224 protein-coding genes, 5 tRNA genes and 1 riboswitch (1 of these 230 cut by a window edge) are annotated in these 230,686 nt (G+C 37.0%); of the genes, 152 read left to right on the top strand and 77 right to left on the bottom strand.

Translation table 11 applies throughout. The features are described from left to right. On the top strand, positions 1 to 823 hold the end of the coding sequence (locus AQF98_RS07420) for a Tex family protein (RefSeq protein ID WP_055131293.1). It extends 1,481 nt beyond the left edge of the window; 823 of the gene's 2,304 nt are visible here — the last part of the coding sequence; the start codon falls outside the window, past its left edge; the stop codon is at positions 821 to 823. Positions 824 to 911: 88 nt separating this feature from the next. On the opposite strand, the gene AQF98_RS07415 is transcribed toward AQF98_RS07420, so the two are convergent. After that, a complete protein-coding gene (locus AQF98_RS07415) occupies positions 912 to 1,385 on the bottom strand; it encodes an Lrp/AsnC ligand binding domain-containing protein (protein ID WP_055131292.1) in 474 nt (157 codons plus the stop codon). A gap of 178 nt (positions 1,386 to 1,563) precedes the next feature. Between AQF98_RS07415 and AQF98_RS22025 the strand changes: the two genes are divergently transcribed. The 4 genes from AQF98_RS22025 (at position 1,564) to AQF98_RS22015 (ending at position 2,821) form a co-directional block, all read left to right on the top strand. Beyond that, positions 1,564 to 1,673: transfer RNA gene (locus tag AQF98_RS22025), tRNA-Asp, on the top strand. 74 nt (positions 1,674 to 1,747) lie between these two features. Further along, positions 1,748 to 1,891, top strand: a tRNA-Asp gene (locus AQF98_RS22020). Between the two features lie 296 nt (positions 1,892 to 2,187). After that, complete coding sequence (locus AQF98_RS07405) at positions 2,188 to 2,403, top strand: hypothetical protein (RefSeq protein ID WP_055131290.1); 216 nt, start codon at positions 2,188 to 2,190, stop codon at positions 2,401 to 2,403. A gap of 211 nt (positions 2,404 to 2,614) precedes the next feature. Beyond that, the gene (locus tag AQF98_RS22015) at positions 2,615 to 2,821 is read left to right on the top strand and encodes a hypothetical protein (protein WP_152969663.1); all 207 of its coding nucleotides are present in this window, start codon (positions 2,615 to 2,617) and stop codon (positions 2,819 to 2,821) included. A 114-nt stretch (positions 2,822 to 2,935) separates the two neighbouring features. Here the strand turns inward: AQF98_RS22015 and AQF98_RS07400 are convergent, their stop codons facing one another. The 3 genes from AQF98_RS07400 to AQF98_RS07390 all read right to left on the bottom strand — a co-directional run bounded on the left by AQF98_RS07400 (position 2,936) and on the right by AQF98_RS07390 (position 10,685). Next, positions 2,936 to 4,252: an amidohydrolase family protein gene (locus AQF98_RS07400; RefSeq protein ID WP_055131289.1), complete on the bottom strand. Its 1,317-nt coding sequence runs from the start codon at positions 4,250 to 4,252 to the stop codon at positions 2,936 to 2,938. Continuing rightward, positions 4,245 to 7,289 (bottom strand): amidohydrolase family protein, encoded by a 3,045-nt coding sequence (locus AQF98_RS07395; RefSeq protein WP_055131288.1) that lies wholly within the window; start codon positions 7,287 to 7,289, stop codon positions 4,245 to 4,247. Before AQF98_RS07395 ends, AQF98_RS07400 begins: the two co-directional genes overlap by 8 nt. Before the next feature lie 189 nt (positions 7,290 to 7,478). Continuing rightward, the gene (locus AQF98_RS07390; RefSeq protein WP_055131287.1) at positions 7,479 to 10,685 is read right to left on the bottom strand and encodes a TonB-dependent receptor; all 3,207 of its coding nucleotides are present in this window, start codon (positions 10,683 to 10,685) and stop codon (positions 7,479 to 7,481) included. A 201-nt stretch (positions 10,686 to 10,886) separates the two neighbouring features. On the opposite strand from AQF98_RS07390, the gene AQF98_RS07385 reads away from it, so the two are divergent. The 6 genes from AQF98_RS07385 (at position 10,887) to trpC (ending at position 15,054) form a co-directional block, all read left to right on the top strand. After that, positions 10,887 to 11,336 carry a hypothetical protein gene (locus AQF98_RS07385; RefSeq protein ID WP_055131286.1) on the top strand — a complete coding sequence of 150 codons (450 nt, stop codon included), beginning with the start codon at positions 10,887 to 10,889 and terminating at the stop codon, positions 11,334 to 11,336. Positions 11,337 to 11,544: 208 nt separating this feature from the next. Then, positions 11,545 to 11,730, top strand: coding sequence for a hypothetical protein (locus tag AQF98_RS07380; RefSeq protein ID WP_055131285.1), 186 nt, complete (start codon positions 11,545 to 11,547; stop codon positions 11,728 to 11,730). 253 nt (positions 11,731 to 11,983) lie between these two features. Next, on the top strand, positions 11,984 to 13,387 hold the full coding sequence (locus AQF98_RS07375) for an anthranilate synthase component I family protein (protein WP_055131284.1): 1,404 nt from the start codon (positions 11,984 to 11,986) through the stop codon (positions 13,385 to 13,387). Positions 13,388 to 13,397: 10 nt separating this feature from the next. Continuing rightward, positions 13,398 to 13,703: an isochorismate lyase gene (locus tag AQF98_RS07370; protein ID WP_055131283.1), complete on the top strand. Its 306-nt coding sequence runs from the start codon at positions 13,398 to 13,400 to the stop codon at positions 13,701 to 13,703. Next, on the top strand, positions 13,690 to 14,268 hold the full coding sequence (locus tag AQF98_RS07365) for an aminodeoxychorismate/anthranilate synthase component II (protein WP_055131378.1): 579 nt from the start codon (positions 13,690 to 13,692) through the stop codon (positions 14,266 to 14,268). The genes AQF98_RS07370 and AQF98_RS07365 overlap by 14 nt, the downstream gene beginning before the upstream one ends. A gap of 3 nt (positions 14,269 to 14,271) precedes the next feature. Next, the gene (gene trpC / locus AQF98_RS07360) at positions 14,272 to 15,054 is read left to right on the top strand and encodes an indole-3-glycerol phosphate synthase TrpC (RefSeq protein WP_055131282.1); all 783 of its coding nucleotides are present in this window, start codon (positions 14,272 to 14,274) and stop codon (positions 15,052 to 15,054) included. On the opposite strand, the gene AQF98_RS07355 is transcribed toward trpC, so the two are convergent. Further along, positions 15,051 to 15,608 carry a hypothetical protein gene (locus AQF98_RS07355; RefSeq protein WP_055131281.1) on the bottom strand — a complete coding sequence of 186 codons (558 nt, stop codon included), beginning with the start codon at positions 15,606 to 15,608 and terminating at the stop codon, positions 15,051 to 15,053. The genes trpC and AQF98_RS07355 overlap by 4 nt on opposite strands. A 90-nt stretch (positions 15,609 to 15,698) precedes the next feature. On the opposite strand from AQF98_RS07355, the gene hflX reads away from it, so the two are divergent. The 7 genes from hflX to AQF98_RS22010 are packed head-to-tail and all read left to right on the top strand — an operon-like array spanning position 15,699 to position 20,865. Further along, positions 15,699 to 16,895, top strand: a complete 1,197-nt coding sequence (gene hflX, locus AQF98_RS07350; protein WP_055131280.1) for a GTPase HflX — start codon at positions 15,699 to 15,701, stop codon at positions 16,893 to 16,895. 20 nt (positions 16,896 to 16,915) lie between these two features. Continuing rightward, positions 16,916 to 18,019 (top strand): alginate lyase family protein, encoded by a 1,104-nt coding sequence (locus AQF98_RS07345; protein ID WP_055131279.1) that lies wholly within the window; start codon positions 16,916 to 16,918, stop codon positions 18,017 to 18,019. 41 nt (positions 18,020 to 18,060) lie between these two features. Then, positions 18,061 to 18,447 carry a 30S ribosome-binding factor RbfA gene (gene rbfA, locus AQF98_RS07340; protein WP_055131278.1) on the top strand — a complete coding sequence of 129 codons (387 nt, stop codon included), beginning with the start codon at positions 18,061 to 18,063 and terminating at the stop codon, positions 18,445 to 18,447. Further along, positions 18,434 to 19,078: a hemolysin III family protein gene (locus tag AQF98_RS07335; protein ID WP_055131277.1), complete on the top strand. Its 645-nt coding sequence runs from the start codon at positions 18,434 to 18,436 to the stop codon at positions 19,076 to 19,078. The genes rbfA and AQF98_RS07335 overlap by 14 nt, the downstream gene beginning before the upstream one ends. Then, the gene (locus AQF98_RS07330) at positions 19,075 to 19,782 is read left to right on the top strand and encodes a peptidoglycan DD-metalloendopeptidase family protein (RefSeq protein WP_055131276.1); all 708 of its coding nucleotides are present in this window, start codon (positions 19,075 to 19,077) and stop codon (positions 19,780 to 19,782) included. The genes AQF98_RS07335 and AQF98_RS07330 overlap by 4 nt, the downstream gene beginning before the upstream one ends. A gap of 17 nt (positions 19,783 to 19,799) precedes the next feature. Next, positions 19,800 to 20,453, top strand: a complete 654-nt coding sequence (locus AQF98_RS07325; RefSeq protein ID WP_055131275.1) for an energy transducer TonB — start codon at positions 19,800 to 19,802, stop codon at positions 20,451 to 20,453. Between the two features lies 1 nt (position 20,454). Then, complete coding sequence (locus AQF98_RS22010) at positions 20,455 to 20,865, top strand: hypothetical protein (RefSeq protein ID WP_152969662.1); 411 nt, start codon at positions 20,455 to 20,457, stop codon at positions 20,863 to 20,865. Between the two features lie 8 nt (positions 20,866 to 20,873). Here AQF98_RS22010 and AQF98_RS07315 read toward each other — a convergent pair whose 3' ends face one another. Beyond that, positions 20,874 to 21,746 (bottom strand): diacylglycerol kinase family protein, encoded by an 873-nt coding sequence (locus AQF98_RS07315; protein WP_235524186.1) that lies wholly within the window; start codon positions 21,744 to 21,746, stop codon positions 20,874 to 20,876. 61 nt (positions 21,747 to 21,807) lie between these two features. On the opposite strand from AQF98_RS07315, the gene AQF98_RS07310 reads away from it, so the two are divergent. Both AQF98_RS07310 and AQF98_RS07305 read left to right on the top strand, forming a co-directional pair. Further along, a complete protein-coding gene (locus AQF98_RS07310) occupies positions 21,808 to 22,785 on the top strand; it encodes an App1 family protein (RefSeq protein WP_055131273.1) in 978 nt (325 codons plus the stop codon). A gap of 11 nt (positions 22,786 to 22,796) precedes the next feature. Beyond that, positions 22,797 to 23,195 carry an META domain-containing protein gene (locus AQF98_RS07305; RefSeq protein ID WP_055131272.1) on the top strand — a complete coding sequence of 133 codons (399 nt, stop codon included), beginning with the start codon at positions 22,797 to 22,799 and terminating at the stop codon, positions 23,193 to 23,195. Here the strand turns inward: AQF98_RS07305 and AQF98_RS07300 are convergent, their stop codons facing one another. Continuing rightward, positions 23,196 to 23,564, bottom strand: a complete 369-nt coding sequence (locus tag AQF98_RS07300; RefSeq protein ID WP_055131271.1) for a YccF domain-containing protein — start codon at positions 23,562 to 23,564, stop codon at positions 23,196 to 23,198. It lies immediately after the preceding gene. 109 nt (positions 23,565 to 23,673) lie between these two features. Between AQF98_RS07300 and AQF98_RS07295 the strand changes: the two genes are divergently transcribed. Together AQF98_RS07295 and aat are read left to right on the top strand one after the other, a co-directional pair. Further along, a complete protein-coding gene (locus AQF98_RS07295; protein ID WP_055131270.1) occupies positions 23,674 to 24,027 on the top strand; it encodes a hypothetical protein in 354 nt (117 codons plus the stop codon). Between the two features lie 61 nt (positions 24,028 to 24,088). Next, positions 24,089 to 24,727, top strand: a complete 639-nt coding sequence (gene aat / locus AQF98_RS07290) for a leucyl/phenylalanyl-tRNA--protein transferase (protein ID WP_055131269.1) — start codon at positions 24,089 to 24,091, stop codon at positions 24,725 to 24,727. A 4-nt stretch (positions 24,728 to 24,731) separates the two neighbouring features. On the opposite strand, the gene AQF98_RS07285 is transcribed toward aat, so the two are convergent. Further along, positions 24,732 to 27,629 carry a DEAD/DEAH box helicase gene (locus AQF98_RS07285; RefSeq protein WP_055131268.1) on the bottom strand — a complete coding sequence of 966 codons (2,898 nt, stop codon included), beginning with the start codon at positions 27,627 to 27,629 and terminating at the stop codon, positions 24,732 to 24,734. Between the two features lie 372 nt (positions 27,630 to 28,001). On the opposite strand from AQF98_RS07285, the gene AQF98_RS07280 reads away from it, so the two are divergent. Continuing rightward, entirely contained in the window at positions 28,002 to 28,643 is a 642-nt protein-coding gene (locus AQF98_RS07280; RefSeq protein WP_055131267.1) for a GIN domain-containing protein, read from the top strand. 153 nt (positions 28,644 to 28,796) lie between these two features. Here the strand turns inward: AQF98_RS07280 and AQF98_RS07275 are convergent, their stop codons facing one another. Both AQF98_RS07275 and AQF98_RS07270 read right to left on the bottom strand, forming a co-directional pair. Further along, positions 28,797 to 30,338, bottom strand: coding sequence for an aldehyde dehydrogenase family protein (locus AQF98_RS07275; protein WP_055131266.1), 1,542 nt, complete (start codon positions 30,336 to 30,338; stop codon positions 28,797 to 28,799). A gap of 122 nt (positions 30,339 to 30,460) precedes the next feature. Continuing rightward, on the bottom strand, positions 30,461 to 30,925 hold the full coding sequence (locus AQF98_RS07270) for a nuclear transport factor 2 family protein (protein WP_055131265.1): 465 nt from the start codon (positions 30,923 to 30,925) through the stop codon (positions 30,461 to 30,463). Positions 30,926 to 31,170: 245 nt separating this feature from the next. Here AQF98_RS07270 and AQF98_RS07265 point away from each other — a divergent pair, with 245 nt between their 5' ends. The 8 genes from AQF98_RS07265 (at position 31,171) to AQF98_RS07230 (ending at position 38,457) form a co-directional block, all read left to right on the top strand. Continuing rightward, on the top strand, positions 31,171 to 32,574 hold the full coding sequence (locus AQF98_RS07265) for a lipopolysaccharide assembly protein LapB (protein ID WP_055131264.1): 1,404 nt from the start codon (positions 31,171 to 31,173) through the stop codon (positions 32,572 to 32,574). Between the two features lie 58 nt (positions 32,575 to 32,632). Next, entirely contained in the window at positions 32,633 to 33,400 is a 768-nt protein-coding gene (locus AQF98_RS07260) for a phosphosulfolactate synthase (RefSeq protein WP_055131263.1), read from the top strand. Positions 33,401 to 33,479: 79 nt separating this feature from the next. Continuing rightward, positions 33,480 to 34,220, top strand: coding sequence for a shikimate dehydrogenase (locus tag AQF98_RS07255; protein WP_055131262.1), 741 nt, complete (start codon positions 33,480 to 33,482; stop codon positions 34,218 to 34,220). A 1-nt stretch (position 34,221) separates the two neighbouring features. Then, a complete protein-coding gene (gldD, locus tag AQF98_RS07250) occupies positions 34,222 to 34,806 on the top strand; it encodes a gliding motility lipoprotein GldD (RefSeq protein WP_055131261.1) in 585 nt (194 codons plus the stop codon). Position 34,807: 1 nt separating this feature from the next. Further along, complete coding sequence (locus tag AQF98_RS07245; protein WP_055131260.1) at positions 34,808 to 36,115, top strand: alpha/beta fold hydrolase; 1,308 nt, start codon at positions 34,808 to 34,810, stop codon at positions 36,113 to 36,115. Between the two features lies 1 nt (position 36,116). Continuing rightward, positions 36,117 to 36,755 carry an MBL fold metallo-hydrolase gene (locus tag AQF98_RS07240; RefSeq protein WP_055131259.1) on the top strand — a complete coding sequence of 213 codons (639 nt, stop codon included), beginning with the start codon at positions 36,117 to 36,119 and terminating at the stop codon, positions 36,753 to 36,755. Between the two features lie 78 nt (positions 36,756 to 36,833). Next, entirely contained in the window at positions 36,834 to 38,069 is a 1,236-nt protein-coding gene (locus AQF98_RS07235; RefSeq protein ID WP_055131258.1) for an ABC transporter permease, read from the top strand. Positions 38,070 to 38,073: 4 nt separating this feature from the next. Continuing rightward, on the top strand, positions 38,074 to 38,457 hold the full coding sequence (locus AQF98_RS07230; RefSeq protein WP_055131257.1) for a hypothetical protein: 384 nt from the start codon (positions 38,074 to 38,076) through the stop codon (positions 38,455 to 38,457). A 6-nt stretch (positions 38,458 to 38,463) separates the two neighbouring features. On the opposite strand, the gene AQF98_RS07225 is transcribed toward AQF98_RS07230, so the two are convergent. Both AQF98_RS07225 and mqnB read right to left on the bottom strand, forming a co-directional pair. Then, positions 38,464 to 39,318 carry a menaquinone biosynthesis family protein gene (locus tag AQF98_RS07225; protein ID WP_055131256.1) on the bottom strand — a complete coding sequence of 285 codons (855 nt, stop codon included), beginning with the start codon at positions 39,316 to 39,318 and terminating at the stop codon, positions 38,464 to 38,466. A gap of 45 nt (positions 39,319 to 39,363) precedes the next feature. Next, positions 39,364 to 39,987: a futalosine hydrolase gene (gene mqnB / locus AQF98_RS07220; RefSeq protein WP_055131255.1), complete on the bottom strand. Its 624-nt coding sequence runs from the start codon at positions 39,985 to 39,987 to the stop codon at positions 39,364 to 39,366. A gap of 170 nt (positions 39,988 to 40,157) precedes the next feature. Between mqnB and AQF98_RS07215 the strand changes: the two genes are divergently transcribed. The 5 genes from AQF98_RS07215 (at position 40,158) to AQF98_RS07195 (ending at position 47,112) form a co-directional block, all read left to right on the top strand. Next, a complete protein-coding gene (locus AQF98_RS07215) occupies positions 40,158 to 41,105 on the top strand; it encodes a hypothetical protein (RefSeq protein ID WP_055131254.1) in 948 nt (315 codons plus the stop codon). Between the two features lie 127 nt (positions 41,106 to 41,232). Further along, on the top strand, positions 41,233 to 41,643 hold the full coding sequence (locus AQF98_RS07210; protein WP_055131253.1) for a 6-carboxytetrahydropterin synthase: 411 nt from the start codon (positions 41,233 to 41,235) through the stop codon (positions 41,641 to 41,643). Between the two features lie 13 nt (positions 41,644 to 41,656). Continuing rightward, positions 41,657 to 42,292, top strand: coding sequence for a GTP cyclohydrolase I FolE (gene folE / locus AQF98_RS07205; protein WP_055131252.1), 636 nt, complete (start codon positions 41,657 to 41,659; stop codon positions 42,290 to 42,292). An 82-nt stretch (positions 42,293 to 42,374) separates the two neighbouring features. Then, complete coding sequence (gene fabD / locus AQF98_RS07200) at positions 42,375 to 43,256, top strand: ACP S-malonyltransferase (RefSeq protein WP_055131251.1); 882 nt, start codon at positions 42,375 to 42,377, stop codon at positions 43,254 to 43,256. A gap of 76 nt (positions 43,257 to 43,332) precedes the next feature. Beyond that, positions 43,333 to 47,112 (top strand): HAMP domain-containing sensor histidine kinase, encoded by a 3,780-nt coding sequence (locus AQF98_RS07195; protein WP_235524185.1) that lies wholly within the window; start codon positions 43,333 to 43,335, stop codon positions 47,110 to 47,112. A 92-nt stretch (positions 47,113 to 47,204) separates the two neighbouring features. On the opposite strand, the gene AQF98_RS07190 is transcribed toward AQF98_RS07195, so the two are convergent. Next, positions 47,205 to 48,110, bottom strand: coding sequence for a hypothetical protein (locus AQF98_RS07190; RefSeq protein ID WP_055131250.1), 906 nt, complete (start codon positions 48,108 to 48,110; stop codon positions 47,205 to 47,207). Positions 48,111 to 48,350: 240 nt separating this feature from the next. Between AQF98_RS07190 and AQF98_RS07185 the strand changes: the two genes are divergently transcribed. Continuing rightward, on the top strand, positions 48,351 to 49,892 hold the full coding sequence (locus AQF98_RS07185; RefSeq protein WP_055131249.1) for a glycoside hydrolase family 10 protein: 1,542 nt from the start codon (positions 48,351 to 48,353) through the stop codon (positions 49,890 to 49,892). A 1-nt stretch (position 49,893) separates the two neighbouring features. Here the strand turns inward: AQF98_RS07185 and AQF98_RS07180 are convergent, their stop codons facing one another. The 5 genes from AQF98_RS07180 to AQF98_RS07160 form a co-directional block, all read right to left on the bottom strand. Continuing rightward, positions 49,894 to 50,676: a DUF1835 domain-containing protein gene (locus tag AQF98_RS07180; protein WP_055131248.1), complete on the bottom strand. Its 783-nt coding sequence runs from the start codon at positions 50,674 to 50,676 to the stop codon at positions 49,894 to 49,896. Between the two features lie 66 nt (positions 50,677 to 50,742). Further along, positions 50,743 to 53,607 carry a pitrilysin family protein gene (locus AQF98_RS07175; RefSeq protein WP_055131247.1) on the bottom strand — a complete coding sequence of 955 codons (2,865 nt, stop codon included), beginning with the start codon at positions 53,605 to 53,607 and terminating at the stop codon, positions 50,743 to 50,745. Positions 53,608 to 53,628: 21 nt separating this feature from the next. Continuing rightward, positions 53,629 to 54,777, bottom strand: coding sequence for an acyltransferase family protein (locus AQF98_RS07170; protein WP_055131246.1), 1,149 nt, complete (start codon positions 54,775 to 54,777; stop codon positions 53,629 to 53,631). A 107-nt stretch (positions 54,778 to 54,884) separates the two neighbouring features. Next, on the bottom strand, positions 54,885 to 56,804 hold the full coding sequence (gene nagB / locus AQF98_RS07165; protein ID WP_055131245.1) for a glucosamine-6-phosphate deaminase: 1,920 nt from the start codon (positions 56,802 to 56,804) through the stop codon (positions 54,885 to 54,887). Positions 56,805 to 56,954: 150 nt separating this feature from the next. Continuing rightward, positions 56,955 to 57,701, bottom strand: a complete 747-nt coding sequence (locus AQF98_RS07160; RefSeq protein ID WP_055131244.1) for a DeoR/GlpR family DNA-binding transcription regulator — start codon at positions 57,699 to 57,701, stop codon at positions 56,955 to 56,957. Between the two features lie 235 nt (positions 57,702 to 57,936). Between AQF98_RS07160 and AQF98_RS07155 the strand changes: the two genes are divergently transcribed. The 4 genes from AQF98_RS07155 to AQF98_RS07140 all read left to right on the top strand — a co-directional run bounded on the left by AQF98_RS07155 (position 57,937) and on the right by AQF98_RS07140 (position 63,969). Next, positions 57,937 to 61,038: a SusC/RagA family TonB-linked outer membrane protein gene (locus tag AQF98_RS07155; protein ID WP_055131243.1), complete on the top strand. Its 3,102-nt coding sequence runs from the start codon at positions 57,937 to 57,939 to the stop codon at positions 61,036 to 61,038. Positions 61,039 to 61,064: 26 nt separating this feature from the next. Next, the gene (locus AQF98_RS07150; RefSeq protein WP_055131242.1) at positions 61,065 to 62,726 is read left to right on the top strand and encodes a SusD/RagB family nutrient-binding outer membrane lipoprotein; all 1,662 of its coding nucleotides are present in this window, start codon (positions 61,065 to 61,067) and stop codon (positions 62,724 to 62,726) included. Between the two features lie 5 nt (positions 62,727 to 62,731). Beyond that, a complete protein-coding gene (locus AQF98_RS07145; protein ID WP_055131241.1) occupies positions 62,732 to 63,535 on the top strand; it encodes a DUF4397 domain-containing protein in 804 nt (267 codons plus the stop codon). A gap of 218 nt (positions 63,536 to 63,753) precedes the next feature. After that, positions 63,754 to 63,969 carry a hypothetical protein gene (locus tag AQF98_RS07140; RefSeq protein ID WP_055131240.1) on the top strand — a complete coding sequence of 72 codons (216 nt, stop codon included), beginning with the start codon at positions 63,754 to 63,756 and terminating at the stop codon, positions 63,967 to 63,969. 39 nt (positions 63,970 to 64,008) lie between these two features. Here AQF98_RS07140 and AQF98_RS07135 read toward each other — a convergent pair whose 3' ends face one another. After that, positions 64,009 to 64,755, bottom strand: coding sequence for a DeoR/GlpR family DNA-binding transcription regulator (locus AQF98_RS07135; protein ID WP_055131239.1), 747 nt, complete (start codon positions 64,753 to 64,755; stop codon positions 64,009 to 64,011). Positions 64,756 to 65,376: 621 nt separating this feature from the next. Between AQF98_RS07135 and AQF98_RS07130 the strand changes: the two genes are divergently transcribed. The 6 genes from AQF98_RS07130 (at position 65,377) to AQF98_RS07105 (ending at position 75,363) form a co-directional block, all read left to right on the top strand. Continuing rightward, a complete protein-coding gene (locus AQF98_RS07130; RefSeq protein ID WP_055131238.1) occupies positions 65,377 to 67,254 on the top strand; it encodes a hypothetical protein in 1,878 nt (625 codons plus the stop codon). A gap of 217 nt (positions 67,255 to 67,471) precedes the next feature. Then, positions 67,472 to 69,160 carry a S41 family peptidase gene (locus tag AQF98_RS07125; RefSeq protein ID WP_055131237.1) on the top strand — a complete coding sequence of 563 codons (1,689 nt, stop codon included), beginning with the start codon at positions 67,472 to 67,474 and terminating at the stop codon, positions 69,158 to 69,160. Positions 69,161 to 69,663: 503 nt separating this feature from the next. Next, positions 69,664 to 72,684 (top strand): TonB-dependent receptor, encoded by a 3,021-nt coding sequence (locus tag AQF98_RS07120; RefSeq protein ID WP_082434936.1) that lies wholly within the window; start codon positions 69,664 to 69,666, stop codon positions 72,682 to 72,684. An 8-nt stretch (positions 72,685 to 72,692) separates the two neighbouring features. Then, positions 72,693 to 74,144, top strand: a complete 1,452-nt coding sequence (locus AQF98_RS07115; protein WP_082434935.1) for a RagB/SusD family nutrient uptake outer membrane protein — start codon at positions 72,693 to 72,695, stop codon at positions 74,142 to 74,144. A gap of 17 nt (positions 74,145 to 74,161) precedes the next feature. After that, positions 74,162 to 74,662: a hypothetical protein gene (locus AQF98_RS07110; RefSeq protein ID WP_152969661.1), complete on the top strand. Its 501-nt coding sequence runs from the start codon at positions 74,162 to 74,164 to the stop codon at positions 74,660 to 74,662. A 47-nt stretch (positions 74,663 to 74,709) separates the two neighbouring features. Continuing rightward, positions 74,710 to 75,363 carry a hypothetical protein gene (locus AQF98_RS07105; RefSeq protein WP_055131233.1) on the top strand — a complete coding sequence of 218 codons (654 nt, stop codon included), beginning with the start codon at positions 74,710 to 74,712 and terminating at the stop codon, positions 75,361 to 75,363. A gap of 493 nt (positions 75,364 to 75,856) precedes the next feature. Here AQF98_RS07105 and AQF98_RS07100 read toward each other — a convergent pair whose 3' ends face one another. The 4 genes from AQF98_RS07100 to AQF98_RS07085 form a co-directional block, all read right to left on the bottom strand. After that, positions 75,857 to 76,186 carry a 2Fe-2S iron-sulfur cluster-binding protein gene (locus AQF98_RS07100; protein ID WP_055131232.1) on the bottom strand — a complete coding sequence of 110 codons (330 nt, stop codon included), beginning with the start codon at positions 76,184 to 76,186 and terminating at the stop codon, positions 75,857 to 75,859. Positions 76,187 to 76,188: 2 nt separating this feature from the next. Then, the gene (locus AQF98_RS07095) at positions 76,189 to 77,199 is read right to left on the bottom strand and encodes an NAD(P)/FAD-dependent oxidoreductase (protein ID WP_055131231.1); all 1,011 of its coding nucleotides are present in this window, start codon (positions 77,197 to 77,199) and stop codon (positions 76,189 to 76,191) included. Between the two features lie 716 nt (positions 77,200 to 77,915). Then, positions 77,916 to 78,458 (bottom strand): SRPBCC family protein, encoded by a 543-nt coding sequence (locus AQF98_RS07090; RefSeq protein ID WP_055131230.1) that lies wholly within the window; start codon positions 78,456 to 78,458, stop codon positions 77,916 to 77,918. Positions 78,459 to 78,464: 6 nt separating this feature from the next. Further along, positions 78,465 to 78,788 carry a hypothetical protein gene (locus AQF98_RS07085; RefSeq protein WP_200911852.1) on the bottom strand — a complete coding sequence of 108 codons (324 nt, stop codon included), beginning with the start codon at positions 78,786 to 78,788 and terminating at the stop codon, positions 78,465 to 78,467. Between the two features lie 619 nt (positions 78,789 to 79,407). Here AQF98_RS07085 and AQF98_RS07080 point away from each other — a divergent pair. The 6 genes from AQF98_RS07080 (at position 79,408) to AQF98_RS07055 (ending at position 85,632) form a co-directional block, all read left to right on the top strand. Then, entirely contained in the window at positions 79,408 to 79,824 is a 417-nt protein-coding gene (locus AQF98_RS07080; RefSeq protein WP_055131229.1) for a hypothetical protein, read from the top strand. Positions 79,825 to 80,237: 413 nt separating this feature from the next. Continuing rightward, complete coding sequence (locus tag AQF98_RS22240; protein ID WP_055131228.1) at positions 80,238 to 80,654, top strand: hypothetical protein; 417 nt, start codon at positions 80,238 to 80,240, stop codon at positions 80,652 to 80,654. 200 nt (positions 80,655 to 80,854) lie between these two features. After that, the gene (locus AQF98_RS07070; protein WP_055131227.1) at positions 80,855 to 81,280 is read left to right on the top strand and encodes a hypothetical protein; all 426 of its coding nucleotides are present in this window, start codon (positions 80,855 to 80,857) and stop codon (positions 81,278 to 81,280) included. A 340-nt stretch (positions 81,281 to 81,620) separates the two neighbouring features. Next, positions 81,621 to 82,436, top strand: a complete 816-nt coding sequence (locus tag AQF98_RS07065; RefSeq protein WP_055131226.1) for an AraC family transcriptional regulator — start codon at positions 81,621 to 81,623, stop codon at positions 82,434 to 82,436. A 74-nt stretch (positions 82,437 to 82,510) separates the two neighbouring features. Beyond that, positions 82,511 to 83,980, top strand: coding sequence for an alpha/beta hydrolase-fold protein (locus tag AQF98_RS07060; RefSeq protein WP_055131225.1), 1,470 nt, complete (start codon positions 82,511 to 82,513; stop codon positions 83,978 to 83,980). Between the two features lie 260 nt (positions 83,981 to 84,240). Beyond that, positions 84,241 to 85,632, top strand: a complete 1,392-nt coding sequence (locus AQF98_RS07055; protein ID WP_055131224.1) for a TlpA disulfide reductase family protein — start codon at positions 84,241 to 84,243, stop codon at positions 85,630 to 85,632. Between the two features lie 45 nt (positions 85,633 to 85,677). Here AQF98_RS07055 and AQF98_RS07050 read toward each other — a convergent pair whose 3' ends face one another. The 4 genes from AQF98_RS07050 to AQF98_RS07035 form a co-directional block, all read right to left on the bottom strand. After that, the gene (locus AQF98_RS07050) at positions 85,678 to 86,247 is read right to left on the bottom strand and encodes a hypothetical protein (protein WP_055131223.1); all 570 of its coding nucleotides are present in this window, start codon (positions 86,245 to 86,247) and stop codon (positions 85,678 to 85,680) included. 186 nt (positions 86,248 to 86,433) lie between these two features. Further along, a complete protein-coding gene (locus tag AQF98_RS07045) occupies positions 86,434 to 87,027 on the bottom strand; it encodes a hypothetical protein (protein WP_055131222.1) in 594 nt (197 codons plus the stop codon). Between the two features lie 70 nt (positions 87,028 to 87,097). Beyond that, positions 87,098 to 87,493, bottom strand: a complete 396-nt coding sequence (locus tag AQF98_RS07040; RefSeq protein ID WP_055131221.1) for a hypothetical protein — start codon at positions 87,491 to 87,493, stop codon at positions 87,098 to 87,100. Between the two features lie 179 nt (positions 87,494 to 87,672). Beyond that, positions 87,673 to 88,296 (bottom strand): hypothetical protein, encoded by a 624-nt coding sequence (locus tag AQF98_RS07035; RefSeq protein ID WP_152969660.1) that lies wholly within the window; start codon positions 88,294 to 88,296, stop codon positions 87,673 to 87,675. A gap of 553 nt (positions 88,297 to 88,849) precedes the next feature. Between AQF98_RS07035 and AQF98_RS07030 the strand changes: the two genes are divergently transcribed. From AQF98_RS07030 to AQF98_RS07005, 6 genes are all read left to right on the top strand, one after another. After that, the gene (locus tag AQF98_RS07030; RefSeq protein WP_055131219.1) at positions 88,850 to 90,937 is read left to right on the top strand and encodes a HAMP domain-containing sensor histidine kinase; all 2,088 of its coding nucleotides are present in this window, start codon (positions 88,850 to 88,852) and stop codon (positions 90,935 to 90,937) included. A gap of 151 nt (positions 90,938 to 91,088) precedes the next feature. Further along, positions 91,089 to 91,619: a hypothetical protein gene (locus AQF98_RS07025; protein ID WP_152969659.1), complete on the top strand. Its 531-nt coding sequence runs from the start codon at positions 91,089 to 91,091 to the stop codon at positions 91,617 to 91,619. 60 nt (positions 91,620 to 91,679) lie between these two features. Beyond that, a complete protein-coding gene (locus AQF98_RS07020; RefSeq protein ID WP_055131217.1) occupies positions 91,680 to 92,429 on the top strand; it encodes a UDP-2,3-diacylglucosamine diphosphatase in 750 nt (249 codons plus the stop codon). A gap of 180 nt (positions 92,430 to 92,609) precedes the next feature. Beyond that, positions 92,610 to 93,683, top strand: coding sequence for a peptide chain release factor 1 (prfA, locus tag AQF98_RS07015; protein ID WP_055131216.1), 1,074 nt, complete (start codon positions 92,610 to 92,612; stop codon positions 93,681 to 93,683). Positions 93,684 to 93,777: 94 nt separating this feature from the next. Then, a tRNA-Asp gene (locus AQF98_RS07010) sits at positions 93,778 to 93,851 on the top strand. Between the two features lie 95 nt (positions 93,852 to 93,946). Beyond that, positions 93,947 to 95,089, top strand: a complete 1,143-nt coding sequence (locus AQF98_RS07005) for an NAD(P)/FAD-dependent oxidoreductase (protein WP_055131215.1) — start codon at positions 93,947 to 93,949, stop codon at positions 95,087 to 95,089. Between the two features lie 8 nt (positions 95,090 to 95,097). Here AQF98_RS07005 and AQF98_RS07000 read toward each other — a convergent pair whose 3' ends face one another. Continuing rightward, positions 95,098 to 95,526, bottom strand: a complete 429-nt coding sequence (locus AQF98_RS07000) for a hypothetical protein (RefSeq protein ID WP_055131214.1) — start codon at positions 95,524 to 95,526, stop codon at positions 95,098 to 95,100. Further along, positions 95,504 to 95,959, bottom strand: coding sequence for a DUF5655 domain-containing protein (locus tag AQF98_RS06995; RefSeq protein WP_200911851.1), 456 nt, complete (start codon positions 95,957 to 95,959; stop codon positions 95,504 to 95,506). The genes AQF98_RS07000 and AQF98_RS06995 overlap by 23 nt, the downstream gene beginning before the upstream one ends. 83 nt (positions 95,960 to 96,042) lie before the next feature. Here AQF98_RS06995 and AQF98_RS06990 point away from each other — a divergent pair, with 83 nt between their 5' ends. Next, complete coding sequence (locus AQF98_RS06990) at positions 96,043 to 97,389, top strand: Gfo/Idh/MocA family protein (protein ID WP_055131213.1); 1,347 nt, start codon at positions 96,043 to 96,045, stop codon at positions 97,387 to 97,389. A 38-nt stretch (positions 97,390 to 97,427) separates the two neighbouring features. Here the strand turns inward: AQF98_RS06990 and AQF98_RS06985 are convergent, their stop codons facing one another. Together AQF98_RS06985 and AQF98_RS06980 are read right to left on the bottom strand one after the other, a co-directional pair. Beyond that, entirely contained in the window at positions 97,428 to 98,450 is a 1,023-nt protein-coding gene (locus AQF98_RS06985; protein WP_055131212.1) for a LacI family DNA-binding transcriptional regulator, read from the bottom strand. Positions 98,451 to 98,583: 133 nt separating this feature from the next. Then, positions 98,584 to 98,931 (bottom strand): hypothetical protein, encoded by a 348-nt coding sequence (locus AQF98_RS06980; RefSeq protein WP_055131211.1) that lies wholly within the window; start codon positions 98,929 to 98,931, stop codon positions 98,584 to 98,586. A gap of 132 nt (positions 98,932 to 99,063) precedes the next feature. Between AQF98_RS06980 and AQF98_RS06975 the strand changes: the two genes are divergently transcribed. Then, entirely contained in the window at positions 99,064 to 99,591 is a 528-nt protein-coding gene (locus AQF98_RS06975; protein ID WP_152969658.1) for a superoxide dismutase family protein, read from the top strand. Positions 99,592 to 99,676: 85 nt separating this feature from the next. Then, positions 99,677 to 100,213 carry a biopolymer transporter ExbD gene (locus tag AQF98_RS06970; protein WP_055131209.1) on the top strand — a complete coding sequence of 179 codons (537 nt, stop codon included), beginning with the start codon at positions 99,677 to 99,679 and terminating at the stop codon, positions 100,211 to 100,213. Between the two features lie 59 nt (positions 100,214 to 100,272). Here AQF98_RS06970 and AQF98_RS06965 read toward each other — a convergent pair whose 3' ends face one another. Both AQF98_RS06965 and metK read right to left on the bottom strand, forming a co-directional pair. Then, complete coding sequence (locus tag AQF98_RS06965) at positions 100,273 to 100,464, bottom strand: hypothetical protein (RefSeq protein WP_055131208.1); 192 nt, start codon at positions 100,462 to 100,464, stop codon at positions 100,273 to 100,275. 265 nt (positions 100,465 to 100,729) lie between these two features. Continuing rightward, positions 100,730 to 101,980 (bottom strand): methionine adenosyltransferase, encoded by a 1,251-nt coding sequence (gene metK / locus AQF98_RS06960; RefSeq protein ID WP_055131207.1) that lies wholly within the window; start codon positions 101,978 to 101,980, stop codon positions 100,730 to 100,732. Between the two features lie 231 nt (positions 101,981 to 102,211). Between metK and AQF98_RS06955 the strand changes: the two genes are divergently transcribed. The 10 genes from AQF98_RS06955 (at position 102,212) to AQF98_RS06910 (ending at position 111,444) form a co-directional block, all read left to right on the top strand. Further along, positions 102,212 to 103,090, top strand: coding sequence for a diacylglycerol kinase family protein (locus tag AQF98_RS06955; protein ID WP_055131206.1), 879 nt, complete (start codon positions 102,212 to 102,214; stop codon positions 103,088 to 103,090). A 17-nt stretch (positions 103,091 to 103,107) separates the two neighbouring features. After that, complete coding sequence (locus AQF98_RS06950) at positions 103,108 to 103,464, top strand: translation initiation factor (RefSeq protein WP_055131205.1); 357 nt, start codon at positions 103,108 to 103,110, stop codon at positions 103,462 to 103,464. A 144-nt stretch (positions 103,465 to 103,608) separates the two neighbouring features. Further along, complete coding sequence (gene pckA, locus AQF98_RS06945) at positions 103,609 to 105,213, top strand: phosphoenolpyruvate carboxykinase (ATP) (protein WP_055131204.1); 1,605 nt, start codon at positions 103,609 to 103,611, stop codon at positions 105,211 to 105,213. A gap of 291 nt (positions 105,214 to 105,504) precedes the next feature. Further along, positions 105,505 to 106,389, top strand: coding sequence for a MotA/TolQ/ExbB proton channel family protein (locus tag AQF98_RS06940; protein WP_055131203.1), 885 nt, complete (start codon positions 105,505 to 105,507; stop codon positions 106,387 to 106,389). Positions 106,390 to 106,473: 84 nt separating this feature from the next. Beyond that, positions 106,474 to 107,082, top strand: a complete 609-nt coding sequence (locus tag AQF98_RS06935) for a biopolymer transporter ExbD (RefSeq protein ID WP_055131202.1) — start codon at positions 106,474 to 106,476, stop codon at positions 107,080 to 107,082. 9 nt (positions 107,083 to 107,091) lie between these two features. Further along, entirely contained in the window at positions 107,092 to 107,640 is a 549-nt protein-coding gene (locus AQF98_RS06930) for a biopolymer transporter ExbD (protein ID WP_055131201.1), read from the top strand. 28 nt (positions 107,641 to 107,668) lie between these two features. Beyond that, positions 107,669 to 108,490, top strand: a complete 822-nt coding sequence (locus AQF98_RS06925) for an energy transducer TonB (RefSeq protein WP_055131200.1) — start codon at positions 107,669 to 107,671, stop codon at positions 108,488 to 108,490. A 6-nt stretch (positions 108,491 to 108,496) separates the two neighbouring features. Further along, positions 108,497 to 108,736 carry a hypothetical protein gene (locus AQF98_RS06920; RefSeq protein ID WP_055131199.1) on the top strand — a complete coding sequence of 80 codons (240 nt, stop codon included), beginning with the start codon at positions 108,497 to 108,499 and terminating at the stop codon, positions 108,734 to 108,736. Then, positions 108,737 to 109,642 carry a substrate-binding domain-containing protein gene (locus tag AQF98_RS06915; protein WP_055131198.1) on the top strand — a complete coding sequence of 302 codons (906 nt, stop codon included), beginning with the start codon at positions 108,737 to 108,739 and terminating at the stop codon, positions 109,640 to 109,642. Between the two features lie 92 nt (positions 109,643 to 109,734). Continuing rightward, a complete protein-coding gene (locus AQF98_RS06910; protein WP_055131197.1) occupies positions 109,735 to 111,444 on the top strand; it encodes a hypothetical protein in 1,710 nt (569 codons plus the stop codon). 35 nt (positions 111,445 to 111,479) lie between these two features. Here AQF98_RS06910 and AQF98_RS06905 read toward each other — a convergent pair whose 3' ends face one another. After that, the gene (locus AQF98_RS06905) at positions 111,480 to 111,908 is read right to left on the bottom strand and encodes a helix-turn-helix domain-containing protein (RefSeq protein ID WP_055131196.1); all 429 of its coding nucleotides are present in this window, start codon (positions 111,906 to 111,908) and stop codon (positions 111,480 to 111,482) included. Positions 111,909 to 112,120: 212 nt separating this feature from the next. On the opposite strand from AQF98_RS06905, the gene AQF98_RS06900 reads away from it, so the two are divergent. The 22 genes from AQF98_RS06900 (at position 112,121) to AQF98_RS06800 (ending at position 130,517) form a co-directional block, all read left to right on the top strand. Further along, positions 112,121 to 112,330, top strand: a complete 210-nt coding sequence (locus tag AQF98_RS06900; protein ID WP_055131195.1) for a hypothetical protein — start codon at positions 112,121 to 112,123, stop codon at positions 112,328 to 112,330. A gap of 181 nt (positions 112,331 to 112,511) precedes the next feature. Then, on the top strand, positions 112,512 to 112,718 hold the full coding sequence (locus tag AQF98_RS22005) for a hypothetical protein (protein ID WP_152969657.1): 207 nt from the start codon (positions 112,512 to 112,514) through the stop codon (positions 112,716 to 112,718). Between the two features lie 85 nt (positions 112,719 to 112,803). Next, entirely contained in the window at positions 112,804 to 113,175 is a 372-nt protein-coding gene (locus AQF98_RS06895; protein ID WP_055131194.1) for an NADH-quinone oxidoreductase subunit A, read from the top strand. A 284-nt stretch (positions 113,176 to 113,459) separates the two neighbouring features. Beyond that, the gene (locus AQF98_RS06890; RefSeq protein ID WP_055131193.1) at positions 113,460 to 114,002 is read left to right on the top strand and encodes an NADH-quinone oxidoreductase subunit B; all 543 of its coding nucleotides are present in this window, start codon (positions 113,460 to 113,462) and stop codon (positions 114,000 to 114,002) included. Then, complete coding sequence (locus AQF98_RS06885; protein WP_055131192.1) at positions 114,002 to 114,502, top strand: NADH-quinone oxidoreductase subunit C; 501 nt, start codon at positions 114,002 to 114,004, stop codon at positions 114,500 to 114,502. Before AQF98_RS06890 ends, AQF98_RS06885 begins: the two co-directional genes overlap by 1 nt. A 6-nt stretch (positions 114,503 to 114,508) precedes the next feature. Continuing rightward, a complete protein-coding gene (locus AQF98_RS06880; RefSeq protein ID WP_055131191.1) occupies positions 114,509 to 115,723 on the top strand; it encodes an NADH-quinone oxidoreductase subunit D in 1,215 nt (404 codons plus the stop codon). After that, positions 115,716 to 116,228 (top strand): NAD(P)H-dependent oxidoreductase subunit E, encoded by a 513-nt coding sequence (gene nuoE / locus AQF98_RS06875; protein WP_055131190.1) that lies wholly within the window; start codon positions 115,716 to 115,718, stop codon positions 116,226 to 116,228. Before AQF98_RS06880 ends, nuoE begins: the two co-directional genes overlap by 8 nt. Next, complete coding sequence (gene nuoF / locus AQF98_RS06870; protein WP_055131189.1) at positions 116,228 to 117,604, top strand: NADH-quinone oxidoreductase subunit NuoF; 1,377 nt, start codon at positions 116,228 to 116,230, stop codon at positions 117,602 to 117,604. Before nuoE ends, nuoF begins: the two co-directional genes overlap by 1 nt. A 2-nt stretch (positions 117,605 to 117,606) precedes the next feature. Further along, the gene (locus tag AQF98_RS06865; RefSeq protein WP_055131188.1) at positions 117,607 to 118,617 is read left to right on the top strand and encodes a 2Fe-2S iron-sulfur cluster-binding protein; all 1,011 of its coding nucleotides are present in this window, start codon (positions 117,607 to 117,609) and stop codon (positions 118,615 to 118,617) included. Then, entirely contained in the window at positions 118,617 to 119,654 is a 1,038-nt protein-coding gene (nuoH, locus tag AQF98_RS06860; protein ID WP_055131187.1) for an NADH-quinone oxidoreductase subunit NuoH, read from the top strand. The genes AQF98_RS06865 and nuoH overlap by 1 nt, the downstream gene beginning before the upstream one ends. Before the next feature lie 9 nt (positions 119,655 to 119,663). Next, the gene (locus AQF98_RS06855) at positions 119,664 to 120,164 is read left to right on the top strand and encodes an NADH-quinone oxidoreductase subunit I (RefSeq protein WP_055131186.1); all 501 of its coding nucleotides are present in this window, start codon (positions 119,664 to 119,666) and stop codon (positions 120,162 to 120,164) included. Positions 120,165 to 120,268: 104 nt separating this feature from the next. Further along, on the top strand, positions 120,269 to 120,775 hold the full coding sequence (locus AQF98_RS06850; protein ID WP_055131185.1) for an NADH-quinone oxidoreductase subunit J: 507 nt from the start codon (positions 120,269 to 120,271) through the stop codon (positions 120,773 to 120,775). Beyond that, positions 120,768 to 121,097 (top strand): NADH-quinone oxidoreductase subunit NuoK, encoded by a 330-nt coding sequence (gene nuoK / locus AQF98_RS06845; protein ID WP_055131184.1) that lies wholly within the window; start codon positions 120,768 to 120,770, stop codon positions 121,095 to 121,097. The genes AQF98_RS06850 and nuoK overlap by 8 nt, the downstream gene beginning before the upstream one ends. 11 nt (positions 121,098 to 121,108) lie before the next feature. Beyond that, on the top strand, positions 121,109 to 123,010 hold the full coding sequence (gene nuoL, locus AQF98_RS06840) for an NADH-quinone oxidoreductase subunit L (protein ID WP_055131183.1): 1,902 nt from the start codon (positions 121,109 to 121,111) through the stop codon (positions 123,008 to 123,010). Positions 123,011 to 123,031: 21 nt separating this feature from the next. Continuing rightward, complete coding sequence (locus AQF98_RS06835; protein ID WP_055131182.1) at positions 123,032 to 124,498, top strand: NuoM family protein; 1,467 nt, start codon at positions 123,032 to 123,034, stop codon at positions 124,496 to 124,498. Between the two features lie 4 nt (positions 124,499 to 124,502). Beyond that, the gene (locus AQF98_RS06830) at positions 124,503 to 125,876 is read left to right on the top strand and encodes an NADH-quinone oxidoreductase subunit N (protein ID WP_055131181.1); all 1,374 of its coding nucleotides are present in this window, start codon (positions 124,503 to 124,505) and stop codon (positions 125,874 to 125,876) included. A gap of 46 nt (positions 125,877 to 125,922) precedes the next feature. Beyond that, the gene (locus AQF98_RS06825; protein ID WP_055131180.1) at positions 125,923 to 126,594 is read left to right on the top strand and encodes a DedA family protein; all 672 of its coding nucleotides are present in this window, start codon (positions 125,923 to 125,925) and stop codon (positions 126,592 to 126,594) included. After that, the gene (locus tag AQF98_RS06820) at positions 126,587 to 127,138 is read left to right on the top strand and encodes an inorganic diphosphatase (RefSeq protein ID WP_055131179.1); all 552 of its coding nucleotides are present in this window, start codon (positions 126,587 to 126,589) and stop codon (positions 127,136 to 127,138) included. The genes AQF98_RS06825 and AQF98_RS06820 overlap by 8 nt, the downstream gene beginning before the upstream one ends. 17 nt (positions 127,139 to 127,155) lie before the next feature. Next, positions 127,156 to 128,559, top strand: a complete 1,404-nt coding sequence (locus AQF98_RS06815; RefSeq protein ID WP_152969656.1) for a hemolysin family protein — start codon at positions 127,156 to 127,158, stop codon at positions 128,557 to 128,559. An 11-nt stretch (positions 128,560 to 128,570) separates the two neighbouring features. Continuing rightward, positions 128,571 to 129,272: a 16S rRNA (uracil(1498)-N(3))-methyltransferase gene (locus AQF98_RS06810; protein WP_055131178.1), complete on the top strand. Its 702-nt coding sequence runs from the start codon at positions 128,571 to 128,573 to the stop codon at positions 129,270 to 129,272. 158 nt (positions 129,273 to 129,430) lie between these two features. Next, positions 129,431 to 130,015 carry a DUF4159 domain-containing protein gene (locus tag AQF98_RS06805; RefSeq protein WP_235524184.1) on the top strand — a complete coding sequence of 195 codons (585 nt, stop codon included), beginning with the start codon at positions 129,431 to 129,433 and terminating at the stop codon, positions 130,013 to 130,015. A gap of 1 nt (position 130,016) precedes the next feature. Continuing rightward, on the top strand, positions 130,017 to 130,517 hold the full coding sequence (locus AQF98_RS06800) for a biotin/lipoyl-containing protein (protein ID WP_055131177.1): 501 nt from the start codon (positions 130,017 to 130,019) through the stop codon (positions 130,515 to 130,517). Positions 130,518 to 130,569: 52 nt separating this feature from the next. Here the strand turns inward: AQF98_RS06800 and AQF98_RS06795 are convergent, their stop codons facing one another. Next, positions 130,570 to 132,141, bottom strand: coding sequence for an SUMF1/EgtB/PvdO family nonheme iron enzyme (locus AQF98_RS06795; protein ID WP_055131176.1), 1,572 nt, complete (start codon positions 132,139 to 132,141; stop codon positions 130,570 to 130,572). Between the two features lie 378 nt (positions 132,142 to 132,519). Here AQF98_RS06795 and porV point away from each other — a divergent pair, with 378 nt between their 5' ends. Then, positions 132,520 to 133,698, top strand: coding sequence for a type IX secretion system outer membrane channel protein PorV (gene porV / locus AQF98_RS06790; RefSeq protein WP_055131371.1), 1,179 nt, complete (start codon positions 132,520 to 132,522; stop codon positions 133,696 to 133,698). Continuing rightward, entirely contained in the window at positions 133,698 to 134,177 is a 480-nt protein-coding gene (gene ispF, locus AQF98_RS06785) for a 2-C-methyl-D-erythritol 2,4-cyclodiphosphate synthase (RefSeq protein ID WP_055131175.1), read from the top strand. The genes porV and ispF overlap by 1 nt, the downstream gene beginning before the upstream one ends. Positions 134,178 to 134,249: 72 nt before the next feature. On the opposite strand, the gene AQF98_RS06780 is transcribed toward ispF, so the two are convergent. The 9 genes from AQF98_RS06780 to AQF98_RS06745 form a co-directional block, all read right to left on the bottom strand. After that, entirely contained in the window at positions 134,250 to 135,125 is an 876-nt protein-coding gene (locus AQF98_RS06780; protein ID WP_055131174.1) for a pirin family protein, read from the bottom strand. 73 nt (positions 135,126 to 135,198) lie between these two features. Further along, the gene (locus tag AQF98_RS06775; protein WP_055131173.1) at positions 135,199 to 135,729 is read right to left on the bottom strand and encodes a YceI family protein; all 531 of its coding nucleotides are present in this window, start codon (positions 135,727 to 135,729) and stop codon (positions 135,199 to 135,201) included. Positions 135,730 to 135,857: 128 nt separating this feature from the next. Beyond that, positions 135,858 to 136,445: a Crp/Fnr family transcriptional regulator gene (locus tag AQF98_RS06770; RefSeq protein WP_055131172.1), complete on the bottom strand. Its 588-nt coding sequence runs from the start codon at positions 136,443 to 136,445 to the stop codon at positions 135,858 to 135,860. 7 nt (positions 136,446 to 136,452) lie between these two features. Next, positions 136,453 to 136,614, bottom strand: coding sequence for a FeoB-associated Cys-rich membrane protein (locus AQF98_RS22000; protein WP_152969655.1), 162 nt, complete (start codon positions 136,612 to 136,614; stop codon positions 136,453 to 136,455). Positions 136,615 to 136,669: 55 nt separating this feature from the next. Beyond that, positions 136,670 to 137,857, bottom strand: a complete 1,188-nt coding sequence (locus tag AQF98_RS06765) for a hypothetical protein (RefSeq protein ID WP_055131171.1) — start codon at positions 137,855 to 137,857, stop codon at positions 136,670 to 136,672. Between the two features lie 69 nt (positions 137,858 to 137,926). Beyond that, positions 137,927 to 138,751: a type 1 glutamine amidotransferase gene (locus AQF98_RS06760; RefSeq protein ID WP_055131170.1), complete on the bottom strand. Its 825-nt coding sequence runs from the start codon at positions 138,749 to 138,751 to the stop codon at positions 137,927 to 137,929. Continuing rightward, entirely contained in the window at positions 138,752 to 139,855 is a 1,104-nt protein-coding gene (locus AQF98_RS06755) for a carboxylate-amine ligase (RefSeq protein ID WP_055131169.1), read from the bottom strand. A 27-nt stretch (positions 139,856 to 139,882) separates the two neighbouring features. After that, on the bottom strand, positions 139,883 to 140,956 hold the full coding sequence (locus tag AQF98_RS06750; protein ID WP_055131168.1) for a RimK family alpha-L-glutamate ligase: 1,074 nt from the start codon (positions 140,954 to 140,956) through the stop codon (positions 139,883 to 139,885). Between the two features lie 43 nt (positions 140,957 to 140,999). Then, positions 141,000 to 141,704 (bottom strand): esterase family protein, encoded by a 705-nt coding sequence (locus AQF98_RS06745; RefSeq protein ID WP_055131167.1) that lies wholly within the window; start codon positions 141,702 to 141,704, stop codon positions 141,000 to 141,002. Between the two features lie 160 nt (positions 141,705 to 141,864). On the opposite strand from AQF98_RS06745, the gene AQF98_RS06740 reads away from it, so the two are divergent. The 9 genes from AQF98_RS06740 (at position 141,865) to AQF98_RS06700 (ending at position 151,187) form a co-directional block, all read left to right on the top strand. Next, the gene (locus tag AQF98_RS06740) at positions 141,865 to 142,674 is read left to right on the top strand and encodes an esterase family protein (protein ID WP_055131166.1); all 810 of its coding nucleotides are present in this window, start codon (positions 141,865 to 141,867) and stop codon (positions 142,672 to 142,674) included. A 301-nt stretch (positions 142,675 to 142,975) separates the two neighbouring features. Continuing rightward, positions 142,976 to 144,208: an exo-beta-N-acetylmuramidase NamZ domain-containing protein gene (locus AQF98_RS06735; protein ID WP_055131165.1), complete on the top strand. Its 1,233-nt coding sequence runs from the start codon at positions 142,976 to 142,978 to the stop codon at positions 144,206 to 144,208. 107 nt (positions 144,209 to 144,315) lie between these two features. Then, positions 144,316 to 144,768 (top strand): VOC family protein, encoded by a 453-nt coding sequence (locus AQF98_RS06730; protein ID WP_055131164.1) that lies wholly within the window; start codon positions 144,316 to 144,318, stop codon positions 144,766 to 144,768. Positions 144,769 to 145,562: 794 nt separating this feature from the next. Continuing rightward, a complete protein-coding gene (gene typA, locus AQF98_RS06725) occupies positions 145,563 to 147,371 on the top strand; it encodes a translational GTPase TypA (RefSeq protein WP_055131163.1) in 1,809 nt (602 codons plus the stop codon). Between the two features lie 124 nt (positions 147,372 to 147,495). After that, positions 147,496 to 148,059 (top strand): Crp/Fnr family transcriptional regulator, encoded by a 564-nt coding sequence (locus tag AQF98_RS06720; protein WP_055131370.1) that lies wholly within the window; start codon positions 147,496 to 147,498, stop codon positions 148,057 to 148,059. 60 nt (positions 148,060 to 148,119) lie between these two features. Beyond that, positions 148,120 to 148,698, top strand: a complete 579-nt coding sequence (locus tag AQF98_RS06715; protein ID WP_055131162.1) for an NAD(P)H-dependent oxidoreductase — start codon at positions 148,120 to 148,122, stop codon at positions 148,696 to 148,698. Positions 148,699 to 148,844: 146 nt separating this feature from the next. Further along, positions 148,845 to 149,771 (top strand): lysophospholipid acyltransferase family protein, encoded by a 927-nt coding sequence (locus AQF98_RS06710; RefSeq protein ID WP_055131161.1) that lies wholly within the window; start codon positions 148,845 to 148,847, stop codon positions 149,769 to 149,771. 100 nt (positions 149,772 to 149,871) lie between these two features. Continuing rightward, positions 149,872 to 150,588, top strand: coding sequence for a 3-ketoacyl-ACP reductase (locus tag AQF98_RS06705; RefSeq protein ID WP_055131160.1), 717 nt, complete (start codon positions 149,872 to 149,874; stop codon positions 150,586 to 150,588). A 26-nt stretch (positions 150,589 to 150,614) separates the two neighbouring features. Then, a complete protein-coding gene (locus AQF98_RS06700; RefSeq protein ID WP_055131159.1) occupies positions 150,615 to 151,187 on the top strand; it encodes a thioredoxin family protein in 573 nt (190 codons plus the stop codon). Positions 151,188 to 151,263: 76 nt separating this feature from the next. On the opposite strand, the gene AQF98_RS06695 is transcribed toward AQF98_RS06700, so the two are convergent. From AQF98_RS06695 to rsgA, 7 genes are all read right to left on the bottom strand, one after another. After that, complete coding sequence (locus tag AQF98_RS06695; RefSeq protein ID WP_082434932.1) at positions 151,264 to 152,115, bottom strand: hypothetical protein; 852 nt, start codon at positions 152,113 to 152,115, stop codon at positions 151,264 to 151,266. Between the two features lie 82 nt (positions 152,116 to 152,197). Further along, complete coding sequence (locus AQF98_RS06690) at positions 152,198 to 153,328, bottom strand: glutathionylspermidine synthase family protein (RefSeq protein WP_055131157.1); 1,131 nt, start codon at positions 153,326 to 153,328, stop codon at positions 152,198 to 152,200. Further along, positions 153,328 to 153,657: a hypothetical protein gene (locus tag AQF98_RS06685; protein ID WP_055131156.1), complete on the bottom strand. Its 330-nt coding sequence runs from the start codon at positions 153,655 to 153,657 to the stop codon at positions 153,328 to 153,330. Before AQF98_RS06685 ends, AQF98_RS06690 begins: the two co-directional genes overlap by 1 nt. Before the next feature lies 1 nt (position 153,658). Beyond that, the gene (locus AQF98_RS06680) at positions 153,659 to 153,976 is read right to left on the bottom strand and encodes a hypothetical protein (protein ID WP_055131155.1); all 318 of its coding nucleotides are present in this window, start codon (positions 153,974 to 153,976) and stop codon (positions 153,659 to 153,661) included. A 19-nt stretch (positions 153,977 to 153,995) separates the two neighbouring features. Continuing rightward, positions 153,996 to 154,328: a nucleotide pyrophosphohydrolase gene (locus tag AQF98_RS06675; RefSeq protein WP_055131154.1), complete on the bottom strand. Its 333-nt coding sequence runs from the start codon at positions 154,326 to 154,328 to the stop codon at positions 153,996 to 153,998. Between the two features lie 272 nt (positions 154,329 to 154,600). After that, positions 154,601 to 155,059, bottom strand: a complete 459-nt coding sequence (dtd, locus tag AQF98_RS06670) for a D-aminoacyl-tRNA deacylase (protein WP_055131153.1) — start codon at positions 155,057 to 155,059, stop codon at positions 154,601 to 154,603. A 49-nt stretch (positions 155,060 to 155,108) separates the two neighbouring features. After that, positions 155,109 to 156,029, bottom strand: a complete 921-nt coding sequence (gene rsgA, locus AQF98_RS06665) for a ribosome small subunit-dependent GTPase A (protein WP_055131369.1) — start codon at positions 156,027 to 156,029, stop codon at positions 155,109 to 155,111. A gap of 504 nt (positions 156,030 to 156,533) precedes the next feature. Between rsgA and thrA the strand changes: the two genes are divergently transcribed. From thrA to AQF98_RS06640, 5 genes are all read left to right on the top strand, one after another. Next, positions 156,534 to 158,990: a bifunctional aspartate kinase/homoserine dehydrogenase I gene (thrA, locus tag AQF98_RS06660; RefSeq protein WP_055131152.1), complete on the top strand. Its 2,457-nt coding sequence runs from the start codon at positions 156,534 to 156,536 to the stop codon at positions 158,988 to 158,990. 2 nt (positions 158,991 to 158,992) lie between these two features. Beyond that, positions 158,993 to 159,466, top strand: a complete 474-nt coding sequence (locus AQF98_RS06655) for a DinB family protein (protein ID WP_055131151.1) — start codon at positions 158,993 to 158,995, stop codon at positions 159,464 to 159,466. Positions 159,467 to 159,468: 2 nt separating this feature from the next. Next, positions 159,469 to 160,398 carry a homoserine kinase gene (locus AQF98_RS06650; protein ID WP_055131150.1) on the top strand — a complete coding sequence of 310 codons (930 nt, stop codon included), beginning with the start codon at positions 159,469 to 159,471 and terminating at the stop codon, positions 160,396 to 160,398. A gap of 91 nt (positions 160,399 to 160,489) precedes the next feature. Continuing rightward, positions 160,490 to 161,797 carry a threonine synthase gene (gene thrC / locus AQF98_RS06645; RefSeq protein WP_055131149.1) on the top strand — a complete coding sequence of 436 codons (1,308 nt, stop codon included), beginning with the start codon at positions 160,490 to 160,492 and terminating at the stop codon, positions 161,795 to 161,797. A gap of 263 nt (positions 161,798 to 162,060) precedes the next feature. Next, positions 162,061 to 162,606, top strand: coding sequence for a transposase (locus AQF98_RS06640; protein ID WP_055131148.1), 546 nt, complete (start codon positions 162,061 to 162,063; stop codon positions 162,604 to 162,606). Positions 162,607 to 162,676: 70 nt separating this feature from the next. On the opposite strand, the gene AQF98_RS06635 is transcribed toward AQF98_RS06640, so the two are convergent. From AQF98_RS06635 to murQ, 7 genes are all read right to left on the bottom strand, one after another. Then, on the bottom strand, positions 162,677 to 164,086 hold the full coding sequence (locus AQF98_RS06635; RefSeq protein ID WP_055131147.1) for a pyridoxal-dependent decarboxylase: 1,410 nt from the start codon (positions 164,084 to 164,086) through the stop codon (positions 162,677 to 162,679). A 20-nt stretch (positions 164,087 to 164,106) separates the two neighbouring features. Beyond that, entirely contained in the window at positions 164,107 to 165,060 is a 954-nt protein-coding gene (metF, locus tag AQF98_RS06630) for a methylenetetrahydrofolate reductase [NAD(P)H] (protein ID WP_055131146.1), read from the bottom strand. Positions 165,061 to 165,104: 44 nt separating this feature from the next. Then, complete coding sequence (locus AQF98_RS06625; RefSeq protein WP_055131145.1) at positions 165,105 to 165,479, bottom strand: four helix bundle protein; 375 nt, start codon at positions 165,477 to 165,479, stop codon at positions 165,105 to 165,107. A 109-nt stretch (positions 165,480 to 165,588) separates the two neighbouring features. Continuing rightward, on the bottom strand, positions 165,589 to 169,302 hold the full coding sequence (gene metH, locus AQF98_RS06620; RefSeq protein WP_055131144.1) for a methionine synthase: 3,714 nt from the start codon (positions 169,300 to 169,302) through the stop codon (positions 165,589 to 165,591). 126 nt (positions 169,303 to 169,428) lie between these two features. Further along, positions 169,429 to 169,530: riboswitch (SAM riboswitch) on the bottom strand. A 121-nt stretch (positions 169,531 to 169,651) separates the two neighbouring features. Next, positions 169,652 to 170,407, bottom strand: coding sequence for a Bax inhibitor-1/YccA family protein (locus AQF98_RS06615; protein ID WP_055131143.1), 756 nt, complete (start codon positions 170,405 to 170,407; stop codon positions 169,652 to 169,654). 37 nt (positions 170,408 to 170,444) lie between these two features. Continuing rightward, positions 170,445 to 171,011 (bottom strand): hypothetical protein, encoded by a 567-nt coding sequence (locus AQF98_RS06610; RefSeq protein WP_055131142.1) that lies wholly within the window; start codon positions 171,009 to 171,011, stop codon positions 170,445 to 170,447. A gap of 113 nt (positions 171,012 to 171,124) precedes the next feature. Beyond that, positions 171,125 to 171,931: an N-acetylmuramic acid 6-phosphate etherase gene (gene murQ / locus AQF98_RS06605; RefSeq protein WP_055131141.1), complete on the bottom strand. Its 807-nt coding sequence runs from the start codon at positions 171,929 to 171,931 to the stop codon at positions 171,125 to 171,127. A 193-nt stretch (positions 171,932 to 172,124) separates the two neighbouring features. Here murQ and AQF98_RS06600 point away from each other — a divergent pair, with 193 nt between their 5' ends. Further along, a complete protein-coding gene (locus tag AQF98_RS06600) occupies positions 172,125 to 173,732 on the top strand; it encodes a S41 family peptidase (protein WP_055131140.1) in 1,608 nt (535 codons plus the stop codon). A gap of 208 nt (positions 173,733 to 173,940) precedes the next feature. Continuing rightward, positions 173,941 to 175,071 carry a histidine decarboxylase gene (locus AQF98_RS06595; RefSeq protein ID WP_055131139.1) on the top strand — a complete coding sequence of 377 codons (1,131 nt, stop codon included), beginning with the start codon at positions 173,941 to 173,943 and terminating at the stop codon, positions 175,069 to 175,071. Positions 175,072 to 175,345: 274 nt separating this feature from the next. On the opposite strand, the gene AQF98_RS06590 is transcribed toward AQF98_RS06595, so the two are convergent. The 3 genes from AQF98_RS06590 to era form a co-directional block, all read right to left on the bottom strand. Beyond that, positions 175,346 to 175,864: a GNAT family N-acetyltransferase gene (locus AQF98_RS06590; RefSeq protein ID WP_200911850.1), complete on the bottom strand. Its 519-nt coding sequence runs from the start codon at positions 175,862 to 175,864 to the stop codon at positions 175,346 to 175,348. Positions 175,865 to 175,992: 128 nt separating this feature from the next. Next, positions 175,993 to 177,294 carry a ribosome biogenesis GTPase Der gene (gene der, locus AQF98_RS06585; RefSeq protein WP_055131138.1) on the bottom strand — a complete coding sequence of 434 codons (1,302 nt, stop codon included), beginning with the start codon at positions 177,292 to 177,294 and terminating at the stop codon, positions 175,993 to 175,995. A 273-nt stretch (positions 177,295 to 177,567) separates the two neighbouring features. Continuing rightward, entirely contained in the window at positions 177,568 to 178,458 is an 891-nt protein-coding gene (era, locus tag AQF98_RS06580) for a GTPase Era (RefSeq protein WP_055131137.1), read from the bottom strand. A gap of 110 nt (positions 178,459 to 178,568) precedes the next feature. On the opposite strand from era, the gene AQF98_RS06575 reads away from it, so the two are divergent. Continuing rightward, a tRNA-Met gene (locus tag AQF98_RS06575) sits at positions 178,569 to 178,644 on the top strand. Between the two features lie 32 nt (positions 178,645 to 178,676). Further along, positions 178,677 to 178,748, top strand: a tRNA-Glu gene (locus AQF98_RS06570). Here the strand turns inward: AQF98_RS06570 and AQF98_RS21805 are convergent. Then, positions 178,711 to 180,273 carry a recombinase family protein gene (locus AQF98_RS21805; protein WP_082434941.1) on the bottom strand — a complete coding sequence of 521 codons (1,563 nt, stop codon included), beginning with the start codon at positions 180,271 to 180,273 and terminating at the stop codon, positions 178,711 to 178,713. The genes AQF98_RS06570 and AQF98_RS21805 overlap by 38 nt on opposite strands. Positions 180,274 to 180,332: 59 nt before the next feature. Beyond that, positions 180,333 to 180,494, bottom strand: coding sequence for a hypothetical protein (locus AQF98_RS22210; RefSeq protein WP_165353002.1), 162 nt, complete (start codon positions 180,492 to 180,494; stop codon positions 180,333 to 180,335). A 346-nt stretch (positions 180,495 to 180,840) separates the two neighbouring features. Here AQF98_RS22210 and AQF98_RS06565 point away from each other — a divergent pair, with 346 nt between their 5' ends. After that, positions 180,841 to 182,073: a TCR/Tet family MFS transporter gene (locus AQF98_RS06565; protein ID WP_055131136.1), complete on the top strand. Its 1,233-nt coding sequence runs from the start codon at positions 180,841 to 180,843 to the stop codon at positions 182,071 to 182,073. A 225-nt stretch (positions 182,074 to 182,298) separates the two neighbouring features. On the opposite strand, the gene AQF98_RS06560 is transcribed toward AQF98_RS06565, so the two are convergent. Continuing rightward, positions 182,299 to 182,745: a DUF3408 domain-containing protein gene (locus AQF98_RS06560; RefSeq protein WP_055131135.1), complete on the bottom strand. Its 447-nt coding sequence runs from the start codon at positions 182,743 to 182,745 to the stop codon at positions 182,299 to 182,301. A 527-nt stretch (positions 182,746 to 183,272) separates the two neighbouring features. Here AQF98_RS06560 and mobA point away from each other — a divergent pair. The 16 genes from mobA to AQF98_RS06475 all read left to right on the top strand — a co-directional run bounded on the left by mobA (position 183,273) and on the right by AQF98_RS06475 (position 197,134). Then, positions 183,273 to 183,707: a conjugal transfer protein MobA gene (gene mobA / locus AQF98_RS06555; RefSeq protein ID WP_055131134.1), complete on the top strand. Its 435-nt coding sequence runs from the start codon at positions 183,273 to 183,275 to the stop codon at positions 183,705 to 183,707. A gap of 4 nt (positions 183,708 to 183,711) precedes the next feature. After that, a complete protein-coding gene (mobB, locus tag AQF98_RS06550) occupies positions 183,712 to 184,974 on the top strand; it encodes a conjugal transfer protein MobB (RefSeq protein ID WP_055131133.1) in 1,263 nt (420 codons plus the stop codon). A 74-nt stretch (positions 184,975 to 185,048) separates the two neighbouring features. Further along, positions 185,049 to 185,603 (top strand): TetR/AcrR family transcriptional regulator, encoded by a 555-nt coding sequence (locus AQF98_RS06545; protein WP_055131132.1) that lies wholly within the window; start codon positions 185,049 to 185,051, stop codon positions 185,601 to 185,603. Next, positions 185,603 to 186,847 (top strand): beta-ketoacyl-ACP synthase II, encoded by a 1,245-nt coding sequence (gene fabF, locus AQF98_RS06540; protein ID WP_055131131.1) that lies wholly within the window; start codon positions 185,603 to 185,605, stop codon positions 186,845 to 186,847. Before AQF98_RS06545 ends, fabF begins: the two co-directional genes overlap by 1 nt. Positions 186,848 to 186,904: 57 nt before the next feature. Continuing rightward, complete coding sequence (locus AQF98_RS06535) at positions 186,905 to 187,282, top strand: nuclear transport factor 2 family protein (protein ID WP_055131130.1); 378 nt, start codon at positions 186,905 to 186,907, stop codon at positions 187,280 to 187,282. Positions 187,283 to 187,712: 430 nt separating this feature from the next. Next, positions 187,713 to 188,255 carry a Crp/Fnr family transcriptional regulator gene (locus tag AQF98_RS06525; protein WP_082434930.1) on the top strand — a complete coding sequence of 181 codons (543 nt, stop codon included), beginning with the start codon at positions 187,713 to 187,715 and terminating at the stop codon, positions 188,253 to 188,255. Positions 188,256 to 188,326: 71 nt separating this feature from the next. Beyond that, positions 188,327 to 188,938: an NAD(P)H-dependent oxidoreductase gene (locus AQF98_RS06520; protein ID WP_055131128.1), complete on the top strand. Its 612-nt coding sequence runs from the start codon at positions 188,327 to 188,329 to the stop codon at positions 188,936 to 188,938. Between the two features lie 79 nt (positions 188,939 to 189,017). Then, positions 189,018 to 189,209, top strand: a complete 192-nt coding sequence (locus AQF98_RS06515) for an SDR family oxidoreductase (RefSeq protein WP_055131127.1) — start codon at positions 189,018 to 189,020, stop codon at positions 189,207 to 189,209. Between the two features lie 60 nt (positions 189,210 to 189,269). Next, positions 189,270 to 190,406, top strand: a complete 1,137-nt coding sequence (gene tet(X) / locus AQF98_RS06510; protein ID WP_055131126.1) for a tetracycline-inactivating monooxygenase Tet(X) — start codon at positions 189,270 to 189,272, stop codon at positions 190,404 to 190,406. 64 nt (positions 190,407 to 190,470) lie between these two features. Then, positions 190,471 to 190,908 carry an SRPBCC domain-containing protein gene (locus AQF98_RS06505; protein ID WP_055131125.1) on the top strand — a complete coding sequence of 146 codons (438 nt, stop codon included), beginning with the start codon at positions 190,471 to 190,473 and terminating at the stop codon, positions 190,906 to 190,908. A gap of 177 nt (positions 190,909 to 191,085) precedes the next feature. Then, positions 191,086 to 191,628 (top strand): DUF1697 domain-containing protein, encoded by a 543-nt coding sequence (locus tag AQF98_RS06500; protein WP_082434929.1) that lies wholly within the window; start codon positions 191,086 to 191,088, stop codon positions 191,626 to 191,628. A gap of 478 nt (positions 191,629 to 192,106) precedes the next feature. Then, complete coding sequence (locus AQF98_RS06495; protein ID WP_055131123.1) at positions 192,107 to 192,517, top strand: hypothetical protein; 411 nt, start codon at positions 192,107 to 192,109, stop codon at positions 192,515 to 192,517. A gap of 74 nt (positions 192,518 to 192,591) precedes the next feature. Further along, positions 192,592 to 193,470, top strand: a complete 879-nt coding sequence (gene estT / locus AQF98_RS06490) for a macrolide hydrolase EstT (protein ID WP_055131122.1) — start codon at positions 192,592 to 192,594, stop codon at positions 193,468 to 193,470. A 142-nt stretch (positions 193,471 to 193,612) separates the two neighbouring features. After that, the gene (locus tag AQF98_RS06485; RefSeq protein WP_055131121.1) at positions 193,613 to 194,458 is read left to right on the top strand and encodes an RteC domain-containing protein; all 846 of its coding nucleotides are present in this window, start codon (positions 193,613 to 193,615) and stop codon (positions 194,456 to 194,458) included. 423 nt (positions 194,459 to 194,881) lie between these two features. Further along, positions 194,882 to 195,913 carry a helix-turn-helix transcriptional regulator gene (locus AQF98_RS06480; protein WP_055131120.1) on the top strand — a complete coding sequence of 344 codons (1,032 nt, stop codon included), beginning with the start codon at positions 194,882 to 194,884 and terminating at the stop codon, positions 195,911 to 195,913. Between the two features lie 105 nt (positions 195,914 to 196,018). Continuing rightward, complete coding sequence (locus AQF98_RS06475) at positions 196,019 to 197,134, top strand: nuclear transport factor 2 family protein (protein WP_055131119.1); 1,116 nt, start codon at positions 196,019 to 196,021, stop codon at positions 197,132 to 197,134. A gap of 123 nt (positions 197,135 to 197,257) precedes the next feature. Here the strand turns inward: AQF98_RS06475 and AQF98_RS06470 are convergent, their stop codons facing one another. Both AQF98_RS06470 and AQF98_RS06465 read right to left on the bottom strand, forming a co-directional pair. Then, complete coding sequence (locus tag AQF98_RS06470; RefSeq protein WP_055131118.1) at positions 197,258 to 198,085, bottom strand: hypothetical protein; 828 nt, start codon at positions 198,083 to 198,085, stop codon at positions 197,258 to 197,260. Between the two features lie 160 nt (positions 198,086 to 198,245). Then, positions 198,246 to 198,698, bottom strand: coding sequence for a VOC family protein (locus AQF98_RS06465; RefSeq protein ID WP_055131366.1), 453 nt, complete (start codon positions 198,696 to 198,698; stop codon positions 198,246 to 198,248). A 191-nt stretch (positions 198,699 to 198,889) separates the two neighbouring features. Here AQF98_RS06465 and AQF98_RS06460 point away from each other — a divergent pair, with 191 nt between their 5' ends. The 5 genes from AQF98_RS06460 to AQF98_RS06435 all read left to right on the top strand — a co-directional run bounded on the left by AQF98_RS06460 (position 198,890) and on the right by AQF98_RS06435 (position 204,175). Continuing rightward, a complete protein-coding gene (locus tag AQF98_RS06460) occupies positions 198,890 to 199,459 on the top strand; it encodes a dihydrofolate reductase family protein (protein WP_055131117.1) in 570 nt (189 codons plus the stop codon). Positions 199,460 to 199,572: 113 nt separating this feature from the next. Next, positions 199,573 to 200,211, top strand: a complete 639-nt coding sequence (locus tag AQF98_RS06455; protein ID WP_055131365.1) for an NAD(P)H-binding protein — start codon at positions 199,573 to 199,575, stop codon at positions 200,209 to 200,211. Between the two features lie 238 nt (positions 200,212 to 200,449). Further along, a complete protein-coding gene (locus AQF98_RS06450; protein WP_055131116.1) occupies positions 200,450 to 202,237 on the top strand; it encodes a hypothetical protein in 1,788 nt (595 codons plus the stop codon). Between the two features lie 14 nt (positions 202,238 to 202,251). Further along, complete coding sequence (locus AQF98_RS06445; RefSeq protein ID WP_055131115.1) at positions 202,252 to 202,611, top strand: hypothetical protein; 360 nt, start codon at positions 202,252 to 202,254, stop codon at positions 202,609 to 202,611. Between the two features lie 604 nt (positions 202,612 to 203,215). Next, positions 203,216 to 204,175 (top strand): hypothetical protein, encoded by a 960-nt coding sequence (locus tag AQF98_RS06435; protein ID WP_152969654.1) that lies wholly within the window; start codon positions 203,216 to 203,218, stop codon positions 204,173 to 204,175. A gap of 323 nt (positions 204,176 to 204,498) precedes the next feature. On the opposite strand, the gene AQF98_RS06430 is transcribed toward AQF98_RS06435, so the two are convergent. Continuing rightward, positions 204,499 to 205,089, bottom strand: coding sequence for an OmpH family outer membrane protein (locus AQF98_RS06430; RefSeq protein ID WP_235524181.1), 591 nt, complete (start codon positions 205,087 to 205,089; stop codon positions 204,499 to 204,501). Positions 205,090 to 205,340: 251 nt separating this feature from the next. On the opposite strand from AQF98_RS06430, the gene AQF98_RS06425 reads away from it, so the two are divergent. Further along, positions 205,341 to 206,123: a helix-turn-helix domain-containing protein gene (locus tag AQF98_RS06425; RefSeq protein WP_055131112.1), complete on the top strand. Its 783-nt coding sequence runs from the start codon at positions 205,341 to 205,343 to the stop codon at positions 206,121 to 206,123. Between the two features lie 66 nt (positions 206,124 to 206,189). Next, entirely contained in the window at positions 206,190 to 206,723 is a 534-nt protein-coding gene (locus AQF98_RS06420; RefSeq protein ID WP_055131111.1) for a dihydrofolate reductase family protein, read from the top strand. 276 nt (positions 206,724 to 206,999) lie between these two features. On the opposite strand, the gene AQF98_RS06415 is transcribed toward AQF98_RS06420, so the two are convergent. The 8 genes from AQF98_RS06415 to AQF98_RS06385 form a co-directional block, all read right to left on the bottom strand. Further along, the gene (locus tag AQF98_RS06415; RefSeq protein WP_055131110.1) at positions 207,000 to 207,893 is read right to left on the bottom strand and encodes an alpha/beta fold hydrolase; all 894 of its coding nucleotides are present in this window, start codon (positions 207,891 to 207,893) and stop codon (positions 207,000 to 207,002) included. A 21-nt stretch (positions 207,894 to 207,914) separates the two neighbouring features. After that, entirely contained in the window at positions 207,915 to 209,192 is a 1,278-nt protein-coding gene (locus AQF98_RS06410) for a metallophosphoesterase (protein ID WP_055131109.1), read from the bottom strand. 5 nt (positions 209,193 to 209,197) lie between these two features. Beyond that, positions 209,198 to 209,371 carry a TlpA family protein disulfide reductase gene (locus AQF98_RS22430; protein WP_369816916.1) on the bottom strand — a complete coding sequence of 58 codons (174 nt, stop codon included), beginning with the start codon at positions 209,369 to 209,371 and terminating at the stop codon, positions 209,198 to 209,200. A 44-nt stretch (positions 209,372 to 209,415) separates the two neighbouring features. Further along, positions 209,416 to 210,300: a TlpA disulfide reductase family protein gene (locus AQF98_RS06405; protein ID WP_055131108.1), complete on the bottom strand. Its 885-nt coding sequence runs from the start codon at positions 210,298 to 210,300 to the stop codon at positions 209,416 to 209,418. A gap of 12 nt (positions 210,301 to 210,312) precedes the next feature. Further along, positions 210,313 to 210,699: a hypothetical protein gene (locus tag AQF98_RS06400; protein WP_152969653.1), complete on the bottom strand. Its 387-nt coding sequence runs from the start codon at positions 210,697 to 210,699 to the stop codon at positions 210,313 to 210,315. 37 nt (positions 210,700 to 210,736) lie between these two features. Then, a complete protein-coding gene (locus AQF98_RS06395) occupies positions 210,737 to 211,246 on the bottom strand; it encodes a heme-degrading domain-containing protein (protein ID WP_200911849.1) in 510 nt (169 codons plus the stop codon). A gap of 10 nt (positions 211,247 to 211,256) precedes the next feature. Beyond that, the gene (locus tag AQF98_RS06390; RefSeq protein WP_055131106.1) at positions 211,257 to 214,259 is read right to left on the bottom strand and encodes an outer membrane beta-barrel family protein; all 3,003 of its coding nucleotides are present in this window, start codon (positions 214,257 to 214,259) and stop codon (positions 211,257 to 211,259) included. Between the two features lie 102 nt (positions 214,260 to 214,361). Beyond that, positions 214,362 to 214,952 carry a Crp/Fnr family transcriptional regulator gene (locus AQF98_RS06385; RefSeq protein ID WP_055131105.1) on the bottom strand — a complete coding sequence of 197 codons (591 nt, stop codon included), beginning with the start codon at positions 214,950 to 214,952 and terminating at the stop codon, positions 214,362 to 214,364. 315 nt (positions 214,953 to 215,267) lie between these two features. Here AQF98_RS06385 and AQF98_RS06380 point away from each other — a divergent pair, with 315 nt between their 5' ends. Continuing rightward, positions 215,268 to 216,062 carry an alpha/beta hydrolase gene (locus AQF98_RS06380; RefSeq protein ID WP_055131362.1) on the top strand — a complete coding sequence of 265 codons (795 nt, stop codon included), beginning with the start codon at positions 215,268 to 215,270 and terminating at the stop codon, positions 216,060 to 216,062. A gap of 151 nt (positions 216,063 to 216,213) precedes the next feature. Then, positions 216,214 to 216,588: a hypothetical protein gene (locus tag AQF98_RS06375; protein WP_055131104.1), complete on the top strand. Its 375-nt coding sequence runs from the start codon at positions 216,214 to 216,216 to the stop codon at positions 216,586 to 216,588. A gap of 71 nt (positions 216,589 to 216,659) precedes the next feature. Here AQF98_RS06375 and AQF98_RS06370 read toward each other — a convergent pair whose 3' ends face one another. Next, positions 216,660 to 218,192, bottom strand: coding sequence for a serine hydrolase (locus tag AQF98_RS06370; protein ID WP_055131103.1), 1,533 nt, complete (start codon positions 218,190 to 218,192; stop codon positions 216,660 to 216,662). Between the two features lie 273 nt (positions 218,193 to 218,465). On the opposite strand from AQF98_RS06370, the gene AQF98_RS06365 reads away from it, so the two are divergent. The 8 genes from AQF98_RS06365 (at position 218,466) to AQF98_RS06330 (ending at position 226,464) form a co-directional block, all read left to right on the top strand. Continuing rightward, positions 218,466 to 219,020 carry a DUF2975 domain-containing protein gene (locus tag AQF98_RS06365; RefSeq protein ID WP_055131102.1) on the top strand — a complete coding sequence of 185 codons (555 nt, stop codon included), beginning with the start codon at positions 218,466 to 218,468 and terminating at the stop codon, positions 219,018 to 219,020. Between the two features lie 2 nt (positions 219,021 to 219,022). Next, on the top strand, positions 219,023 to 219,229 hold the full coding sequence (locus AQF98_RS06360) for a helix-turn-helix transcriptional regulator (protein WP_055131101.1): 207 nt from the start codon (positions 219,023 to 219,025) through the stop codon (positions 219,227 to 219,229). Positions 219,230 to 219,392: 163 nt separating this feature from the next. After that, positions 219,393 to 219,962 (top strand): ankyrin repeat domain-containing protein, encoded by a 570-nt coding sequence (locus tag AQF98_RS06355; RefSeq protein ID WP_082434927.1) that lies wholly within the window; start codon positions 219,393 to 219,395, stop codon positions 219,960 to 219,962. 11 nt (positions 219,963 to 219,973) lie between these two features. Further along, complete coding sequence (locus tag AQF98_RS06350) at positions 219,974 to 221,029, top strand: acyltransferase family protein (protein WP_055131100.1); 1,056 nt, start codon at positions 219,974 to 219,976, stop codon at positions 221,027 to 221,029. Between the two features lie 147 nt (positions 221,030 to 221,176). Next, on the top strand, positions 221,177 to 221,800 hold the full coding sequence (locus tag AQF98_RS06345) for an RNA polymerase sigma-70 factor (RefSeq protein ID WP_055131099.1): 624 nt from the start codon (positions 221,177 to 221,179) through the stop codon (positions 221,798 to 221,800). A gap of 57 nt (positions 221,801 to 221,857) precedes the next feature. After that, a complete protein-coding gene (locus AQF98_RS06340) occupies positions 221,858 to 222,877 on the top strand; it encodes a FecR family protein (RefSeq protein WP_055131098.1) in 1,020 nt (339 codons plus the stop codon). Positions 222,878 to 222,879: 2 nt separating this feature from the next. Then, positions 222,880 to 225,573 (top strand): outer membrane beta-barrel family protein, encoded by a 2,694-nt coding sequence (locus AQF98_RS06335; protein WP_055131097.1) that lies wholly within the window; start codon positions 222,880 to 222,882, stop codon positions 225,571 to 225,573. Positions 225,574 to 225,684: 111 nt separating this feature from the next. Further along, a complete protein-coding gene (locus AQF98_RS06330; protein ID WP_055131096.1) occupies positions 225,685 to 226,464 on the top strand; it encodes a hypothetical protein in 780 nt (259 codons plus the stop codon). Between the two features lie 68 nt (positions 226,465 to 226,532). Here AQF98_RS06330 and AQF98_RS06325 read toward each other — a convergent pair whose 3' ends face one another. Then, positions 226,533 to 227,300, bottom strand: coding sequence for an oxygenase MpaB family protein (locus tag AQF98_RS06325; protein WP_235524180.1), 768 nt, complete (start codon positions 227,298 to 227,300; stop codon positions 226,533 to 226,535). Between the two features lie 121 nt (positions 227,301 to 227,421). On the opposite strand from AQF98_RS06325, the gene AQF98_RS06320 reads away from it, so the two are divergent. The 4 genes from AQF98_RS06320 (at position 227,422) to AQF98_RS06305 (ending at position 230,054) form a co-directional block, all read left to right on the top strand. Continuing rightward, on the top strand, positions 227,422 to 228,048 hold the full coding sequence (locus AQF98_RS06320; RefSeq protein WP_055131095.1) for a hypothetical protein: 627 nt from the start codon (positions 227,422 to 227,424) through the stop codon (positions 228,046 to 228,048). Continuing rightward, positions 228,045 to 228,347 carry a transcriptional regulator gene (locus AQF98_RS06315; protein WP_055131094.1) on the top strand — a complete coding sequence of 101 codons (303 nt, stop codon included), beginning with the start codon at positions 228,045 to 228,047 and terminating at the stop codon, positions 228,345 to 228,347. Before AQF98_RS06320 ends, AQF98_RS06315 begins: the two co-directional genes overlap by 4 nt. 85 nt (positions 228,348 to 228,432) lie before the next feature. Further along, complete coding sequence (locus tag AQF98_RS06310) at positions 228,433 to 228,771, top strand: hypothetical protein (RefSeq protein WP_055131093.1); 339 nt, start codon at positions 228,433 to 228,435, stop codon at positions 228,769 to 228,771. A gap of 38 nt (positions 228,772 to 228,809) precedes the next feature. Next, positions 228,810 to 230,054, top strand: a complete 1,245-nt coding sequence (locus AQF98_RS06305; protein ID WP_055131092.1) for a hypothetical protein — start codon at positions 228,810 to 228,812, stop codon at positions 230,052 to 230,054. Positions 230,055 to 230,686: the final 632 nt, after the last annotated feature.

The following is a 230,686-nucleotide window of genomic DNA, read 5'->3' as shown; positions in this document are numbered from 1 at the left end:
CGTATCTGGCTTGGGCGAACAGTTGGCGCAGAATATTGTCAATTACCGCAATACAAATGGTGCATTTAAAAATAGAGAAAGCTTAAAAAAAGTTCCCCGTTTGGGCGATAAGGCATTTGAGCAGGCCGCTGGTTTTTTACGTATCCGTGATGCCAAGCAGGTTTTAGATCGCAGTGGGGTTCACCCAGAACGGTATGCCTTGGTGCATCAAATGGCGGCTGATCTGGGCTGTACAGTAGATGATCTGATCAAAGACATCAACTTGCAGAAACAAATCAACCTACAGCGTTATGTGAGCGCTACTGTGGGTTTGCCTACTTTAAATGATATTGTAAAAGAATTGGCCAAACCTGGGCGTGATCCACGTGAGCAATTTGAAGCCTTTAGTTTTGCCGAAGGGGTAAATGCAATTGAAGATCTGAAAACAGGAATGAAATTGTCGGGTATCGTTACCAACATCACTAATTTTGGTGCCTTTGTAGATATTGGTGTACACCAAGATGGTTTGGTGCATACCAGCCAATTGGCTAATCGATTTGTGGCTAATCCTAATGATGTGGTTAAGGTAAGTCAGGTGGTAGAAGTTACTGTGGTGGAGATAGATGTGGCCCGTAAAAGGATTTCTTTATCTATGAAGACCGAAAATGGCCCTAAACCAAAAGAACAAGGAACAAGAAATAAAGAACAAGAGTCGAGGAGCAAAGCACAAGCAGGTGGGAATAAAGACAACAAACCACAGCCACAAAAAACTGTTCCAGCTAAAAAAGATGCCGATGGCGATTTGCAAGAGAAATTAGCCAAACTGAAAGGGTTGTTTAAATAAGGCTTTTTAGGGGTCGGGATTGCAAATCCCGACCAACCTATTATATCATCTTTTTCGATGGTTCGTGTTTCACGAACCATCGAAAAACCTAGAGCTCAATCTGTCTCTTGATGCTTTCTTCAAGCGAAATTAAGGTCTCTGTTCGTTGTATGCCCTTAACAGCTTGTATCTCTTCGTTGAGTACATGGCGCAAGTGGTTGGTGTCACGGCAGGTAATTTTAGCAAACATACTGTAAGAACCAGTGGTGTAATGCAACTCAACTACTTCTTTGATCTTACTCAATTGTTCTACCGCATCTTTATATAGCGAACCCTTTTCTAGATAAATACCCAAAAAGGCAGTAATGTCAAAGCCTGCTTTTTTAGGGTCTATAATTAAATGAGAGCCTTTAATAATGCCCATATCCATCAGTTTTTTCATCCTTACGTGAACAGTTCCACCAGAAATGATGAGTTCTTTGGCAATTTCTGTGTAAGGTTTGGTAGCATCCTGCATCAACTGCGTTAAAATCTGAATATCGAGGTTGTCAATTTCTAAATTTTGGGTTTCTTTTTTAAGCATAAATTTCTTAAATATTAATGATAATGCAATTTAATTACAAAATTTGTAAAAATAAAATAAAATGATTAAAATATTTGCAACATATTCGGTATTTGTCTTATGTTTGTATCAAGCAACTCGGTTAGCAGTTAACAGTTCGCAACTGAAAACTGATAATTGTAAACTGAGGGCTAAACAATGTAGGGTGGTGAAATTGGCAGACACACCTCCTTGTCTCGGTGGTAGAGAAAATGGGAAATCCAGCAATGGTACAACCACTCTATGAAGGTTCGACTCCTTCCCCTACAGCACTTCAGTAAACAATTTACAGCAAGTAGTTTTAGTAACTGCGAACTGAAAATTGAGAACTGAAAACTAAAGAATGTTGGGTGGTGAAATTGGCAGACACACCTCCTTGTCTCGGTGGTGGGGATCATGGGACAAACGCAATTTATGGGTTGACCACAAATTAATTTTGAATTGCAGCTAACTACCCCTTGAAGGTTCGACTCCTTCCCCAACAGCCAGTTTTAATAAATAATAAGTTAGTTAAGGGAGCGGTCCAAGTACAGACTGCTCTTTTTTTTTGCCCTAAAAAAGCGATTGTCACAAAAATCATACTTTGTCACTCCAAGATTCTCGAAAGTTCATCAATCTTTCTCTTTTACACTTCAAAGGCCTCAAGGTAACCAAAACTTTAGTTTCACTTAATTTTTAAATACACTTTTCTATTTTAGAAAGGAATGCTTTCTTGCGTAATGGTTTGTGATTTAGTATATTAGGATTAGTTAATTAATTATTCAACCTAAAACAAAAATTAATTATGATCGGAAAAGCATTATCTAGAAATGAAATGAAACAGACTACTGGAGGTGATCCAGGATGTCTGGCTTGTACTAGCAGCTGTCTTTATGAATTTGGCGGACCAGGTGCAGGTTGCCCTCCAGGTGGAAACTGTGTACTAACAGAATGTAGTGCTTGGCATTGGACTTGTCCAGAAGAATACAGGTACCGTGCGGTATGCGATTGGGAAGTGTAATTTCCTGATCAAGAAAACTGAAAAGGCTATCTTAATTGAGATAGCCTTTTCTATTGGTTTTGGTATTTAATTGCTGCCTTATTTATCATTAGTTTTTTATCAGATCTTTTTATTCAATTTTCTCTATACAAACTTTTTTATTGTATATCGTATTGTAAATTAGTATTTTAGGGTAACTAACCAATTAGTCAACCCTAAAACAAAATGAATTATGATTGGAAAAACCTTATCTAGAAACGAAATGAAGCAGACCACTGGAGGTTCTGCTTGTGCTGCTTGTATTAATTATTGCCCTTATGATCCTTATGATCCGAGTTTCGGTTGCCAGCCAGGATACAGCTGTGTGCTAAGGGAGTGTAATGCTTGGTCTTGGGGATGTGATGATGCAGATAGGTACCATACAGTATGCGTGCTTTAGTTTCTGAATGTAGCACAAATAGAAAAACGGTTTCAAAATAGAACAGTTTTTTGATGTGTAAGATAAGAGGCCATCCATTAATATGGATGGCCTCTCGTTTTAAGGGTTCAGCTTTTATTTGATCCCGTATTTATCACTGAATTTTTTATCCAATTGTTTGTGCAAGTTGTCTAAATTAATAGAGCGGCCTTGAATAAAGGCTTCTTCCACTTTATTGCTTTTCATATCCAATGCATCACCAGCAGAGATAAAGAAAGTAGCATCTTTACCTACAGCCAAACTTCCAGTAGTTTTATCAACTCCCATTACTTTAGCTGCATTTAGCGTAATTGTTTTCAATGCATCTTCTTTGCTCATGCCCCAAGTAGAAGCCGTACCTGCCATAAAAGGCAAGTTACGTTGTTGCCAAAATCCATCAATACTTACCACTACAGTAACACCAGCATTATTTAATGCAGCTGCATTTTTGTAGGGCATATTTACATCGTCGTCAACATTGTTTGGTAAAGCATGAGGTTGTTTTACAACCACTGCAACATTATTGGTTTTTAAGAAATCGGTTAGCATGTAAGCCTCATCTGCACCAACAATTACCGGAGTAATCCCGTATTTTTTGGCAAAAGTTACTGCGGCAACAATGTCTTTTTGCACATTGGCCGTAATAAATAATTTCTCTGAGCCATTAAATAAACCTTTCATTGCTGCTAAACGCGTGTTTGTTACCGCAGGTGTAGCTTCGCTATAAAGTTTTGCTTCGGTAAAAAATTTATTTAATTCTGCAATTGCATTTTGGGTACGTTCATTCGGGTCAACACCGCCAAGGGCTGCGCCACCTGGTCTGCCACCACCAAAACCACCTCTACCTCTAGGGGCAGCAGGCCATGTCATGTGCATTGCATCTTCTTTTTTAATTGCTGCATCTTCCCAATTCCAAGCATCTAATTGTACTACAGAAGAACTACCAGAAATGGTACCTCCTTGTGGTGTAATTTGTGCCATTAAAATACCATTGCTACGTAGGGTAGCAGGTACCTTAGAATCGGTATTGTAGGCAATGATAGAACGGATATGTGCGTTGTTATCGCCCAATTCATCTTGGTCATTCGTTGCTTTTACCGATTCGATCTCTATTAGACCCAAGTTGGTAATAGGGGCAATAAAACCAGGATAAATGTGTTTACCCGAAGCCGTAATTAATCGGCCATCATTAGCACTAAATTTCACGGTCGTGGCATCGCCAATACCTGTAATTTTGCCCTTTTCTAAGGTGATGTAACCGTTCTCTATTACTTTCCCATCGCCAGTATGGATGGTAGCGCCAAGCACAATAATTCTTTGGCTTTGCGGTTTTGCAGGAGAAATATTTGCTTGCCCATAGCTTAAGCTAACTGAAGCAAATAGGGCAATTGCTGTACTGATATACTTATTCATGATTGTGTTCTCCTTCCATTTGGTTTACTTCAGCCCAGTAATCTTCTTCCGATTCGCAAGCATAAAGTCTTGGTGGTCTTTCGCCAAAAGCACGTTGTGTACGTGCACCTGCATTTTTGCTATCAGCCAATTTTTGAATGATGCGAGCTTTTTCAGTTTTTTGTGCTTTTTGTACTTGAGCATCACGGTCAATATCCCAGTAAGCAATACCATCAACAAAAGTTTTTTCTGCTTTTGCATAGATTGATAATGGATTTGCAGACCAGATTACCACATCGGCATCTTTACCAACTTTGATACTGCCCACTCTGTTGTCAACATGTAACATTCTGGCAGGGTTTAAGGTTACAAATTTTAAAGCATCTTCTTCAGGTACACCACCATATAATACTGATTTACCAGCTTCTTGATTTAAACGACGAGCCATTTCTGCATCATCAGAGTTAAATGCGGTAGTGATACCTACGTTGTGCATAATTTTTCCGTTGTAAGGGATTGCTTCTTGAACCTCCATTTTGTAGGCCCACCAATCTGAGAAAGTTGATGCAGCAATACCATGCGCTTTCATTTTGTCTGCTACTTTATAGCCCTCTAAAATGTGCGTAAATGTATTGATTTTGAAACCTAGGCTATCTGCAACATGAATTAACATGTTGATTTCACTTTGTACATAAGAGTGACAAGTAATGAAACGTTTGTTGTTTAAGATCTCAACCAATGCGTCTAATTCTAAATCTCTACGTACATTGTTGCCTTTAACAGCCATTGCTTTTTCGTATTCTTTGGCACGCGTAAATGCATCTACATAAACTTGTTCAACCCCCATACGTGTTGATGGGAAACGGGTACTGCTTGTTGAAGAACTTTGTTTAACGTTCTCGCCCAATGCAAACTTGATAAAACCGTCGTTGCCACCAAATTTTAATTCTTCAGGTGCTTTGCCCCAACGTAATTTAATCAATTGACTTTGTCCGCCAATAGCATTAGCCGAACCGTGTAAGATATGTGAAGTGGTAACACCACCAGCCAACTGGCGATAGATGTTTACATCCTCAGAGTTGATTACATCAGCAATGCGAACTTCGGCAGAAACTGATTGTGCACCTTCGTTGATACCGCCACTAGCTGCAATGTGCGAGTGCTCATCAATTAAACCAGCAGTAATGTGTTTGCCAGTTGCGTCGATTACTTTGGCCGAACCTGCAGCTAGATTTTTACCTACCGCTTTGATTTTGCCATTTTCCATCAATACATCGGCATTTTGTAAGATACCTTCTTTTTCATTGGTCCAAACCGTTGCATTTTTTAACAATACAGTTTCTTGAACTGGCATTGTAGTATTACCAAATGCAATGAATGGGAAAATTAATGGCCCATTTGCGATAGCTGGTTTAGCTGGCTCATCGCGTTTTGGTGCTTCTTTAGCCGCTTCTTTAAAACTTCCGTTCCAAGAACCTGCAGCCATGGCATTCACAATCACATCGCCACTAAAGGCTAATGGACTAGCACCAGTTAAGTAACCACTTAAACGTACATCTCCTGTAGGGTTTTTCTTCAAGTTGAAGGTAATGGTTACCCAATCGCCATTGCGTGTAAATGTGGCATTCGTTTTAACACTATCAGCACCTAAACGCTCAATAGCTGCAACTGAACCACCTGCTGTACCAGTAATTCTTAAAATGGTTGATCCAACGCCATCAATATTTAAATTGTAAGTTCCACGTAGATCGGTTACATCCATTTTGTTAACCACAAAACGTTTGCCCTGTACCCAGTTTTCGAAAATGATGTTTCCAGATTTGAATAGGTTTTCAGAAGTAATCAAGAAGTTAGCCAATTTGCCTTTTTCTAGGGTTCCAACTTTGTCGTTGATACCCAATATACCAGCAGGAATTTCTGTTACCGCCATTAAAGCTTGTTTCTCAGATAATCCGTTACTGATGGCTTGTTGAATGTTAGCCCAGAAATCTCTAGGTGCATCTAAACCATAAGTAGTTAAGGCAAATTTGATACCTGCTTTTTCTAAAACACCTGGGTTTGTTGGTGCCAATTCCCAGCTTTTTAATTGTGCTAAACTTAAGTTTCTTGCATCGCTAGGATCTTCTACGTCAAATGCTTTAGGGAAACTGATCGGAATGATCAAAGTTGCTCCTGTAGCTTTTACCGCATCAACACGTTGATACTCATCGCCGGTAGATTTAATGATAAACTGTTTGCCAAATTCTTTGGCAACTTTGTCGGCACGTAAAATATTTGCCCAACCATCGGCCTCAAAAAGCTGAGGTAAGCCTTGTTGTTTGTTAAACTGCTCTAAAGAGATGTTGTATTCTTCTTTTTGTCCTTTGTACCAAGATGCATCCATATAAGTTTGGCGCAACAAAGCGATAGAACCCATTAAAGAAGATGGGTAATCGTTAGATGAAGTACCTCTGTTAAATGAATAGTTTGCTGCACTTTGATCGTTCAACATCACCTCGTTTTCTTTACCATCATTTAAGGTAACTGCTGCAGAAGTACCACGGGCAATACCGTCTCTGCTAATTGCATTTACACTACCAAAACCAGCTTTACGTAAATCGTCAGCTTTTTTGGTGTCAATAGTAAAAACAGTTCTTACTTCAGTTTCTGGGCGGATACTCTCGTTCCAGTTGTAAGCTCCTTTTTTAGTTGAAGTAAATACAGATTGTCTGCCACCGAAACCTCCAAAGCCTCCGGCTGCTCCAGCACGTTGTGCCTCAGGAATACCGTAAGAAGTAAAAGCATCAATTAAAGAAGGGTAAATGTATTTCCCTTTCAAGTCGATCACTACATATCCTTTCGGAATTGCAGTGCCTGTACCAACCGATTGGATGGTTTTGTCTTTAACTAGTAACACTCCGTTACTAATAGTTTGATTGGCATTAACCACAATGTTTGCATTGGTAAAAGCATACAATCCTGGTCTAACATCGTATGAACCATTAACGGGATAAGTTTGCTGTGCAAACAAAAATGCAGTAGAAAATACCAACGCTAGCGTGAGTAGAATTTTCTTCATAATTTTTATTTAATATAAGTGCTTAAATCTATTGATAAATAAAGATTTATAGCTTACCTAACTTTTATTTTACATTTTGTTCATCCTAATTTGATACAGGTTCTAACTGGTGTCGGGAAAAAAATATTTGAAAACAGAAAAACCCACTTGTTTTTACACAAATGGGTTTAAAAATGAAATAAATCTTAATTAAAATCCGTAACGCAAACCAATTTGGAACTGATAAGGATTACCTGATGGATTAACCACACCAGAGTTGTTTACCCTATAGTTGAATGCCTTAGTTGTTGCATCGTAATTTGGAACTGCCGGAATTTCTGGAGTTGTAGGTGTTGCAGATATTTTAGCTACGCCGTTTAATGCATATAAAGCCTGACTGCCCAAAGTTTCGTTTACACCCCATTTCTTTTTGATCAGGTTGGCAAGGTTAAAGATATCGCCAGAGATTTCAATGTTGTGGGTTTTATAGATCTTGAATTTTTTGCTGATCCTTAAATCAACAACGCCATAAAAGCCATTGATACCACCATTACGTTGCGCAATTTGACCTGAATATTTTAAGATATAATCTTTTAAGCTTTGGCTAGCCAATGGATTGTCTAATAAAGTTTGTAAGCCAGTACGTACGTTAGCTGGTACATTTGGATTGTTCCTGTCAAAAATGAAAGCCAGATCGTTAGTGGCCACAAAATCGCCATTGGTATTTGCTCCACTTAACAAACTGTAACGTGTGCCACCGATACCCGAATAACGAACCCCAACAGTAACCCCATAAAATGTAGGTAAAGTACCATAAATAACCACTTTATTACGGAATTGGTTATCTGAATAGGTCATGTTACTTAAGTTTCTAGGATCGTCTTTTACTGGTAAAGACAAGGTTGCAGAGTTGGCTACGTTACCATTATATGAGGTATTGTCTTTGGTGTCGTTCCAGGTATAACTTACAGAGATTTCACCATCTTTAAAATATTGCCAAGTAGCATCTAAAACAACCGCAAACTGATTAACTCTACCTTGGCTATTCAACTCTAACACGCGACCAAATTTATTGCTGATACGACCTGTTTTCCAATCGGCCGAACCATTACTTGGCATTGTTGGTACAAATACACCTCGGTTAGCTTCATTTGGTAAAGTAAAGTATGGATTAGCTGCCATGTTACGGTCTACATACATGTAGTTATGGCGACCTAAAGTTGCATAACCTGTAATGCCCACTTTTAACTTATCGGTAATTAACTTGCTATACGATAGGTTGGCTTTGTAAACAACTGGAATTTGTGCATCTTCAGCATTGGTATTAATGGTTGGTACCTGAAAGGCAGCCAATGTTGGCGCACTTACACTTCCATTTCTATAACCAGGGAAGTTTGGCGTAGGTACATCTGCACCAAAAACGTCAACGGTAGCCAAGTGTTTACCATCAAAAGTTAAGTTGTTAATGGTTACATAATTGTTAATGTCAGAACCAAATATACCGGCACCTAAACGGATAAAATCAGTACGGTTCTCATTAATGTCCCAGTTTAACTGAATTCTTGGTTGCAACAAGAATTGGGTTAATTTATGGTCTGTTCTTATTTTTAACTCATCATATAAAGTTTGGTTAAATGGCGATGTTGGATAAGCACTGTAGTCCATACGTAAACCTCCAATAAAATCTAAACCTTTAGCCAATTTAGTTTGCATCTGTCCGTATAATGCAGCATTCCAAATGCCCGATTTTACAGTTGGATCTGCCATTAGGGGCACTTCTCTGTAGTATCTATTTGGCACTAGATTCTCGAAATTTTCGAATGCAGTAGCGGTTGTTGAATTGGTATACTCAAAACGACCATTTACCTCACTACCATATAACGAAGTAGCTCTGGTGTACATTACATCAACCCCAAAAGTATATTTAACCTTATCTGTATTGTAGTAGAGATTGTCTACCAATTGGAAAACATTGTTGGTAAAACCTTCTTGGCCGAAACGGTGACCGCCAATCTGAACAGCAGTTTTAGGTTTCGAACCATTTGAAAGTGTTGATTCAAGGTTTCCAACAATTGCTCTAGGTATTGGGCCTGGCAATTGATTTCCTTGTGTACTTGCCTGGAAAGTATACAAGTGCTGTGCTTTTAACTCGTTGGTTACTTTACTGCTTACGGTAGTACGTAAGGTGGCCAATAAGCTGTTGTCTACGTTTTTATCGTTACCATAACTTTCAAAGAAGTTGATGGCCGTATTGTCGGCCAAACCCAATGGGTTTCTATCATTGGTATAGTTATCACGAATGGTTAATAGATTTTTGCCGTCGATTTGCCAATCGATACGGGCAAAAGCAGCATCAGAACCACGCTTTTTATTAAATGAACCAAATTGAGGCAAGTTTGAAACTCCATATTTAGCACGGGCAACATTAACAAAACTGTTTAAGGTGGCATTGCTAATGTTAAATCTAGCTTCGTCGGCAGGCGATTTAATATCAGCAATAATTAACGGACGAGCATCTCTTTGATGGTCCCAAGCTACAAAATAGTGCAACTTGTCTTTAATAATTGGCCCACCCAAAGTAAAGCCATACTGATAAGTAGAGAAATCATTGTCTCTTTTGTTACCTCTAATGTCGTACGGGCTAGCTAGCCAGTTGGCACGACCATAGGTAAATGCACTACCACTTACCGTATTTGTACCCGCTTTGGTTACTGCACTAATGGTACCACCACCAGCTCTACCAAGCGTTACATCATATTGATTGGTTACTACTTTAAATTCTCTTACGGCCTCGATAGAAATAGCATAAGGTGCACCACTTCTGCTGGTAGTAGAACCTGCTGAAGTTGGGTTTTTGGCATTCATGCCATCAATGGTATAATTGGTTGATGAGCCCAACTGACCAGAGATGTTTCCACCACGACTTAATGGAGATAAATCCATCAAAGTAGAGAAATTACGACCATTAACAGGAAGTTGGGTAATGGCCTTTGCCGATATTTCTGTAGAAGCACCAAAGTTCTGTACTTTGTTTTTTAATCCAGATGCCACTACTTGAACAGCAGCCAAGGTTTGCGCCTCAACCTGCATTTTAATGGCAACTTTTACAACGTCGCCCTGATTTAACATATAGCCAGATCTGATTTGCTCGCCAAGGCCTAAAAAAGTAGCCTTAACTGTGTAAGGGCCACCCAATGGAAGCTCTTTAAAGGTATATTCGCCATTGGCATTTGTACCTGTTTTGGTGGTGAAACCAGTTGATTCATTTCTTACTTGAACTGAAACGCCAGCAATGGGTTTCTTTTGTTCATCAGAAATTACACCAGAGATAGATGCTTGTGTAGTTTGTGCAAATACTTTTGTACTGCCCAAAAATAACAACACCATCAGTGATAAAGAAAGTAGAAGTTTATTCATGTGAGGGGAATTTAAGTGTAACACAAAAATGACTTTCAAAAATTAAGCGTGTTCTGCTTTATAATTATCAAATTGTAAACTAGTTTTTTAAACTACCCTGATACATTATCCTAATGTTAAGAAAGGTTATAAATAAACATTAGGTGTTTAACTGGTATTGCATATCCATCTGATAATTTGTTATTTTTGAAATAAAAAACCATGAATTTTTACGACATCTTAAAAAGTGCACACTCTGGTTGGAGATACATTGTTTTCATCCTTTTATTGATTGCCGTTATCCAGGCGCTAGCGGGTTGGTTTGGCAAAAAAGCCTATACAGAAGGCAATAGAAAACTCAATGTGTTTACATTGATTAGTGCACACATCCAACTGTTGTTAGGATTAGTATTGTACTTTTTAAGCCCTTTAACCAAATTGCCATCTTCAGAGGCTCTTGGTCGTTATTGGAAAATGGAGCATATCAGTATCATGGTTATCGCCATTATCTTGATTACCGTGGGTAATGCTAAATCTAAAAAAGTAGCCGATGCTGTAGCTAAACATAAAACTATTGCCATTTTCTTTGGTTTGGCTTTTATATTTATTGTTGCTGCTATTTTAATGATGACAAAAAGCGATCCTTCTAAAACATTTTTTGGGGTTTCTTAGGTACTCATAGTGTATAGCTAATCGTTTGAAATGATTGACTTTTGTCGGTTATAAGTTCTTTTGAGTTTCTAAGTGAGAAAATTCTTTTGCTGTATATTTAATAATATTCTTTGAAATTAACTTTTGAGGAATATTCATTTTTTTATAGAAGTATGTAATAATTTTTAGGTAGTTTTCTTTTACCTATAAAATTTAGACATCTATAATTATGAAAACAACAGTAGCATTAATCGCACTTATCTTAGGGCTAATTTGTATTTTTTGGATGCATGTTCAAACAAAAAAATACCAAACAAATGATAAATATATATGGCTAATCTTAGCCTTTTTTATACCCATACCAACAGTTTTTATTTTTTATTTTACACAAATGAGTAATAAAACAATGAAATAATCGAAAGGTTTAAGTTAATAAATGATCAAAATATTTTGATTATTTAACTTTTTGTATATTTTTGCTTTACAATGATTAACAATAACATACATACATGGCAATGGCGTGGTAATTCTGAAAAGAGTTTCGTCGTAGCTTTGTGCACCTTATAGTTTATCAACCTAAACCTAAACCACATTTAAAAACCCGACGCGAACCACGTCGGGTTTTTTGTTTTAAAAAATTCGCTTGGTTGAAATAATAGAAAAGAAAAATGAAAACATACCATATACAAACACATACTAAAAAACGATTAGCAGATACTACAACGCCAGTAAGTATTTATTTACGGTTGCGTGATGTTTTTCCGAATACGATATTGTTAGAAAGTTCGGATTACCATAGTAGAGAAAATGCAACCAGTTATGTTTGTGCAGAGCCAGTAGCCGGAATTATTTTGAAAGATGGTGTATTGAGCACGTATTTTCCAGATGGTACCAAAGAAACAAAAACAGACTTTGTTTTAACAGATGAGATTTCTGCTTTTAAAGCTCGGTTTAATCCGCAGGTACAAAGCAAAGAAAAACATATTTCCACAGGTCTATTTGGTTATTTTACATGGAATGCAGTGCAGCACTTTGAAGATATCCATTTTACAGCTACTACGCCTGATGACGATCAAATTCCATTGATGCAATACCATGTATACCGTTATATCATTGCTATAGACCACTTTAAAAATGAGGTAACATTGGTTAAAAATGTATTCAATGAAGATGAAAATGAAGACCTGACAAAAATCGAATACATTATCCAGAATAAGAATTTTCCTGAATATAGTTTCAAGACCAATGGAGAAGAAACATCTAATTTAACAGATGATGGTTTTATGGTGATGGTTGAGCAATTGAAGAAACACATCTACCGTGGTGATGTTTTTCAAATTGTACCATCAAGGGCATTTAGTCAAGGTTTTTTGGGCGATGAATTTAACGTTTACCGTTGTCTGCGATCCATTAACCCTTCGCCGTATCTATTCTATTTTGATTATGGAAGTTTTAAGCTCTTTGGTTCATCGCCCGAGGCTCAAATTACCATTAACAGCAATGTAGCCAATATTTTTCCAATTGCAGGTACATTTAAGCGCACAGGAAATGACGAAGAAGATGCTGCTTTAGCCAAACAATTAGAACAAGATCCGAAAGAAAGTGCAGAACATGTAATGTTGGTAGATTTGGCCAGAAACGATTTAAGTAGGCATTGTAATGGGGTAGAAGTAAAATCATTTAAAGAAGTTCAATACTACTCGCACCTGATCCATTTGGTATCTAAAGTGAGTGGAAATTTACAAGATGGGGTAAGTGCCTTTAAAGTGGTAGCCGATACTTATCCGGCCGGAACATTAAGTGGAGCACCAAAATACAAAGCCATGCAGTTGATAGATCAGTACGAACAATTGGGGCGTAATTTTTATGCAGGGGCAATAGGTTACATGGGTTTCAATGAAGACTTTAACCATGCCATTATGATCCGAACTTTTATGAGTAAAAATAACAAACTACACTATAGAGCTGGTGCAGGAATTGTAGCAGATTCGATAGCAGAGAATGAGCTGAACGAGGTGAATAATAAGATTGCGGCATTACGCAAAGCCATCATTATGGCGCAGGAAATATAGAGGTTAAAACATGAAAAAGCCAGAATTATGTGAGAATATTAACGAAATACGCTTTCATATTGATGCTATCGATAAGCATATTATTGAGTTAATAGGAGAGAGAGCTCAATATGTAAAAGTGGCGTCTAAGTTTAAAGTAAATGAAGCAACCGTTAAAGCGCCCGAAAGATTTAAAGCAATGCTTTTGCAAAGACGGAGTTGGGCTGTAGAGGAAGGGTTAAACCCCGATGTTATGGAGAAAATGTACACAGACTTGGTAAATTATTTTATCAACGAAGAATTAAATGATTGGAAAATTAAAAATGGAAACGAATAACAAGATATTGGTAATTGATAACTACGATAGTTTTACTTATAATTTGGTGCACTTGATTAATGAGTTAGGTTATGAAGCTGTAGTTTGGAGAAACGATAAGTTTGCATTGGCTGATGTAGCAGCATACGATAAAATCTTGCTTTCGCCAGGGCCAGGTGTGCCTGAAGAAGCAGGCTTGTTATTGGAGGTAATTAAAACCTATGCCCCAAGCAAAAGCATTATGGGCGTATGTTTAGGTCAACAGGCCATTGCCGAAAGCTTTGGTGGTAGTTTGCTCAACTTAGGTAGACCAATGCACGGCATTGCCACTCCAATTACAGTGTTAGACGAAAACGAACTCACCTTTAAAAATTGTGCTGGGCCAATTGAAGTTGGGCGTTACCACTCGTGGGTAGTTAATCCGGCAGACTTGCCAGCAAGTTTAAAGGTAACGGCAATTGATGGCGATGGGCAGATCATGGCCTTACGTCATCAACAATATGATGTGTGCGGGGTACAGTTCCACCCAGAGAGCGTGCTTACACCAAGTGGCAAACAAATGATGAAAAACTGGTTAGAAAATTAGCAGATGAACATTTTAGATCAAATCGTTTTACGTAAAAAAGAAGAGGTGGCCTTAGCCAAACAAATGGTTTCGGTAAAGGAACTTGAAGCTAATGTTAATTTCAATAGACAGCCGTTTGTTTTTAAAGATTTTTTGCTGGATGAAAAACGGACAGGGATCATCTCTGAATTTAAAAGACGATCACCCTCAAAAGGTTTGATCAATGGTACAGCCGATGTGGCCGAAGTAACCCAAGCTTATAATTTGGCTGGCGCCTCTGCATTATCTGTATTAACTGATACTGATTTTTTTGGTGGAAAAGCAGCAGATTTATATCAGGCCAGAACAGTAAACCAGATCCCCATTTTGAGAAAAGACTTTATGATTGATGAATACCAGCTTTTAGAAGCCAAAGCTTGGGGAGCAGATATCGTGTTGTTGATTGCGTCTATTTTAAGCCCGCAACAGGTTATTGGTTTTGGCAAACTGGCGCAAAGTTTAGGCTTAAGTGTATTGTTAGAAGTTCATAATTTAGAAGAGCTGGAGCAAACCATTTGCCCTTTTGTAAATGCCATCGGCGTAAACAATAGAAATTTGGGCAATTTTACGGTAAACATCCAAACCTCATTTGATTTGGTTGACCATATTCCCAACGATTTTTTAAAGATATCCGAAAGTGCCATCGACAATCCAGAAGTAATCAAACAATTGAAAGCCGTAGGTTATCAGGGATTTTTAATTGGAGAAAACTTTATGAAAACCGATGATCCAGGACAAGCGATTAGGGAATTTGTAGCGCAGCTTTAACGACGGGGAATGCGATAGGCCAAGCCAAAACTGATGTTGCGTTCTACTAAACCAATGGCCAAATCGTGTACATTGGTTTGCGGATAGATAAAGATTCCATACCCTTTTTTGTGGTAATATTGAACGCCCGCACCAATTCCGGCACCAAGGCTACTTCCACCTTTTACATTAAAATCGGCAGATAGCCCTCCACTAATGAAGAAGAATTTGGCAATATCGAACCGTATTTTAAAGGGAATAAAAAAGGCATTATAAGATTTGTTAACTATGGGTTTTGGCTCGGGAGAACCAAATTCTTTAAATGTGTAACGATGTGTAAGTAAAGAAATTCCAGTTTCGATGTAAGCATGTTTGCCTATGCCACCATAATAATTTAAGCCAAAAAGATTAACGGGCCCTTTACTATTGGTGCCATTACTTTTAGCTAATGCTGCAAATGGCCTAATCTCTCCATTGCCATGTCCATAACTAATGGAGTAGATATTGGCACCTTTTTTTTGTGCCAGACCAGAAAATGCAATAAGAAAGAGCGGTAAAACGAAAAGATATTTCATCTGTTGTTAAGCTTGAGCGTTTAGAATTTTGAACAAGCAAAGTACAAATAAAACCACAATTTTAAACTTCGTATATTTGTAAATAATTACATGGGAAAACAGAAATATTATGATACAGCCCTGAAGCAAGAACGAGCCGTACTTGTTGGGGTAATTACGCCTGGCGAAAAACCTGAACAGACTAAAGAATATTTAGATGAATTGGCTTTTTTGGTAGATACAGCTGGTGGTGCGGTAGAAAAAGTCTTTACACAAAAGATGCTGAAACCAGATCGTGCTACGTTTGTGGGCACAGGAAAGTTAGAAGAGATACAGGCTTATGTAAAGGCCGAAGAAATAGATATGGTGGTTTTTGACGATGAATTGTCACCATCGCAATTGCGTAACATTGAGCGAGAGCTACAAGTAAAAATCTTGGACAGGAGCAACTTGATCTTAGATATCTTTGCCGGAAGAGCACAAACTGCTCAAGCAAAAACTCAGGTAGAACTTGCGCAGTTACAATACCTGTTGCCACGTTTAACACGTTTATGGACTCACTTGGAGCGTCAAAAGGGGGGTATTGGGATGCGTGGACCTGGTGAGACACAAATTGAAAGCGATAGAAGGATGATCTTGGAGAAGATTTCTCTTTTAAAAGAACGCTTGAAACTGATCGACCGCCAGAATGAAACGCAACGTAAAAATCGTGGGCAATTGATTCGTGTAGCCTTGGTGGGTTATACCAACGTTGGTAAATCAACCATTATGAACATGCTTTCAAAGTCTGATGTGTTTGCAGAAAACAAGCTTTTTGCTACGCTAGATACTACTGTTCGTAAAGTGGTAATAGAAAATCTACCATTTTTATTGTCAGATACCGTAGGGTTCATCAGAAAACTGCCTCACCATTTGGTAGAATGTTTCAAATCTACTTTAGACGAAGTAAGGGAAGCTGATGTATTGATTCATGTGGTAGATGTTTCGCATCCCAATTTTGAAGATCAGATCCATACAGTGAATGAAACCTTGAACGATTTGGGTGCCAGAGACAAAGATACCATCATGATCTTTAACAAAATTGATGCGTATGTTACACCAGCAGCCGATGAGTTTAATGAAGAAGAAGAAACAGGCCCATTAACATTGGCCGATTTTAAGAAAAGTTGGATGGCGCATCACAATGCACCTGCTATTTTTATTTCGGCTACCAAAAAAGAAAATGTAGAAGAGTTTAAGCAATTACTTTACGATAAGGTAAAGAGTTTGCATACAGTGAGGTATCCCTACGATAAGTTGTTATATTAGCAAAAATAAACCCTTTTACAATGAAGCACCTATTCTGGTTTGGCATTTTCTGCTGTTGTTTTTTTGTGGGCAAAGCTCAGGTAGTGAGCTTAAATGCCACAGAGCTCAGCAGATTGAAAAAATTAGTTCAAGCAGATGTTGAGGTAAAAAAACATTGGGAAGGAATATTGAAAACTGCTGATGAAGCATTGTTGGCAACACCAAATCCGGCTGATACCATTTTAACAGAGGGTATTCTACAAGGCGATCCACGTAAAACGAAAACATGGAAATCGTTAGAAGACATGCAAAAAGTATATGCACTCAGTTTAACTTATAAAATTACAGGAGATAAAAAGTACCTCAACAAAACTACTGAGTTCTTGTTGGCTTGGGCAAAGCAGAATAAACCAATGGGTAATCCCATTAACGATACCAATTTAGATCGGATTATTTTTGCCTACGATTTATTGAAAAGCGATTTGAAGGCCGATGAAACCTTGGTCATCAAGTTGTGGTTAAACGAAGTAGCCAAACAAGAAATTAGAACATTACGTGAGGCCGTAGCCAATAAAGGCAGCAGCAAAAGCTTTAACAATTGGAACTCACACCGGATTAAGGTTTTAACTGAGATTGCGGTAGCATTAGACGATAAAAATCTAAGAAACCAAGCAGTTCAGGCTTACGTGATACAAATTTCGCAAAACCTTCGGAAAGATGGTAGCAGTTTCGATTTTGAGGAAAGAGATGCCTTGCATTACCATGTATACGATGTAGACCCTTTAATGGTTGCTGCCACAATTTTAAATAGAGATCCGCAAATAAAAGGCGATTTTTATAACTACCAAAGTAAAAATGGGGCGTCTTTGAAAACAAGCGTCCACTTTTTGATCCCTTATTTTACGGGAGAAAAAACACATGCAGAGTTTGTAAACTCAAAAGCAGCATTTGATAAAAAAAGAGCAGCTAATGGCGAAAAGGGTTATCTTGCAGGAACACCTTTTAACCCAGCAGAAGCAAGAAGCAGTATCGCATTAGCCACGTATTTTGAACCTCAGCTACTAAAGGTCTATCAAGATCAAAGCAAAAGCAGTTCAACATATCCAACCTGGCAATTTGTGTTAAATGAAGTGAAAAGATTTTAGGTATTGCTGCAAGCATTACTTAAGCAAAGAAATTAAAGAATATGGAAAGTAAAAGACAACAGAAGTTTGCAGGATTATTACAGGAAGAGCTTGCTGCTATTTTTCAACGAGAAGGGGCAGCTTATTTGCCAAATACCTTAGTTACCATTACAAAAGTTCGCGTTTCGCCAGATTTAGCTGTGGCGAAGGTTTATTTAAGTTTTTTAAATACCAACAATACCAGTCTATCAGTTGCTACAGTTAATTCACATGCCAGCGAAATCAGGTATAAACTAGGTTCGCGCATCCGTCACCAGGCCAGGGTAATTCCTACGCTCTCGTTTTTTGTGGATGATACCAATGAATATGTGGAGCACATGGATAAAATTTTCAATAAAATAGCTAAAGATAGAAAAGAAACCGACGAAGAAACTGATGAGCAACCATAGGTATATCAGGGAGCCAGGTAACTTTTTAACACATGTAGTACCAGCCCTTTTAGCTATTCCGGCCCTCTATCTTTTATTGCAAAAAGCGAATACCCATTTTGAATATGCTGCTGCTTATATTTACGGTATAGGGATCATTATTTTGTTTGGCGTAAGTGCAACGTACCACAGTGTGCCCAAAACAGAATATGGAATTAGGTTTTGGCAAAAATTTGACCATTGTTGCATCTACTTGATGATTGCCGGTTCCTTTACACCAACCGCACTATTGGTTTTTGATGGTTGGTTACGTTGGGTACTATTTGGTATGGTTTGGTTAATTGCCTTGGTAGGTTGTTTATTGAAAATCTTTAACCGATTAAAAAACCAAGCAATTTCTACAGGATTATACATTGCCATGGGCTGTTTGGTGATCCCCTTTTTGCAAAAGATGCTAGAAACTTTACCATTTGGCGCCATTACCTGGTTAATTATTGGCGGTTTGTTTTATGTGGGTGGTACCTACTTTTATGCCAAGGATAAACAATTGCACAAGCTTTTTCACAGCCACGAAATTTGGCATGTATTTGTAAATTTTGGCGCACTTTCGCACTTCATTTACAATTACGTTTATGTTTTTAATGCAAGATGAGTGCTTTACAACAACTTCAAGATTTTCTGTCCCATCCTAAAAATCAGATTCATAAAGTAGTAGCGTTTAATGCTGCTACAGATACTTTATTGCCTTTTGATTTTACGGCCAACAATACAGAACTTACCCCAACCATATTAGCAGATACAACTACATTTGCAGATTGGGTAGACCAAAAACTAGCCGAAAATAAAGCAAGGTATGGTATTGGTGGTTACAATGAGCATCGGACCATTTACAGCAGAAGTGCGCACTTTGATGCCACAGAAGAACCCAGAAGATTACATTTGGGTATTGATATTTGGGGACCTGCAGAAACACCCATTTTTAATTTTTACGATGCAAAAGTGCACAGCTTCGAATTTAATGATCACTTTGGCGATTATGGCGCAACCATTATCCTACAATACCAATTAGAAGATTTGACACTTTATGCCTTATATGGACACCTGAGCCTAGCTTCTTTGAAAGGATTAAAAGAAGGTCAGTTGATTCCTGCAGGGCAACAATTTGCCACTTTTGGTATTGCTGCAGAAAACGGACATTGGCCACCACATCTCCATTTCCAGTTGATGTTTAATATGGAAGGCAAAAAAGGAGACTATCCCGGTGTTTGTCAATTTACAAAAAGAGCAACTTATTTAAACAATTGTCCAGACCCTGCGTTAATTTTAAAGCATACTTTTACATCGGCTTTGCTTTAAAATGCGTAAATTTAAATATGTTCAAAATTGTAACGCTATTTCTGTTCTTTTTTGCTGTTGCGGCTAATGCACAAGAGCCGCAATTTAAAGGCGGTTTGGCCAGTTTTTTAAAGAGCAATACCGTATATCCCAATTATTCTTTACACAATTGTATTCAAGGTACCGTAAGCATTGGTTTTAAATTAAATACCAAGGGTCAAGTTTATTATTCGACAGTGACCAAAGGAATTGGAACAGATTTAGATGATGAAGCCTTAAGGTTAATTAGAATGAGCAGCGGCAAATGGATCGTATCTCAAAAGCATGATACCTTAGCTTTGATTATTGTGCCTGTAAATTTTGTACTGAATGGTTACGATTGCAGTAGACAATCACAAAATGAAACCGCACTAGCCATAAGAGCCTATAAAGATCAAGAAGAATTGACCAAAGTCATTTCAAATTATTATAAAAATAAAGAAAAGGGAACGTCTAAACCCGAAGACGAAGCCAAGGTTTTTCACATTAAAAACGAATTGGGAATTGACGATGAGTATTTACAAAGTAGGATAGCTGGTGGATTGAAAAAATATAAACAGGGAGATAAACAAGGAGCCTGTGAAGATTTTAACTTTGTAAAATATATGGGCTCAACACTGGCAGACAGTTGGCTCTCCAAATACTGTAAATAATATGCGTCTACTTTTCCGTTCTCTTGTATTGCTAGATTTGATCTCTTTGGTTTTGATGAGCATGCAACTCTGGTATATCTCTAACCATTACTCCGAACTACCCAACCAACTATCCGTTAAAATAGAATCAATTTTACTGTTCCCAATGTTTGTTTTGGTACTTATTGGTGCTATTGGGCAATTTCTATTAAAGAAATTTGGCTTTATTTTATACTATGTCCAATTTCCGTTTAGGCTTTATTTGTATGTGTTTTCTATCGGTTTCATCACCATGTTGCCCGAAGTAATGGAAATTTATAATTTTAAATGGTATGATGCGCTGTTAAAGATCTGTTTCATGGTGGAGTTTATCCGTTTATACTTAACCATCAAAGGGCAGTTGAAAATGAAACAGCAATTCATTGAAGCATAAATAGCCGTTTAAGGCACAATAACATGAATTGCCTTTGGAATCAGCTTTGCTTCAATGCTATTCACTTTTCCTAAATATTCTCCATCAACCTGAAAATGTACTTTGTGTTTCGCCGTTATTTTTAAACTTGTGGTCTGAAAATATTCTATTTTTTTAGGATCCCACAGCAACTTGCTGATCCATATTTTAATAATTTCCATTACCGCATAATCTTTAACCACAATAATTTCAAAAAGGTTGTCGTCTAGTTTCCCTTCTGGATTAATCTTTAATCCTGTTCCATATTGGGTTGCATTGGCAATGGCTACCATAGCTGCTTTTTGTTTAATTAATTTGTCGCCGATCTTAAACTCTACAGGCATTTTCCTGTGGTTCCAAAAGGCATGCCATGCTGCTTTTGCATAGGTTAACATGCCCCGTTCGGGAAGTTCATCAAACTTTTTAACCAGATAAGCATTGAAACCGATATCAGCCAAGTGGATACAAAGTTCGTTATTGACGGCAACCGCATGGATTTGTTTGGGTTGTCCGTTAATGGTTAAAGCCAAAGCTTCATTTAAATCTAATGGAATTCCTAGTTCTTTGGCCATCCCATTGGCAGAACCTGCCGGAATAATGCCAATAGGTGTTTTGCTGTGGAGCAAACATTCGGCTACCAATTTTAAAGTGCCATCGCCACCAACTGCAACTACACGGTCTGCTTTCGATTTGTTGATGGCCGCTTTTAGAACTTCGATCGTACAATTTTTAGGAAGTTCATAAAGCTCAAATGCTTCGTCTTTTGACTTAAAAAAAGCGCTGATTTCTTTCTTGTAATTGATCGTATGATTCCCTGAAATTGGGTTGATCACAAATAATATCTTTATAGCTTTGGGTTTCACAGATAGGTAATTTATAGCTGCCTAACAAACAACTAAAGCCAAAATCTGTTTTAAATATATCATGAAAAAAACAGCAAGCTTAAAAATATATCATGGTTATGGCCACACACATAATTTAGTTGTATATGGTCATGTTTTTAAGTTCAAGGCCACCACCACACAAAATTTTAGCACCAATTTTTTTGTCAATATGGTGCACCTATTTAAGCTTTTTGTGGTTAAGCCCTATCCCTTTGCCAAAGTGCGGTTAAATTTTCATGGGCAGCTCGTTCATCAGAAGACAGAGTATGATGGCTTTTTTAAATTTGAATGGCAAGCAGAGCATAAAGTTGCGGCAGGTTGGCATACCGTAAAAATAGAAGCACTAAGCGAGTTTGGTGATGAGGTGATGGCCGAGGCAGAAGGAGAGATTTTCGTGCCACACATCACACAATATGCCTTTATATCCGATATTGACGATACCATTATGGTTTCGCATTCGGCAAAACTGACCAGAAGGCTCAGAGAATTGTTTATCAAAAACCCACGTACGCGAAGAACTTTTCCGTCGGTACAAGAACATTATCAATTATTGGCCAACGCACATACTGAAGCAGGACAACCAAATCCTTTTTTTTATGTGTCGAGTAGCGAATGGAATTTGTATGATTATTTGCTAGAAATGTTTAAATTTAATGAACTGCCAGAAGGAGCCTTTTTACTGAACCAGCTTAAACGTTGGAAGAATTTATTTAAGATAGGTAAAACTGGTCACGAGGGAAAATTATTAAGAGTAATGCGAATCATTAACGCTTTTCCTCATCAGTTATTTGTTTTTTTTGGCGACAACTCTCAACAAGACCCAATGATTTACCAAACTATAGCAGAGAAATATCCATTGAGTATAGCTGCGGTTTACATTAGAAATGTGAGACCAGAACGACAAGCAGAAACAGAAAATTTTTTAAAGAAAATTGAGCAACAACAAATAAAAACTTGTTTATTTACAGATAGCGAAATCGCCATAGCGCACTCCAAACAAATTGGATTGATCATTTAAACCGAAAAACCATGAAAAGATTATTTTTAGGATTTGTTTTAATCATTGTCCTTCAGGCATGTTCAAAAAAGATAACTACAGGCACAGTAGCCAATACCAAATGGACATTAAGTGAATGGATGGGTCAAACCTTGCCCACAAAAGAAAAAGCAACCTTAAATTTTGGTGCCGACAATCAAATCGGAGGCAAGTCTTTCTGTAATAGTTTTGGCGGCAAAAGTACAATTAGTGGAAACACACTTAAAATTGAAGAGATATTTGGCACCATGATGTTCTGCGAAAGTGTAGCACAGGCAGAAAAAAACTATACAGACGGCTTAAAAGCAGTCAACTCTTTTAAAGTGGTAGATGGTAAATTACAGCTGTTAAAAGATGGTAAGGTAATGATGGTCTTTATCAAGGGTGAATAACTAACTAATTGATTTGCCAAAAGGCGAAAAGGCCAAATTCATCAGTTTAAAATGCTGTAAACCAAAAGGGATACCGACAATAGTGATGCAAAATAATAGGCCAAACAGCAAGTGGGTCAATACAATCCAAAAGCCACCAAATACCAACCAGATAATATTCATAACGGTAGAGAGGCAACCGATATTCGACGAAGTATCGGTAATCTTTACGCCAAATGGAGCCAGGCCTACAATGGCAAATTTAAAACATTGAATACCAAATGGAATACCTACAATGGTGAGGCATAAAACCAGTCCGCCAAATAGATATTGAAAGAAAATAAATATTCCCCCAAAAATTACCCAAATGATATTGCCGATGAAACTCATTGCTACTTCTTTATTTTAAGAGTAAGTAGACCGGATATTGTTACATGGAATTAAAAAAGGATTAACATGTTATTTGTATTTTGCTGTACACACAAAAGAATTCAACAACATGAAAAAGTCAATTGTTTTAGCGGTGCTTGTCGCTTGCTTTGCATGGTCAAATGCCAAAGCACAAAAAGTTAAAAATGTTAAGTTAAGTGATATCCATTCCGAATACATTGAGGTTACTGCAGTTAAGCGAGGATTTAGCGATAAGATCTTAATCAGTCTTCAATATGGACAGAAAATAGAGAGTTTTAATGAAGACAGCATTATCAGAGATGATAAGAACCAAGAATTAGAGTACAACTCGGCCTTAGATTGTGTCAATAAAATGAAAGACTATGGCTATGAACTTTTTCAGGTCTATGTAGAAAGCTATGAGAGCGGGAACCAGAAATATTATGTGCTAAAACGAAAGTAGTGGGTTACTTGAGTATGTATTTGATATGACGCCCAATATTAAAAGTTTCTTATCATTGTAGATGGTTTTCAGACTACTTGAAGATGCACTGGTTTTTCCAGATCCTGCTTTGGCCGATCCAGATGGTTTGTTGGCCATTGGTGGCGATCTCAGTATTGCACGTTTAACGTTAGCCTATCAAAGTGGGATTTTTCCTTGGTATAGCGAAGGAGAGCCTATTTTATGGTATTCGCCACATGAGCGCTGTGTAATTTTTCCTAAGCACATCAAAATCAGCAAGAGTATGCGTAAGGTGTTGCAATCGGGCTTGTTTAAGGTAACCACCAACCAAGCATTTAAAGAAGTAATTCAAGCTTGCGCAACTACACCTAGGCTTGGTCAGGATGGAACCTGGATTACAGATGAAATGCAAGCGGCCTACATCAGTCTACATGAAAAAGGGATTGCACATAGCATAGAAGTTTGGCAGCAAGAGCAATTGGTAGGGGGATTATATGGAGTGATCATCAACAAGGTGTTTTGTGGAGAGAGCATGTTCAGCCATGTAAGCAATGCCTCTAAAACAGCATTGATCTATCTAACCCAAGAAATGGGTTTTGAGCTGATCGATTGCCAATTGCCAAATGATCATTTAATGAGCCTTGGAGCAGAAATGATCAGTAGGGAAGCTTATCTAACTTTATTAAAGAGAAAAATATAACCTATTAATTCAATAACTCCCTAATGTCGTCCTTGCTCAATGATTTAAAGAAGCTTTCTTCGGTAGTGATTAACGAATTTGCCAAAGATTTTTTACGTCTCTGAAGGGCCAAAATCTTCTCTTCAACGGTATCTTTAGAGATGAATTTGTAGATGAAAACCTTTTTGTCTTGTCCAATTCGGTGTGTCCTGTCTATGGCTTGTTGCTCAACCGCAGGGTTCCACCATGGGTCTAAGATAAATACATAATCAGCTTGGGTAAGGTTTAAACCCACACCACCAGCTTTAATCGAAATCAAAAATACTTTAAGGTCCTTGTTCTCTTGAAATTCGGCAACAATTTCTCCTCTGTTTTTTGTTCCACCGTCTAAATAGGCAAAAGGAATACCTTCTTTCTCAAAACAATTTTTGAAAATGGTCAGGTGTTTCACAAACTGAGAAAAGATCAATACTTTATGGCCGCCTTTTAAAACGTTATCCAGTGTGTGCATGACGTTTTCGAACTTGCCCGAATCAGAATCATACTCGTCATCGATCATAATCGGGTGGTTGGCCAATTGTCTCAATGCCGTTAAACCCTGTAACAATTGAACCTGTTTTTTGGCATAAGTGCCATCATCCATGCTGTTTAAAAGGTCATTTCTATAGGCCGATTTTGTTTTTTCGTAATAAGCAGCCTGGTCCTCGCTCATATCGCAATAAAAGATATGTTCTGTTTTCGGCGGCAGCTCAGAAGCAACCTGCTCTTTGGTACGGCGTAAAACAAAAGGTTTGATAATGGCCTGTAGCTTTCTGGCTTTTTCTTCATCCTTCCGTTTTTCTATGGCCTGCACATATTCTTCGTTAAAGAAAGATTGCGTGCCCAACAAACCAGGGTTTAAGAAGGTTAGCTGTGTCCATAAATCGCCAACAGAGTTTTCTACAGGCGTACCACTCAGTACCAGTTTATGTCTTGACCTTAACATCCTTACGGCCTTAAATGCTTTTGAAGAAGGATTTTTAATGTTCTGGCTCTCATCTAAAATGATGTAGTTGAAATAAAAATCCCTTATCAATTCTACATCTACACGGGTAATGCCATAGGTGGTAATAATCAGATCGTATTTGTCAAAAAGGCTAATATCCTTGTTGCGGAAAGTTCCGGTATGGGCATGGATCTTTAACTTCGGGGTAAATTTTTTCGCCTCATTTAGCCAGTTGTAGATCAAAGAAGTTGGCATAATGATCAGCGAGGTGCTGTGCGTACCATTTAACTCGTCTTCTTCTTTCAGCTTTTGCAACATGGCCAAGGTTTGAATGGTTTTACCCAAACCCATATCATCAGCTAAACAGCCTCCAAAATTATATTCACGTAAAAAGCTGAACCAATTGTAGCCCGCTTTTTGGTAATGACGCAAATCTCCCTTAAAATTAATGGGCATTTGAGTGTCGGCAATGTCTTCAAAATCGTTTAAACGTTGTAGTTTTCTATCAAGTGTAACATTGGCCAAGCTATCTTCTGCCAGATCGTTGATCAACCCAATATGGTGTTTTTTGAGTTTGAGGTTTTTACTGCCATCGGCCAAACTGAATAGACTGCTGTACTGCGTAAACCACTTTTCTGGAATAATGGCAATATCTCCATCAGGTAAAATAAACTCCCTCTTTTTATGGAGGATATGCTGTTTCAAAGAAATAAATGGAATAGGATGGATACCAAAATAAACAATGGCATTGATGTCAAACCAGTCGTTATCCTCTTTAATTTCGAAATCTATTTTGTTGGCACCAAAAACAAAACGTTTGCCACTGCTGGCCTGCTCCACTTCAAAGCCTTGTTCTTGCAATGTTTCGATATGCTCATTTACCCAAGTAATAATGGCATACGATGGATTGTCATTTTCGCTAAGGTTAGGCAATTCTAGGTGATGAAAAAGTGCACTTACTTTTTTTAGGCCAAGACTTTGTAAAAAAGCAAATTGCTGTTTTTCCCAATCGCTATTTCGTTTAATGCGGGTAAAAGTATAATTATCGTCTTCTTTGGTTAAACGAACGGTAACCTTGTGTTCGTTACCCATGGTGAAGGCATATTGTCCGTATTTAAAATAAAGTTGGATCTGCGAAATGCCACCATCTACATAAATGACCTTAATTACAGCCGTCGCTTCATGCTTTTCAGTCTTAATTTCAAAACCCTCAGCATAAACATGATATTTTTCTATCAATGGGCCTACAAACTTCTCGAAATAGGTTTCTTCGGTAGCCTTTGGAATAGTGATGTAACGTTTATTTAAAAATGGAATGAATTTTTTTCCTTCAATATCTTGTTCAAAGAAATAAAGTACATCGTTTAACAACATCCAAGCAGGCTGGTTGCAAACAATCTGTGCATCTTTAAACATGAAATCAATCCTTAGACCCTGATACTTGATGGTTGGAAAATACCTCGTTTCTACCTCATTTCTCCTAAAATGGAAAAGTACGGTTGCGGGTTCAGTGGCCAAGTCTAATTTTCGCTCTGCAGGCCAGCCATCTTTGTCCATGAGGTACAAACCATCTTTAATTTTAAGAATCTCTAATACTTCTGCTAGTTTCTTTTCAATTTTGGGGCGAACACTTTCATAGAACTTCTCATCGTAAAACTTACTGAAAAACTCAAAGGGCCTAATGGCTTTTTTATGGTATTTCTTGATGATGTAATCCTGTTCAGTTTCATCTAGTATTTTGATGAGCTTGAAATCGGCATCTGTTAAATGTTTGGCAAATTCTTTGGCCGTATGGGTAAATAAACGCTGGTAAGTTAGAGAGAAATCACCTTGTGGATTAAGCTGAACAATGTGTGGCTCAATTAAATAGCCTAAAAACTCATGCTTACATAATGAATATACAATTTTGCAGGGTCCTGAACTATTTACGCGTAACATTGATTATAGGCTAAAAGAAAGAAAAGATAAGCATCTTAAAATTTTTAAACTTACATCAAATTGTTCTGTAATCAAACAATAGTGGATAAAATCTTAGTTTTTTTTAAAGTATTTAAGCCCTGAAATCCAAGATTGGATTCAAGGTTTCGTCCATCACCCCCAATTTTATCGAATTTTTTAGTGCCTGTTCGTCGAAAAATTACAGCCGTTCGTCTAGGGTTACATGCCTATGGTCTAAAAGCCCAGAAACCCGTGCAACCTTTTGACTTTGATGTAGTCTTATATACGAAACCTGCCAGCAAGGGCTGCTAGGAAAACAGAAAAATAAAAATTATAAATAAAAGATAAACAATCATTTAAAATATTAAAGTTATGAAAACTTCTATTAAAACCTTATTCGCAGCAGTATTAACACTAGTAGTATTAACCAGTTCTGCATTCGCATCAACAGATGTAAAATCAAACAACGTTACTGTATTAAATCAAGTAAAAAATATCAGCAAACTAGAAGTAAAAGGTAATGTTGATGTGATCTTGGTACAGGCACCAACAGAAAGTGTAAAAGTAAACGACAGCTACTATTCTAAAAATGCATTGGTACAAGAGAAAGAAGGTGTATTGCGCATCAGCTCTTTCGAAAAAGAAAGATTAACAGTTACTGTTTATGTACGTAACCTTTCATCAATTGAAGCAGGAGATAACGCAACAGTTAAAACTTTCGGTAAAATTAGCTTCTTAAGTTTAGATGTAATTTTAAAAGATAAAGCAACTGCTGATATCAATGCAACAACAATTAACTTATACACTTCTATTAAAGACAATGCAAAATTAGTATTGAGCGGATCAACTACAGAACATTACGCAATCTTAGGCTCACAAGCTAAAATGAGCATGGATCAGTTCATTGCAGATAACGCAACTGTAAACACCATTGCTCCAGTATATGCTAAAGTGGCTGTTGCCAAACAAGCTTTAAATAGCTTCCCAACTGCTGATGCTGAAGTTGTAAAATAAGATAAAGTGCCAAAGGAAGTTGGAAGAACTAAAAAATAATAACCCCTATCATATATTTAGTTTTTTAGAAGGAAAAGAGCCCCAAAATTGAGGCTCTTTTTTTTGATGTTAATGGCTCGTGGAGACACGGGCCATTAACATTATAAATCATGATTATAAATCAAATTTAATGCCTTGTGCTAAAGGTAAAGTATTGGCGTAGTTAATGGTATTGGTTTGTCTGCGCATATATGCTTTCCATGCATCAGAACCACTTTCTCTACCACCTCCTGTTTCTTTCTCTCCTCCAAAAGCTCCACCAATCTCAGCACCAGAAGTACCGATGTTCACATTCGCTATACCACAGTCAGAACCTTGAGCAGATAAGAATTGCTCGGCCTCTCTTAAGTTTAAGGTCATGATTGCTGAAGAGAGTCCTTGCGGAACACCATTTTGTAAAGCAATCGCTTCGTCAAGTTCTTTATATTTGATCAGGTATAAAATTGGCGCAAAGGTTTCGTGCTGTACAATTTTGTATTCGTTTTTAACTTCTGCAATACAAGGTTTAACATAACAGCCAGAAGTGTAGTTTTCGCCAGTTAAAACACCGCCTTCCACTACAAAGTTTCCACCCTCTGCTTTACATTTTGCTATTGAATCTAAATAATTAGCCACTGCATCGGTATCAATTAATGGGCCCACGTGATTGTTTTGGTCTAAAGGATCACCAATGCGCAATTGTCCATAAGCTTTAACCAATTTAGCGGTAAAAGCATCATAAACACTTTCGTGTATAATTAAACGACGGGTGGTGGTGCAACGTTGACCTGCAGTACCAACAGCGCCAAATACAGCGCCAATAATAGACATGTCTAAATCTGCATCTTTTGAGATGATGATGGCATTGTTTCCACCTAATTCCAGTAAACTTCTGCCTAAACGAGCACCTACGGCGGCACCAACAGCTTTACCCATTCGGGTAGAACCTGTAGCAGAAACCAAAGGAATGCGAGCATCGTTGCTCAACAATTCACCTACTTCTCTGTCGCCAATAATTAAGTTAGATACACCTTCAGGTACATCATTTGCCTCCAAAACTTTTTGGATAATATGTTGACAAGCAATTGCGGTTAATGGTGTTTTTTCAGATGGTTTCCAAATGCAAACATTACCACAAACCCATGCCAAGGCCGTATTCCAGCTCCAAACCGCAACAGGGAAATTAAAAGCAGAGATAATACCAACAATTCCAATTGGATGCCATTGCTCGTACATGCGGTGGTTTGGTCTTTCGCTATGCATGGTTAAACCATATAACTGACGAGAAAGACCCACGGCAAAATCGCAGATATCAATCATTTCCTGCACTTCGCCAAAGCCTTCTTGTAAGCTTTTGCCCATTTCGTACGAAACCAAAGTGCCTAAGGCTTCTTTGTTTGCTCTTAAGGCATCGCCAAATTGACGAACCATTTCTCCTCTTTTAGGTGCCGGAACTGTTCTCCATTGTAAAAAAGCAGTTTGTGCAGTAGCTACAACCGAATCATAATCTTTTGCAGAAGCTACGTAAACTGAAGCTATCTTTTTCCCGTCAACAGGAGAGTGGCTTTCGATAATTTTTTCGCTCGTGGTTTTGCTCCAATTGCTGCCAGTACTGTAAGCCGGATTGAGGTCTTCAATCCCTAACTGTTTTAAAATGGCATTGATATTTGTTTTCATATACTAATGATATTTAATCTGAAAATCGATTTCTACAAAACAACAAAAAATTAAGGAGGATTACCAAAATATAAATTGTTGTTGTTCAACCTTGGTTCGTGCCCATGCCAACCAGGATGTATTTATTTACAATCGTCTTTTCTTCGGGTATCAATAATATAAATGATTTTCCAGCCATCTTCTCCTTTAAAAAGCTGAAATGAATTGACACCACAATGGCTAAACTTATCGCCTACATAAAACTTATAGTCTGTCCAAACACTGGCCAAGTTGGCATCAATCAATACTTTGGTAAATACAATTCGTTCATCGTACATTTCAGGATGTGGTGTACCCATGCTTTTAATGAAATTGTTTACACTTTCTGTTCTGACCACAAATTTACCTTCTTTGTTCTTGGCAATGGTTTCCATAGTGTTTTTTGCAGCAAAGGCGCTGCGAATCATTGTCGTATCAGATTTTCTCATGCCCTCAAATAACCGATTAATGGTCACTTTTACAGCACTTTCTTCTGTATTGGTTTGGGCAAAACTTTGCTGAACTGTAAGGGTAAAGAAAAGTGAAAGAATAAGACAAAACTGTTTCATGACTTGAATTTTACTGATTTTGAATTAAATATATGTTATTTTGTAATTAATTAAAAAGAACAACATTCTGTAGCGGTATAAGCCTAAGAGCCATTCACACCCAACAAACGCTAAATCTTTTATTATTAGTTGATTATCTCGATGGGTGTGTGTATGTTGAAAATTATTTTCTTAACTCATCTTATAAAAAACGTAAACTTATAAGGAATTAGTTAACTGGGTTTGTTCTTTTAAATATTCAGGACATGGAAGAAGAATTTGAATTTGATTTTAATGATGATGCTCAACACTCGATAGAACGTTACGAAGAAATGATCCGCAATCAGGATCAATATTTTTTTGATGCACAAGCGTTTGAGTATATCATAGATAACTACATAGAAAAGAACGATCCCGTTAAAGCACTGCAAGTTATTGAGTATGCCCTAAGTCAGCATCCTTATGCTGCGGTTTTCTTAATTAAACAAGCACAATTGTTATTGTTTACCAATCAGGTAGACAAGGCTTTTGCAGCACTTGAAAAAGCAGAAATGTTAGAGGCATCAGAGCCTGATATTTATGTGTTGCGTGGTAACATTTACCAGAACTTGGATCGCCATGCAGAAGCATTGGAGAATTTTGAAAAAGCACTGGAATTGGCCGAAACAACTGATGAGATTTTATTGCAGATGGCTTACGTGTATCAAAATATGCACGATTATGAAACTGCAATAGTTTACATCAAGCGAAGCTTAGAACAGAATATGGAAAACAAAGACGGTTTGTACGAACTGGCCTTTTGTTATGATATTTTAGATAAACAAGAAGAAAGTATCCAGTTTTATCAAGAATACATTGATAGCGACCCTTATTCTTATGCGGCTTGGTACAACTTGGCCAACTCTTATCATAAGTTAGACCTCTTTGAAAAAGCGATTGATGCTTACGATTATGCCATCCTGATCAAGGAGAACTTTGCTTCAGCCTATTACAATAAAGGAAATGCATTGGTGCAATTGGATAAATATGCAGAAGCAATTGCGGTTTATAAACAGACTTTTGAATACGAACCGCCAAATGCAGATACCTATTGTGCCATAGGCGAATGTTACGAAAAATTGGAGCAGATGGACGAAGCCCGTTCTTACTATAAAAAATCTGTAAAGATGGATTCAAAGATGGCCGATGCTTGGTTTGGTATTGGAGTAACCTTGAATTTTGAAGAACGCTTTTTCGAATCGCTACATTTTTATAAAAAAGCAATTGAATTGGACGATGAAAATCCAGATTTCTGGTTTGCCATGGCCGATGCGCATTATAAACTTGGCCAGATTGAAGAATCGGTAACGGCCTATTATAAAGTTTTAGAATATAATCCTTTAGATGTAGAAGCTTGGCTAGATTTTTCGACAGTTTTATATGAGCAGGGTAAATTGTTAGAAGCCTCAGAAACAATGGCCGAAGCCATTAAGAATAATCCAGATGCAGCAGAACTTTATTACCGCATGGTAGCTTATCTATTTGCATTAGGCCAGAGTAACGATGCCATTGCCTATCTAGAGACCGCTTTGGTAACCGATCCCGAAAAACATTATATTTTATTTGAATATTTGCCCCAATTACAAGATAATGGACTAATAATTGAAGTCATCAATAAATATATAAAATAGAAATTAACAGGTTTTATTCTTCAAAAATAGCAGAGTTTTTTTAACCTTTGCACCATATATGAATTACAAATTAAATGACATTCCAGAACGTTCAGTAAAGCCCCGTCAAAAAGGTTTAACAATGGTGATGGATAAAGGATTAAGTCTTAGACAAGTTGAAGACTTTATAGAAGTTGCAGGTGTACATACAGATATTGTAAAATTGGGTTGGGCTACCTCTTATGTAACCCCAAATCTGAAAGAAAAATTAGCGCTTTACCGTAGCGCAGGCATTCCAACCTATTTTGGTGGAACTTTGTTCGAAGCTTTTGCCATCCGTAACCAGTTTGACGATTACCGTAGGGTTTTAGAAGAATTCGGGATGGAATATGCAGAGATTTCTGATGGCTCTATGGATATTGAGCATGATGTTAAATGCGAATTCATTAGAAAATTATCAACCCAGGTTACCGTAATTTCTGAAGTGGGTTCTAAAGATGCAGCTAAAATATTTGCACCCTATAAATGGATTGCCTTAATGAAGGCAGAAATAGAAGCAGGTTCTTGGAAAGTAATTGCCGAGGCTCGTGAAGGTGGAAATGTGGGTATTTACCGTGGTACTGGCGAGGTGAGAGAAGGTTTGGTAGACGAAATTTTAACTCAAATTCCTGAAGAAACCATTATCTGGGAAGCTCCTCAGAAAGAACAACAAGTTTGGTTTATTAAATTAATAGGTACAAATGTAAATCTGGGCAATATTGCACCAGCAGAAGTAATTCCTTTAGAAACCATTAGATTGGGCTTAAGAGGCGATACTTTTGACTATTTCTTGAATAAAGGAAAATAGAAAAAATATTTGCTGTATTCGTTATACAGTAGGCAGTATTTATTACCATCGGCTTTTGTCGATGGTTTTTTTATAAAATATGAGAACATTTGGTTTAATTGGTTTTCCTTTATCGCACTCTTTTTCGAAGAAATTTTTTACAGAAAAATTTACCAATGAGAAAATTGCAGGCTGTAAATACGAGTTGTTTCCCTTAGAACGGATCGACCAATTTGTAGAACTTTCAGATCGGTCAGGTCTTCATGGGGTAAATGTAACTATCCCTTATAAAGTGCAGGTTTTACCTTTTTTAGATGAAATTGACGAAGCTGCAAAAGAAATTGGTGCGGTAAACTGCATCCATATCGGAAGAAAAAATGCAGAACGTTGGATCAAAGGTTACAACACCGATGCTTATGGTTTTGCAGAATCGTTAAAGCCTTTACTTAAAGATCACCATAAAAAAGCATTGATATTTGGCGATGGAGGTGCTGCAAAAGCGGTAAAATATGTGTTGCAACAGTTAAATATCCCATATTTGGTGGTAGTCAGAAATCCAGCACCCAATACGATACTCTATTCTGCTGTTACTAAAGAAATTTTGGCAGAGTATACCTTGTTAATCAATACTACTCCATTGGGCATGTCGCCTAACTTGGATTCGTGCCCACCTATCCCTTATCAATTTGTTAGCGATCAACACCTTGCTTACGACTTGGTTTATAACCCTGAAGAAACAAAATTTTTAGGTTTGGTTAAAGCACAGGGCGGTGCCATCAAAAATGGATTGGAAATGTTATACCTACAAGCCGAACGTTCTTGGTATATTTGGAATACCTAACATGAAGAAAAGCCATTTACTTTTATTGTTGTTGTTTGCGCTAATGGTAGCTTGTACCAGCGAATCAACTTATACACCAAAACCAAGAGGGTATTTTAGGATTGATTTCCCAAAAAAGGAATACAAGGTTTTTGATTCAGGCTGTCCGTTTACCTTTGAATACCCCGTGTATGCTCAAATGGTAGCAGATGATGAAAGAAATGCCTTGCCTTGCTGGAACAACCTAAATTTTCCACAGTTTAATGGTAAACTGCACCTTACCTATTACGATTTCTCTTCTAAAAAAGATTATGATGACATGACAGAAGGGGCGAGAACCTTGGCCATGACGCATACCATTAAAGCGAACTCGATAGATAAAAAATTAATCAATTATCCTGATAAAAAGGTTTATGGTGTTTATTATGCCATCGAAGGGAATACCGCTTCCTCAGTCCAATTTTTCTTAACAGATAGCACTAAACATTACTTTAGAGGGGCTTTATATTTTAATGAAAAGCCACAATACGATTCTTTGCAACCCGTGGTTAAATTTATCAAAAAGGATATCGACAGAATGATCGAAACCTTTAAATGGAAAAACTAAGATGAAAAGATTATACTATCTATTGATTGCGTTAGTGTTTTATGCGCCTGTAGCAAAAGCCCAAAGCGACAGTACCTTGCTCAATGCAGATAAATTCTTCGAATTATTTATTGAGGGTAAACCAGCTGCTTACCATTATTTTGCAGATGAGTTTAAAAGCAAGGTTAGCGCAGGTCAGATATTGGGTTTGCAACAACAGTTTTTACAGAAGTACGGCAAGTTTAATGGGATTATTAAAACATCTAAATTAACTCAAAATGGAGTAAATTATGTGTTGATCAATGCCTCATTTGAGTATGCCACACCTTTGTTTACCTTAACTATTGGCGATAAAGGGCTCGTTATTGGTTTTTTTGTACCGAAGGAGAATTTAAAAGAAAGATATAAAGATCCGGTTTATGCCAACTCAAGTCTTTATGAAGAAAAGCAGATTGTTGTGCAAACCAACGATTTCAAATTACCTGGCATACTAACTGTGCCTAAAAATGGGGCTAATTTTCCTATCCTCATTTTGGTACATGGTTCTGGCCCTGGCGATAAGGATGAGGCAGTAGGTGGCACCAAAATGTTTAGAGACTTGGCATTAGGTTTAGCTGCAAAAGGAATAGCCACTTTAAGATACGATAAGAGAACAAAAGTATACGGAGCAAATTTTACCAAAGCCGGTGAGGTAGTTACAGTAAAACAAGAAACCGAAGCAGATGTAAAGAGCGCCATAGCATTGGCCAAAACATTGGCAAATGTTAACGTAAGCCAAATCTATGTATTAGGCCATAGCTTAGGTGGAATGCTTGCGCCACGTATAGCCGTAGAAAATAGCACCATTGCTGGAGTTGTTTTGGCTGCGGCACCTGCCAGAGCTTTTCAAGACATTTCTATCGAGCAAAATAAATTGAGTGCTACGCAAAATAGAATTGATCCCAAAACATTAGATTCAGCAATTACACTGCTCAACGAAACCAGGTTTAAGACCTTGGGCAACAGAAAGCCAGATTTACAGACAGTTTATGGCCCAGCATCTTATATTTTAGATCTGAACAACTACAGTCAAACTACCATATTGAAAAAATATAATGGGAAAATATTGGTTTTACAGGGAGAAAAAGACTTTCAAGTAAGTATGACCGATTTTAAACTGTGGCAAAATACCATCGAAAAGAATAAAAAAGCAATGGCTGTTTCTTTTCCAAATCTAGGGCATCTCTTTGTCGCTGCAGGCTCAACAAATACCATAGCAGACTATAACCTTCCACAAAATGTGCCAATTGAGGTAATTGATACCATTGCCAATTGGATCTTAAAAAAATAAAATGATTAGTTTAAAGAAATTTACTTTTAATCCTTATCAGGAAAATACCTATGTTTTGTACGATGAAACTAGTGCTTGTGTAATTATAGATCCAGGCATGTACGATGGTTCAGAACAAAATGAGCTGGTTGCCTTTATTAAAGAAAATCAACTTAAGCCAACGTTATTGTTAAACACCCATTGCCACATCGATCATGTATTGGGTAATAAATTTGTTTTTGACAATTGGGCATTAAAACCACAATTTCACGAAGGTGAGTTGTATATTTTGCAAGCTGTAGCCGGTTATGCACCACAGATGGGCATGCATTACGAACTTTCTCCAGAACCAGATACCTTTTTGCCAGAAAGTGGAACAATAACTTTTGGCAATAGTGAGTTGGCGTTAATTTTTGCCCCTGGGCATTCACCAGCACATTTGTGCTTTTACGCAGCCGATGAGAACTTTTTAATAGGCGGCGATGTCTTGTTTTACAGAAGCATAGGCAGAACCGATTTACCCGGAGGCAACCATCAACAACTTATTCGTAGCATCAAAGAAAATGTATTCCAATTGCCCGATGATTGTGAGGTCTTTCCAGGCCATGGACCATCTACTACAATTGGTTTTGAGAAATTGAATAATCCTTTTTTGAGCTAAAATGGAAAAATAGAAGGTGTAAGGAATATAATTCGATATTTTCCATTTTCCATCTTCCATCTTACTTATCTTTACAACGTGAACACCGCACTTTACATCGCCCGCAGGTATCTTTTTGCAAAGAAATCTACCAATGCCATCAATATCATTTCGGCAATTTCTGTGCTGGGTGTGTTTGTGGGTAGTGCGGCGTTAATTATCATTTTAACGGTTTTTAATGGCTTTGAGAGTGTAATCCTTAAAATGTTCAATACCATTACCCCACAGCTAATTATTTCTCCAGCTCAAGGCAAAACCTTTAATCCAAACACAGTTTATTTTAACGAGCTCAAAGCAAATAAATCCATCTACTCTTATACAGAGGTATTGGCCGAAAATGCGCTGGTTCGATATGACAACAAACAAGCACCCGCCTTGATAAAAGGTGTAAGTAGCGATTTTTTAAAAAATCAAAGCTTAGATAGCATTATTGTTGATGGTCACTTTGTGCTACAAAATAGCAGTGGGCCCAATGCTGTTATTGGATCTGCATTACAGGCATATTTAAGTGTAAACCCTAGTGATGCCTTTGAACCACTACAAATTTACTCACCTAAAAAGGGTGTAAAAGGAGGGTCAATAAACCCATTAGATGATTTTATGATACTCAATATTCCACCTTCTGGGGTATTTGAAGTTCAACAAGAGTTTGATAACCTGGTGATTGTGCCTTTGTCATTCGCCCGTGAGCTCTTGCAAGAAGAAAATAACATATCAGCTATAGAGATTAATGTAAACAAAGGCGTTGATCCAGATAAGCTTCAAAAACAGATAGCCGATAAACTTGGAGATGCTTTTGTAATTAAAAACAGGATTCAACAAAACCAGGCACTTTACAATGTTTTGGGTTCTGAAAAATGGATGGTGTATATAATTTTAACATTTATATTAATTATCGCTATATTTAATATCATTGGTTCATTGACCATGCTGGTGATAGAGAAATTGAAAGACATTTCTATTTTAAGTAGCTTAGGGGCTGGAAAAAAGTTGATCAAACGTATTTTTTTGTTAGAAGGCATGATGATTACCTTAACAGGTTGTATCTTTGGCCTGTTAATCGGATTAATCTTTTGCTTGGTTCAACAACATTTTGGCTTGGTTAAGATGGGCGAAACTGGGATGTTGGGAATGAGTAATGCCTATCCGATAGCACTTAAATGGAAAGACTTTGTTTTAGTCTTTGTTACTGTTGGTATTTTTTCACTAATAGCCTCTTCTTTGGCATCAAATTTAAGCGTAAAGAAGATAGACCGTTTAAATCAAGACCTATAAGAACATGCACACAAATAAGAGAATATTTTTAGTTTTAATGCTAGTGGTTACTGCTTTTGCAGCCTGTAACCGTAATCCAAAATCGGAAGATCAGAAAGATAAATTTGTAGTTTCTAAAGGACTGTACAGTTTTGGCCCAGAAGTGAAGTCTTTTACCGACTGCGAAGAAGGTAGAGAATACTGGGTGGTAGATAGTGCAAAAACTTTAGAGTTGGCCTACAGTAACCTAGGGTTCGAAAAACCATACGTACCTGTATACATTGAAGTGCAATGTCATTTTGTGAAATCGGATACCACAACTGTAACTGGAGATTATGATTCTACAATGGTAGTTACCAAACTACTTAAAATCAGTAAACAAATTCCTGAAGGTCCTTGCGCACAATAAAGATTTTTATGAAGGCACGTATAAATCTTGTTCAAAGCTAGGGATCAAGTTATGCTTTGTGGCCATTGCAAAAAGGGTATCAATCGCTTTCCTACCTTCTTGGCCCAAATCAATAGAGTATTTGTTTACATACAGCTCAATGTGTTTGTACATTACGGCTTCATCCATTTCTTGCGCATGTTGGCGGATAAAATCTATTCCAGATTTACGGTTGGCAAAAGCAAATTCAACAGATTTTCTGATCAATCGATTTACTTTTTGTTGTACTTCTGTACTTAAATTGCGGTTAATTACAATTCCCCCTAATGGGATTGCACAACCTGTTAATTGTTCCCAGTAGCTGCCAAGGTCAATAACCTTGTGTAAACCTTTATCTTGATAGGTAAAACGGTTTTCGTGAATGATCAGCCCTAAGTCTATTTGCTCATTGATCAGCGCATCTTCAATCTCAGAAAAAACCAATTCTTTTTTATGGGTTAAGTTAGGATAGGCAACACCCAATAAAAAATTGGCGGTGGTGTACTTTCCTGGAATGCCCGTGCTCAACTCATAGTTTTCCGCTTTTAATTGGGCCTCAATTGTTGCTGCTTTTTCTTTTTTACAGATCAACAGTGGCCCAACCCCAAAACCAAGTGCACTACCAGCATGTAAGAGCGCATATTTTTCAATTACATAAGCAAAGGCATGAAAACTCAATTTGGTAATATCCAATTCGCCTCGCATTGCTTTTTGGTTCAATGTTTCTACATCATCAAAAGAAACCTCAAAAGACAAACCTTCAGTGTCAATTTTATGATGAATTAAGGCATCAAAAATAAAAGTATCGTTAGGGCAGGGCGAAAAACCAAGTGTCAATTTCATACGGTAAAAATAAAGCTAAATGTATTTCAAATGGTCATGTTTAACTCATTTCGTTTGCTGAGTAATAAAATCAATTAACCACTCATTTAGGTTTGTAATGGCTAAACCAATTTTCCAGTTTTCCTTAGCCCTTGGTTCTACCTCATTAGACAAACTTCTTACCTGTGCACACGGAATATGGCTTAAGTTACAGGCGTAAAATACCGCTGCGCCTTCCATGCTTTCGGTCTGCGGGTTAAAACGTTTAATAATGGCATTAATGCTTTCGGTATTGCCATGAACTTTGTTTACGGTAATGCCTTTTACTTTTGGTAGATCAATCAAATCATAGCTCGAATTAAAGGTGATTTGGCCAAAACCCAATTCATCGAGGCTAATAAATTGATCATGATCCTCAGCACCCAATTCGGCAAATGTATCTTCATAGATATTTACCAAACTACCCAAATGAAGCTGTTTGTCGAAACTTCCGGCAATACCCACATTAAGTACAAGGTTGTAAGTGTTGTTTAGGTATTTGCCCAATGCAAACGCAGTAGCAGTCATGCCCACACCAGTAATCAGGATATCAAATTTTTCCTGCTGTATAAAATGTGCATTTGGCAAGCCGAAATGTTCATATACAGGAGCTAGCTCTGCTTGAGTTGCCGCAACAATTAATAGTTTCATGTAGTAAATGTAAAGATTTTTTGGCTATGGTTTTGGTTTAGAATAATGCTAGGCAGTTATCATAAAAGGCTTTTGGGATATATCTGTCACACTTTTATTATAAATGAAGATATGGTATGGTTTTAGTTTAAAACGGTATAACTCTATTTATAATTTAACATACACCCATTTTGCAAGGCCAAGTAACTCAACCTCCCTTAAAGGTTTATCATGCTGATTCTTTTGACGATAGACTATCTTTTATAACTAAGAATAAATCTTATCAATATGCTGAAATTGAAGAATGTGATGTGATTATTCATCACCAAATCGTCCACAAACCTAGACACACCTTAAAACTGATCAAAGTTTTAAATGAAAAGTACGAAAGTTCTCAAAAAAAGATTCTCATTTTCATTATTCATGATTTTGAATATCAATATCCCATGTTTAATAATATTATTTTATTGAGAACAAGCGTACGGGCAAGTGGAATTCAACCCAATGAGATCGTGATGCCCTATATCTGGGAAACCTTGAGAAAACCACTTCCGCAAATTGGCTCGTCTGCACTGCCTAAGGTTGGGTTTTGTGGATTATTCTCAAAACATCGTAAAAAATTGATTCGGGTTTTTAAAGAGAGCAGTAAAATGCACTGCGATTTTATACTCAGAAGTAAGTTTTGGGGTGGAGCACCAAATAACAAAGAGATAGTTTCCGATTTCTATAAAAACATGATGGATAATCAATACATCTTATCCAATCGAGGCGCTGGCAATTACTCTATGCGGTTTTATCAGGTATTAGCCTCTAAAAGAATTCCGGTTTTGGTAAATACGGATATGATTTTGCCATTTGCAGATAAAATTAACTGGACTGACTTTATCATTTTCGAAAAAGATGAAAAAAAGTGCATCGAAAAGGTTGATGAAGTTCATAAAAGTGGTAAATATCAAAGCATGCAAGAGAAATGTAATTACATTTTTAACCATTACTTTTTAGAAGAGGTATGCTTTGACCACATTGTGGTACAATTAAGAGAAAAATCAATGCTTGATGTTCAAGAAGCTACATCGTCAACAAATCGTTTTTTTTGGTGGAAGGTCAAAAAATTTTTATACAAATTCTCCAGTAATTGAGTGCTTCTAAAATAGGATCTGTTGAGGTAAAAATTACTAAAATATGAAGATTGATGAACGAGTGTTAAGCATTGTAGTACATAACGATTACCAATATATAGTATATTTGCTTTTTATTTGATAAATAATGATTTATATAACACGCAGAGAAAGCTTTAATGCGGCTCATAAATTATCTAGAACAGATTGGAGCGAAGATAAAAACAATGAAGTATATGGTAAATGTGCCAATCCAAATTGGCATGGTCATAACTACCAATTATATGTAACTGTTAAAGGTGAGGTTAACCCAGAAACTGGATTTTTGGTTGACCTGAAATGGCTAAAACAAATTATCAATACTTATGTAGTAGATAAAGTTGACCATAGGAATTTGAATTTAGATGTTGATTTTATGAAAGGTAAATTGGCATCAACTGAGAATTTAGCCATTGCGATATGGGATATCTTGAGCACTCCTATTAACGAAAATGGAGCAAAATTACATTGTATTAAAATTTACGAAACTGAAAACAACTTTGTAGAGTATTTCGGTTAATCAGCACATATACATGGAAAACGATAAATACAACCACGATGACGAAGTTTTGGGCTATCAGAAAATAGACCGCTATGACGATGAGAAGATTACCTCAGTTGCCACTCATTATAAAGATATTTTAACTCAGCTTGGAGAAGATCCAGCCCGTGAAGGACTTTTGAAGACGCCAGAACGTGTAGCTAAAGCCTTGCAATATTTAACTCATGGTTACGATCTCCAACCACAAGAGATCCTTCGTTCGGCCATGTTCAAAGAAGATTATAGCCAAATGGTGGTGGTAAAAGATATCGAGGTGTTCTCTATGTGCGAGCATCATATGTTACCATTTTTTGGTAAGGCGCATATTGCCTATATCCCCAATGGACATATTGTTGGCTTAAGTAAAATACCAAGAGTTGTAGATGCCTTTGCCCGTAGATTACAGGTACAGGAGCGTTTAACGAATGAAATTAGAGATTGTATCCAAGAAACTTTGCAGCCAGCAGGTGTAGCCGTTGTAATTGAGTGTAAGCACTTGTGCATGGCTATGCGTGGCATACAAAAACAGAACTCTGTAACTACAACTTCGGCATTTACTGGCGAATTTATTAGCAATGATAAAACAAGAGCAGAGTTTTTAAGGTTAATAACAGCAAACCTGCATTAATAGCAATTAAAATCATAAAATTTTGTGAGCTGCTGTTAAGTTTTATATCTTAAACAGTAAACTCAAATCTATAAACTAAAAAATGAAAGCATATATATTTCCAGGGCAAGGCGCTCAATTTTCAGGGATGGGTAAAGACCTTTACGAAAATCCAACTGCGAAAGAACTATTTGAAAAAGCAAACGAAATTATTGGCTTCCGTATCAGTGATGTGATGTTTAGCGGTACTGACGAGGAGTTGAAGCAGACCAATGTAACACAACCAGCTATTTTTTTACATTCAGTAATTTTAGCCAAAGTTTTGGGTGCCGATTTTAAACCAGATATGGTGGCTGGACACTCACTTGGAGAATTCTCTGCATTAGTTGCTGCAAATGCATTGTCATTTGAAGATGGATTAAGATTAGTAGTGGCACGTGCCAATGCCATGCAAAAAGCTTGCGAAATTCAACCTTCAACCATGGCCGCTATTTTAGGCTTGGCCGATGAAGTAGTTGAAGAAGTTTGTGCAAGCATTGATGCAGTAGTTGTTCCTGCAAATTACAACTGCCCAGGTCAATTGGTTATTTCTGGCAGCATTGAAGGCATTGATGAGGCTTGTTTAAAATTAACCGAAGCTGGAGCAAAAAGAGCATTGAAATTGAATGTAGGTGGTGCTTTCCACTCGCCTTTAATGGAGCCGGCAAAAGTAGAATTGCAAGCTGCAATTGAGGCAACAAATATTTCTTCGCCTATTTGTCCAATCTATCAAAATGTAAATGCAAAACCAACTACAGACCCAGCTGTTATTAAAGAGAACTTAATTGCGCAATTGACAGGTGCTGTACGGTGGACACAAACGGCTACCAATATGATTGCAGATGGGGGCAATGAGTTTGTAGAAGTTGGACCGGGTAATGTTTTGCAAGGCCTAGTTAAAAAAGTAAGCAGAGAAGTGCAAACAAGTAGCGCTACTATTGCTTAACATATTCGCTATCAAAACCTATCGTGGTTAACGATAGGTTTTGATATAATTACTACCTTATTTAAAACAGTTTAACGTGAGTATTGGAGGTAAAATTAGGTTTCTTTTATTGCTTTTAGGCATTTGCTGCATAGCCACAGCTTTGTCTTTAGACAATTCAATTACCAAAAAAGACCTGTTAATACATGAAGCGAGTGAACTACAACAAAATTTAGCAACCAAAGAAAGAGTTGTTCAGAACTTTCTATCAAACCCAGCTAAATTAAATGAACTTAAACAACTTTATAAAGACGAGAAACTAGCCCTCGATTTTATAAAGACTTATAGAGATAACGGCATTAATTTGCTGGTCTACAAAAATACGGAGCTTCAATTCTGGAGTTCGGTAAAAGCACTGCCATCTAATACTTTTCGTTTAAAGGAAGGTACCTCATTTTCTCAACAACCAAATGGTTGGTACGAGCTGATTAAAAAAACAGAAGGACCTTATACCTTTTTATTTTTAATTACGGTTAAAACACAATTTAGTATTGAAAACCAATACCTTAAAAATCAGATCGCACCAGAATTATTTCCTAGAAGTAGCCTTGATCTAGCATCGTTTACAGATAAAGACATTACAGAAATCTTTAATATTCAAAAAGAATACCTCTTTCCGGTAAAGCTAAGTCACGAATATTCAAAGAATATCTATGCAATGATACAGATCTGGTTGTGGATAGTAGGTTTGTTCAGCATCTGTTTGTTTGTAAACTCGTATTGCTCGTGGTTGGTCAATAAAGGATTAGCTGTTGCAGGTACGTTTATGCTGGTTATCTTCTTTTTTGCATTTAGGTTAACAGATCTACAGTTTTTCTGGTTCAATCATCAGTTTGAATTAGAAATCTTTAACCCATCAATTTATGGAGCGAGTGATTTTCTGCCTTCTCTGGGCGATCTTTTCTTAAACGTACTCTCCATGTCCTGGATAGGATTTTTTGCCTACCAACATCGACATAAATATCATTTGCCTAAATGGATCGTCGAAAATAGGACGGCTAGTTTTGCATTTCAGGTACTGGCTTTACTGATCCTCTCGAGTGTAGCTTTTATTGTAAATGATATTTTTTCGGGATTAATTTATAACTCTAAGATCGATTTCGATATTACCAATATCATCAATTTGGGATGGATAAGTTGGACCTGTATCATCATCTTATGCCTAGTTTGGTTTAATATCTTCGCTTTAGCAAAAATATTAATGGAGCTAAGCAAGCAATTGGTTTTAAGCAATAAAGAGAAACTTGTTGTTTTTATAAGTATGCTAGCTGCTTATACCGCTTATAAGTTAATAGATGATTTTTCTGAATTTGATGTTTTCTATTTGGTGTATGCTTTATTGCTTTTCATCATCGGGTGGAATAGTTATGTGCAAAAGAATAGGTTTTCAATTAGTGCGTTTGCCACTCTGTTTTTTTGTATGGCTTCTTTAACCTCAATTAAATACCTCAGATTTAATGATTTAAAAGAACAAAGTAACCGAAAGATCATTGCCGAGAAGTTGACGCAGGTTGATGATCCGAAAGTGATCAATGCAATAGATAGTTTTGAAAAAGGAGTTTCTAAAGATTCGATCGTTGTTGAGTATTTTAAAAAGCCTAGCCAATTGCAATCTTTTAGATTAGACAGTTACATTAATAAAAAATACCTTGATGGTTATTTAACACGTTTCGAAGCCAAAATTTTTGAATTTGACAACAGAGATTCCACTCTGCGTGTTGATGGAAAAGCAAAAATGGCAAGGTACAGAGAGCTGGTTAAATCAGGCTCTGTTAAAACTCAAGATTCTAACTTCTTTTACCGCATTAACAACACATTTGGCTTCCAAAATTATTTCGGAATTATCCCAATTGTAGATAATGGCAATATCCTAGGCACATTAGTGGTCGAACTAGTATCTCAGAACTATGATTATAACAGCCATTTTCCGGTCCTTTTAATTGATGGGAAATTAAAGACGGATGAAGACTTTAGTGATTATTCATTTGCATTTTATAAAAACAACGAACTGATTAAACAGGCTGGTAAGTATACCTACCCCATGTTTAATAAGCGGTTTAAAGGGGCCATGGATAAAGAAATCCATTTTGTAAGCGACCAAGAGAAAGATAGAGAAGAGGCCGTAGGGAGCACAATGGAGCGGCCAAGATATAGCCATGCCATTTACCAACCCGATAAATCTAAGTTGATCATTATCAGTAAAGAAAAGGTGCCTTATATAGAAAGACTGTCTACTTTGTCTTTTTTCTTTTTGGTGTTTATCGTATCTGGAACCCTCTTTTATTTCTTTATTTGGATACTGACCAATGTAGAAAACAACAAAGCAGGTTGGTTTAGCATTAACCGTTATTTAATGATTAATGCCAATAAAATTCTCTACAAAACCAGGATTCAGGTTTCCATAGTTTTATCTGTTGTGGCCACATTGTTAATTGTTGGCTGGACAACCTTCTTTTACATTAGAGAAGAGTATAAAACGCAACAAGAAGATGCAATTAGAGAGAAAGTAAAAAAAGTACAGATTGCTTTCGAAAAACAGGTTGAAAATGATGGAGAGATTAAAACAGGGGAGGAAGCACAGTTTCAGTTTGATCAATTTGCAAATATAAATGCAGCTTTTTTAAACTTATACGATACCAAGGGTAACTTGATTTTAACTTCTTTACGTAGGATGTATGAATACGGAATACTTGGTAGGAAAATGGGGCCAATCGCTTTTATGGAACTGAGCCTAAGGCAGCGATCTGAATTCTTAAACACGTCTGAAAAAATCGGCACCTTTAAATACGCAGCTGCTTATGCGCCCATTCGCGATGTGCAGAACAAAACCATTGCCTATATTGGTTTACCCTATTATTCAAATGAAGCAGATTATGAGGCCAAGATTGGCTTATTTATCAATACGCTGATCAATATCTATGCGCTTGTTTTTGTGCTCATAGGGATACTTGCGGTAGTTTTAGCCAACCAGATTACAAGTCCCCTTACTTTTATCCAAGAGAGCATTAGAAGAACTAAATTGGGGCAACAAAACCAACCCATTGTTTGGCATCGTCAGGATGAGATTGGTTCACTCATCAAAGAATATAACAAAATGATTGCGGCATTAGAAATTAGTGCTACTAAACTGGCTCGATCAGAACGAGAGAGTGCCTGGAGAGAAATGGCAAAACAGGTGGCACATGAGATCAAAAACCCCTTAACGCCATTGAAATTAGGGGTACAATTGCTCGAGAAATCATGGAAAGAAAATGATCCCAATTTTGAAAAGAAATTTGCCAGCTTTAATAAGTCATTTATAGAACAAATTGATAGTTTGGCCACTATTGCCTCAGAGTTTTCCAACTTTGCCAAAATGCCCGATACCAAGTTGGAGAATTTAGAATTATTGCCAGTTATTGAACAAGCTATTGCTGTGTTTAACAATACAGATAATGTAGAAATAGTAGTATTAAACAGAACTAACCGGGCAATAATTGTTTTGGGAGATAAAGATCAATTGTTACGTACTTTCAATAATTTATTAAAGAATGCGATAGAAGCAAGTGAGGGTAAGGCCAGCTGTGCCATTAAAATCCACATTATCAATGACGAGAGGTATGTTCAGATAGAAGTAGAAGACAATGGTAAAGGGATAGATTTAAGTTTACAGGATAAAATATTTGTACCAAACTTTACGACCAAATCATCAGGAACTGGTTTGGGCTTGGCTTTTGTAAAACAAGCTATAGAAAATGCTGGTGGAACGGTAGAATTTACCTCACTGTTAAATGAGGGTACTACCTTCCATTTGAGTTTCCCTTTGGTGAAGAGTTAAGCAGTTGTACTTAAGGCAAAGCCGAACAGAAAAGCTTATTGGGCTTTAACTTCAATAAAAACCATCCGATACCTATTTTACCTTGCTGTAACTTATCTAAGTGTAATCTGGCTTTTACCCATGATAAAGCCATCGGTGTACAGAATAATGGAATAAGTGCCTTTTATAAATTCTTTAGGGTTTTCCCACTGAATTTTATAACTAGAATTGTCATCGTTATAATTGAACTGCATTTTGCTGCTAAACTGCATTTGTTGCCCATCGGCCTCAAACATGTCTGTTTCTCTTGCAATGAGATTGCCTGCCGGATCAAATACTCTTAAATACACAGTATGGTAATTCTTTTCGGCCAAGGTATTGGGGACAATATTAAAACTGATGGTCAGCTTCTCTGTGGTACTGGCCCTAGTTACCAATACATCTTTACCACTATTTTTAATTTTAAAGGCATTAACAGTAATGTCGCTCGCTTTTAAGGCCGCCCCAACTTTTACTTTGGCATTTAGATTCTCATTTTCCTTTTCAAGGTTCTCTGCCTTTTGGCTATAATTATCTGAAGTAGTTTTTAAGCTGTCTCGCTCAGTTTTTAAGTAAGAATTTTCTTTCTCTAACCTAATAATTTGATCGTTGTAGTTTTTTACAAACTCTCTTAATTCTTTGATCTGATCTTGTGCTTTATCTAGGTCGCCTTGGGTAAGTTTCCCTTTTTGTAGCGCCAATTTTAATTCTGCAATTTTCTTTCTGGCAAGGTCTTGTTCTTGTTGTAGCTTTTCGCTTAGATTTACGTTTAAGGCATTTACTTTGTCAAGTTCAACCTCTATCTTTTCAACTTCTAGCTTAAGCCTATCTTTTTCGGTACTTACAGTTACAAATCGACTACTTTGCTGTTTATCTTTAAAGTAGAGATAAGCGTTTATTCCTAATAATGCGGCGATAACTACAATTAAAAAATAAACTTTGTTTCGGTCAACTTTATTTACGGGATCTTGCTCTTGCATACTAGCTAATTTTTTATTGACATCGAAAAAAATGTCGATAAATTTACTCTTAAAGTGATGTTAATTATTTTTTTGGGATAGCTAACATAATATAAAAAACTGATAAGTCTAAAAAATGTAGCACTTTTGTAACACATTTTTTAAAAAATAACGTTTAAATACCAACAGCCAAATTGGGTTGATGGTGTGTTAAACTTTAGCAAATATTGTAAATAAACTACTCATTACTAATAATATATAATGGTTAAAAGCTTTATCGGTATACTTTTACTCTTACTCACCACTTCTTTTTTCTCAGTTGCACAGAACAGCACAAATATTGGTCCAAAACGTGAGTTTAGAGGTGTTTGGGTAGCTACCGTAACAAATATAGATTGGCCATCTAAACAAGGCTTATCCGTAGATCAACAAAAACAAGAACTAATAGGGATATTAGAGCAGCATAAAAAGACGGGTATGAACGCCATTATGTTGCAAATTAGACCAACGGCCGATGCGTTTTATGCCAAATCAAGAGAGCTTTGGAGCCATTGGTTAATGGGCACTCAAGGGGTTTCTCCTGCCCCTGGTTACGATCCGTTGGCCTTTGCCATTAAAGAAGCTCATTTTAGAGGCATGGAATTGCATGCTTGGTTTAATCCTTATCGGGCAACGATGAGTGCAGGAGCAATTACAAGTCAAGAGCACATTACTAAAAAGCGACCAGATCTTTTTTATACCTATGGCGGCCAAAAATTATTTGATCCGGGCTTGCCTGAGGTAAGAGAATATATTGTGCAGGTTATTCTGGACGTAGTAAAGGAATATGATATTGATGGGGTACATTTTGATGATTATTTTTATCCATATCGCATTGCCGGGCAAAAAATAACTGATGAGGCAACTTTTGCCAAATATCCAAATGGATTTACCAATATAGATGATTGGAGAAGGAATAATGTAAATCTCTTGATCAAAATGGCTAATGACAGCGTTCATCATTACAAGAAATATGTAAAGTTTGGCGTAAGCCCTTTCGGGATTTGGAGAAATTATAGAGAAGATACACTCGGCTCTAAAACCAGTGGCTTGTCAAACTATGGAGAACTCTATGCCGATTCTAGGAAATGGATTAAAGAAGGGTGGGTAGATTACATTAACCCACAGATCTATTTTACCTTTAGTAGGGCAGTAGCTCCTTTTGGTGTTTTGGCCGATTGGTGGAGCAATAATACCTATGGTAGGCATTTATATATTGGCCAAGCAGCTTATCTTGTACATGGCATGCCATCAAAAAGAGAGGCCGCTTGGGGTAACCAGAGCGAAATTCCAAATCAGATCAGGTACATGAGAGCGAATGGCCGCATACAGGGCAGTGTATTCTTTAGCTCTAAATCTTTAGCAACCGTAGCAAAAGGGGTACAAGATACGTTAAGGAATGACCTCTATAAATTTCCTGCATTACCTCCACAAATGCCTTGGCTTGATGATGTAATGCCAAATGAGCCTCAAAACTTTACAGCTGATGCAGAAGCTGGTGGCGTACATTTAAAATGGGAGAAACCTTTAAAGGCAAAAGATGGCGAAACCGCATCAGGTTATGTCATCTATCGTTTTAAAGAAGGAGAAAAAATAAACATTTTAGACCCTAAAAATATATTAAGGATCAGTTTTGAAGACTTTACCTTTTATTTGGATACAAGTGTAGAGAAAGGGAAAAGATATAATTATTTGGTAACTGCGCTAGATCGTTTAAAAAACGAAAGCGAGCCAAGCGGCCCTGTAGGTGTAATAGCTAAATAAATTAATGGAGGATGCCCTCTTTAATGAAACCATTGGCTTGGAGCTTGTCTAGTAACTGATTAATTTGGAGATCTGTTGAGCCAAATAAACTTTCTTTTAACCAAAAAGCTTCATGGATAGCCATTCTATTGGTAATTCCACTTTTGATAATGGCCAATAAAGTATCTTCTATATAGTTGAGCTGTGTTGCTGGATTAGGAAATCTTAATAAATGTGCAGTTAAGGCTTTTTCTAAAAGTGGTAGCTTACCAAAATCACTTTGTAGAAATGTCTGAAGATCTTCAGGGTTGTTAGCTACATATAAATCCCAGGCTTTGCCAGCTAGGTTTAAATCGTTTGTAGTTAGTTTTTCTCTGTTAGGGTAAAGTTGGGTTAGTTGCACTGCATTTAATTCGCCAAGGCCCCTAAAATTAGGAATGCCGTCAAATCGATCAGGGCAGATCAATTGAATGGAAAGGTTTGGGGCATTAACCTCTCTTAAAACACTTAAAATATAGATCAGGTTGATCTGGCAAACCAGATCGTATTCGAACCAAAGGATCAGCTCATCATAAATCTCTATATTTTTTAATCTTTTAACTTCTTCCAATACATTTTTCTGATAATTGACTTCGTTTTCGTTAAAAGTGCTACAGATCCATTTCGCTCTTGTAGCCCATAAGTCTGTATGAGAAACAGGTCCTTCGGCCAGTATTTCACGCCAAACTAAAATATCGCCGTCAAATGAAGTTTGTTTGAAGACTGCTAAAGTAGCATCGCCATTTAAAATATGAAGTGTTTTCATAGGCCTAGCACAAAAAAAAGACCATCTGATTTTTCAGATGGTCTTTTAAAGGTATCATTTTTCAAATTATTTTTCTGGTGTCAATACCAAACGGATATAGTTATTGCCGTTTAAATATTTTTGTGCAGCAGCCTTACTTGTGGCTACTGTAACGCCATTTACTCTCTCTTTATTGGCTAATACCTGGTTTATATCATCGCCATTTTTTAAGCGGTTGCTCAAATAATTGATCCAGAATCCGTTATCTCTAAGGCTTAATTCCTCTTGTCTTAATTCCTCAGATTTGAATTTCTTTAAATCATCTTCAGTTGCGCCATTGAGCTTAAATGCATTTACTTCTTCTAACGAAGCATTGATTAATTTCTCGGTATTGGCTTTAGAACAGCTAAATGAAATGGTGAAATAATAATGGGCACTTGGATATTTCTGTAGGCTTAAGCTAACGTTTGGACTATAAACACCACTTTCTTTTTCGCGTAAGCGCTCTAAAATTTTAATCTCTAATGCAGCCTTTAAAGCGTCAAGTTGAGTGTTGTTCTCTACATTATACTCATAATCATCATGGAAGTATAGTTGTACAGTAACCTTATCTTCTAAACCTCTAGATACTGTTTTGCTTACTTTTCCTTTTGGCGGATTAACACCATGATCGATAAAGTTCTCATTTTTATTTAAAGCAGGTAAACTTGCCAAATAAGTGGCAATAAAAGGTTTCATCTTTTCTACATCGAAGTTACCTACAAAAACAAAAGTCTGTCCACTAGCATCTGCAAAACGGTCTTTGTAGAAAGCAAAAGCTTTATCTATCGAAATTCGATCAATGTCTTGCAAGGTGGTAGGCATTGCACGTTTGTTGTAGTTTGCCAAAACAGCTTGTACTGTATCTGCATATACACTTGCAGGGCTACTGTTTTTGTTTGCAGTAATCACCTTCATATCGCTGATGTTCTTGTTAAAGATGTCAGCGTCTTTACGAGGGTTGGTAGCGTAAGCATAAATCAATTGAAAGGCGGTCTCAAGGTCTTTAGGAGAAGTACTACCAGAAAAACCTTGGTACTCATCACTAATGTAAGCTCCTGCAGAGGCAGTTTTACCAGCTAAATACTTACTTAATTGGGTAGGGTTGAAATCTCCCACACCACTTTGGGCAATTACGTTGGCGTTTTCTGCTGAGATTAGATCAGCATCACTTGCCAATGAAGTTCCTCCCTTGCCAAATGAAGTGAAGATCACTTGGTCATTTTTAAAATCTGTAGGTTTTAACACTACTTTGATCCCATTGCTCAATGTTAAAGTCGTAATTCCAATTTTATCATTTTTGGTTTCGTTAACAATGGTGCCGGCTGTAGGTAATTTGGCAATTAAAGGTTTATTTACGGTATTGTCTACGTAGGGAGTAACGCCGTTGCCTGCAGATTTAAGCGTTGCTATCAATTGTGCCTCGGTAGGTAGATCTTTAGCATCCTTTTCTGGTGCTTGAACCACAATGATTTGATTGGTTTTGGTAATTAGATTTTTAGCAACAGCGTTGATATCTGCTGCGGTTAAATCTTTGATTATTTTTTTAGCTTCATTGTAACTGTATTCTGCAGATGGGATGCTCGATCCAGTTAAGAAATTTTCAAGATATTGCTGTACATATACCGCAGACTTAGTTTTGTCTTTTTCTTTATACTGTTTCTCTAAACCGGCATCAAGTTTTTTCTTAATGGTTTCAATTTCACCCTCGGTGAAACCAAATTTAGCCATACGCTCATTTTCAGCAAGTGCAGCTGTCATTGCTTTTTGCAAATCAGCGGTAGTTTTAGCAACGGCAGCAGTTTGAAATGCGCTAATGCCCCAAACTAAGCCACCTTGGTATGGACCATATGTACTTTGTGCAAATAAAAATGGAGCATTTCCTTTTTGCATCATTTCTTGTAAACGAGAACCTAACATATTATTGATCATGGCATGGATCAAGCTCATTCTGAAATCGGCTTCCGTTTTTACTACACCTTCACGATGTTTGTAAATTACCTGTACAACATTGTAAGGTTGTTCTTTATCTGTTGCAATTTTTACCAATGGCTGGGCATTGTCTGGTAAATCGTAACTTAACCTAGGTTTTGGATTAGCAGGGTTTTTTAAATCAGAGAAGTTCGCTTTGATTAAGCTTTCTACTTCATTTACATCAAAATCGCCAACCGCAATTACAGCTTGTAGGTTTGGTCTATACCAATCGGCATAAAATGAACGGATTTTATCGTGAGTAAAGTTATTCAAGATATCTACCTTACCAATTGGGATACGTTTCTCATACTGTGAGTTTGCCAAAAGGAATGGGAGCAATAAATTGCTCATCCTTTGTTGTGCATTTTTACCACGTTGACGGTCTTCTTCAACAATAACTCCTCTTTCATTATCGATATCAGCACCATTCATACTTACCTTACCTGCCCAGTTGGCCAATATTTTAAAGCCAGTTTTAAAAACGGCTACACTGTCTGTAGGGATAGGCAATTGATAAACCGTTTGGTTAAAGCCTGTGTAAGCATTTAAATCTGCACCGAAACGAACCCCTGCTCTTTGTAGGTAATTGATCATTTCGTTTTTTGGAAAATCTTTAGTGCCGTTAAATGCCATGTGCTCTGTAAAGTGAGCAAGACCTTGTTGGGCATCTGTTTCCATTAACGAGCCAATTCTATTTGCTAAATAAAGTTCAGCTCTATTTTTAGGTTCAGTGTTTTTGCGGATATAATAGGTTAGGCCATTCGCTAATTTACCAATTTTTACATTCGGGTCATTAGGAATAGCTTTATTAGCGCCAGCTTTTTGGGCAGTTTTTACTGCCGGTGCCTTGGTAGCTATGGGTTTCTTTTGCGCTAGTGCGGGTTGTGCAAATAGTATTGTTGCAAGTCCCCAGACTAAAATTTGATGTTGTTTTTTCATAAATAGATGAATTTGATTCAATTATACTTTTATAATGATATTCTTTTTATACATAAACCAAAGGATGACAAAGAAAAACATCACAAACACAATGGCATAAGCCAAAGATGCATTGATGGGAGAGAAATAAGGGGGAAAGAAAGACTGGTAGAACCAGCTTAGTGCACCAATTTCATCACCATTAGGCTGTTTGATTTTGATCATGTTTACTAAACGAGGCATTAAGCCTGAAACAAAAAATACGGTAATTGCATTTACCCCATATATTACAAAAGGTTTGGTAAAGCGATTATAGTGGTTTACATCAATGATCCAATAAGAGAGCGCTAAAACTACGGTAGCTAAACCTCCAGTATATAATACATAAGAGCTGGTCCATAAGGCTTTGTTAATAGGGAATTGTAAATCCCACAGTAAGCCAGCAATGATACAGATACAACCAACAGAAAAAAGCCACGCTATTTTTGTAGCGGCTTCAACATCTTTACGTTTCAAGTAAACGCCAACTAAAACCCCAAAAAGACCTGTAGCTACAGCCGGTAAAGTGCTCAAAATACCTTCTGGATCCCAGGTTACTGCCGATTTCCATAAATGCGCCTCCGTTAATAAGGTTCGGTCTAGCCATGCCCCCAAATTTGTTTCTTTCTCTAAGTTGGCATAACCGAGCCCAGGAACAGGAACAAATGTCATCAAGGCCCAATAAGAAACTAGGATAATAATAATGGCTCGGAAAATATTCTTTTCAGAAAGCTTTAAAAATAGAATAGACGAAATAAAGAATACTACCCCAATTCTTTGCAATACACCGGGGATACGGACATGTTTAATTGCTTCAACGAAATCGAAATCACGAAAATTTCTAGGAAATATAGAGAGGAAAAGACCTAGCCCAAAAAGTGTTAAGGTTCTCTTCAATGCTTTTAAAAGGGTTTTGTTATGACTAGAAGGATCAGCTTTTTTACTGCCCATTGCGTACGCAATAGAAACCCCTACAATAAATAAAAAGAAGGGGAAAACGAGGTCTGTTGGTGTACAGCCATTCCATTCTGCATGTTCTAAAGGGGCATAAATATGACCCCAGCTACCTGGATTGTTAACCAGTATCATTGCAGCTACGGTTAAGCCGCGAAAAAAATCAAGCGATAATAATCGCTGGGGTTTGAGTTCCATTTGTTTCAAAATTATCTTCTATAAAACGCTTTTCCTAATTAATTGGGAAATTTAACGAACTAATATAGAAGATAATTTTAAAACTATGGTAAATGGTGATCAAAGAGTTAGAACTTATACCTTACAAAGGCTTCCATTGCTTCATAATCAGCTAAGCCCAAATTGTCGTATGCTTTTGCGGTTTCTCTATTTCTATCCTCTGCTCTTTGCCAAAACTCCCTAGCATCATCACCCGGAAAAACAGCTCTGTCTTTTTGAGATTGATGTTTGAAAATAGCAAACTTCTTACGCTCAACTTCTTGAGGGCTCAATGGAACCGCCATTTCAATTTCGTGTGTTTCAAACTCTAGCCAAGCACCACGGTACATCCATAGCCAGCAATCACTTACCCAGCTTTCGGTTTTTTGTAGTCTTTTTAAGGCTTCTATTATAATGTTGAAACAAACAATGTGTGTGCCGTGTGGATCTTCAAAATCGCCAGCAGCAAATACTTGATGAGGCTTTATTTTCTGAAGAAGCTCCATGGTTAATAAAACGTCAGCTTCTGTAACTGGGTTTTTTTGGTTTTTACCACTTTCGTAAAAAGGTAAGGCCATAAAATGAATATGATCATCTTCTAACCCACAGTAACGTGCACCTGCAATTGCTTCTCCTTTTCTAATCAATCCTTTAACGGTTTGTATCTCTGGGGTGTCAACCTGGTTGGGTTGTTTTTTTTCAATGAACGTACGCATTTTGCTATACATCTCTTTCATTTCTGGTTGTCCCATACCCATTCGTTCAGAGAAATCGATATTGAATTCTACAAAACGTAAAGCATCATCATCCCATACCGCAGTATTTCCAGAAGTCTGGTAAGCTACGTGTACATCGTGATGTTGGTCAACCAAGCGAATAAATGTTCCGCCCATAGAAATTACATCATCATCAGGGTGTGGTGAAAAGATCACCGCACGCTTTTTAGCTGGCTCAGCTCTTTCAGGTCTTTGGCTATCGTCGGCATTAGGTTTTCCACCTGGCCAACCTGTAATGGTATGCTGTAATTTATTGAAGATATGAATGTTTATATTGTAAACAGGGCCTTTTTCTAGCGCCAATTGAGCCATTCCATTGTTGTTAAAATCATCTTCAGTTAATTTTAACACAGGTTTTTTCAATTTAGTAGCTAACCAGATTACTGCTTTTCTAGTCAGTTCTTCTGTCCAGATACAGTCTTTTACCAACCAAGGCGTATCAAATCTAGTTAATAGAGATGCTGCATCTTCATCTAAAATAAATTCTACATTATCAGAAAGCTGTAGATAGGTTGCTGGTACATCACTAGAAATTTCGCCTTCAACGGCTTTTTTAATAATTGGCGACTTTTTACGGTTCCAGGCCATCAATACAATCTCGCGAGCTTTGAAAATTGTACCAATTCCCATGGTAATGGCTTTGGTAGGTACAAAAGACTTGCCCCCAAAATCTCTAGCTGCATCTCTACGGGTAAGGTCATCTAAGGTAACTAAACGTGTACCAGAGTTTGGTGCAGATCCAGGCTCGTTAAAACCAATGTGACCTGTACGGCCAATACCTAGTATCTGCATATCTAAGCCACCAAAATCACCTATTTTGCGCTCGTAATCCAAACAGAAAGCTGGAATGTCTTCTAATTTAAGTGTGCCATCAGGAATGTGGACATTGCTCTTATCGATGTCGATATGATCAAACAAATGTTCATTCATGAAAGAAACATAGCTCTGGGCAGCATTGGGCTGCATTGGATAGTATTCATCCAAGTTAAAGGTAACTACATTTTTAAAGCTTAAGCCCTCTTCTCGGTGTAAACGAACCAATTCTGCATAAACTAAAATAGGGGTAGCACCTGTTGCTAAACCTAAAACAGCATTTTGATTGTGTTTTTGCTTTTCTTTAATAATGTTTGCAATGCGATGAGCAACGCTTATGGATGCTGCTTTCGGGTTGTTAAAAACGGTAACAGGAAGCTTTTCGAACCTCGTTTCTTCTAATAGATTTAATCTTGCCATTAAATGGTTATTATTTAGTGAACGGAGCAGTAAATATAGGAGTATTTTTAAATATTTTTAAAAAGATTATAAATTTAATTTGAAACACTTGTAGCTTCTAGTTTTTTGAATCTTACAGGTTATCAAACCATATCATCACTGAATTAAAAATCATAGAATTTCTAGGCCTTTAACTTTATATTCTTCCAACCGATCATCTTCGGTATCCAATTCTGTTATTAAGAAATTAATATTTTCTAATGCTGCTACCTTTAAACGTAAAGAAATATTGAGTTTTTCTGAAATGCACAGCACAGCCGATCTTTTGGAAGAATTGAGCATAGTTTTCTTTAGCTGGTTAATTTCCCAATCTGTATCAGTGATCCCGTCTTTAGGATGCAATGCACTTGTTCCCAATAAGCATAGGTCGGCGTTGATTTCAGAGAGTTGACTAATGACATGTCCTCCGTAAGTAATTTGTGAGTTTTTAGAAAATATCCCGCCAATTAAAATTACTTCAACTTTAGGGTATTTGGCTAGTTCAATAGCTACTAATGGGCTGATGGTAAAAAATGTTGCCTGTAGGTATTCTGGTAATTGTTTAACCATTTCTATAATGGTTGTGCCTCCGCCAGTTAAAATCACCATTCCATCTTTAATTAATGGGATAGTTTTCTTGGCAATACTCATTTTGGCTTCCTTGGCATAAACGATGCTGTTGTCAAACGATGAGTGGTACGATTTGGATAAGGCTCCACCATGTACTTTATATAAAAGGTTATCATCAGACATTTCTTGTAGGTCACGTCTAATGGTGTCTTCAGAAACATTTAATAATTGTACAAGGTCGGAAGTGAGTACCCTATTATGTAGGTTAACTTGACGCATTACATAGTCATGCCGTTCTTTTTTTAACATCTAGCTCATGGTTTGAACCACTAATATAAAAAAATTAAAAACATAGTGCGGGTTTTTGCAGGTTTTTGCAATATAAATTTGTAGTTACATACTAAAATAGTTAATAATTTTCTTTTTATAGTGAAAAACATTTATGATATTTACTTGACAATTGTTATTTTGCGTCTTAGTGCGTGTTTAGCATTGACCAAACAATCAACAAACAAAACTTAAATTATTAACCAAATTGGCGTTTATGAAAAAAAAATTACTTATGCTGTTTTTGGGTACGTTTTTGCTGGCAATACAAGTTATGGCCCAGCAAATAACGGTTATTGGTAAAGTTTCTTCCCTAGAAGACGGACAACCGATCCCTGGTGCTACTGTAAAAATTAAAGGTTCTACTACTGCTGTGCAAACAGCCCCAACAGGTGTGTATTCAATTAAGGCTAATGCTGGAGACGTGCTTCAGTTTAGTTATTTGGGTTATATCCTTGTAGAGAGAACGGTTGGTACGGCAACCACAATCAACGTAGCTTTAAAAGAGGATGCAAGTGCATTGAAAGAAGTAACGGTAACCACTGCTTATAGTATTGAGCGGAACAAGAAGAGTTTAGGCTACTCTACGGCAAAGGTAGATGGTGATGAAGTTTCTAACACCGGTAGAGAGAACTTTGTAAATGGTTTAGCAGGTAGGGTACCTGGTTTATCAATCAATCCAACATCTGGCGATCCGGGTGCATCTTCTCAAATTGTTTTGAGAGGTATCATTTCATTAAGTGGAGACAATCAACCCTTAATGGTAGTTGATGGTGTGCCGATAGACAACTCTGTGGTTAACCAAATGAATACTACAATTCAAGGAACCAACAGAAATCAGGATTATACCAATAGAGCTGCAGATATTAACCCTGCAGATATTGAAAGCTATACTATTCTAAAAGGTCCTGAGGCAACTGCATTATACGGTAACCTTGGATCTAATGGTGCTATTGTAATTACTACTAAAAAGGCGAAGGCTGGTAAAGCTTCTGTTTCTTACAATGGTTCAGTAAGGATAGAAACTGTAAATCGTGCGCCAGAAGTGCAACAAGTGTATAGTCAAGGTTCAGCGAATGGTATTCCAGAGGGAGGTTCAACCTTGTATTTTGGACCAAAATATACCCCTGGACTACAAATTTATGATAACGTAGGTAACTTTTTCCAAACAGGTATTGCTCAAAAAAACAATTTAGTTTTTGAAGGTGGTAAAGATTCGTTTACTTACCGTTGGTCTACAGAATATACCAACAACACCGGAACAATTCCTACTACAGAATATAAAAGATTTGTAACCTCTTTGGCCGGAACGGCAGCGTTATCTGATGCGATTAAATTAACTACCCGTTTCAGTTACACCAATGCTTATAATAAAAAAGCAAACAAAGGTATAGGGGGGTATTTAATGGGGCTATTGCTTTACCCATCTAGGTTTGATGTTAGAAATTGGATCGATCCAAATGGGAATAGGGTATTAACTACCGGTACCATATACACAGAGAATGATAGCCCGTTTTGGGATGTCAATAAAAATCTAAGTGATGATAGAACCAATAGTTTCTTGTTAAACACCAATTTAACAATTAGGCCAAATAAATGGTTAAATATTACCGCTATTTTAGGTGCTAACATTTCAAGTACTGATGGTAATTTGGTTTATCATACCCAATCATTTTCTGGCTCTGGCTCTGCAGCCACACCTAGGGGTGGTGTAATTAATACGTACAATCAGTTTAATAGAAATTTTGATGGTTCATTAACTGCATCTGCAAAACATAAATTTGGTAAATTTAACAATACCTATATTATCGGTTTAAATGCCTCTGATGTAAATTTGACCACAACATCAGCTCGTGGACAAAACATGTACGATCCAAACTTCTACAGTATCAACAATACATTGCCTACCACACAATCATCACGACTGGCAGTGTTACAACGTAGAAATGCAGGTGTTTTTGCTCAAGCTATTTTAGGCTATGAGCAATTAATTTACCTAACACTTTCTGGCAGGGTTGATGCAGCATCACGTATGTTGCCTAACAATCCTTATTTTGCTTATCCATCAGCCAGTTTGGCGTTTAACTTTACAGAGCTTGCTGCGGTTAAAAAGTTAGAATGGTTAAGTAGTGGTAAACTAAGAGGATCATTTGGTATGACTGGAAAGGAGCCAAGTAGATATTATTCATTGGCACCTAAATTAAATGCAACCACTACAAGTGGAGGAGGTTTTACCTATGATCTAGCTGCAGGACCAAATGCGAAACTAGTACCAGAAAAAACAATCGATTTTGAGATTGGAACCGAGTTGGCATTTTTGAAAAATAGAATCTCAGTAGATTTTACCTATTATACCAGAGAAAGTCGTAAAATGATCATTGCACCTCGTATCAGTTATGGAACAGGTTCAGTAATTAGAATTATGAACGGTGGTAGTGTGAAAAATAATGGAATTGAGGTTCAGTTAAAAGGATCGCCAATTAGACAAAAAGACTTCAATTGGGACATGACCTTTAACTTTACACGAAATAGAGGGATTGTAAATACAATCGCAGAAGAATTACCTGAATATTATGATTCTGATACATGGATTGCTAACGGAGCTCGTGCTTCGGCCATTCCTGGTAAAAGTACCTATGCCCTTGGTGGTTGGGTAAATCAAAGAAACCAAGCTGGTCAATTGTTAATTGATCCAGGTACAGGTTTGCCTATATTAAATAGCTCTTCAGAGTTTGTATATTTAGGAGATAGAGCGCCTAAATTTACTTTAGGTTATGTAAACAGTTTTAGCTATAAAAACTTTAGTCTTTCTTTCTTGCTTGATTTGAGAGTTGGGGGCGACGTATACAACCAAACCGAATATGAATTGTATAGAAGAGGTTTAAGTACAAAAACGTTAGATCGTGAAGTACCAAGAATTATTAAAGGTGTGTTGAAAGATGGTTTAGAAAATACAGCCAATCCAACAATTAACAACATTATGATTACACCTTATACTTATACAGGTTATTATACGACTACAACAGGTGGTATCGCTCCAGAACAATTCTTTGAGAGAGATATCAATACTTTGAGGTTGAGAGATGTTACCATTGGCTATAATTTGCCTCAATCAATAGCTGCCAAAACGAAATTTATATCAAGTGTTGGCCTATATGTAACTTTTACTGATTTATTCTTAATTACCAATTATACAGGTGTAGATCCTGATGTAAATGGAAATACACCTGCCACAGGTGGTGTTGGAGGTTATGGTATCGATTATGGTAGCATGGGTCGCCCACGTGGGGTAAATATAGGATTGAGAATTAAATTATAATTTTTAGACTTTAAAGTTTTTAGAACATGAAATATATTAAAATAACTTGCCTCATTGTATTATTGGCAATAGGAAGTGGGTGTAAAAAATGGCTTGATGTAAATCAAGACCCTGCTACACCACAAAATGTTGATCCGGAGTTTTATTTGGCACCAATTATTGCGCAAATGGCTATTGGAACAGGAACAGATTACGTTCAAGCTACTTTTAAGTATACGCAGAATTTTGGTGCACAGGTTGCTGCCGATCCAATGGAGAGACACAACTGGTCAAATAACGATTTACATGGAGGAACCTTATGGAGATTTACCTATGTGAATGCAGGTCTAAACTTGGAAGACCTTATTAATAAATCAGTAGCGAAACAAAATAATACGCTAGCTGCTGTGGGTTATGCAATTAAGGCGTGGGGATTTCAAATGAGTACAGACTCTTATGGCCCAATTATTTTGGATGAAGCTTTTAAGGATCAATTAACTTTTAAATATCAAGATCAACCTGTAGTCTATAATAAAGTAAGAGAATGGTGTTACCAGTCTTTAGCGCTTTTAAATAAAGAAGATGTGTTGGTAAATCCAGCTTTGTTAAGAGCTAATGATTATTTATTTGGATCAACTATTCCTGCAAACAATAGTTTAACGGTTTATAAAGATAGATGGAGAAAGTTTGTATATGCATTATTAGCTACTCAATACAGTCACTTAATCAACAAGTCTGATTTTAACTCTAAATATGCAGATAGCGTAGTTAAATTTGTTAATTTATCTTTTGGTGGTACCATATCTAGCTCATCTGAAGATGCTGCAATTAACTTTGAGGGCGTTTCTGCCGCAAATGCCAATCCATTTAGTGTAATTGGTAACTTGCCAAATTCTGTATCTACTGCTGCGGGTGTTGCATCTGTAGCATCTGGTAGGGTAGCACAACCAATTGTTAATTATTTAACAGGAGGTGTAAAAGGTACGCCAGCTGTGAATCCAACAACATCACTTGACCCAAGATTATCTAGAATGATCAATCCAATGGCTACAGGTGTATATAAAGGAGTAATCCCTGCTAAAGGTGATGCGCCTGCTACAAAAACCATTCCTCATATTTATGGTTCTGTAGCGGCAATATATCCTGGTAAATATATATTTGGACAAGGCGTAACGGATAAACCTAGGTATCCACTGTACACTTATTCGCAATTGCAATTTGCAAAAGCCGAAGCATTGTTTCTTAAAGGCGATGTGGGTGGTGCTTGGACGGCCTATGATAAAGGTATTAGAGGACATATGGAGTTCGTGAATCTTTATGGCAGGTTCGGAACTACTGTAGCTCCAGCAATTACTGCAACAGAAATTGCGGCATATATGGCATCTGATGAAGTTGCTCAAAATGCTTCAACCTTAACCATGGCCGACATTATGGGCCAAAAATATATTGCACAGTGGGGTTGGGCAGGTCAGGAACAATGGTGTGATCTGAGAAAATGGCACTATAGAAATGATATTTTTAGACAATTTAAACAATTGGATGCAGGTGATTTTTCTACTAACGTAGGTGGTGTTGGACAGTATGCCTATCGATTTAGACCGAGATTTAACTCGGAATATGTATGGAATAGGGCTGAATTAGATAAGTGGGGCGGTTTGTCACCATTATATTCTTATCAGGAAACATGGTTTAGTACACCTTTAAATTAACAATTATGAGATCTTTTTTAAACATATCAATTTTATCCCTTTTATTCACCTTGGTATTTCTGGGTTGTAAAAAGAATAAAGACAATGTATTTTCAGAATATGATGAAGTAGACTTGTCTACAAAAGCAATGATTAAAGTTAACTACAATGTTGCTTTTTATAATGATCCTTTTGTGCAGATCAAAATTAACGACGTAAGGGTAAGCGGAACAAATGTGAGAAGCAGGTTCCCGTTTCCTGGAGGAGGTTTTAATACTTTTGGAGGTTCTACCGGCGATTATTTACCGATAGCGGCTGGTCCAAATACAAAAATATCAGTTAGTATTCCCAAAAAAGGAACTAATATAGATTCAATAGATGTTTACACAACAAGCGTAGCAACAGTAGCTGGTAAAAGATATTCGCTTCACGTAGCCGATTCTTTAAATAGAAAAGGATTGTTTATCGATGAAGATTTTGAACTTCCAGATTCTGGGTTTGTAAAAATGAGGTTTGTAAATTTAATCGCAAATGCTCCCTTTATTGATTTATATAATGGTACTAATTTAGTGGCGGCCAATATTCCTTTTATGGGAATAAGTGATAAGTTTCTAATATCTACGGGTACCACAGCAGCTCCAGCATCCACAGTTTGGACAATTAGAGCAGGTGGATCGGGCCCTACGGGAACGGTAATTGCTACTTATACTAGTGGCAGTACTATTCTTAATAGAAGAATTTATACTGCCTTTGCAACTGGTTACACCGGTTATCCAACATCAGGTTCAGATTTGCGTAAGCCCTATGTTGCATTTTATTATGTAAGGTAAAACGTAACCGATATTACAAATACAAAAGGCTCGCTATTTTCAAAGTAGTGAGCCTTTTGTATTTATTTTTAAGAATTGCTATTCATTAATCTACTGAAGAAGAAATAACGGCATCACCTTTTTATTAATGAGTAACACCTGTATTGTTAAGCTTATCTAGCGCATAGGTGTCTAATCCTAATATTTTTACTATTTTTGTGGCAAAATATTTTTAAACCATGGCAAGCTTTACACTTACACCTGAAACCTGGGAAAGGGTTAAAATCAAATTTTTAAGAAAATACCGCGATTTAGCTCAAGCAGATCTTTCATTTACACTTGGTCAAGAAGACCAACTGGTGAAACAATTAATGCAACTGGTTAAAAGAGATGAAGCTTATATAGAATTCACCATCAAAAAGGCACTAGCAGATGCCGATGGGAATAGACTTTAAATATAACAAGGCTAGCTTTCTGTTTAAATAAAATTGTAATTAAAGGATCTGCAGATTTTTAACACGATAGTTGTCCAGTTTAGAATCATTTGGTTCCAACTCTGTTACTAAATAGGTAATATTCTCTAAAGCAGCTACTTTTAGCCTTAAAGCAATATTTAATTTCTCAGAGATACATAATACAGCCGTTTTTTTTGAAGAGTTTAGCATTTTTTTCTTCAATTGATTAATTTCCCAATCCGTGTCTGTTAATCCACTTTGAGGGTGTAAGGCACTTGTGCCCAGTAAACATAAGTCTGCATTGATCTCTGCAAGTTGACTAATCACATGCCCTCCATAAGTGATTTGCGAGTTTTTGCTAAATAACCCGCCAATTAAAATCACTTCAGCTCTTGGGTATTTCGAGAGCTCTACAGCAACTAAAGGGCTAATGGTAAAAAAAGTAGCTTGTAAATTTTCCGGTAATTGTTTTACCAACTCAATAATAGTAGTACCTCCACCTGTAAGGATCACCATTCCATCCTTAATTAAGGAGATCGTTTTTTTAGCGATGACAATCTTGGCCTCCTTCGCATATACGGTACTGTCATCAAAAGAAGAATGATAAGATTTAGATAATGCACCTCCATGTACCTTATATAAGAAGTTCTCATCGGATAGTTCCTGAAGGTCTCTCCTGATGGTATCTTCTGATACATTTAACAACTGCACCAGATCTGATGTAAGCACTCTATTATGAAGGTTAATCTGCCTCATAATTAAATCGTGTCGCTCCTTTTTTAACATTTTACGTCGTTTGATTAATTAATAAAAAATGATATTCAGGATGATGGTATTTTAAAACAGGTCTAAAGTAATAAAATACTTATTAGTTTTAATGATAAACACTTATTTGCTGTAATGAGAAATCTTGATATAAATTGTGTTAATACGCTAAATTCAGACAATCACCATGTAACATAATATAGCTGTTTAATCTTTGGGTATTTGTCTAAGTTTATACCTTATATATATGTATGAATAAACAGGCCCTGATAGTAGGATAGCAGAAGCATCATTAGTGATGATTTAAACACTATATAAAGCAATAGTTGTTTTTAAGTATAATTATGATTTGAGCACTAGCAACTTAAAGTTTAATGTGATCGATTTAATGAAAATAAAAAAAAAATAAAAAAATTGGTAATATTAAAACTAAAGTTGATATTTGTAGCCGGATACAAAGTTTTTTTAGGTAAAAGATGTACAAAGCTTAAACATTAAAGGAATTAAAAAAATATTTTTTTTTAATTATTGTTTTAAGTGTATATTCGTACCATGAATTAATTATGGTTCAACAGGGAATGCTGAAAACTGTACTAAGAGTAAGCAAGAAAAAAAGAAAATAAATTTATTAACTCTAAGATTATGAGAAAAGTTTTATTAACTGTAATGATGGTGAGCTCTCTTCTAGCGTTTAACGCTTGTAAGAAAGATGGAGCTCAGGGTCCTGCAGGTCCTGCTGGCCCAACGGGTGCTACTGGTGCTGCTGGTGCAGTAGGTCCTGCAGGTGCTCAAGGTGTACCGGGCGCTGCTGGTGCTGCTGGTTCAAAAATTTTGGGTCTAACTGTTGATCCAGTTGCTGCTGATGGTGCTGTAGGTGACTACGCTTTCAACAAAACAACAAAAACTCTTTGGGGTCCTAAAGTTGCTGCTGGTTGGGCAGGAACAAGTACTTCTTTACAAGGTGCTAATGGTACAAATGGTACAAACGGTACAAATGGTACTAACGGTACACAATTTTTAGCTGGTGCTGGTGCGCCAACTACTCAAGGTGTAACTGGTGATTTCTATTTTGACACAACTAGTGGTGTTTTTTATGGACCAAAACAAGCTGATGGTACTTGGCTTAACACAATGCCTTTAGGTCAAGCTTATGCAGCTAAAACTTATACCATAACTAGAGGTTTTGAAAATGTAGCGGAACTTACTAAAGTTGCGGGACAAGATATGATTCCTAGTTATGAAAACTACAACATTTTCTCTTCTTATACTGTAACTGCTAATGATATGATTCGTATCAACCAGTATCCAGTAAGAACAGTTGCTGATGCTGGCGGTGCTGCTGGTACAGGTGGTTGGGGTGAGAACAGAGAGATGGTTTTTGAATCAGCTACAGGTAGTAACATCTTTAATCAAGTTCCAGCTAATGCTGCAGCTCTTGGTGCAGGTGTTTTCGTTGTAGGTGCTAAATTCCGTTATACTAAAAACACTGTTAATCCATTAGCTGAGTTTACTTTAACTCAAGATGATATCGACAGATTGACAGTTAATGCTGGTGCTTCTTATGGTTATTTAACCTATGCTAAAGCATTGCAAAACACTGTAGCTTTAGGTCAAACTTTAGTATTAGCTACTACTAAAAAGATTGCAGTTCAAAATAGCACAACTAATTATTATGCTACTTACTCTGCTAGAACTACTTGGGATTTGAATACATTAGTTCCTAACTTTGCTAAATACAAACAAGATGGTAAAGTATTCTTGAAATACAAATACCATAACGCTGGTACTGTTACCCCAGGTGATGCTGGTAACACTGCGGTTGTACATGCAGGTATTAATGCTGGTTGGGTAGATTTATCTTACTATGCTAATTCTTATGTAACACCTACAACTGCTGGTTCAGGTTTGTTTACTAACCAAAATCCATTTGGTACAGTTAATCCAACGACTATCGCTGGTCCAGCTGTTAACTTCCCAGGTACTGGTACTTATTTTGCTAACGCTGTAACTACTTTTGCTCCTAATCAGGTTGCTACTCCAGTAGTAGGCCCAGTTGCTACTCCAACTGTTTATGCAGATGGTAAATTTTTACAGAACTGGACTATTACTTCAGGTACAAATGCACCTGCAGTTGCTACTTACGTAGGCCCTGCTATGCTTGTAGCTGATGCTGCAATGGCTGCTGGTTACAATACAGTTGCATTAGCTAATGTTAATCCATTTGGACCAGCTCCTGCAGGTGGTGCATCGTTTAATACACGTGCTAACTATACAAACTACTATAGTTTTGCTAGCGGTACTTTAAGTGCTACTGATCCTGCTGGCGTTGCAATCGTTCCTGTGGGTGAAACTATCCCTGTAAGTGGTAACAAAGGTGGTGTTAGTGCTGCTACAGTTGGCGCTCACAAATTAGTTACATTACAAGTATTTGTAATCCCTGGTGATGTTATTAAGTCATTAAAAGCTAAAGGTGTTGATACTGACAACCCTAACGCAATTAGTGCAAACATTAAATTATAATTATTAATCTTTAGAGTTAAATTATATATAATTTAATGCAAGCAGCTCCTCTAATGAGGAGCTGCTTTTTTATTTTAATAGATTATTCTTAAAAGTTGGGATATCAATTTTTTTAAAAGGCTTTAGTTCAAAAAACTAAAGCCTTTATAATGTTTGGCCATTTTTGTACATTTACAATTCTCTCTTTAATTAATGAAACAAAGAATAACGTACTGACATGGGTAAATTAAAATTTTGGATTATTATTGGCTTATTAAGCTTAGCAGGATTGTCATTTTCATTTAAGGATGATCTATTCCTAGTATCTAAAAACCTAGATATTTTTGCTTCATTATATAAAGAAATTAACCTCAACTATGTAGAGGAAACAAATGCCTCAGAGCTGATGCGCAACGGAATTGATGCCATGTTACAAGGCTTGGATCCTTATACCGAGTATATTCCTGAATCTGAAATTGAAGATTACAAGTTGAAATATGTAAGTACACAATATGGAGGTATTGGTGCTGGTACACTGTTTATAGATAATAAATTATTTGTAAATGAAGTAAGCGAAGGTAATCCGGCAAATAAACAAGATGTTAGGCCTGGAGATCAGATTTTAAAAATCAACGGTATTGAAACAACTGGGAAAGACCGAAACCAGATCAGTCAACTGTTGCGTGGGCCGAAAAAGTCGGCTGCAGAATTGGTTTTGGTTAGAGAGGGCCTTACGATAAATAAAACTTTGGTACGTGAAGAGATCAAACAACCAAATGTTTCTTATTCGGCAATGCTTGGTGACCAGATTGGTTATATCCGTTTAGATAAGTTTTTAGAAAATTCAGGTCAAGAAGTTAAGGATGCATTGGTGAATTTAAATAAATCACAACCAAAAGGCATTATATTGGATCTTCGAAATAATGGAGGCGGAATTTTACAAGAAGCAGTTAAAATTGTAAACCTATTTGTTCAGAAAGACATATTAATTGTTGTTCAAAAGGGAAGAAACCCTGAAAAAACAGTCAGTTACAAAACATTAAATGATCCAATTTCGCCGCAGATACCTTTAGTTGTTCTAATCAATGGTTCTTCAGCTTCTGCATCAGAGATTGTTGCCGGAGCTCTACAGGACTTAGATCGTGCTGTTGTAATAGGTCAGAGAAGTTATGGGAAAGGACTTGTTCAACAAACCTTCAATTTACCTTATAATAGTTTAGTTAAGGTTACAGTAGCGAAATATTTTACACCATCTGGTCGATGTATTCAGGCTTTAGACTATGCACACAAAGATCAGAATGGTTCTGCAGAGAAATTTGCCGACTCATTAATGAAAGCGTACTCTACTAGAGCTGGAAGAACTGTTTATAATGGAAATGGGGTTTATCCAGATGTACTGGTAGAAGCAAATATGTTAAGCCCAATTACCATATCTCTACTTACCAAAAATTTGTTTTTTGATTATGCCAATTTATATAAGAAGACGCATAAAGAAATTGTAAATGCTAAAACATTCCAAATTACAGATGCGGACTATAGTGCTTTTGTGGCTACATTGGCAGGTAAAGATTATAGCTATAGCTCTACAACTGAGAAACTGATTAACGAGTTAACTACCGAAGCTCAAAAAGAAAACAAGCTTGGTGCTGTTAAAACTGATATTGATGCTTTGAAAGAAAAAATGCTTTCTACCAAAAAAACAGATTTGGTTAGCCATAAAGCGGAAATTAAAAGAGTTTTGGAAACACAAATTATAAGTCGCTATTATTTCGAAAGGGGTAAAATAGAACAGGCGTTTCAATATGATAAGGAAGTAATAAAGGCAAAATCTCTTTTTACGAATCAGCCTAATATGTTGGCAATCCTAAAAGGAGATGGTTCTTATAAGGTTATTGGAAGTCCGAAATCTACTATCTCTGAAAATTAACTCTTTTGGAGCTAGACACCTGATTTCAATTCTGTTTCATTTACCTTCTAACCATTTAAAACGAATTGGTTTTGGCTACACTTAACTTATGCTATTAACGATAGTATTGATCAGTAGCATCTAATTACTAAGTCTGACTAAATTTTCTTAATAACACATCGGTTCTTTGTTATTTAATGTTGCGACATGTTAATTGTTGTGTATTGTATCAATTAACTATATAAGAGAAATTTATAATTAATAATAAGCCATGAATCTTATTGATTAATTATAGCAATTATTATGAATCATAATGTCTTATAAATTAACAACGCAACAACTTAGTATTAATTTTTCTGATTAAATGTGAAAAAATGTTAAAACATTTAATTTATAAATCATTGATTATCAATTGATTGATTTCTGTAATAATAATTTTAACATTTTGATCCTTTGAATAACGCCTATTTTTCTCCATATTTAGGCAATTAAAATATTATTTATTAACCTAACTTTATTAATTTATGAAAAGACTTCTACAAAGTTTGTTCATTCTAATGGTTATAGCTACCAACGCTATTGCCCAGGATCGGACAATTACTGGTACGGTTACAAACAAGGGAGATGGCAAGCCACTTCTAGGCGTAACCGTAAGAACTAGAGGAGCTCAAGGTTCAGTCCAAACAGAATCTAATGGTAGTTATACTATCAAAGTTCCTTCTGCTGCTACAGCATTAGAATTTTCTTATTTAGGCTTCATTACAGTTACTAAACCACTTGCAGGTGCTGGTAACACAATTAATGTTGCACTAGAAGACGAATCGAAAGTGTTAAGCGAAATCGTTGTAACTGGTTATGGTACAACTACTAAACAAGTGGCCACAGGTTCTATCTCTACTGTGTCAGGTAAGCAAATAGAAAGCCTTCCTGTTCAAACGTTTGATAGAGCATTACAAGGTCGTGCAGCTGGGGTACAGGTAACTACTAACAGTGGTCAACCAGGTTCTGGTATTACTGTTCGTGTTCGTGGTGTTTCCACAGTTAATGGTGGTAGTCAACCATTATACATCGTTGATGGTATTCAGATTGCTGCTGGTGGTTTATCTACTGTAACCACACAAAACGTATTGGGAGCAATTAATCCTGCTGATATTGAGTCAATCCAAATTCTAAAAGATGCGGCATCTGCATCAATTTATGGATCTCAAGCAGCAAATGGTGTTGTTATTGTAACTACAAAAAGAGGTAAACAAGGTAAAACTCAAGTTAAACTTTCTGTTCAGCAAGGTGTTAACAAGCAGATCAATCCTTACGAAATGTTAAATTCTCAGCAATATTATGCATTGAGAAAAGAAGCGGTTACTAACCGTGCACTTCGTTTAGGAAATTCTGTGGCCACAGCAGTTACTGCAATGAACCAAGGTTTTGGTTCAGCTACAATTGATCCTTCAACTTTACCAACAGAAGACTGGTACAATGCTATTTTCAGAAATGCTAACTTTGGAGAGTACAATCTTTCTGCTAGTGGTGGTAATGAAAAAACAAGATTCTTTATGTCTGGTAACTTTAACAGAACACAAGGGGTAGCATTGGCATCAGATTATAAAAAAGGTGGTTTAAGAGTAAATTTGGATAACCAAGTTACCGATAAACTATCTTTTGAAGCTAATCTTAACATTGCCTTTACTAAATCTGTTGGTCCTAGTACGGATGGTGGTTTCTTTGTGAATACACCATTTACAGGAGCTTTATTTATTCCTCCATATAACACCATTTATATGCCTGATGGGACTTATAGAAATCCACCTGATTTGAGAAATGCACAAAATATCAACATTGTACAACATATCAATGAAGAGAAAAGAAACACGCAGAGTTTCCAAACCATTAGTAATTTAGCTTTAAATTATAAGTTATTGCCAGATTTGAAGTTAAGACTTTATGCAGGTCTTGATTTTGCTGATGCTAAAAACTACAGTTTCAGACCATCTTCTATTCCAGCTTATGCAACAACTGGAGGTTCTGGTGCAGAGAGTTTGATTAGAAATATCAACTATAATACAAGTATCACAGCTAACTATAATAAAGTATTTAATAATGATCATAACTTATCATTATTAGGTGGATTTGAGTTCAGATCAAACCAATCAGAAACACTTGGTGCATCAGCTCAAGGATTCCCTAGTCCATTATTTACATTGATTAGTAGTGCTGCAACACCATTAACTACAACTTCAACTTTTACTGGATTTAAGATTGCCAGTTTAATTGGTAATGTGAAATACGATTATAAAGGAAAATATCTATTTACTGGAAATATTCGTTACGATGGTTCATCACGTTTCGGTGCCGATTATAAATTTGGTTTATTTGGTGGAGCTTCTGCTGGATGGAGAATCAAAGGTGAAGAATTCTTGAAATCAGTTGACTTCCTTAGCGATTTAAAATTAAGAGGTAGTTTTGGGGTTGTTGGTACGCAGCCTGGTAGCGATTTTGGTGCAATCAGTTTGTACAACTCACCAGGTGCTGCTGGAGCTTATAACGGTTTGGCTAGTATCAGACCTTCACAGTTAGCAAATCCATTGCTTACTTGGGAGCAACAACAACAAATTGGCTTAGGTTTGGATATGGGATTCTTCAACAACAGAATTACTGCAGCTGTTGATATCTACAAAAAGAAAACAACCAAATTGTTATTAGATAGAACTCTACCTAGTAATAGCGGGTTTACTTCAATTAGAGAAAATGGTGGTAGATTAGATGGTAAAGGGATTGATATCGAGTTGAATACGATCAATTTAGATCTGGAAAATGGATTTAAATGGACAACCATGTTTAACATTGCTTTCTTTAGAAATAAATTAATAGAATTGAACAATGGTGCACAAAGAATTGGTACAAGTTATATCGTTGGAAAGCCAACCAATATCTTGTACAGTTTTGAATATGCAGGTGTGAATGCGGCAGATGGTAGACCAATGTTCTATGATGTGAACGGTAATATTACTTATGTGCCATTAGCAAATACTGATGATAGAATATTGGGATATGCTAACCCTTCTTCATTTGGTGGTTTTGGCAATACTTTTTCTTATAAAGGTTTAACATTAGATGTATTGTTCCAATATCAATATGGTAACTCTACCTATTTACAAACAGGTCAGATCTTAGAAGCTTCTGGTATGGCTCTTGAAAATCAAGTGGTTAGTCAGTTGAATAGATGGACAACCCCAGGTCAAATTACTGCTGTACCTCGTGCTTACGATGGTTACACTGAACCAGGAGGTTACGATCCAACTAACTTGTCAAGTAGATATGTACAAAAATCATCATATATCCGTTTGAAACAAATTACTTTGAACTATAAATTACCTACAGCATGGACTTCAAAAATTGGTGTTCAAGGAGTTAGTTTATTTGTACAGGGCTTAAATCTTGCAACTATAAGTAATTATCGTGGTGAAGATCCTGAGAATACAGGTAATAACTTAAATGGTTATCCTCAACCAAAAACTATTGCAGGTGGTATCACTATTGATTTATAATTAACAATATGAAAAAGAAATTAATAATATTTACAGTCGCATTGGGCTTATTTATGAGTTCATGCGAGAAAATGATAGAAGTAGAGCCAAAAAATCAAATATCTACAGGTGCTGCACTAGCTACTGTAGGAGGCTATGAGTCTCTATTAAACTCTGCTTATGTAAGGTTGATAGGATTTGGATATTATGGTAGAAACTTCACTTTAATGGGCGAAGTAATGTCTGATAATGTGTATACCGAGTTGACATATGCCAATGGTAGATACATTGGCCAAAACGTGAATAACGTAGGTGCCCAGTTTGATATCTGGTCTGCTGGTTATTCAATCATCAACGAGGTGAATACCATTATCGACAATATTGATGGTTTAAATGATCCTAATGGACAATCTAAAAAAGCTGGTTTGAAAGCTGAAGCATTGGCCTTAAGAGCGATGGTATATTTTGATTTGGCACGTGTGTATGGTTATGAGCCTGTTAATGTGGCTACAGCTGGTGCAGGTTTCAATCTTAGTGTTCCATTACGTTTAAAAGCTACTGCTGGTTTACCAGAGGCTGTGCAAGTACCAAGAGCAACTGTTGCTCAGGTATATAAGAGCATAGAAGATGATCTTAAGGCATCGATTGCCTTATTCCCTTCTGGTGCTTCTGCATCACAATTTCGTTTAAATAAAGGTGCCGCTTATGCACTATTGGGTAAATCATACCTTTACTCAGGTAGATGGGCTGAAGCTGTAACTGCTTTTGATGATGCAATGAACACAGCAAATACAGCAGCTAGATTAGCAGCTGCTGGTCAGTATGTTGCTGCATTCAAACTTGCTGCAAATACTGAATCTTTATTCGAAATCGTAATTAATCCTACTACACAGTTAGGTGGAGTAACTGGTAATAACGAATCTTTGTATAGTTATACACATCCTGCTCTTTATAATGGAATCCCTACCTTTGGAGGGCAAACAGTTTCTGATGAATTATTTGCACTATTTACACCAGGTGATGACAGAAAAGCAATGATCTTCCAATATGGAGGCACGTCTTCTGTACCAGCACCTTTATACAATTGGTCAGATAAATACAGCGGTGCCCGTGGGCCATATGCAGATTATATTAAAGTAATCAGATATGCAGATGTATTATTGATGAAAGCTGAGGCATTGGCCGAGCAAACACAATATTCTGCAGCAGCAGCTCTTGTAACTACTTTAAGAGCAAATAGAAATGCTACTGGCGTAACCGTGCCTACTGATGCAACAATCAAAGACTTTATTCAAGACGAAAGAAGAAGAGAGTTGTTTTTTGAGGGACAACGTTGGTTTGATTTGAAACGCAGAGGCTTAGGAATTACTAAACCAGCTAAAACCGGTGTTGGTACAATTCCTGCTACTGATTTCAGATTATTAGCGCCTATTCCTAATTCAGAGGTTATATTAGGATTGCAAAAAAATCCTGGTTATTAATATTTAAAAAATTAGACATGAAAAAAATAATATTATACGGATTTTCATTTATTTGTCTCGGCTTACTTCTTGGAGGTTGTATGCCAAAGGATGATTTAACTTATCAAGGTCCAAATGTTGTAGAATTTAAAAACCATTTATTTGGTAGAGTAGCAGCAAGACAGCCAGCTGGTGTAACATTAAATACCGTTTTAGGTAGAACTGCTAGTGTAAATACTAGAGTTACCGATACTATTTATGTTCAGTTGATTGGTGCGCAGCAAGATAGTCCAATTGATGTTAACTTTAATGTTGCAGCTAATAGCACTGCTGTTGCTGGTACACATTATAACTTTAGACCTGCAGGTTCTAGTAAGATTACTATTCCTGCTAAATCTTCTGTAGGTTATATTTTAGTTGACATGATCCCTGGATCTATCCCTACTGGTACATTCCCTTTAATTATTAATTTAACAGGAAATGGTACAATTGGAGCTAGTCAAAATTATAAAACCTTTACACTTACTTTAAGAAACTAATAAATTGGCGCTCCCTATAAAAGGGAGCGCTTTAAATATTGCTAAGTATGAGAGTTTTTGTAGGCTTTTTTTTGTTTTTTGTAGTAAATGCGATTGCTAGTAAGGCGCAGTTTATTAACGATATTAGGGGGAGACCTGTTACAACCTTACAGTATGAAAACTTAAGTGGATCTCCATTTTACAGTGATAAATACTTAAAAGGAACAGTTAATATAAAAGGTAATATCAAGGTAATCCAAGTATATCTTAAACTAGATCAAGTAAAGGATATCTTATTGGCAAAAAATAATTTAACATCAGAAACGCCAATTGAAATTACTGATGATGTACTCAACTTTAAATTGATTGGTGCAGAAGGTGATACCACTATGTTTAAACGTGTACCTAATGGTGATGGCTACTATGAAGTTTTATATAATGGTAAAACATCTTTATTAAAAAGAACAAAGAAGAAAATTTTAGAAACTCCAGTATACAATTCTGCTGCTATTGAAAAATCTGCTGTTAGTACAATAAGCTATTTTATACTTACAAAAGAGGGTAAATTAGTACCGATTAAATTAGATAAAAACTCTTTTTTATCGGCATTGGATAAAGACAAAGTAAAAGATATAGAGCAGTATGTTTCAAAAGAAAAGTTAGGTTTTAAAAATGAGCTCAACTTGAAAAAAATTACCGGATATTACAATACTTTAAATTAGGCATTGTTAATATGTTAATTTATGAAAGGGCTTGTCAGAAATGACAAGCCCTTTTGTTATAAAGTACTTTATGTGATCTGTTTTAACATTTGCTGAAACGCTACAACTGAGGATGTTAAAAAATGTTAAATTTTAATCTATTAATAATCAGTAAGATATGTTTTTTTAGCCCATGATGTAACAATAATGTTTGAATATCGTAGACTTTTATGCCATATTTAGGTTAAATAACTATTAACTAATCTAAAATTTATTAATTCATGAATAGACTTGTCAAGAGTTTATTCTTTGGATGTGTATCACCTATTGCTATGCCCTCATAAAGTGTAGCAAATGGTGATGCATATCTTGAATTTTCTGTAGTTATTTAGCTAAGAGGTTAAGAATGCATATAACTATAACAAGTTATACCACACACTCTTACAATACAAATGATAAAATAAAAGGGGGTGCTTTTTAAACACCCCCTTTTATTTTGATATAAATTTATGAATTAGTCCATTGCATGTAGCCTTACTTTAAGTCCTTCCATTGCTGGGCTTAACTGTAATTGGCAAGCCAATCTAGAGTTTGGCAATAAGTCGGGTAAGGTGTCTAACATTGCATACTCATCATCGGTCATCTCAGTTAGTTTATCTTCTCCTTCCATTACATCTACACAACAAGTAGCACAAAGTGCCATACCTCCACAAGTGGCCAGAATATCATATTCGCTAGCTTTTAAAAACTCCATTAAGCTAAGGCCCATATCGGTAGGGGCAATCAAAGTACTGATGTTGCCTTCTCTGTCTTCAACCTGTATAGAAATATCGTTTGCTTCCATGCTTAAAATTCTGTTACACCATTTACGGTAGTATATTTCATTGTGTATTTAATACCTGGATTCATATACTGATAAGCACTATGGCTCATTAATGCAGCTTCATGAAATCCGCATAAAATTAGCTTTAATTTATTGGTGTAGGTATTGATGTCGCCAATTGCGTAAATACCTGGTATATTAGTGCTGTAATCGTCGGTATTTACCTCAATGGCACTTTTGCTTATGTTTAAATTCCATTGCTCTATAGGGCCCAATTTAGGGCTTAAACCAAAAAGAGGTATTAAGTGATCAGCTTCGTAAGTAGTGGCTTCCATGGTACGGTTATGAATTACTTCTACCGCTTCTAATTTGCCATTACCTGAAACAGAGTTTAAGTTACTGTTCAACACCAAATTGATTTTTCCGCTCTCTGCTAACTCCATTACCTTGTTTACAGAGTCTGGAGCACCACGGAAACTTTCACTTCTGTGGATCAAAGTTAGCTCAGAAACAATATCCGCTAAGAAGATGGTCCAATCTAAGGCAGAGTCTCCACCGCCAGCAATAACCATTTTCTGCCCACGATACTTCTCTGGATCTAAAATCATGTAATTTACACCTCTTCCATTTTCAAATTGCTCTAAACCAGCAACAGCAGGTTTACGTGGCTCAAAACAGCCCAAGCCGCCTGCTATTACCACAACTTTAGCTTCTATAATGGTTCCCATGTTAGTGGTAAGCACGAAATCTGCTTCACCGCGTTTTTCTAGCCCTTCAATTCTTTCGCCTAATGTATAACCAGGATGAAAAGGTTTGGCTTGCTCTACTAAATTGTCTATCAATTCTTGAGCTAAAACAGTAGGGTAGCCTGGAATATCGTATATCGGTTTTTTTGGATAAATTTCTGAAAGTTGACCACCAACTTGAGGTAGATAATCAATTAAATGACAACGCATTTTTAATAGGCCAGCTTCGAAAATAGCAAATAAACCTACGGGCCCGGCGCCAATAATGGCTATATCTGTAGAAATCATGTGTTAAATTTTGTGCAAATTTACAAAATAAAATCAACCTGTTTAGTTTTGCTAGGGTAATCTTTATTTTTAATTAATCTATTTAAGACTTACACCTCCTTTGGTTACCCATTATTGTATATAGTTAGCCTGTTTTTCTAAAGATTTTCTTAGTTTTTAAAAAGATAGAGAAATGGATAAAGAAGTATATCGCTTGTTTAGTAAAACCCCTAGCTTTCTGACATTGGAGAGCTTATTTTACGGATAAGAGATATGATCTTCCTTATAAAAATTGGAACGAAATTGAACGACTGAGAGATAAGAAGCCATTAGGAAGAAAGTTCGTTGACTTTTAGATCTGCTATCAGATTGGATAAGCCAATTTTGTTGATTTCACATCAATAATTTCAAAAATGTAGATAAATGTTTTAATGGAATATGATTGTCTTCTGAGATAAATAGCAATAAGGAGGGGTAGGCATCCACCATAACCCTCCTAAATTAAAATATTACTATTTCTAACCTTTAGAATATAGTCTCTTTACTTTGCCGAAGCCTGGGTCACTTTTTCATCTCTATCTAGGTGTTAAGGTTATTGTACTCTTTGAGCAAGTGTAAGCCCATCTTAAAACTAAAAAGTGTTTACGGCAAATATGTATGTTGGCAAATAAATTCAGCTTTTACTGTGCTGATAATCCGAACAGCGAAAAGCCAATTGAACGATCCCACTTGATGGATTAGGATTTTTCGGAAGCTTTTTTTAACAGGTTTAATCCTTGTTTATTTGTGATTTCCATTTCTTTTTTCACGCCGAATAACCAAAGGAAATAAGCATCAACTAACCCAGATTGCAAAATAAATTTTTGACTGACTTCCGTTCTGCTCCCCATAGTTCGTATTGTATAGTTAAACATAGGCTCAGCCTTGAATGGTTTTTGAATGTGGACCTTTATACCAATAAAACTATTTGGTTCAAGACTTTCAATTTTCTGATGGCCAAGATCTTTCCCATTGTTGCCTTCCCAATGATACTGTGCACCTACGATACCATCTTTTCCCTTTACCGAATAGTTTTGAGTTGGATCCTGTGCCAAAAACGGCGACCACTTCGGATAATTGCTCAATTGGCTGATCATGTCATAAACTTTTTTCTGCGGTGCTCGGATGCTTATCGATTGCGTAATTTCAATTGTCTTCAACTTGCTAGCATTGTAAAGCCCAAAGGCTAAAAAAAAGAGGATTGCTCCTATACCAATTCCAATAATGATTTTAATTCCCATTTTGATTTAATCCATGGATAAAATTTCTCGTACCTCAACATTGCCACCTATGGCAAGGATGGGACAATCTTTGCCGATTGCTGTTGCTTCATCAATATGATTGGCAAGGACGACCATATTTCCTCCTAATGTTTGGTTTTCGGCAATATGAATACCTTCAGAAATCTCTTGACTGGCACTGAGCTTTCTTTCTTCAAAACCCAATTGGTGAGCACTTATCAATTTCTCCTGCATAACAAGATTTCCAATAAATGCGCCCCATAGGTACTGTTGCTCCGACAGTTCTGCTGCAGATGGCTGATGATCAAAATTGGGTTCGAATCTGAACAACAGCATATTTTTTTTTGTGCATAAGCAGATGTATTCGATAAGCTGAATAAAATGCCCATAATAATCACCTGATAAAATTTAGATGTCGATCTATACATAAATATTTTTTTGACTACAAATGTATAATGACCTCTAGGCCTTTTGAGACCTAGGTTGCAGAGTTGGAGTACAATATTATAATTCCGAACATATTTAGAATGTGTTTTTTGATATTCAATGAGAGCTAAGCCACTTTTCTAAGTAAATGAGAGGTTATTTACAATAAACAAATGATAATGTGTTAGACCTAAGGATTTAAAGTGAAAAAGACGATTTGCTAGTGTAATGTTCTTTTGCAAAAATAAACCTACGCCCTTGACCGTGTTTCATTTTTAAATATTGATAACTCTCTTATAATTAACGTTGTTTAGGTGGTTGCATTTTTGAAGAATGTAATCAAAGGGTTGAGGTTTATCCAGCTTACCAAAAGTTATGGGAGGGTTTAACTGATTAGATATTAACTTTATATCAAACGCTCTTAAACTAATAAGCCAAAGTACATATGAAGAGAGAATTATAGATATTTTAAGGATAGTTTAACTTATTTTCGTGCTCATATCACTTTTAAAAAGAGAAAGTTATGGTAATGAAAGACGCCCTATCGTTAAATGTCATAAAGAAGAAATATAAAAAGCTTATTGTAATAACAGGAGCAATAATCATAATATCAAATCTTCCACCATTTTCCAGCATATTTCATTTAGTGTTTGACGGTAGTAGACCTTATCGATATAGTAATGCAGATGGCTCATTTACATTTCAAGAAATATGGTTACGCGATTATAATAATATGATGCGGGTATATCTTCAAAAACGTAAACATTTCACGTTAAGGGATAAAAAAGTATATCGCTTGTTTAGTAAAAACCCCCTAGCTTTCTGGCGTTGGAGAGCTTATTTTATAGATAAGAGATATGATCTTCCTTATAAAAATTGGGACGAAATTGAACGACTGAGAGATAAGAAACCATTAGGAAGAAAGTTCGTTGACTTTTAGATCTGCTATCAGATTGGACAAACCAATTTTGTTGACTCTACATTATCAATTTCAAAATGTAGATAATCCTCTTATAATTAACCCTATATAAATTGTTCTATTTAGGATTAAGGGGTTGTGGTTTTCTACTTAGAGAAATTGGATTTGTATTGGCTGAAAAACACTGAAAAAACTCTTTAAATAGATTCAAACATTATCAGAACAAACCATAATTAATTCACCAACGAACCTCTAAAATCGGATTGACATTTATATTGTTAAAACCCGTTTAGTGAATTGCGGTTATATGGATTAGAGTTCTTTTGTCCAAATAATGTATTTGACGTTTCAATTCATGTTTGTGCCTATTCACGGATTGTTTATTGTATTCTCATTCTTAAGGTGCTAATCTTGCTGTTAAATTTTTCATATAAATGGAAAAAAAATCAAAGACTGCACTTTACATTACCTTTTTCTTAATATTAGTCTCGTTTAATTTCTCTTACGCAGCCAACGGATGTATCATTGGTATTGCAGATGGAAATCCTCCTTCTGGTAGGTTTTATTATAATTATATCGGAAACTATAATGGATACCCTCAGTACAACTGGACAGGTAACGACAACGTTGATAATTTACCGGTTAGCAGTTATTGTGTTACAATAACTGGGGCCGAAGGAAGTTGTAGCATAAGGTATGATAAGTCACCATATTATATTGTTACGGGTAAAGCTGTTACTTATACCTCACTACCTTGTAATGTTCCGATTGATACATATAGCTATGTTTTAGTGATACTAGTAGGTGGATACTCCGTAAAATTGCTGTTGGAAAGCAAAGTGCACAATTGAATTACATATAACAGATCGTTTTGTACAAAAGGATAGTATGTTAGAATGGTATTTAAGTGATAAAAGCAATTAGGTAAGGTGGTGAGATAGAATAGTAAAGAACGGTATATGTTTGTATCGACTATATGAAGAATTAATCTAGGTGTAAAAATGATAGACCTTAGGATGTCTTTGACTACTGTTATCTGATTTTGAAAACCATGGCCAATATTCCTGCCCTATTGTCGATCAATTGCCCAAAATTTGAAATGGTTCCCAACTTCAGAAGCTTGGTACATCCAAAAAATGGTAAATGCATCCTTAGCCTCAAACATGGCTTTATGGTAACCGATGAAATCTCATCTACCAGACAGGTAACCATCGGAACCAGGATATATATCAGTGCTGGACAAGGACTGAATAAAGACCTACTTTTTAGTCAACACCAGGAGTTTGGATTTTCTGATCTCAGAAATAATGATGATGGATTTAGGGCCATTGAACAAATCGTATACAGGAGTTATGATGAGGCATTAAGGTATATGAAAAGAACAGTGCCATTCGTATACAAAAATAGAAACCTAGCATTATTGGATGTATATTCACTGTCCAGAAATATATCCGTCCTTCTATCAAAACTTAACTAAAGGTAATCATCAGATATTTGGCATCGATAATCATTAAGATCATAATGTGAGGTAGACATGCCATGTTGTTAAAGCCTTATCCGTAGTTTTAAAAATGTAGATAAGTCTCTTAAAATTGTAAAGATTATTCTTTTTTTGGTAAAGGGAAATCAATAGACTGTGGTTTTCCACATTAAACAAATTATTTAATTCCTGACAATGCGCATATTTTAACCGGAAATTTTAAGATGAATAAGTTTTATCTAGACATAAAAGTTAAAAAGAGCGTTTATTGTTTTGTTCAATTTAGGCCAAATGTTCTTTAACTGAAAAGAGATAATCGGATATATGAAAACAGCTTATGAAATTATTTAGAACATTTAAACCACTTAATTATACAATTCAAAAATATATCAGTTATTATTATTTAGATATATGTGATGAAGAAGATTATTTTAACGAATATATTTGCTATCCACATGTCAACACAACAATCTCATTTTATAAAGAGAGTATAATCGACAAAAAAGAAAACCATAATGTTCTTACCTATAAAGAAAATTGTCCATATCTAAAAATATTTACCCCAACAAGGGAGTCTATACTAAAAATTACTCAAATAGGTAAGGTACATAAAGTAGCTGTTGTGTTTAAACCCTTGGGTATTAATCAGTTTTTAGCCGGTAAAAATATATTTGATAGCCTAAATCCTATCATTGATGATTTTTTAACTAAGGTTTTCAGCACTTTTGATGAAAATCAAATTGCCAATGCCTTAGATAATTTTCTATTGAGTCAATTATCAATATTCCATAATGAACATCTTGAAAAGGCCCTGCAAATTTTCCATGATATAGATAACACTAATACAATCATAAAAATAGCAGAGCAAGAAGTGGGTATTACTCGAAAGCATTTAAATCATCTTTTTATCTCATATCTAAACGTAACACCACAAAAATACCGAATGATTTTACGTTTTAGGCATCTGATGAATGCAAAATTGCTTATTACCAATTCAAAAAACCTTACACAACTGGCTTATTATGCAAGGTATGCTGATCAATCTCATTTTATAAAAGCCTGTAAACAATTAACGGGATTAAAACCAAAACAATTTTTCAGCTCATTAAAAGAAGTCGGATCAGAAGATATATTTTGGACCTTTACAAGATAAGCTCAGGTTACATTTATACAATTTTCTTTTATTACTTATGCGGTTGTTTGTATTATACCAAAATACAAATAGCCATGAAATACATAGTATTATTAATAACAGGATTAATTGTGACTAGCTCATCTTTTTGCCAAACAAAAATTAAGAAGACTTTTTTTTCAAAAAATTTAAACGATAGCATACGATACGTTGTATGGTTACCCAAAGATTGGAATACCCAAAATAAATATCCTTCAATTTATTTAAATAGCTATGGCGCCTTAGGTGGTGGTAACGGTATGCTTGTTGCTGCCAATATAAATAATTTTATAAATGATTTTCCGCCATCAGTTGTTATAGAGATTTTATCAGGCCAAATGAATAAAATGGATTATAGTTATGAAACTGGAGAAATTGGGAAAACTGGAAAATTTTTTGTTGAGTGCTTAAAAACTGAACTAATCCCACAAATAGAAACAGCATATAAAACTACAAATTTTAGGGCATTTATAGGACAATCTTATTCATCAAGCTACGCCAACTATTTGTTCTTAAATCAACCTGGCTTATTTAATGCATACATTTTGTTTAGCCCTGAAAAGTTATCAGAAGATAAACCACCATTTGAAATAAATAAAAGCCTAATTGACTACTACAAAACACATCCAACTTTTTATTATATAGCGCCTGCCGGACATGATATAGAGCGAAGGAGGAATTATGCAATTGAAATTCAACACAAAATAACCGTGTTGGATTCAAATTCTTTTCATTTTAAGTATGAGCTTTTTCCAGATGCAGGTCATGATAATGTGGTGTCTCATGCTCTTTTAAATGGATTAAAATTTATTTACTCTTTATCTACTTTTGATATTCCAAAAACAGAGAAGAATATTGCACAGTGGTTTGATTCAACTACAGCGACAATGAAGAATATATATGGGATAGAATTTAAAAAGAATTCGAATACTCAAGTGCCATTATTAGACAATATTGCAGATAGAAAAGATGAAAAGGTGATGGATTATTTTGCAAATTACTTTGATGATCCCTCTTCGATACAAAACCCATTAATGCTATTTAATACAGGCTATACTTATGAAGCCAGCTTTAATAATTTTGAAAAGGCTAAAAAGTATTACTTAAAATCTATTGACGATGCTCGAAGAAGAAATGATAAGGGTGCTAGCGATAATGCATTTAGAACTTTAGCAAAGAATATCTACTGGAAACACGAAAAAAATAAAACGGCCGCATGGAAAACATTAAACGAAGGATTTGAATACACTAAGTATTATGCCTACAAATACATGGCAGCACAAATTTCAGTAGAAAGTAAATCTAATTTTGATGAAGGAATTGCAAATTTATTAGATTTTATACAACATCGGGGAACTACACCACCCGACACTTTTTTTAGCATAAGCAATGCATATTTATTACTGTCAAAATGCTATTATTATAAAGAAGATAAAATGAATGCAAAGTTTTATCTCAATAAATCACTCAACGAAGATTCAAAAAATATAAATGCAAAAAATTGGCAAAAGGAAGTAAACTTATAATGCTGGTTATAAATGAAAATGTGTCTAAACTGGATAAACCAATTTTGTTGACCCCCATATTATCAATTTCAAAATGCAGATAAGTCTCTTATAATTAATATTATATGAGTTGTTCTGTTTTTGGTCAAAGGAGGTCAATGGGTTGTGGTTTATCCAACTAGGTTGGATAAAATAAAATTTAACTTGAGTATTTCTGCACATATTTATCAATTGACATACAATAACTTCGATCATTGATAGCATTATGCTCTGATTTTACAATGAAATTAAAAATTATACTAGCCCTATTTTCACTATTGGTATTTGGAAAATTGTACGCTCAAAAAAGTAGTTCAAATATGGTAGAACTACATGTTAAAATTATGGGTACTGATATTAAGCCATTTTACATAGTGGAAAATGAGCTTATTACAAAAAATGAAAAAACTTTAGGATCTGGAACTAACAAGTTATCATTAAACTGCGTTTTTCCTAAAGTTGTTTATTTGATATATGACAAAGCCAGAATAATGCTCTTTCTGGAAGTGCCCGGCGATATGTTTATTGAATTTAGTTCCAAAGATGTACTCAATAGTATAGCTTTTAGCGGGGCTAACAATGACATCAATAATTATTTAGTTTCTTCAGCAAGGCTTAATCAGAGCACATTTAAAAATCTGGAAAGCACATATAACCTAAAGCCAAAAGATTTTATAGCTGTTAATGAAACCTTGTTTAGGAAACAGATGGATAGTTTCCAAGCCCATTTTAATGATAAAAAAGTCAGCAAATTGTTTAGATCATTTGTTGAAATTGAAAATACATATCATAACCTGATCAGAAGAATTCAGTATCCCGACTATTATAATTATTTCAGTAAAGATGTAATTGATACCGGTGAAGTTTATTTCCGCTTACCAGAAAATACAATATCACAATCTGAAACAGCATTGTTATCACCCTCATTTATTAGATATAGTGAGTTATATATACGGGAGTGCCTAAAAAAACTTAGAACTAAGAATTTTTCAACTGAGGTAAGTGTATTACAATTGGAAGATCTAAAAAATGAAGAAGTAGTAATCAATAAACTTCCTATTAGCAAAGGACTTAAATCCTTTTATATAGCCAGTTTGCTTAACCATTATTTGGAACTTGGCTTTATGGAACAATTTAAGACAAAAGCAAAGGAACAGCAAAAAAGCACTTACTTCAATGTTGTAGATTATAAAGCTAGAGCAATGGAGTTATTAGAACCAGGTAAAAAAGCCCCTTCTTTTGCTTTCAAAGATATTACTGGGAAAGAGTATAGCCTGTTTGATTTTAAAGGGAAAACGGTGGTCATAAATATCTGGTCAACCAGTTGCCATTTCTCAATGGATGAAGTTCCTTATTATGAGAAAATGATGGCTAAGTTTCAAGATTCTGTAACATTCATTAATCTCTCTAACGAACCATTTACCAAAGAAACACTGGCATTCTTGAACCAGCATCAAGCATTCATAGGTGTTCATGGTTATGCTGGAGGATTTGGCTCAAATTTTCACCAAAACTATTTTATAAATGGTACACCTCGTTATATGATTATTGATAAAAATGGGAATATTGTAAATGCTTTTGCACCAAGGCCCACTTCTCCATCGTTATCTCGATTGATAAGTGGGTTGGAATAATTATTTGAAGATAATTACAGTTATCCTTTTATTGTCGTTGCACTCTTAAAACTTCATAGAAACTCCGGCATTGATAATGCCATTGTACCCGAAGCCTAATTCTGTGAAAACCCCTATTTTTCTACCTACACGTATACCAAGGGCATTGACTTGATAGGCGAAGTCTGTAGTGCTAGCCGTTTTAGTACTGGTGCCATTTTCTGGCTTAGTTGTGGCAAAAGACGAACCCAAGCTAATACCAGAGTAGAGTTGTACAGCCTTGTCAATGTATCTATAATCCGTTCTGGCCATGATCACATTATAGGTGTTTTTATAAGTGTTTGCTGAGGAACTGCCTCCCGAAACAATAGATCTTGATGACGTGTTGGAGTATAAAATACCAGCGCTTAGACGAGGAGTGAAATAATAATTAACCCCTACAGCAATTGGCCCGTAAAGGTGATTTGTTTGGCTGCTAACTGTACCCCCAGTAAAAAGCGAGGCGCCCATGTCAGAAAGACCATCTATGATCTCTTGCGCTGATCCCAGTCCATAAGATCCATAAACTTCAACTTTTTGTGCCCTTGCAAAAATGGCACAATTGAGCAGCAATGCTATAAATAACAATTTTTTCATATAATTCTCAGTTTTATAAGTTACCTAATAAGCAAAACTACTGATTTTTCAATTAAAGGCTGAAATCAAAGAAAATATTTTACTGCCAGTCTAATGCGATTTAACTAAAAGTTAAGAAAAATTGTTGTTTTATGGGGGTGTTTTGAAACCAGAATTCCTCGTTTTAATTGGGTTAGAGATCGTCGATTATTTATTTTTCACTTGCTCTTTTGCCGTTTGCCAAAAAGGTTCTTGTAACAATTGTTTAATGGCTATAGTATGTGGGTCTTTCAAACTCCCATTTTTTTCTCGGGCTTCTAAATTGGTGATGACCTCTGCCAATGGGCTGAAATCTTTTTTACTTTTAGCATAGTTGATCGCTACTTCTACAGAATACCTAAAAGCAATATGCTCTGCAAGTGTATTGCGGTCAAAATTAGATAGCTGACTTCTGTCTGGGTCGGTTCTGGCATCTAATACATGCCCATATTCGTGCCATAATATAATCATCAGATCGTTTTCGTTCAAATTGGTATTGGTTAATATACTTGGACTAATCGCCAGTTTGTTTTTACCCCTTCCTTGACCTGGATTTTTTAAATTGGGATCGTATTCAATCGTTACATCATCTTTTTTAATGAGTGCTATCTCTACCCATAACCTAGGGTATCTTTTGTGTATATCTGTTTCGTATGAAACTGAATTAGCATTGGGAGTTTCTGAAATAGGATTACTGTTGCTAGGTATTTTTTTGCAAGCAACAAGAAATAAGAGTAAACAAAATAGACTTAAATGGTTCATATATTTATAGTTAAGGTGTATTTAAATCTATTTCGCCAGATGCATATCTTGCTTGCCAAGAAATCTAATTTCACAATAGGCTAGCTTTTGATTTCTTTCGGACAAATGCAAAGCCTAATAAACCCATGGGTATAATCAACATCCAAGCATTACTATCTAGGTTACAGTCTACGAGTTCATAGTTACGAATGGCCCCTCTGTTATTGCCCACATAACATATGGTATTAGGATCTACTGAATTATCAAAAGTATATCCTGGGCATTTACCAGGGTAGAGCTCATAGTAGGCACTAGGGTTGTAGGCTTCATAAGAATTGCCATTTTGATGTTGATAATTGGGACTAATGCGATCATAGTACATTCTATTTGTTTCATTCTGAAAACAACCTCTACTGCTACCACGTGCGTTTGCATCTATTCCTATAAAACAAAGTATCAAAGTAATAAAGGCTAATATAATTCTCATTGGATCTTCAAAAAAATAATAAATCGGTAATTAAAAGTATATGTTTATTATTTTCAATAGAATAGAGTTTGTTTAGAACACTAAAAACTTATCACGAAACCATTGATTTGTTATTTCTAATCTTTTTGATGGAGTAAAATTTACTCAATAGGGCACAAAAGATGGCGCTTGTCAAGCTATCAAATACGGTCTATGAAACATTCGAAAAATGACATTTCTCTATTTACAACAGCTTCATTATAATCACTTGGATAAGCCAGCATAGGTTGTGGATGGTATTTTAATTCCCCATTTTTTAGCACATAACTGTGATTGATAATTGCAGTGATATCATTCAACGAATAGTTGCTTGGCATGTAAAAGAACTCGAATGCATAGGTGGTACCAAAGCCCAAGTATTTGCCATCATTCATTTTACAGGTAAAACCGGTCCAGCCTTTACTTGTTTCTACCTCTATTTGTTGCAAAAACTTGCTTGGAATGGCGAATTTGCTCTTTTCGATGCGCCCGATTTCTGAGAGTCTGATTCGACTATTGTTGAGTAAATAATGTTTAACCATATTTACATAACCTGTTCCCCCTGCTTTTTTAACTGTTCCACACTTTTCTGCTTGCCCGGCTGTAAACCGTTTGATGGCTAAGCTGGTCACCAATTCAAAATCACGAAAAACAACGCAGGGAATAAACGTCCCGTCGTGTAGGTACACACTCGCCCTAAAACTCGTACCATAGATTTCGTCTTCTAGTGGTTCAATGTGGCTCCTCAAAAAATTGATGAGGTCTGCTGGTTTGTGCACCTCCATGGTTAACATCTATTTGATGATAGCTGAAAGGATATTCATTTCAAAAGCACAACTGTTTGAGCCTGTATTGATCTTGGTAACATACTTCAAGTGAAACTGGCTTCGACAAATTTTCATATCATGGAATAATTAAATGCTAAATAACTGTAGTTTCTTGTGTAGCAAATCTATGTGATGGTTAACATTGTTGATATACAAGATATTTAGAAAGGCAAAAACTTGTGACGAAACCATTGATTTGTTATTTCTGATACGACTTGAGTAGCCTATAAATAAGGTAGATAAAATGTACTTTGTGTTATTTTGCGCAGTTGGCCTGAAACTGAAGGATATGTTAATGGCTTACCTAGTAATAGACTATTTGTATCAATAAAATAAGTACTATATTTAAAAGGTTATTGTAACTGCTTTGCCAGACTAAAATAGTGTTAGAAACAAGACGCTGGTAACAACACCTGAAAGTGCAAGAAGTAGATTTGTATTTATTAAGGATTTTGATGTCTATAAAGCTGTCCTTAATGAAAGAATGTTGATCGTGTAAAGTATTGCTTTTATGGATTATTCCAAAAAAATAGCTGTTTTATTAACCAAACATATTTTCTTTATCGGGATTTATTTATGGTTTGGGATACTGCTACTGCCATCGTGCCGTAAAAGTACACCGCAACAACCAGAAGTGCTTTCTTCGGGAGCAATAACGGCATTGGATAAAGCTGAGGTAATGATTGGTTATGGCCATGGCATGGAAGCATTAACCTATCTTGATTCTGCTTACAAAACTTTTGAGCCAAATACCAAAGATCTTTTTGAAAAATATAGATACAATTTTCAATACTATTTAGTCAAACGTAATGATATGGCCACGGCTGGTTCCTATCTGGACAGTCTATTTTTTATGATAAAAGAGAGGAAAGAGATTTATAAGAAAGAATATGTTACTGCACTCTTTTTAAGAGGTAATCTAGAGTTGAAGCGTAGGCAATATGAACATGCTTTTAAATGTTATTATGATGCAAGAACTTTTGCAATGGAAAACCTGAATATTTGTGATGCCTATGCTATTACCAACAAGATTGGATTAATCAGGTACCAAGAAAAACAATATCAAAAAGCCATTATCGATATTAAACAGGCACTTGTTGAAAGTAAAAGCTGTAAAGGAAGTAATATTAATGACCTGTCTAAGCATGGCTATTTTAATACGATTGGTTTATGTTTTGAAAAGCTAAACCAACTTGATAGTGCCGTTACATATTATAAAATGAGCCTTGCTTTTATTGATCAAAATGCAGCTAGGTTTCCAAAGGATAGTATATTTATTGGGTCAGCAAGGGGAGTAGTTTATGGTAACCTAGGGGGTACTTATGCTAAACAGGGGGCATACAAGTTGTCAGAAAAATATCTTAAGAAGAGTATCATGCTGAATGACCGGCCCCGGTTTGAACAGATCGATGCACAAACTGCAAAGCTTAAACTATGGGACCTTTATCTTAGTGTTGCCGATTTTAAAAAGGCAGATCTCATGTTTAAGGATCTTTGGAGTACTTTTTTACATCCACCATCTGAAAGACAAATGCCAATAGACTACAGATTGAAGATGTTTCAGCTAAGATGGAAGTATTTTGATCAACAAAACATGGGGGTGGAAGCTTATCGATGGAGAAAAAAATACAATCATCTAAAAGATTCATTAGACAATATTGCGCAGATCAATCACGATGCAAATTTGGACCAAATATTTAAGTTGAATGATAAGGATAATGAACTATTGCTGTTGGCCAAAGACAATAGCCTTAAACGAACCTACATTATTGCTTTTATCTTCTGTTTGCTAATAGGTGCTTGCACCCTGTTTGTGGTATGGCAGAACTGGAAGAATAGTAAAAAGTTGAATTTAAAAATCACTAGACAGAATTTCAATATGACCAAGGCTTTAGAGGCCTTGCAACAAAGTCAGGAAGAAAATACACGTATTGTAAAAATTGTGGCGCACGATTTACGTAACCCTATGGCCATAACCATTAGCATTGCCAATATTATGTTGCAAAATGACCACCTTTTGGATGCCGATAAGGAAATGCTCGAGTTGCTTAAAACATCGAGTAACCACTCGCTGGATATGATCGCTGATCTTTTAAGTATGAATGTTGATAAGACAGATTTAAAGAAAGATGAAGTAGAACTCCATGAGTTGCTGAATTATTGTGTAGGACTGCTTAATTTTAAAGCCGCTGAAAAGGAACAACGTATTGTATTGCGAACTCAAAATGTAACCCTCTTTATCAGCAGAGAAAAAATATGGAGGGTAATCAGTAATTTGATTGTGAATGCCATTAAATTTAGTGATAAGGGTACAGTAATTAACGTAGATATGGTGCGTGAACCCAAATCTGTTTTGATAACGATAAAAGATAATGGCATCGGTATTCCAGACGAGCTTAAGGATAAGGTGTTTAATATGTTTTCTGATGCACGGAGATTAGGTACCTCTGGAGAGGTTTCTTTTGGTTTAGGATTAACGATTTGTAAACAGATTATTGAGGCTCATGATGGAGAGATCTGGTTTGAAAGTGAATTGAATAAGGGAACAACTTTCTTTATAAGGTTGCCTTTTAGTACAGCTTTTGATAAAGCTAACTAGTTTTTATTTGAGTATATAAAAATAGGCAAACCAATTCGTTTGGGGTTCTTTAGATAAGTTTCTTTAATTAAACAACATTAAAAAAGGATAAATTTATTTAAACTACAGTTAAATGTTAAAGTCAATGAAGCAGAAGGTGTTAATTTTTATAATGTTACTCACAAGTGCAATTGTTGTGCAAGCGCAATACAAAAGTAAACTGGCGGTAAAGATTGGGGTCAGTTATGTTTTTACAGGTAAAAATACAGAGCTTAAATCTGGTCTGGATTTTAAAACTGCCTTAACCTATCGGGCATCAGATTATTTTTATGTAGGACCACAGCTTAATCTCAGCAAGTTTTTTGGTGCTGATAGGGTGAAATATAAAAATCCGACCTATTTTGAAATCGCTCCGTTATTGGAATTGGATGTGTTGAGGTTAACCCAAAGCGCAGCTAGCACTAGCACTCAAAACAATAATTTGATGCTTGATTTTGCGCTTGGTTTTAACTTAGATAAAAATACAAGGAAAAGAAAAAGATTTGATGTAGCCAGAATCAATATTGGTGCAGATTTCTTTTCGAACAAAGTGGTAGATGGAAAATTGTTCTTAAATACTGGTGTAGATTTCTTTTTGAACAGAGAACAGATCAGAAATTCGATCAATTTAGGTTTAGGTGGCGCAATTGCAGTAAAGAAATAATGAATGGCAAAGCAATTAAGTTCTGCTAAATTTTTCTCTACCTTTGGGGCTGATTAGACCATGGATAAAAAAATTTATTTCGCTTCCGATTTTCATTTGGGTGCACCTAATTATAACGAAAGTCGTAAAAGGGAGGCACTTATTGTGTCGTGGCTAAACTTTATCGAACCTAGCTGCAGCGAGCTATTTCTGATGGGGGATGTATTTGATTTTTGGTTCGAATATGGTAAAGTTATTCCAAAGGGATTTATCAGGCTGCAAGGTAAGCTGGCTCAAATGGCCGATGCAGGGATTAAAATCTATTTCTTTAAGGGTAACCACGACATGTGGGTAAATGATTATTTTACCAAAGAGATTGGCATAGAAATTATTAGCGATGAGCTGGTGATGGAAAGAAACAACAAAAAATTCTATCTCCATCACGGAGATGGGCTGGGGCCTGGAGATACGAAATATAAGTTTTTACGTAAAGTATTCAGAAATCGCTTTTGCCAATGGCTGTTTGCGGTTTTGCCACCCAGAATAGGCTTGTTTATTGCCAATGGCTGGTCTGGCAGCAGTAGAATTGCCAACGACAAAAAAGAGGTCTTTTTAGGAGAAGAAAATGAATGGCTGGCCATTTTTGCCAAAGAAGAACTGCAGAAAGCCCATTATGATTATTTTATATTCGGGCATAGACATTTACCACTAGATATCAAATTGACCAATAATAGCAGATACATGAACATAGGCGAGTGGATCAACTATAATTCTTACGGTGTTTTTGATGGAGAAGAATTAAGGCTGGAGTATTTCAACCCCAAGTCTTAAAGCATGATATTCCTCTTTCAGCTTTAGCCTTTAATTTGTATTTTTGCAGGCTTGTTGCATGGGTTTTTGTGCAATAAACCCGATTGAAGCAGAAAGGTGCATTTTTAATGGGCCTTTACGCGTAAAGCGGGGCTTGCTTTGTGCTGTGCAGTGAAGCAGATTTTCAAATGAAATTAGATTATGTTAGAAAAATTAGAAGCGATAAAGCTGCGTTGGGAAGATGTAGAGGAACAATTAAGTAATCCTGATACGATGCAGGATATGAAACGTTTTGCAGCTTTAAACAAAGAATATAAAGACTTGGGCAAAATTGTGGATGAATACAAAATCTACAAAAATGTGATGAGCAATATAGAAGCCAATAAAGAAATTTTAAGCACAGAGAAAGATCAGGAGATGAGAGAGATGGCTAAAGAAGAGCTAGATCTATTATTGGTGCAACAAGAAAAAATGGAAGAAGCTATCCGTTTGATGTTGATTCCGAAAGATCCAGAGGATGCTAAAAATGCCGTTTTTGAGATTAGAGGTGGTACAGGTGGAGATGAGGCTGCTTTATTTGCCGGAGATTTATACCGAATGTACAGCCGTTATTTTGAAACAAAGGGCTGGAAAGTAGAAACAGTTGATGTAACTGAAGGTACAGCTGGTGGCTATAAAGAGGTGATTTTAAAAGTAAGTGGCGAGGATGTTTATGGGCAGTTGAAATACGAATCGGGTGTACACCGTGTACAACGCGTGCCAGATACAGAAACACAAGGTCGTGTGCATACATCGGCAGCTTCGGTAGCTGTATTGCCAGAGGCCGAAGAAATTGATTTATATATTAATCCCGCAGATATTGACCTACAGACTTCGAGATCTGGTGGTGCAGGTGGGCAGAATGTAAACAAGGTTGAAACAAAGGTACAGTTAACGCACAGACCTTCGGGTATTGTAGTGGTTTGTCAGCAAGAGCGTTCGCAATTGGGTAACCGTGTAATTGCAATGGAGATGCTGCGGAGCAAGTTATATGATATCGAATTGCAGAAAAAGAATGGCGATATTGCGGCTAGACGTAAAACTATGGTATCAACAGGAGATCGATCTGCGAAGATCAGAACTTACAATTATCCACAGGGAAGAGTAACCGATCACCGTATTGGTTTAACACTTTATAACCTAAATGGGGTAATGAATGGTGAAGTTCAAGAGCTGATTGATGCCTTGCAGTTTGCAGAGAATGCAGAGAAGATGAAAGAAGGTGCTGTAATTTAACGAGTTACAATTATTTTCAAATTTTTGTTGTAAAATAAATTAAAGACACTATATTTGCAATCCCAATCCGAAAGTGATTTTGTTTTGGGGAACTGGTTCGGTAGTTCAGCTGGTTAGAATGCCGCCCTGTCACGGCGGAGGTCGCGGGTTCGAGTCCCGTCCGGACCGCAAAAAGCATCATCTCAACAGATGGTGCTTTTTCGGTTTATAGACCTTTTTTCATCACTCTTGTAGCTGATATTTAATTTGTATAGTTTTAGTGCATGAAAATTTTCGATGTTGCAGTAATTGGAAGTGGACCATCTGGTGCCATGGCAGCTTACCACCTGGCTAAAAATGGAATTTCTACTGTTATTCTCGAAAAAGAAGTATTGCCCAGATACAAAACATGTGGTGGCGGTTTGGTACACCGTGGAAAGGCTTTGATTCCTTTTGATATTGCTAAAGCCATCGAAAGTGAGTTTGAGGAAGTAGATATGTATATCGACAAAACCAATATACAACTCAGTACAAAAAGAGAGGTGCCGATCATTAGTATGGTAATGAGAGATACCTTTGATCATCTCATTATTGAAAACGCAGTAGCGCAAGGTGCAGTCCTGTTACAGCACCATAAAGTGTTGGATTTGGAGTTGAATGATACCATTACAATCCAAACTACTGAAGGTGCTATCAATGCCAAATTTATTATAGCAGCAGATGGGGCTTTAGGGCCAACCGCAAAATTGGCTGGCTGGGATGAGACCCGAACGCTTGTGCCCGCACTCGAATATGAAGTGGAGGTTGAGGAAGCGGTTTTTGAAAGACTTTCTGAACGTGTACGCTTTGATATTGATGGCATTCCAATGGGTTACGCATGGTGTTTTCCCAAAAAAAAGCATTTGTCTATTGGCGTGGTAAGCTTCGACCTGTCTAAGAAAAATCTCAATTTAAAAACCCATTATACCAATTACCTGAAAACACTGGGCATAGAGAAAGTCATTACAGAAGATAAACATGGCTTTGTGATTCCTGTTGCTCCACGAACAGACACTTTTGCACAGAAAAACGTTTTCCTTACCGGAGATGCTGCGGGGCTAGCCGATCCGATAGTTGCCGAAGGTTTATCTAATGCCCTCGTTTCAGGCATTTTTGCTGCCGAGGCCTTGATAGAGAGTAAACTAGAACCCCAACTTGCAGCTGCTTTATATAACGAAAAACTACAGAAGAACCTCATTCCAGAAGTAAGCACGGGAGTACGCTTGGCCAAGCTCTTTTACGGCAAACCTGTAATGCGTAATATGTTGATCAAGCAGTTTGGACAAATCTTCGCCGAAGCCATGACCGATGTTTTTATGGGAAAACGGACATATCCAACAGATATTAAAGGAACATTGAAGCGAAAGTTTAAAAAGGTGTTCTTTTGAAAGATAGCTTATTTGAGTCTCTTCGGTAAAAAATTGAGGATTATTCCTTTAAAATTAGCCAATACATCCCAAAATACTCTGTTGCTGTCAATTTCGCTTTCTCCGCATTCTATGGTATCACTTCTTTTAATTACGAAGTCTGCAAAACTTTCAATCAGCTGAAGCTGCACAAGGTTTCTGGCGGCTTTAGCCAGGTGGCTGGCATAAACGTGCCCCCAGATCTCAATCACCATAGAGTCGTTTGTAATAGAGAGTGATTCGCCTATAAAGTTCAGGTAATCTTGCTTAATCTGACTTACAAAAACCGTTGATCTTGCATCGATATCTTTTGATAAGTATTTTTTTAGCGCCTTGGGTTCTTTGATACTGACAAGTTGGGTTGCAAAAACCACTACCAGCTTACAGCCATTTAACTCATATACTTTTTCCGTTTGCATAAGCTAGCTTCATATAATCAAATACCTCTTCGTTGATGTCATCGGGGTAATAGAGCCTCAAATGATGGTTATAATCAGTACTCCCAGGTACAAGTGCAATCTTTCTAAAACATAAATTGTCTTCAAAAGGTTTTTTAAAGGGCAATACAATATCGATAAAGTCTTTTCCTATTTTAATGATATAGGCAAAACGTTGATCAGCCATAATGGCTATCATTGATTTGGTTGCCTGTAATTTGATTTCTCCAATTTCACGGTATCTCAAAATAAAATGGTTGAAAAGATCAATTACTTCCTCGTTTTTGCCAATCAGAAAATCATTTACAGTTTTGTCGCCACAGTAGTGGATCTGGTTGGTATGTTTAAAAATTTGATGACAAGAAGTACAGGTCCACATGGTTAGGCTTAGATTATCAAACGTTTGCGTTGCCAAAATACACCAATTTACTGTATTGTAAAGGCTAATTTTTTTAACTTACATTTAAATTTTATACACCTCAACCGAAAAATACAAAAATGGAAAGAAGAGATTTTATTAAAAATGGCGCATTAGCTGCCGCAGGTATCAGCATTTTACCTACAGGTACATTGTTTGCAAAAGACAATGGCAAGGTAAGATTAGGTTATATTGGTGTTGGAGCAAGAGGCATGAGCCATATTAGTGAAGGGGTGTTAAGAGATGATGTAGATATAGTAGCCATTTGCGATACACAAGAAAGCTCCCTAAAAATATGTAGGGAATTTATTGCCAAAAAAGGCAAACCGGCAGCTAAAGAATATACTGGCGGAATAGATGCTTATAAAGCATTGTTAGACAGGAAAGATATAGATGCAGTAATTATTGCAACACCTTGGCAGTTTCACCATTCGCAAGCTATTTATGCAATGAATGCTGGTAAATATGTAGGTTGTGAGGTAATTGCAGGTTTAACCGTTAGCGAGCACTGGGATATTGTAAATACATCTGAAAAAACAGGGATGCCATACATGACCTTAGAGAACGTTTGCTACAGACGTGATGTAATGGCAGCATTGAATATGGTTAGACAAGGTCTATTTGGCGAAATGATCCATTTAGAAGGTGGCTACCAACACGATCTGCGTGAAGTATTGTTTAACAATGGTAAGCAATATTATGGCGGTGGGGTAGAGTATGGTCCTAAAGCTTTGAGTGAAGCGCAATGGAGAACGCAGTTTAATATAGACCAAGATGGAGATTTATATCCAACCCATGGTGCTGGTCCGGTAATGCAGTATGCAAATATCAATAGAGGAAATAGATTTACAAACCTAGTCTCTTTCAGTTCTAAGGCACGTGGTTTGGCCGATTACGTAGAAAGCAAATCGCCAGGACACCCAAATGCAAAACTGAATTATAAAAATGGAGATGTAACCACCACCATGATCAATTGTGCAAATGGCGAAACAGTAATGTTATCGCACGATGTGCATTTGCCTCGTCCATACTCTTTAGGTTTTAGGGTTCAAGGTACCAATGGGCTTTGGATGGATGTGAACAGATCTATACACATTGAAGGCACATCAAAACCACATGCTTGGGATCCGGCTAAAGAATGGTTTGATAAATATGATCACCCACTTTGGAAAAAATATGAAAAAGAAGCAGTTGGTGCAGGGCACGGTGGAATGGACTGGTTTGTATTTAACGCATTTATTTTAGCGGTTAAGGGCAAAAAACAAACGCCAATTGATGTTTATGATTCTGTAACGATGAGTGTAATTACACCACTTTCAACAAAATCGTTAAAAGAAGGGAACAAACCACAAGAATTCCCAGATTTTACCAAAGGAAAATGGAAAACCAGAAAAAATACATTTGCGCTAGATGACAGTGGATTTTAAAACCAACAAAAAAGGCCAGCATTTGCTGGCCTTTTTTGTTAATCTTTAGAGCTTTCAATCAATTGTGATTCGATCATGATCTTATAATAAGCCTGAGGCTCTTCTTTTGCCTCTGTATTTAAAATGTCTAGTAAGGTATCAATCGCTTTCTGTCCCTGTACGGCCGGAAACTGTTCTACAGAAGCTACCGGAGGGTGTTCCATAAAACCAATTACTGGAGAATTGGCATAACTCACAAATTCTATCGTGTTGTTCAGGTTTAATTTTGATTTAAAGGCATACTTAATCGCAAATGCCGACACATAATCATTAAAAGTAACAATGGCAGTAGGTTTGCGTTTGTGTTTCAATAAAACATCTAAAGCGGTTTTTGTGCTTTCTTCTGTTAAATCACAATTTACGATTAAGGTTGGGTCAAATTTCAGCCTGTTTTTTTGCAGTGCTTTAATGTATCCTTCTTTTCTTTGCCCACTGGCAATGAGTGTAGTGGGACCATTGATTAATCCTATACTCCGGTGACCTCTTTTTAACAAGTAGTTAACGGCCTCTATGCTTCCCGTTTCTATATTACAGGCCACATAGTGGATGTTCTTTAAAGGTGGGATTCGATCAAAAAAGACAACCGGAATATCATATTTCTTTAATTGCTCAAAGTGTTCAAAGTTGGAAGTTGTTTTAGCAACAGAAACCAATAGCCCATCAATTCTATGGTTTTTCATCTTTTCTACCAGTTGTTTTTCCCGATGTTCATCATCATGAGATTGGGCCAACAGCACAGTATAATTTTTCTTATAAGCAATATCTTCAATGGCGCTAATGGCCGAGGAGAAAAAAGCCTCTGCTAGCTCTGGTAAAATAACCCCAATGGTAAATGTTTTTCCTTTTTGGAAGAAGATGGCAGTTTGATTGGGCTCATACTCCATCTCTTCTGCCATTTGTTTAACCTTTTGTTGGGTGCTGAGACTGATGCTTGGATGAGCATGTAATGCCCTAGAAACGGTTGATATAGATAAATCAAGCTTCTTCGCAATTTCTTTAATAGTGATCGGTTTCTTCATCATCGGCCTGTATGCCCTAGGGACATCCCGAAGATAAATATTTTTTAGCTTTTTTTTAAATATCAAACGTTTGCGTTAACTTTAATTTAACAACAAAGGCCTTGTTTAAACAAAGCCTTTGTTTTTGCAGCACTTTTTAGCAAAAAAGCTCTTGTTCATCTCGGTCGGCTACTGGCAGTTTTTTTAAAAAATCGTCGAATGCAGGCCCCTCATTATCAGAGTAAATGCCATAAGCATCTAAAATATAGCCAATGTTTTTGTCTATGTCTTCAACTAAATAAAGTACTGAGCTATCGGCAGGGTCAGACATTCCCTCAAAACGATAAGTTTTTACAATGGTCAAATCTTCAGGTCTATATATTTTGTTGAGGTTGGCCGATTGCATCTTACCGTGGTCAGACATCCTAATTTCATTGTCTTTTCCTTTAAGTCTTAATTTTTCTAAAATCTGACTTAATGTATTCATTTCTACTGGCTGTTCCATGATTTCTACAATTTAATATATCGTAGAACAAAGTGGATAGGAATTGGTTTTTTATTTCGATGGCATATTTCTGAACTATTCAAAACCAAACTGCTAAAGTGTTGTTGTTTAGTTAACTAAATCATGATGGATATGAAAAGATACCTGATCTTAGCAGGGATTTGTATGTGTATGGCATTCAACTCTTGCACCCAAGCCAGTAAAGAAATTGCGAAAGCAACCTTAAATTCTACCGCCACTAACCAGCCCATTGGCACAGCAAAATTTTATAGTTTAGCCGATGGAAAAATAAAAATGGACCTGGAAATTAATTTTCCAGAAAGAGCTGATAGTACGGTCGCGGTACACTTTCATGAACATGGCGATTGTGGAAATATGGGCGAAAATACACATGGGCATTGGAACCCTACAAATGAAGCACATGGAAAATGGGGAAGTGCAGCTTATCACTCTGGCGATATTGGGAATATTAAATTAGACCACAAAGGACATGGTACCATTAGTGTGAGTACGGATAGGTGGAGTGTAATGGCAAATGATCTCAAAAATATAATCAATAGAGCAATTATTGTACATGGTGGTACCGACGATTACACCACACAACCTACAGGTAATTCTGGCCCAAGGGTAGGATGCGGAGTAATTGAGGAAGTAAAGTAATTTCCTTTTATTGGAGTGATAAATAAAAAAGATCGCTTTTATGTAATATCGTGTTAAAATACATCCTGTTTAAAACCTAAACAAGATGGCAACACTAAACATTCCTCAAAATGGCAAGGCCATAAAAGGAAGAACCAAAAAATTACTTCCGAGTGTAGATTTAACCGCAATGGTAGATCTCGCATTTTTATTGATTACTTTTTTTATGCTCACTACCTCATTGGCTAAAATGAAGGCGATGGACATTGTTAAGCCAGTTCCGGTAAAAGATTTAACAGATTTTGCCGATTATCCTGCATCAAGAACAATGACCATTTTATTGGGCAAAAATAACACGGCTGTTTATTATATGGGCGAACCTGCAAAAGCAGAGATGAAAACAATCAATATCAGCAACATCAATACACAAGTTGTAAAAAATAAAAAGCTGGTTGCACAGTTGCACCAAGGTAATGCATTAAAATACATGATTGTGATCATTAAGCCGACAGCTACGGCTAAGTATAAAAATTTTGTAAATATTATCGATGAGATGCTGATCAATAAAGTAGAATCTTATGCAATAGATGATCAAAACATTACGCCACAAGAAAAGGCTTTTATGCATCAAAAGGGGATATAAGCAGCGCTGGATAGCATGAGATAAGCCCAGGTAACTAACGCCTGGGCTTAAATTATAAACTAACTGTCTCCGTTAGCAGCAGCGCAGGCTATTTCTGCATTTTTGTTGCATTCTTCTTCAGTTTCGCAAGAAATGCAAACGATAGCACCATTGCTACACATAATGACTACAAATTCTTCTCCAGTACCACCAACAATCGATTTCAGTTCTGCTCTGTTTAAGGTTTTACCCAATTTCGCGTCTTTTTTCATAATTTATTTTGGTTAAGTTAAAAATGACCTAGGTTGATACAGGTACTAGGTGCGTTTACCTGTTGGTTACGATATTGAGCGAGTGTTGGGTGTAAAACGTTAAGCTTCAATAAGCTATAGCTAAAGATAGTTTTTTGAATCAACATAAACAATTCAAAACAACTACTATTCTTTGGTTCGTTGTTTTTGGGCTCATGTTGAAATATATAGCAAACAAAAAGGTCAGCTTTTGGCCGACCTTTTTAATAAATTAGAAAGAGTGGTATTATAAACCAAATGCAGTTTTAACTTGGTCAACAAAATCAAGTTTCTCCCAAGTAAATAAGTCAACTGTTACTGTTTTTTCTTCACCATTAGGTGTTCTGAAGGTTTTGGTAACCGTTTCTGGTTTACGACCCATATGCCCATAAGCAGCTGTTTCGCTATAAATAGGGTTTCTTAATTTTAAGCGTTGCTCAATAAAATATGGGCGCATGTCAAATATACCTTCAACAAGCTTGGCAATTTCGCCATCAGTTTTGTTTACTTTGCTGGTACCATAGGTATTGATATAAATTCCCATTGGTTGCGCAACACCAATAGCATAAGATACCTGTACTAAAATTTCTTCAGCTACTCCAGCAGCCACTAAGTTTTTAGCAATATGGCGTGTAGCATAAGCTGCACTTCTATCAACCTTACTTGGATCTTTTCCAGAAAATGCACCACCACCGTGGGCACCTTTACCACCATAAGTATCCACAATAATTTTTCTACCTGTTAAGCCAGTATCGCCATGCGGACCACCAATTACAAATTTACCAGTAGGGTTAATGTGGTATTGGATCTGATCGTTAAACAAGTGTGCGTACTGTGGATTATTTTTGATGATTCTAGGAATAAGAATGTTAACCAAATCTTGTTTAATTTTTGCTAACATTTTACTTTCTTCATCAAAATCATCATGCTGTGTAGAAATTACAATAGCATCAATACGAACAGGTTTATTGTTGTCATCGTACTCTAAAGTAACTTGAGATTTTGCATCAGGACGTAAATAAGTAATTTCTTTGTTTTCACGTCTTAAAACAGCCAGTTCTTGTAATAATTTATGCGAAAGATCTAAGGCCAATGGCATAAAGTCGTCAGTTTCGTTAGTTGCATAACCAAACATCATCCCTTGGTCTCCAGCACCTTGCTCTTCTTTGTTGCTTCTATCAACCCCTTGGTTAATGTCTTGAGACTGCTCGTGGATTGCAGATAAAATTCCACAAGAATTTGCCTCGAACATGTACTCGCTCTTGGTGTAGCCAATTTTCTTGATTACATCTCTTGCAATTTGTTGTACATCTAAATAAGTTTTAGATTTTACCTCGCCTGCTAAAATAACCTGACCAGTTGTAACTAAAGTTTCACATGCAACTTTAGATTCGGTATCGAATGCTAAGAAGTTATCAATTAATGCGTCCGAAATTTGATCTGCAATTTTATCAGGATGGCCCTCAGATACAGATTCTGATGTAAATAGATATGACATTTTAAAATAATTATTTTTAAAAATAAATTGATTATTAAAATGGAATTTGACCCTGTAAACAGGCAGTAAAATGAAGTGTAGTAATGGTTAGCACTTTTTTTTACGTGGTTGCAATCCAGCTATATTCAATAGCATCGCAAATCAGTCCACCTTTAACACCGCAAAATTACTATATATATTATTAATAGTCAAAAAATATCAATTATTTTGTGCTACCTAAAAATCGACAAGTTGTTAAAAGCAAATATCTTATTTATCATAAATCCCATTTCAGGCGGTAAGAAGAAGGCTAAGATCCCCGGATTGATAGATACTTATTTGGACAAGACCAAATTTAGCCCCAACTATAGTTATACCGAATATATAGGGCATGCTGCTGAATTGGCTGAAGAAGCTGCGGCAAAGAATTTCGATGTGATTGTAGCTGTTGGTGGCGATGGTACCATTAATGAAATTGCCGCAAAAGTAATGCAATATAAAAAGGTGCTAGGAATTATTCCTTTTGGCTCTGGAAACGGGTTGGCCAGATTTTTAAAAATACCATTGGCAGCAAAAAAAGCCATCGAGGTCATCAATAGATTCAAGCTCCAGTTGGTTGATACAGCAACTTTAAACGAGAAATTTTTCTTCAATATGGCAGGCATGGGCTTCGATGCACATATCAGTGCAGTATTTGCAGGGAATAAAAGCAGGGGCTTAAAAGGATATATAGAAATGGGCTTGAAAGAAATTACTTCCTATCAACCGCAAACCTATAGCATTGAGGTTGATGGAGTGAATTATACACGTGAGGCCTTTGTAGTGAGTATTGCCAATTCATCGCAATACGGTAATAATGTGTACATCTCTCCCAAATCATCACTCACAGATGGGTTATTAGATGTTTGTATCATTAAACCTTTTCCTCTTTTTAAAATTCCTATTCTAGCCTACCATATGATCCGGGCAACAACAGATCGATCAGATATGGTAGAGATCATTAGAGGGAAGCAGATTAAAATTAGCAGAGCTAAAGAAGATTCTATTCATATTGATGGCGAACCATTTTTTATGGGAAAACAAATTGAAATAGATGTGGTTCCATTATCGTTACATATTATTACCAATTAAATATTGCATATCAAACTATGGGCAATCCTAAGAAAAAAATAATCAACGATTTCGGTGGAATTATGTATTCTACCGATCCATCTTTTGTGTATGAAGATGAAAATGCTACACCAGAAGTAAACCTGAGCAATGCACAACAAGACTTAAGGGTAATGTTAGACCGTAAGAATAGAGGAGGGAAGGCTGTAACCTTAATTACAGGTTTTAGAGGTACCGATGTGCAATTGACAGATTTGGCTAAAATGCTGAAAACCAAATGTGGTGTTGGAGGAGCAGCCAAAGATGGAGAAATTTTAATCCAGGGCGATTTTAGAGAAAAGATATTTTTGCTCCTTCAGAAGGAAGGTTTTAAGGTGAAAAAATCTGGAGGTTAAATCATTGTTAAATTTTAATATAACTTATTGATATTTAATAATTTGAGTGTTAGTGTATTTGCCACAATAAGTAAAATTTTTCCTCAAAATTCGTGTTTTTTGCATTAATATCTCCTTAGCTTTGCAGCATACAAATCAAAAAGTATGAGCAAGATTAATGTAAAGCAACCAGATTTAAGCTACCTAAATCTAAATGCTAAAACAATTAAATACCAGCTAAGTGTAGCTGAACTAGTAGAAGAAGCCTTAAAAAATGGCGAAGGAACACTAGCAGACACAGGCGCACTAGCTATAGATACTGGCAAGTTTACAGGCCGTTCTCCAAAAGATCGTTTTATAGTTAGCGACGAAATAACCGAGAATTCTGTATGGTGGGGAGATGTAAACATTAGAATAAGTCAAGATCATTTTAATGGGTTATTTGAAAAAGTAACCAAACATTTGAGCGAAAAACAGATCTATGTTAGAGATGCTTATGCTTGTGCCGATCAAAATTATCAAACTACCATTCGTGTAGTTACAGAACATGCTTTCCAGAATTTGTTTGCCAACAACCTGTTTTTAAGGTTCGAACAAGATCAATTGCCAGAAAAAACAGAATGGACCATTATTGCTGCTCCATCGTTTTTGGCAGATCCAGCAACAGATGGTACCCGTCAAGCTAATTTCTCTATCTTAAATTTCTCTAAAAAGATTATTTTAATAGGTGGAACAGCTTATACAGGCGAAATTAAAAAAGGAATTTTCTCTGTGCTCAACTTCATCTTACCAGAACAAAAGCAGACCTTATCTATGCACTGTTCTGCAAATGTGGGTACCGAAGGAGATACCGCTATATTTTTCGGTTTATCAGGTACTGGTAAAACCACGTTGTCTGCAGATCCAAATAGAGGATTAATTGGCGATGATGAGCATGGTTGGAGTGAGGATTCTGTATTTAACTTCGAAGGCGGATGTTATGCCAAATGTGTGGATTTAACTGCAGAGAAGGAACCACAAATCTTTAACGCAATTAAATTCGGTTCGTTATTAGAAAATATCAACTATGAAGCAGGCACACGTCATGTAGATTTTGCAAATATTGAGAAGACCGAAAATACAAGGGTAGCCTATCCTATACATTATATAGATAATGCGGTTCTTCCTTCTGTGGCAAAAGGGCCTAAAAATATATTTTTCCTTACTGCAGATGCGTTTGGAGTATTGCCACCAATTTCAAAACTAACCCCAGGACAGGCCATGTTCCACTTTATTTCAGGTTATACTGCTAAAGTTGCAGGTACTGAAGCAGGTGTTACTGAGCCACAGTTGACTTTTTCAGCCTGCTTTGGTAAAGCATTTTTACCCTTGCACCCGGCCAAATACGCCAAATTGTTGGGAGAGAAAATGGAAAAACATCAAGTAAATGTATGGCTGGTAAATACAGGTTGGAGTGGTGGACCTTATGGCGTAGGCAGTAGAATGAAATTAAGCTACACCAGAGCCATGATTTCTGCAGCGTTAAATGGAAGTTTAGCGAAAGAAGATTTTATTGCACATCCAGTTTTTGGTCTATTGATGCCTCAAAATTGTCCAGCGGTTCCATCAGAAATTTTGAACCCAAAAAATACTTGGAGTAGTCCACAAAATTACGACCATAAAGCAAATGAATTGGCGGCAGCATTTTTAAACAATTTTAAGCAATTTGAAGAGTTTGCAAGTGAAGAAATAAAAAATGCACTTCCAAAAGTTGTTGAAAACGTGTTTTAGTAGATTTTTTTCGCTGAAAATTTGCTTTTAATTAAATTTTTAGTTTTAATTGCGAAAGATTGTCTCGACAAAGGCAATCTTTTTTAGTTATGCACCTTTGCTCAATTGGAAAAAAGAGCTCAACGTAACGAATTAATTGTGTAACGATTATTTAATTTGTAATTTAAAATCAATTTATAAATTTGTTATCGCAACAATCGGTTTCATTGAACGTTGTGTGTATTACTATAATAATTTAAATATTTTATCTAAATTTAAAAACAAGTACTAAAACTAAAAAATTAAAAAAAAATGGCAAACGCACCAAAACCAACAACAGTTAAAAAAGAGAGTTCTTCAACTGCATCTAATTTATTTGCAACTCTTGTAATTCCAATTTGTATCCTTATCGGGGTAGCACTATTTATTTTTGTATTGGGTAAACCATCAAACTTTAACATCCCTGCAGATGTTGCAAAAGCAAATAGCAGTGCTTCACTTGCTTTTTATGATGCTGATACGCACAGCTTTTTACCACTTCAAGGAAATTATGGTGGTATGGCTTACAAAGGTGGATTTATCGTTCCAATTCTAATGGGTATGCTTTTAATGGTATTCGTATTCTCAATTGAGCGTTTAATTGTAATTGGTAAAGCAACAGGTAAAGGAAGTTTAGATTCTTTCGTTAAAAAAATTCAGTCGTTATTAAGCGCTGGTAACATCGCAGCAGCTTCTGCAGAATGCGATAAACAAGAAGGTTCAGTAGCAAACGTAATCAAATCTGGTTTGAAAAAATACGGTGAGATGGAAACTGAGCAGAACATGGATACTGATCAAAAATGTTTAGCAATCCAAAAAGACATTGAAGAAGCTACTTCATTAGAAATGCCAATGTTAGAGCAAAACTTAACGATCATTGCTACTTTGGTATCAGTAGGTACGTTAATGGGTTTATTAGGTACAGTAACAGGTATGATCAAGGCATTTGGTGGTTTGGCTAACTCTGGAGCACCAGATCAAGCAGCATTAGCAACTGGTATCTCTGAGGCGTTGATCAATACAGCAACAGGTATTGGTACTTCTACTCTTGCAATTATCATGTATAATATCTTGACTTCTAAAATCGATAAATTAACTTACGCTATTGATGAAGCTGGTTTTAGCATCATCCAAACTTACGCTAGTACCCATAAATAAAAATTATTTTAATTTTTTTTTACCGGCTTTATGGAAAACCGGAAGAATTAACATCATTAATTAAAATATTATAATTTTTATATTATGCCTAGAGTAAAAGTTCCAAGAAAAAGTACGGCAGTAGACATGACCGCGATGTGCGATGTGGCTTTCTTGTTGTTAACTTTCTTTATTTTAACGGCAACTTCACGTCAACCAGATCCATTAGACGTTAAACTTCCAGCTTCTTCCGTTGTATTTAAGGTACCGGATAAAGATTTATCAATATTAACTGTTGGTAAAGGGAAAGTATACATGGAGATCATTGGTCAAGATGTGAAAAAGCTAACCTTACAAAAAATGGGCCAGATCTATGGTCAAACCTTTAATGAAGATGAACTTAAAAGATTTGGTGTAGTAACCTCATTTGGTATACCATTCCAAAATTTGAAACAGTTTATCAACATGAGCAGTGATCAACGTGCCAAATTTGAAAAGCAGTTTAATGGTATTCCTACAGATTCAACCAGAACAGGTCAATTGTTCCAATGGATCGAGCAATCTCGTAGAGCTGTTGAAGAATTACACAATGTTCCAATGCACATTAGTATTAAAGGAGATGCCGACGAAGAGTACGAAACAGTTAGGAAAATTGTTGATGTGCTTCAGAGACAAAAAGTTAACAAATTTAGTTTAATCACTACCGCTAAATAACATAAGAACATGGCAGAATTAGATACCTCCAGCGGGGGCGGTAAAGGTGGTAAAGTAAGAAGTAAAAAACAGTCTACACGTGTAGATTTAACCGCAATGGTTGATTTAGCGTTTTTGTTGATTACCTTCTTTATGTTAACCACATCTTTATCTAAACCATTAGCAATGGATATTGCTAAACCCGATAAGGATGAAAAAAATAAAGACAATAAGCTTGAACTGAAAGCCTCACAAACAATGACTATCCTTTTGGGTAAAAACAATAAGGTAGCATGGTACATGGGCGAAGCAGGTAAATCTGCACCTACCATTGAAGATTATATAGGTGTGAGACAATCTTTATTGAAAAACAAAGAATTGGTAAAAACTACTTTTGGTGGTAAAGATATCATTGTAATTATCAAGCCTGTTAAAGGTTCATCGTATAAAAACTTCGTTGATATTATGGATGAGTTGAACATTACGAAAACGAATATCAGCGCTCCAGCAATTGACGATGATCCTACTCATTTAATGGATAGTGAGATACAGGCGATGAAACAGGGTGGAATTTATTAACGAGTATTAACAATTAAAATATTAAGCAATGTTTGGATCTAAGATAGATTTATTTAAAAGAGAATGGCTTGATGTTGTATTTGCTAAAAAGAACAAGAATTACGGTGCTTACGAGCTTCGTCAAACAAGTGCTTCAAATACAACCAAATCATTATTTATTGCATCAACGATATTTATACTGCTTTTCTTAGCACCTAAAATTTATGCTTTGATCGCTGGTATATTACCCGAGCCTCCACCAGAAAAGGTAACAGAGGTTATAATGCAAGAACCACCTCCAATTAATCCGGAGGTAAAAACACCACCACCTGTTGAGCCACCACCACCAAAAGAGGATCAGATTAAATTCCCTCCTCCGGTAGTTAAGCCAGATAACGAGGTGCGTGATGAAGAACCACCAAAGTTAGAAGAACTTAAAGTGGCTTCTCCGGGTCAGAAAACAGTTGAAGGTGATCCAAATGCCGATATCGTGCAAATTGGCCCAGTTGGTGAGGGACCAAAACAAGCGGTTGTAGTAGAGGATAACGCAGTTTATACCTTCCAGGCAATGGAGAACCCGCCAACATACCCAGGTGGTGTGGATCAGTTTTACAAAACTGTATTTAATGCAGTAGTATATCCACCAATGGCTTCGGATAACAATATCCAAGGTACAGTTGTAGTTTCGTTTACCATTGAGAAAGATGGTAGCATGGCAAACTTCAGTGTAGATAGAAAGTTAGGATATGGTACTGACGAGGCTGCAATTAAAGCATTAAAAGCTGCTAAACGTTGGAACCCAGGAATGCAAAATGGAAAACCAGTAAAAGTTAAATTCAATATTCCTATTAAATTTAGCTTAGCGCAATAATAAAAGATGTTTAATCTGAATTATTTCAAACAGAAATCGCCTCAACAGCGATTTCTGTTTATTTTAGGCCTAACCATGTTACTGATTTATTTGGGCATTGGTACAGTTGTTATTTTCTTTAGCCAATTGCTTCCTATTGATCCTGAAAAGTTTCCAAGACCCTATCAAGTAGCTTTTGGTGTTGTATTAATTATTTATGCAGCCATTAGGTTTGGACGTATCATTAATCAAAAGGATCACGAATAGATGAGAAATTTAAGTTTAGTGCTGATATGCCTGGCATTCGTGGCTTGCAATAGAAAGGCTAAAAAAGATGCTGTTCAAGAAACAAGGACTTCAGGTACAACCGAGATATTGGTAGATGAATCGTTTGCTCGTATTTTGGATGATCAGATTATGGTATTTAAAAGTGATTATCCTGATGCAACAGTGAAAACCACTTTAGGAAATGAAAATAAGATCATGCCTCCCTTTTTAAATGGAGAGGTTGGAATGTTGATTTTATCTAGGATGTTAAAGCCTGAAGAAGAGGAGTACTTTAAAAAAAGAAAGATAGGTATCTATACCGATCGATTTGCTATTGATGGGATTGCGCTCATTACAAATGCGGCAAATGTGGATACAAATATTACAGTAACTGAAGTATTTGATATCATGAAAGGTACTACTAAAGGAGATAAAAAATTAGTATTTGATAATGCTTATTCAAGCACGGTAAGATATTTTACAGATTCGGCCAAAGTTAAAGGACTACCGAAGTCTGGAGTTTATACCTTGAAGACCAATAATGATGTAATTAAATATATAGCAGAACATAAAGATTATATTGGTGTGGTAGGGGTTAATTGGTTATTGGAGAATAATGTGGATATTTTGCCCTATTTATCAAAGGTAAAAGTGATGGGTGTAAAAAATGTGGAGGGTAAAAAAGGAGGAGATGCTTTTTATAAACCAACACAAAATAACTTAATTAATGCAACTTATCCTTTTTTAAGAAATATATATGTTATAAATTGCGAGGGCAGAGATGGTTTAGGCACGGGATTTGCAAATTGGTTAACTAGTCCTCGTGGACAGTTAATTGTACTCAGATCTGGACTAGGTCCACATAAGATGGTATCAAGGGAATTTAACTTAAAGAACACGAATTAAATTTATATTAAACTAAGGAAAAGAACGTTGCTGTAGCAGAACCATAGTAAAAGGCGCAACAATAGTTATTTCGATTAAAACAAATGATGACAATGAAAATGATTAAGAAAGCAATAACCTTAAGTTTAGGTTTAGTAATGATAGGTGCTGCCTCATTTGCTCAAAGTTTAGCCGACGCGAAGAAAGCTATAGATGCAGAACAGTACCAAAAGGCGACATCAATGCTTAAAACATTGATCAGTTCAAACGCAAAAGAGGGGGAGAATTATTTTAATCTTGGTAATGTTTATTTATTAACAGATGATCTTGATTCAGCAAGAGCTGTTTTTACCAATGGTGTTACCGCTAGCCCAAAATTTGCCTTAAACTATGTAGGTTTAGGCCATGCAGATTTAAAAGCTAAAAACCCTACTTCGGCAAAAACAAATTTTGATAAAGCTTTAGAATTGGGGGCTAAAAACTATCAAACTTACTTGGCTATAGGTAAATCATACTTAGAGCAAGAAGTGCCTGATTACAATGCTGCACTTTCTAATTTACAAAAAGCAGAAGAATTGGATTCTAAAGATAAAGACCCTGAAACTTTCTTGGCTTTGGGAGATTTTTATAACATGCAGATTGGTAAAAACTCTGAGGCTTATCCATGGTATTTAAGAGCTTTAGATGTAAACCCTAATTTAACCCGTGCAATTGTACAAATTGGAAAGATGTACAGACAAGCTTATTCATTCTCTGATGCAGCAGCTCAAATGGAGAAAGCGATTGCTATTGATGCCAATTATGGGCCAGCTTACCGCGAACTTTCGGAAATTGACCAACAATGGTCACGTTTCCCTGATGTAAAAGATAAAGAGGCAAAAAGAGCAGCTTCTTTAGCGAACATGAGAAAATACTTAGACTTAACTGATAAATCTGTTGATTCTCGTATCCGTTATGCACAGTTTTTGGTATATGCTAATGATTATGCAACATTAGAAAAAGAAGTAGCTACTTTAAACGTAGAGGCTAGCAATCCTAAAAGCTTTTTGGTAACCCGTTTACGTGGTTATTCTGCAGTAGAAAACAAAAACTTCCCTGCAGGTGTAAAATACATGAACGAGTTGTTTGCTAGAAAGCAAGATGCTTCTCGTATTTTGGGTGAAGATTACATTATCTTGGGTAGAGCATTACAAGGAACTGGTAATGATAGTTTAGCAGTGCTTAATATTACTAAAGCTGTTGATTTAGATTCAACAAAAGTAGAAGAGCTCGCTACTTTAGCTAAAAAGTATTATGCTGATAAAAATTATGCTAAGGCCATACCTGTATATACAAAAGTTATAAACTCAAACTCTAAAAATCCAGCAATTGGAATGCATTATTTTCAGTTAGGAATTTCTAGTTATGTAGTTGGTGCGAATACTTCAAATAGAGAAGCTCTTGTGAAAGCAGATTCATCTTTCTCAAAATTACTTGCACTCTTGCCGGAAACTGAACAAGCTATATTATATAGAGCACGTATCAATAAAGCAATTGATGGTATTGATAACAAAGAGACTCCAAAAGGACTAGCTGTTCCATTTTACGAAAAGTTTATTACTTTGGTAACAGTTACTAAACCTGAAAAGGCTACTCCAAATGCAAAAAATTTAGTTGATTCATATAATTACCTAGGTTTTATTGCTTCAGGTACTGATAAAGAAAAAGCAAAGGAGTATTTTAATAAGGCTTTAGCTATTGATCCGCAGAATGCTTATGCTGCTGACAACCTTAAAGTTTTAAATGCTCCACCAGCACCAGCTAAAAAGGCTCCAATTAAGTAATTGGAATTAAATTGATAAAACGAAAGGCAAGATTTTTAATCTTGCCTTTTTTGTTGTGTTGATACTTGGCTTAGGCCAAGTTGGTATTTAAGCTCCTCTATTTTTTTGTCTTTTCTAAGAACTTTAGCCTCTAGTTCTTTAATTCGATTTTCTTGTTGTGTTAATGCATTTAACATCAATTGCCATTCTCTCTTGTTGACGTTTATTAATTCAATGCTTGGTATCAATCTATCTTTATTTCTTAAGAATAACTCTACAGGCTTGTCTAATATCCGAGAGATTTCTATCAGTCGATCCATCGAAATTTTAATTTCTCCGGCTTCGATTCGTTGATAGGTGCTTTGAGTGATCCCTAATCGAGTAGCCATATACTCTTGGGTATAACAGACTTCATTTCGGTAACGGCGTATTTCATCATTACACTGAATGAGTTTCATCTCTTTTCTAGTTAGTTTAGGTGACATGATACAAGTTAAATGAATTTCTCAAAAGAGTTTACGCATAAATTTATGCGTTATGAACATCTTTATATGCAAGCAATAATGCGTACCTAGAGTTTTCAAAGTTAATTTTATAATTAATAGTTTAGTTGATTGCAGTTAAAGGAATATTGAGAATTATTTAATAATCAAACCGTAATTGACTTAATTTTTAGAACCATTTAAAAAACAAAACAATGAAAAAATTAAATTTATTAAGTAAAACCGAAATGAAAAAGGTAATCGGTGGCTATCAGTCTTTGGCAGGCTGTACCAGTGATGCTCAATGTCCAGGCCAGTGGTGCTGTCCAAATATGAGCGATCTCTCACAGGATTGGTCTTGTCAGACGCCTGAACCTCAAACTATGCCTGTTAGTGATGAACAAGTATTGATGTGTCCGCTTTAATAAAGATAAACTACAAAAGACAGGAACAATGTTTCTGTCTTTTGTATTGCAATCTATGTTTGATATGAAAGACGGAATACCCATTTTGTTGATAAATTGTATTTAACTAAACTAGCGTGTTTTAGATGAGGCTTATCGCAACATGCTATTGATGGAAATAAATTAACCAAAACAAGAGCGTATGAAAAAGACCAATTTACTCAGCAAAGCTGAAATGAAAAAAGTATTGGGTGGTAATGGTGGCTGTATGGTACATTGCCCAATGGGAGATGCCTGTTGTGATGCGACTCAAAGTGAAGGCCCTATTTGCGGCTGTGTTTCTACTATGTTCGAAATTCCGGCATCTTGCTCGCCTGCTATGGGCAACAGTTATTCCTGTAGTATATAAGTCATCAATGGCTATTTACTAAAATATAAAGGGGCAAGGTTTGTAATCCTGCCTTTTTATATTAATTTTGCCTAAAATAATTGATATGGAAACGCAAAGTTCGGCACAAGATTTTTTACCTATTATATTTCAAGTTATTGTTGCCTTAGGGTTTGTGGTAGTTACTTTATTTGCTACTCACTTTTTAGGTCCGAAACGTAAAACCAACGATAAACTGTCAACTTTTGAGGCAGGGGTTAAAGTTGTAGGTAATGCACGTCAGCCTTTTTCTATTAAATATTTTCTAGTAGCCATTCTTTTTGTACTGTTTGATGTAGAGGTGATCTTTATGTATCCTTGGGCAGTAAACTTTAGAGAATTGGGCTGGCCTGGAATAATTGAAATGTTCATCTTTATGGGCACACTTTTATTGGGTTTTATCTATATTTTAAAGAAAAAAGCATTAGACTGGAACTAATTGTGTGATGAGTTGCGGGTTGCAAGTTGTAGGACTGGCCTACTATTGCAAGTCTGACTAAATGATAATAAAAAACTTTAAGCTACGCTTTAGCATATAAACCTACAATTAGGTAAGGTAATTTGGTTAATTATCTTTCTGAATCTAAACTCACAACTCACAACCTATAACTTGCAACTTATTTATATTTGTTCTAAATAATTATCGCTTAAATTTATTACTGCTAAATATTGTAGATTTGTTGCTTATTCTCTATTAGGAATAAGCATTTTTTGTTTAATAACATGAGTGAAATCAACATAGTAGATGCGCCACCAGGTATAGAAGGCTCAGGCTTTTTTGCAACTTCCCTAGATAAGGTTATTGGCTTGGCACGTTCACATTCATTATGGCCATTGCCATTTGCCACTTCGTGCTGTGGTATCGAGTTTATGGCAACCATGGGTTCGCATTACGATTTTGGTCGTTTTGGTGCAGAAAGATTAAGTTTTTCTCCACGCCAAGCAGATCTTTTAATGGTAATGGGTACCATTGCTAAAAAAATGGCGCCAGTTTTAAAACAAGTGTATTTACAAATGGCAGAGCCGCGTTGGGTAATTGCTGTGGGTGCTTGTGCATCAAGTGGAGGAATTTTCGATACCTATTCTGTATTACAGGGAATAGACGAAATTATCCCGGTTGATGTGTATGTTCCTGGTTGTCCGCCACGCCCTGAAGCTATTTTAGATGGCTTTGGTAAAATACAGGAGTTGGTAAAGAACGAATCGGGCAGAAGAAGATATTCTGATCAGTATAAACAAATGTTAGCTTCTTACGGAATAGAATAATGGCTAAAGCAACAAATACAGAAATTATTGATCTGCTTGGCGAGAAATTTGGCGAGCAGCTTTTTGATGTAACAGAGCCTTATGGTCTGTTAACTTTTTCAACTACAAAAGATAAAATCATCAATGTTTTGTCTTTCTTGAAAGAGAACGGAAAAATCAATTTCAATTTCCTAACTGATTTAACGGCGGTACATTATCCAGAGAAAAACCAATTGGCCGTAGTTTATCATTTGCACAGTATGGTAAGTGGCATTAGGTTAAGATTGAAAGTTTTCATTCACGAAAATGATGCAACCATTGCAACAGTATCAACCTTGTGGAATTCGGCCAACTGGATGGAAAGAGAAACTTACGATTTTTTTGGGATCAAGTTTGAAGGACATCCCGATCTGAGAAGAATTTTAAATATGGACGATTTAGGCGTACATCCTATGCTTAAACAATATCCATTAGAAGACCCGAATAGAGTTGATAAAAAAGACGAATACTTTGGTAGATAAGAACTAATGAAGCACAATCAACCAGTATATACAGATAACGATCCGCAGAGCGAATTGGTAACCTTAAACTTAGGTCCAACGCACCCTGCAACACACGGTGTTTTTCAAAACGTACTCCAATTAGATGGCGAGCGTATTGTAAGTGGCGTATCTACCATTGGATACATCCACAGAGCATTTGAAAAAATTGCAGAACACCGCCCGTTTTATCAGATTACCCCTTTAACAGACCGTTTAAATTATTGTTCATCCCCAATTAATAACATGGGATGGCACATGACGGTTGAAAAGTTGTTGAATATCCAAATCCCTAAACGTGTAGATTACCTTCGTGTAATTGTAATGGAGTTGGCCAGGATTTCAGACCATATCATTTGCAATACTATTATTGCTCAAGATACAGGGGCAACTACTACCTTCCTTTACCTGTTCCAGTTTAGAGAGCATATCTACGAAATCTATGAAGAGATCTGTGGTGCTCGTTTAACTACGAATGTTGGTCGTATTGGAGGTTTAGAAAGAGATTTTAATGATATCGCTTTTGCGAAAATCAATAAATTTTTAAAAGAATTTCCGGTTGCTTTAAGAGAGTTTGAAAGCTTATTGAACCGTAACCGTATTTTTATCGATCGTACTGCAGGCGTTGCCGAAGTAACTCAAGAAAATGCATTGAGTTTCGGTTGGACAGGCCCATTATTGCGTGCAACAGGTGTAGATTATGATGTTCGTGTAAGCGAGCCTTACTCTTCGTATCAGGATTTTGATTTTGAAATCCCAGTAGGTACCAGTGGCGATATTTACGACCGTTATTTGGTGCGCAACGAAGAAATGTGGCAAAGTGTAAGGATTATCGAACAGGCTTTAGAGAAACTAAAATCAGAGCCTAAAGGTATCTTCCATGCCGATGTGCCAGAATTTTATTTACCAGGAAAAGAAGAAGTTTACAATAATATGGAAGCATTGATCTATCACTTTAAAATTGTGATGGGCGAAATTGATGCACCAAAAGCAGAAGTTTACCACGCTGTAGAGGGTGGAAATGGTGAGCTGGGTTTCTATTTGATCAATGATGGTGGTAGAACACCTTATCGTTTGCACTTTAGAAGACCAAGTTTTATTAATTACTCAATGTTTGCTAAAATGAGTGAAGGTATGCTGTTATCAGATGCCATTATTAACATGAGTAGCATGAACATTATTGCAGGAGAATTAGATGCTTAAAGTAGAAGAACAACAACCTGTAGAATTTTCATCAGCTTTGCTTGACAAATTTGATGAAATTGTAAAACGTTATCCTGTTGGAAAACAAAAATCGGCTTTATTGCCAATTTTACACTTGGTACAAGCAGAATTTGGTTGGACAAGTGCCGCTGCAATGGATAAAGTTGCTGAATATTTAACAATAGAGCCTATTGAAGTGTATGAAGTTGCTTCTTTTTATAGCATGTACTTCTTACAGCCAAAAGGTAAATACGTATTGGAAGTTTGCCGTACCGGACCTTGCTGTTTGGTAGGCGCAGAAAAAATAATGGGCCACATTGAAAGTAAACTTGGTGTTAAAGAAGGCGAAGTTACAGAAGATGGGTTGTTTAGCTGGAGAGGTGTAGAGTGTTTAGCTGCTTGTGGTTTCGCTCCAGTATTACAAATTGGTCCAGAATATACTTTCTACGAAAATTTAACTGAGCAATCGGTTGATCAATTAATAGACGATTTACGCAAGAAATAATGGGACGTAAACTATTACTCGAACATATCAACGTACCTGGCATTAATACGCTAGAAGTTTACCGCCAAAAAGGTGGTTACCGTGCTGTAGAGAAAGCTTTGAAAACTTTAACACCTGATGAAGTGGTGGAAGAAGTTAAAAAGTCTGGTTTACGTGGCAGGGGTGGTGCAGGTTTCCCAACTGGGATGAAGTGGAGTTTTTTGGCTAAGCCAGAAGGTGTTGCACGTTACCTGGTTTGTAATGCAGACGAATCTGAGCCTGGAACTTTTAAAGATAGGTATCTGATGACCTATATTCCTCATGCTTTAATTGAAGGAATGATTGTTTCAAGTTTTGCACTTGGTGCCAAAACCTCTTACATATACGTTCGTGGCGAAATGATGCCTCAAATCCGTATCCTTGAAAAAGCAATTGCTGAAGCTAAGGCTGCCGGATTTTTAGGAAAAAATATATTAGGTTCTGGATATGATTTGGAGCTTTATGTACAACCAGGTGGTGGTGCTTATATCTGCGGAGAAGAAACTGCTTTATTAGAATCATTAGAAGGTAAAAGAGGAAATCCTCGTATCAAACCACCTTTCCCGGCTATTGCTGGTTTATATGGCTGCCCTACAGTAGTAAATAATGTTGAATCTATTGCTGCAGTTGTGCCAATTATCAACGATGGTGGCGACGAATATGCAAAAATTGGTATTGGCAGAAGTACTGGTACTAAACTAATTTCGGCCTCTGGAAACTTGGTAAAACCAGGTGTTTATGAGATTGAATTGGGCCTGCCAGTTGAAGAATTTATTTATTCTGATGAATATTGTGGAGGTATTGCCAATGGCAAAAGACTAAAAGCTACTGTAGCTGGAGGTTCTTCTGTGCCAATTTTACCGGCCAACCTATCATTAAAATATGCCAATGGCGATGCACGTTTAATGAGCTACGAATCACTTTCTGAAGGTGGTTTTGCAACTGGAACAATGTTGGGCTCAGGCGGTTTTATCGCTTTTGACGAAGACCAGTGTATTGTAAGAAACACTTGGAACTTTTCTCGTTTCTATCACCACGAAAGCTGTGGACAATGTTCGCCTTGTAGAGAAGGAACGGGTTGGTTAGAAAAAGTATTGCACAGACTAGAATATGGACACGGAAAAATGAGTGATATTGACTTATTGGTTGATGTGTCTAAAAAAATAGAAGGAAATACAATTTGTCCATTGGGCGATGCGGCGGCTTGGCCTGTTGCAAGTGCAATTAGACACTTTAGAGATGAATTTGAGTGGCATGTAAAAGAGCCAATCAAAAGTCAGGACAGCAATTATGGTATCGCAAATTACGCAGTGCCAATTGAGAAAAAAGTTGAAGAAGTTAAACAGGATAATATTTAATCATGGCTGACTTAATGAAGGTAACCATAGACGGAATCACGGTAGAAGTAGCACCGGGTACAAGTATTCTCAATGCTGCAAGGCAAATTGGGGGCGATATTGTACCACCTGCAATGTGCTATTACTCTAAATTAGAAGGAAGTGGTGGTAAATGCCGTACATGTATTGTTAAAGTAACCAAAGGTTCTGAAAAAGACCCACGTCCGATGCCAAAATTGGTAGCCTCTTGCCGTACTACGGTAATGGATGGAATGGAAGTGCAAAACATTACTTCGCCAGAGGTTTTAGAGGCCAGAAGTGGTGTGGTAGAGATGTTATTGATCAATCACCCGTTAGATTGCCCAGTTTGCGACCAAGCCGGAGAGTGCGACTTACAAAACTTAGGTTATGAGCATGGTTTGCAAAAAACAAGATATGAATTTGAGCGTCGTACTTTCGAAAGAATAGATATTGGCGATAAAATTCAGTTGCACATGAACAGATGTATCTTGTGCTATCGTTGTGTATTTACTGCAGATCAAATTACCAATAAACGTGTTCACGGAATTTTAAACCGTGGTGATCATTCAGAAATTTCTACCTATATCCAAGCTGCTGTTGATAACGATTTCTCAGGAAACGTAATTGATGTTTGCCCTGTAGGTGCATTAACTGATAAAACCTTTAGGTTCAAAAACAGGGTTTGGTTTACTAAACCTGTTGATGCACACAGAAATTGCGACCATGAAAAGTGTAATGGTAAAGTAACACTTTGGTATAAAGGTGCCGATGTTTTACGTGTTACAGCCCGTAAAGACCAATTTGGAGAGGTAGAAGAATTTATCTGTAATACTTGTCGCTTTGATAAAAAAGCAACTGCCGATTGGACAATTGAACACCCAACGCATATTGCAGATACATCGGTAATTTCGTCGAACCATTACGAAACATTTAAACCGTTGCCAGTAATTAAAGAAAACCTTGCCTTGCAAGAAGCAAATAAAGTTGAACTAGAAAAAAGCATTAAATTCTAATGGATATAGATTTTGTTATAGAGAAATTTTTGCTGGTAACTATTTTATTTGCCATCAGTTTGGTCATTGCCATGTACTCTACTTATGCAGAGCGTAAAGTTGCTGCCTTTTTACAAGATAGGCTTGGACCAGATAGAGCAGGCCCTTTTGGTATTTTACAACCTTTGGCCGATGGTTTAAAAATGTTCATGAAAGAAGAGATCATTCCATCAAATGCCAATAAATGGTTATTTATGGTTGGTCCGGGTTTAGCCATGCTTTGTGCCTGTATCGGTACAGCAGTTATTCCTTGGGGGCAAGACCTTAAAATTGGTGATAGAGTTATTCCATTACAGGTTACCGATATCAACGTTGGTGTATTGTACATCTTTGGTGTAGTATCTTTAGGTGTATATGGTGTAATGATTGGAGGTTGGGCCTCTAACAATAAATATTCATTATTAAGTGCCATTAGAGCAGCTTCTCAAAACATTAGTTACGAGGTAGCCATGGGTTTATCTATCATTGCCCTACTTTTGGTAACCAATAGCTTGAGCTTAAAAGAAATTGTAGCCCAACAACATGGTTGGCACTGGAATGTTTTATATCAGCCACTAGGTTTCCTTATTTTTATGATCTGCTCTTTTGCAGAGACGAACCGTGCACCATTCGATTTGCCAGAGTGTGAAACCGAGTTGATCGGTGGTTACCATACAGAGTATTCATCAATGAAATTAGGGTTCTATCTATTTGCTGAGTATATCAATATGTTTGTTTCATCAGCTGTGATGGCTACTTTATACTTTGGTGGTTACAACTACCCTGGTATGGATTGGGTAGCTACACAGGTAGGGCCAATTGCGGCACCATTAATTGGAACAGCAGTATTATTTTTGAAAATATTCGCTTTCATCTTTTTCTTCATGTGGGTACGTTGGACTATCCCTCGTTTCCGTTATGATCAATTGATGAATTTAGGCTGGAAAGGATTGATCCCACTAGCTATTGCCAATATCATCATTACAGGGATAGTAATCGCTGTTGTAAACAAGTTTTAAGAGGTAGATATGGAATCATTAAGCAATAAGAAAAAAGTACTAGAGCAAAAGCCACTTAATTTGGCAGAACGCATGTATTTGCCTGCAATTGTAAAGGGCTTAGGTACTACAATGAGCCACTTTTTTAAGAAAAGTTCAACCATTAAATATCCAGAGCAACAAAGAGAATTTTCGATCAACTGGAGAGGGATGCACTCTTTAAAAAGAGACGAAGAGGGAAGAGAACGTTGTACCGCTTGCGGATTATGTGCCTTGTCTTGCCCAGCAGAAGCCATTACCATGATTGCTGCAGAGCGTAAGGCAGAAGAGAAAGCTTTATATCGCGAAGAGAAATATGCTGCAGTTTATGAAATCAACATGTTACGTTGTATTTTCTGTGGTTTATGTGAAGAGGCTTGCCCTAAAGAAGCAATTTACTTAGATGGGCCAATTGTGCCATCTGATTATTTACGTAAGGATTTTATTTACGGAAAAGATAAATTGGTTGAAGCTCCATTGGAGGTAAAATAAAAAGAGAGTACGTCATGCTGAATTTATTTCAGCATCCGGTTAGAAAGATTCTGAAACGAGTTCAGAATGACGATGAACAAATAAACTAAACAAAAAGAAAATTAATGGGTACATCAGTATTCTATTTCGTAGCAACATTAAGCATCATTTTTTCGCTGCTGGTTATCTTTTCGAAGAACCCGATCCACAGTGTTTTATATTTGATCCTTACCTTTTTTACTTTTACAGTGCATTATGTGTTGTTAAACGCACAGTTTTTGGCAGTTGTAAACTTTATTGTATACATGGGAGCAATTATGGTTCTATTCCTCTTTGTGCTCATGTTGCTCAATTTAAATAAAGAAAATGAGCCCAATAAATCAAATCTCATTAAAATTGTGGGTGTAATTGCCGGAGGTTGCCTTGTGGTAACTTTGGTAGGCTCTTTAAAGGCAGTTGCGATCAATAGTCCTTTGGTATTGAAAAATCCAAACTTGGGATTGGTTAAAAACCTAGGTAAAGAATTATTTGGTCCATTTATGTTACCATTTGAACTGGCTTCAATTTTATTGTTAACAGCAATGGTTGGTGCAGTATTATTAACCAAAAAAGAAGAAAAAGCGAATGGATAATCTAACCCAAACCATGCAAGCAGTTCCACTTAACCATTACATCTGGTTATGTGCAATTATTTTTACGATCGGAGTGGTTGGTGTATTGACCCGTAGAAATGCAATTGTGATTTTTATGTCGGTAGAGCTGATGTTAAATTCAGTTAACCTATTGCTCACAGCTTTCTCGGTACATCATAACGATCCATCAGGACAGGTTTTTGTATTTTTTATTATGGCTTTGGCAGCAGCAGAAGTAGCCGTAGGATTAGCGATTATTGTAATGGTTTACAGAAATACGCAGTCGATAGATATTAATGTGTTAAATCGCCTTAAGTGGTAATTAGATAGAAGATGATAAATAGTTTACTTTGGTTAATTCCTTTACTTCCGCTTTTAGGCTTTGTAATTAATGGCCTAGGCAGAAATACCTTTAGCAAGAGCCTAATCGGTTTAATTGGTAGTGGTGTAATATTTGCCTCTTTTGTATTAAGTGTTGTTTTGTTTTTTGAACTGGGTGCTGGTACACAAAAACAATTTACCATTGATCTTTTCGATTGGATCAGTGCCGGTAATTTACATATTCCGCTCTCTTTCTTATATGATCCATTAAGTGCAATTATGCTCTTGATCATTACAGGAGTTGGCTTTTTAATCCACATCTATTCTACAGGCTACATGCATGATGATGCTGGCTTTGGTAAGTTTTTCAGTTATTTGAACCTGTTTATCTTCTTCATGTTGATCTTGGTATTGGGTTCAAACTACATTGTGATGTTTATCGGCTGGGAAGGTGTAGGTTTATGTTCTTATCTATTAATTGGTTTCTGGTATACCAATAGCAATTATGCAAGTGCAGCTAAAAAAGCATTTGTAATGAACAGAATTGGCGATTTAGGTTTCCTTTTAGGGGTATTCTTGATCTTCAATACTTTCGGTAGCGTAGAATTTGCAAAAGTATTTCCGCAAGCGGCTAATATGATGCCTGGCTCTGGAACAATTACTTTAATTACCATATTGTTATTTATTGGTGCCTGTGGTAAATCGGCACAGTTGCCTTTATTTACTTGGTTGCCAGATGCAATGGCTGGTCCAACACCAGTTTCTGCATTAATCCACGCAGCAACCATGGTAACCGCCGGTATTTACATGATTGCCCGTTCAAGCAGCTTGTTTGATTTGGCACCAACTACACAAGATTTAATTGCCATTATTGGAACGGCCACGGCTTTAATTGCAGCCATTATTGCTTTAACACAAACAGATATTAAAAAAGTACTGGCTTATTCAACAGTATCTCAATTGGGCTATATGTTTTTAGGTTTAGGCGTTGGTGCTTATACTGGTTCATTCTTTCATGTACTAACCCATGCATTCTTTAAAGCTTTGTTATTCTTGGGTGCAGGTTCTGTAATCCATGCCATGCACCACGAGCAAGATATGCGCCACATGGGTGGATTAAAGTCTAAACTGAAAGTTACTTTTGCCACCATGATGATTGGTACCATTGCTATTGCAGGTTTACCACCATTCTCTGGTTTCTTCTCTAAAGATGAAATATTGGCACACGCTTACGAACACAGTAAAGTGTTATGGGCAATTGGTTTATTTACCGCATTCTTAACTGCATTTTACATGTTCAGGATGATGTTTTTAACTTTCTTTGGAAAGTACCGTGGTACACACCATGCAGAAGAACATATCCATGAGTCGCCAAAATCGATGACGTTTCCTTTAATTGTATTGGCAATTTTAGCGGCAATTGGTGGATTGATCAATATTCCTGCAGCTTTTGGTGGTAACGAGTGGCTTGCACATTGGTTAACTGGAGCGGGCATTGCACATCACGAATTAGGTTTAGACCATACTACTGAATTTGCATTAATGGGTGTTTCTGTGTTGGCGGCCCTGGTAGCTACCATTTACGCTTATACCAAATATGTTAAAAATGCACATGTTCCAGTTGCAGCAGAGGGTAAACGTTCTTTATTGGCTAAGATCTCTTACAACAAGTTTTACTTAGATGAGATCTATGATGCGATTATCCGTAAGCCATTAGATGCATTTTCTAAATTTTTCTATCGCATTATCGATAAAAAGGTAATTGATGGGCTGGTAAATGGTTTAGGCTGGACAGCTAATGAAGGAAGTAAAGGATTACGCCTTTTACAATCAGGAAACGTAGGTTTCTATATTTTTATGATGGTATTCGGTATCGTCGCTTTGTTATTGTATACTTATTTAACTATCTCTTAAAATTCGGTTCAACAGCTATAAATGGAACTTTTAATACTCATATTTCTACCCTTAGTTGGCGCTATCATTACTGCAATGATGGCCAAGCAAAATACGGCTAAGTTGGGTGCTTTGGCATTTTCACTGTTTTCGCTTGGCACAACCATTGGTTTATTGTTAAGGTTTACACCAGATGCAAGCACACAGTTTGCCGTAAACTATCCTTGGATCCAACAATTGGGCATCAACTTCCATGTTGGTTTGGATGGCATTAGCATGGTTACTGTAATTTTAACCAACGTTTTAATGCCGTTGATCATTTTGGCAAGCTTTAAACATGAATATAAGAATGCAAATGCTTTTTATGCATTGATCTTATTTATGCAAAGCGGATTGTTATTGGTATTTACTGCATTGGATGGATTTTTATTCTACATCGGATGGGAAGCTGCCTTAATTCCGGTTTACTTTATTTGTGCCATGTGGGGCGGAAAAGATCGCATCAAAGTAAACATGAAGTTTTTTGTTTACACCATAGCAGGATCACTTTTTATGCTATTGGGTATCATTTATCTATATCTACAAAACCCTGCAAATAACTTTGATATCAATGCATTTTATGCACTCAATTTAGACTCATATCAACAAGGTTGGGTATTTTGGGCTTTCTTTATCGCATTTGCGATTAAAATGCCAATCTTCCCATTCCATACTTGGCAACCAGATACTTATACCGAAGCTCCAGCAGCTGGAACCATGTTGTTATCGGGTATCATGCTAAAAATGGGTATTTATGGCGTTATCAGATGGTTGTTGCCAATTGTACCACAAGGTGTGCACGATTGGACAATGTTGGCAATGGTACTTTCGGTAATTGGAATTGTATATACCTCTATCATTGCATTTACCCAAAGAAACGCTAAACGTTTAGTGGCTTATTCTTCTATTGCACACGTTGGTTTAATTGCTGCAGGTATCTTTACCCTAAGTACCCAAGGCTTACAAGGCGTAATGGTACAGATGTTAAGTCATGGTATTAACGTAGTCGGTTTGTTCTTTGTATTGGATATTATTTTCTCTCGCCTTCAAACCAACAAGATTGAAGAGTTGGGTGGTTTGGCCAAAGTTGCACCACAATTGGCGATTACATTTTTAATTATCGTTTTAGGTACAGTGGCCTTGCCAGGAACAAACGGCTTTATTGGCGAATTCTTATTGTTATTTAGTGTATACAGCTATAATGCTTGGTTAGGTCTAATTGCAGGCTTAACAATTATATTCGGTGCAGTTTACATGCTGAGAATGTATCAAAAAGTAATGTTAGGTACAACTAACGACTTGACTATCGGTTTTACTGATATCAAAGGAACAGAGAAAGTAGTGTTGTATACCATTTGTGTATTGATCGTGGTGATGGGTGTTTATCCTAAACCTGTCTTACATTTATCAGAAGCAGCAGTACAACATTTATTAGAACAGGTAAATCAAAAATTAACAGGGTTAAACTAAACAGATGAACATTATTATAACCATTGCCGTTACGGCTTTAGTAGTACTTTATGCAGGTTTGTTTAAGGCAAAAAAAGCCTTACTACCCTTAACTTTAATCGGATTGCTTGTTGCATTGGGCTTTACGATTAACGCATGGAATAATCCTACCACTTATTTCGGAATGATGAGGATGGATAATTTTGCATTGGCATTTTCTGCAATCTCTATTATCGGTACATTTTTTATCTTTCTATTAACCCAACGCTATTTTGCAGAGGGGAGTGATAACATTGCAGAATACTTTACACTGATCCTTTTCGCCTTATGTGGTATTACCATTATGGTGTCTTATCAGAGCATGTCGATGCTCTTTATTGGGGTCGAAATCATGTCGGTAGCTTTATATATTTTGGCAGGGATAAGAAAACTCAACTTTGCATCGAATGAAGCATCATTGAAATACTTTTTAATGGGTGCATTTTCTACAGGATTTTTATTGTTCGGAATCACTTTAATTTATGGTGCTACAGGATCATTTGATATTGCTGTCATTCAACAATATCTGGTAGATAATGTAAAATCAGTTTCTCCATTGTTTTATCCAGGTATCATCTTAATGATGATTGGTCTGTGTTTTAAAGTTGGTGCCGCACCTTTTCACTTCTGGACACCAGATGTGTACGAAGGTTCTCCTTCACTAATTACCGCTTTCATGTCTACTGTGGTTAAAACAGCAGGCTTTGCAGCATTCTTAAGGTTATTTGCCGGTGCATTTGAGCCTTTACACGATTTCTGGATGCCAGCCTTAATGGTCATTGTGATCCTTACTTTATGTATTGGTAACATTACTGCTTTGTATCAAAAGAACTTCAAGAGAATGTTGGCCTATTCAAGTATTTCTCATGCAGGATATCTATTGTTCTCTTTGGTTGTTTTAACAGCTAACTCTGCAAGTAATGTGTTGGTATATGCAGCAGCTTATACCTTTGCAAGTATCATTGCTTTTGCGGTATTGATTTTGGTGAAACAAAAAACAGGAAGTGATAGCATCGATAGCTTTAATGGCTTAGGCAAAAAAAATCCTTTGGCTGCATTTACTTTAACAGTAGCCATGCTTTCGTTAGCAGGTATTCCATTAACCGCAGGATTTATTGGTAAATACGTTATGTTCTTAAACGTAATGGAAAATTATCAAGTAGCTTTAGTAGTGATTGCCATTTTAAACGCTTTGGTAGGTTTTTATTATTATTTCAAGGTAATCATCGCTATTTGGTTCAAAGAGGGCGCATCCGTAGAGTTAGATGCTCCTTTACAGTATAAAATTGTATTGGTATTGTCAGTAATAGTGACCTTGTTATTAGGTGTTTATCCATCGCTTATTTTAAATTTGATATAACCTAATGATGTAGATTATTATTTGTAGTTTTACGAATAATTGAACTATGCAAGAATTCTGGAATTCATTACAGCATTTTATTGACCCTGAAAAACTACTGAAAGAGGGTGGCTTTTATGTTGTTTTGTTTGTAATTTTTGCCGAAACCGGTTTGTTCTTCGGTTTCTTTTTACCCGGCGATTATCTTTTGTTTTTGGCAGGCATGTTTGTAGCAACAGGAAAACTGGATGTGAACATTTATGTGTTGGTGCTTGGCTTGTGTATCTCTGCTATTTGTGGAAATTTCACGGGTTATTGGTTTGGGCGTAAAACAGGCCCTGTGCTCTATAAAAGAAAAGATACCTTTTTCTTTAAAAAGAGGTACCTTATTGCAGCAGAACAATATTACCGAAAACAAGGTGCCTTTGCTTTAATTATGGGCAGATTTGTGCCAATTGTAAGAACATTCGCTCCAATTTTTGCAGGAGTTGTTAAATTAGATCTCAAAAAATTTGCACTTTATAACATTGCAGGTGCAATATTATGGATAGCTTCCTTAACTTTGTTGGGATATTTTCTCGGTAAACGTTTTGCCGAACAGATAGAAGAATATTTGGTTTATATTATTATAGGTTTCATTGTCATCACCACTATACCATTGGTCATCACGTTTGTGAAAAAGAAGGTAACAAAAGGTGAGCATGATAATGAAATAGAGATTGAAGAAGAAAATGAGTAAAGACGATCATCACCCATGGCATAGCGTTTCTCCTGGCGAAAACTTGCCCGAAACAGTAAATGCAATTATAGAAATCCCTAAAGGATCAAAAGCAAAGTACGAAATTGATAAAGAATCTAATTTGATCAAATTAGATAGAGTATTATTTTCATCGGTTATGTACCCAGCCAATTATGGCTTTATTCCACAAACTTATTGTGATGATAATGACCCATTAGATATATTGGTATTGTGTTCTGTAGACGTTTATCCGATGACCATTATTGAAGCGAAGGTTATTGGTGTAATGCACATGGTAGATAATGGAGAGCAAGACGATAAGATTATTGCAGTAGCTAAAAATGACATGTCTGTAAATTACATTAACGATTTGCCAGAACTGCCACCACATACCATGAAAGAAATTGTAAAATTCTTTCAAGATTACAAAGCATTAGAAGAAAAGAAAGTTACCATAGAACATTTACTTGGTGTGCGTTATGCGCATAAAGTAATACAAGAAAGCGTTGAGCTTTACAATAAGAAATTTAGAAATAATTCTTAATGATTTACCCCGTCAGTATGTCAGCAATTACAATTCTTAGTGCATTCCTTCCTGTATCCATTCTAGCTGTAGTAGCTACTCCAGATGCAGAAGGAGGTTCGGTAGGTTGGCGTTTGCTATTTGCACTATTTCTTGTGCTTTTGAATGGTTTTTTTGTTGCGGCAGAATTTGCAATTGTTAAAGTTCGGGCTTCGCAGATAGAAATTAAAGCTAAATCTGGGAGCAGGGTTGGTAAAATGGCTAAAAATATCGTCCACAATTTGGATGGATATTTGGCCGCTACACAATTGGGAATTACCTTGGCCTCACTTGGATTAGGTTGGGTTGGTGAAGGTGTAATGCATACGATTTTCTTAAACATGTTTAACAGTTTTAATTTAACTGTTAGTGAAGCATTCCTTCGCTCGGCATCTACCATTGTAGCCTTCTCGGTTATTACGGTAATGCATATTGTTTTTGGAGAGCTGGCGCCTAAATCTTTGGCCATTCAAAGGCCTGTGGCTACAACCTTATTTGTATCTGCACCATTGCAAATTTTTTATATTGTATTTAGGCCATTTATTTGGGCTTTGAATGGTTTGGCAACCATTATCTTAAAGCCATTTGGTATCAATACTGCAGGTGGGCACGAATCGTTGCACAGTAACGAAGAGTTACAATATTTGTTAGATCAGGGTAAAGAAAGTGGCGCATTAGAAGACAATGAACACGAGCTGATCAAAAACGTTTTTGATTTTAATGAACGTGTGGTTAAAAATATCATGGTTCCTCGTACCAAAATATCGGGAATCGAATTAAATACACCAAAAGAAGAGGTTGTTCAGATTATTATTGGAGAAGGTTATTCGAGGATGCCTGTTTACGATGATATTATTGATAAAATCATTGGAATCATCCATGCCAAAGATGTGTTGCCTTTATTGGCGAGTAATAAAACATGGACATTAAGTGATATCATTAGAAAGCCATACTTTGTTCCAGAGACCAAAAAAATCAATGACCTATTGAGCGAACTTCAACAAAAACGTATCCAAATTGCGATTGTAATTGATGAGTTTGGCGGCACTGCGGGTATGGTTACCTTAGAAGATATTGTAGAAGAAATTGTTGGAGAGATCCAGGATGAATACGATGAAGAGAAACCAACTGTAGAAAAGATTTCGGATACAGAATTTGTGATCAATGCTTATGCTACAGTTTACGATGTAAATGAACATTTGCCACACGATTTACCAGAAGATGAAGATTTTGATACGGTAGGTGGTTTGGTTTCTCATGCTTTTGGTAAAATACCGGAAGTAGGTGATAGCGAAGAATGTTATGGGTATTTATTTACCATCTTAAAGAAAACGGAACAGAATATCGAAACCATTAAACTTGAATTGGTCATCAATAAGAGTGACATGGTAGATACGCATTAAAACCAAAGCTAATGCATGTTTTTTACACCCCCGATATTACCTCAGACATTTATTCCCTAAACGAAGAGGAAAGTAAGCACTGTAGCAAGGTACTCCGTTTAAATCTGGGAGATGTTATTCATTTAATTGATGGAAAGGGTGGTTTATATGAAGCCGAAATTAATGGGATGAACAAAAAGAATGTTCAGCTTAAGGTGATCAGTAAACAAGTAGAGTTTGGAAAACGAAACCATCACCTCCATATCGCTATTGCGCCCACTAAAAATATAGACCGATTGGAATGGTTTTTAGAAAAAGCCACCGAAATTGGGATTGATGAAATTACGCCTATCATCTGCGACCGTTCTGAACGTAAAATTGTAAAGGAAGAAAGGTTAGAGAAGGTGATTACTTCGGCGGTTAAACAATCGCTAACCGCTTACCACCCGCAATTAAATCCCACTATATCTTTTGCCGAGTTGATGAAGCAGAAATCTGATGCGCAAAAAATGATTGCGCATTGTATGGAGGGAGAAAAACCATTTATCAACAATAGTACAATACCACATCAATCTTATTTGATTTTAATTGGTCCAGAAGGTGATTTTACACCAGCAGAGCTAGAGATTGCTTTGCAAAATGATTATAAACCTGTAACTTTAGGTACCACCCGTTTAAGGACAGAAACAGCTGCTTTGGCTGCTTGTTTTGAGGTTAATTATATCAATAGATGATCAGATCAGTTACCAGTTTCCTGTTGTCAGTTGCTAGTGTTCGATCTTTGAAAGGAAGATTTCGTGCACTATTTCCTTTTTCCCATTTTCTATTTCCTATTTTTTGTCTTCTATTTACGATTTTACTTTTTGCAAGCTTCAAAGCGCCCACCTATAAAATGGGTAAACTTAAATATAGTGGCGGTGGCGATTGGTACGGGAACAGAACAGCTTTGCCCAATTTGATCGATTTTTGTAATAAGAATATCGCTACCAATTTTATGCCAGATGAAGGTATCGTAGAAGTAGGGAGTGCTGAGCTTTACAATTATCCTTTTGTGTATATGACAGGGCATGGCAATGTGATATTTACAGATCAGGAAGCAAATAACTTAAGAAAGTATTTAATTGGCGGAGGTTTTTTGCACATTGACGACAATTATGGGTTAGATAAATTTATCAGGCCTCAAATGAAAAAGGTATTTCCTGAATTGAGTTTTGTAGAATTGCCATCAGACCATAAAATATATAACCAAAAATTTAAATTTCCACTGGGCCTACCAAAAATACACGAACATGAAGGCAAAAGACCACAAGGTTTTGCGCTGGTATGGAAAGGTAGAATAGTTTGTTATTACACCTACGAGTGCGATTTAGGTAATGGCTGGGAAGATTTTGGTACTTACCCTACAGACACACAAGAAAGTAGAAATAAAGCGCTTAAAATGGGTGCTAACTTGGTTCAATTTGCATTAACTCAATAACATGTATCAAATCAATATCAACAATAAATACAATTTTAATATTACTACTGCCAACAAACAGCTTCAGGTAAATGATGAGCCCATTGTATTAGACAGTACTGAATTGGGGGCGAATAAAACACATGTTTTATATCGAAACAACTCTTATAACATAGAAGTTGTGGAGCTGAATAAGGAAGAAAAAACAGCTATTGTAAAGGTAAATGGCAACATTTATACCTTAACAATCAAAGATCAATTTGATCAATTGTTGAAACAGTTGGGTATGGATAATTTGGCAGTGAACAAGATCCAACAAATTAAAGCTCCAATGCCGGGATTAGTATTGAATGTTTTGGTAGCAGAGGGGGCAGAAGTGAAAAAGGGAGATAATCTTTTGGTGCTCGAAGCCATGAAAATGGAGAACATGATCAAATCGCCAACAGATGGCATCGTCAAGAAAGTAGCAATTAAACAAGGTGATAAAGTAGAAAAGAACGAAATATTAATCAGTTTCAATTAAATAAAAAAGGCTCGCAATTTGCGAGCCTTTTTTATTTAGGTATGTTGTTCAACTATCTTTTAGATTTAAATCCTTTACTCGCCTTAATTTCAGAAGAACCCAACATTGTCATTGCACAACGGAAACCAATGTCAGCACTAGAATCATCTTCTTGCATATGTCTTCTGGTAGCAGGATTTAGCCATTGGGCCTGGTCATTCCATGAACCACCTTTGTAAACCCTTGATTTATCATTTACCAAAGTGCTAATACCATACAAAGGACTTTGCTCATCACGATAGCCACGTTGATCGGCATTGTAGGTTTCTCCACCAGCAGTTTTACTTGCCTGTAATTCTTCCCATGTTTGTTTTTTGCCCGAGTTGGCTTTTACCATTTGTGGTTTGCCATATTTATCTGCTTTTAACGCTCCTGTGCTAGGATCTCTGTCTTTGTTGGTGAATTGGTTACCTCTAAATGGATTGAGGGCATCAGCTTGCTCGTAAGTTGCTGCACGATAAACGTCAGCTACCCATTCATTCACGTTTCCAGCCATGTTATACAAACCAAAATCGTTTGGCAAATAGCTTTTTACATCTTCGGTAAATGCAGCTTTATCATTTAATGCACCACCAACACCCATGTAATCGCCTTTGCCTCTTTTAAAGTTTGCCAAGATCTGGCCTCTAGTTCTTTTCTTAGCTGAGGTAATGCCCAAACCATTCCAAGGATAGATTTTTTTCTCTTCGATATTTTGATTTTTTGTATTTCCGATCAAAGCTAAAGCTGCATATTCCCACTCAGCTTCAGTTGGTAAACGATAAGGTTGTAAAATTACACCATCTTCAAGTCTCACATTTCTTGTAGCCATTGGTGCACCTTTTTTACCCGTTGGTGCAGTGCCTGCGGCTGCAACTGCTGCAGGATTAAGATCTTCTTTTGCTTTAGGACCCTTATCGTCATTTTGACCATTTAAATAAAGGTCGGTATTGAAAGGTTTCTCACTTTTAACAATAGGAGTTTTAGGCGCATTTTTGCCAGTTGCAGTTCCATTAACTACTGCAAACGAATTCATATAACCCTTATCTCTTAATAATTTCTCGTTAACCATGTCGGTTCTCCACACACAATAACGCTCTGCTTGTTTAGCGCTAACACCAACCACTGGATAATCTTTATAAGCTGGGTGTCTTAAGTAATTGTTTACAAAAGGCTCATTAAAAGAAAGTGGATTACGCCATACCAAGGTATCAGGTAATTCTTCATAATAATATTGCTCGTCTGTAGGGAAATTTCTCCTGATCCAGTTTAAATATTCTAACCAGTTGGTATTAGAAACTTCAGTTTCATCCATATAGAAAGAACTAATGGTAACCTCTCTTTTGTAACTGTAATTACCCAAGTCTTGTCCTGGTATATCAACGGCGCTACCGCCCATGATAAATTCGCCACCTTCAATTTCGATCAGACCTTCTCCAATACCACGCTTAAATTTGCTAGCTACTTCAAAACCACCATTTGCTTTTTGATTATAAGCATAACCAGTTTTGTTTGATACACTTGCATTATTCTTTCCACCGCTACACGACGAAAAAACAATAATGCTGATGAAGAAAGCAGATAAGTATAAAAATATTTTTTTCATAAATTGTGTCTTTGTAACACTTAACTGATAAAATTACATAAAAAAAGAGCTATTCGCCAAAAAAACTTTTTTAAATGAATGAAGTGAATTGTGCGTTAATGGTAAAAATATTAACTATTGAGAAAATTGCAATCCATGAATGCATAAAATTTGAGTGTTTGATTAGCGCTGAAATGAAAATAGACTAAACTAGCTGCTATTTTTAACATATAAACGTACAGGCTTATGGGAATAAATCAATAATCTTTTATACATTTATAGTTAAAAGTTACATTTATCAAATGTTTGAACAGGCTTATTAAAATTAGCCTACTTTAATACTTTGAAATTAGTAAACACTATGTTAACTTGCATACCAGTTATACCTATATCCAACAAATGAATTCAAAGTACTTTAGCACAGCTGCCATTGGTATATTTACTTTAGTGATATTTTGTGGCAAATTACGAGCTCAAGTTGTGCAACCAGGTACACAGACTAATGGTAGCCAGTCTAATAATGTGTCTTCAGCTGTTCCATTTTTGCTCATCACACCTGATGCAAGAGCTGGAAGTATGGGAGAGGCAGGTGTAGCTATACAGCCAGATGCAAATTCAATGAGCATCAACCCAGCTAAACTGGCATTCTTAGAAAAACCGTATGGCTTTTCTGCTTCTTATAGCCCATGGTTAAAAAGCTTGGTGCCAGATATCAACTTGGCTTATATCAGTGGTTTTTATAAATTAAATGATCAAAGCACATTGGGGGGGTCATTACGTTACTTCTCTCTTGGTCAAATACAATTAACGGATGCTGGTCAGCAAGATTTAGGAATTTATAGTCCGAATGAATTTGCAATTGATGCCACCTACGCCAAGAGATTTGGCAATGAATTTTCTTTGGGTACAACCGCAAGGTTTATCTATTCCAACTTAACGTCTGGTCAATTTTCTGCGGGCCAAGAAACAAAAGCAGGCAAGGCATTTGCATTAGATGTTTCTGCGTTTTATAAAAAACCAACCATTTTGTTTGGTAAAGATGCCATTCTTTCGGCAGGTTTAAATATATCTAATATCGGTACTAAAATGAGTTATGTAGATGGGGGGCGTGATTATTTCTTGCCAACCAACCTCAAGATAGGAGGAGCCTCTACTTTCATTATTGACGATTATAACCAATTTACCTTTGCTTTAGACTTTAACAAATTGATGGTGCCTACCCAACCTATTAGAGATTCTAATGGAAATATCATCTCAGGGAGAGATCCTGATCGTTCTGCTTTGTCTGGTATGTTTGGCTCTTTTAGTGATGCCCCGGGAGGTTTTAGCGAAGAAATGAAGGAAATCAGTATTGCTGCCGGGGCAGAATATTGGTATAATCAACAGTTTGCATTAAGGGCAGGCTATTTTTATGAAACTCCAGAAAAGGGAGATCGCCGTTATTTTACATTGGGCGCAGGTTTAAAGTATAATGTTTTCAATATAGATTTTGCTTATCTAATCGCAAATCCACAAAAAAGTCCGCTAGCTAACACGCTTAGATTTAGCTTGCTTTTCAACTTCGGGAATAACAAATAATGAAAATTAAGGTAGGTTTTGGTTTCGATGTTCATCAATTAAAAGATGGTCATCCTTTTGTAGTTGGGGGTGTTACGTTAGCACATCATAGAGGGGCATTTGGCCATTCAGATGCCGATGTATTGTTGCATGCCATTTGCGATGCACTTTTAGGTGCTGCCAATTTAAGAGATATTGGTTTTCATTTCAAAAATACAGACCCACGTTGGAAAGGGATCAGTAGTGTAATTCTGTTGCAGGAAACCGTAAAACTATTAATAGAAAAGGGTTATCAGATCGGGAATATCGATGCGATGCTGTGCTTGGAAGCACCAAAAATCAATCCACATATTCCAGAAATGCAAGCACATATTGCAGCTGCAGCAGGTATCTCGGTTGATGATATTTCTATTAAAGCAACCACAAATGAGCAAATGGGTTTTATTGGTAGAGAAGAGGGCGTAGTGGCTTATGCTGTTTGTTTAATCGAGAAGCTATAAGCTGGGACAAAAAAAAAATCGGCAATATTACATAATGCAATTTGCCGATTTTCAGAAAAAAAGAAACGAATGTTATTCCTCTAAATAGCCGAATCTGCCTTCGTTATAATCGGCTATAGCTTGTTGTATTTCTTCTGGTTTATTCATTAAAAAAGGACCATAAGCAGCAATAGGTTCATTAATTGGTTCGCCACTTAAAACTAAGATCACGCTGTTTGCCAATGCCTCTACTTCAATGTGCTCTCCTTCATTTTTGAAGTGAACCATTTGGTCTGTTTGGGCAATCTCCTCGCCATTAATTTTTACTTTGCCTTCAATAATTACAATGCCTGTATTGTAATGAGCCGGAAGATCAAAATTTACTTTTGCACCTTCATTTAATCGGGCATTATACATTTCTATTGGACTAAAAGTAGATACACTGCCTTTTTTGTCTTTGTAGGTTCCTGCAATGACCTCAATCGCACCTGCCTGATCGGGCAAAATATATTGCTGTATCTCGCTGTGTTTAACTCCTTGGTATTTTGGAGTGCTCATTTTGTCTTTTGCAGGAAGATTTACCCAAAGCTGTACCATTTGAAAAGGACCACCTTTTTTACTGAAGTTCTCTTCATGATATTCTTTATGTAAAATGCCACTTGCAGCAGTCATCCATTGGATATCGCCAGGGTAAATTACGCCGCTATTGCCTGCACTGTCGTGATGCGCAACGGCACCATGGTAAGCAATTGTTACGGTTTCAAATCCACGATGTGGGTGTACACCAACACCACGAGGTTCATTACGTGCAGAGAACTCAATTTTTGCATTGTAATCTAGCATGTAAAATGGGCTCATTTTTAATTTATACCCACTAGGGAAAAAATTGTGAACCCTAAAACCATCGCCTACCATATGTGGAGCAGGTGGATTTAAAATTCCGGCTATTTGTTTTGTATTTGCTTTCATTGTTGAAAAGACTAATAGATTTGCGTTACATATTTTGTAGTGGTGTTTAACGCTTCACACCATGTATTTAGTTTTAAGCTTGTTTTACAAACTGTAATTCGCCTAAAATTCTCACTTCTTCGCTTACCATTACACCACCAGTTTCTAAAGCAGCATTCCAAGTTAAACCAAATTCAGAACGGTTGATTTTTCCACTTAAAGTAAAGCCTGCTTTTGTATTTCCCCATGGATCTGTAGCAATACCACCAAACTCTGCTGTTAATTTCACTGGCTTGCTTTCTCCTTTAATGGTTAAATTGCCTTTAACAATATAATCACCACCATCTTTTTCTACTGATGAAGATTTAAATTCGATATGTGCAAATTTCTCCGCATCAAAGAAATCACCACTTTTTAAGTGATTGTCGCGATCGTTATTCCCAGTGTCTATCGAGTCGATATCACCTTTGAAAGAAATCTCAGCATTTGTAAAATCATCACCTTCTGAAATTAATTCGGCAGAGAAAGATTTTAGGTTACCAGTAACTGTGGTAATCATTAAGTGTTTTACTTTAAATTGTAGTTCGCTGTGAGTTGGATCTAATGTCCATTTTGTAGTTGCCATATGTTTTCGTTTTATGTTTTGTTTAAATTTTATAACACAAAGGTATGGCGGGTAGTTTTACTACACATTGATGTATGGTAAGAAACAACGAACACTAGTGCATTTGTTTAATAGCTCATTAGAAAAGATTATCTAAAATGTTTGTTTGCCAGGTCTTTACGTACGCGGCTCAATGATTCTGGAGTGATACCCAGGTAAGAGGCAATCATCCATTGGGGTACCCGAAGGGTAAGGTTGGGGTAGAGTTTAATGAAGTTGAGGTATCTTTCTTCTGCACTTGCGCTCAGCAACATATTTATCCTTTTTTGCATAAACCGAATTGAGTTATGCAACATGAGGATGTTGAGCTCAAGAATTTCTGGTACAATATTTTTGATGGCTGGGAAGAAGTCTTTTTTAACCACAACAACCTCTGTATCTTCTATGGCATCGATGTAAAAAACAGAAGCTTCATTAAATACAGTTGTATCTCTGTCAGACAGCATCCAGTTTTCTGGAGCAAATTGAATGATATGTTCTTTTCCTTTTTCGTCGATAGAGAAATAACGCAGTAACCCACTGTTGATAAAATAAGCATCAGACTTTAAATCGCCTGCACTTAAAAGAATTTGGCCTTTTTTAATGCTTTTGGTTTTCAGACAGCTTACTGCTTGTTCCGCCTGTTCATCGGTAATGTTTAATCTTTCTCTCAGATAAATGGCGAATTTGTCTAACATCGAAAAGCTATTTCTTGGGTGAAGGAATGTTATCGAAATTTGCAGCGCATTTGCCACAACCAGAGGCACAGCCAGTTGATTTGGGAGATATGGCACGATAAATCATTCGGCCTACATAAAATAATGCGCCAGCAAAAATGATGATCATTAAGATAAATTGAATATCCATACTGCAAAATTACGATTATTTAATGATTCACGTTCAGAGAACTGTCAAAATTGGCCTATTTTTCCATTAAGCCAACCGTACCACCTACCCAATCGAAATCTTTATTGTAGCGAACGCCAATCATTTTGCCACGGCTTAATCGGCCCAGATTGATACATAATTGTGGTTCTTCGCCCTCCGGCCATAAATACATCATCCTAATTTCGGCCTTAACCCCAGCATCTGGAGCTTCAATAACAGGTTCGTAGGTAACCTTTCTTTGTAAGATCCAGTTTTCTGGATCAACAATCTGTTGGATATCCGTTAGGCTTACATCAATAATTACACCCATGCCTGCAAAAGAGAATAAGGGTTTTAACACGTAATTTTCCAAATCTGTTGGGATGTCTTTAATGGTGTTTAAAAAACGAGTTTCAGGTACAAACTCGCTCTTTAAAAAAGGCATGGTGTATTTACTGATTCGATAAAACCAGTTGGGATGCGTAATCCATTCAATGTCTAATTCTTCTCTGGGATCGAAACTGTTTTCGAAAATATTTTCATCTGCGGCAACTTCATCAAAAATTAAACGGTTATAAATGCGTTTCAATTTTATTTTTTGACCATTCTCTTCATAAAAAAGTTGTTTGCCAACTTTTCTAATTTCTGATAAGGCAAGAATTTTAATCCCTAGATGTTTAGCGGTAACAAAAAAATCGATCGCTGTTTTTTGGTTAGGTGCATTTACATCCATTAAGGCCACTTCATGAGGTTGGTGAGGACCAATAATTACCTTTTTAAGGAGTTCGAAATAAGATGCCTCGGTTAGGTCATTAAAATAGGGGTTAAGATTGTCATCTAAATCAAAAGACTTTTTATAGTTAGCTGCCAAATGCGATTGAAAGCCATATAGCGAAGGAAAACCCTGCATTTCAATTAACATTGGAGTAATCTCGCCATTTTGATCTTTGCACAATCCATAATCAAAAGTTAAAAAATGCGGATGTGAGGTTTCATTAGGTACATTCCATGCTGTTGGGATGGCCTTTTGGGTTAATGTTTTAAAATTATCCTGTTTAATCAGTGCGATGATTTCTTCGCCTGCGGCAATTAACTTTTCTTTTAAAGCAGCAGGAATGAAAATAGGGGTTTCGGCCACACGGAAAGGTATGGCCGGAAATCCTACTTCTAATGCAGTCATCAACTGAGCATATTTTTCAGCAGTAAAATTTGCATTGAAAGCCTCACGATATTTTTTGATCATGGTTAGATAAGTTAAATTAATCTTTTAACAGATTTAGGATGACAATAAACAGGTATAAAATCTCAGTATTTAAACTTCTTGCAATGCATGAATGGCTTGATTTAAAAAGTTGGGTAAGATCACACTTTGCGTCAATGTAATTCTACCGAGATCATCCAGACTATTGAGCATATCAAAATATTTATCGTCCCCGTGGTTCTCTATAATGGCTGCTTTTTTTTCTTCTTGCAACAAATACATTTTCATACCAATGGGATCTGCCTCTGGATGGAATTGTGTGCCGATAATCTGGTCTGAAAAGCGAATAGCCATTAAACAGCGTTCTAATGCTACATGTGGACGTTCTTTTTCAATGGCCAAAATCTTAGCTCCTTTTTGCTCAAAATCTTCTTCGTTAGGCTGTATCACTTGCCAATCTCTACTGTCGACAGAGTAAAAAGGGTCTGGTAATCCATCAAATACAATTTCTTCTTCGCCACTAGGTGTTAAGTTGATGGGGAAAATGCCAAATGCATTAGATTTTCTTTTGGTCACAGTGCCTAAGCCATACTTTCTGCAGGCCAACTGGAAAGAGTGGCAAATCAAAAAAACATGCTTTTTGTCATCGTTTTTGGCATTAAACCCTTCTATTTCATCTAACAAGAAGAAAAAGTCGTGTTCCCACTTTTCACCTTCGCCATCAAACGGACTGCCCGGCCCACCACTCGAAATGTAGATGTGGTAAGTGAGGTCTGGTATTTCTCCTTTTTGTCTTAAATCGAAAAGATCGTAGGTGATGTTTAATTGTGATTGCTCACGATAGCTTTGAAGCAGTTCTTGAATCCCTCTCATTCCCTGATTTGGGAACCCGTTGTTCATGTCTATAACTGCAACCTTAATTTTTTTCTCACTCATTTATCCTGCGCCTATTAATGTTTGTGTGGTAATGTAATCTACCACCGATTCAAAGCTGCCTGTTTGCTCATATACCGCTAACTGCCGATCTGCTCCAGTACCATTTGCTAAAATTTTATGTACATAATTGATTTCGTTTCTACTGCCCAATTCGTCAACTACATCGTCAACAAAATCAAGTAATTCTAAGATCAGGTTTCTACAATTTACTTCCATCTCTTTACCAAAATCGATCAGGTTTCCATCAATACCATAACGAGCCGCTCTCCATTTGTTTTCGTTAATCAGTGCCCTTGAATAGCTGATAAATTCCATGTTCTGTAAACGGAGTTTATACAATTTGGCACACAAGGCCTGAAACAGCGCAGTAAAGGCCATTGTTTCATCAATTAACATGGGGCAATCGCAAATGCGAAACTCTACGGTATCAAAAAATGGATGTACACGGATGTCCCACCATATTTTTTTTGCATTGTCCATGCAATTGGTCTTGATCAATAATTTAACATAGTTGTCGTAATCTTCTATGCTATTGAAAATATCTGGAATACCTGTACGCGGAAACTTGTCAAAAATCTTCGTTCTGAAAGATTTATAACCTGTGTTTCTACTTTCCCAAAAAGGAGAGTTGGTAGAGAGGGCAAATACATGGGGTAAAAAATACCTCACTTGGTTAGCGATATGGATGGCCAGCTCACGCGATTGAAAACCTACGTGTACATGCAGGCCAAAAATCAGATTAGAGCGGGCGGCCTCTTGCAGTTCATTTACAATTTCACTGTAACGTGGGTGCTCGGTAATCAATTGTTTCTCCCAATGAGAAAACGGGTGGGTGCCCGCTGCACCAATGCGTAGGCCTTGTTCTCCGGCCAATTGTGAAACGGTATAGCGCAATTGCGAAATCTCTTTTCTGGCCTGATCAGTGTTGTGGCAAATGCCAGTACCTACTTCTACTACAGCTTGGTGCATTTCTGCTTTTACTTGATCTTTATGGATCTTTTGTGCAGATTCTACTATTTTCTGGTCATGTGAGGTTAATTCTCTGGTAACGGGATCAATTACCATGTACTCTTCCTCAATTCCGAGCGTAAATTCATTCATCATCTTAATTCCCTGGTTATGTTAGCTCAATTATTTCTTAGTTGGTGCTGCCTTTTTAGCTGCTGGTGTAGCTTTGGCTTTCGCGGCCTCTTTTTTAGCAGGTGCTTTTGTGGTTTTAGGTTTTGCTGCTGTACTTGTTTTATCCTTACCAGTTAAGGTTGTGCCAGCTGCCGATGTTTTGATATACTCACCCCAAGTTAAATTGTCTTGACCAAATTTTTGGGCCTTGGCTTTTTCTATGGCATAAGTTGCTGCGGTTTCTACTACCCATTCAAAGTTTTCTGCACCTACACTTTCTTCGCCTGCATCAGGTGCTGGGTTACAAAAATCAATTGCAATTGGCACGCCGTTACGAACCGCAAATTCAACAGTATTGAAATCGTATCCTAAATACTTGTTAAGTTTAAGTGTATATTCTTCTATTGTTTTGAGCAATTTTTCACTTGGTTTTGGCCCGTCAATTACATAACGTAAATGATGCGGGTTGCGTGGCTCGTATTGCATAATGCGTACATATTTGCCCCCAATGCAATAACATCTAAAGTATTCTTCAAACATGATCTCTTCTTGCAACATCATTACTGTTTGTTTGGTCTGGCTGTGTTTGTCAAAGAAATCCTCTTTGTCGTGCAGTTTGTAAACTTCTTTCCAGCCCCCGCCATCAAACGGTTTCATGTAAGCAGGAAAACCCGTGTACTCAAAAATCGCATCCCAATCCATTGGCATGGCCAGGTTGCTGAAAGATTTTTCTGTGGTGTCGTCAGGGTGCTCTCTTGATGGAATTAAAGCGGTTTTTGGAACAGGCACGCCAATATTTACGGCCAAGGCGTTGTTAAAAAATTTCTCGTCTGCGCTCCACCAAAATGGATTATTGATCACGGCTGTTCCGCCCATTGCGGCATTTTTTAGATAAGCTCTATAGAAGGGCACATCTTGCGAAATGCGATCGATGATTACCGCATATTCTGGCTGCTCAGCTTGAAAAACTTTGCTGATATTTACAAATTCGGCGGTAATGCCATCTACAGCTTTTTGATTTACCCGATCAACGAAAGCCTGCGGAAATGACCTTTCTTGTCCAAATAAGATTCCTATTTTTTTCATAAGTGGTGGTGTTTTTTAGGGTTAAGTTAAGCGTTTTTTGATTCTATAGTTGTGATAGATATGTTGGGAACATTTGTCGCCAGGTGGGCCAGTCGTGGTCTGCATTTTGTCTAATGTCTAACCAATGGTTGATTCCCTTTTGCTGTAGAATGCCTGATAATTTTTCATTGTCAGCTTTGCACATGTCTCTATCTGAAGTGCCCAACACAATTTTTAAGTGCCAAAGTTCAGGGTTGATATCATTGGGCAGAAAATCTACCGGATTATTAAAATAGGCATCGTCGTTATAAAAACCATCCAGTTGACCAGAAATGTCAAATGCCCCACTCATGCTAAACAAATGGCTAACTACCCAAGGATGCCTGAAGGCAAAATTAGCAGCGTGGTAACCACCAAAGCTACAGCCCGCAGTAATCACTTTATCGAAGCCAGTTTCATGTTTCGCTAATGGAACCAATTCTTCTAGCAAGAATTTATCATACCAGATATGGTTTTTAACTCTATCGGCCGGATGCACCTCTTTGTTGTACCAACTTAGTTTATCAATCCCGTCTGGGCAATAAATTTTTATTTTGCCATCATCTACAAAGCCTTGAACCGCATCAATCAATTTAAAATCTTTGTTCTCAAAGTAACTTCCCATGCTGGTAGGGAAGAGTAGGATGGGATATCCACCATGCCCGAAGACTAGCGTTTTGATATCTTTATTTAGGTTCGGACTGTACCACTCTTTTAATTCTTCTTTCACGGCCTTTCATTTAGATACTTTAAGGTATAAAAAACTAGATCAAACACAAAAAAATAAATTTATTTATTGCTATAAATCTGTACTTTATGTAAAAAAAATAACACCCTAACTTATTTTTTATCAAGATTTGTACCTTTGCGGCAGATTAGTGAGAAAGCCTATGTACACCACATTAACATTACCTACCGTTATCAAAACAACCCATCAGTTTAAGTCTGTTTATCTAAAAAGAGAAGTTGAGTTAGAAATCTTCAGCCCCGAAAATTTGTTTGGGAATGAGCGTGTAAACTTATTATTATTGAACGATGGGCAAGACCTTGCTCAAATGGACATGGAAAACATGTTAAATTCACTTTATGAAAAGTGGAAAATCGAGCCAACTGTTGTGATTGGGATTAAAGCAGGTAATGAACGCGTTTTAGAATATGGTGTGGCGGGTAAACCTGATTTCAAAAAAAGAGGCTCAAAAGCACAAGCCTATACCGACTTTGTAATTAAAGAACTGTTGCCTTACGTGCAAAGCGAGGTTGATGTAACCATTAATGGCAGAAGAGCATTTGCAGGTTTCTCTTTAGGAGGGCTAACCGCATTTGACATTGCCTGGAATAACGATAACTATTTTGATGCAGTTGGTGTTTTTTCTGGCTCTTTTTGGTGGAGAAAAAAAGACCTGAATGCAGGTTATACAGATGATGACCGTATCTTACATCAGATGATTCGCGATACCAAAACCAATCCTGCGGTTAAATTCTGGTTAATGACTGGTACAAATGATGAATCGGCAGACCGTAACCATAATTTCATTATCGATTCTATAGACGACACGATCGATGTTGTTAAAGAGCTGATGAAAAAAGGCTATAAAAGACCTCATGATATTTTTTATTATGAAATGGTAGGTGGTAAACACGATGTGCCTACCTGGGCCAAAGCAATGCCTGCCTTTTTAACTTGGGCTTTTTCTAAATAGCCTATCCTAAGTGTTTTAAGTTTTTCATTCAAAGAGAAAGTTTGAATTGATATATGGAATGAATTTGGAGCACTGATCGAAAGTGATCCAATGAGAATTTGTGATATCGCTTAACAACAAATAAGGGTTTTTGAAAAGAGCCCCTTTTTTATTGTCCAAAATAAAGCAACTCTCTAAATAACTGGCAACTGGAGTTAATAATTGGTGATACTTTAGCCAAATTTACTAATTTAGCTCTTGTAGCCTGGAAACTCATATATCACACTAACAAACCATAAAGAAATTATAAAGCTTCTAAAAAATGATGAGATTGACTTCAATATTATGTTTGATACTTCTGGGTATCAGTAACATTAGATGTACCACAGAAACTGCATCGGCAAACCAAAATACAGTCAAAAAGCCGGGGATTATTACAGGTGCCGACCAAACTGAAAAGTATTTGTCTTATCTAAAAGGGAAACGAATTGGCCTAGTGGCAAATCAGAGTTCAATAATTGGTAAGAAAAGTAGTGTAGATAGTTTAGTGAGTCTTGGAATTAATATTGTAAAAGTATTTGGCCCTGAGCATGGTTTTAGAGGCAATGCCAGCAATGGAGCTGTAGTGGGCGACGAGAGAGATGCTAAAACTGGCATTTCGATTATCTCTTTGTATGGCAAAAACGAAAAACCAACAAAAGAACAATTGGTAGATATCGATCTTATGGTATTTGATATTCAAGATGTGGGTTGCCGCTATTATACCAATATCAATACATTGGAGTATGTGATGGAGGCCTGTGCAGAAAACAACAAAGAACTGCTAATTCTCGATAGGCCAAATCCTAATGCATATGTAGTAGATGGGCCAGTAATGACTGATGATAAATTTAAATCGGCCATCGGGATCCATTATACACCCATGACCCACGGCATGACCATAGGAGAGTTTGCACAATACCTTAATGGCGAGGGCTATCTTAAAGAAAAATGCAAAATAAAGGTGATCAAAGTTGCCAATTATAACCACGACATGTCTTATGTACTACCAATAAATCCATCTCCAAATTTAAATACACAGCAAGCGGTAATGCTTTTCCCGAGTTTGTGTATGTTTGAAGGAACAGCTATCAATGAAGGCCGTGGAACTTATATGCCATTTACCATTTTGGGAGCACCAGCTTTAGAGGGCAAGTATTCATTTTCATACAAACCGGTAGGTATTCCTGGAATGAGCGAGCGGCCAAATCATAAAGATGTTGTTTGCTATGGGCTCGATCTTCGTAAATACGATATTGGTAGTTTACGCAAGAGTCGTCAAATTAACTTATCATGGTTAATTGAGCTATATAATGCGTATCCAGACAAAGCCAAATTTTTCGGTCAGGAAAGAGCCAATACAGGTGTGTCTCCTTTTGATTTGCGTATAGGTACCGATCAATTGAGGAAGCAGATCATAGCAGGGGTATCTGAAGCTGAAATTAGAAAAAGCTGGGAGCCGGGATTAAAAAAGTTTAAGGCAATACGAGCAAAGTATCTTTTATATCCAGATTAATTAATTTTTCATTTTCTACATAAGATAGATTTAACTATCAATTTTATTGATGTAATGATCGATAGAACTGATTTTTAACACCCTTTGGTATTGTTTAGTTTTACCAAATGATACAAGGATTATTTGAAACCCACATTTTTGTGGAAGATTTAGAAAGATCGATAGATTTTTATAAAAATGTAATGGGTTTAACCGAGTGCGGTTACAACGACGAACGTAAGATTGCCTTTTTTTGGGTTGGTGAGCCCAAAGGTGCAATGTTGGGTTTATGGGAAAAACCCAAAGCAGAAATAGACATTAGGCATTTTGCCTTTAGGTGTAGTGTTGATGATGTACTGCATCAGTCGGTTAAGTTTTTAAAAGACAGCAACCTAAAACCCTATAATTTCTTAAAAGATGGAAGCGAACAGCCAATGGTTTTTGCTTGGATGCCAGCTCTTGCTATTTATTTTAAAGATCCAGATGGGCACGATTTAGAATTTATTGCGATACTAGAAGGTGAAGGTCGACCGGAATTAGGCGTGGTTTCTTATGACGATTGGCTGCGGTTAACCTCTTAGATGCTATAAGTGCCAATTGTGTTTATGATAGGATAAATCTGCTAAGGATTCAAGAAAGCAAGTTTTTAAGCTCTTTTTAATGTTAGTCGGGCTTTACATTCCAATCTTTTTGTGCTTCGCAACAAAAAGGATTTCCATTTCAATCCCGTTTATATAGCAAAAGTTTGTACAACTATTTAGGGCTGCTTTTACCAAGAACCACTGGTTTTGTAATATAAACCTGATTGGAACGGATGCCGAAGAACCATAAACAATGTTTTTCTGAAAACTCAATAAATGGCCTCCGTTTGCATTTGCCAAGGGTTCAGGAAAGCAGGTTACTATTCTCTTTTTAATGTTAGCCGGGCTTTACATTCCAATCTTTTTGTGCTTCGACAAGCTCAGCATACAAAAAGGATTTCCATTTCAATCCCGTTTAGCTAACACAGGGCTGTACTACTATTTAGGGTTGCAATTTGTATGTTGCCAAGCACAAATAGCTTTGTTAAATAAACCCGATTGTAATGAAAAGCCCGCAACGTAGTGAGGACTTGTAATGGAAAGCGGGGCTGCAGTTGCCGATGAGTATTGGTTTTGCTTTGCTGATATTTTAACTACACCACAACAGCTGATAAAAGGTTAAATATGAACAAATTTATGTGAACGGTGTGCCTACATGTTTCATTTGTCTTGGATTTCTCCCAAACTATTGACAATCAAAATTTAACAAAAATATAATCTCATTTTTAGTGAGTGAAACCCATAAAAATTCAATAAAAAACCTTATCTTTGCGCCAAATTTATAGGCGCATTTTATGCAAAAGATTAGAAATATAGCTATTATAGCACACGTTGACCACGGTAAAACTACATTGGTTGATAAGATTTTACACTCTTGTTCTATTTTTCGTGACAACGAACAAACAGGAGATTTGATATTGGACAACAACGATTTGGAGCGTGAACGAGGAATCACTATCGTATCTAAAAACGTTTCAGTACAATACAAAGACGTAAAAATTAACATCATTGATACTCCTGGTCACGCGGATTTTGGCGGTGAGGTTGAGCGTGTATTGAAAATGGCCGATGGCGTATTGTTATTGTGTGATGCTTTTGAAGGTGCAATGCCTCAAACGCGTTTCGTAACACAAAAAGCTTTGGCTTTAGGTTTAAAACCAATTGTGGTTGTAAACAAAGTTGATAAAGAAAACTGTAGACCAGAAGAGGTATACGAGCAAATTTTTGAGCTTTTCTTTAACTTAGAAGCTACTGAAGACCAATTAGATTTCCCTGTAATTTATGGTTCATCTAAACAAGGTTGGATGAGTACAGATTGGCAAAAACCAACTACAGATATTTTTGCATTGTTAGATACTGTGGTAGCTACTATTCCACCAGCACCATCTAACGAAGGTACTTTACAGATGCAGATCACTTCATTAGATTATTCATCTTTTGTAGGTCGTATTGCTGTTGGACGTGTACACCGTGGTTCAATTAAAGAAAACCAACCCGTAACGTTGATTAAACGTGATGGTAAAATGGTTAAATCTAGAGTAAAAGAATTATATACTTTTGAAGGCTTAGGTAAAATTAGAACAACCGAAGTTAAATCTGGAGATATTTGCGCTGTTGTAGGTATTGAAGGTTTTGATATTGGTGATACGATTGCTGATTTTGAGGCACCAGAACAATTGCCGGTAATCAAAATTGATGAGCCTACCATGAACATGTTGTTTACCATTAACAACTCTCCGTTTTTTGGTAAAGAAGGTAAATTGGTAACTTCACAACGTATCAAAGACCGTTTAATGAAAGAGATGGAGAAAAACTTGGCCCTTAAAGTGGTTGAGACAGAATCTCCTGATTCTTGGTTGGTATATGGTCGTGGTATTCTCCATTTATCAGTATTGATCGAGACTATGCGTCGCGAAGGTTACGAAATTCAAGTAGGTCAGCCACAAGTTATCGTTAAAGAAATTGATGGTAAAAAACACGAGCCTATCGAAACTTTAATTGTAGATGTACCTGGTGATGTTGCTGGTAAAGTAATTGAATTGGTAACGCAACGTAAAGGCGAGTTGTTGATCATGGAACCAAAAGGTGATTTACAACACTTAGAATTTGAAATCCCTGCACGTGGTATTATCGGTTTACGTAACAACGTATTAACTGCTACTGCTGGTGAAGCGATTATGGCGCACCGTTTCAAAGCTTACGAGCCTTGGAAAGGTACAATTCCTGGTCGTTTAAATGGTGTATTGGTTTCTATGGATAAAGGAATGACTACTGCTTATTCTATTGATAAATTACAAGATAGAGGCCGTTTCTTTGTTGATCCAGGAGCTGACGTTTACGAAGGACAAATTATGGGTGAGCACATCCGTGACAATGACTTGGTAGTTAACGTGGTAAAAGGAAAAGCTTTAACCAACATGCGTGCTTCTGGTACAGATGATAACACACGTATTGCACCAGCAATCAAATTCTCGTTAGAAGAAGCAATGGAATATATCCAAGCTGATGAGTATATCGAGATTACTCCTGTGAGCATGCGTTTACGTAAAATCTATTTAACAGAGAATGAGCGTAAAGTAAAAGGCAAACAATTCCAATCGTAAGTAACGAGCGGATCATAAATATAAAATCCCGAAAGTGTAAAAGCTTTCGGGATTTTTTTGTTAAAAATAGTTTCGGTTTGGCCTACGGAATGATTTAATTACCTTGCAACATCAAAACCAGAAGTTGAAAAATCATTTATTATCCTTTAATCTCTTATCTGCTGCAGCTATAGAATTGCTGGTTGCAAAAGCTAAACCACGCACTTTAAAAAAAGGAGATTTCTTTATTACCGAAGGCAAAGTTTGTAATGAAGTGGCTTTTATTAAGAGTGGTATTTTGCGTTCTTATTATACTTCTAAAGCTGCAGAAGAGTTTACCTATTGCATTACTTTTCCTGATCAGTTTATGACAGCATACTCCTCTCTGATTACAGGAGCCCCAAGCCAAGAAAATATTCAGGCCATGAGTGCAGTAGAATTATTGGTATTGAAAAAAAGCGAACTCGATGCATGGGCAGAAGAAAACGTAAATGGAATAAAACTTCTTAAAACAATTGCAGAGCAACAATATATCCATTTAGAAAAGAGAGTATTCATGTACCAAAAGGATACTGCAAAAGAACGCTATTTGGCTCTTTTTGAAAGTCATCCTGAGTATATCAAACAAATTCCGATGCAGTATCTAGCTTCTTTTTTGGCCATTACACCTCGGCACTTGAGCCGTTTAAGAAAAGAAGTGCATTTATAGACATTTGTCTACCTAAAAAATAAAAGGCTAAGTATAGTTTTGTGCTAAATAGCAGTACATATGAAAAACATACTGATCATCAATGGTCATCCCAACAAAGAAAGTTTAAATTTTGCACTGGCCGAAGCTTATCAAAAAGGAGCAGTGGAGGCGGGAGCCAATGTTTCCATTATCCATCTGGGTGATTTGGATTTCGACCCTAATTTAGCTTTTGGTTACCAGAAAAGAATAGAACTAGAGCCAGATTTGGTAGAGAGTTTGGCCAAAATTAAACAAGCCGACCATTTGGTTTGGGTACATCCTGTATGGTGGGGAGGCTTGCCAGCGCTAATGAAAGGTTTTATTGATCGGGTGTTTCTACCAGGTATTGCTTTTAAGTATAGAGAAAATAGTGTTTGGTGGGATAAGCTATTTACAGGCAAAACAGCTAGGATCATTACTACTTTAGATCAACCTTCATGGTATTATCGCTTAATGTTTGGCAGACCAAGTGTAAACCAGCTCAGAAAAGCAGTGCTCGAATTTTGTGGCGTAAAACCTGTAAAAGTTACTTATGTTGGTATTGTTAAAAAAGCTACAGCAGCACAAAGAGCACAATGGGTTCAAAAAGTATATCAGATGGGGTTAAGAATGAGTTAAGTTATTGTATGTCAATAATGTTGCAATTTGAGAGCCCTGTTTTGTCATTGCAAATTCAAAAATGGACGATTTGAATAATAATCTGGCAATTTAATGGTGTTTTTTTGCGTTGCAAAGCTAATTTTGTACCGAACAAACCAAACACTATGATCCAAAAAGGGTTTTCTTACCTTGGTGTATTTTTTTTAACAACATTATCGCTACTGCCCTTGCGTATTTTACACTTGATGGCAGATGGCTTTTATGTATTAATCTATTATGTTTTTGGTTATCGTAAAAAAGTAGTGAGAGAAAATTTGCTCAACTCCTTTCCCGAAAAGAAACTAGAAGAGATTATTGCAATAGAGAAAAAGTTTTTTAAATATTTAGCTTCATTGATTTTTGAGGTGATTAAGCTGGAAAGCATTTCTGAAAAGGAACTCCGTAAACGGATGAGATTTACCAATGTTGATCTGGTGGAGGCTTACTTGAAGAACAACGAAAGTGTGCTCTTTTGCGCTTCACATTATGGTAATTACGAATGGGTATGTGTGGGTATTGGAATGGCCTTTTCTGGACAACATTATCCAATATACAAGCCTTTAAATAACGAAGTTTTTGACAACTGGTTTTTGAAAATGAGGAGTCGGTTTGGTAACCGTATGATTTCGATGCGTCAAACCATTAGAGCAATCCAGTCTAGCAAAAATTTACCAACCATGTTTACTTTTGGAAGTGATCAGTCACCATCAAGAGAAGATTCTCATTATTGGACTACGCTTTTGAATCAAGAAGCTGCTGTTCAATTGGGGATTGAAAAAATTGCAAAAAAAACCAATAGGCCCGTATTCTATTTAAGAATGAGCTACATCAAACGTGGCTATTATGAGGTAGATTGTGTGCCGATCTGTTTAGAGCCTGCAAAGACTGCTGAATTTGAAATTACAGAGCTGCATACGCGTTGTTTGGAAGAGATGATCAAAGCAGAGCCTGCATATTGGTTGTGGAGCCATCGCAGATGGAAATATAAACCAGAAAAGACCCTTCCAAAAACTTCATCAAAAGATTTTTCAGTTTCTGAAACTGTAATTTAATTCGCAGTATTCTTTATCCTTTTAAATTGCACAAAAAATTGACACCAACCCAACCGGTGCTTTTTCTGTTTTTGCTACTTTAGTGGCTTAAAATAGAATTATGGAATCGATACAAGGGAAAAACGCACTGATTACGGGCGCAGGCAAGGGTTTAGGTAGAGCAATAGCTATTGCATTGGCTGCAGAGGGTGTTAATGTTGCTTTGGTAGGTAGAACAGAGAAAGATCTAATTAGCGTGGCTGACGAATTAAAAGCCTATCAGGTAAATACAACCATTGCAATTGCAGATGTTGCTGATATGGCCGCTGTAAATGCTGCGGTAGCGAGTGTTAAATTAGCCTTTGGTACTATTGATATTTTAGTGAACAATGCTGGTATTGCCTCTTTTGGAAAGTTTATGGAACTGGAACCCCAAAGATGGAAAGAGATTATTGATGTTAATATCATGGGGGTTTATTATGTAACTCGTGCAGTACTACCAGAAATGATAACAAGACAGACTGGTGATATCATTAATATTTCTTCAACGGCAGGCAAAAATGGTTCAGCATTAACCAGTGCCTATAGTGCATCTAAATTTGGTTTAATTGGCCTATCTGAGTCTTTGATGCAAGAAGTACGTAAACATAACATTAGGGTAAGCACCATGCTGCCTAGTACAGTAGCTACAGATATGGCTATTGATCTGAACCTAACAGATGGTAACCCAGATAAAGTAATGCAGGCAGAAGACTTTGCAGAATTATTAATTGCGCAGTTGAAATTAAATAGAAGAGTATTTATTAAAGAAAGTGGTATTTGGTCAACTAATCCTTAACTTTAAGATAGCTAACTAAAACCACTATGAAAATTAAAAATTTATTATTGCTACTGATTACCGTTTTAACGGTTAATACAGTATTTGCGCAAACCACACCACCATCTGCTGATGAGGTTTTAAAAGAGGCGATGAAAGAGGCAAAGGCGCAAAAGAAAAAAGTATTTATCATGTTCCATGCTTCTTGGTGCGGCTGGTGCCATAAAATGGATGATGCCATGAATGAACCAGCAATGAAACCGCTTTTTGATAAGAGTTTCGTGATCAAACACATTACCGTAATGGAGAATGATGCCAAAAAGAAATTAAACGAAAATCCTGGCGGAATGGACATGATCAAGAAATACAATAGTGACGGATTTGGTATTCCACTATGGTTTATCTTTGATGCCGATGGAAAATTATTGGTCGACTCTCATCTACGACCTGAAGGTACTGGTTTCGAAACAAAAGGAAAAGAGATTGTAGGTTGTCCGGCTGCTAAAGTAGAAGTGGATGAATTTGTGAGGGCTTTGAAACTCACCACCAAATTGAATAAAGACGAGCTAGATCAAATTTATGCCCGCTTCAGAAAGAACGATCCAAGTTTTAAAGGATAATTTAACATATAGTTGATTTAAAAAGTAAGCGGCCCGAAATTAATTTCGGGCCGCTTACTTTTAACGCCAAATTCTTTTAATTAGGTGCAACAGTAGAAGCCACTGTTAATACGGGCCAAAATCCGGGTGCAGCACCAATGCTTACTCCTTTATTATCGCCTCTAACTGCATCTTGTGCAAAATAATAAAGTGGCCAGCCTTTATAGGTAAGCTGTTTTTTGCCAATTGTGGTTACGTCAATAACACCAACAAGGTCTTTTGTAATTACAGAAGGCAGACTTTTAAGTTCAGCCTCATAAATAGGCCAAATGCCATTTTTTGTTAAATCTGTTGTAAAGGTATTCTTATTGTTCTTGTCTGGCGAGAATGCATATAAAGTACGGCCAGCAGCATCGGTAAAATAAACTGTTTTGCCAGTACCTTCAACATAAGTTTTGGTATATTGCTTTCCATTTGCACCAGTTAATTGTGCATTGGCCACCATAAGTGAGTAATCTGGTTTAGCCACAAACCAAATTCCTGCAACACCATCTCCTTTAATCTGACCTATTTCTGCATCATCTTTATAGTAGTATAATGGATAGCCTTTGTAGGTACTTTGTTTTTTCCCATCGGCACGAACAATGGTGTTTATTTCGGTAGTTTTTACATTTAGATCTGTACTGACATTTGCTGAGTAATAGGGTGGCCATGTGGTTTCGCAAGCTCCGGTGCAATTGGTAGTACCAGCAACATCGGAAGCAAAAAAGTAAAGGGTTTTTCCAGTGCTATCAGTTAAAACAGCGCCAAATTTTGCATCATTTGCAATTTGGATTCCCTTTTTTTCTTTTAGAACTTCAACCTCAGTTTTCTTTTTACAGGCTAAAGTAAATACCAGTGCAAGGCATAGTAAGGTGATCGAATTTTTTCTTAGATAAATTAACATCATGATTTTGTTTAAAATTAGTTTTCACTAATAGTTACGTCAGGATGTGAATAAAGGTTGCTTATGTTAAATAAATAGCTTGGGATTAACCTATCAAATGCGGAACAAATCTACTTTTGTTATCGGTAATTAATTGGTTGGCTTCTCTTAAGCCAATGCCAGCAGGCTGTTGCCCTATTACCCAGCTTCCAATTAATGGATAATTGCCTTCAAAATTAGGTAGTTCGAAAAGCTCTTGGTAGATGTAGCCTTCAGCACCATATTCGCCATTGGTTTGCGCAAATGATACCCCAGCTTGATACAATTCGATATTTGCTCCCTCTCTAGAAAGGAGTGGTTTTTTGGCATAACTCTGTAAATCGCCCTGATCAAAATAAGCTTTGAGCAGGTAAGGATGATAAGGGTACAATTGCCAAAGTATAGGTAAGATCGCTTTGTTAGACAAGATCATTTTCCAGAAGGGTTCAATCCATAAGGTATTGTTTCGGTCTTCGATAATGTTTTTGCCAAAGTTTTCATTTAACAACCATTCAGAAGGATAAAGCTTAAAGATATTACTGATCTCTTCATCCTCCAAGTCAACAAAAACCTGTTTATAGCTGTCCCAGCCCAAATCGTCAATAAAAACCAGTTGCGTATCTAGTTTAGCCTGAATGGCACAATCTCTTAAATACTCGCTTGTGGTTAAATCTTCTAAACTTTGTTTTACACAGGTAAAATGCAGTTTGCCAGGGTTGAGGTAGTTTTTCAATACTCCCCAATAAGCAATTAACTTTTCGTGGATAGAGTTGAACTGGTCTTTGCTTTGATCAAAATCTTGTAGCCAAAACCATTGTACAATTCCTGCTTCGTATAAAGAGGTTGGGGTATCGGCATTGAACTCTAATAACTTTAACTGCCCATTTTTATAAGCAAAATCAAATCGACCATAAATAGAAGGCGCATCGTTGTTCCATGATTTTTCTAAATCAGGTATAATCCATTCTGGAATATGGAATTTGGCATACATCTTCTGGTCAATTACATATTGAACAGCACTCAGGCACATGTCCCAAAGCTCGGCTGTAGCCCTTTCTATCAGGTCTATTTCATTGATTGAAAACTTATAGTACACGCTTTCATCCCAATAGGGGATATTGGTTGAGTGAAAACCAAAACCCAATTTTTCTACTTCCTTTTGCCAGTTATTTCTTGGCTCAATTTTAATTCTTTCCATTAAGAAGATACTGAAACACCATGTCCAAAACCACCACGGATAATGCCGTATTTGCCTGTATTTGATCCAATATTAGAGCGCTCGCCAATACCGCCACTGTAATAGCCAGCTCTATTGTAAACACCATTGTTATACCTGCCATAAGGCCTAAATGCATAATACCAAAGCAGGGCACCAGCAATATGATGGTGAGAGCGACTGTAACTTGCAGTAGAATCAGAACGCATGTAAACTTTAGGTTCGTCTTGGTCCCAACCCTTTTCTTTTTTATCACAAGAAGCTAGGGCGGCCGTAATCAGCACCAGACTGATATATTTGCTCTTCTTCATGCTATTTTACAGTAATATAAAATTCGTAATCTTTCGGAACTACTGCTCTTTGGCTATGCCCATTTTCATCTTCACCTTCGGCTAGGGTTGTGCCCAATGAAGCTAAGGTGTCAACTTTAATCAATACCTTATCCAATTTATTCTTTACCCAAACTTTGTGGGTTGTAGTTAAAATATCAAAACCTTTATCGTGTTTTACACTCACTACGGTTTCTATTGAACCCTCCTTGTTGGGCTCTTTTACAATATCTTCATTTTTTTTCTCTCCACAGGCCGTTAAGGCCAATGAGATGAAGAGTAAGGGTAATATTCTTTTCATATAATGGTTGATGTAGAGGTTATTTATGCTTCAATTTATCGTTGTTCTGATGCCTATCGGCATCGCGGATGGTTTTTTTCTCTAGGTTTTTAAGCAATGCCTCATTCAGGTCAATACCGGTTTGATTGGCTAGGCAGATCAGTACAAACAATACATCAGCCATTTCATCTGCAAGATTGACCTCTTTGTCACTTTTTTTGAAAGATTGCTCCCCGTATTGGCGAGACATGATCCGAGCTACCTCACCAACTTCTTCCATTAAAATGGCAGTATTGGTCAATTCGTTAAAATAACGGATGCCAGTCGTTTTAATCCAATTGTCAACAGTTTGTTGTGCCTCTTCTATGGTCATGTTTAATTTTGGTTTATTGGTTTAGTAGTTCATTGGTTCAATTGTTCGTTAGTTCATTAGTAAAAAGTACTAAGTAGAAAGTATAAAGACATGATGCTTATTAGTTCATTGGCTCACTTGTTCATTGGCTCATTAGTTCATTTGGCTTTGTGCTTTTCGCTTTCTGCCTTCAGCTTTAAACTTTCCACTTTAAACTTTCAACTCCCTATCTTGAGCCTTCTGCTTTCCGCTTTCTGCCTTCAGCTTTGAGCTTTAAACTTTCCACTTTAAACTTAATGATTCTCTTTATCCTTTGTGTCCATAATGATCGTTACCGGCCCATCATTTAACAAACTGATTTTCATGTCGGCTCCAAAAATGCCACATTGCACCTCTTTGTTAATTAAAGTCGATAGTTGTTTAATCATTTCCTCATATAACGGAATGGCTTTATCTGGTCTTGCCGCTCGGGTAAAGCCGGGTCTATTTCCCTTTTTGGTAGCCGCAAATAAAGTAAACTGACTGATCAATAAAATGTTTCCATCAATGTCAGTGAGCGACTTGTTCATCAAATCATTTTCATCGCCAAAAACACGCATGTTGGCTATTTTTTGTGCCAGCCAATCTAGGTCCTCTTTCGTGTCGGCATCTTCAATGCCTAGCAAAACCAAGAAACCATTATCAATTGCCCCAGTTATTTGATCATCTACAGTACAACTTGCTTGTGTTACCCGTTGAACAACTGCTCTCATATATAAATTCGTATATCGTGAAACTTAGATTGCAAATGCCTTCTCTTTGTTACGCTCTGGTATCATTGCCATGAAAAATACTTAAATAGCTTTCGTACCTACTCACTTCAATTTCTCCCTCTTCTACAGCTTTAATTACCGCACAGCCGGGTTCATTTACATGCCTGCAATTGTTAAAACGGCATTGGTTTAAACGCTCCCTCATCTCCACAAAATAATGGCTTAATTCTTCAGGTTTAATATCAAAAATGCCCAATTCTCTAATCCCAGGGGTGTCAATCAAATAACCACCAAAGGGTAGGGTATGCATTTCTGCAAAGGTGGTGGTGTGTTGGCCCTTATCACTCCATTCAGAAACTTCACCAGTTTTAATTTCAAAACCAGGTAGTAAAGCATTGATCAAGCTAGATTTACCCACACCAGAATGACCAGAAAACAAGGTGGTTTTATCTTTTAGTAAAGCTTCAATTTGGTCAATATTTGTTCCTTTTAGGGCCGAAACCTCGTAGCAGGGATAACCGATTTGCTCATAAATAGCCTTGTATTCTGCTAAAATTTCCAATCCTTGTTGGCTAAATAGATCCAGTTTATTAAAAATAAGCGAAGTAGGAATGCTGTACGCTTCAGAAGTAACCAAAAAGCGATCTATAAACCCCAGCGAAGTGCGGGGAGAAGCTAAAGTAACAATCAAAAATGCCTGATCTAAGTTGGCCGCAATAATCTGTGCCTGCTTAGAAAGGTTGATGGATTTGCGGATAATATAGTTCTTCCGATCCTGCAACTTATCAATCACACCAGTTTCAGCATTAGGCTCTAGTTCAAACCCAACCTTATCGCCAACAGCAATCGGATTAGTGGTCTGTATACCCTGAATCCTAAATTTCCCCTTAATTCGGCAGTCGTAGGTCTTGCCATTTTCAGCATAAACCTGGTACCAACTTCCCGTAGATTTTATAACTAATCCTTGCATATAATAAGGTAAAGGTAGTAATATCCTAACATCGATGAAAATGATTAAATGGATTGCACTTGAATTGAAAAGCAATTGCCGGGTTTCAATGAGCGGCAGCCCTGCCATCCGTTGCAATCTTTTTGAAGTTTGAAATGAAAAATGACGTTTTAATCAAAAAGTATTTCCACTACTGTCAGGTTTAGCACCCTAGAAACAGTGCAAAATGGTTAAGAAAGTACCTCGAGCTTTCTGCTAAAAACAGGGTCTAAAACGTTTAAAATCAGATTTTTCAATTTTTTGAAAATAAATTTTAAAAAGTCTTGACATTGTGAAAAATAATCTTCTACTTTACGGTGTAGGAAATACACTAACAACGAAATGATTTTTAACAATACGATTATTACCATTATTACATCAACAACCGGCCAACACCGGATGGGGAAATGCTAGTGGTATAATTTAAAAAATAAAATACATCAAGCGCCCCGCAAAACGGGGCGCTTTTTTTTTGACCCATTTGATATGAACATTTTAAAATTTGGCGGTACATCCGTAGGTTCCATAGCCAGCATCCGTGCTTTGCTGCACATTTTAGCAAGTGCCCAACAACAACCAGAACAACCAGTAATTGTATTGTCGGCAATGAGTGGTGTAACCAATTTATTAACGGCTATGGCCGAAAAGGCAGCATTGGCACAAGACTACAGCGAAGAATTGAAGGCGATAGAACAACGCCATTTCGAAGTAATTAGGGCTTTATTACCTGCTGCGGCACAAAATCCGGTTTTAACCAAGCTTAAACTCTATTTTAATGAGTTAGAAGAGCTTTTGCAAGCCATTTACAACCTGCAAGAACTGAGCTTACAAGCTAAAGACCTGGTATTAAGTTATGGCGAGCGTTGCTCTACCTTTATGGTGTGCCATATTGCAAAACAGCAATTTCCAGAATCTGTTTTCGCAGATGCAGTTCAGTTTATCAAAACTGATGGCAATTTTGGGCAAGCCAAAGTAAACACCCAATTAACAGACTTTTTGGTGAAAGATTTTTACCAGAACAATGCAGGTAAAATGCTTTTTGTTACTGGTTTTATTGCCAGTAATGATGCCAACAGGGTAACTACTCTGGGTAGAGGGGGTAGCGATTATACTGCTGCAATTTTAGGTTCTGCATTAAATGCAAATGAGATCCAAATTTGGACAGACGTGAACGGAATGATGACCGCCGACCCGAGAATGGTGAAAAAGGCATTCTCTTTACCAGAATTGAGTTATATCGAGGCCATGGAGCTTTCTTATTTTGGAGCAAAAGTGATCTATCCACCAACAATGACACCCGCTTTCTTGAAAAGAATTCCAATTGTAATTAAAAATACTTTCGATGCCGATTTTGAAGGAACCTATATCCGTCACGGAGCAAAACCATCAGCATTACCCATTAAAGGAATCTCTTCGATTGATGAAATCAGTATCATCAATTTGGCAGGCAGTGGTATGGTGGGCAAAGCAGGCTTTAGTGGTCGCTTGTTCTCGCTCTTATCTCGCGAGCAGATCAATGTGGTGTTAATCACACAATCTTCATCAGAGCATAGCATTACCTTTGCCGTAAAACCTGCCGATGCTGTTAAAGCGGTAAACTTAATTGCCAAAGAATTTGATCTAGAATTACAGGCTAAAAAATTAGAAGCGCCAGAGGTAGAAAATGGCTTAGCCGTTCTGGCCATTGTGGGCGAGAACATGAAACGTACTCCGGGTATTTCTGGTAAACTTTTCCATTCGCTTGGTAGAAATGGTGTAAACGTACATGCCATTGCACAAGGCTCATCAGAGTACAATATCTCGGTAATTATTGCCAAAGACGATTTGTCTAAAGCAGTAAATGCCGTACACGATGCCTTTTATACAGAATTGAATAAAACCCTTCATATTTTCTGTTTAGGTACAGGTAACATTGGCAAAACCTTATTCAAACAATTGCAGGTTCAAATGCCTTTCTTGGCCAATAATAACGATCTACAGGTTAAAGTAATGGGAATTAGCAATACCCGAAAAATGTTGCTTTCGCCCAATGGTATTGCGCTCGAAAATTGGGAAGATACCCTGAATACAGCCGGTGCAACTGCAAGTTTGGAAGATTTTGTTGGACAGATGAAAGCCATGAACTTACCGAACTGTGTATTTGTAGACAATACCGCGAGCCCGAAACCAGTTCCTTTTTATCAAGGTATTTTCGAAGCAAGTATTTCAATAGTAACCTGTAATAAGATTGGAAACTCTGCCAGCTTTGCGCAGTACGAAACCTTTAAAAATGCAGCTCGTAAGTTTGGGGTCGATTTCTACTACGAAACCAATGTAGGTGCAGGTTTGCCCATTATCCGAACTTTAAAAGATCTGATGATGAGTGGAGATAAAATTGCTTGTATCGAAGCCATACTTTCTGGAACAATCTCTTATATTTTCAATCACTTTAAAGGCGATTCAGCCTTCCACGAAATTGTAAAAGAAGCACAAGAAAAAGGATATACCGAGCCAGACCCACGCGATGACTTGAATGGTAAAGATTTTATGCGTAAAATGCTAATCCTTGCCCGCGATGCTGGTTATGCTTTTGAAGAGTCTGATGTGAGCATCCAAAATATGTTGCCTGATGCTTGTTTGCAGGCACCCACGGTAGAAGAGTTTTATAAACAATTAGAAATGAACGCAGCTTATTTTAACCAACTGAAAGAAGAAGCAGCACAAAGTAAAAAAGTACTCAGATACATTGGTAAACTCGAAGGAGGAAAAGCATCTATCACTTTACAAATGGTAGATGAGCACCATCCATTCTACATGCTTTCTGGTAGTGATAATATCATTTCCTTTACCACAGACAGATATAAAGAAAGACCATTGGTGGTAAAAGGGCCAGGTGCTGGTGCCGAAGTTACAGCTGCCGGGGTGTTTGCAGATATCATTAATGTTGGTGCCTTAAATGCATAGCGATGAGTTTAGTAGGAGCAGCAAAAAATGAAATCCTAGTTGTGGTTAATCAAGCATTGCTCGATTTTAATCACATCAATTCTGAAAGTTGGAATGAAAAACCTAATCCAAATCAATGGTCTAGAAAAGAACTTTTAGGGCATCTGATCGATAGTGCTTCCAATAATTTGAGAAGATTGATTGTTGGACAATACGAGCAGGGAACAAAAATTGTTTACCATCAGGATGAATGGGTAAGCTATCAGAACTACCAAGAGATGGATATTGATGATTTGAAAATGCTTTGGAAATTAATGAACGAACAAATTGCTCGGGTAATTGGGAGGATACCTCAAAGTAAACTCGACAATACCTGCGATACTGGTAAAGCAGGTGTAGAGATCCATAACCTAGTCTATTTTATTGAAGACTATATTGTTCATTTGAATTACCATTTGAAACAAATAAATGACCCAAATTTTAATACGCACAAATAAAGATGAAAGAAATTAAAGTTTTTGCTCCAGCCACCGTTGCCAATGTAGTTTGTGGGTTTGATGTGTTAGGTTTTGCCGTAAATGAACCAGGAGATGAAGTAATGATGCGTCTGGTTGATGAACCTGGAGTTCGCTTGCTAAAAATTACTGGAGATGAAGGCCGACTACCCTTAGATTCTGCTAAGAATACAGTAAGTGCAAGTGTACAGCACTATTTAAAACATTTGAATCGCCCAGATATTGGTGTTGAAATTGAACTCCATAAAAAAATGCCTATCGGAAGTGGCTTAGGATCAAGTTCTGCCAGTACGGTAGCAGGCTTATATGCCATTAACCAATTAGTGGGCAATTTGTTAACGGCCAAAGAGTTGGTGCCATTTGCCATGAAAGGCGAAGAATTGGCCTGTGGTTATGGGCATGCAGATAATGTTGCTCCTGCGTTAATGGGTGGTTTTGTATTGGTTCGGAGTTATGAGCCTTTAGATTTAATCGCCTTGCCTACGCCATCTAATCTATTTGCAGCTATTGTTTACCCAGAAGTAGATGTACCCACCAAAGATGCCCGACAGATGATCAAGGCAAAAGTGCTATTAAAAGATGCCGTTACCCAATGGGGAAATGTGGCAGGTTTGGTAAGTGGCCTTTTCTTAAATGATATGGATTTGGTTGGCCGCAGCATGAAAGATGTTTTAATTGAACCTACACGCTCTATTTTAATTCCAGGTTTTGATACACTTAGAACATTGGCCATGGAAAATGGGGCTGTAGGTTTCGGTATTTCTGGTTCTGGACCTTCTGTATTTGCCTTGGTTAAAGATGAAGAAACGGCAAAGAAGATCACCAAGCTGCAACAAAAACATTTAGCCCAATTAAATATCCGTAGCAATGCTTACGTATCGTCGGTAAATGCCGAAGGACCCAAAATTATTTAAAGGTGTGGGGTGGAAGGTTAAAGGCTTAAGGTAAAACTTAAATAGCTATCAACCTTACACCTTATGCCTCAAACCTTATACCTTTTTCAGAATGAAATTATACTCTACCAACAATCCATCCTTACGTGTTTCCTTTCAAGAGGCAGTTTTTAACAGTATGCCCCAAGATAAAGGTCTTTACATGCCAGAGGTTATTCCTCAGCTAGAAAAAGAATTTATTGATCAGCTTGAGCAATATAGCCTGCCAGAAATTGCCTATCAAATTGCTTCAACATTGTTAAAGGATGAAATCCCAGAGGCTGATCTTAAAGCCCTCATTGATGATGCTGTAAATTTTGAAGCACCAGTAGTCAAGTTAAATGAACAGACCTTTGTATTGGAACTGTTTCATGGTCCTTCTTTGGCCTTTAAAGATTTTGGTGCAAGGTTTATGAGTAGAGTGATGGCTTATTTCTTAAAAGATGGAGAGCAATTATTAGATGTGCTCGTAGCCACTTCTGGAGATACTGGTGGAGCAGTAGCTCTTGGCTTTTTAGGAGTGCCAAACACTAGGGTAACCATATTGTTCCCGAAAGGAAAAGTAAGTGAGGTACAACGTTTGCAATTAACCACCAATGGTAAAAACATTAGAGCAATTGCAGTTGATGGTACTTTTGACGATTGCCAGGCATTGGTTAAACAAGCATTTGCTGATGATGAATTGAATGGTAAATTTAGGTTAACTTCTGCCAATTCTATCAATATTGCAAGGTTGATTCCACAAACCTTTTATTATTTTAATGCTTATGCCCAATTGAAAAGACAAGGATTAGAAAAAGTAGTTTTTGCAGTGCCAAGTGGTAATTTTGGTAATATTGGGGCTGGTTTATTGGCTTATAAAATGGGATTGCCGGTACACAGATTTATTGCAGCAACTAATGCCAACGATACTGTCCCTCGCTTTTTGGAGACAGGCATTTACGAAGCTAAACCATCAGTACAAACTTATGCCAATGCCATGGATGTAGGTGCGCCAAGCAATTGGGTGAGGATTATGGACTTGTTTAACCAAGATAGGGATACGATTAATCAACTGGTAAAAGCTTACCATTTCACTGACGAAGAAACCTTGGCGGCAATTAAAGAAATATTTGAACGATTTAATTATGTAGCTTGTCCACATACAGCCATTGCTTGGTTGGCTACGAAGGCTTATGCTACAGAAAATCCTACAGACGATAGTGTAAAGGTTTTCTTGTCTACGGCACATGCTTGTAAATTCCCTGAAGTTTTCCCTCCTGAGATTAAAGAGAAAATCGAATTGCCTGAGCAAGTGAAATCCTTAAACAACAATCTGGAAGTTTATGACGAGCTAGGGAAGGACTTTGAAAGTTTTAAAAGTTATTTGTTTGATAAATAGAGTGTATGGCGGATTGCAAATCCGAAAAGAATATGGTCGAGATTGCAAATCTCGACCAACACCTATTGTATACTTGCTAGTCGGGATGTTAGTCGGGATTTGCAATCTCGACTTTAATATATGGGAATTTATAATCCACACATAACAATCTTCAAAATTTTCGAAGAGAGCAAATGTATTTCACTAAGGATAAATTACTTTCTTTCTAATTGTATTTATCATTTCCGATTCTTATCCCATTAGGCGAAGTGCTAAATTTAGTTATGGCATTTAAGTATCAAGTCACCGATCAAGATGGGATTTATTTTATAACGACTACAGTTATAGGGTGGATTGATGCATTTACTAGAAAAGAGCTTGCTGAGGTAATTATAGATAGCTTGGCTTATTGTCAGAAAGAGAAAGGTTTAATCATTTATGCATGGTGTTTAATGCCTAGTCATTTACATATGATTGTGAGTGCCGATGTTGGTAAGAACCTTTCAGATATTATAAGAGATTTTAAGAAGTTTACGGCAAAAAAGATCATCGCTACGATTAAAGAAATTAATGAAAGTAGAACTTGGATGCTAAATAAATTTCAATTTGCGGCAAGGGTACACCCCAAAAACAAAGAACTTAAGTTTTGGCAAGATGGTTTTCATCCCATTATTCTCTATAGCAACTATTTTATGGAACAAAAATTAAATTATATCCATCAAAATCCTGTTGAGGCCAATATCGTATCTGAATCAATCTATTATGTGTACAGTTCGGCTGTAAATTATAGTGGTGGAACAGGCTTGTTAGCCATAGTGTTTTTGGAATAATGGTGTCGGATTGCAAATCCGAAATTGACGTGGTCGAGATTGCAAATCTTGACCAACAGTTAGTTTAATGTTAGTCGGGATTTGCAATCCCGACCTGATCGACTACTTTCTTCATCTCATCAGTAGCGATAGCAATATCCTCAGCAGTAGTTCGCCAATTTACAAAAGCTGCTCTAATTCCTTTTTTACCATTGTAAAAAGTTGGGGTCATGAATACTTTTCCTGTTGCATTGAGCTGGTCGAGAAAACTGCCAACCAAACTTTCATTAGATAGGGTAAAACAAACAGTATTCAAACGTACAGGAGCAAGGAGCTCAAAATTGGTGTCAATGGTAATGAAATCGGCAAATAGCAAAGCCATTTCTACATTTTTTTCAATCAGCTCTTCATAGCCAGATCTACCATAACTCGTTAAGGTAAACCAAGCAGGTAAAGCTTTTAATCGCCTAGAGTTTTCTGGAAGAAAATTGAGGTAACTAAAATTATCTAGCGGATTACCTAAATAAGCAGCATTGGCATTTTGGAAAGTTTCCATTTGTAAAAGCTGGTGTTTTTCTTTCACAAAGAATACAGCACTCTCATAAGGTACATTTAACCATTTATGACAATCGACAGTAATGCTATCTGCATTTTCCCAACCTTTAACCAAGTGTTTGTATTTCGGAGAACAAGCTACAAAACCACCAAAAGCAGCATCAATATGCCACCAGAAATTGTATTTTTCTTTTAATTGATAGATGGCTTCAAAATCGTCAAAGTCTACCGTATTTACGGTTCCAGCACTTGAAATCAAGATAAAAGGTGCACCGTTTAGGGTTTCTATTTTGAGTTTCAGGTCTTCTATATCAATAGCCTCTCTATTTCCAGGTGTTACATTAACCGGAATAACATTGGCACTGCCCATGCCCAGCATGGCCAACGATTTGACTGCTGATGAATGTGGAGTAGCAGATAAAACTTTAATCGAACCATTGATGCCATCTTTGGCAAAATCTTTTCCTGATTGTTTGCCAATCCATTGTCTGGCTACAGCTAAACAGGTAAAATTTGATAAAGTTGCACCAGTTACAAAACCACCAAAAAAATCTTTGGGAAGGTTAAACAGAGAAAGGAGCAATTGGATAGTTTCTAATTCTACTAAAGCAGAAATATCGCCACTTCCTTTAGCCGATTGTGTATTCTGATCGTAGATGGTAGAGAGCCAATCGCCAGCAATTGCAGCGGGTGTTGTTCCTCCAGTTACAAAGCCCCAATATCTCGGGCCAGATGAAGCGACGATAATAGGCTCGAAACGTTTGTTAAATTGTGCTAAAGCTCCGATCGTGCCAAAACCTTCAGCGCTTAAATCACAGATCATCTGTGTTCCTGTAGAACTTGCTGTAGATCGTTCCTGAATATTGTTTAAATAATCAATTCCTTGTTGTTTAACGTTGCTTAGTATGGCTTCAAGATTTTGTAGGTCTGTATTTAAATTATTCATGATCAAATGATACAGGGTGATTAGAAAATAGCTTTAGCAATCTTTTTGGTTTGCTCCGGACGACCCATGGTATAAAAATGCAATACTGGGGCTCCGAAATCGATCAATTCTTTACATTGTTTAATCATGGCTTCGGTGCCAATTTCTTTTGCTTCGTTGTTACTCTTAGCATGAGAAAGTGCATCTGTTAATTCATCTGGTAAGTCGATATGGAACGATTTTGGTAAAACAGTTAATTGCGACAAGGTGCTAATTGGTTTCAAGCCTGGAATAATTGGGACATTGATATCATTTTCCCTGCATTTTTTTACAAAGTCGAAATACTTCTGGTTATCGAAAAACATCTGCGTTACGATAAATTCTGCACCTGCGTCTACCTTTTTCTTCAAATATTTGAAATCAGTATTCATGTTGGGCGCTTCGAAATGTTTTTCAGGATAACCTGCCACGCCAATACAGAAATCGCTTTTAAAAGTTTCTACATCTTCATGCAGAAATTTGCCTTCATTATGGTTTTTAATATGTTCGATCAAATCAGTTGCATAAGCATGTCCACCTGGAGTAGGTACGAAATTTCCATCGGCTTTTCGAGCATCACCACGTAAGGCAAGCACGTTATCAATCCCCAAAAACTGTAGGTCGATCAACGCATTTTCAGTTTCTTCTTTGGTAAAGCCACCACAAATTAAATGCGGAACAGCATCGACCTTATATTTGTGAATAATGGCTGCACAAATGGCAATGGTACCCGGACGCTTACGGTAAGAAACTTTTTGCAACAAACCGTTTTCCTGTTCTTTATAAATATAATCTTCACGGAGTGATGTAACATCAATAAATGGTGGATTAAACTCCAATAAGGGTTCTATCGCCTCGTAAATCCATTGAATGCTCTGCCCTTTTATAGGTGGTAATAGTTCAAAAGAGAATAAGGTTTTACCCTTTGCGTTTTTGATATGTTCGGTAATCTTCATTTTTAAGTTGAATGTTGTGGGTTACGAGTTGCAGGTCGTGATGCTTATTTAACTAAAGATTGATAATAATTTATAAATCCATTTAATAATTTTCTTGTGGTTTCTAATCTGATCAAGGTTGTTTTTAATTTTAATTCGTCAATATAGTTTTGATCAAAAGAAATATATAATTGTGTTTCTAATTCATATATGGAGCCTCTAGCTATAAAGAAAAATTGAATACTATCCTTTGGATAGTTTCTACCACAACCTTCAGCAATATTCGATGGAATTGAAACAGCAGATCTTCGCATTTGACTAATCAGACCAAATACTTCATCTTTTGGAAATACTTTGGTCACTAAATATATTTCGCCTGCCAAAATTCTTGCTTCTTTCCATACATCTAGCTCTGTGTAAGTCTTTTTTTCTTTTTCCATTTTTAGCGCAATTATGCTCACAACTTTTAATTAAAGCCATTAATTGTTATGATACTTCTTCTGTCATCTGCACCCAATCATATAACCTTTAACACATAACTCGCAACCTTTAATACGCTAAATTCGGACTAAGCCATCTCTCTACTTCTTCTAGCGGCATGTTTTTTCTAATGGCATAATCTTCAACTTGGTCTTTGGTAATTTTTCCTAGTCCAAAATAACGAGATTGTGGGTGGGCAAAATAAAATCCACTCACCGCAGCTGCGGGATACATGGCATAACTTTCGGTTAAACGTAAACCAATCTTGTTTTCGGCATCTAAAAGGTTAAATAAAGTTTCTTTTTCGGTATGGTCTGGACAGGCAGGATAACCTGGCGCCGGACGGATACCTGCATATTCTTCTTTGATCAGCTCTTGATTGCTCAGGTTCTCATCTTCTGCATAACCCCAATATTCTTTACGTACCAATTCGTGCATGCGCTCTGCAAAGGCTTCAGCTAAACGATCGGCTAAGGCTTTTGCCATAATGCTATTGTAATCGTCGTGGTTTCTTTCAAACTCAGCCACCAACTCATCACAACCCAAACCAGTGGTTACGGCAAATCCACCAAAATAATCTTTAATACCTGTTTCTTTTGGTGCTACAAAATCAGATAAGGCATAATAAGGTTCTCCAGCCATTTTCTCGGCCTGCTGGCGTAAAGTATGAATAGTTACGGAAGATGGAAGAGGGGAGATGGAAGAGGTATCTTCAACCCATTTTCCATCTTCCATTTTCCCTTTTACCTCCAGAACAATGTCGTCGCCTACTGAATTAGCTGGCCAAAAACCAATTACACCTTTTGCAGTCAATAATTTTTCTGCAACAATTCGTTTCAACAACACCTGTGCATCATCAAATAACTTTTGTGCTTCATCACCCACCAATTTGTCGCTAAATATCTTTGGATAACTCCCCCGCAGTTCCCAAGTATGGAAAAATGGTGTCCAGTCGATATAAGGCACCAATTCTTCTAACGGATAATCTTCAAAAACCTTGGTTCCTGTAAATTTTGGTTCGGTAATTACCTTATCCAATTCAATTTGGAATTTATCTGTTCTTGCTTCTGCAATGGTTTTGTAACGTTTGTCTGAACGTTTATTTAAGTGTGCTTCTCTAGCCTTATCGTATTCTGCTCTAATTCCGGCCACGTACTCATCTTTGGTTTCAGGATTCATTAAAGTGCTACAAACGGTTACACTTCTAGAGGCATCTAAAACGTGGATGGCTGGACCTGAATAATTTGGTGCTACTTTTACAGCAGCATGGATGCGAGAGGTGGTAGCTCCGCCAATAATCAATGGAATGGTGAAACCTTCACGTTCCATTTCTTTGGCAAAATGGACCATTTCATCTAAGGATGGGGTGATCAATCCACTTAAACCAATAATATCTGCATTGATTTCTTTGGCCTTTTTAATGATATCCTGTGCAGGTACCATTACGCCCATATCTACAATTTCGAAATTATTACAGGCTAAAACTACACCAACAATATTTTTCCCAATATCGTGTACATCGCCTTTTACGGTAGCCATCAATACTTTTCCGGCCGAAGAATTTTGGTCTTGATCGGGGTTGTCTAATTTTTCTTGTTCAATAAAAGGCAAAAGGTAGGCCACGGCTTTTTTCATTACCCTAGCAGATTTTACAACCTGAGGCAAGAACATTTTTCCGGCACCAAATAGATCTCCAACAATGTTCATCCCGTCCATTAATGGGCCTTCAATAACTTGGATCGGTCTTGCATATTTCTGACGGGCCTCTTCCACATCGTCATCTAAGTATTCAACAATTCCTTTTACTAAGGAATGCGATAATCTTTCTTCAACTGTTCCTTTGCGCCATTCTTCATCTCTTACTACCTCTTTGCCCTTGCTCTTGATGGTGTCGGCATATTCTACCAAACGCTCAGTAGCATCTTCTCTTCTGTTTAACAATACATCTTCTACACGCTCTAGCAATTCTGGTGGAATTTCTTGATAAACTTCCAACATCCCCGCATTTACAATCCCCATATCCAGACCGGCCTGAATGGCGTGGTATAAAAATGCAGAGTGCATCGCTTCACGAACGGTATTGTTTCCTCTAAAAGAAAATGAAATATTAGAAACCCCACCACTTACTTTGGCATAAGGTAGGTTTTGCTTGATCCAGCGAGTGGCATTGATAAAATCTACCGCATAATTGTTATGCTCTTCCAATCCTGTGGCTACGGTTAAAATATTTGGATCGAAAATGATGTCCTGAGGAGGGAAACCCACCTCGTCTACCAAAATATCATAACTTCTTTTACAGATCTCGGTTCTGCGTTCGTAATTGTCTGCTTGCCCTTGCTCATCAAAAGCCATCACCACAATTGCGGCGCCGTATTGCATAATTTTTCGGGCACTTTCTTTAAACTTTTCTTCCCCTTCTTTTAAGGAGATAGAGTTCACAATGCCTTTGCCTTGTAAGCATTTTAAGCCGTTTTCAATGACCGACCATTTAGATGAATCGACCATGATGGGCAATTTGGCAATATCAGGTTCTGAAGCAATGAGGTTCAGGAATTTGGTCATTGCCGCTTCCGAATCCAACATCCCTTCATCCATATTTACGTCAATTACCTGTGCACCACCTTCAACCTGTTGTAAGGCAACGGCTAGAGCAGCTTCATAATCGCCACCTAAAATCAGTTTCGAGAATTTTGGAGAGCCAGTAATATTTGTTCTTTCACCCACATTCACAAAAATACTTTCTGGGGTAATGGTTACAGGTTCTAATCCGCTTAAGCGCATGTAAGGCTCAATGGTAGGGATTTTTCGAGGCTCAGCTTTTCTTGCTTTTTGAGCAATACAGCCAATATGCTCAGGCGTAGTGCCACAGCAACCTCCAACAATGTTTACAAAACCAGAGCTGATAAAATCATCCACCAGATGTGCAGTTTCATGTGGCATTTCGTCGTAAGCCCCAAACTCATTGGGTAAACCAGCGTTTGGATAAGCCGAAACGTAACAACCCGCTTTTGCCGCTAATTCTTCAATGTGTGGGCGCATTTCTTTGGCACCTAGCGCACAGTTGAAACCAATACTCAATGGGTTGGCATGCATTACCGAATTTAAAAATGCTTCGGCGGTTTGGCCAGATAAAGTTCTGCCTGAAGCGTCTGTTATAGTGCCAGAAATCATGATCTCTAGCTTGCGACCAATTACTTGCTCATATTTTTTAATGGCTACAATGGCCACTTTTGCATTTAAGGTATCGAAGATAGTTTCAATTAACAAAACATCCGAGCCGCCATCTACCAAACCTCTAACTTGTTCGTAATAGGCTTCCTCCAATTCATCAAAATAAACGGCTCTGTAACCAGGGTCGTTTACATTTGGCGACATAGAAAGCGTACGGTTAGTTGGGCCAATAGCGCCAGCTACAAAACATTTACGGTCTGGATGGGCAGCCATAAACTCGGTAGCAGCTTCTTTGGCAACTCTTGCCCCTTCAAAACTCAACTCGTAAGAAAGGTCTTCCATTTGGTAATCGGCCATGGAAATGCGTTGCGTACTAAAGGTATTGGTTTCGATGATATCTGCACCAGCCTTTAAATATTCTAAATGGATAGCTTTGATAATATCTGGGCGTGTAATGTTCAACAGGTCATTGTTCCCTTTTACATCACATGGGTGGTTGGCAAAACGCTCGCCCCTAAAATCTTCCTCAGACAGGATATAGCGTTGAATCATGGTACCCATTGCACCATCTATAATTAAAATACGTTTTTTTAGTTCTTCTCTAATGCTCATTCTTGTAGTAGATATGAGACGTGAGATAGGAGATGTGAGATCAACTAGACTACAAAAGCCTAAGGTCTCAGATCTAATCTCTCAAATCTATTGTGCTTAAAAAAAATGGAACAGATTTTTTCCTTAAACTTATCTTTTCCCGATGTGCTGGGATAGAATGTAGCACCTTGTTAGCACAGGTTGCTAAGACATCGTTGGGTCTAATCCCTCCGCCTTTCTTTATAAGCAGTACAAAAATGCAACAATGCAACATCAATTCCAAAAATATAGCAGGTATAACCAAATAAAATTACAAAGGCCATGCAAATCTGCACGGCCTTCGGTATAATATTTTGAAATATTAATGTTTTTACTTTCTACTTCCGAAAATACGTAATAAGAAAAGGAAGATGTTAAGAAAATCAAGATATAGTGATAATGCGGCAACAATAGCCATCTTTTTCGACTCTACTTGTAACACTTGTTCTCCATTAGCTTCAATTCCTTCGCCTATTCTTTTAATTTTTTGCACATCATAAGCGGTTAATGCTGTAAAAATAGCTACACCGAAGAAACTCATGATATAGTCAAGTTGAGAGCTTCCCAAAAACATATTGATTACACTCGCAATCACCAATCCTACAACTCCTACCATTAAAATTGGACCAAATTTGCTCAGATCAGTATTTGTAGTATAACCTAAAAAGGCCATAATGCCAAATATACCAGCTGCTGCTGCGAAACACCCTACTATTGAGCCACTAGTATAGCTCAATAAAATAAAGCTTAAACTTATTCCTGTTAATACAGAGTATAGTACAAATATGCCCACAAGTGCGCCATATGAAAGTCTGCTCAGTCCAAAACCCATTGTAAGTACTAGGCCAAGTGGGGAAAACATTGCAACATAGCCAAAAATTGACATGCTTGTTTTTCCGGTTACTTCATTAGTGGTAATTAAATATTGCATTAAGCCTTCACTTGTTCCGAAAAGATAAGCAGCAACAGTAGATAAACTTAGTGCCACAAACATCCATAAGAAAACATTGGCGAAGAATTTTTTAGAAACAGAGCCTTCCTGTACAAATACAGTATTGTCTTGGTATTGATAATTTTGTTGTTCCATTATAAATTAAATATTGGTTATGGTTAAAAATACGATTTTAGTTTAATCTTTTTGTCAGTAGTTCTTCAACTTTTTTGTAAAACTGACGCGGTTTGAGCTTTCTCCAGTGCAGATCGTCTAGTTCGCCTCCAAAATTGATATAATAATCAATGCTATGGTCGCGAAACTCACGAATCACATGTTCGTTAAAATTAACACCCGCAATCCAGCCATCCTCTACATCCTGGAACCATTCTTCGTAATAACTATCATCAGAAGCATGGAAATTCAACACATTTTCACCAATCAGGATAAACTTATTGATTCCCTCATCAATCATCAGTTCGATGATTTCCCTTTTCAGGGTCATGATGTCGTTGTTAATCGTGTCGTTCCATTCGCCCATTAGCTCGATAATCGCATATTGCTTCTCGTAGTCTACAAACAATACTTTAATGTAAAGCGTATTCGAACCAAAGGCATCCCATTGGGGGTGAATTAGAAAATTATAGAGTTGTTTATCGTAATAAAATTCAGAATATTCGGTGTTAAAGAAAGGCGAACGCTCATCCTCAGCAGCAATATAATCATCTCTCCATAAATAAAAAGGCTCAATTTCGTGCATAATCAGCGTTACAGATTCTGAGTTAAACGTTGCAGGTTTTGGATTGATAAGCACAGCAGTTAAAGAAGCTTTAAGCTTGTTTACTGGTAACTCACAATTCGTTAATCCACAACTTAAGCTTTGCTTGCGTCTACTGCTTTACGTACACTTCCATATTTAGTAAGTAGGTCTGCAGCTTGGTCGTGGTCAATGTTCAGTTCGTCCATTACCATTTGCGTGCCGCGATCTACCAATTTATGGTTAGTTAACTGCATATCTACCATTTTATTGCCTTTTACTCGGCCTAATCTGATCATTACAGTGGTACTCAGCATGTTTAAAACCAGTTTTTGTGCGGTTCCAGATTTCATTCGGGTAGAGCCTGTTAAAAACTCAGGGCCAACTACCACTTCTACAGGATAGTCGGATTCGGCTACAATTGGTCCGCCTTCGTTACAAACAATGCAACCAGTTAAGATTCCGTGTTGGCGGGCAGTATTTAAACCACCTACTACATATGGTGTGGTGCCAGAAGCTGCCAAACCAATTAAAGAGTCTTTTTCGTTGATTTGATATTCTTGAAGGTCAATCCAAGCTTGCACATCATCATCTTCAGCAAATTCTACCGCTCTGCGAATAGCAGTATCGCCACCGGCAATAATACCAACTACCCGATCAAAAGGAACACCAAAAGTAGGCGGGCATTCTGAAGCATCAACAACACCTAAACGGCCACTGGTGCCAGCGCCAATATAAAATAACCGACCACCATTAAGCATTCTTTCGGCAACTGCAGCGGCTAATTTTTCTATTTGAGGTAAAGCCTTTTCAACGGCTTGAGGTACAATCTTATCTTCGGTATTGATGCCTGTCAAAATCTCTAAAACAGACATTTTATCAATGTCGTGGTATTTAGATTCTTGCTCTGTTATTCTTTTCATGGATGTTATTTGTGCTAAAGTTCGTTAATTTCTCCATTAACAGGAAATATTAACGATAAATACATGCAATTTTAGAGAGAAGATTACGCCATTGCAAATATTTGCAACAAAATATTCAAAAAAACTAAAATGTTGGGTGTATTGTTCTTTAATTAACTCGCTAATTTTCATAACTTTGTAGGGCCGCTACACCATGAAAAAAAGTACTCGTTTCAATATCCTTATCGCCATCACCTATTCTGTAACCTTAATAGGCGGTATGTACTTGGGCTATAGATTTTTAAAAGATCAGGGCTTTAAGGTAGAACGACCTGTGCATTATGCAGACAACAATGCCAAAAAAGTAGAAGACATTATCCATATCATTAACAAAAACTATGTTGATGAAGTAAATGCAGACAGTTTACAGCACTTGCCAATTGATAGCTTGTTGCATCAGCTAGACCCACATAGCATGTATTTGCCACCTACCAAAGCCTTTGAGCTTGCCGAAAGTTTAGAAGGTAACTTTGAAGGTATTGGGGTAGAATATTATATCCTTAACGACACCTTATTGGTTACCAATGTAGTAAAAGACGGGCCCGCATTTTTGGCTGGAATGAAACAGGGTGATAAAATATTGAAAATAGATAGCACGATGGTGAGTGGTAGAACTTTGCCTCGTTCTGAAATGGTAGGTAAAATAAGAGGCAAAAAGGGAACGCCTGTACAACTCTTGTTGTTGCATCAAGGAGCGGCAGCACCATCAACCTTAACCATTAAAAGAGGTAGGGTAGACGTAAGTAGTATTGATGCAGCTTATATGTTAAATACAGACGCAGCCTATATCCGTATCAGTAAATTTGGCGCCAACACCGACCGCGATTTTGTAGACGCTGTACGTATGTTGAAAACCAGAGGGATGAAAAAACTGGTGCTCGACCTGCGAGACAATGGTGGCGGTTATGTAACTGCAGCTACAGGTTTGGCTAACCAATTTTTGGCGCCAGAAAAACTAATTGTATATACCGAAGGTAAACACGAACCCCGTACAGATTATTATACCACTGGTGGTGGCGAGTTTGAACAAGGTAAATTAGCAGTTTTAATTAACGAAAACTCAGCTTCGGCAAGCGAAATATTTGCAGGGGCGATGCAAGATCTGGATAGGGGAATTATTGTGGGTCGACGTTCTTTTGGAAAAGGGCTGGTACAAGAACAGTTTGCCTTTGATGATGGTTCTGCACTAAACTTAACCATTGCAAGATATTATACACCATTGGGAAGAAGCATCCAAAAATCGTACAAAAAAGGATATGCCGCTTACCAAAAAGAGTTGGAAGACCGATTTAACGATGGAGAGCTTACTGCAAAAACAGTAAGGGTAAGAGACAGCTTGCAAAAAGCAAACGCCTATGTTACCCATAGTGGTAAAAAAGTGTTTGGTGGTGGTGGCATCCAGCCAGATGTATATGTGAAATTAGATACCACAGGCTATAATAAATTCTATGCTACTTTGGCCAACAAAAAAATACTGATCGATTTTGTATTTGATGTATTGGCCGATCGTTATACGCCTGCTTATTTAAACCAGAACCTGAGTACATTTGCCATTAGCGATGCTGATTTTAAGGACCTGTTAAAATATATCCAGGCAAAAAACGTTAGCATTGATAACAAACAGTTAATGGTGTCGAAACCGTTGATCTATAACGACCTTAAAGTAATGCTCTGCAAATACCACTTGGGAGATATAGGTTATTACAGGGCCAATAACCTAACCGATAATGTGGTTAAACAAGCACTAAATAGCTTGCAATAGCTCGCTCAGAGACAGAGTTTTGAGCAGCCGCTTCTTTAAACTGTAAAAAACAGGGTTATTTAATTTTACCACCTTACTTAGAATCGCATCAAATCGGAATCTTATTTTAATTATTTGTTATAATTCAATATTATATTCTTAATTAATCAATAAAATTGGAATTTAGTTTGATCAAGGTTAGCTTTGTGGCACATCAATACCAATTGTTATGTCCTCAAATACCCTTTCTCCAGCCGATCAAAAAACCTTAGCCGAACTGTTAGCGCAAGTGCAATTAAATACCACCAATTTTATGGGTTATCCGGTATCAAAAGACTTCGATTTTATGGAGCTGATCCCTTTTTTAAACTATCCAATGAACAATCTTGGCGATCCCTTTGTGCCTTGTACTTATGCCGTGGGCTCTCGGGAAATGGAAAAAGAAGTGATCTCGTTTTTTGCTTCGTTGTTTAGGGCAGAGGCTGATGATTGGTGGGGTTATGTAACTAATGGTGGTTCTGAAGGTAACCTGTATGGTTTGTACTTGGCCAGAGAGTTGCACCCCAAAGGGATGGTGTATTATTCTGAAGCTACACATTACAGTGTGCAAAAGAACATCCACCTATTAAACATGCCAAATATTGTAATTAGTACCCAAGAAAATGGGGAAATTAATTACGAAGACCTAGAAGATACCATTCGAATGAACAGGCACATGCCAGTAATTATTATGGCCAACATAGGTACCACCATGACCGAAGCACGTGATGATATTGGTAAAATTAAGGCCATTTTAAAAAAACTGGCCATTAAAAACCATTATATTCATGCAGATGGAGCTTTATCTGGAAGTTATAGTGCTTTTATAGAGCCACGCCCGGCTTTCGATTTTGCAGATGGTGCAGATAGTATTGCCATTAGTGGACATAAGTTTTTTGGTTCGCCCATGCCTTGTGGGGTAGTGGTGGCTAAAAAGTCTAACAGAGACCGTATTGCCAGGTCTGTAGCTTACATTGGCAGTGTAGATACCACCATTACAGGTTCGAGAAATGGGCACAGTCCATTGTTTTTATGGTATACCCTTAAAAAGTACGGCGTTGAAGGCTTAAGAAAAAGAGCTTTGCATAGTTTGGCCATTGCGCAATATGCTGAAGAAAAGCTACAAGAGATTGGTGTGGCTGCCTGGCGAAACCCGAATACCATTACGGTTAACTTTCCTTCGCCAAGTGCAAGCATTAGACAAAAATGGCAGTTGGCTTCAGAAAATGGAGGTTCGCATATCATCTGTATGCCCAATGTGCAAAAAGAACAGATCGATCAATTGGTGGCCGAAATGGCTGCAGAGTTGATAGTGGCATAGGTAATTAATGTTGATTCAGAATAAAATAAGTACATCATAAATCAATTATTTTCTGCTACTATTGGAGGGTTCAGTCGCTTCGCGGACAAACTTTTTTCCTATAGATGAAAAAAGTATGCAAAAAAATCCACGGCTGCGCCCTGTTCTATGAAAGGAAGTGTTTAGGCCTAATATTGCATCCCGAACAGGCCAAGGCCGCTTTTAGTAGTATGTTAAGACGGTACTTAGGCTCGAGATAGTTCAAGTCTAAGCTCCTTAACCAAACTCACATTAATTAAATCTTGATTTCGAAAAGATTCAAGCTAATGCCTTCGTAATGTTTGGGTAAGCCACTGTTGGTTGCAATTTGAATGCTGCCTACATGCGCAAACCCGCAACCGGTGTAATAGGCCAGTAGTTTTGCATTGTCGGCCCAGGTATCCATACGGATGTACTCGATGGCATTGGCTTTGGCGTAGTCTTTTGCCCAATCGATAATCTGATTTACAAAACCATAACCCCTAAAATTGGGATGCGTAACAATGCGATGGATATAGATAGAAGGTTGTTGGTCTTTTTCTTCCCAAATTTGTGGGTCGTTAAAAGTGACGGCAAAAATACAGGCTGCCTCGCCACCCACCAAAATTTTGTATTGCCTGTTTTCTTCTACTTCTTGCGTAACCAACTCTAGGCTAAAGCCTTGCCAATGTTTGTTGAATACCTTTTTCTGATGTGCAATGGCCATATCGTAAAATTCAAATATGGTATTGATGTCGGCTAAAGTGCTGTTAACAATGGCAATAGAAGTTGGCATAACATAGAAAAATTAGAATACAAAGTTAATGATTTAAGACAGATGGTAATGTCAAATCTAACTCAGGTACACGAAATGGGAGTTTGTCAAGCCTTTCGCTTTACATCCTCTGCCTTACACCTTTTATCTTATTTCTGTCTAAAATAAATCTGTATTGGTACGCCAGAAAAATCGAAATGCTCGCGAAGCTTGTTCTCAATAAAACGCTTGTACGGTTCTTTAATGTACTGCGGTAGGTTACAGAAGAAAGCAAACATTGGCGAAGAAGCATTGATCTGTGTAATGTATTTGATCTTGATGTACTTTCCTTTTAAAGCAGGTGGCGGATAGTTTTCAATAATTGGCAGCATTACATCATTCAATTTAGATGTAGGTATTTTTTTGCTACGGTTTTTGTGAACCTCTAAAGCCGTTTCTATTGTTTTAAAAATACGTTGTTTGTTCAATACCGAGATAAATACAATCGGCACATCGGTAAATGGCTGTAGTTTGGTACGAATTTGGTCTTCAAATTCTTTAATGGTTTTGTTGTTTTTCTCAATCAAATCCCACTTGTTCACTAAAACTACAATTCCCTTTTTATTTTTTTCTGCCAAGTGGAAAATATTAACATCTTGTGCTTCTAATCCGTCTTCGGCATCAATCATCAACATTACTACATCCGCTTCCTCTAGAGCCTTAATGGTCCGCATTACTGAATAAAATTCGATGTTCTCTTTTACCTTGGTCTTTTTACGCAGACCTGCAGTATCGATAAACATAAATTCGTGACCAAATTGGTTGTAATGAATATGGATCGAATCGCGGGTAGTACCAGCAATAGGGGTTACAATGTTACGGTCCTTACCAATTAAAGCATTAATTAAAGAAGATTTACCCACGTTAGGGCGACCAACAATGGTGATTTTTGGCAAAGAATTTTCTTCTTCTGGAATATCTTCAAAATGGGTAATTACTTCGTCTAACAACTCGCCAGTACCAGAACCAGTCATTGAAGAGATGGTATAGATTTCGCCTAAACCAAAACCGTAAAATACAGTAGCTTCAGTTTCCAATGCTGTGTTATCTACCTTGTTTACTACAATAAAAACAGGTTTTTTGCTGCGGCGTAAAAGCTGTGCAATTTCATCGTCAAGGTCGGTAATGCCAGTGGTTACATCAACCATAAACAAAAGAACGGTGGCTTCTTCAATGGCAATTACTACCTGCTCGCGAATGGCCGCTTCAAAAACATCTTCAGAGTTGGCCACATAACCACCCGTATCAATTACGGTAAATTGCTTATCGGTCCATTCTGCAGCGCCGTAATGCCTATCGCGGGTTACGCCACTAAAATCATCTACAATCGCTTTGCGACTTTCTGTTAAGCGGTTAAAGAGGGTAGATTTGCCTACATTTGGTCTTCCGACAATTGCGATAATGTTACTCATAATTCTTTTGTTGAAACGTTTTAAAATTGAAACGTTGTAATGTTGCCTAAATATCTCGTAATTGAGAGCGCAAACATTTTGACTATCAACTACTAACCTTTTTTGAAAGGGAGTGCAAAGGTAAGCTAAATTATTGGAAGAATAAACTCTAATTGCTTTTGTGTGGTTTGATAGCTGATTTTTACCCTCGTAACCGCACTATTCATCAAGCAACAAAATCTAAGCTATCAACAATTCACCAATGAACTATTGAACCAATGACCAATAAACTTGTTAACTCTCGTAACCGAAGTTTTTCAGATAGTTCTTTTTGCTTCTCCAATCGGGGATCACCTTTACAAAGGTTTCTAGAAACACTTTACTGTCTAAAAACTTTTCGATGTCTTTTCGAGCTTCCATGCCTACTTTTTTAAGCATGGCACCACCAGTACCAATCAATATGTTTTTTTGTGAATCTCTTTCTACAATTACTTCAGCGGTAATGCGCACCATTGGCCCGCCTTTGCTTTCTTCTTCTTTAAAAGCAGTTACAATTACTTCTGTACTGTATGGGATTTCTTTTTTATAGTTGTTAAAGATTTTCTCACGGATAATCTCAGACACAAAGAAACGCTGGCTACGGTCGGTTAGCTCTTCTTTATCATAATAGGCCGGGTGCTCTGGTATGTTGTCCAAGATCAACGGTAAAATTCCTTCTAGGTTATATTGGTGCAAGGCAGAGATGGCAAAGATGTGCATTGGGTTTAATTTCTCTTTCCAGTAGGCAAATTTCTCGTCAACCTGTTCTTGCGTGGCGTTGTCAATTTTATTCAATAGCACCACCATAGGGATCGTGGTATTGGTAATTTTCTCTAACACATCGTTTTCGTCGTGCTTCTCGTTAATGTCGGTAACAAAAAGGATCAAATCGGCATCACTTAGTGCGCCATTTACGGCGGTCATCATCGAATCTTGCAGTCCGTAGAGCGGTTTGATGATCCCCGGAGTGTCTGAAAATACAATTTGGAAGTCATCTTCGTTCACAATTCCTAAAATTCGGTGACGGGTTGTTTGGGCCTTCGGGGTAATAATAGAAAGCTTTTCGCCCACTAGGGCATTCATGAGGGTAGATTTGCCAACATTGGGCTTACCGATAATACTTACAAAACCTGCTTTGTGCGACATAAAAAATATTTTTTAAAATAAATTTGCACCACAAAGAAACGAATTATATCTTTGCATTCCAATTCGGGAGAAGAGTTAAGGATTTAACGAAAGCTTTGAATTGTATAGTGTGCGGGGTGGAGCAGTTGGTAGCTCGTCGGGCTCATAACCCGAAGGTCATCAGTTCGAGTCTGGTCCCCGCTACCAAAGAAGTTGAAACGACACTTCTTTTATTTAATGGCCCGTTCGTCTAGGGGTGAGGACGCCAGATTTTCATTCTGGAAACAGGGGTTCGATTCCCCTACGGGCTACTAAACAGGACAAATGAAATTGATTTTCATTTGTCCTGTTCTTTTTTAGGGCTAATTCGTTGTTTATCTGAAAGATATAGTTTGCGATTATGTTCATTCGGGCGGTTCGATAAGTTTTTCCGTCAAACTCCAATTTTTCGGGGAATATCGAACCAATTATACCTCTCCTTGTATTGATTTCGCCTTCGCTGTACATTTTAGGAATGTTTTCTATATACTTTAAAGCCCTGTCCAAAGACTTTTCTATATTGATTTTCTTGGCATCAGAACCGTCCTTGCTCAACTGTTCTTCCAGACTTTCAAGTCGTGTCTTGCACTCATCTTTAATTTCAAGGTATTCCTCATCATCAATAATTTCAGATAGCAGTTTGTTGCGTGCTACTGATAACCTTGCATTCAATTTATCTATTTCCTGTACAATCTGTTTCTTTTCGTCAAACGGATTCTTTACAAATTTCTTGTAGTTATCTAACAGCAGTCTTTTCACTATTTGGGCAGAACCGTTTAAAGCAAACTGTCGCATTCCTTTTTCAAAAATATCGTTGGCAACTTCGGCTTTCTGACGGAAACCACAGGAAGAAACACAATGATAGTAGTAATATCGGCTTGTCCTTCCTTTGGAAGCACTTCCTGTCAGGTTGCGACCACATTCGGGACATACCAAGAAACCCCGCAGGGGCAGGTTCTCATCTGAAAGTATTTTGGTATTGGGACGTTCCACCCTTTTGTTTCCGTCCAATATCAGTTGCACCCTGTCAAAAAGTTCTTTGGATATAAGCGGTTCGTGCTGACCCTGTACCAAATGTGCTTCTTCGTCCTTGAATTTGGCAATGAATATCTTTCCATAGTACAGAGGATTACGTATGGCTACGTGGAAAGCACTTCGGCTTATAGTTGTATTGTACAACATATTCATTTTTTGTCGTACTTGGTCACAGGCAAACACGCCTTTTGCTATTTCGTTGAAAGCCCAACGCATAGCTGATGCTTCAGGTTCTTTTGGGGCAATGTATTTTCGTCCGTCCTCTTTGCTTCTGTTGATATATCCAAAAGGTGCTCTACCCATTAAACGCCCTTCTTTCCTTGCCCTACGCATACCGTAAAACGTATTCAATGCCCTGCGGTCATTTTCCACTTCGGGAGCGGACAGATATATCGCAAGCATCATCTTGTTTTCAGGAATGGAAAGGTCTAAAGGCTGTTCTACCGCTTGTGGTTCTATGCCAAGTTTGTTAAGTGTGCTAATCATCTGATAGGCATCACCTGCATTACGGCTAAACCTATCCCATTTGGTAAACAGGATAAGGTTGGTCTTTGAACTTCTCTTTTTAAGACTGTTCAATAATCTTGTCCATTCGGGTCGGTTAAAGGTTTTGGCGGAATGGTCTTCGTAGATAACCTGTCCAACAGCAATCTTATTGGTCGCACAGTACCTTTTCAGACGTTCCTCTTGGTCACGCTGTGAATATCCCTTGTCTGCCTGTTCGTCCGTGGAAACTCGTATATATAAATCGGCTCTTTTCATAGCTAATCTTTTTGAGTGGGTATTAATGTTTTGTGGGATTAGCTAAAGTACGAAATAAATCATTCGGTATCAAAGCATTCACGGATAATTATCATTGTGAGGTTGTACAGAAACTCCATAATCAGTTCGGCTTTTTCCTGTTCCACATCAATACCGACCTCACGGAGAAGTACCATTGCTTCTTCGATAGGTATTTTATCTATTTCTTTTCTCTCCTGCATCGCCTAACTTTTTTGTCCCAGCTAAATTAGTCGGGTAAGCAAGTCAGGCTTCCAATGTTGTAGTCAAAGGTTGCATTTGGCGTGCAGTTGCCAAATACTCGGGTTTTTGGTTTTATTTTGGGCGTGCCACCGATTGCATTTTCACAACGCTCCAAAACCCCAACGCAAAAATGCAATCGCTGTCGGGCTATCCGCTACAAGTCCTCGCTCCGTTGCACTTCGCTGTGGGCTTTCCGCTTCTATCCCTCACGCAAAAACGGACGGCAATAGAAATAATTGTTTAATTTTGTGAATGAAAAAGTCTGTTTTTTTTCATTAAACCGCAAAAGATAATTTCAATTTTTAAATGGTAAAACCCCAAAGAAAAAGTATAATATTTGTCCTAATCGTTACCGCCTTGGATACGACAGGATTAGGAATTATCTATCCCGTTTTACCACAACTTATAGAAGATTTAGCAAATACGGATATCAGTAAAGCGGCAACGTATGGAGGTTGGCTAACTTTTGCATATGCGTTAATGCAGTTCTTTTTTGCACCTGTTTTAGGAAATTTGAGCGATAGATATGGCAGGAGGTCGGTTTTGCTGGTTTCTTTATTAGGTTTTACGATTGATTACCTATTTCTCGCATTCGCACAAAATATAATTTGGCTTTTCATAGGTCGAATAATTGCAGGAATAACAGGAGCAAGTTATTCGGTTGCAGCGGCTTCAATCGCAGATATAAGCACCGATGAAAATAGAACGAAAAATTTTGGATATATAAACGCCGCTTACAGTTCGGGCTTAATCATCGGACCAGTAATCGGTGGATTGCTCGGGCAATTTGGCACACATATTCCTTTTATTGCGGCGGCTATTTTAAGTTTTGGAAATTTTGTTTTTGGCTATTTTGTATTTCCTGATACATTGGAAAAATCCGATAGAAGAAAATTTGAATTAAAACGTGCCAATCCTTTTGGAGCTTTTAAGCATTTAAGCAAGTTTCCAACAATAATGTCGCTTATTGTAGCAATGTTCTTAATGGCAATTGCAGGGCATAGTATGCCAAGTATTTGGGCATATTTTACTATTGAAAAATTTGATTGGAATGCGGAGTTAATAGGTTATTCATTAGCCTTTTTAGGCTTACTTTCAATTATCGTTCAATCTTGGTTTGTGGGAATATTAGCCAAAAGACTTGGCGATGATAAAATGACCATTTTTGGATTGTTATTCTCAATCATAGGATACTTACTTATCGCATTTTCAAATGTGGAATGGCTTCTTTTTCCGGCAATGGTTATCAATGTGATTGGAAGTGTACAGAGAACGGGATTTCAAAGTATCATTTCTTCCCAAGTATCAAAAAGCGAACAAGGGGAATTGCAAGGAGGTTTAAGCAGTCTTCTTGGTTTGGCTACCATTATTGCCCCACCATTATTGACAATGGTTTTTACATATTTCACAAAAGATAAAAATTCAGACATTTATTTTGCAGGAGTACCGTATTTGATTGCATTGTTTTTGACAATAATAAGTTTGATTATAATGCTTACAAATTACAAAAGCAGAAAAACTATCCCCAAAAAAGAATAAAAAGGTAGCAAAGGTAAGGCGACACCCACCGCACCACCCAACCAAAAGACTACGGCATAATGGCACGGCAAAGAAGGTTACCCTGCCACCCTTCGGGACTTATTCCGTTTCCTTTTGGTTTTTCCGCCTGTCCGCCTTGATTGAACGGCTTTCTTTTTTTTCTGTTTTTTTCTTTTGGAAACAATTTTAAGAAGAAGAAACGCCCCACCCACCAACGCACCGCTATCAAAACAACGGCTTGTGCTTTTGGTTATAGATTTCCTTAATCAACTCCCCGAACTCCTGAAAATGGTATTCGATAATGTTGTCCAGATACGCATAAATCGTCAGTTTGTCAATGCCCATAATATTGGTAAGCCTGTTGAACGTATCGTGGTGTTCCTGCCGAACATAGACCGATTTGCCTTTGCTTGCCGTTGTCGTAGGGATTTTAAAGAACTGTCCGCAATAATCCTCTTTGGTCAGCTTCTTTGGCTTTGAGGTCGTTCTTTTGGTATTACTTGCAGTCGGTTTTGTATCTTCCGTTTCTACGGATTTTTCGTCTGCGGTAAAGTCGTCCCGAGGTGTTACGGTTTGCTGTTCCTGTTGGGGATTTTTCTTGTCGTTACCGATAATCATTTCCATAAAATCCTGTTCTTCGGGTTGCGGTTTTTTGTCGTTTTCGTGTATCATATCATTTAATTTTAATGTTATCTCAAATTAGCTGTTTGGTTACCTGAACAGTCAGTTGCATATACTGTTGTACCTATGCATCTGCATACTCTTAATTAACTGTTTCATTAGCTGAAAAATCCGTAATTCATCTGCAATCAATCACGCAAATTTGCTGTCGGGATTTATGCTGATTAGTTACTTCATTAAGACTCTAACCAATCAGCCAGCTAACCATACAAAGGAAATAAAAGCAATCCCAATCCGCATAAACGTGGCAGTCAGTGGCACTATTTGGCGTTCATTGTCGTGGTTGTAAATCGCTGTTATTCAAATAGTCTTGTCGAACTTTGTAAACGGAAGCGGTTGTTTTTTTCGGCTAACTCCAATCCGTTTGCAAAACGGATTTTTCTGAACTCCTGTTCAGAGCAAGTTATCTTTTGAGGTACTCGAAATGAATTTCAGTACCTCAAAAGCACTTGCCCTTGCAGGGGGCTGAAAACCGCTCCGAAGTCGCAGTTTTGGTTTAACATTAAAATGGATTTATTATGGAAGAAAAGAACAGTAAGCAGATTAGGAAAACAGGTAGAAAACCGAAGAACGACCCTGCCGTACATCGGTATTCCATTAACCTGAATGCAGAGGAAAACACCAAGTTCCTTGCCCTGTTTGACCAATCAGGAATGAACGTAAAGGCACATTTCATTACAGCCTGTATCTTTCAGAAGACGGTAAAGACCGTAAAAATTGATATGAATGCGGTAGAATACCACACAGGATTGACCAAATTTTTCGGTCAGTTTCGGGGAATAGCAACCAATTACAATCAGATTGTAAGATTATTGAACGCCAATTTTTCGGAGAAAAAAGCATCTGCATATCTCTATAAATTGGAAAAGCAGACAGCAGAAATGAAAGAACTATTGCTAAAGGTTTTAATTCTTACCGACAGATTTGAAAAGAAATATCTAAATAAAGAGTGAAATTATGATTGCAAAAATCGGAAAAGGGAGCAATATGTACGGAGCGATTTTGTACAATCAGCAGAAAGTGGAAACGGAAAACGGAGCGATTTTGTTGCTGAACAAGATACCCGACACAATGAATGGCAGGTATTCTGTAGCGTATTTCAATAAATGTTTTGAGCCTTATTTGTCGGCAAACATCAAAACGGAAAAGACAGTACGGCATATTTCATTGAACCCTGACCCGAAAGACAAGGTTAGCGATGAACAGTTTACGGAAATGGCACAGGAATATATGGAACGTATGGGCTATGGCAATCAGCCTTATATTGTTTTCAAACATACGGACATTGACCGAACGCATATCCATATCGTTTCAACCTGCGTGGGCATTGACGGCCGGAAAATCCCCGATGATTACGACCACCCACGTTCAATGGCAATCTGTCGGGATTTGGAGCAGAAATACAACCTGCACAAAGCCACCGAGCAGGAACAGAAACAAGCCGACAAGATTTTCAAAAAGGTAGAACAGCAGAAAGGCGATATTAAAAGTCAAATGGCTTCAGTAATACGTCATTTGCCGAAGTATTATCAATACACCAATTTGGGAACGTACAATGCGTTACTTTCTCTTTTCAATATCACAGCAGAGGAAGTCAAAGGCGAACGGAACGGTCAGACCGTAAACGGATTGGTCTATATGGCATTGGACGAGAACGGGAACAAGGCAAACAATCCGTTCAAAGCATCGCTTTTCGAAAAAGATGCAGGGATTTTGGGATTGCAAAAGCACTTCGAGCAGTCCAAAGATAAAATGAAAACCAGCCCTGCAAGGTCTGTATTAAAGAACACCGTTGAATTAGCAATACACACCACAACCAACGAAAGTGAATTTAGAAAACAATTGACCGAACAGGGTATTAATACAGTTGTAAGACGTAATAGTGAAGGACGGATTTACGGTATAACGTTTATCGACCACGAAAGCCGTAGCGTTTGGAACGGTTCGCAATTGGATAGAAATCTCTCGGCAAACGTATTTAACGATTGGTGGAACAACGGCAACAAACCTGAACTGAAAACACAGGATAACCCTGTTTCCAAAACGAATACAATGGACAACCAACCAACGAAAGACTTCTTTGAGTTTATCCCACAGAAACACTCGCCTAATTTCGATTTGGGATTGTTCAGTCTGTTACCCGATGCACAGGGTGTGGATTATGAGGAAGAACAGTTTGCCAAACGAATGAAGAAAAAGAAGAAACGCAGGAGGTTGTAAGTACAATGGAAAATTTGTTTGAACAAAAAAAGTTAATCTACCTATTAGTAGATAGAAATTTATATCTTTGCTTTATGGAAACAAAAGAAAAAATAGTAACCGAAGCCATAACATTTATCACGACAAGAGGGACAAATGCTTTTAGTTACAAGGATATATCTAAAGAAATTGGCATTAAAACTTCTTCCATCCATTATTATTTTCCGACGAAAAATGATTTGATTGTAGCTGTTTTAGAACATGTTATTCAAAAAAATAAAGAAGACAGAAAACGAAACAATTACAGCAATATGAAATCGGCTTTAAGGGGTTATATAGATGAACATGTCTTAATAAGAGAGCAAAATAAAGTCTCAGTAATTGCTGCATTAGCGGCAGATATAAACACTTTAGAGCCTCAAATCAAAGCGATATTAAACAACTATATAGAAGAAGAGATAGATTACTTAGCACAAATTCTGAATAAAGGAGAAAAAGAAAACTTATTCGTTTATAAAGCAACTCCACGTATTCAGGCTTTAATGATATTGACAAATTTATTGGCTATTTCAAGAATATCGATGATAACGAAGGAAATATATTTTGAAGACGTAGCCCGACAAATAATAATTGACATAGAGAAAAAATAATGAAAAGAGTAGTAGTTACAGGGCTTGGAGCATTAACGCCCATTGGAAATAATGTAGACGATTTTTGGCAGTCGCTTTTAACAGGCGTTAACGGAACTAACCCCATTACAAAATTTGACACATCAAAATTCAAAACAACATTTGCTTGCGAACTCAAAGGCTTTGACCCATTAAACCATATTGAAAAAGCAGAAGCAAGAAAATACGATTTGTTTACGCAGTATGCTTTAATTTCCGTTGAAGAAGCCGTTAAAAATGCCAACATTAATTTTGAAACGCTGAACAAAAACCGTATTGGCGTTATTTGGGGGTCGGGAAATGGTGGTATCGGCACATTTCAACAGCAGGTAACTGAATTTGCGCAAGGGGACGGAACACCACGTTTTAGCCCTTTCTTCATCCCGAAGATGATAGTCGATATTGCTTCGGGCATCATCTCGATAAAATACGGGCTTCGGGGCATAAATTTTACAACTGTTTCAGCTTGTGCAACTTCCAATACCGCAATCATTGATGCCTTTAATTATATCCGTTGGGGCAAAGCAGATATGATAATAACAGGCGGTTCGGAAGCGCCTATTAACGAAAGTGCCGTTGGTGGTTTCAACGCGTCAAAAGCATTGTCAACCTTAAATGAAAATCCGCAAATGGCATCACGTCCTTTTGACATCAACAGAGACGGTTTTGTTATGGGCGAGGGAGCAGGTGCAATTATTTTGGAAAACTATGAACACGCTATAAAACGAAATGCTCCGATTATTGCCGAGATTGCAGGCGGTGGCATGGCTTCAGACGCATATCATTTAACTGGTACGCACCCAGAGGGAGAAGGGGCATATTTAGGTATGGTTTTAGCATTGGAAGACGCAAATATTTCCGCCAATGAAATAGATTACCTGAACACGCACGCTACATCAACACCACAAGGCGATATGAGCGAATTAAAAGCAATGGAAAGACTTTTCGGCAGACAAAGTAAATTAAATATTAGTGCGACAAAATCAATGACAGGACATCTGTTAGGTGCTGCGGGGGCTATTGAAGCAATCGCTTGTATTAAGGCTGTTCAGAATAACATTGTTCCGCCAACAATCAATTCGGCAGCTATTGAACCCGAATATAGGGATATATTTAACTTGACATTGCACCAATCACAACGACGGCAAGTGAACTACGCAATGAGTAATACCTTTGGTTTTGGTGGACATATTGCCACCAGTATTTTTAAAAAATATGCTGAATAAAGAGTAGAACAACCTGCAGACCGCATAAACAATGTAACCGATAAATAATGACAAAATATGACTGACAGAGTAAACATCATCAAGAACTACATCGACGGCTATAACCAATTTGATATTGAAAAAATGGTTGCAGACCTTGACGATAATATTGTTTTTGAAAACATCCAAAACAATGAGATCAGTTTATCATTGAAAGGGCTAACAGCATTTAAAGAACAGGCGGAAACCGCAAAAACATATTTTACAAAAAGAACGCAGACCGTTAAATCGTTTAGGCATTTTGACAATAGTACGGAAATAGAAATTGATTATAGAGCAATTTTAGCAGTGGATTTTCCGAACGGTTTAAAAAAAGGGCAAGAGCTAAAGTTGTCAGGAAAATCCGTGTTTGAATTTGAAAAAAATAAAATAATTAAATTGACAGACATTAGCTGAAAATCGGCAAACAACAATTATGATTTTACTAAAACATAAAAAAATCGCCATAATTGGCGGCGGCCCCGTTGAATGGGCAATGTTAAAAGGTTCATTAATTTATGGACAAAAATATTTGATGCAAAAATTCTGAGAAGCTTGACAAACCCAATGGAAAAATAATGCGTATTGAAATTCGGATTGACGATTCCATAATTATGATGAGTGATGCCACACCTCAATATCCTGCAAATAAATACTGGATGCACATATATGTTCCTAATGTAGATGACACATTCAAAAAAACATTGCCCGTGGATGTGAAATTGTTGATGAACCACAAACAAAAGAAAACGGCTCCGCCAGGCGTGGAACGTTTAAAGATTTTGCTGGAAATATGTGGTCGGTGGCTACTCAAAACAAAATCAATCCATAATTTAAACCATATACAATGAATAAAAACTCATCATCAATACCAAAGGAATGGGAAAAGTATCGACATTTAGTGCAAAGACAAGAAATCCCAGCAAAGACAATTCTTTTGCAGGAAGGGAAGGTTTCCAAAAAAGCATTTTTTATTGAAAAAGGTTGTTTTCGTTCATGGTTCAACAACGATGGCAAAGACATTACGTTTCAGTTTTTCTTTGAGGGAATGGGCGTTTCTTCTTTTGAAAGTTTTCAAACCAATCAGCCCAGTTTGTTTACGATAGAAAGTCTTGAACCATCGGTGATTTGTACGATTACGAAAAAGGATTTTCAATTTATTTTGGACAATTCTGCTGTGATTAAACAAGAAGTTGAAAAGCAAATAATATATCGGCTTATTCATTATCAGCAATTATTTCTTTCTCGCATCAAAGACAAACCTGAAAAGCGTTATAAAGAATTATTAAAACAAAACCCGGAAATTTTACAGCGGGTTCCACAACACTATATTGCTTCGTATTTGGGTATAACTTCCGTTTCTTTAAGCAGAATAAGAAACAGAAAATGATTTCATTTATTAACAATTGTTATCGTGTGCTATTGTGCTTCTTCTCAATTTTTTGCACTTAAACAATAAAAATGAGAGTAGCAATTGTATTCAATCACCCTTATAAAGGCAGTTACTGCAATGCCATACTAAATGCAGTAACCAAAGGGCTTCAAAATGCCAATCACGAGATTGATTTAATTCATCTCGACAATGATAATTTTGATCCCGTAATGCGGGAAAAAGATTTGGCAGCTTTTGCAAAAGCAAAATATGATGGCGAAAATATTTATGCCAATCTTGATGCACAGGTTTTGAATTATAAACAACGTTTAGAGCAAGCGGAACATTTGATTTTTATCTTTCCGATATGGTGGGAACTAATGCCCGCAACGACCAAAGGATTTATTGATAAAGTGATTTTCCCAAGCGTTGCTTACGATTATAAACCAAACGGATTTATGAAAAAACGGTGGAAAAAAATTAGAGGTGTAACTATAATCACCACAATGAATACACCGGGTATTATTTACCGTTTCGTTTTTGGAAACGCTATCAAAAAAGCACTTCTTGCAGGTACTTTTTGGAAAATAGGATATAAAAACAGAAAGTGGATAGGATTTAGCAAAGTTAAAACGCGATCGGACAGTAAAAGAAAAAAATGGCTGTCAAATCTTGAAAAGACATTTGAAAGTTTAAAGTAAGCAATTCACAAACTATACTTGACAGTTAGCGGCTATTTTTGCATAACCCGGTAGAAATTTTAAATGACAATAATAATTTATGGCACAATTTGATGGAAAAGTAGCTATCGTAACAGGCGGTGGAAACGATGAATTGAAAGAAGAGTTCGGAAGTCAAATCCCATTGAAAAGATGGGGTGAAACTAAAGAAGTCGCAAATTCTGTAGTTTATTTATGCCCTTCAAAGTCATCTTTTATTACAGGGCATACATTAGGTGTCGATCGGGATTAACAGTAGGTTGATTGTAAACTAATTGAAAAATAGGAAATAGAAAATAAGTAAGAACAAAAAATGAATTTATTAAACAATAAAAAAATCGCCATAATTGGAGGCGGCCCCGTTGGGCTGACAATGGCAAGACTATTACAGCAAAACGGCGTGGACGTTACGGTTTATGAGAGAGACAAAAACCGACAGGCAAGAATTTTTGGCGGAACACTTGATCTGCACAAAGGTTCAGGTCAGGAAGCAATGAAAAAAGCAGGATTGCTGCAAACTTATTACGACTTGGCCTTGCCGATGGGGGTAAATATAGCTGACGAAAAGGGCAATATTTTAACCACCAATAATGTAAAGCCCGAAAATCGGTTTGATAATCCAGAAATAAACAGAAATGATTTAAGAACTATCTTATTGAATAGTTTACAAAACAATACGGTCATTTGGGATAGAAAACTTGTTATGCTTAAACCTGAAAAGGAAAAGTGGGTACTAACTTTTGAAGATAAGCCGAACGAAACAGCAGATTTGGTTATTCTTGCCAATGGCGGAATGTCTAAAGTAAGAAAATATATTACCGACACACAAGTTGAAGAAACAGGCACTTTCAATATACAGGCAGATATTCATCAACCGGAAATAAACTGTCCCGGATTTTTTCAGCTATGCAACGGAAACCGGTTAATGGCTGCCCATCAAGGTAATTTACTGTTTGCTAATCCCAATAATAATGGTGCATTACATTTTGGAATAAGTTTTAAAACACCTAATGAATGGAAAAACAAAACCCCAATAGATTTTCAGGACAGAAACAGCGTTGCCGATTTTTTACTGAAAAGATTTTTAGAATGGAGTGAAGTTTACAAACAATTAATACGTTCGATATCAACATTTCAATGCCTGCCCACAAGGAAATTTCCTTTGAACAATGATTGGAAAAATAAGCGTCCGTTACCCATAACAATGATTGGCGATGCTGCTCATCTGATGTCGCCTTTTGCAGGACAGGGTGTAAACAGCGGCTTAATAGATGCCTTGATATTGTCTGATAATCTGACTGACGAGAAATTTAATAGTATAGAAGAGGCTATTCAAGATTATGAACAACAAATGTTTGTTTATGGAAGAGAAGCCCAGACAGAATCGACAATTAATGAAACTGAAATGTTCAGCCCCGACTTTTCGTTTCAAAAACTAATGAATCTATAAGCAGAAAGTCAATCTGGTTTTATGTTTTAGAATATAAAAAAACTTAACAATACAAAATTCAAAAATGGATAATAATAAAAACAAAATTGTAAGAACGTTAATTTTAAATGCAGGTACGGACAAAGTATGGAATGCTTTGACAAATCCTGTACAAACAAAAAAGTATATGTTCAACTGTGAAGTAACTTCTGACTGGAAGGTGGGAAGTGAGATAAAATGGAAGGGTAATTATGAAGGATATGAAAGTGGAGAACGTGGCAAAATTTTGGAGATCGATAAATACAAGAAACTAAAATACTCGTCTATTGACCCAAACTTCGGAATTGAGCTAAAACCCGAGAACTATCTACATATAACATACCACTTAAATGACTTAAATGAGAAAACGAAATTGATATTAACAGTTGAAAGTTTCAATAATGACCCAAAAAGAATGGAACATATTGCAGGCGGTTGGGATAATATTGTTCTACCGGCCATTGAAAGAATATTCAACCAATAGCCCTACCGCAACAAAGTATTGCCAAAAGCGGGGCTGAGCGGCTTCGATTGGACATTTGTCCCAGGTTCGACATTCGCTCTTCGATTGAAATTTTGTGCTAAAAACTCCCGCCTTCGGCAATACCCAAAATTTTAGCGGCAAGCAGAACGGAACCCTACGAACAAACGAAAACAACGAATGACAAAATACATCTCAATTCATAGAGGAATAAACGTAAGCAGACATAAACTAATTAAAATGGACGCTTTGAAAAAAATGTATGAAAAACTAAACTTTGAAAACATACAGACTTATATACAAAGTGGCAACGTCATATTTTCAGCAAACAATAAGGATATGAAAGAACTTGAAAAAATAATCTCATCAAAAATTGAAAAAGAATTTGGATTTGATGTCCCTGTTATTGTAATATCTGTAAAAACATTAGAAACAATTATAGGGAATAATCCGTTTACTAAAGACAATCAGAAAAATATTGCCTTTTTACACATTACTTTTTTAGCTGAAATTCCAACTGGATTTGATAAAGAAAGTATTATTAAAAAGAAAGATCCAGACGAAGAAATTGCTTTTACATCAAATGCAGTTTATTTGTATTGTCCTAATGGATATGGAAAAACTAAACTCAATAACAATTTTTTGGAGAATAAACTAAAAGTACGTGCAACAACACGAAACTGGAAAACGACCAACGAACTATTAAAATTAGCAACAAAATAATATGGCAAACGAATATCTACTTCACGGCAAACTAACAACACAACAAAGACATAGAGATGAACTTGCAAGCATTTTGTTGGAAACATCCAAACCTTTATCAACTGCAAAAGGTTGTAAACTTTATGTAATCGGAAAGATGAAAATGATACAAACTCCGTTTATATAACAGAAATTTGGAATAGTAAAGACGATCACGACAACTCACCAAAAGTTGAAGGAGTAAGAGAACTAATAGTGAAAGCATTGTCAATATTAGATGGACAACCAACGAAAGGACAAGAACTTGAAATAGTAGGCGGTGCAGGAATATAAACAAAAACGGCCAGCCGCTAACAACCAGGATTTCATTGTTGGCGCTGCGAGTCCAACGAAATCCTGGTTGTTCGGAGAAAGAATTACTTGAATTATTCTCCAGGAAAAAGTAGGCTAAAGAAAGTTATATGAAGGGAAGTGTTTTATTTATTAAAGGACAAAAATTATGATAGCGAAATTACTCTGGGAAATAGGGGCTTCCCTACAGATACTGATTGGCGTAGCTCACGTATTGGGAACATTATACTCCCAACTTCTTCATCCAGAAGATAAAAATCTTATTGAGAAAATGAAAAGCACATTACTCAAAGTAGATAAGAAAGCAACACAATGGAATGCTTGGATTTTCTTTAATCTTGCGTTTGGCCTTTGCTTGTTTATGGTCGGTCTTTTTTCTTTTGTTTTAGCATATAAAGATTTAGAAATCATAAAAGGATTTACGGTTTTGACTTTAGGTATAGTGGTTTGTTCTATGCTCATAACATTTTTTGCGCAGAGGCTGGTAATTAGAAAAGTTAGAACAGTATTTGTAATCGTTACAGTTTTGTATTTAGTCAGCATATTGCTAAATCAATGAAAAAACTGCCACAAAAAAAATGAGAAAAATTCCACTTGTAATATTTATTATTTAATTGACAATCAATCATTTGTATGAACAGAAAAACAGAAATAGCAGAGAAAATAATTAACTCAAATAATATTCAGCTTTGCACGGAAAGTTTTGGTAGCAAAAAAAATCCTGCAATTTTATTAGTTGCAGGAGCCACTGTATCTATGCTGTTTTGGGACGAGGAGTTTTGCCAAAAATTGGCAGAAAAAGGATTTTTTGTTATTCGTTACGATAATAGGGACGTCGGAAAATCCACGAATTACGAACCGGGTTCAACCCCCTATGATATTGTTGACTTAGTCGATGATGCCATTTCGATTTTGGACGGCTATAAAATAGTCAAAGCCAATTTTGTGGGAATTTCACTGGGCGGACTGATTTCTCAAATAGCATCAATAAAATATGCCGACAGGGTAAGTTCAATAACACTAATCTCATCAGGTCCTTGGGGCGACTCAGACCCCACAATTCCTGAAATGGATACGCGTATTTTAGATTTTCACGGAAAAGCTGAAACCGTAGATTGGACAAATGAAGACAGTGTGGCAAATTATTTAATTCAAGGTGCTGAATTGATGAGCGGCAGGAAACAATTTGACAAACAAAGAAGTGAAAAACTGATTAGAGCCGAATTTAAAAGAGCTAATAACTATATAAGTATGTTCAATCATGCGGCACTGCAAGGTGGTGAAGAATACTGGAACAGATTGAGCGAAATCAATCAACCAACCTTAATTGTACACGGAACGGACGATAAAATATGGCATTTTAAGAATTCAGCAGTTTTACTTGAAAAGATAAACGGCTCAAAACTAATAACGCTTGATGGAACCGGACACGAACTACATTTCGAAGATTGGAATAAAATTATTGATGGAATAACGCAACATACAACAAATAACAAAAGAATGAACAAATAGGGTATTATGTATTTCCAAATCAACGGTTTAGAGATTGAAGCTAATATCAATGTGTTCTTTGAATAACATCTTTTGGTGTTTTTTAATAATCATACTACGCAATTTTCTTTTATAAAAGGAAATATTGTAAACTAAATACGAAATGGTATCTTCATTAAATCATATCATCTCGGAGATACAGCGAAAAGAAAATGCTATTTCGCTGTCTGCATCTAATGAAATTGATGAAGCATATCAAACGACGATATACCTGCAAGAATACTTATGGTCAATAAGAGAGGATATTACCCAGCAGGGCTTTAAAAACCATTGGGAGGAAATCAATTTCTTTCGCAACATTAAGCCATACATTCTCTCCAAACTCATTTACCACAATAAAATATTTCGCATACAGACAGCTTGTCCTGTTGATGGAGGAAAGATGTACGCAAGTTATTTTTCAGAACAATTAAGGGAATTAAAACAGGAATACAGGGAGCATATCTATAATTCCGATTTTTACAGATATTACCGTTCAGGAAGAACAGACCGTGATGAAACTTACTTTAGGTTGGGCAACATTAATTTCCACGATGGACTGAATAGCTTCGTCTTTGAAATTGACCCTCTGTTTTCAACCTACTATGATTACAAAGTGGCTCGGATAATAGCAAATGAGCTACTCTATACCTACATACTCCAAAAAATCAATAATGATGAAATAGCAGGCTCTCTTTCTGCAAGGGATATTTCATCCGATGGTATTCTTTGGACGGACAGTAAAAATGCCTTGATAGAACTGATTTATGCTCTGTATGCGAACGGCTCTCTTTCATACGGTAAAGTAGGAATACGAAAAATCAGTTTGGTTTTAGAAAAACTGTTTCAGATTACCTTAGGGGATTTACATAATGCTTTCCATCGAATGAAATATCGTGCCAATTCACGAACCGCATTTTTAGACCAACTGAAATCTTCTTTGGAGGAATATATGGACAAGGATTTATAGAGTTATCAAAACAAACAAAAAGGGAAGCAAAGATAATGGATAACGATAACTGCGCACGCATAATGGCTTCGCCACCCTTCGGGACTTACAGTGCTTCGTTATCTTATATCCGTTAGCATAAAGGCTTTCTTTTTTTTCTGTTTTTTTCTTTTGGAATGAATTTTAGTTTTTAATATTCCATAGCAGTAACTTCCGCACTTAGGGAGGTTAGCCTTTCTAAATCCTCAAGAAAATGTTTCGAGATTTGTTCGGTTTCGGCTACTAAAAAGCACCAATCTGATAAAGGTTGGTGCTTTTTTTATGTTTAATTATTTTCTATAACAATAGTTAACCAATAGCTTATATTTGGGTTGTTTATAGAAACGCTGTACTTTAATGAAGTTTCCTTTTTAGATCAGGAATTAGCACTACCAAATTTTTTTAATGAATTTTAGCAAACAAATACTCTTCTTTTTAAGTGCCTTGGGTGCTTTTAATGGTGTTATTTTGAGTGTGTATCTGCTGCTCTTTAAAAAAGAAAAAAGTATCAGTAATATATTTTTAGGGGGCTTGTTAGCTGCTTTGAGCATTAGAATTGGCAAATCAATATTTTTTTACTTCAACCCTCAGCTGTCTAAAACTTATTTGCAAATTGGATTATCTGCTTGTTTTTTAATTGGGCCTTTGCTGTTCTTTTATGTAAAATCAAAGCAGCAGCGGTTAAACATCACAGTAGCAAAATATAGTATTGCAGTACTAGTTCTGTTCTTAATTGTTTTGGGTTGGTTGTTTCCTTACCATACTTATACATTTTGGTGGGCCAATCCTATATACTATATAATTAATGCACAGTGGTTGTGCTTCATTTTAATTGCTATTTACAGTGCCAGAGATATATTTGCTAAGCTGGGCACCCGAGCCAAACAAATGAGTTACGATGAAGTGTGGATATTGACAGTAATATGTGGTGTTTTTGTAATATGGACCTCTTATAATACCGCAAAATATACTTCCTATATTTCAGGAGCCTTGTCATTTTCCTTTATTTTTTATTTATCCTTTATGGTGGTTTTTTATGAAAGCAATAATACTTTCAATTTCTCCATGCTAAAAAGGGGGAGATACCTTAACAAAATAGAAGAAAGTGTAGCCCACAATATTTTGGTAAAAATAACTGCTGTTTTTGATGAACAGCAAATTTATAAAAACCCTGATCTTACCCTTACGCTGCTTGCTAAAGAATTGAACGTAAGACCACAATTTTTATCGCAGTTGCTAAACGATAATCTGAACAAAAGTTTCAATCAATTTATCAATGAATATCGAGTTGAAGAAGCTAAACGATTATTAAAAGAAGCTACACATTTAAAAATAGATACCATTGGCACAGCCTGTGGATTTAACTCGAGCAGCACTTTTTACAACACTTTCAAAAAAATAACCGGTTTTACGCCGTCTAATTATGTAAAAGCATAAGTTTTTACTCCGGTTTTATACACTAGTACTCCATTATCATACACTCGTATCGGCTTTTAATGCCGCATCAAATAGTTTTGCTGCAAATAAAACTTCAAAAAGTATATGAAAAAAATGTTTCTTTCTTTATTGCTTATCTTACAAGCAACATTGCTATTTGCACAATCTGAGCAGGCAGCTGTTCAAAAATGTATCGAATTTTATCTAAAAGGCACTTCTTACAACCAGCCAGATAGTATAGCCCAAGCTTTTTATCCAGAGGCTAATCTATTTCTACAGCATAACGAAAAACCGCTTTGGGTAGTACCAGCTACTGAATATATACAATGGTTTAAAAAAGGAGACCAAGGATCATTTAATGGCCGCTTGGGCAAAATTGTTTCCATAGATATTTATAATGACATAGCCATTGCCAAAGCAGAAATACTGATACCAACCAAAAAGCAAGAATTTATGGATATGTTTTTGCTTAAAAAACTCAAGGGCGAGTGGAAAATTATCAGTAAATCGGCCAGCAGTATGCCAACAAATAAATCTGGCAAGCGCATCTTATTTATTGTATCTAATGCACATTTCTATGGAAACTCTACCATTGCTACAGGAAACAGTTTTGTTGAAATTGTAAATGCCTACCATACTTTTACAACCGAAGGTTATACTGTAGACTTTGTAAGCCCCGAAGGTGGAAGTATTCCTTTGGCCTATATCAATACGTCTGATACCTTACAAAAAAAGTACTTGTTTGATCAGGCTTTTATGTACGCCATGGCGCACACACAAAAACCTGCAGAAACTGATTATAGAAATTACAAAGCAGTACATTACATTGGCGGTGGTAGTGCAATGTATCAAGTGCCCGAAAATAAAGAAATTCAGCAGATCGCATTAAAGGTATATGAAGATAATATGGGTATTATATCTTCAGTTTGCCATGGCACGGCTGGTATTGCCCATTTAAAAACCAAAGACGGAAAATACTTGGTTAACGGAAAAAGAATAAGTGGCTACCCAGATCATTACGAGAAACAGACTGATGAATATTTTAAGCACTTTCCATTTCTCATTCAGAAAACAATAGAAGAAAGAGGCGGAACATTTAAGTTTTCGGGCAGAAATGTTGGGCACGTTGAAGTAGATGGAAGAATTATTACCGGACAAAATTTTCAATCGTCTAGTGGTGTAGCAAAGCAAATTATCCAATTAATAGAGAATCCTAAATAGAACAAGGTTTACCGTCTTAAATAAAACCTATAACCAAGTTGTAAGTGCTAACTTTTAAAAAAAGCTCAACGTGTAGGTTTCACAAACTCCCGCTTTACGATAAGTAGAGCGGGAGTTTGTGCTTTATTTACTTTCCTCCGTGTCAGCTAAAACAAGACTGTTTTTTGCATGTCTTAGCTGAAATTCTTGTATCAATAAAATTTGCTTTGTGAGAATATTCAATTGAATTAAAGTCTGAGAGGTATGAGTCCTGGCTTGTTTCCAGAAAAATAGCTGACTATTGTGTTCTATTGGCTTATTGATGATAAATGCACCGATTAAGGCTACAAAAAATACGATAGCTAGAGATGCGGTATTCGGAAACAAATCACCCATTAATGCTTCGAATAAAAAGCCAATCAGTGTACAGACGAAAATAGTGAGTATCGAGGAACTTAAGTTTTTGATCTTAAAATAGATCCGGATCATCCGCTGTGCAAATTTTCTTTTCCTAGACAGTTTTAGGTGCATATTATTTGCTAAAATTTGATCAAGCGCATATGCATTAGCTATAAACGTGCTGGCATATTTAGCAGCCTTGTGACCATCATACTTCTCTCTTGAGTTCAATTGTTCAAATTCTTTGTCAACCTTTTTAGGGTCAGAAAGGTCGCTGGTAATCTCCTTTAATGTTTGAAAATTTTTCGATACCTTGTCCATTTCATCAAAATAGCCCTTTAGCGCATCTGCTGTTGAGTGCTCCCATGCTTTTGGTTCTTTTTTGTGTGCATTGACGAAATCTTTATTAACGGTATTCAGCACTTTAAGGTTACGATCGGCATTGTCAATCATTTCCAAAATATAAGCATTGGAATATTTATGCGCCGTTTGATCATCTTTTAACATCGCACCAAGTTCTGTAAGCTTTTGCAAGGTGCTTTCTATAAGGTTTACGTCAATTAGTGGTTCCATTTGAGAGCGGAGGTTAAGATAGATATCAGAATAATTAAAGTTAAACAAATCGTGTTTGTTTTTCAAAACCTCAATTATAAAGCAATTGCGTTAACCACAATTAATTGATGGGTGTTTAGTTATTTCCCGTACAATACGCCTCACTTGTTTATGCATACCATCATTTATCACCAAGTTGTTCTGCTAAACCAATTAGCAGCCCATCTTTTGCCCTAATGTAGCACAGCCGATAGGTGTTTTCGTAGTTAACTACTTCGCCAACAAGTTGGGCGCCATGTTTGGTAAGTCTCGCTACCAACTCATTCACATCCTCAACGGTAAACATTACCCGTAGGTAACCAAGGGCATTTACCGGAGCATTTCTATGATCGGATACAATAGCTGGGCTCAGAAATCGTGAAAGCTCGAGCCGGCTATGACCATCGGGGGTAACCATCATGGCAATTTCTACGTTCTGATTGCCCAAACCAGTAACACGACCAGTCCATTCTCCTGTTATCGATGCCCGCCCTTCGAGCTTTAGGCCTATCTCTGTAAAAAAAGAGATCGCTTCATCCAGAGATTCTACTACAATCCCTACATTGTCCATTCGGAGTAAATTATTTTTTGCCATCATTTAATATATTCATCAGCGCCATCGTCCTTAATTGAATTAGGCAATTGATTAAAGTTACACATAATTGAAATAGCTGTTGATTATAACTGCTATAGTTAACTAACCCCCTCATATTGTCGGAATTGCACCCTACATGTGTATCTGCGTAACCTTAAATTTGGGTAATCATTTCAACTAAAAACAACAACATGAGAAAGATCAGAATTTTCGAACATATCTCTATTGATGGGGTAATTGAGCACGACAAAAACTATACTTATGGCGGCTGGACCACACCATATCGTACCCCTGCCGGCATGGCTATGCTTTTAGCAGCCTATGGTACTAACTTCGATTTGCTGTTGGGCCGCAACACCTACGATGAGTTTTTAGGCTACTGGCCAAATGCAGGCGATTTTCCGATGGCCAACGGCATTAACGCTGCAACAAAATACGTGGTAACCCATAGGCCAGAGCAGCTACAATGGGGGCCAGTACAGGCCTTGGGGCAGGACATGATAGCAGAGTTGCACCAACTCAAGCTAACAGAAGGGCCAGATCTGGTACTTTGTGGCAGCATCTCGTTAACGTCTGTACTGCTCAATGCAGGCTTGGTAGATGAAGTGATCTTGATTGTATACCCAGTATTACTAGGCAAGGGTAAACGTTTACTTGCAGACAGTTTTGATGCCCGCCAACTCGAGTTTGTGAGTACGGCAAGCACGCCAACAGGGGTGCTGCTCAATACCTACCGCCACTTGGGTGTACTAAAAAGCTAATTTGCTAACTATTGTTGTAGCCTTAATTTTTGGGTGTTTTTAATAACACCAAGAGGGTAACAATCTTATCTCAGGCTTTAATCATTTATTTGAGTAATTTTAAAGTAAAAAAGATGAAAGCGCTAGTTATTGGAGCCACAGGAGCTACCGGCAAAGACCTGGTTAATGTACTGTTAAACGACTCTTACTATACAGAGGTAGTTACCTTTGTTCGGCGTACCGATAGCTTGGTGCACCCAAAATTAGTACAGGTGGTAACCGATTTCGATCAGTTGCAAAACGTGTCTGTACATATTAACGGTGATGTATTGTTCTCTTGCCTTGGCACCACGCTTAAAGTAGCGGGCAGTAAGCAGAACCAACGCCATATAGACTACCAAATACCCTTACAGTTTGCAGAAATTGCCAAAAATAACGGTGTTGCCAAGGTTGTTTTATTATCTGCTTATGGGGCATCTGCAACAAGTAGCGTATTTTACTCCAAACTAAAAGGCCAGCTAGAAGAAGAGATTGGCAAACTTGGCTTCGCTCAATACATTATTTTTAGGCCTGGGCTTTTGTTGCGCCAAAATACCGACAGACTGGGCGAACGCATTTCTGCCGCTGTATTAAAATTATTGAACAGTATAGGCTTAATTAGAAAATTTAGGCCATTGCCAACTGCTTTACTGGCCGAAAAATTGGCCAAAGCACCCAAAGTTTTCTCAGATGGAAAGAAAGTGATTGTATTGGATGAGATTTTTGCGTGTTGATTTTCTAGTATTTTTTTAATTGCACAAACGAGAAGCTTGTGCTACAAAGGGAAGTTATATCCTTTTGGATTAGAAGCCACTTCTATTTCAAACTCAAAATGATCTTGCAAACTTAAGGTTATATACTGTAGAAGCCATTTCATACTCCCATAACACCCTTTGGTACAATAATTTTGGCCAGGATATGGAATTGGCTATTTTTGGCCATCATTCTATCAAATCAAATTAAACTTAACCTATGAAAAAAACAATTTACCTAATTACTTTTTTAACTGTTCTGGTCTCTTCTTGTAAAAAAGAATTAAGAATGAGTCTAGAGACTCCAAGTGCTACATTGTTAGACAAGACTAAGCAGTTTTACGACAAACAGACAGCTCTACTTTCTGCAAAAGCTAACCAATTATCCTCCATAGATGGTGCTACTGGTACCAAGTCAAAGAAAAAGGCAAAGTTTCCACCGCTTTGGGAAAATGCTCAGACGGGAGCTATTGCTAATGATAAGCACATTATCAGTGTTCCACTTGCTGTATATCAACTTGATGTTAAAGATGTTAATTATATCCGTAAAGTGGTGTTTACTGAAAACGAGGGAGAGATTACTGCTGGTAAGATTACTGAAGTTTTTGCCTCACCAGAAATGATAGCAGCCCATGGTAATGAACTGGCCAACGGACAGGTAAGTCCAGAGTCTATTGGTTTTACAGGATCGATAGTTAATTACAATTTAGAGTATAAGGAGGCCAAAGGCAAGTATTATAAAAATGGTGTTGCTGCCAAAGGTGAGGTGAGCATCTCAGAAAAACCTGCTGCCATGAGTGTTAAGCTACAACAGACCAAAGATGGAAGTTCAACTAATAAAGCAAAGGTATCGGCCATATCAGGTAACGATAGAACAATTAGTGCCATTGACCCTGTATTTGACGACGGCGAAAACTGCGATAATGTATATGAGGTATATATAGAAAAGGATGCATCTGGAAACGTGACTTACTGGGAGATGATTCGCTTTTTGTATAGAATTTGTACTGGTGGACCTGTTGTAGGCGCCCCACCTGGGGGAAGAGATGTATATGTGGATTGTTTTGAAGTTGTGAATGGAGAAGCCTATAACTCTGACTGCGGTTGTATTGGCGGTACTACTGGAGTAGAGGTGTGTGTACCCACAGAACAACAGATTAAAGATGCTCTTTCAAATAAACCATTTGCTCTTTTTGGGGATGTAAACTGTGAAATTTTAAAGAAGTGGATAGCTACAGCTAAATTTACACCAAACCAAAGCATAATAAGCACTTTAAATCATTTCGCATCTTCTACTCCCAATAACAACGGTGCATTGCAGAAAAGAATTGCCTGGATACAAAACATTGATGATGCCTATAGTACTGTTGTCAATATGGATTATTATTCTGTAACAATAACACAATTACCTATAGTAAATGGACAAAGACTAGGGCCAGGTCAATTTCTGAACTATATTAGAAAAAATTTAAACTCATTTACAGACGGTAGTAATTTTAGTCCCTATAATGCTTATGGAATAGATGATAGGACCAGATGGAACTCTACAGAACCATTAGGTTCAATTATAGCTATAGATATGCCTGGTCCTGAAAATGGTTCAGTGATCACTTCTTATTCTTCTGCCGATAAGTGGACTTTTACCACCATACATGAACCTAAGTATGGTGATCATCCAGTAAGTGGTAATCGTAATTTTGGCTATACTGCAAATGATAATGGTTCTTATACTTTTTATACCCAAGGAGTTGACAGACTAACAAGTTGGGATGTTACTTCTATGCAAGAAATTCCAGACTTTTTTAAGGCAGGATCTGGTATTCCGTTTAGTGCTTCTGATGCTTTATGGACAAGCTTTCAAAATGCTATTACTAATTTTGTTAAAGCCAATAATGGAAGTGCTAGTGTAAATAATGCGGAAATTAAAAGACCAAATTGGGATATTGTTAAGGATGTTATGGCTGGAAGAAAACCCTATCGTACATTGTCTAAAGATTGTAAAGATTAGTTAAATTGATAAAAATGAAAACAAAAATATTATTCTATATTGCTTTTATAATATGCCTTATCCAATCTATCTTTTGGCTTTTCTTTCCTTTTGGGGGATTTGTTACGGTTATGAATTTGATAAAAGGTGGTCTATTTGGGCCCCCAGTTCAAACAGAAATGATTGGTAAGAATGTTGAGCATCTTTCAGGTTTGCCTCAATTCTTTAGTTCGGCTTTCACTTTTTTATACTTTCTTTCAATATTTGCCTGTTCATTGTTGCCATTAGGTTATAAGTTAAAAGCAAATACAAAATACAAAATTGGTATTATTTTGGCCACGCTATCAATTATTATACTTTTTGCAGCTAAAATTATCAATACTTATATATTCTAATTAATAATAGCAAGAAATAAAATACAGTTGTTGCTTTAAATAGCAGTTATTTTTTGTCGAAATGAAAAAAAGAATCATCATAAATATAATTCTCGCTTTTGTTTTAGAAACCTTAATTCAGTTAATGAGAGATTATGTCAAATTTGAAATATTGAATGACCATTCTTCATTCTCAGGATCATGGTTGGAATATATTCAATTGGATGTAACTATGAGAATAATTATTAACCCGCTAATTTTTTTAATACTGATATTGCTACCCTATAATTTGATTCTTTTAAAAATTGGTCCACAGAAATTTAACTATCTACGTAAAACGTGTATTTTTCTTTCAGTAATGGTGATAATGATATGTATGGTGGGCTGTTTTGTTAATGTAAGGTTTTATCCTTACTGGAAAAACATTTACTATTTAGCTTATTTTATACCCTATAGTTTTCTATTTGCCGGACTAATTCATTGGTTAGTTGATAAAAGGACCGTAGATTGATAAAAAATAATTTAACCCATGGTCCTTGTCTGTAAGTGCCATGGGTTATAAATTCAGGCAAGCTTTGACAGGAGGAGTAGCTTACTGAAACTAAATGTCCTTAAATACACAGTTATGAAAAGAGGAGTAATAGCGTTAATGTTGTTGGTATTCGCAACTGTTACAGAACTAAATGCACAAAGTAAGGCCATTTATTTTTTATTAGAAAAAGGGCAGGAGAAAGGTTTCAGATTTAACCATGTCAAGTGTGCTGATGGAAATTATAAGGCAGAACTTTTCAACGTTTTTTTTGGTGCAGATACCAATATGATTACCCTTTTTACGGCATTGCCAGATATGGGATACAGGGTGCCAAAGTGGCAAGAGATTAAATTGGATACTATAAAGCATAAATTGATTACACCTGATACGCTTTATAAGCAATATTATACTGCTATTGATCGTTTTGCACAATCATTTTATATGAAAGGGATAGATAGAGAAACAGAAGCCTCAAAATTTAAGAGAGAAGATATTAAGCCGATTATCAAAATTGAGGGTAAGTACTATACGCCTTCAAGCCCGACCTTGATGGAGTATTTTGGATTGCAAAAAATTGATCCTAGTAAGTCTGAATGGTATATATTTAATGTTTTTCCTAATCAAAGCCAGATTTTTGAGATTAATATTGAAATTCCAGTCTTTTCATTGAAAAAATTTGAGGAAGAGTATCAAAAGCGATTTAATCATCCTTCTTTTAACTCAGGTAGTGGCCCCGATTATTATAATTGGCATTATGCTTACAATCAGCCCATCTTGCTTAGAAACAATAGTATAATGATTAATGGAGAAACTGCTTATAAATTTTGGACCTTGGCATCGTGGATGATTGATGGAAAAAACAACGAAAGGGGGATAGACCGATTTGCCTACATACCAGGCACTGGTATTGTAAGTGGTGCGTTTACCTATCATTTTCGGTATAGCAATAAAGGGCAGATAAATACAGCTCCAGAAGACCTTTTACTTGCCAATTATTTGGCGGATATACAATTGATGCCTTATGAGATTGATGGCAAACCAGTAAAAAAATAAGAGGCTCAAACAATTACTTATAAAATTTTGAAATTAACAGATAGCCAATTGGTTGTTGAAGATCAAAATAAGATATTAACTTTTGACAAAATTAAATAATCTTAGAAAACCATTGACCAAATAATAAACGCCATATTGTAGTTTGTCTTCATAAAAACCATTTTTCTCTTACCTAGCAGTTTGGTTGATAAAAGAATGATAAACCAATAATAAAAGATTGCTATACCTAAATAGCGATGGTGTATTATCAGAAAGCGTTCAACTACTTAGTCGAACGCTTTTTTATTGCTCAAAAAAGTAGCTCTCGTTTTAATAAGATTGTTTTATTTCTTGGTAGTACCCGCAGCGGCTGCAACTATACCCAGTTTATCTTTTACAGCATTGGTAATGTCAATCCCATCATCCCATGCCAATAGGTTATTGTCTTGGTTTTTCGAAATATCAAAAACGTAGGCCAAGCCTTTTTCTTTCGATACAAGTTTTACGGCATTGATAAATTTGGTTCTAATTGGGGTAAACAATTCGGTCTCTTTTGCAGCAATGTCTTGTTCGGCTTTTTGATAAGAAGTTTCCAATCGTTTTTTTAGGCTTTCCAATTCGTTATCCATCACCTGCAATTCTTTTAATACCACATCTTTATTGGCTTCGCTTAAGGTTTTGTTTTTAGCTACACCTTGATCGTATTTTGTCTGAATTTCGGTTTTCATTTTGTTCAGTTCGGCCGTTTTGGTTTTGTTAATCAGATCTAAACTTGTTTGTGCCGTTTTAAATTCGGGCATTAAACTATAAACAGTTTGAGAATCAATGTGTCCAATTTTTTGTTGGGCCGAAACATTTTGTAAACCCATTATAAACAATAGGCTTAACATTACTTTAATTGAGGCTTGGAGTGGTATTAAATTTGGTTTTTTCATGCTAATTTGTTTGAGTAGGGTTACGCTTGTATTGGTAATGAAATTAATCATATTAGCTTTATACAGCTGTAGAATTAACTTTTTTTAACATTTCGAAACCAGTTAATGGAATGCGCTCTTGCATCAATACAAAACATCATAAATACCCATTAAACCATTAACCAATAAACTATTGACCACTGAACCACTGAACCATTGCCCAAAAAACTAACAAAACAAAATTTCGTATTTTTCGAAAAATTAAATGCGCCATGCAGCTGCAACACTACGAGATCATCCCTAGCTTAAAGCCTTATGTCAAGCTCATTTGTACAATGGATTGTAGCCAGGATGTAGATACCAATCATGTTTGTGTGCTGCCCGATGCCTGCGTAGAGCTTTTTGTAAACTATACCAATACACCCATTGCCATAATTGGTAACCAACTGCATCAACAAAGTATTATTACCTCTCGGCTAAGCTGCCCAACAAATGTGCAGATGCGTAAGGGAGCCGGTTGTATTGCCATTTGTTTTTACCCGGGCATGGCCTACAAGTTCTTTGCGCTTCCAATGCATGTACTTGCCAATAGCATTGTAGCCCTAGCCGATATCTGGAACGGAATGGCCACAGAGATAGAAGATAGATTGGCCAACGCACACCATAACAATGCACGTGTGGCTATTTTACAAACGTATTTGTTGCAAAAATTGGCGCAAGAAAAACAAGACACAGCAATAAACTATTGCTTAAAGCAGGTACAGCTCTCGCAAGGTTTAATTCCGGTAAGCTACCTTAGCAATGCCACAGGTTTTAGTCAGCGGCAGCTTTCCAGAAAGTTTCTGCAGTGTGTTGGCTTATCTCCAAAAGCTTATTTGCAGGTGTCGAAGTTTATCCAATCGCTAGTTTACCTCAAAAAATATCCCACACTTTCGCTTACAGAAATTGCTTACGAAAGTGGGTATTACGATCAATCACATTTCAATCGCCACTATCAAACTTATACAGGGTATACTCCCGGCGAGGTGGCAAAAGCGAAACATATTTTGTATTGATGTCTGTTTTGTACAATTCGGAACCATCGGTTTTGAGCAACTTTGTAAACTTAAAACTTTAACAACATGCGAAAACTAATATTAGGATTGGCCATTACATTAGATGGGTACATTGAAGGGCCAAATGGCGAATACGATTGGTGCTTTACCGATCAGGATTACGGGCTGAACGATTTTTTTACCCGAGTTGATGCCATGTTTATTGGGCGCAAAAGCTACCAAATGGCCCAAGAATATACCGATAACAATAATGGAGAAATAGTGCCGGGCTTACCAGCAATGAAAGAATACGTATTTTCAGAAACATTGAAATCTATAAAAGAGGGTGCCGTGCTCATTTCTAACGACAGTATAAATGAAGCCCAACGGATTAAGGCATTACCGGGCAAAGATATATGGCTATTTGGAGGTGCCTCGCTTACGCATACCCTAATGGAAGCAGGTTTGGTAGATGAGCTGTGGATGTCTGTACATCCCATACTGTTGGGAGATGGTAAATCTCTATTTCACAAATACAAAAACCGTATGCAACTTACACTATTAGAAAGTAAAACTTACGAAACAGGTTTGGTTTCGCTCCGTTATCGTATCGATAAGTAAAATGGAAAAGTCGAGATTACAAATCCCGACCAACCCAAGTATAAAGTTAAAAGTTGTACGTTATAAGTTTTAAGTAGAAAGTTGGCAGTGCTCATGAAATGTGGTGCTTTGCTCCATCTTTATACTTAATACTAACTACTTTGTACTAATGAACCATTGCCCAATGAGCTATTGAACTAATTATGAATTTCTTGTTAGTCTGAGCTTAGTTTAACGAAGTATCGAAGACTTATTGGTAAAACATTTCAACAAGTTCAATGTGACAATTATTAAATATCAGCTATGCTTAAAATTTATTTCTTGTAAAAAATCGTGGTAGGCCTGAAGTGTTTGCTCAGGAGCTTCAATTTGTGGCCAATGCCCAATGTTTTGGCTTAGTAGTTTTACATTGGCATTGGGTATCAATTGTTGGTAGCGCTGGGCCATGTGCAAGCCCGAATTAGGATCGGCAGGGCCATTGATAAAACACATTGGGGTTTTAGTTTGCTGCATGGCTGTAATCCAACGGTGCTGGTATTTATCTTTTGCAAACACTAACCTTCCAATTAAGTAAGCTATAGACTTGCCTTTGTTATAATTGAGCACATCCCAAAAGTTTTGTAGTAAGGCTGCAGATGGTTTTGTATCTACGCCAAAAACTGCTGCGGTGGCTTTCGAAACACTTTTCTTTGTCATTAATCTACTTAAAATTTTTCCAATTGGCTTGGGCGATTTGGAGAGCAGTATTTGAATAAGCCTTGGTTTGTACACAGCAGTAAACAAGCCACCATTTAAAAATGCAATACTCTTCATTTCAAACGGGTTTTTATTTTCTTCATTTCTGGCCAATATTTCTTGTACCACACTGTTGCCAAGGTCGTGTGCAAGCACATGCGTTTGGGTTATTTGTAGTTGGTTAAGTAAGGCGGTGTATAAATCGGCCATCTCTTCAAAGCTGTAATCATGATTTGTGGGCTTATCAGAAAAGCCCATGCCCAGCATATCGGGTACTACTACCGTAAAATTTTTAATCAGTTCGTTCCATACCTTTTCAAAATCGAAACTATTGTAGGGGTAGCCCTGAAAAATAGTAAGTATAGGCCCAGCGCCTTCTTTAATGTAGAAAATTTGATGGCCTTTGAAACTATAATAATTTCCTTTCAACTTCCAGTTTAATAGTTCTTGAGTCATAGAGTAGGTGTTTTAATTAGGCTATTGTCCATCAATTAACTTGGTTTTAGTGTTCAGGTCGTCAACTTTATAAAGTATATTGTTTTCAATTAATAGGCCTTTTGTTTTTCCTGAATTTATTTCTTGCCCATGTTTTAGGTCAATCTTTATTACCTTATTGTTGTATCCTGTACAAATGTCGTCTACTACCGAATGTCCTATAATTATTCTTCTTGCATCATAAAACTGCAAAATGCGATCTAGCTCGTTTTGGCTAGTTGCTTGGGCATCAATTCCATTTAGTTTGAACATTATTTTATACTTCCACTCAAAATTTAATCTTCTATCCCAAAAGGGGCTGTTTATGGAGCTGATTAGGTTTCTGTCTCGCTCGTTTTGTACACTTGCTTCTGTTGGGTAAACCCCATAATATCGCTTTGCAATTGCATTCAATTCGGGTATGGCATATTTACCTTTTAAATGGTAATTATTTAGCCCTCCATGAACAAAAATATGATCTCCAATCTTTTCAACTATGTTTTTACTTCGCAACCATTTGCCCAATACCGATTCTGGAGCATATAACCTCCTTAAAGCCTTATCCCAATGGGCCTGTTTGCTGATTTTTTGGGCTACTGCTATGTATTTGAAATCATTATATGATACATCTCCATACATATTCATTATTTCGTGATTGCCCAAAATATAATGCACCTTTCCGCCTTGTGCTGAGGCTTGGTTTTCTAAGTGATAGATTAGCCATAAAACTTGGCTTACTTGATTTCCTCGATCAATAAAATCGCCATTTAACACTAAATGCCCAGTGCCAAAAATCCAATTGCCGTTTTTGTCTATCACTTTGTTGGCCACTAAAAAGCTGTAAAATCCGTTAAAGTTACCCTCTATATCGGATATGGCAATTAATTTGCTTGGCATTTGATAGTGTTCGGGCTCAATTAGCATTGTATCTCTTAAGGCAACACTAAACTTTGGTAATTGACTGCACTGTGTTTTAACCATCAAGTTTTTGCTACCATTGAGTTGGTATTGTTGCAATTGGCTATTTTGGTTAACAAGGTAAACAGTATCTCCGTAAATATAGGGGCCATCGGTACCATCAAGATACGTGATTACAGCCTCGTCTTTTTTAAACCCAAAAGGTTTGTTTTTTTTCCACAAGCCATTTAAGCCAGACCAATAGAATTTGTAAATTCCTTTTTCGCTGTCTATATCATCGTAACCAAAATATAGCGTGGTGAGAAAGAAGTAAGACAAACCTATAATTACACTCCACTTTATTATTTTTTTTAGCTTCTTCATTACGTTTAATTGCCCAACAATTCTTTGATTTTTTTATGGAGTGCTTCTCCTCTCAAATTTTTTGCAATAATTTTCCCGCTTTGGTCAATAAGAAAATTGGTAGGCATTTCGTAAACGCTATAAATCAATGCCGCATCACTTCTATATCCCCTTAGGTCGCTAACCTGAAGCCAGGGCAGTTTATCATCCTTTATTGCCTTTTTCCATTGCTGTTCACTGGTATCTAGCGATACTCCAAAATTTCAAAGCCTCGGCTTTTATAATTCTGGTAAAGTTTAACCATCTCTGGGTTCTCTCTACGACAGGGACCACAGTTAGAAGCCCAGAATTCGAGCAGTACATATTTACTCTTCAAAGATGATAAACGGGCTGTTTTTCCATCATTGGTAGGTTGTTCAAAATCGACAAATAAACTACCAATACCGATTTCCTTATTTAAGTCTATGTATTTTTTTACATCCATTCCAAAGCTGTTTTCCTTATTTTCTGGCGAAAGTTTCTGGTAAAGTTCTTTAGTGGTTTTAAGGCCCCAAGTTTTGCAGTTACCACTCAATACATAAGTGCTAATAAAAGACGAAGGGTTCTTTTCAATAAAACTTATTTCGGCTAATTTGAGCTCTGCTAAAAGCTGTTTCATAGAATCCTCATCACCATGGTTTTGCTTTAAACTGTCTCTCTTATTATAAAATGGAAGCACAGTACGGGTGAAAACCTCCTGCATCTGTTGGGTAACAGAACCGTTAATTAGCGAATTCCTGAAGTTTCCTTTCTGTCCGCTAAATGTAATTGGTTGGTCGTCAATCCAGAAATAGACATAATCACTTGCATTACTGTTATAAAGAAAATAGTATCTAGGTTTCTCAGTTGATGGATTTCTGTCTGTTAACTGAAAGCGTTCGTTCATGACCATTGCCGAATCGACCATCCTTTGTTTTCCTCTACCCATGTTGGTCAATTCGATAAGATATAACCGACTACCATTCTTAAAACCGTGAACGAAGCCCGTAATTAATGGTTTTTCTTTTGCCAATGAATGAGCTACCTCTTGTGCTTTTATTTCTACAGAAAAGAGAAATAATAAAAGTATGATTGTTTTTGAAAGTTTCATCTACTTTAAAATTTAAAAAACTACAATTGGTGCAGGTTTCGAAAAACTTCCTGAAGCTTCAGCCACAATTTCAAAAGGCGCACCAACCTGATTGCCGCCTCTTTTAATTACTACTGTTACTTTTTGCCCTGCAATGCCTCCATTTCCAGTGATTAAGATAATAGCCGCTGTTACGTTTGCAGCATAATTAATTTCCCTGTTCCATGGAAGTGTTATTGGATCGTTTGCTGTACTACCTGCGGCAGTGGTGTAAGACGCGATAACTGCTCCAGTAAAATTTCCAGTTACTTCATAACGAAGGGTACGAGATGAATTATCGGGGTTCTTGTTTGAATTGTCTTTTTTACAAGAAACTAAAATGGTGAGCATTGTAAGCAATGCAATGGTTAACTTTTTCATAGTTTTATTTTTTCTACTGTTGATATTCATTTTTGCTTTAGAAATATTTTCCTTTTAATGCCTCAATAATGATTTTATGGTCTTCACTATCATGTAGGCCAGATACGGTTATGGTGGCTACCATTCCAACACCTTTTACAAAAATTGGAATAGCACCGCCTTTAGCAATAAAGTCTTTCTCGTCGAGACCGAAAGTTTTTGCCAAGGTCATATTGCCTGCCTCTAAATCATTTTTAACACGTAAAGAGCTCTCTTCAAATTGTTTCGCTACATTGGCTTTTCGTCTAAGCCAATTGTGTTTATCTGCCGGAAGGCTATCATCCATGTATAAAAAAATGATTTGATTGAGTCGACTGATTTCAATGCCAATGTGTTGATGCCGACTTTTTGCATGCTCAACAATAGCCAAACCCATTTCTAGGGCCAACCTGTTGCTAAATTTTTCTAATTCTATTATTTTCACTATTTCTTTATGATCAGTTTTATGTTGTGCCATTACAGTAAAATGGGCTGCCCAGAGCAAAGCGATGATTAAGATTTTCTTCATTTGGTTAGGTTTAATTGTTGCTTCCTTTTACCCTATTTTGTTCATCGTCTGCACTGCCTGCTTTTCGTTTGCTGTTGCTCAGTTTTCCTTTGCTAATGCGGTAGCTAAAGGTTAAACCAACGGTTCTCGAATCAGGAACCTGTTGAAACTGCGTATCTATGGTTCCAAATTGAACTTTACCAAGGGCTTTTTGGGTCCAGAAAATATCTCGAGCACTTATTCTAATGGTTGCTTTATTTTTAAAAAGAGGCATGCTTGCTCCCAAATTAACAGCACCTAAAGCCCTAATTCTGAAAATACCCTCTAAACCCGCTGTTCTATAAAAGCCATTTATTTCTGTTGTAATACCATTTGTAAACTTATAAGCAACAGTTGTGTTAAAAGTTGCGGTGGTAGCACCAATGGTTACAAAGCTGTTGTTGATAATGCCCTTAAACTCATTATTGTAAACGTTGACATAGAAATTGCCACTAAAATTTTTTATTTGCTTAAATAGGTTTACAGCTATGCCATATTGCTGTTGGTTTGCAATGTTTACCTGTTTTCCGAATGTTTGGTTGGTGTTTTCATTTTGCTCTAAAACAACTTGAATAATGTTGTTCGTTCTGGTAAAGTTTAAGGTAGTTGTAATCAAGTTGCTAAACATGTGCAACAACTCTATATTATGGCTAAACTGAGGCCTTAGGTTGGGGTTGCCCTGTTCAAATGTATACCTGTCTAAAAATTTAACAAAGGGGTTTAAGCTTTCGTAATCTGGCCTGCGCAGGCGTCGGCCATAATTTATTGTCCAGGTGTTTTTTTCGTTTGCTTTGTAAGAGAGGTAAGCCGTAGGAAAAAGTTGGGTGTAGCTAAATGTAAACTTCTCGCTAGTGGTTAACTGGTTGCCATGTGCCAATGTGTGCTCTAACCGCAAACCAAACTGCCCACTTAATTTTTTTGAAAATGGGCGGCTATAGCTAGCATAAGCAGCACTAATCTGCTCATTGTAAACAAAATGATTGCTTCTGCCTACATCGGGTATAATTCTTTTATAAATTAAACTGTCGTATACGGCATTGGCATCTGTTTCTACATATGCGGCTTTAAAACCAAGTTCAAGCTTTGCTCCTTTTTTTAAGGGGTGCAGGTAATCAACCTTGGCAGAATAAATTTTAATCAGCTGTGGCAAATTGCCATACAACGTATCTGGCTTTCCGTTTGCAGCACCAGCGGCATTGTAAAAATAATTGCTTAAATCTTGTGTATTGGCCCCTGTATAATAGAGATAATCGAGGTCTGCACTGAGCTCTTTGCCTAAGCTATCTAACACATGGCGCAGGTTAATGTTGGTACTGAAATTTTTCCATGCGCTTTTATTGGTTGATTTTGCATCTGTACTTGCAAGTAGCACATGGGTTGGATTTGAAAGAAAGATTGTGCCTGTGCTTACGGCACGTTCGGGATTGTAAAAACCATTAACTACTGCGCCAATTGTTGTGTTTTTGCTCAGAAAAATATCAGTGCCCAGTTTCAAAGCATTTGCGGCATTCCAATTTGTTTTATCAGATTGTTGGTTGAGCAAAGTTTGAATTGTTTTGGCAGATGGGTTTAAAAATTTTCGATCGATGATAAACGTACGCATGGTATTGCGTTCGTTACGACTGAAGGTTGCGAAGAGGTTGACTTTGTTTTTACGGTAATTAAAATTAAGATCCTGATTGTTCCTGGCATAAATGCCCTGTGTATAACCAGCGGTAAATGTAGCACTGTAGCCAAGCTGCATTGCTTTTTTAGTTTTGATGTTGATTAAACCACTTGTACCTGTTGCATCAAACTTAGCCAATGGATTGGTCATAATTTCAATCTGATCTAATTGTGTGCCTTGTAAATTTCGGAGATAGTTTGCCAAGTCTTGACCAGAAAGGTAAGCCGGCTTGCCATCTATAAAAATCTGTACCCCAGCTTTTCCTTTTAAACTGATGTTGCCATCTTTATCTACGGTAATGCCTGGCGATTTCTCTAAAATCTCTAAGGCGCTGGCCCCCGCATTACTTGCCGATGCATTTACATTTACAATCATTTTATCTGCTTTTTGCTCAAACAAAAGTTTTTGGGCCTGCACTGTTATTTCTTTTAATGCTTTAATATCGGTTACCATTGTAATAGCCGGAACGATTAGGGTATTGCTTCCAATTACATTAATACTAATGGTACTTTGCTTATAGCCAATTGTAACTGCTTTAATCAAATACTTGGTTTCATTAACCCCTTCAAAAATGTATTCGCCATTGTTAGCCGTATACACTGTTTTAATGAGTAGGCTATCTTTTACTTGGTAAAGCGAAATGCTTGCAGCAGCTAGTGGTTTTTGATTTTCATCTTTTACTGTTCCTTTAATTACAGCTAGCTTTTGTGCAGCTCCTTCAAATGAGATCAACGATAAGGCCAATAGCAATACCGAAATTGTTTTGCTTTGAGAGGATAGTAACGACCTGATTTTTTTGAAGAGCAATAACCCCCATCTTCTTACATACAGGTTAAGTATCAGGCTTATCATAACAAATATGGTTCCTGCTGTTATAGAAATAAAGGCGCCAAATGTAAATGTCATACCTAGTACAAAGCCCAATAAATATTCTGCCCTATAAATGGGAAAAAGAAAGGCGAGCAAAATAATGGCATTAAACAAGTAGCCAGTAATTTTTGAATAACCTAGAGCGAAAAATGTAGAGAGTGCTATACCATATACCAATGCAGAGCAGCAGCCGTAAAGTATGTTTTTTGGAAACTTTAAAGGGCTTGTGTTGTTATCTTTAACTAGTCGTTTTTGGATCCGGTAGGTGAGCAAGAACGTAAGTAAAGGAAGTAAGAGGCCGCTCCACCAATCAGAAATTTTGGGTAAATCTTTTCGGTGCAACAGGTGGTGGCTAACAACACCGCCATGAAAGTGGTTCCATAACAATAGTGCCCAAATGGCTGTGGTAATTGCGACTGTAAAATATAGCCGGTAAGAAAGAAATTTTGTTTCGGTCATCGGTATCCTCATCAATTGTTATCTGTTTATTGATAAACTAAATTAGATAGCCGAGATTTGTTTCCATTTACCAAATGGTAAGAAATTAACCTATCTCCATATTTATTCGGTAATTTCTTTTCTTATTCTACTTAAACTTTGAGGGGTAATGCCCAATAAAGAAGCAATATGTTGCAAAGGCACATTTTGCATTAGCTGGGGGTGTTTATTCGCGAATTTTAAATACCTTTCTTTAGCGGTTAGATTTATCAAATCAAATGCTCTAAGCTTTTCTGCATCTATGATCTTTTGAAATACCAAAAGGGTAAATTGTTGCAGCGTTTCTCCCTTTTTAAGGAGTAAGTCGATATCATCTCTTTTCGCTCTAATCAAGACACAATTTGTAATGCTTTCAAGATTTTCATTTGAGATTTCCTTCTCTGTATACGATGAAAAGCAGGAAAAAAAACCAGGCTCAGTATTAATCGCAGTAGTAATTTCGATGCCCGTCTCTTCTAATCTATATTTTCTTAAAATCCCAGAAATGATAAAGTTTTCATAAAGATGAATTTTTCCAGCTTTTTCAATAATGGTATTTTTATCAAATTTGATAATCTCAAAATGATCGTAGCAAAGCTGCTTATCATATTCAGTTAGCGGACTAATTTTATGAATAAAATCGAAAAATATATTAAAATAGGCTAACCTGTCCATTTTATCTGGCCTTGTTAAAATATCGGTTGATGTAAAGAGGCTTAATTTGTGTTAAACCCAATAGTAACAATGGGTATTTTAACAGCTCACTTTAATTTAAGACTATACAACTAGTGCTTTGTTACGGTAATTGTAGGCTGAATGGCTCTTTTGAAGATGTAACGTAATTTTCAAACTATACTAAGTCAATTGGCCAAAAAAATATAAAGAAGGGAAATAATTACAACTAATGGGGAAGTCTGCCTATAAAGCCCGCCTGTTTTTCATTGCACCTTTGTATCGTTGACACAAACAAAAAAATCAACGCTAAAGAAAATGAAAAAGCTAAATGTAAAAAACACAATCAAAAATGGTTTATTGGCCGCTACAGTGGCTATCGCTTCAGTTGCAGGTACTGTTAACGAGGCAAATGCACAATCGGTTAAAAATGTGGTATTGGTGCATGGCGCCTTTGCCGATGGCTCTGGCTACAAAGCACTTTATACTGTACTTACTAAAAAAGGATACCATGTAACCGTAGTACAAAACCCGTTAACTTCTTTAGAAGACGACGTAAATGCTACAAAAGTGGCTTTAGATAAACAAGATGGCCCTGCAATTTTGGTAGGCCACTCTTGGGGAGGCACTGTAATTACCGAGGCAGGTAACCACCCTAAGGTAGCTGCATTGGTTTATATTGCGGCTTTCCAACCCGATAATGGAGAATCTACTGTACAATGGTTGCAAACCGCACCTCCTGCTCCAGAAAATGGCGTGCTTCCTCCAGATGATAAGGGGATTGTTTATTATGATAAAGCGAAATACCATGCTGGCTTTTGCGCCGATATTAGTAAAGAGGAGGCCGATTTCATGTATGCCTCGCAAGGTGCCTTTTATGCCAAAGGTTTTATCGCCAACATTACCCATGCCGCTTGGAGAGATAAACCTGCCTATGGCCTCATTGCTACCGAAGACAAAAGTATTGCTCCAGAAATTCAACATGCCATGTACAAACGTTCCAATACAAAAGTTACCGAGATTAAAGGCAGCCACGTCATCTTCATGTCGCAACCAGAAAAAGTAGCGGCGGTAATTATCGAAGCTGCAACAAAAGGTGTTCAGAAAAAATAAACCTTTAATCAAAGGGTTCCAAAACTTCTTCTGAAGTATAACCAAAAGCATCAACCTTTATCGGGCTGATGCTTTTGGTGTGTATAGGGTCGGGATTGCAAGTCCCGACCAACAGGAAAGCAAAAAACATTAGTTATATTCAGGATTAATTATGAAAAGACAAATCACATTAATCATCTTATTAGTGATGATGATTTTAAGTAGCCTGTTTACAGGTGCAGATATCAAAGGCTGGATATTTCTCTATGAGTTCGAATTAGAGATATTTGATCCAGTAGTAGCAGGGCAATATGGGTATGCGTTGCTTAAGATATTGATAGGTCTGTCACATTTGGTCATCCTGATTTTACCCTTCCTGATCAAGACCCGCCTTTTTACCAAACTACTCATAATTGCGCCACTGATATTTATTGTCGCCCATACTATTGCCTTAGGCTTGATATTTTTCCTGCTGATCCCATTTCTGATATTTTGGTTGATGGCAATAGATGTAAATAAAAAGATGCAACACCAGCTGACTTCTTAATCTATAAGGTCGAGATTGCAAATCCCGACCAACGTCTCTACCAATACCGAGCAATGTTCGCTACCAATACCCTAACGCTTAAAATACCGATCGTTAGAATAAACACCTACTATAGCGCCTTGTGTTCTTTTTATAGAGAAAGACCTTAACATGGTGCTGAAGTTAATCAACCCTGTGCTATCCGTTAGCAGGTACAACTGTCCTTTTAAATTGCCCCAAGAAACTTTGCCCGTTGGTTTAATCTCCATTGTACCCGATTTTTCACCTCCATCGTAAACACCGGCCAATTTTTGATCTAAAACTATTTTAGTTTGCATGGCCTGTGCAATTTCTTTTGTTTCTTCTGCATCACTAGCAAAGTTCCCTTTTAATGAGGCCAAGTTCTCTTTAAGGATCTGTTGTTTGTTGGTTTTACCTAATATCGAATTGTAAATGTAATTGGCCACTAAATGCGGCAAAGCTTCCATGCCTTTGGTATTACTAAGTACCACAATACCAATTTTATGGGCTTTCATAAACGAGAGGTGCGAGGCAATGCCACTATAACCACCCAAACGAGAGGTCAATTGTTCGCCATTAAAAACAGCCTGTTCCCATCCCAAACCATAACCAAACCGTTGGTAAGATTGGTATTGACTTTGCTGCGGCACCAGAGCCGAAGTAGCCATATCAAGTGTTTGTTTGTTCAATACGCCAGGTACCGATTGTCCATCGCTGATAAAAAACTGTAGGTAGCGAAGCAGGTCGTTTACCGTGCTCAAATGCCCGCCAGCGGCCGACATTGAATTGTCTGCTTTATCGAATACTGCTTTTTGTTGACCTTCTGATTGATCGATTACATAACTGATGTATTTAGGATTTGCCTTAGATACATAGGCTGTGGTGGCATACATGCCCAATGGTTTAAATACCTGTTCGTCCATTACCTGTTGCCATGGTTTTTGAAATTTTTGTGCTACAATTAAAGCATAAAGTACAGGGCCTAAATTAGAATAGCTAAAATTCTGGTTGGGCAAAGCAGTACTGTATTTTTTAAGTAGGGCCAACTGTTGTGCCGTACTTTGCTCGCCAATAAAAGCTGTCCATACTACTAGGTCGTTATTTTTAATGCCATGGGTATGGGTCATTAAAGAGCGGATGGTAATTTTATTGGGTTGTATTTTTTGATCGTCAAATGTAAAGCCGGGTAGGTAATCAGCCAAGGTTCCATCTAATTTAATGATCCCTTTTTGGTCTAAAACGGCTGCCAATGTTCCAGTTAATGATTTAGAGGTAGAGGCCAGGTAAATCTGCGTTTTGTCGCTAAACAATGTTTTGGTTACAGGATTGGAATAACCATAATTCTTTTTCAGGATAACTTTTCCATCTTTAACCACTCCAATGGTTAAGTTGAGCTGGTTTACACCAAAAGACTGTTTAATTTGGTTGAGCAAAACATCGAGCGAATCGTTTAGGTTTTTACTCCCTTTATTTTGGTGATACTGGGTTGTAGTAAAGTTACCTGTTGAGCTAGGAGCAAGCGCACTGAAAACGGTAACGGCCATTAGTCCCAGCACATAAAATGCAAAAAGGTATGGTCGCTTAAAGGTGTTTGTTAAAATCATGGATATAAACTGATATGGATTTTGATATCAACTTTGAGACTACCTGAATGTAAAACAGGTTACAGTAACACTTGGCTAAGCACCAAGATTTAGCTTAAGCAGTAAACTCTTCCATGCCCAAGCCATTATTTTGATTTTTTATTTCGATTAAAAATATTGCTTCCTGATCTGGAATCGAGATTATGATAAATATTTATCTATAATTGATTGAAATTTATTGTTTTTCAATAAATATTTATTACGTTTGTATCGTTAATTTAAAATTTAATAGCAATGGAAATTAAAATTAGTACCAAACAGATCCTTCGCGTACTAGCCGTATTGGCATGGATCATATTTGTTGGCCTATGCGTAGAAGCTGGAGGGGTCATCTCTAACGCTTTTTATACCTTGGTGCTTAATCCTCAAGGCGCTGCTAGTTTTTGGCCGAAACTTGACCTGTCTAGCCTTTACCAATATGATAAGGGGTATTTCTTAGTCGAAACCTCATTGATGAGCATAGCTGCTATAATGAAAGCAATCATGTTTTACCTGATCACTAGCATATTGAGCAGCAAAAAGCTCGATATGTCGCAACCCTTTGTTCAAGAAGTAGGCCGTTTTGTTTTTAATTTAGCTTATTTGTCTTTGGGCATAGGCATCTTCTCTAGATGGTGTGTTGAAAATACCCAGTGGTTGGTTAAGCAGGGCATAACCATGCCAGATGTAGCAAAGTTAAATGTAGATGGTGCCGATGTATGGTTGTTTATGGGTGTAATCCTCTTTATTATTGCACAAATTTTTAAAAGAGGGATCGAAATCCAATCAGAACACGAACTAACGGTATAAATATGGCAATTATAGTAAACCTCGACGTGATGATGGCCCGAAGAAAAATGTCGCTGAACGAGCTTTCAGAAAAAGTAGACATTACTTTGGCCAATCTGTCTAACCTCAAAACAGGGAAGGCAAAGGCCATAAGGTTCACCACACTCAATTCTATTTGTAAGGCACTAGACTGCCAGCCAGCAGATATCTTAGAATATACGGATAAATAAACAGGCGCTATTTAATGCTTGTTTGGGCACTGTAAAAATCGGCCCCTGGGCTTGCCATGCCTTATGCTTTCAAAAATAAATATTCAACGATGTGATTTTTAATGCACTTCTGCGAATAATAGACAACAATTAACCGAGTATACATTAATTTAAAAAACAGAACATGAAAACAGTACACTTTAAATGGTCTAAAAGGCCACAGCAATTGACCTTTGTACTTTTAGTATGCATAGGCCTATTCCATCCCGCAATAAGCTTTGCACAAAAAAATGTAAAAGCCCCAAAAGAAGACCTTCATACTATTGTTATGGCCGGAAACCTAAGCGCTTTGAAACAGCACATTGCTGCAGGTAGCGATCTTAATGTAAAAGAGGCCATGGGTGGTTCTAGTCCCTTAATTATGGCAGCCCTATTGGGTAAAACCGATATGGCCAAGGCCTTGATTGATGCAGGTGCCAACCTGAATATAAAAAATAACGATGGGTCAACCGCACTTCACGTCGCAGCCTTTTTTTGCAGGCCCGATATTGTAAAGATGTTATTGGGCAAACGTGCCGATCGTACCATTAAAAACAATTACAATAGTACAGCCTATCAGTCTGTTGTTGGTCCTTTTAAAGAAGTGAAAAGTGCTTACGATATGATGGGGAAAATGCTGGCGCCAATGGGGCTAAAATTAGATTATGCCTATATCGAAGCTACACGGCCTAAAATTGCGGCCATGTTGAAATAATATAAAAGATTATGGCATCAAATTATAGAAGGTACGATATCGATTGGCTAAGAGTTATCGCTATTGGTCTGCTCCTCATTTACCACTTGTCAATTGGTTTCCAGCCATGGGGTATCATGATCGGTTTTATTGTAAACGCCAAAACCTGGGAAACTTTATGGTTGCCGATGACGATGCTCAATATCTGGAGAATTCCACTGCTGTTTTTTGTATCAGGCATGGGCGTATATTTTGCCATACAAAACAGAGATTGGAAACAATTACTCCTAGAACGAGGAAAAAGGATCCTGATCCCTTTTGTGTTTGGTTATTTTTGTATTGTTCCATTGCACATTTACCTATGGCAATATGCTAACCAATGGGAGCTGAGCTATGTGCCAAATGCTGGTCATTTATGGTTCTTAGGCAACATATTTAGCTATGTAGTTATCTTGCTACCAGTTTTTATATGGTTAAAGAAAAACGAGCATAGCAAAATAGGCACATGGATAAAAAAATGGTTTGCCACACCATTGAGCCTACTTGTTGTCATTGCAGCTTTTGTAGCTGAGGCGGCATGGATCAACCCGATGCCCTATGAGCTTTATGCAATGACGTGGCATGGTTTTTTTCTGGGGATATTGGCCTTTTTCTTTGGTTTTTGTTTCATGTTAGCTGGCACTGGTTTTTGGAACATGCTCTTAAAATGGAAATGGATCTTTTTATTGATCGCCATAGGGCTTTACGCTTGGCGCATGATGCAGCCCCAATTACAGGTGCCTATCTATCAATTGCCCATTGAGTCTATTTTTTGGTTATTGGCTATTTTTGCTTTTGGTTTCAGGTATTTGAACCATCCTAGCAATGTACTTCGTTACCTCAGCCAGGCGGCATATCCTATCTACATTCTCCATATGTTATTTTTATATCTGGGCTCGGTACTCATCTTCCCCTTGGCAATTGATGTGAGGTTGAAGTTTGTAATGGTGTTATTGTTTACAGGGGTTGGCTGCATGGCTTTTTATGAACTTATCATCAAAAGAATTAATTTTCTAAGACTATTATTTGGCCTAAAGAATCTGGGTTAATCACCTAGATTCTTTTATTTTCTATAGGTGTTTATTTGATCAAGGAATAGCATAGAATTAAATTTTATGCTCAAATAAGTATATCTTCAAACTTTAGTGTCATTACTAATGACACCAAAAGAAGATAACCACATAAGTTGAGTATGAATGCCAGCACAGAACAGTAAGATCAACGAACTATTCAGGGAAATCCAATCTGGAAATAAGGCTGCGTTCGACGAACTTTTTGCACTTTATTACGATCGGCTTCTTGCTTTTGCCAAACAATATACCAAACAATTGGAAAGTGCCGAAGAGCTTACTTCCGAGCTTTTTGTAAGAATTTGGCTCAAACGCGAAACACTTTCTACTGTACTTAACCCAGAAGTTTATCTTTTCATCTCCATTAAAAATGCCTGCTTAAACTTAATCAGGTCTAACAAAAAAAGGCAACAGATTTTTACAGAACCACCTATTGGACAGGTATTGGAGCAAATTCCACATGCTTATGGAATGTTAATGGAAGATAAGGAACTGAGCAAATTACTTGATTTGGCCGTGGCAGCGCTTCCGGCACAGCGCCAAATGATTTTTAAATTGGTTAAAGAGCAGGGGCTGAAAAGCAACGAGGTCGCCCAGATTTTAGGCCTCTCTAAAAGAACTGTCGAAAACCAGTTGTACAAAGCTGTAAAAGCCCTTGCCGAAGCGATAAGTGAGTACTTGGGCTATCATCCGCAAGCCAAAACTGCCAAAATTCAAGCATTTTCTAACTTGGCTTTGCTCTTTTTTTAAAGTGGCAATGAGTAATTCTTTAAACGCAGGTGTCTTTAAGTTGTAAGCCTTTGAACAATGAACAAAGAAAATTTTTTAGCCCTACTATCTAACCAGCTCTCTGGAGAGATTGCACCAAGCGATAGTGCGGCCTTGGCTCAGGCCATTGAAAACAATGAGGAGTATCAACGCTTGGCCACCGAGCTTCACCATTATTTTGAGCAGCACCAAACGGTTGAGCCAAAAATAGATCAGCTCAAACAAACCTGGAAAATGATCGAGATAGCCGAAGCGCAAGGTTTTAAAGAACGGTTCAATTATTCGGCACTCAAACAAACCCGTGCTTATACCACTTGGTTAAAGGTGGCAGCTGTATTGGTATTGTTAATTGGCGCTGGGGTGTTAGGTAATCATTTGTTAAACCGCAACGCCGAGCAAAACTTCATTACCCTTGTTGCCACAAATGAAAAAACTTTCAAGTTGTTAGCTGATGGAACTAAAATATGGTTGAACAAAAAATCGACCCTCCGCTACAACAAAACTTTTGGTAAACAACAACGTGAAATATTTTTAGAAGGTGAAGCTTATTTTGATGTGGCTAAAAACAAAGAGGTGCCCTTGTTTATCCATGCCGGAAATATTGATATAGAGGTAAAGGGTACCGCTTTTAATGTCAATGCTTATCAAGGAAACCCCAACATCCAGGTGGCGCTGATCAGAGGGTCAATTCAAGTAACTAACAGGCTCGATCAAAAACATCAAGTGCTGCTTCAGCCCAACCAAAAGCTGATTTTTTCTAAGCTCAGTTCAAAAAACGATCAGTTTGCAGTACTGCCCATTGCACCTGAGCTACTGCTAAAAGAAACCAAATGGACTTCAGATACTTTGACCTTCCAAAAGGAAAAACTCAAAGACCTGGCCCTACGCCTAGAGAAAAAATACGACCTGAAGATAGAAGTAAAGAGCGAGCTGTTAAAAGAAAAACGCTTTAGCGGAACCTTTACCAACGAAACCATACAACAGGCCTTAGAGGCACTTAAACTTTCCTATCCGTTAACCTATACAATCAGCAATAAGTTGGTGGTGATTAAAGATTAAGGATGAAGAAATTGATATTACTGTTGTTACTCATTGCTGTTGGTGGGCTATTGTATGGCCAAGACAGAAAAGTAACCCTAAACCTGAATAAACAACCCATTTACACTTTATTTAAACAAATTGGAACCCAATGTGGCTATACCTTTGTATATAGTGATGAAGTGGTTTCAGATACGATGCTAGTTTCGATAAAAGTGACTCAACTCCCCGTTTTAAAGGTGCTGGATAGTGTGCTTTCGAGCAAACAACTTTTTCATCAGGTACTGTCAGAAAATATGATTGTAATTGGCAGCAAAAGACTGTTGAAAAAAGAAGAAGATGGCGTAACGAAAACACTCCTGTCTGGAAATGTGGTTAATCCAGAAGGTCATGCGGTGCCTTTCGCCACCATTTCGCTGTTAACAGATGAAGTACAGATCAATGGGGCAATAGCCAATGAGCAAGGCAGCTTTCAGTTTGCACACAACCTGCAGGCCAACAAAGCTTATACGTTAAAAATATCATCTATTGGTTACGAGGTTTTAGCGCTTAAATTTTTGCTAACAGAGTCTAATTTACCCTACAAAGTATTTGGAAAATTGAAGTTAATGCCCAAAGCAAAACTGTTAAATGAAGTGAAAGTTACCGGCAACCAGAAGTTAATAGAAATGGATGGTGGAAATATTGTGTTCAATGTAGCTAAAAGCATCAATGCACAAGGCTCAAACGCATTAGAAGTATTGAGTAGGGCACCAGGGGTAACTGTAGGTGCCGACAATAACATCTCCCTTAACGGAAAGGCTGGGGCTGCGGTACTAATAGATGGTAAACAAACTTACCTCTCGAGTAGAGAGATTGCAGAATTGCTCAAATCAATGTCGTCATCAGACATCAAATCGATAGAAATTATCAATAGCCCAAGTGCCAAATACGATGCTTCGGGTACTGCTGGTATTATCAACGTAAAGACTTTGAAATCGATGATACAAGGTTTCAGTGCGGGCTTTACTACAGGGCTGAGTTATGGGGTATACCTCAGAAACAACCAAGACCTTTCTTTTAGTTACAGAAAAAACCGCTTGAACCTTTACGGCAATTACAATCATTTTTTAGGTTACTACTCTTATCTCTATGGTGCAGACCGTATTCAGGAGGGAAAGTTCTACAATAGTTTTACCGACGATACAGACAAACGGAATAAGATGGGGTCGAGATTGGGTGCCGATTTTACAATTAACAAAAACCATACGATCGGTATTTTGCTCAATGGTAATTTTATTTTTGGAGGTGGGATAACCGATACCAGAACCGATATCGGTTTAATGCCAACAAGCAATATCGACCAAACACTTACGGCCGTTAACGATTATTATTACCAACAGACCCAACGTTACAACGTTAACCTAAATTACAAATACGAGGATACTTTAGGAAGGATCATTAACATTGATGCAGATTATGGCGATTATACCAAGGGTTCGGGCAATCTTCAATCTAACAAATATACTGCGGCAAATCAGACCGTAATTAGCGATAACCTTTACCGTTCTATCAATGCCAATAAAATTGGACTTAAAGCCATTAAGGTAGATTATACCACCAATCTATGGAAGGGGAAACTAGAAACAGGTACTAAATATTCATCAGTATCGGCAGACAATGATGCCAAATTTTTAGAGGTAAAGCCCAATGGTGAATTTATAGATCTCTCTAGAACGAACCGTTTTGCCTATCGTGAGGAAATTACAAGTGCCTATGTCAACTATAAAAAAGACGTAGGCAAATGGCAGCTTCAGGCTGGGTTAAGGGTAGAAAATTCGGCTTCTGAAGGGAAATTGAATGCAACTTCTGGCAGTGCCGGAAACGCCAAAATTACCACCAGAAATTATACCAATCTATTCCCTTTCTTTTCGGCGGCGATCAAACCCTCAGCAGCACATAACTTTTCGTTCAGTTACTCGAGAAGGATAGATAGACCCGCTTACCAGAATTTGAACCCTTTTATCTACCTGTTAGATGAACTTTCTTATTGGCAGGGTAATCCTTTCTTAGAACCTCAGCTTAGCCAAAGAGCCTTATTGCAATATGTGTATAAAAGTTCTACTATTATAGGCCTAAGCTATACCTATACCGATAATTTTAGTGTGGAAGTAACCGATACAGTAGACCAAACCAAAATTGTAATGGTGCCACGCAACTTGGGTATACAGCAACATTTGGCCCTAATGCTTACCCAAACCCTTGTGCCAACCAAGTGGTGGAACATGACTTTTAACGGTACTTTGTTTGGCCTTTACAATAACATCGATTTTGGTGCAAACAGAAAGCTGAACCTGAAACAAACTGCTGCAAGATTGAGCCTGCAACAGACTTTTAAACTGCCCTACAAGATGACCGGAGAAATAGTAAGTGTTTACAATTCCAAACGTTTGTCGGGAGCCAACCAATTTGCCAGACCTACCAGTCAGGTAGATTTAGGCTTACAGCGCAATTTCATGGACAATAAAGCCACCTTAAGGTTGGTGTTTAGCGATATTTATAAAGGTACCAAAGCCAGCTCTATACAAAGTGTGGCGGGGCTCTATATCCGTAACTACAGTTATTTTGAAGCCCAACAAGTAAAGCTCAATTTTAGTTACCGGTTTAGCTCAGGTAATGCTAAAGGACCAAGAAGTAGAAGCTCTGCACTTGAAAATGAAAATGGCAGAATCAAATAGATGGTCTAAGCATATTTTAAGTTTGTAAATTTTAATAAGTTAATCCTAAACTTTTGCTAGCTTGCTTTTAGATCAATCAGGGGATAAGACAAATTGGGATAACAAAAATTTATGAAAACAATCATATTTTATGCGGCATTGGCTTTTATCATCACATTACTACCTTTCAAGAAGAATGAGAAAAGTAGTGAAGATATCACCACTTTAGAAGTACAAGTTAAAGGCCAGTTTTTTTTAGTAGAACAAAATTTATTTCGCAACCTTACAACAAGAACCAGTATTGGTTTTAAAGATGAGGATAGAGTTTTTGTTGTATACAAGATTAGAGAAAACCGATCGAATCAATCTGTTAAATTAGAACGTAAAATAGAAAAAGATACCATTGTTCTATATTATCTAATCAACAAAAATTCGAGTAGGGGATTAGTATATGGTCACGACAGGGTAAACCAGTTTAATGGTAGAATTTTTAATCTTGATTCTTTGTTATTGGATCGGGGCATTGATAGCAATAATTTTAGAGTTTTAAGCCTAGACCTTGGTCAACCAGCTGAAATCATACAAAAGGATAAATATCAAAAAATGGAGAGGTATCTCTTTAAAAAGACCACCACGGCAGACCCTGATAGTATCATTAGACATTACGATAGTCAGTTTAAAAAATTCGACTTTACATTTTCAAATAGTTTGGATAGGATAAATGATAGCAAGCTGGTAAAAACCCAAATCATTTATAATGGTGTAGCAAAACAAATTGCACAAAGTGATGTAGATATTCCAAGACGTGAGATGATCTGGGAAATGAAAACGGATAAAAAAGTGGACAAAAAATTGTTAGCAGTCTATTTTAAAAAATTTAAGACTGATAGTGAAAACTTAAAGTTGAAATAGCATCATAAAGTAGGCTGCTAAGGCCATTTGCCAACTCGGTTTTGTATCCGTAATACCAGGAACAAAAACTATCTCTTGTAACTATCCAATGCCATAATTTCTTTCTTGTAAGCAGCAGGTAAAAGCGCATTTTTAAGAATCGTTTTGACCCTGATCAAACGGCTAAGTTTGTACAACTTTAACATTAGTACTGCAAAAATGCTTTTCCCTAAACCTAACAGCTGATTGACCTTGGTTGGTAATAATAAGATTTGCGATTGTTTCAATATCATGTACCTTACCCAGCCCAAGTGTTTGCGGTATTGTTTGTACAGGTCTATAGTAAAATCGCCTTTAATGAGGTTTTCTTCTAGCGCAGTTGTACGCATTACTTGCCAGTCTTCAAATGTAGTGGGTAAGGCTTTGATGGCCATCCGAGAGCCCATTCTGTAGAATACGTTGAATACTTCTTCTTTTTCTTGAGTACTTAACTTCCGCTCCAAAAGCTCAAAAGACCGAATAGAATAATCCATTAACATATACAACACATCCCGGTAGGCCCAATCGGGAATTTGTTGCCCACGCTGTTCTTCTACACCTTTGTGTATGCTTGAGATTTTATCAATGGCATGCATGGCCTCATCGTAAGTTGAAAAAACGATCTGCCTGGCATACGAAACCGTTGAAAATAATCGCTTTAAAGGGTCGGCAGGTAAACGGCCAGTAAAATATAGCCAATCTACCGCCTTGTTTAAGGCAAATTCTGCCGAGGCACCTGCAAAAATCAATAAAATGGTATCTCCACTTCCCCAAATCTGGCGAACAATGGAATCCTTAGCAACAAAGTGTTTCATCATCTTTTCCTCCTCTAAATACCTTATGAGTAACCAAAAATGGTCGCTCTCCCTCAAATAATTTTGTGAGATTACTTGCAAATCTAAAACTAATATTTAACTTTGAAAAAAAAAGTACTTTCAAATGAAAGAAGAAAAGGATTATATCGGAGATATTGCGGCCATCCGTACCATGATGGAACGGACCTCCAAATTCCTCTCGCTCTCGGGTTGGGCGGGTATCATGGCTGGTATTTACGCCCTTGCAGGGGCTTGGATAGCCTACAAGTTATTTTACTTTAATCCTAACGAGATTGTTTATAAACCTGTTGAAACAGAAGGCTGGTCGGCCACACTTGTACAATTAATCGGACTGGCATTGGCAATTTTGATCCTTACCTTAGGCACAGCGATTTTTCTTTCGGCTAGAAAAGCGAATAAACGCAACGAAAAGATCTGGAACGCTACCTCCAAACAAATGTTGATCAATATGGCCATCCCATTGGTAACAGGGGGTGTATTGATTCTTATTTTGATTGCTAAGGGATTACTTGGATTAGTAGCCCCGCTTACCTTGGTGTTTTATGGCCTGGCCATGTATAACGCAAGCAAGTTTACTTATTCAGAGATGAAAGTGTTGGGACTGATGGAGATTGCGCTAGGTTTAGTTGGTGCCTATTTTATTGGTTACGGTCTTTTATGCTGGGCAATAGGCTTTGGGGTGCTGCACATTATTACAGGTATTTATCTCCATTACAAATACGAACGGTGAAGTTAACGATAGAAGGATTTCATAAGGCCTTTGAGAGTAGGATAAGACTTGGCATTATGTCGGCCCTAGCAGTAAACGAGAAACTCAGTTTTAATGAGTTAAAGGAATATCTCGATCTTACTGATGGGAATTTGGCAAGCCATATCAAAGCACTAGAGAAGGATGGTTTTATTGATGTGAGCAAATCGTTTGTTGGCAAAAAACCGCATACGAGCTATTTTATTACCAAAGCTGGTGTAGCTGCCTTCAATCAACACTTAAAGGCTTTGGAAAATTTAATTAAATCACAAATGAAATAAGGAGGTGTACTTTTTTTTTATACCTATACTTTGAAAAACAAAGTTCTTTTAAATAAAATATAAACCAATAAAAAAATAAATTATTATGACAACAAAAGAGAATTTAATACTGCCATTCATCCATCGTGGTTCGCGAAGTAAAAGGATGGTGCAAGGCGCAATTATCGGTCTAGTGCTCATTTCTGCTTTTCTGATCAGTGCAGGGCAAGGCAAACCAGAGTGGGGAAATTGGTGGATGATTAGGCCATTGCTTATTGTTCCATTTGCAGGTGCAGTAGGTGGTGCAATTTATTACTACATGGACGAAATCCGCTCGAAGGGTGGATGGCATCGCATCATTGCAGATCTGATCAGTTTTGTCATCTTTATGATTGGCATATGGATGGGATCCGTTTTAGGCTTGAGTGGTACGTATTGGAATTAAGTAGGGAACACAGTAGATTTATTTAAAGTTATGATCATATGAAAACACAGATTCTTAACAATCTCGATCAACCTGCACAACTAGAGCAGTTGTACAGAAAAGATAAAACAGGATTTAAACGGGCATTTAATTCCCTATATCCTGAAATTAAAGACAGTACCTTGGCAAGTTATTGGAACGAACGTTTAAACTTTACCAGCGACGAAATCTCGTGGGGAACTCGTACAGACCTCGTTTTTGTAATTATTGCTGCACTTATTGCGGGTACCATTGCAAAGCTACCGGCCATATTTTCTATAAGTGAAGATTTTTTCTACCCAAGAAATATTGGATTTATCGTTTTTCCAATGCTTACGGTCTACTTTGCCTGGAAGAATAAATTAGCTATTTCTAAGGTTATTTTTCTAGCTGGAGCAATGCTTGCAGGTTTGATCTTTATCAACCTATTGCCAAACGTTAAGCATAGCGATACACTGATGTTGTCATGTGCTCACCTGGTCTTGTTCTTATGGGGCGGATTGGGCCTTGCCTTTGTTGGGGGCGTACAAAATGATAGCGAGAAAAGACTTGGTTTTTTGAAATACAATGGCGACCTGGTGGTAATGACTACCTTGATTTTAATTGCGGGGGGACTAATGAGTGCGGTTACCATTGGCCTTTTCTCTTTAATAGGTTACAATATTGCTGAAGTTTATATGGAAAATGTTGGCTTTTTTGGGGCTGCTGCAGCACCTATTGTCGGGACATATCTTACACAGACCAATCCACAATTGGTGGGTAAGGTATCGCCAGTAATTGCCAAAATATTTAGTCCATTGGTATTGGTAATGTTGGTGGTTTACCTTGTTGCAATTATGTACTCGGGTAAAAATCCTTACAACAACCGCGAATTTCTCTTGATCTTTAATGCTTTGCTTGTTGGGGTAATGGCCATTATCTTTTTCTCCATTGCAGGTACACCCGCATCGGCCAAAAGTCGTGCAGCAATGGGAATCTTGTTAGCCCTTTCAATAGTCACAATAGTAGTTAATGGTATTGCACTTTCTGCTATCGTATTCCGGATTTCTGAGTGGGGGATGACACCCAACCGAGCTGCGGTTTTAGGAGGAAACATTTTGATCTTGATCCACCTCATTTTGGTGTCCACCAAATTGTATGGGTATATGTCTAAGAAAACTGAATTAAATACAGTAGGCAAGGCCATTGCTTGGTACTTACCAGTGTACTGTGTCTGGGCCCTTATCGTAACCTTTATTTTTCCTTTCCTTTTCGGGTTTAAATAACGATTAGTCTTTATCAGTTTTTACCACAAAGATACTAAGTGCACTAAGGTTCTATTCTTGGTGTTCTTGGTGCCTTTGTGTTTTTTAGATTTATAATTGATCACATTATCCGTTGGCGAGGACGCCAACTAACGCACAATGGGGTTTTACCACGAAGGCAAAAAAGCACTAAGGTTTATGCTTTGTGATCTTGGTGTCTTTGTGTTTTATAATGGGCTAGGGTCGAGATTGTAAATCCCGACCAACAATGATGGACTAATAATGATTGGGAAAGCCAATTTCTAAGTTTTTTTAACGTTAGTCGGGCTTTACATTTAAATCTTTTTGTACTTCGGAAGGCCTCAGCATACAAAAAGGATTTTCATTTCAATCCCGTTTATTTAATGCAGGCCTATGTAACTATTTAAGGTTGCATTTTGCCTAGAACCACTGCCTTTGTTAAATAAACCTGATTGCAGTGAATGCCGATTTTTCATCGGCAGCAACGGAAAGCCTGCCTACCGCAGGCAGGCGGGGCTGAAAAAACCGAAGAACTACGGACAATGTTTTTCGGAAACTCAATAAATAGGGCTTCTTTGAGCCTGAAAAGGGCTAGGACTGCAGTTTGTCCTATTAAAAATAAAAAAGGTCGA

It is taken from the genome of Pedobacter sp. Hv1 (assembly GCF_001412215.1).
GTDB lineage: Bacteria > Bacteroidota > Bacteroidia > Sphingobacteriales > Sphingobacteriaceae > Pedobacter.
The sequence above is the reverse complement of the archived record's forward strand: the minus strand, read 5'-3'. Positions and strand labels throughout refer to the sequence as shown.

What these genes read in the sequence shown, in the direction of transcription:
- AQF98_RS07415 (WP_055131292.1), bottom strand. Translation starts at nt 1,385, where the DNA reads ATGCTTAAAAAAGAAACCCAAAATTTAGAAATTGACAACCTCGATATT.
- AQF98_RS07405 (WP_055131290.1), top strand. Translation starts at nt 2,188, where the DNA reads ATGATCGGAAAAGCATTATCTAGAAATGAAATGAAACAGACTACTGGA.
- AQF98_RS22015 (WP_152969663.1), top strand. Translation starts at nt 2,615, where the DNA reads ATGATTGGAAAAACCTTATCTAGAAACGAAATGAAGCAGACCACTGGA.
- AQF98_RS07400 (WP_055131289.1), bottom strand. Translation starts at nt 4,252, where the DNA reads ATGAATAAGTATATCAGTACAGCAATTGCCCTATTTGCTTCAGTTAGC.
- AQF98_RS07395 (WP_055131288.1), bottom strand. Translation starts at nt 7,289, where the DNA reads ATGAAGAAAATTCTACTCACGCTAGCGTTGGTATTTTCTACTGCATTT.
- AQF98_RS07390 (WP_055131287.1), bottom strand. Translation starts at nt 10,685, where the DNA reads ATGAATAAACTTCTACTTTCTTTATCACTGATGGTGTTGTTATTTTTG.
- AQF98_RS07385 (WP_055131286.1), top strand. Translation starts at nt 10,887, where the DNA reads ATGAATTTTTACGACATCTTAAAAAGTGCACACTCTGGTTGGAGATAC.
- AQF98_RS07380 (WP_055131285.1), top strand. Translation starts at nt 11,545, where the DNA reads ATGAAAACAACAGTAGCATTAATCGCACTTATCTTAGGGCTAATTTGT.
- AQF98_RS07375 (WP_055131284.1), top strand. Translation starts at nt 11,984, where the DNA reads ATGAAAACATACCATATACAAACACATACTAAAAAACGATTAGCAGAT.
- AQF98_RS07370 (WP_055131283.1), top strand. Translation starts at nt 13,398, where the DNA reads ATGAAAAAGCCAGAATTATGTGAGAATATTAACGAAATACGCTTTCAT.
- AQF98_RS07365 (WP_055131378.1), top strand. Translation starts at nt 13,690, where the DNA reads ATGGAAACGAATAACAAGATATTGGTAATTGATAACTACGATAGTTTT.
- trpC (WP_055131282.1), top strand. Translation starts at nt 14,272, where the DNA reads ATGAACATTTTAGATCAAATCGTTTTACGTAAAAAAGAAGAGGTGGCC.
- AQF98_RS07355 (WP_055131281.1), bottom strand. Translation starts at nt 15,608, where the DNA reads ATGAAATATCTTTTCGTTTTACCGCTCTTTCTTATTGCATTTTCTGGT.
- hflX (WP_055131280.1), top strand. Translation starts at nt 15,699, where the DNA reads ATGGGAAAACAGAAATATTATGATACAGCCCTGAAGCAAGAACGAGCC.
- AQF98_RS07345 (WP_055131279.1), top strand. Translation starts at nt 16,916, where the DNA reads ATGAAGCACCTATTCTGGTTTGGCATTTTCTGCTGTTGTTTTTTTGTG.
- rbfA (WP_055131278.1), top strand. Translation starts at nt 18,061, where the DNA reads ATGGAAAGTAAAAGACAACAGAAGTTTGCAGGATTATTACAGGAAGAG.
- AQF98_RS07335 (WP_055131277.1), top strand. Translation starts at nt 18,434, where the DNA reads ATGAGCAACCATAGGTATATCAGGGAGCCAGGTAACTTTTTAACACAT.
- AQF98_RS07330 (WP_055131276.1), top strand. Translation starts at nt 19,075, where the DNA reads ATGAGTGCTTTACAACAACTTCAAGATTTTCTGTCCCATCCTAAAAAT.
- AQF98_RS07325 (WP_055131275.1), top strand. Translation starts at nt 19,800, where the DNA reads ATGTTCAAAATTGTAACGCTATTTCTGTTCTTTTTTGCTGTTGCGGCT.
- AQF98_RS22010 (WP_152969662.1), top strand. Translation starts at nt 20,455, where the DNA reads ATGCGTCTACTTTTCCGTTCTCTTGTATTGCTAGATTTGATCTCTTTG.
- AQF98_RS07310 (WP_055131273.1), top strand. Translation starts at nt 21,808, where the DNA reads ATGAAAAAAACAGCAAGCTTAAAAATATATCATGGTTATGGCCACACA.
- AQF98_RS07305 (WP_055131272.1), top strand. Translation starts at nt 22,797, where the DNA reads ATGAAAAGATTATTTTTAGGATTTGTTTTAATCATTGTCCTTCAGGCA.
- AQF98_RS07300 (WP_055131271.1), bottom strand. Translation starts at nt 23,564, where the DNA reads ATGAGTTTCATCGGCAATATCATTTGGGTAATTTTTGGGGGAATATTT.
- AQF98_RS07295 (WP_055131270.1), top strand. Translation starts at nt 23,674, where the DNA reads ATGAAAAAGTCAATTGTTTTAGCGGTGCTTGTCGCTTGCTTTGCATGG.
- aat (WP_055131269.1), top strand. Translation starts at nt 24,089, where the DNA reads ATGGTTTTCAGACTACTTGAAGATGCACTGGTTTTTCCAGATCCTGCT.
- AQF98_RS07285 (WP_055131268.1), bottom strand. Translation starts at nt 27,629, where the DNA reads ATGTTACGCGTAAATAGTTCAGGACCCTGCAAAATTGTATATTCATTA.
- AQF98_RS07280 (WP_055131267.1), top strand. Translation starts at nt 28,002, where the DNA reads ATGAAAACTTCTATTAAAACCTTATTCGCAGCAGTATTAACACTAGTA.
- AQF98_RS07275 (WP_055131266.1), bottom strand. Translation starts at nt 30,338, where the DNA reads ATGAAAACAAATATCAATGCCATTTTAAAACAGTTAGGGATTGAAGAC.
- AQF98_RS07270 (WP_055131265.1), bottom strand. Translation starts at nt 30,925, where the DNA reads ATGAAACAGTTTTGTCTTATTCTTTCACTTTTCTTTACCCTTACAGTT.
- AQF98_RS07265 (WP_055131264.1), top strand. Translation starts at nt 31,171, where the DNA reads ATGGAAGAAGAATTTGAATTTGATTTTAATGATGATGCTCAACACTCG.
- AQF98_RS07260 (WP_055131263.1), top strand. Translation starts at nt 32,633, where the DNA reads ATGAATTACAAATTAAATGACATTCCAGAACGTTCAGTAAAGCCCCGT.
- AQF98_RS07255 (WP_055131262.1), top strand. Translation starts at nt 33,480, where the DNA reads ATGAGAACATTTGGTTTAATTGGTTTTCCTTTATCGCACTCTTTTTCG.
- gldD (WP_055131261.1), top strand. Translation starts at nt 34,222, where the DNA reads ATGAAGAAAAGCCATTTACTTTTATTGTTGTTGTTTGCGCTAATGGTA.
- AQF98_RS07245 (WP_055131260.1), top strand. Translation starts at nt 34,808, where the DNA reads ATGAAAAGATTATACTATCTATTGATTGCGTTAGTGTTTTATGCGCCT.
- AQF98_RS07240 (WP_055131259.1), top strand. Translation starts at nt 36,117, where the DNA reads ATGATTAGTTTAAAGAAATTTACTTTTAATCCTTATCAGGAAAATACC.
- AQF98_RS07230 (WP_055131257.1), top strand. Translation starts at nt 38,074, where the DNA reads ATGCACACAAATAAGAGAATATTTTTAGTTTTAATGCTAGTGGTTACT.
- AQF98_RS07225 (WP_055131256.1), bottom strand. Translation starts at nt 39,318, where the DNA reads ATGAAATTGACACTTGGTTTTTCGCCCTGCCCTAACGATACTTTTATT.
- mqnB (WP_055131255.1), bottom strand. Translation starts at nt 39,987, where the DNA reads ATGAAACTATTAATTGTTGCGGCAACTCAAGCAGAGCTAGCTCCTGTA.
- AQF98_RS07210 (WP_055131253.1), top strand. Translation starts at nt 41,233, where the DNA reads ATGATTTATATAACACGCAGAGAAAGCTTTAATGCGGCTCATAAATTA.
- folE (WP_055131252.1), top strand. Translation starts at nt 41,657, where the DNA reads ATGGAAAACGATAAATACAACCACGATGACGAAGTTTTGGGCTATCAG.
- fabD (WP_055131251.1), top strand. Translation starts at nt 42,375, where the DNA reads ATGAAAGCATATATATTTCCAGGGCAAGGCGCTCAATTTTCAGGGATG.
- AQF98_RS07190 (WP_055131250.1), bottom strand. Translation starts at nt 48,110, where the DNA reads ATGCAAGAGCAAGATCCCGTAAATAAAGTTGACCGAAACAAAGTTTAT.
- AQF98_RS07185 (WP_055131249.1), top strand. Translation starts at nt 48,351, where the DNA reads ATGGTTAAAAGCTTTATCGGTATACTTTTACTCTTACTCACCACTTCT.
- AQF98_RS07180 (WP_055131248.1), bottom strand. Translation starts at nt 50,676, where the DNA reads ATGAAAACACTTCATATTTTAAATGGCGATGCTACTTTAGCAGTCTTC.
- AQF98_RS07175 (WP_055131247.1), bottom strand. Translation starts at nt 53,607, where the DNA reads ATGAAAAAACAACATCAAATTTTAGTCTGGGGACTTGCAACAATACTA.
- AQF98_RS07170 (WP_055131246.1), bottom strand. Translation starts at nt 54,777, where the DNA reads ATGGAACTCAAACCCCAGCGATTATTATCGCTTGATTTTTTTCGCGGC.
- nagB (WP_055131245.1), bottom strand. Translation starts at nt 56,804, where the DNA reads ATGGCAAGATTAAATCTATTAGAAGAAACGAGGTTCGAAAAGCTTCCT.
- AQF98_RS07160 (WP_055131244.1), bottom strand. Translation starts at nt 57,701, where the DNA reads ATGTTAAAAAAAGAACGGCATGACTATGTAATGCGTCAAGTTAACCTA.
- AQF98_RS07155 (WP_055131243.1), top strand. Translation starts at nt 57,937, where the DNA reads ATGAAAAAAAAATTACTTATGCTGTTTTTGGGTACGTTTTTGCTGGCA.
- AQF98_RS07150 (WP_055131242.1), top strand. Translation starts at nt 61,065, where the DNA reads ATGAAATATATTAAAATAACTTGCCTCATTGTATTATTGGCAATAGGA.
- AQF98_RS07145 (WP_055131241.1), top strand. Translation starts at nt 62,732, where the DNA reads ATGAGATCTTTTTTAAACATATCAATTTTATCCCTTTTATTCACCTTG.
- AQF98_RS07140 (WP_055131240.1), top strand. Translation starts at nt 63,754, where the DNA reads ATGGCAAGCTTTACACTTACACCTGAAACCTGGGAAAGGGTTAAAATC.
- AQF98_RS07135 (WP_055131239.1), bottom strand. Translation starts at nt 64,755, where the DNA reads ATGTTAAAAAAGGAGCGACACGATTTAATTATGAGGCAGATTAACCTT.
- AQF98_RS07130 (WP_055131238.1), top strand. Translation starts at nt 65,377, where the DNA reads ATGAGAAAAGTTTTATTAACTGTAATGATGGTGAGCTCTCTTCTAGCG.
- AQF98_RS07125 (WP_055131237.1), top strand. Translation starts at nt 67,472, where the DNA reads ATGGGTAAATTAAAATTTTGGATTATTATTGGCTTATTAAGCTTAGCA.
- AQF98_RS07120 (WP_082434936.1), top strand. Translation starts at nt 69,664, where the DNA reads ATGAAAAGACTTCTACAAAGTTTGTTCATTCTAATGGTTATAGCTACC.
- AQF98_RS07115 (WP_082434935.1), top strand. Translation starts at nt 72,693, where the DNA reads ATGAAAAAGAAATTAATAATATTTACAGTCGCATTGGGCTTATTTATG.
- AQF98_RS07110 (WP_152969661.1), top strand. Translation starts at nt 74,162, where the DNA reads ATGAAAAAAATAATATTATACGGATTTTCATTTATTTGTCTCGGCTTA.
- AQF98_RS07105 (WP_055131233.1), top strand. Translation starts at nt 74,710, where the DNA reads ATGAGAGTTTTTGTAGGCTTTTTTTTGTTTTTTGTAGTAAATGCGATT.
- AQF98_RS07100 (WP_055131232.1), bottom strand. Translation starts at nt 76,186, where the DNA reads ATGGAAGCAAACGATATTTCTATACAGGTTGAAGACAGAGAAGGCAAC.
- AQF98_RS07095 (WP_055131231.1), bottom strand. Translation starts at nt 77,199, where the DNA reads ATGATTTCTACAGATATAGCCATTATTGGCGCCGGGCCCGTAGGTTTA.
- AQF98_RS07090 (WP_055131230.1), bottom strand. Translation starts at nt 78,458, where the DNA reads ATGGGAATTAAAATCATTATTGGAATTGGTATAGGAGCAATCCTCTTT.
- AQF98_RS07080 (WP_055131229.1), top strand. Translation starts at nt 79,408, where the DNA reads ATGGTAATGAAAGACGCCCTATCGTTAAATGTCATAAAGAAGAAATAT.
- AQF98_RS22240 (WP_055131228.1), top strand. Translation starts at nt 80,238, where the DNA reads ATGGAAAAAAAATCAAAGACTGCACTTTACATTACCTTTTTCTTAATA.
- AQF98_RS07070 (WP_055131227.1), top strand. Translation starts at nt 80,855, where the DNA reads ATGGCCAATATTCCTGCCCTATTGTCGATCAATTGCCCAAAATTTGAA.
- AQF98_RS07065 (WP_055131226.1), top strand. Translation starts at nt 81,621, where the DNA reads ATGAAATTATTTAGAACATTTAAACCACTTAATTATACAATTCAAAAA.
- AQF98_RS07060 (WP_055131225.1), top strand. Translation starts at nt 82,511, where the DNA reads ATGAAATACATAGTATTATTAATAACAGGATTAATTGTGACTAGCTCA.
- AQF98_RS07055 (WP_055131224.1), top strand. Translation starts at nt 84,241, where the DNA reads ATGAAATTAAAAATTATACTAGCCCTATTTTCACTATTGGTATTTGGA.
- AQF98_RS07050 (WP_055131223.1), bottom strand. Translation starts at nt 86,247, where the DNA reads ATGAAAAAATTGTTATTTATAGCATTGCTGCTCAATTGTGCCATTTTT.
- AQF98_RS07045 (WP_055131222.1), bottom strand. Translation starts at nt 87,027, where the DNA reads ATGAACCATTTAAGTCTATTTTGTTTACTCTTATTTCTTGTTGCTTGC.
- AQF98_RS07040 (WP_055131221.1), bottom strand. Translation starts at nt 87,493, where the DNA reads ATGAGAATTATATTAGCCTTTATTACTTTGATACTTTGTTTTATAGGA.
- AQF98_RS07035 (WP_152969660.1), bottom strand. Translation starts at nt 88,296, where the DNA reads ATGGAGGTGCACAAACCAGCAGACCTCATCAATTTTTTGAGGAGCCAC.
- AQF98_RS07030 (WP_055131219.1), top strand. Translation starts at nt 88,850, where the DNA reads ATGGATTATTCCAAAAAAATAGCTGTTTTATTAACCAAACATATTTTC.
- AQF98_RS07025 (WP_152969659.1), top strand. Translation starts at nt 91,089, where the DNA reads ATGTTACTCACAAGTGCAATTGTTGTGCAAGCGCAATACAAAAGTAAA.
- AQF98_RS07020 (WP_055131217.1), top strand. Translation starts at nt 91,680, where the DNA reads ATGGATAAAAAAATTTATTTCGCTTCCGATTTTCATTTGGGTGCACCT.
- prfA (WP_055131216.1), top strand. Translation starts at nt 92,610, where the DNA reads ATGTTAGAAAAATTAGAAGCGATAAAGCTGCGTTGGGAAGATGTAGAG.
- AQF98_RS07005 (WP_055131215.1), top strand. Translation starts at nt 93,947, where the DNA reads ATGAAAATTTTCGATGTTGCAGTAATTGGAAGTGGACCATCTGGTGCC.
- AQF98_RS07000 (WP_055131214.1), bottom strand. Translation starts at nt 95,526, where the DNA reads ATGCAAACGGAAAAAGTATATGAGTTAAATGGCTGTAAGCTGGTAGTG.
- AQF98_RS06990 (WP_055131213.1), top strand. Translation starts at nt 96,043, where the DNA reads ATGGAAAGAAGAGATTTTATTAAAAATGGCGCATTAGCTGCCGCAGGT.
- AQF98_RS06985 (WP_055131212.1), bottom strand. Translation starts at nt 98,450, where the DNA reads ATGATGAAGAAACCGATCACTATTAAAGAAATTGCGAAGAAGCTTGAT.
- AQF98_RS06980 (WP_055131211.1), bottom strand. Translation starts at nt 98,931, where the DNA reads ATGGAACAGCCAGTAGAAATGAATACATTAAGTCAGATTTTAGAAAAA.
- AQF98_RS06975 (WP_152969658.1), top strand. Translation starts at nt 99,064, where the DNA reads ATGAAAAGATACCTGATCTTAGCAGGGATTTGTATGTGTATGGCATTC.
- AQF98_RS06970 (WP_055131209.1), top strand. Translation starts at nt 99,677, where the DNA reads ATGGCAACACTAAACATTCCTCAAAATGGCAAGGCCATAAAAGGAAGA.
- AQF98_RS06965 (WP_055131208.1), bottom strand. Translation starts at nt 100,464, where the DNA reads ATGAAAAAAGACGCGAAATTGGGTAAAACCTTAAACAGAGCAGAACTG.
- metK (WP_055131207.1), bottom strand. Translation starts at nt 101,980, where the DNA reads ATGTCATATCTATTTACATCAGAATCTGTATCTGAGGGCCATCCTGAT.
- AQF98_RS06950 (WP_055131205.1), top strand. Translation starts at nt 103,108, where the DNA reads ATGGGCAATCCTAAGAAAAAAATAATCAACGATTTCGGTGGAATTATG.
- pckA (WP_055131204.1), top strand. Translation starts at nt 103,609, where the DNA reads ATGAGCAAGATTAATGTAAAGCAACCAGATTTAAGCTACCTAAATCTA.
- AQF98_RS06940 (WP_055131203.1), top strand. Translation starts at nt 105,505, where the DNA reads ATGGCAAACGCACCAAAACCAACAACAGTTAAAAAAGAGAGTTCTTCA.
- AQF98_RS06935 (WP_055131202.1), top strand. Translation starts at nt 106,474, where the DNA reads ATGCCTAGAGTAAAAGTTCCAAGAAAAAGTACGGCAGTAGACATGACC.
- AQF98_RS06930 (WP_055131201.1), top strand. Translation starts at nt 107,092, where the DNA reads ATGGCAGAATTAGATACCTCCAGCGGGGGCGGTAAAGGTGGTAAAGTA.
- AQF98_RS06925 (WP_055131200.1), top strand. Translation starts at nt 107,669, where the DNA reads ATGTTTGGATCTAAGATAGATTTATTTAAAAGAGAATGGCTTGATGTT.
- AQF98_RS06920 (WP_055131199.1), top strand. Translation starts at nt 108,497, where the DNA reads ATGTTTAATCTGAATTATTTCAAACAGAAATCGCCTCAACAGCGATTT.
- AQF98_RS06915 (WP_055131198.1), top strand. Translation starts at nt 108,737, where the DNA reads ATGAGAAATTTAAGTTTAGTGCTGATATGCCTGGCATTCGTGGCTTGC.
- AQF98_RS06910 (WP_055131197.1), top strand. Translation starts at nt 109,735, where the DNA reads ATGAAAATGATTAAGAAAGCAATAACCTTAAGTTTAGGTTTAGTAATG.
- AQF98_RS06905 (WP_055131196.1), bottom strand. Translation starts at nt 111,908, where the DNA reads ATGTCACCTAAACTAACTAGAAAAGAGATGAAACTCATTCAGTGTAAT.
- AQF98_RS06900 (WP_055131195.1), top strand. Translation starts at nt 112,121, where the DNA reads ATGAAAAAATTAAATTTATTAAGTAAAACCGAAATGAAAAAGGTAATC.
- AQF98_RS22005 (WP_152969657.1), top strand. Translation starts at nt 112,512, where the DNA reads ATGAAAAAGACCAATTTACTCAGCAAAGCTGAAATGAAAAAAGTATTG.
- AQF98_RS06895 (WP_055131194.1), top strand. Translation starts at nt 112,804, where the DNA reads ATGGAAACGCAAAGTTCGGCACAAGATTTTTTACCTATTATATTTCAA.
- AQF98_RS06890 (WP_055131193.1), top strand. Translation starts at nt 113,460, where the DNA reads ATGAGTGAAATCAACATAGTAGATGCGCCACCAGGTATAGAAGGCTCA.
- AQF98_RS06885 (WP_055131192.1), top strand. Translation starts at nt 114,002, where the DNA reads ATGGCTAAAGCAACAAATACAGAAATTATTGATCTGCTTGGCGAGAAA.
- AQF98_RS06880 (WP_055131191.1), top strand. Translation starts at nt 114,509, where the DNA reads ATGAAGCACAATCAACCAGTATATACAGATAACGATCCGCAGAGCGAA.
- nuoE (WP_055131190.1), top strand. Translation starts at nt 115,716, where the DNA reads ATGCTTAAAGTAGAAGAACAACAACCTGTAGAATTTTCATCAGCTTTG.
- nuoF (WP_055131189.1), top strand. Translation starts at nt 116,228, where the DNA reads ATGGGACGTAAACTATTACTCGAACATATCAACGTACCTGGCATTAAT.
- AQF98_RS06865 (WP_055131188.1), top strand. Translation starts at nt 117,607, where the DNA reads ATGGCTGACTTAATGAAGGTAACCATAGACGGAATCACGGTAGAAGTA.
- nuoH (WP_055131187.1), top strand. Translation starts at nt 118,617, where the DNA reads ATGGATATAGATTTTGTTATAGAGAAATTTTTGCTGGTAACTATTTTA.
- AQF98_RS06855 (WP_055131186.1), top strand. Translation starts at nt 119,664, where the DNA reads ATGGAATCATTAAGCAATAAGAAAAAAGTACTAGAGCAAAAGCCACTT.
- AQF98_RS06850 (WP_055131185.1), top strand. Translation starts at nt 120,269, where the DNA reads ATGGGTACATCAGTATTCTATTTCGTAGCAACATTAAGCATCATTTTT.
- nuoK (WP_055131184.1), top strand. Translation starts at nt 120,768, where the DNA reads ATGGATAATCTAACCCAAACCATGCAAGCAGTTCCACTTAACCATTAC.
- nuoL (WP_055131183.1), top strand. Translation starts at nt 121,109, where the DNA reads ATGATAAATAGTTTACTTTGGTTAATTCCTTTACTTCCGCTTTTAGGC.
- AQF98_RS06835 (WP_055131182.1), top strand. Translation starts at nt 123,032, where the DNA reads ATGGAACTTTTAATACTCATATTTCTACCCTTAGTTGGCGCTATCATT.
- AQF98_RS06830 (WP_055131181.1), top strand. Translation starts at nt 124,503, where the DNA reads ATGAACATTATTATAACCATTGCCGTTACGGCTTTAGTAGTACTTTAT.
- AQF98_RS06825 (WP_055131180.1), top strand. Translation starts at nt 125,923, where the DNA reads ATGCAAGAATTCTGGAATTCATTACAGCATTTTATTGACCCTGAAAAA.
- AQF98_RS06820 (WP_055131179.1), top strand. Translation starts at nt 126,587, where the DNA reads ATGAGTAAAGACGATCATCACCCATGGCATAGCGTTTCTCCTGGCGAA.
- AQF98_RS06815 (WP_152969656.1), top strand. Translation starts at nt 127,156, where the DNA reads ATGTCAGCAATTACAATTCTTAGTGCATTCCTTCCTGTATCCATTCTA.
- AQF98_RS06810 (WP_055131178.1), top strand. Translation starts at nt 128,571, where the DNA reads ATGCATGTTTTTTACACCCCCGATATTACCTCAGACATTTATTCCCTA.
- AQF98_RS06805 (WP_235524184.1), top strand. Translation starts at nt 129,431, where the DNA reads ATGGGTAAACTTAAATATAGTGGCGGTGGCGATTGGTACGGGAACAGA.
- AQF98_RS06800 (WP_055131177.1), top strand. Translation starts at nt 130,017, where the DNA reads ATGTATCAAATCAATATCAACAATAAATACAATTTTAATATTACTACT.
- AQF98_RS06795 (WP_055131176.1), bottom strand. Translation starts at nt 132,141, where the DNA reads ATGAAAAAAATATTTTTATACTTATCTGCTTTCTTCATCAGCATTATT.
- porV (WP_055131371.1), top strand. Translation starts at nt 132,520, where the DNA reads ATGAATTCAAAGTACTTTAGCACAGCTGCCATTGGTATATTTACTTTA.
- ispF (WP_055131175.1), top strand. Translation starts at nt 133,698, where the DNA reads ATGAAAATTAAGGTAGGTTTTGGTTTCGATGTTCATCAATTAAAAGAT.
- AQF98_RS06780 (WP_055131174.1), bottom strand. Translation starts at nt 135,125, where the DNA reads ATGAAAGCAAATACAAAACAAATAGCCGGAATTTTAAATCCACCTGCT.
- AQF98_RS06775 (WP_055131173.1), bottom strand. Translation starts at nt 135,729, where the DNA reads ATGGCAACTACAAAATGGACATTAGATCCAACTCACAGCGAACTACAA.
- AQF98_RS06770 (WP_055131172.1), bottom strand. Translation starts at nt 136,445, where the DNA reads ATGTTAGACAAATTCGCCATTTATCTGAGAGAAAGATTAAACATTACC.
- AQF98_RS22000 (WP_152969655.1), bottom strand. Translation starts at nt 136,614, where the DNA reads ATGGATATTCAATTTATCTTAATGATCATCATTTTTGCTGGCGCATTA.
- AQF98_RS06765 (WP_055131171.1), bottom strand. Translation starts at nt 137,857, where the DNA reads ATGATCAAAAAATATCGTGAGGCTTTCAATGCAAATTTTACTGCTGAA.
- AQF98_RS06760 (WP_055131170.1), bottom strand. Translation starts at nt 138,751, where the DNA reads ATGAGTGAGAAAAAAATTAAGGTTGCAGTTATAGACATGAACAACGGG.
- AQF98_RS06755 (WP_055131169.1), bottom strand. Translation starts at nt 139,855, where the DNA reads ATGATGAATGAATTTACGCTCGGAATTGAGGAAGAGTACATGGTAATT.
- AQF98_RS06750 (WP_055131168.1), bottom strand. Translation starts at nt 140,956, where the DNA reads ATGAAAAAAATAGGAATCTTATTTGGACAAGAAAGGTCATTTCCGCAG.
- AQF98_RS06740 (WP_055131166.1), top strand. Translation starts at nt 141,865, where the DNA reads ATGTACACCACATTAACATTACCTACCGTTATCAAAACAACCCATCAG.
- AQF98_RS06735 (WP_055131165.1), top strand. Translation starts at nt 142,976, where the DNA reads ATGATGAGATTGACTTCAATATTATGTTTGATACTTCTGGGTATCAGT.
- AQF98_RS06730 (WP_055131164.1), top strand. Translation starts at nt 144,316, where the DNA reads ATGATACAAGGATTATTTGAAACCCACATTTTTGTGGAAGATTTAGAA.
- typA (WP_055131163.1), top strand. Translation starts at nt 145,563, where the DNA reads ATGCAAAAGATTAGAAATATAGCTATTATAGCACACGTTGACCACGGT.
- AQF98_RS06715 (WP_055131162.1), top strand. Translation starts at nt 148,120, where the DNA reads ATGAAAAACATACTGATCATCAATGGTCATCCCAACAAAGAAAGTTTA.
- AQF98_RS06710 (WP_055131161.1), top strand. Translation starts at nt 148,845, where the DNA reads ATGATCCAAAAAGGGTTTTCTTACCTTGGTGTATTTTTTTTAACAACA.
- AQF98_RS06705 (WP_055131160.1), top strand. Translation starts at nt 149,872, where the DNA reads ATGGAATCGATACAAGGGAAAAACGCACTGATTACGGGCGCAGGCAAG.
- AQF98_RS06700 (WP_055131159.1), top strand. Translation starts at nt 150,615, where the DNA reads ATGAAAATTAAAAATTTATTATTGCTACTGATTACCGTTTTAACGGTT.
- AQF98_RS06695 (WP_082434932.1), bottom strand. Translation starts at nt 152,115, where the DNA reads ATGATGTTAATTTATCTAAGAAAAAATTCGATCACCTTACTATGCCTT.
- AQF98_RS06690 (WP_055131157.1), bottom strand. Translation starts at nt 153,328, where the DNA reads ATGGAAAGAATTAAAATTGAGCCAAGAAATAACTGGCAAAAGGAAGTA.
- AQF98_RS06685 (WP_055131156.1), bottom strand. Translation starts at nt 153,657, where the DNA reads ATGAAGAAGAGCAAATATATCAGTCTGGTGCTGATTACGGCCGCCCTA.
- AQF98_RS06680 (WP_055131155.1), bottom strand. Translation starts at nt 153,976, where the DNA reads ATGAAAAGAATATTACCCTTACTCTTCATCTCATTGGCCTTAACGGCC.
- AQF98_RS06675 (WP_055131154.1), bottom strand. Translation starts at nt 154,328, where the DNA reads ATGACCATAGAAGAGGCACAACAAACTGTTGACAATTGGATTAAAACG.
- dtd (WP_055131153.1), bottom strand. Translation starts at nt 155,059, where the DNA reads ATGAGAGCAGTTGTTCAACGGGTAACACAAGCAAGTTGTACTGTAGAT.
- rsgA (WP_055131369.1), bottom strand. Translation starts at nt 156,029, where the DNA reads ATGCAAGGATTAGTTATAAAATCTACGGGAAGTTGGTACCAGGTTTAT.
- thrA (WP_055131152.1), top strand. Translation starts at nt 156,534, where the DNA reads ATGAACATTTTAAAATTTGGCGGTACATCCGTAGGTTCCATAGCCAGC.
- AQF98_RS06655 (WP_055131151.1), top strand. Translation starts at nt 158,993, where the DNA reads ATGAGTTTAGTAGGAGCAGCAAAAAATGAAATCCTAGTTGTGGTTAAT.
- AQF98_RS06650 (WP_055131150.1), top strand. Translation starts at nt 159,469, where the DNA reads ATGAAAGAAATTAAAGTTTTTGCTCCAGCCACCGTTGCCAATGTAGTT.
- thrC (WP_055131149.1), top strand. Translation starts at nt 160,490, where the DNA reads ATGAAATTATACTCTACCAACAATCCATCCTTACGTGTTTCCTTTCAA.
- AQF98_RS06640 (WP_055131148.1), top strand. Translation starts at nt 162,061, where the DNA reads ATGGCATTTAAGTATCAAGTCACCGATCAAGATGGGATTTATTTTATA.
- AQF98_RS06635 (WP_055131147.1), bottom strand. Translation starts at nt 164,086, where the DNA reads ATGAATAATTTAAATACAGACCTACAAAATCTTGAAGCCATACTAAGC.
- metF (WP_055131146.1), bottom strand. Translation starts at nt 165,060, where the DNA reads ATGAAGATTACCGAACATATCAAAAACGCAAAGGGTAAAACCTTATTC.
- AQF98_RS06625 (WP_055131145.1), bottom strand. Translation starts at nt 165,479, where the DNA reads ATGGAAAAAGAAAAAAAGACTTACACAGAGCTAGATGTATGGAAAGAA.
- metH (WP_055131144.1), bottom strand. Translation starts at nt 169,302, where the DNA reads ATGAGCATTAGAGAAGAACTAAAAAAACGTATTTTAATTATAGATGGT.
- AQF98_RS06615 (WP_055131143.1), bottom strand. Translation starts at nt 170,407, where the DNA reads ATGGAACAACAAAATTATCAATACCAAGACAATACTGTATTTGTACAG.
- AQF98_RS06610 (WP_055131142.1), bottom strand. Translation starts at nt 171,011, where the DNA reads ATGCACGAAATTGAGCCTTTTTATTTATGGAGAGATGATTATATTGCT.
- murQ (WP_055131141.1), bottom strand. Translation starts at nt 171,931, where the DNA reads ATGAAAAGAATAACAGAGCAAGAATCTAAATACCACGACATTGATAAA.
- AQF98_RS06600 (WP_055131140.1), top strand. Translation starts at nt 172,125, where the DNA reads ATGAAAAAAAGTACTCGTTTCAATATCCTTATCGCCATCACCTATTCT.
- AQF98_RS06595 (WP_055131139.1), top strand. Translation starts at nt 173,941, where the DNA reads ATGTCCTCAAATACCCTTTCTCCAGCCGATCAAAAAACCTTAGCCGAA.
- AQF98_RS06590 (WP_200911850.1), bottom strand. Translation starts at nt 175,864, where the DNA reads ATGCCAACTTCTATTGCCATTGTTAACAGCACTTTAGCCGACATCAAT.
- der (WP_055131138.1), bottom strand. Translation starts at nt 177,294, where the DNA reads ATGAGTAACATTATCGCAATTGTCGGAAGACCAAATGTAGGCAAATCT.
- era (WP_055131137.1), bottom strand. Translation starts at nt 178,458, where the DNA reads ATGTCGCACAAAGCAGGTTTTGTAAGTATTATCGGTAAGCCCAATGTT.
- AQF98_RS21805 (WP_082434941.1), bottom strand. Translation starts at nt 180,273, where the DNA reads ATGAAAAGAGCCGATTTATATATACGAGTTTCCACGGACGAACAGGCA.
- AQF98_RS22210 (WP_165353002.1), bottom strand. Translation starts at nt 180,494, where the DNA reads ATGCAGGAGAGAAAAGAAATAGATAAAATACCTATCGAAGAAGCAATG.
- AQF98_RS06565 (WP_055131136.1), top strand. Translation starts at nt 180,841, where the DNA reads ATGGTAAAACCCCAAAGAAAAAGTATAATATTTGTCCTAATCGTTACC.
- AQF98_RS06560 (WP_055131135.1), bottom strand. Translation starts at nt 182,745, where the DNA reads ATGATACACGAAAACGACAAAAAACCGCAACCCGAAGAACAGGATTTT.
- mobA (WP_055131134.1), top strand. Translation starts at nt 183,273, where the DNA reads ATGGAAGAAAAGAACAGTAAGCAGATTAGGAAAACAGGTAGAAAACCG.
- mobB (WP_055131133.1), top strand. Translation starts at nt 183,712, where the DNA reads ATGATTGCAAAAATCGGAAAAGGGAGCAATATGTACGGAGCGATTTTG.
- AQF98_RS06545 (WP_055131132.1), top strand. Translation starts at nt 185,049, where the DNA reads ATGGAAACAAAAGAAAAAATAGTAACCGAAGCCATAACATTTATCACG.
- fabF (WP_055131131.1), top strand. Translation starts at nt 185,603, where the DNA reads ATGAAAAGAGTAGTAGTTACAGGGCTTGGAGCATTAACGCCCATTGGA.
- AQF98_RS06535 (WP_055131130.1), top strand. Translation starts at nt 186,905, where the DNA reads ATGACTGACAGAGTAAACATCATCAAGAACTACATCGACGGCTATAAC.
- AQF98_RS06525 (WP_082434930.1), top strand. Translation starts at nt 187,713, where the DNA reads ATGAATAAAAACTCATCATCAATACCAAAGGAATGGGAAAAGTATCGA.
- AQF98_RS06520 (WP_055131128.1), top strand. Translation starts at nt 188,327, where the DNA reads ATGAGAGTAGCAATTGTATTCAATCACCCTTATAAAGGCAGTTACTGC.
- AQF98_RS06515 (WP_055131127.1), top strand. Translation starts at nt 189,018, where the DNA reads ATGGCACAATTTGATGGAAAAGTAGCTATCGTAACAGGCGGTGGAAAC.
- AQF98_RS06505 (WP_055131125.1), top strand. Translation starts at nt 190,471, where the DNA reads ATGGATAATAATAAAAACAAAATTGTAAGAACGTTAATTTTAAATGCA.
- AQF98_RS06500 (WP_082434929.1), top strand. Translation starts at nt 191,086, where the DNA reads ATGACAAAATACATCTCAATTCATAGAGGAATAAACGTAAGCAGACAT.
- AQF98_RS06495 (WP_055131123.1), top strand. Translation starts at nt 192,107, where the DNA reads ATGATAGCGAAATTACTCTGGGAAATAGGGGCTTCCCTACAGATACTG.
- estT (WP_055131122.1), top strand. Translation starts at nt 192,592, where the DNA reads ATGAACAGAAAAACAGAAATAGCAGAGAAAATAATTAACTCAAATAAT.
- AQF98_RS06485 (WP_055131121.1), top strand. Translation starts at nt 193,613, where the DNA reads ATGGTATCTTCATTAAATCATATCATCTCGGAGATACAGCGAAAAGAA.
- AQF98_RS06480 (WP_055131120.1), top strand. Translation starts at nt 194,882, where the DNA reads ATGAATTTTAGCAAACAAATACTCTTCTTTTTAAGTGCCTTGGGTGCT.
- AQF98_RS06475 (WP_055131119.1), top strand. Translation starts at nt 196,019, where the DNA reads ATGAAAAAAATGTTTCTTTCTTTATTGCTTATCTTACAAGCAACATTG.
- AQF98_RS06470 (WP_055131118.1), bottom strand. Translation starts at nt 198,085, where the DNA reads ATGGAACCACTAATTGACGTAAACCTTATAGAAAGCACCTTGCAAAAG.
- AQF98_RS06465 (WP_055131366.1), bottom strand. Translation starts at nt 198,698, where the DNA reads ATGGCAAAAAATAATTTACTCCGAATGGACAATGTAGGGATTGTAGTA.
- AQF98_RS06460 (WP_055131117.1), top strand. Translation starts at nt 198,890, where the DNA reads ATGAGAAAGATCAGAATTTTCGAACATATCTCTATTGATGGGGTAATT.
- AQF98_RS06455 (WP_055131365.1), top strand. Translation starts at nt 199,573, where the DNA reads ATGAAAGCGCTAGTTATTGGAGCCACAGGAGCTACCGGCAAAGACCTG.
- AQF98_RS06450 (WP_055131116.1), top strand. Translation starts at nt 200,450, where the DNA reads ATGAAAAAAACAATTTACCTAATTACTTTTTTAACTGTTCTGGTCTCT.
- AQF98_RS06445 (WP_055131115.1), top strand. Translation starts at nt 202,252, where the DNA reads ATGAAAACAAAAATATTATTCTATATTGCTTTTATAATATGCCTTATC.
- AQF98_RS06435 (WP_152969654.1), top strand. Translation starts at nt 203,216, where the DNA reads ATGAAAAGAGGAGTAATAGCGTTAATGTTGTTGGTATTCGCAACTGTT.
- AQF98_RS06430 (WP_235524181.1), bottom strand. Translation starts at nt 205,089, where the DNA reads ATGAAAAAACCAAATTTAATACCACTCCAAGCCTCAATTAAAGTAATG.
- AQF98_RS06425 (WP_055131112.1), top strand. Translation starts at nt 205,341, where the DNA reads ATGCAGCTGCAACACTACGAGATCATCCCTAGCTTAAAGCCTTATGTC.
- AQF98_RS06420 (WP_055131111.1), top strand. Translation starts at nt 206,190, where the DNA reads ATGCGAAAACTAATATTAGGATTGGCCATTACATTAGATGGGTACATT.
- AQF98_RS06415 (WP_055131110.1), bottom strand. Translation starts at nt 207,893, where the DNA reads ATGACTCAAGAACTATTAAACTGGAAGTTGAAAGGAAATTATTATAGT.
- AQF98_RS06410 (WP_055131109.1), bottom strand. Translation starts at nt 209,192, where the DNA reads ATGAAGAAGCTAAAAAAAATAATAAAGTGGAGTGTAATTATAGGTTTG.
- AQF98_RS06405 (WP_055131108.1), bottom strand. Translation starts at nt 210,300, where the DNA reads ATGAAACTTTCAAAAACAATCATACTTTTATTATTTCTCTTTTCTGTA.
- AQF98_RS06400 (WP_152969653.1), bottom strand. Translation starts at nt 210,699, where the DNA reads ATGAAAAAGTTAACCATTGCATTGCTTACAATGCTCACCATTTTAGTT.
- AQF98_RS06395 (WP_200911849.1), bottom strand. Translation starts at nt 211,246, where the DNA reads ATGAAGAAAATCTTAATCATCGCTTTGCTCTGGGCAGCCCATTTTACT.
- AQF98_RS06390 (WP_055131106.1), bottom strand. Translation starts at nt 214,259, where the DNA reads ATGACCGAAACAAAATTTCTTTCTTACCGGCTATATTTTACAGTCGCA.
- AQF98_RS06385 (WP_055131105.1), bottom strand. Translation starts at nt 214,952, where the DNA reads ATGGACAGGTTAGCCTATTTTAATATATTTTTCGATTTTATTCATAAA.
- AQF98_RS06380 (WP_055131362.1), top strand. Translation starts at nt 215,268, where the DNA reads ATGAAAAAGCTAAATGTAAAAAACACAATCAAAAATGGTTTATTGGCC.
- AQF98_RS06375 (WP_055131104.1), top strand. Translation starts at nt 216,214, where the DNA reads ATGAAAAGACAAATCACATTAATCATCTTATTAGTGATGATGATTTTA.
- AQF98_RS06370 (WP_055131103.1), bottom strand. Translation starts at nt 218,192, where the DNA reads ATGATTTTAACAAACACCTTTAAGCGACCATACCTTTTTGCATTTTAT.
- AQF98_RS06365 (WP_055131102.1), top strand. Translation starts at nt 218,466, where the DNA reads ATGGAAATTAAAATTAGTACCAAACAGATCCTTCGCGTACTAGCCGTA.
- AQF98_RS06360 (WP_055131101.1), top strand. Translation starts at nt 219,023, where the DNA reads ATGGCAATTATAGTAAACCTCGACGTGATGATGGCCCGAAGAAAAATG.
- AQF98_RS06355 (WP_082434927.1), top strand. Translation starts at nt 219,393, where the DNA reads ATGAAAACAGTACACTTTAAATGGTCTAAAAGGCCACAGCAATTGACC.
- AQF98_RS06350 (WP_055131100.1), top strand. Translation starts at nt 219,974, where the DNA reads ATGGCATCAAATTATAGAAGGTACGATATCGATTGGCTAAGAGTTATC.
- AQF98_RS06345 (WP_055131099.1), top strand. Translation starts at nt 221,177, where the DNA reads ATGCCAGCACAGAACAGTAAGATCAACGAACTATTCAGGGAAATCCAA.
- AQF98_RS06340 (WP_055131098.1), top strand. Translation starts at nt 221,858, where the DNA reads ATGAACAAAGAAAATTTTTTAGCCCTACTATCTAACCAGCTCTCTGGA.
- AQF98_RS06335 (WP_055131097.1), top strand. Translation starts at nt 222,880, where the DNA reads ATGAAGAAATTGATATTACTGTTGTTACTCATTGCTGTTGGTGGGCTA.
- AQF98_RS06330 (WP_055131096.1), top strand. Translation starts at nt 225,685, where the DNA reads ATGAAAACAATCATATTTTATGCGGCATTGGCTTTTATCATCACATTA.
- AQF98_RS06325 (WP_235524180.1), bottom strand. Translation starts at nt 227,300, where the DNA reads ATGATGAAACACTTTGTTGCTAAGGATTCCATTGTTCGCCAGATTTGG.
- AQF98_RS06320 (WP_055131095.1), top strand. Translation starts at nt 227,422, where the DNA reads ATGAAAGAAGAAAAGGATTATATCGGAGATATTGCGGCCATCCGTACC.
- AQF98_RS06310 (WP_055131093.1), top strand. Translation starts at nt 228,433, where the DNA reads ATGACAACAAAAGAGAATTTAATACTGCCATTCATCCATCGTGGTTCG.
- AQF98_RS06305 (WP_055131092.1), top strand. Translation starts at nt 228,810, where the DNA reads ATGAAAACACAGATTCTTAACAATCTCGATCAACCTGCACAACTAGAG.